Consider the following 223,460-nt stretch of genomic DNA (forward strand, 5'->3'; position numbering starts at 1 on the left):
AAGAAAAAAGAACGAAAAATCAAAAGAAAACAACGAGATAAGCGCTGAAACGGGCCATCGACGCTTGATAAAACCCACTTCCTTGGTAGGAATGCAGGCCATGCAAAATTATGTGTGGTCAGTGTGACGATATGCAGAAAGCGCTAATCCCAGGCCGAAAAGCCTGGGATTAGCCTTGTCTGACTGGCCCGATCAGGCCGCGTCGGCGAGCCTGCCATTGATGATCAAGCCATCCGGACCGGCCGTCACCGGCACCGTCTCGCCGTCATGAATGGCCCCTTCCAGCAGCAGCCCGGCCAGCGGGTTCTGCAATTGCCGCTGAATGACGCGCTTCAGCGGCCGCGCCCCGTAGACCGGGTCATAGCCTTCCGCCGCCAGCCATTCCTGAGCCGCCGCATCGAGGCTGAGCGTAATCTTGCGATCCGCCAGGAGAGACCGCAGCCGGGCAAGCTGGATATCCACGATCGACGCCATATCCACCCGCTGAAGACGACGGAACAGGATCACCTCATCCAGCCGGTTGAGGAATTCCGGGCGGAAATGCATCCGCACGATAGTCATCACCTCGCCCTGCACCATGGCCGCCGCCTCGCCTTCCGGCTGCGCCGCCAGAATCTCGCTGCCCAGATTGCTGGTCAGCACGATGATCGTATTGCGGAAATCGACCGTCCGGCCCTGGCCGTCCGTCAGCCGCCCGTCATCCAGTACCTGCAACAGGATGTTGAAGACATCCTCATGCGCCTTCTCGACCTCATCGAAGAGGATCACCTGATAGGGCCGCCGCCGCACGGCTTCGGTCAGCACCCCACCCTCGTCGTACCCGACATAGCCCGGCGGCGCGCCGATCAGCCGGGAGACCGCGTGCTTCTCCATGAACTCGCTCATGTCGATGCGCAGCAGCGCCTTCTCGTCATCGAAAAGGAAGGACGCCAGCGCCTTGGTCAGCTCGGTCTTGCCGACGCCGGTCGGGCCGAGGAACAGGAAACTGCCGATCGGCCGGTTCGGATCCTGCAGGCCGGCCCGCGCCCGCCTGACCGCATTGGCCACAGCCCTCAGCGCATCCTCCTGGCCGACGACGCGATGGCGCAGGTCATCCTCCATGCGCAGCAGCTTGGACCGCTCACCTTCCAGCATCCGTTCCATCGGCACGCCGGTCCAGCGCGAGACGACGGAAGCGATCTGCTCCTCCGTCACCGCTTCATTGACCAGGCGGCTATCGCCCTCGCCGGACTGGCTGGCCGCGATCTCCTGCTCCAGCTTCGGAATGACGCCGTAGCGCAGCTCACCGGCGCGGGCGTAATTGCCCTGACGCTCGGCAATCTCCGCCTCGCTCCGCGCATGGTCGAGCTTTTCGGTCAGCTTCTGCGCGTCCTGCAGACGATCCTTCTCGTTCCGCCAGGCGGTCGTCAGGGCATCCGAACGCTCTTGCAGATCGGCGATCTCATGCTCCAGCTTCTCCAGCCGGTCCCGCGAGGCCGCGTCCTCCTCACGCCTCAGCGCCTCGCGCTCTATCTTGAGCTGCAGCAGGCGGCGATCCAGCTCGTCCAACTCCTCGGGCTTGCTGTCGACCTGCATGCGGAGCCGGCTGGCCGCCTCGTCCATCAGGTCGATGGCCTTATCCGGCAGGAAGCGGTCAGCGATATAGCGGTTGGAGAGGGTGGCCGCCGCCACCAGCGCGCCATCGGTGATGCGCACGCCGTGATGCAGCTCGTATTTCTCCTTGATGCCGCGCAGGATCGAAATCGTATCCTCGACCGAGGGCTCGCCTACAAAGACAGGCTGAAAGCGCCGCGCCAGGGCCGCGTCCTTCTCGACATGCTTGCGGTATTCGTCGAGCGTGGTGGCGCCGATGCAATGCAGCGCGCCGCGCGCCAGTTCCGGCTTCAGCAGGTTGGACGCGTCCATAGCGCCATCGGCCTTGCCGGCACCGACCAGCGTATGCATCTCGTCGATGAACAGCACGACTTCGCCCTGCGCCGCTTCAATCTCCTGCAGCACGGCCTTCAGCCGCTCCTCGAACTCGCCACGGAATTTGGCACCGGCGACCATAGCGCCCAGGTCGAGCGCCAGCAGCTTCTTGTTCTTCAGCGCCTCCGGCACGTCGCCATTGACGATGCGCAGCGCCAGCCCCTCGACAATGGCCGTCTTGCCGACGCCGGGCTCACCGATGAGCACCGGATTGTTCTTGGTGCGGCGGGCCAGAACCTGAATGGTGCGACGGATTTCCTCATCACGGCCGATGACCGGGTCCAGCTTGCCGTTGCGAGCCAGCTCGGTCACGTCGCGGGCGTATTTCTTAAGCGCGTCGAAGGTCGATTCCGCCGCCTGGCTGGTGACCTTGCGGCCCTTGCGCATATCCGTCACGGCGCGGTCCAGCGCCTGGGCCGGCGCGCCGGCGTCACGGAGCGCACGGGCCGCCGGTCCGTCGCTGGCGGCAAGCGCCACCAGCAGCCGGTCCTGCGCCACGTAATCGTCGCCGGCGCGTTGAGCCGCCGTCTGCGCGGCATCGAGCACGCGCACGAGTTCTGGGGTGATCTGCGGCTGGCCGGCACCGCCGCCCTGCACCTTGGGCTGGCGGGCGATTTCGACCTCGACCGCACGCGCGGCCACCGCCGGGTCACCGCCGGCGGCGCGAATGAGGCCGGACGCAGCGCCCTCGGGGTCGTCCAGCAGCGCTTTGAGCAGATGATCAGGCGTGATCCGCTGGTGGAATTCGCGGATGGCAATGGTCTGCGCGGCCTGCAGGAAGCCACGCGACCGCTCGGTGAATTTCTCAATATCCATATTTCTGTCCCTCAATCAGGCGACCTGTGACCGACTGCCCCTCAACAGGCGACAGCGTCACTTTACCGCATGAAAGTAGGAAGCGATTTGCGCGACCTCAAGGGGTCGTGAGGTCGAGACTCGCAAAAGAACGTTCATCCGCATCGCGCCGATCGGCGGATGCTTCCGTCCCCGCCGCGATCGGCGCATCCGCCAGGCAGGTCGACACGGCCGCTTCCCGCTCGACGGGCGCGGCAGGCGGCGGCACCGGCCGTTTCTCGGCTTCAGGCTTCGGCTCGCCGACCGTGACCTCGACATTGACGGTCATGGAGACGAAATCCTCGGGCTCGCCGATATAGCCGCCCGACAGCGGCGTCGCCTGATAGGGCTCACGCGCGGAACAGACGCGAATGAGGTTGCGGCCGGCGACCAGACCATTGGTGGGGTCGAATTCCACCCAGCCCGCACCGGGCAGATAGATGCTGCACCAGGCATGGGTCGCACCGCCGCCGACCATGGGATCAACGCTGTCGACCAGCGCTTCATCATAAAGGTAGCCCGAGACGAACCGCGCCGCGAAGCCAAGGCTGCGCGCGGCCTCCATCATCAGCACCGCGAAATCCCGGCAAGCGCCGCGCTTCTGAGCCAGCGTATGCAGCGGCCCATAGGTGCCTTTGGAGTCGCGGCCCTCATAGGTGAATTCCGCCTTGATCGCCTTGGTCATGGCGATGAGCAATTCCCAGGTCGGCGTATTGCCCTCCGGGCGCAGAAAGCGCCGCGCCCAGGCTTCGACCCGGCGGTCAGGATCCGGATAATGCGGCTCGATCAGCCGGCTGAGATCGGGATATTCATTGCCGGCATAGCGGAAGGGATAGATTTCCGCCGCCGGATCCAGCGGCAATTCGGTCGCGACCGGATAATGCTGCAGGTCCAGCCGGGAGACGATGCGCAGCTTGCTGGTCGACCCATGCGCCCAATCGAGCAGGCAAACGGAATTGTTGAAGACGTCATGCGCCCAGCGGGTGCTTGCCCCCGGCGGGATAATGCCGAGCGTTGCTTCCATGAGACGAAGGTCATGGCTGTCGCGCGGACGCATCATCAGCCGATGCTCCGTCAGCTTGACCGGCCGGCGATAGATATATTCCGTGGTATGGACGATGCGGACCCGGGGCATGGCTTATCCTAGCCCGCTCAGCGTGACGGCACCGTGACAGCCGGCGTCAGTCATGCTGCCGCCCTGCGTGGAAAACGGGCCCGCCGGCCGATAGCCCCGTCACAGCCCGATTTCATGCGGGCGCGCAGCCGGCCGATCCGGCCCACGCCCTGAAGCCGCCTGTCAAAGAAGGCCAGCGTCGGCTCGTTGTCGAAATCCATGTCGGACAGAAAGAACAGGAGCGTCGGCACCAGAATGGCCGCCAGCGTCGCCCGCTTGGTATGGCGGCTGGCATCCATCGACTGATCGCCGGCTGCCGCCCAGATGCCATTCACGAGACGGGAAACAATGGCCGCCGTCCGGCCGGCGTTCAGCGGCAGCGCCAGCCAGGTGATGGCCCGGCGCAGCGCGTCCTTATCCGGCCCCAATTCCTGCAACAGGCTGGCGACGATGGCGCGCACCCGCTTGGACAGCCGGATTTCGCTGCCGACCTGCGGCCCGGCGGCTGTCACGGCGCGTGACAAAGCCCGCGCGAAGAACAGCGCGATCATCGCGGGTGCGCCACCGGCGAAACGCCATTCCGCTTCCGCGGCATCCCGACCGGCGTCCCGCAGACCGGCGACAAGGGCGCGGCGGGTCCAGCCGTGGAAAGGCACCTGCGGCAGCATGATCCCTAGCGTGGCGAGGTCTTCGTCATTCAAAAGCAGGTCAGGAGTCTCGATCATAGCTCGGCTTCTTTCATGCTTCTTACGCAGGGGTATAGCCCCTAATGGGGCAGAACCGGCTGAAAGCGGGCCAGTTCCTCGTTGAAACCCATGAGAGAGAAGTCGCTCATGCGCATCGGGTAGAGGACGCCGTCGAGATGGTCATACTCGTGTTGTATAACGACAGCGTGCAATCCGCTTGCATTACGTTCCAGCGAAGCGCCGGAGCGATCCAGACCGGAATAGGTGATCTGCGCGAAGCGAGGGACAGCGGCGCGCAGGCCCGGAATCGACAGGCAGCCCTCCCAGCCCAGACGCTGTTCGGGACTAATGGGGGTGATGACCGGGTTGATCAGCGCCTGTGGCGGAAGGCCGTCGTCCTGGCTCTCCCCTTCCCCCTCGGCAGCCCGCGCGGCCGGCACATGGAAGACAAAAAGGCGAAGCGGAACATGGACTTGCGGGGCAGCGAGGCCAATGCCGCCGGCATCCATCATGGTCTCGATCATATCGTCGATCAGACGCTGAATCTCGGGGGACGCCACATCCTCGACGGGCAATGCCTCCTGCAAAAGAACCGGGTGGCCCATGCGCGCGATTTTGAGAATAGCCAATGTCAGCTCCAACAAGTGTGAAACGGAAAGCGTTTGGAGCAGGCGACGGGCCATGGTATAGCGCCCGCCTGATCCGGGACATGCAGACGTTTGTGGTCCCGACCCTTTATAGCAATTCCATGAGATGGAGCAGGCGACCAAGTGCAGGTTCTCGTTCGTGACAACAATGTTGATCAAGCGCTCAAGGCGCTTAAGAAGAAGATGCAGCGCGAAGGAATCTTTCGCGAAATGAAGCTGCGTCGCCATTTCGAAAAGCCGTCCGAGCGCCGCGCGCGCGAAGCCGCCGAAGCCGTGCGCCGCGCCCGCAAGATGGAGCGCAAGCGCCTGGAGCGTGAAGGCTTCTAAAGCTTTCTGGCTTTCTGCGATTTCAAAGAACCCGCCCTTACCGGCGGGTTTTTTGTTGCCTGCTGCGTCGCACCATCTTGTGATAGCGGCTAAATTTCAAAGCATTTCCGTCTGTTACAGCTGTAACTGCGGAACTGTGGCAAGTGTGGCACGGCTTTGCCTCAGCATGGCCCAAAACGCTTCTTATCTGTTGTTGCAGCAAGGCAGATGCCCCAGCGACGCAGGAGAGAGTAGCATGCGAATTGCCCAGATCGCGCCCCTCGCGGAAGCCGTTCCCCCCAAATTCTATGGTGGGACCGAGCGCGTTGTTTCTTACCTGACCGAGGAACTTGTCGCTCTCGGCCATGACGTGACCCTCTTCGCCAGCGGCGATAGCGTCACCAAGGCAGAGCTTGATGCGGTTTGGCCGCAGGCGCTGCGCCTGGACCCCACCATTCGTGACAGCCTGGCCCCGCTTGCCATGCTGCTGGAACGGGTGCGCCGCCGCGCCGACGAGTTCGACGTGCTGCACTTCCATCTTGACTATTGGCCTGCCTCGCTCTTTGCCCGGCACAATATTCCCTACGTGACGACGTTGCATGGTCGCCTGGACCTGCCGGAGCTGAAGCCGGTCTATGCCGAACTGCCGGATATGAACGTAATTTCGATCTCGGAATCGCAGCGCCGGCCGCTGAAGGAAGCCAATTACGTCGGCACCGTGCTGCATGGCCTGCCCGCCAATCTTTTGGCGCCGCAGGCAATCGAACCGACCTACCTCGCCTTCCTCGGCCGTATCTGCCCGGAAAAGCGTCCCGACCGCGCCATCCGCATCGCGCGGGCCGCCGGCATTCCGCTGAAGATCGCGGCCAAGGTTGACAAGGTCGACCAGGAATATTTCGAGACCGTCATCCAACCGCTGATCGCCGAAGGCGGTGGCGTGGAACTGGTGGGAGAGATCAACGAATCCCAGAAGCCCGCCTTCCTCAGCGGTGCCAAGGCGCTTCTGATGCCGATCGACTGGCCGGAACCTTTCGGCCTGGTGATGATCGAGGCCATGGCCTGCGGCACGCCGGTGATCGCCTATAACCACGGCTCGGTGCCCGAGATCATCGACGATGGCGTCACCGGCTTCATCGTCGAGGACGAAAAGGGCGCGATTGCCGCGCTTCGCCACCTGACGGAGATTTCGCGCGACGTCGTGCGCGCCACCTTCGACACGCGCTTCACCGCGCGCCGCATGGCGGAGGATTATCTGACGATCTATCGCGAATTGACCCAGGCCAACCGCCCGCGCCTGCGTCTGGTTCGCTGACCGAGCGCCTTCTAAAACCACCACGCCGCACAAAAGGGCGCGCCGCAAGGCGCGCCCTTTTTATTCATGCACGGTCCAGAAAGGCTCCCGGCAGGAACCCGAGAAGATCGGTATCAGATCGCCTTCAGGTTCGTCGCGGCTGCCTTACCGCGCTCCATGGCGACTTCGTAGCTGACCTTCTGGCCCTCGTTCAGGCCGCGCAGGCCAGCGGCCTGGACCGCTGTAATATGGACGAAAACGTCCTTGCCACCATCCTGGGGCATAATGAAACCAAAGCCCTTGGTGGTGTTGAACCACTTAACAGTGCCGATCGCCATAGCTGTACCCATCTCCGTCTTCGATAAACCGCGCGCCGCAACAATCGGGCCTTGTAGACTTGACGACGCCGCCAGACAGAGGCGCAACAAGATTAGGCCAGAATTTGAATGCGCATTAGCCATGCAGAAAACGGAAGGGGTTGTCAATCACTATGGAATTCCCAGTCCGGACATAGAAAAAGGGGCAGACGATGCCTGCCCCTTGTTCCTGAACTAGAACGGAAAATCCGCCGGGGAGGATGACCTCCCGCCCCGGCGAAATCACGATCTTAGAAGTCCATGTCGCCCATGCCGCCCATGCCGCCACCGCCCGGCATCGGAGCAGCCTTCTTCTCGGGACGCTCGGCGACCATCGCCTCGGTCGTCACGAGCAGACCGGCAACGGAGGCCGCATCCTGCAGAGCCGTGCGCACGACCTTCGCGGGGTCGATGATGCCGGCCGCAACCAGGTCCTTGAACTCGCCGCTCTGCGCGTCGTAGCCCCAGTTGTAGTCGTCCTTCTCCAGCGTCTTGCCGGCGATGACGGCGCCATCGGCACCGGCATTCTCAGCGATCTGACGCAGCGGAGCCTGGATGGCCTTGCGGATGATGTCGACGCCGAAGGTCTGGTCGGCATTGTCGCCCTTAACACCGACGAGGATCGTGGAAGCGCGCACCAGGGCGACGCCGCCGCCCGGAACGATGCCTTCTTCAACCGCCGCGCGGGTCGCATGCAGCGCGTCATCGACGCGATCCTTGCGCTCCTTCACTTCGACTTCGGTCGAGCCGCCAACGCGGATCACGGCCACGCCACCGGCGAGCTTCGCCAGACGCTCCTGGAGCTTCTCGCGGTCGTAGTCGGAGGAGGTCTCTTCGACCTGAGCGCGGATCTGCGCGCAACGGCCGGCGATGTCTTCCTTCGAGCCCACGCCTTCGACGATCGTGGTGTTCTCTTTCTCGATCAGCACCTTCTTGGCGCGGCCGAGCATGTTCAGCGTCACGGTCTCAAGCTTGATGCCGAGATCTTCGCTGATGACCTGGCCACCGGTCAGGATCGCGATGTCTTCCAGCATGGCCTTGCGGCGATCGCCAAAGCCCGGAGCCTTCACGGCCGCGATCTTCAGGCCGCCACGCAGCTTGTTGACGACGAGGGTGGCGAGAGCCTCACCTTCGATGTCTTCGGCGATGATCAGCAGCGGCTTGCCGGACTGAACAACGGCTTCCAGCAGCGGCAGGATCGGCTGCAGGCCGGAGAGCTTCTTCTCGTGGATCAGGATGTAGGGGCTGTCGAGGTCAGCCACCATCTTATCCGGATTGGTGATGAAGTAGGGGGAGACATAGCCGCGGTCGAACTGCATGCCTTCGACAACGTCGAGCTCGGTCTCAATGCCCTTGCTCTCTTCGACGGTGATGACACCCTCGTTGCCGACCTTCTGCATCGCTTCCGAGATCTTCTGGCCGATATCGGCCTCGCCGTTGGCGGAAATGGTGCCAACCTGGGCGGTCTCGGACGGGGAGTTGATCTTCTTGGAGCGGGTCTTGATCTCGGTAACGACCAGACCGACGGCCTTGTCGATGCCGCGCTTCAGATCCATCGGGTTCATGCCGGCGGCAACGGCCTTCAGGCCTTCGCGCACGATGGCCTGGGCCAGCACGGTCGCGGTCGTCGTGCCGTCGCCGGCCAGGTCATTGGTCTTCGAGGCCACTTCGCGCACCATCTGGGCGCCCATGTTCTCGAACTTGTCAGCCAGCTCGATTTCTTTGGCGACCGTCACACCGTCCTTGGTGATGCGCGGAGCGCCGAAGCTCTTGTCGATGACGACATTGCGGCCCTTGGGACCCAGCGTCACCTTAACGGCATCGGCCAGAATATCGACGCCGCGCAGCAGGCGGGCCCGTGCGTCGGTGGAGAAGCGAACGTCTTTCGCTGCCATTGGACTACGTCCTTCTAAAATAGAGACAGGATCGGTTTAAGCGAGGCGCCCTAAGGCCGCCGTCGCGTGATTAGGCGATCACACCCATGATGTCAGACTCCTTCATGATCAGGAGTTCTTCACCATCGATCTTGACCTCGGTGCCAGACCACTTGCCGAACAGGATCTTGTCGCCGGCCTTCACGTCCAGAGCGACGATCGCGCCCTGCTCGTTACGGGCGCCGGCGCCGACGGCGATGACTTCGCCTTCCATCGGCTTTTCCTTGGCGGTATCGGGAATGATGATGCCGCCGGAGGTCTTCTCTTCCGCGGTCAAGCGGCGAACAACAACGCGGTCGTGTAGGGGACGGAACTTCATTCGGATCGCTCCTGAATGGGGTTTGTTGAGCGTCAACCCGCAACCAGCCCAAAAAGCGGCACCGGCCTGCGCGTCTTGGCACTCTCTTCGTGAGAGTGCCAGCGGTCTAACTACTCCCCCAAGGACTGTCAATGATTTCGGCAGCACTCTCAATAGTCGAGTGCTAATATGCTGATCTTACTGTGTTTTTTCTTGTGTCAGATTGATGAACTTGCCATCGTCCATTTGCTTCGGGGCAAGCGCGCGCTTCATCCCGAAGATCCACAGCATGAGATCGGCGACGGCAGACCCCTTCAAACGGCAAGGATGACAGAATGACCCTGGCTCTCCAGCTGCGTGACTTTCGCCTCACGACCGCGGAAATCCTTTATCATCTGCCTGACCACCCCGCCGTATTGCAGAGCTATATCTGGCAGGAGATGGATCTGGCCCCGGACTATCCGACGCTGCACCGTTTCCTCGCTTTCTGGAAACGCGAGATCGAGGGACCGCTGCACTCCGTCCGCGTCAGCCACGCGGGCAGCCTCATCGCCCCGCCGCAATGGCGTCATGTAGATGTCAGTCTTACCCTTCACTAACCGTCCTTTCACAACGGCCGCGCAGGCATCGCATGACACGGTGCTTGCCCAAGGCAGGACTGTGATGGTGCAATAGGCCTCTGGCATCGCCATCTGCCTGCCAGGGGCCGGCACCACCGCGCCGCCTGCCCGAACTTGTGAAAGTCCCCAAGCCATGCTGCCCTCCGCGACCCCACTGGAAACCACCGACGGGCTGTTCTTCGGCCAGGACGGCAGCGCGCTTGATCGTGCCGCCGCCGAGCGGCTGGTGCAGGACACGCTGACCGGCACCGATGACGGCGAGCTTTTCCTGGAATATCGGGAGAGCGAGGCCCTGGCCCTGGAAGACGGGCGCATCCGCACCGCCAGTTCCGACACCGCCCTCGGCTTTGGCCTTCGCGCCGTTTCGGGCGAGGCCACCGGCTATGCCCATGCGGGCGAAATTTCAGAAGCGGCACTGAACCGCGCGGCCGACAGCGTGCGGGCGGTACGCGCCGGCCATTCCGGGGAATTCATGGCCGCCCCCCAGGCAACCAATCAGCGCCTCTACAGCGGCGACAATCCGCTGCGCACGACGGAATTCGCCGTCCGCGCCGCGCTTCTGTCCGAAATCGACGCCTATGCCCGCGCACTCGACCCGCGCGTGACGCAGGTGATGGCTTCGCTCTACGGCGAGTGGCAGGCCGTGCAGATTCTGCGCGCCGACGGCAGCCGGGTCGCGGACCTGCGGCCGCTTGTGCGCCTCAACGTCTCGATCGTGGTCGAACAGGACGGCCGGCGGGAGACCGGCGGCCACGGCACCGGTGGCCGCTTCTCCTATGCCCAGATCATGGATGGCGCGATCTGGCGCGCTGCCGCCGACGAGGCTCTGCGCCAGGCGCTGCTCAATCTGGAAAGCGTCGCAGCACCGGCCGGGGAGATGGAAGTCGTGCTCGGCTCCGGCTGGCCCGGCATCCTGCTGCATGAAGCGATCGGCCATGGGCTGGAAGGCGACTTCAACCGCAAGAAAACCTCGGCCTTCGCCGGCCTGTTGGGCCAGCGCGTGGCCAGCCCCGGCGTCACCATCGTCGATGACGGCACCCTGCCCGACCGGCGCGGCAGCCTGACGGTCGATGACGAAGGCACGCCGACCAGCCGCACGGTCATGATCGAGGACGGCATCCTGGTCGGTTATATCCAGGACCGGCTGAACGCCCGGCTGATGAATATGCGCGCCACCGGCAATGGCCGGCGCCAGTCCTATGCCCACGCGCCGATGCCGCGCATGACCAATACGGTCATGCTGAACGGCGCCCATACGCCGGAGGAAATGATCCGCTCGACCAAGCGCGGCCTTTACGCCGTGAATTTCGGCGGCGGCCAGGTGGACATCACATCGGGCAAGTTCGTCTTCTCGGCCTCCGAAGCCTATATGATCGAGGACGGCAAGCTTGGCGCCCCGGTGAAGGGCGCGACCATCATCGGTAACGGACCGGACGCGCTGACCAAGGTCACGATGATTGGCAATGACATGGCGCTCGACCCCGGTATCGGCACCTGCGGCAAGCAGGGCCAGGGCGTGCCCGTCGGCGTCGGCCAGCCACATCTGAAGATGGCGGGCCTGACCATCGGCGGCACCGCGCGCTGAAGTGCTGCGCAACGAAGGCCAGCGCTTTCGTTGCGGTTCCGCTTTCCCCGGTGACGATCCCCTCCTCCCGGCGTCTATTGGGAAGAGGGTGATCATTAACCGGATTCGTGCATGCTCGATCTTGAAAGCTACCTGCGCCGCATTGAATGGGTGGGACCGCTTGCGCCTGACCTCGCAACGCTGACTGGCCTGATCCAGGCCCATCTTTGCGCAATCCCCTTCGAAAATCTGGACGTGCTGCTGGGCCGCCGCATCAGTCTCGATCTGGGCGATATCCAGCGTAAGCTGATCGGCGGCCGACGCGGCGGCTATTGCTTTGAACAGGCAACGCTTTTTGACGCTGTCTTGCAGGCGATCGGCTTTCGCACCTCGTGCCATTTGGCGCGCGTGGTTTTGGCGGCTCCGAGGCATTTGTCGTCCCGCACGCATCTCTTCGTGCTGGTCGATCTGCCGGAAGGGCGGTTCGTCGCTGATCCCGGCTTCGGCGGCCCAGCGGCACGCGGCCCGGTGCTATTGGCCGATATCGGCGCATCCCCCGCCACCGGCACCAACCATTGGTTCAGCTTTGCCGACGGAGCCTGGGTTCTGCACGGACGGGACGGCGCAACCGAGACGGAGCTTTGGGTCACCGAACTGGCGACCGACTATCCGATCGATGCCGATGTCTCGAACCACTTCGTTTCGACCCATCCAGCGTCGATCTTCACCACGGCCATCATGATGAACCGCTTCACGCCGGACGGACGGGTCTCGGTCATGAATCGCAATGTCACGCTTTGGCGGGCGGGCGAATCTCAAACCTGGGAATTGGCCGACCGTCGGGCTTTGCGGCATCTGCTGGCCGAGCGTTTCGGAATCGACCTTCCTGAAGTCGAAAGCCTGACGGCGTCGGGAATCCCGGACTGGAGCTGAGGTCCATCGTGGAACAGGGACTGAATGACGCCGCCTGTTCCACGTGAAAAGACCGACCCGCTTACGGCGTGATATTGGCCGGCAGCGGCGGCAGGACGCCCGATGATGCGGGCGCCGCCGGCTTGGGTGCCACAGGGGCCGGGGCGGGTGTCGGAGCCGACGCCGGCGCCGGAATGGCAGCGGCCGGCACAGCTGCGCCCATCGTGCCATTCGGCTGAACGGGAACAAGCTGCGGCATAGCGGCTGCACCGGCCGGCATGGCCGGCGTCAGCTGCGTCGGCGCACCGGGCATGGCCGGCACAGCCGGGGATGACAGGTCCTGGTCGGTCGGCACCGGATTGCCCTGCGGCATGCCCAAATCGCCGCCCGGCATCGTATCGGTATTGACCGGCGGTGCGGTGACGGCAGCCGGCATCGTCATGCCGGGCATGGCGGGCATGGCGGGCGCCGGCTGGGTCGCGCCCAGCGGCTGAGGTGCCGTCAGCGGCATGGCCGCGCCCATCACGGGCGCGCCAGGACCGCTCAGCGGCACCGCCTGCACGGGCGTCGGCCCGGACGGGCCGCCGATCACGGCAGAGCCGCCGCCCACGATCCAGCGCGGCAGGTTTTGGCGAATCTGATATTCAAGCTCGACATTCTCGGCGTTCACCATGTCCTGCGTCATGGCATACAGGAACGCGCGCAGCGCCGCCTGGCTGGTATCGTCCGGCATGGTGCGCGTGCGGCTGATGCTGGCATCCGTATAGCCACGGGACCGCCCATCGGCCGAGCGCACGGTCAGGCGCAGCGAGATATTGCCCACCGCCGTGTCATTCACCTGATTGATCGAGGCGCTGTTGACGGTGATTGTCGCCGTGCCGCCGCCACCGCCCGCGACCAGACGATCCTGGATCAGCTGCTGCACCGCCTGCAACGGCGCTTCAGGGCTCATCGGATCGAGGTCTGTGCCATTCTGGCCGCCCGCGAAGGCCACCTGCGTCTGGATGGACGCGACATTGAGCGAGATCGGCGCCAGGTAGTTGTAGCGCAAAGGCGGAAAGTTTTGCGGCACACCATCATCCCCGCCGCAGCCGGCGAGCAGAAGCGGCGCCGACATCGCGGCGCCAAGCAGCAGATGGCGGAACATCGAGCGTGTCACGAAGGTCTTCTCCTATTGCGGGCGAGCGGCAGATTGACCGTGCAGATCGGCACGGGGAAAGCTGAAATGCATGTTGCAGAATTCACAGGTCATGGTGATGTCGTCGCCCTGCACCATCTCGTCCAGCTCTTCCGGAGTGAATTGCTCCAGAATGCCGGTCAGCTTGGCGCGGGAGCAACGGCAGCCATAGCCCAGCGCGCGAGCGCGGTCGGCGGCCACGCCCTCTGTATGGAACAGGCGATACAGCAGCCGTTCGGGTGTTACCTGGTCATCCAGCAGTTCGGCCTCGGTGACGGTGGCGGCCAGCGTCACCGCCGTGTTCCAACTCTCGTCCTGCTCGGCATCCGACAAGGCCAGATTGCCGTCGCCGCCCGAGGCGATGCGTTCCAGGATCAGCGCGCTCGCCCGCCAACCTTGCGGGGTCTGGGCGCAAGCCAGGTGGATGGCGCACTGAAACTGCTCGCTGGTCGCGAAGTAATGCAAAGCCATGTCAGACAGGTCGGCGCCTTCGATGGCGACGATACCCTGATGCCGCTCCGTCTCCGGCCCCTGATCGACCGTGAAGGCCAGATAGCCTTGGCCCAGCAGTTCGGCGTCCGTCGCGGCATCGGCGTCGTCGAGCAGCGCCAGCCTGTCATTGTCGCCACGGGCATAGCCGCGCAGCGTGCCCTCATCGGTGCAATCGGTCAGCAGCAGATTGACCGGGCCGTCGCCCTTTGCCTGAAGGCTGAAGGTTCCGGAATATTTCAAAGCCGTCGCCAGGGCGGCCGTCAGCGCCAGCGCCTTGCCGGCCAGCCGGGTGACGGCATGGGGATTATGCGCATGGCGGCCCAGCAGCGCCTCTGCCAAAGGGCCAAGCTTGATCAGGCGGCCACGCACCGGCCGGTCGGGCAGGAAAAACGGCGTCACGCCCTGCGGGACGACAACATCCGGGAGATTGGGACGGCCACTATCAAGAAAAGCGGGAAGATCGTTCATGCAACTCACTTAAGACGCCAGAACCGGTTTCGCCATCCGCTATTGCGCATTGAACCCTGCCATTCGCGGCAATCTCGCCTCTACTGCGGCCAGCGGAACAAAGGAATTGGCCCAAGCCTTACGAGACCGTCATCCAGCGACAGCGCGGCCGGCATATCCGCCGTCATCACCAGGCCGGCGACCGCCCCCATGGCGCGCGCCTCCGCCCGTGTCATGACCTTCTCATCCGCCAGTTTTTCGAGTGCCACGTTCAAGCCCTTGGCCGATACCGAGAGCAAGCCTTTCGGTTTCTGACGAGCCGCAAGCGCCAATCGGCCGGTCGCGTTCAGCGTCAGGGGACCGTCTTCGAGCGTGAAGGCGCAAAGGGCAAGCTGCGGCGCGGCGGACGGGCCGGAGATCACCGTGTCGAAAGACAGAAATTTCGGATTGCCCAGCGCCCCCATATGCGAGCGCGGCAGACCGATGCCCTGCAGCTGCATCGCCAGCACAGTCTCCGGCCCATCCGCCTGTAGCGCGGCGGCCATCGCCGTGATGGAGACGGGCTGAACCTTGCCCTCGCCGGCGGGCCAGGCGGCCAGGATGGCCGAGGCATTGCCCTGGATCAGCCCGAGCCGGCCATCCGGCAGCAAGGCTGCCAGCGCCGCCATCTTCTGCGCCTGGAAGGCGACCGGCGGCTTGTGTCCAAGGGCAATGGACTGCCGCCCGTCGATACCGATGAACAGATCGCCGGAATGGCGGATGTCGCGTGCCAGCGTCACCTGAGCCGCCTGCCAGACGGCGCCACCCGGCAGAGCGGCCTGATCGGCCTCAACCGAGACATGGGTCAGCCGGATGCCGGCCGCCATCGGCCAGCCGGTTCGCACCGGCGGGTCATGCCGGATGACGAAGCCCGCCGCCTGGGCCTGGCTTTCCCAAGCGGTCAGATTGTCCGCCAGCCGCCCGGCCAGAAGATACCAAACCCCAGTCCAGCCCCCGACAAGGACCAGAAGAAGGAAAATCAGGACCAGAAAAGCCCGTCTGAAGCGACGCCGTTTGCTCATGCACATCCATATCGCGATGGCGACGCTTGTCGCCACCCTGCCCCATGCTTATGCCTCTGTGGGATCGTCAGTGACCGGAGACCAAGATGGCCGCGAAATCCGTAAAGAAAGTCGTGCTCGCCTATTCGGGCGGGCTTGATACCAGCGTTATCCTCAAATGGCTTCAGCAGACCTATGGCTGTGAAGTCGTGACCTTTACGGCCGATCTGGGCCAGGGCGAGGAACTGGAACCCGCACGCCGCAAGGCCGAGATGGCTGGTGTGAAGCAGATCTTCGTCGACGATCTGCGCGAAACCTTCGTGAAGGATTTCGTCTTCCCGATGTTCCGCGCCAATGCGCTGTATGAGGGCCAGTATCTGCTCGGCACCTCCATCGCCCGGCCGCTCATCGCCCAGCGCCAGATTGAGATCGCGGAAGAGGTCGGCGCCGACGCCGTCGCCCATGGCGCGACCGGCAAGGGCAATGACCAGGTCCGCTTCGAGGTCGCCTATTACGCCCTAAAGCCGGATGTGACGGTGATTGCCCCCTGGCGCGAATGGGATCTGACAAGCCGCACCCGGCTCATCGAATTCGCGGAAAAGAACCAGATTCCGGTGACGAAGGACAAGCGCGGCGAAGCTCCCTTCTCCGTCGATGCCAATCTTCTGCACTCGTCGTCGGAAGGCAAAATCCTCGAAGACCCCGCCATCGAAGCGGATGAGATCGTCTACCAGCGCACCATCCGGCCGGAAGACGCGCCGGATGTGGCGACGACCATCACCATGGACTTCCATAATGGCGATGCGGTCGCGATCAATGGCGTGGCGCTGTCGCCGGCCACCCTGCTGACACAGCTCAATGCACTCGGTAAGGCCAATGGCATCGGCCGCCTGGATCTGGTCGAAAACCGCTTCGTCGGCATGAAGTCGCGCGGCATTTATGAGACGCCGGGCGGCACCATTCTGCTTGCCGCCCATCGCGGCATCGAAAGCATCACGCTGGACCGCGAAGCGGCGCATCTTAAAGACAGCCTGATGCCGCGCTATGCCGAACTGATCTATAACGGCTTCTGGTTCAGCCCGGAGCGGCGGATGCTACAGGCGCTGATCGATACCAGCCAGGCTTCCGTCAGCGGCCGCGTCACCCTGAAGCTGTATAAGGGCAATGTCACGGTCATCGGCCGCGAAAGCCCGAACAGCCTCTATTCCATGAAGGTCGTGACCTTCGAGGACGATCAGGGCGCCTATAATCAGGTCGATGCGCAGGGCTTCATTAAGCTGCAAGCGCTGCGCCTGCGCCTGGGTGCCGCCGCCGGCCGGAAAGGCGGCACTCCGTAATTCACTGACATAATTGCGCAAAAAGGCCGCGGAGCGATCCGCGGCCTTTTTTGTATTGAGGCAATGTCGTGGAGCGGGCGAAGGGAATCGAACCCTCCTAGCTAGCTTGGAAGGCTAGAGCATTACCACTATGCTACGCCCGCCCATGGCAGCCTTGATACCCGCCTTCCGGCGGGTATCGCAAGGCCCAGCGGCAATCCCCTTGCCTCAGACGACGCGGAAATTGCCGAACAGCCAGGGCTCGCTGGTATCGACGGCTTCCGGAAAGAGCACGCCGCGATCGAGCAACGGCGTCCAGTCGGAATAGACGCCGACGACCTCGCCCAGGTAAGGCTTGGTGATCTCAAGGATGCGGTCATGGTCGATCGCGTCCGGTTCGATGACGCCGCGATCCGGGTTTTCCATGGCCCAGATCACGCCGGCCAGTACCGCCGCCGTCACCTGCAGGCTGGTCGCGTTGTTATAGGGCGCCAGGCTGCGGGCTTCCTCGATGGTGAGGCGCGACCCGTACCAATAGGCGCCATTCGCATGGCCCATCAGCAGCACGCCCAATTCGTCGGTGCCGGAGATGATCTCGTCCATCATCAGCCGGGTGCGGCTCTGCATGTTCCAGTTCTTGCCCGCCAGCTCATGCACGGACAGCACCGCGTCATCGGCCGGGTGATAGGCGTAGTGCACAGTCGGGCGATAGGCGACCTCATCACCGTTCTTCACGGTGTAGTAGTCGGCAATCGAAATCGACTCGTTATGGGTGATCAGGAAACCGTGGAAGGGGCCTTCCAGCGGTGTCCAGGTCCGCACGCGGGTCGAGGCACCGGGGCGTTCCAGATAGATCGCGGCGCCCGAGCCGAAGTCGTGGCGGCGTGCGTCCGCCGGCCAGACCGTCTCATGCGTGCCCCAGCCGAGTTCCGCCGGCTGGCAGCCTTCGCCCACGAAACCGTCCACCGACCAGGTATTGACGAATTCGTCGCGCTCTTTCGGGATATTGGCGACCTGCGTGTCGCGCTCGGCGATATGGATGACCTTGACCGACAGCGTCTGGGCCAGGGCGCCCCATTCGGCGCGCGTCGTCGGCACGGTCGTGACCACGCCCGTGTCATTGGCGAGATTGAGCAGCGCTTGCTTCACGAAATGCGACACGAGGCCGGGATTGGCGCCATGGGTGATGAGCGCGGTCGGGCCGCTATTGCCGCCCTCACGCAGAGCCAGAGCGGACTCGCGCAGCCCGTAGTTGGAGCGCTGCGAGGCCGAGAGCGAGGTATCGGTATAGCCGCCGAGCCAGGGCTCGACGCAGGTATCGAGATAGAGCGCGCCGACATCGCGGCAGAAGGCGATGAGCGCCACGGAAGACACATCGACCGAAAGGTTAAGCAGGAAATCGCCCTGCCCCAGCATCGGGCTCAGCACATCGCGGAAATTCTCGCGCGTCAGCGGCTGCACAATATAGGTCACGCCCATTTCGGCCGCGACCCGGCTGCCGCGCTCGTCGGAATTGACGATCGTGATCTGGGACGGCTCCATGCCGATATGGCGCAGAATCAGAGGCAGAACGCCCTGGCCGATGCTGCCGCAACCCACCATGACCAGGCGGCCCGAAAAGGAAACATGCTTCACGGATGAGAACTCCCGAGTGAGAAGACGGTGAGAGAAGAACCGCCGCCCCCGGAATGGAGGGCGGCAGCTTGGTCAGGCCGCCAGATCAAGCAGGTCGTCACCCGGATGGCCCGGGGTCTGCAGCATGGGCTGGTCACGCACGGCCACCGTCTCGGCACAGCCGAAACCATTGAACTCCGTCGCCAGGCAGGCGCCATAGGCACCGAGCTGGCCGATTTCGATCCAATCCCCTTCGCGGATATCCGCCGGCAGGAAGAAGGGGCCCTTCATGAAGTCGGCGCTGTCGCAGGTCGGGCCGAAAAAGGCGAAAGCCTCCAGATCCGCCGCCGACCGCGCGCCGCCGTCACGGATCAGGCGCGCCGGAAAGCGGAAGCCGGGCGCGCCGGCATCCGACAGGCTGCCATAGACGCCATCGTTGATATACAGCGTCTCGCCGCGGCGATGCTGCACCTGCACGACGACGGAACTGCCCGCGGCAACCAGCGCGCGGCCGGGCTCGGCCCACAGGCGCGCGTTCGGCAGATCCAGATCGTCAAAGGCACCTTCGATCTCGGCGAAATAGGCCCCGAGCGGCGGCGGCTCCAGGTCCGGATAGCTCACCGGGAAACCACCACCGACATCGACAACGTCGATCGCGACACCGGCGGCACGGATCGCCTCACCGGCCAGCGCCAGCGCGCGGCGATAGGCGAGCGGGTCCATGCATTGCGAACCGACATGGAAGGAGACGCCAAGACGCACGGCCAGCGGGCGGGTAGCGCGCAGCAAAGCCACGGCCTCCTCGAGCGGGGCGCCGAACTTGCCCGAGAGGTCATACATCGCATTGCCCTTCGGCAGGCCCAGCCGCACAACCAGCCCCAGATCATCGGCATGGCCGGTCTCGGTCATGATCTTGGCCAGCTCGTCGGCGCTATCGAGCACGAAGTCGCGCACGTCATGCACGCGGTAGGCGTCGCGGATGGCCGAACGGGCCTTCACCGGATGCATGAAGTGAATGACGGCTTCGGGAAACAGGCCGCGCACCAGGGCCACTTCGGCGGCGGAGGCGCAGTCGAAATGCCGCACGCCGCCTTCCCACAGGGAGACCAGCACATCGGCGTCCGGGTTGCATTTCACGGCATAGAGAACGTCGCCACGGAATTCCGAGACGAAACGGGCAGCCGTCGCGCGCAGCACGCCGGGACGCAGGCAATGGATCGCTTCCTCGGGCCGGCCAGCCTGGATGATCTCATCCACGGACGGCGGGAATACGGGAGACGCGGCGGCGCGGCGCAAAGCAGTCACGGCATTCCGGGGACGAATATGGCTCATCGGGCAACCCTCCTAACACCCGCGGTTGGCCGCGAATGTGACGTCTTGAACAAGGATGGAACGCAAAGATGCCGTCACCGGCAGCGAAGGCTGCGGGCAGACGGAGAACGCTGTGGATCAGGCCGGTCTAGCCGGCACAATCCTCAGACAGGTTTGCGATGAGAGAGCATCGCAGCGTGCGTAACAGAAAACATATCGTTTCCCTTCAGGACGCCGGTCAGTGTTGGGACCGGCTGGACCAAAAAGGACGCGTTACGTCGTTGCTGTGCCCCTTTAGGGCTCGCGGCACGTGCGATTGCGTCAAGCCTTGCGCCGTTCGTCAGCGCGGAGGCTGATATAAAGATAAACGCAGGGGGTGGGGATGCCGATCTTTCCCCTCGGTTATGCTTGTAGAGCGTGACTAGTACAGGCTTTCTAAGCGCTGCACTCCGTGGCATTCGGGCCAAGGGGTAAGGTTACGAATCCATGATTTCACCAGAGCGTGCCAAAGTCATGCCGCCGGCTTCCGTCCGGGCGGTCAGCGTCATGGCGCCGGAGCTTGAATCGGCTGCCGCGCTGATCGCGTCGGTGGCCATGCTGATACCCGAGCAGCTGGCCGATCGCGGCGGCGCGCCCAATATAGCGGCGCTCGCCCTCAATATGTTCGCGGTGCCGACCTTCCTCGTCCGCCAGAACTGCGAAATCGTCGCCTCCAGCAATATCGGCCCGGCTTTGCTCGAAACCTCGCGGGCCTTCTACCAGCATCAGGGCCGGCTGACCGTGCGCCGCGCCAGCGATACCCATGCGCTGCTGGAAGCCGTCGGCCGCGTGATGACGACGGGCACCGGGGAATTGCTGCGCTTTCTGACCCGGCAGGACGAAGCCAGCGCCCTTATGCGGTTGCACGGGATACCCGGCCAGCCACTGGTTATCGTTGCCATTGCCGAACTGCGCGCCCCCATGCTGCTGGCGCACGGCTGGTCCACGGCCGCCTTCGGCTTCTCTGCACCTCATGCGGCACTGGCGGAAAGCCTGGCTTTAGGCCACAGCCTGGCCGAATTCGCGGAAACCCACAGCCTGCCCATTGGCACCGTGCGCACGCGCCTCAAGAAGCTGCTGATCCAGACAGGCACGAGCTCGCAAGCCTCGCTGGCGGCCATGTTGCAGCGCGCCTCCGTCATCATGAGCGGGGCGGAAAGGCTGGCAAACCCGCCGAAAGGACGCCGCGCGGCAGGCGGCTAAAAGGCCGCCCGGCCGCGTTTGACCTCATCACGCATCACGCTATGGTGCCGCCGAGATCGGTCATGGACGAGCGATACAGCGTCTGAGTGGCAAGCCGGCTCATGGATGCAGATCGACCCGATCTGGAAGGAGCTTGATAAATGCTCATTGCCGGTGACGTTGGCGGAACCAAAACCCGCCTCGCCCTGATTGATGCCGCACGCGGCCCGCGTGATTTCGTCGCGGAAGAAGAATTTCCCAGCCAGGACTATCCGGGGCTGGAACCGATCATCGAAAAATTCCTGGCCAACAAGGGCGTCGAGGTTACCTCCGCCGCTTTCGATGTCGCCGGTCCCGTCATCGACGGCCACGCCCATCTCACCAATCTGCCCTGGAACCTGGACGAAAAGGTTCTGGCGCGGGAGATGAAGCTTGAGCGCGTCAGCCTGCTGAACGATCTCAAGGCCATCGCCCATGCCGTGCCGCATCTGCTGCCGGAGGAGACGACGGTCATCAATCCCGGACGCGCGGTGCAGAATGCCGCCATCGGCATCATGGCGCCCGGCACCGGTCTTGGCGAAGCCTTCCTGATTTGGACCGGCGACAAATATATCGCCTGCGAATCCGAAGGCGGCCACACCGATTTCGCGCCCATCAACCAGATCCAGGACGGGCTCTGGTCCTATATCACCGACCGCTTCCGCCATGCGGGGTATGAGCGCGTCTGCGCCGGCTCCGGCGTGCCGAACGTCTATGACTTCGTGCGCTCGCGCGATCCGGCGGCCGAATCGCCCGCTTTCGCCGCCAAGCTGCATGAGGCCCATGACCGCACGCCGCTGATCATGAACGCAGCGCTGCATGACGCCGACAATAATCCGCTGGCGGCGGAAACCATGCGCATCGTCATCGATATCTGGGGCGCCGAGGCCGGCAACCTGGCATTGAAAGTGATGGCGACGGGGGGCATCTATCTGGCAGGTGGTATGCCGCCGCGCCTGGTGCCGCAGCTTCAGGACGGCGCTTTCATGCAAACTTTCGCCGCCAAAGGCCGGTTTGCGAATATGCTGCGCAATGTCCCGGTTCATATCATCATGATCAACGCTGCCCTACTCGGCGTTGCCATCTACGGACTGGAACAAGCGGCAGCGAAATAATCCGCGCTCTCTGCTATAATCCGCCTCTCAGCGTTGCGACGTGCCGGCCGATATCCAGACGACACGCCACACAGGCAAGCGATAAAGGAACCGCATCATGGCTTCGACCGCCCCCAAGGAACTCAACGAGCTCGGCCAGAGCCTGTGGCTGGACAATATCACCCGCGACCTTCTCGATAGCGGCACGCTCAAAAGCTATATCGAGACCAAGTCGGTTACGGGCCTGACGTCCAACCCGACCATCTTCGACAACGCGATCTCCAAAAGCAGCTGGTACGACGCGGAAATCCACAAGCAGCTGGATGCCGGCCACAAGGGTGAAGACCTGTTCTTCAACATGGCGATCCAGGATCTGTCCCGCGCCGCCGACCTCTTCCTGCCGATCTATGAGCGCACGGGCACGGTGGACGGTTTCGTCTCCCTCGAAGTCTCCCCGCTTTTCGCCTATGACACCGCCGCGACCGTGAAGCAGGCCCAGGCGCTGCACGCCCAGGCCAACAAGCCGAACCTCTTCATCAAGATCCCCGGCACGCCGGAAGGCCTGCCCGCGATCGAAGACGCCATCTATGCCGGCGTGCCGATCAACGTGACGCTGCTCTTCTCGGCCGATCATTACCTTGCCTGCGCCGAAGCCTATCTGCGCGGTCTTGAGCGCCGCGTCGCCGAAGGCAAGTCCCCGGACGTCCGTTCCGTCGCCTCGCTGTTCATCAGCCGCTGGGACGGCGCGGTGGGCGACAAGGTTCCGGCCGAAATCAAGAACACCCTCGGCCTCGCCGTCGGTCAGCAGACCTACAAGGCCTATCGCGACCTGCTGGCCAGCGACCGCTGGCAGCGCCTGGAGAACCTCGGCGCCCATCCGCAGCGCCTGCTCTTCGCGTCCACCGGCACCAAGGACAAGAATGCGTCCGACACGCTCTACATCTCCGGTCTGGCCGCGCCGAACACCGTCAACACCATGCCGGAAGGCACGCTGCTGGCCTTCGCCGATCACGGCAAGCTTGCGGGCGCCCTGACGGCGGATGGCGGCAATTTCGCCGAAGTCCTGAAGGCGCATCTGGATGCCGGCGTCGATCTGACGGCGCTGTCTGAAGAACTCCAGGCCGCCGGCGCCAAGGGCTTCGTGAAATCCTGGCACGAGCTGATGGCTGCGATCGACGAGAAGTCCAAGGTTCTGAGCTGAACTTTTCCAATTGCCGGGGTGGCTCCGCCGCCTCGGCATCCGGCTTGAAACGCCCCAGGCTGTAACCCAGCCCGGGGCGTTTTTCGTTAGGCCCCGGACCGCTCAGGCAGGTCCAGCAACTGCCGCGCAGTCGCCTCGTCCGTCACCAGCACCGTGACATAGCCCCCGGTCAGCAGCGCGTGGATAGGTGCCGCCTTGTCATGGCCCGCCGCGACGCAAATGCGCTCGGGGATCTGCGCGATATCAGGGATGGTCATGCCGATCAGCCGGTCGTCCAGCTCGCCGCTCACGACACAGCCCGCGGTATCGATGAAACGCCCGGCCAGAACAGCCACTGCGCCGCGGTCTCGATAAGGCTGCCCTTCCTCCGGCGAGAGAAAGCCGGTGTCGAAAGCCGTGCTCGACGCTTCCACGCTGCCGACACCGAAGATGATTCGGTTACAGCTGCTCATGATGCGGAACTGCTCCACCAGGGTCGGCTCCCGCATCAGCATCTGTTTCACCTCGGGGCTGGAAACGATGCCCGGCGCATGCAGATAGATGCAGCGCCCGCCAATGCGATTGGCGATATTCGACGCGCAGGCCTCCGCCGAAAAGCGATAGGTGCCGATGGCGCTGCCGGTGATCTGCACGACGGAGACGCCGGGCAGCAGTTTCGGCGGAATGGCCTGCGACACCGCCAGAACCGTGCGCCCCCAGGACACGCCGAGCACGTCATCCGGCCGAAGTCGCTCAGACAGCAGCTTGGCCGCCGCATGGCCCACTCTTTCGTGATCCGGCAGGCGCCCGTCATCACCCGGCACGACAAGGCATTCCGCGATGCCGAACCGCGCCATGATCGCCCGCGCCAAAGTCACGCCGCGCAAATGCGCGGTCGCGACCGAAATGGAAACGGTGCCGTTCTCCCGCGCTTCCTGTAACATGGTGACAACGGAACCGCGCGAAATGCCCAGCGTGCGGGCGATTTCCTCCTGCGTCAGCCCTTCCTCGTAATAAAGCCAGGCTGCCCAGACGATGGCATCGCCGGCGAATTCCGCAGGGGGCGTCAGCGCGTCGCGCCGCATGCGGCCGGGCGCGACCTGCTTCGCCTCGGCCGGTTTGGTTTCTGTCATTCCGACGCCCTCATCCCTTGGCTGTAACTTTGTCAGACTTGATTGACATCTGTCCAGAGCCACCTCTACAGTCGGGACAGGTTACAAGACTGCCTCAGAGCAGCCGCCTCAGAACGTCCATACACAGCAGTCCAGAACACGGCACCGAGAACGATGAAAAGCCTTTGGTCGGATGATGATGCCCGCGCTTGCGTGGCCTATTACGCGCAGCGCGGCGTGGGCGAAGATCTCGCTTTGCGCACCTATAGCTCGCGCCTTTTGGGCAGCGTGCCCTGGCTCGTCATGCATGGCGGCGGCAATACCTCGGTCAAGACGCGCCTGCCCGATCTGTTCGGCGATCTGGTCGATGTTCTCTGCATCAAGGGCAGCGGACGCGATCTGGCGGTGATCGAGCCGGACGGCCATCCCGCCGTCCGCCGCGCACCGCTCGACCGGCTGCGGACGCTGGATCGCATGTCGGACGAGGACATGGTCAATGCCCAGCGGCAGAACCTGCTGGATACCAGCGCGCCGAACCCCTCTGTGGAAACGCTGCTGCATGCCTATCTGCCGCAGAAATTCATCGACCATACGCATTCGGTGGTGTCGACGGCCATCGCCTGCCTGCCGGACGCGGAAGCCGTATGCCAGCGCATCTTCGGCGGCCGCGTCGCCTTCGTGCCCTATATCATGCCGGGCTTTCAGCTCGCGAAGACCGCCGGCGACGTCTTCGACCGCAATCCCGGTGTGCAGGGCCTTCTTCTGGCGAAGCACGGCATCTTCACGATGGGGGAAACCGCTCGCGCCACCTATGAGTTGATGATCGAAATGGTCACGCTGATGGAGCGTTATGTCGCGGAAAACGGACGCGACAATCCGGCCCTGCATGCGGTTGCCCTACCCGCCGATCCGGCACCGGCCTCCGCCATTTTCCCGGTTCTGCGCGGCATTCTGGCGAAATATGCCCCCGATGGGACGCCGGCGCGCTGGTTGCTCAATCATCGCAGCAGCGACCGCATCCTGCGCTTCGTGAACGGTACCGGTTTGGACAGCTACGGCAAGCGTGGCGTAGCGACCCCGGAACAGGTCATCCGCATCAAATCCGGCCCCGCCATTCTGCCGGCCGTCAGCACCGCTACGCTGGCCGACTGGGGCGCTGAAGCCGAGACCGCGATTTCGGATTTCGTGCTCGACTATCAGGCGTATTTTGCGCGCCACAATGCGCGCGTCGGCGGCATCAAGAAGCCGCTGGACCCGCTGCCGCGCGTGCTGGCCATTCCCGGCTTCGGCGTCGTCGGTATCGGCAAGACGGCCGCCGAGGCCAGCGTTTCGGCGGATGTCGCGGAAGCCTGGATCGACGCCGTGCTGGACGCCGAGACCGTCGGCACTTTCGAATCCATCACCGAAGCCGACCATTTCGACATGGAATACTGGTCGCTGGAGCAGGCCAAGCTGGGCCGCGGCGCGGAAAAGCCGCTCGCCCGGCAGATTGTGGCCGTCACCGGTGGTGGGGGCGCCATCGGCCAGGCCGTCGCCCGCGCCTTCGCGGCTGAAGGCGCTGAGGTCGCCGTGCTGGACCGTGACCCGGCGGCGGCCGCAGCCACCGCCAAGCTCATCGGCGGCCGGGCTTTGGCTGTGACCTGCGACGTGACCGATACGGCCGATGTCGCCCGCGCGGTGGACAGCGTGACAGCCCATTTCGGCGGTCTCGATATCCTCGTCTCCAATGCCGGTTCGGCCTCCACCGGCATGATGGCCGATATGCCGGACGCGGTTCTGCGGCAGAGTTTTGAGCTCAACTTCTTCGGCCATCAGAACATGGCGCGTGCCGCCGTTTCCGTGATGCGCGCTCAGGGTTTGGGCGGCGCGCTGCTGTTCAATGTCTCGAAACAGGCGGTCAATCCCGGCGCCAATTTCGGCGCCTATGGCACGGCCAAGGCAGCCCTGCTCGCCCTTGTCCGGCAATATGCGCTGGAACACGGCGCAGAGGGCATTCGCGCCAATGGCGTCAATGCGGACCGTATCCGCTCGGGCCTGCTCAACCCGGAGATGATCGAGGCGCGGGCCGCCGCGCGTGGCGTGACACCGGAAGACTATATGGCGGGCAATATTCTGGGCCAGGAAGTCACGGCCCAGGACGTGGCGCAGGCCTTCGTCGCCTCGGCGCGGCTTGCCAAGACAACCGGCAACATCATCACCGTCGACGGCGGCAATGTCGCGGCAATGCTGCGATGATCTAGCTTTCAGCCGCGCGATGCCAGCATCGCGCGGCCCAAGACGTGCCGACCGATGGATCAAAGAATTCACGGGGAGAGAACAGGAAATATGTCCGACACCACCAAGCCGACCTATGACGTCAGCGTCGTAGGACTGTATTGCATCGATATTCTGGGCCGCCCGGTACGGCGCATCCCGGACGGCGGCACGGCGGATTTCATCGAGGAAATCCGCCTGACTGTCGCCGGCACTGCCGGCGGCACCATCATCGATTGCGCCAAGCTCGGCCTAAAGGCCCTCGCGGTCGGCGCCGTGGGGGAGGATGAAAAGGGCTTCTTCGTCCGCGCGACGCTGGAAGGCTTCGGCATCGATACCAGCGCCATGCAGCGCTACAAGGGCGTGCATACGGCGGCCTCCATCCTGGCCGTGCGGCCGAATGGCGAGCGGCCCTGCCTGCATGTGCGCGGCTCATCCGACGCCCTGCTGATCACGGAAGCGGAATACCCCCGCGTGCTCGACGCGCGCTTCGTCCATATGGGCGGCAACGGCCTTCTGGGCAAAATGGACGGCGAGCCGACCCGCGCGCTGCTGGCCGCCGCCAAGGCGGCCGGCCGCACCACGACCTTCGACCTCATTTTCGCGGAAGCGCCGCTGATGGCGAAGATCAAGCCGGCGATGGCCTATGTCGATTATTTCGTGCCGAGCATCGAGGAAGCCTCGGCGCTGTGCGGGCATGAGACACCGGAAGATTGCGCGAAATATTTCCATGACCTCGGCGTCGGCACCTGCGTGCTGACGATGGGTGGCGACGGCGCCTTCATCTCGACCGGCGATACCACCTTCCGGCTGCCCGCCCATGACATCAAGGTCGTCGACACCACCGGCTGCGGCGATGCCTTCACCGGCGGGCTGATCACGGCGCTGCACCATGACTGGGATATCGAAAAGGCAGCGCGCTTCGCCGGTGCCTGTGGCGCCCTCGTCGCGGGCGGCCTGGGTTCGGACGCCGGCATCGTCGATTTCGATCAGACGGTCGTCGCCATGAACAGCCTGCCCATCAAACGATGACGCGGCCCAGCCTTCTGGTCTCCGATGTCGACGGCACCATCGTCCGGCATGACCGCACGCTTGCCCCCAGCACCATCCTGGCCGCCGCACGGCTGCGTCAGGCCGGCATCCGGCTGGCGCTGATCAGCAGCCGGCCGCCGGGCGGCCTTGCGGTGCTGCGTACGCCGCTCGGCCTCGATACGCCCTGCGCCGGCTTCAACGGCGCGCTGGTGCAGGACGCCGCAGGCCGCACCGTCGCCGAACATACCATCCCCGAAGACGCCTGCCGCGAAGCGGTGGCGCGGCTGGAGCGCGACGGGCTGGATGTCTGGGTCTTCGCCGGTGGCGAATGGCTGCTGAAGAACGAAAACGCCGCCTATATCGCCCGCGAACAGCTTTCCATCAGCATGGGCTGGCGCGTGGTTTCCGATTTCGCGCCCTATCTGGGCGCCGTTCACAAGGTCATGGGATCGAGCAACGATTTTGCCCGCTGTGCGGTCGCGGCCACCGGCCTGTCGGCAGCACTCGGCGAGGCCGCCGCCGTGCTGCGCAGCCAGGATTATTATGTCGATGTGACCAATGCGCGGGCCAATAAGGGCGAAGCGGCACGCCTTATCGCGAAACTCCTGGGCGTCGATCCGGCGGAGATGGCCGCCATCGGCGATATGCCCAATGACCTGCCGATGTTCGCGGCCAGTGGCCTTGCTATCGCCATGGGCAATGCCTCGGACGGCGTAAAGGCCAGCGCCCATATCACCGTCGCCGATAATGACAGCGACGGCTGGGCCGAAGCCGCCGACCGCATCATCCACCTGGGATAATGCGGTCGGGCGTCATCAAACCGTGATGGCGCCGTCCGACAGCGTGGACACCTTGGATTTCAGCGTCGCGATCAGCTGGCTCGCATCCCCCTTGGTGACCAGAGAGGCGAAATCAGAGCGCTGCACGGCAACACGGCTGATCGTGCCGTCCAGCAGCACATCGACCACTTTCCATCCCGCGCTTTCATTGCGCAGCACGTAATCGATGCGCAGCGGATCGCGTGACGGTTTCGTGATGGTTGTGGAAACGATCTGCTGCGCGCCGACGGCGCGGGTCGTCGGCGATACCGCGATGACCCGGCCCTTATAGGCATGGAAATTCGAGACGTAGTTCGCGATCGTGAAGGCCCGAAATACGGTCAGCAAAGACTGCTGCTGCGCGGGCGGCACGGAGGACCAATAGGCGCCGACCGAAACGCGGAGAATACCCTCAAGATCGAAGGCTTGGTCAACCGCCGGTGCCAGCGTCTGGTAACGCTGCTGGAAGGGCGTGTGGCGGCCTTCCTTCATGATTTGCAGCAAGGGTACATAAAACTGCGTGATCGTGGCCGTCGGCCCTGCGGCGGACTGGGCGCGCACACCGCCAGCCGCCATCGCCAAAGGCACCGTCATCGCCAGCAGCTTACGTCTTGACACCGTCATGCGAAGCTCTCCTTGGGCATTGCTAAAAATTGCATCATCTTTAGATCGCGCGGACGGTCGTTTTACAACCATCCTCTCCCAGAACGAACAGGGCCAGTATTTTGGACGTGGCGACAACGGGACTGATGGAAACAGAACTCACTCTGCACATTGTGGCAAGCACCCTGCTGGCCGCCGCGCTCGTCGTCGGGCGATTGCGGCCGGCCTGGCCGGTCTGGTTCAAGCTGCTGTGGCGCTATCTTGTCTTTGCCGTGCTGACGATCGTCGTCCAGCGCCTCATGGTATCGCCGCTTCATCCCCACTATAGCCCGATCTATTCCGGCCGCAGCTTCTGGGATCACGTGATCGAAGCCGGCTGGTGGGTTCTGGTCGCCGGTGTTGCCATCAGCGTCGTCCGCATCGTCGTCGTGCTGGAACACCGGCCGCGCGAAACGCAGATGGTGTCAGACCTGATTGCCGGCGCAATCGGTGTCGCGACACTGCTCGCCATCGTGAATTTCGTATTCGGCGTGCCGATCGCGGGGCTGGTCGCCACATCCGGCGTCATCGCCATCGTGCTCGGCCTCGCCTCCCAGAACACGCTGGCCGATGTCTTTTCCGGCATCGCGGTCGGATTGGAGCGGCCCTATAAGCCCGGCGACCTTCTATGGATCGAGGGCGGGATCGAAGGTCATGTGACGCAGGTCAATTGGCGGTCCACGCAGATCGCGACCGGCCACGGTAATATCGCCATCGTGCCCAATAGCGTCATCGCCAAGGCGCGCCTGGTCAATCGCAGTCTGCCCGTCATGACCCGGGGCGATACGCTGGAGATCAAGCTCGACCCGGGCATTCCGCCCGAACAGGCGCTGACGACCCTGGAAGCGGCAATCCAGTCTGCCGTTCTGCCTCTGTCCATCCCGGCGCCGTCTGTCATCTGCACGGGCCTGCATCCCCATGGCGTGAGCTATTCCATCAGTTATTCGGTCTCGTCGAGCGCGCTGCTGGGCGCCGCCCGCAGCGAGATTTGGACCCAGATCCATAGGCACCTGCGTCATGCCCATATCGCTTTCGCAGCGGCCGAGGGCACGGAAAGGCCGGTGTCTGCCGGCACGCCGAGTCCGGCCGAGCTTCTGGAACAATCCGATCTCTTCGGCATCCTGCCGGAAAAAGACCGCAGCGAGCTGGCCGAACATTTCAAGGAACAGGTGCTTCAACCCGGCGACCGCCTGATGGAGGAAGGCGGCAAGCCGCAATATCTTTTCCTGATCGCGAGCGGCGTCGTGGAAGTGACCCGCAACACGGCCACAGGTCCGCATCTGCTGCGCCGCATGAGCCCCGGCGAGAGCCTGGGTGCGATCGGCCTCATCACGGATACGCCCCATGGCGCGACCGCCACGGCCATCACGCCCGTGCGTGTATTCCGGATGAACAAGACCGCTATCGCGGCCGCCATCGCGACCTCGCCGGAACTGGCGGCCGGGCTGGAAGACCTGGCCCATCGCAGCCAGGCCGTGATCGCCCGCGACATGGCGGCCGAGGAGCCGCAAGACCGGCAGCCGCCGGATGAGCTGCGCATCAAGCTGCGAAAGTTTCTGCGCCTGCTGTCGGGCTGATCGCGACCCATGGCCTATGGCGATCATTGCGCTTACCGTCCGCATATCTGACCTGAACCGAGGCAATTCATGATTGATCTTCTGTGGCGCGGCCTTCTGATCGGCATCGGGGCCACGATCCTGATGGATATCTGGGCTTTTATCCTTGCGGCCTTCCCTGGCCAGTCACGCCCCAATTGGAGGCCGGTCGGCCGCTGGGTCGGGCATCTGGGAAACGGCCGCGTCTTTCATGACGATATCGCCGCCGCCGCGCCCTTCGCGCTCGAAAATTCCATGGGCTGGGTTTTTCACTATGTGGTCGGCGCGCTCTACGGCGCCATTCTTGTGGCGCTCACCGGTCCCGGCTGGCTCGTGCATCCGACCTTCTGGCCGGCCTGGATCTGGGGCATCGTCACCATCGCCGGCGGCTGGTTCCTGCTGGTGCCGGGTCTTGGCCTCGGCTGGGCGGCATCGCGCACGCCCAACCCCAATCGCGTCCGCATCATGGGGCTGATCGCGCACACGGTTTTTGGCTTTGGCCTTTATGCGACAGCGCTGCTAATACGCTGACGGGCAATATCGCAAACAGATTGCGGTCCTGCCCTTGGCCTCGAGAGAACGGGAGCAAGACCGTTGATTTTGCAATTTCCACGGCAGGCAACGCGAGCGCTGCTGATCATCATGATACCCGCATCGCTGGCGGCCTGCACCGATGAGCATGTCACGACCTATCGGCATGACCACAAGGCTTTTCTCAAAGAGCTGATTTACTGCGAAAACCACTATAACGCGGCGAGGGATTCGGATGCCTGTCGCGCGGCCTTCAAGGTCAATGGCGAGCTTTTCCCCGGATGATATCAGACTTCGACGTGACGCTCGGCAGTTTGTCAGATCTGCTATCGGCCCATTACGGCTACGGCTATCACCACGGCTGGACGGACTGGCTGGGCCACACCATCGCTTCCGGCATCATCCATGCGCTGATCTACAGCTTTATCTTCCGGCTGATGCACCATCTGACGCTTGGCCAGGCAGGACTGCTTGTTCTGGCCGTGCTGGTCGTGATGTTTCTGCTGGCCCACGCAGGTGACCGCCGCCGCTGGTAACCACCCTGACAACATCAGCCACGCTCAGGCGCAGAGATCATTTACTTGATTGATCAAAACATCAAGTGAGAACGGCTTTCCCAGAATGCGCGTGCCGTCGCCGAAAGTTTCGCCGATGACGGCGCTGTCCGCGTAGCCGGTCACGAACAGCACTTTCAGGTCGGGCAGGAAGGTCCGGGCGGCTTCAGCCACCTGGCGTCCGTTCATATCGCCGGGAAGCCCGACGTCGGTGATCATCAGCCGGACTTCCGGATGTGCGCGCAAAGTTTCGATGGCGTGATCACTGTCCCAGGATTCCAGACAGACATAGCCAAAATCTGACAGCACTTCGACGACCAGCATGCGGATCGCCTCCTCGTCATCGACCACCAGGATCGTCGATCCCCGGCGGCTTTCGTAGGACGCCTCAAATTCCGGCTCCGGCAGCGTCTCATCGGGCGCCTCGCCGCTGTGGCGCGGCAGATACAGCGTGACGGTCGCGCCCTGGCCCGGCTCGGAGGCGATGCGGGCCCGGCCGCCGGACTGCTCCGCGAAACCATGGATCATCGACAGGCCTAGCCCCGTACCCTGCCCGATTGGCTTGGTCGTGAAAAAGGGATCGAAGGCGCGCGCGATCACCTCGGGCGCCATGCCCGTCCCGGTGTCGGTCACGCTGACCGCAATATAGTCGCCGTCCGCCAGACGCAGATCCCGCGCCGCTCGATCCGCGATCCTTTGATTGATGGTACGGATGACAATCGATCCGCCGGACGGCATTGCGTCGCGGGCATTGAGGCAAAGGTTGAGGATGGCGCTTTCCAGCTGATTGGAATCGCAGCGCACGGCCCAGAGATTGGGCGTCAGATCGGTGGAAAGCGTCACCCGGCTGCCCACGGTCTGCTGAACAAGCTCACCCATATTAAGAATGAGGTCATTGATCGCCGTCACCTTGGCATCAAGCGTCTGGCGCCGCGCGAAGGCCAGAAGCCGGTGGGTCAACCCCGCCGCCCGCCCTGCCGCCCCTTGGGCCGCCGCGATATAGCGCGACAGCCCGTCATAGCGGCCGGCGGCGATTCGCGATTCGATCAGGGTCAGGCTGCCGATGATGCCGGTCAGGACATTATTGAAATCATGCGCCAGGCCGCCTGTGAGCTGGCCGACCGCCTCCATTTTTTGAGCCTGGAAGAGCTGCTGGCGCGATGCCTCCAACTGCAATTGCGCCTCGCGCCGCTCGGTCAGATCGCGGGTGATCTTGGCGAAGCCGACAAGAACCCCGCTATCCTGAATCGGGTCCAGCAGGACGTTGGCCCAGAAGCGGCTGCCGTCACGGCGCACACGCCAGCCCTCTGTCGCATAGCGGCCGTCCGTCCGTGCCGCGAGCAGCGCCAGGGCTGGCAGGCCGAGTTGTCTGTCTTCGTCGGTATAGAAATCCGAAAAATGGCAGCCGACGATATCGGCCGATCGATAGAGGGTGATGCGTTCGGCCCCGGCATTCCAATTCGTGACATAGCCGGCGGGGTCCAGCATGCAGATGGCGTAGTCCGTCACGCTCTCGATCAGCAGGCGAAAGCGGCGCTCACTTTCCAGAGCCGCGACCTGGGCCGCGTGCTGCTCTGTCATGTCGCGGGTGATCTTGGCGAAGCCGACGACCTCGCCGTCCTTGTAGATCGCTGCGAGTACCACCACGGCCCAGAAGCGGCTACCATCACGACGCAGCCGCCAGCCTTCCGCCGCCAGACGCCCGCTTTCGGTGGCAGTCTTCAGAGCGCGCGCCGGAATGCCCGCAATCCGATCTTCATCGGTATAGAAAAGGGAAAAATGCGCGCCAAGGATTTCGGCCTCGCTATAGCCTTTGATCCGCTCCGCCCCGGTATTCCAGCTGATGACCTCGCCGGTGGGGCTCAGCATATAGATTGCGTAGTCGACGACCTCCTGGATCAGAAGTTCGTGCAGATTGGGAATTTCGACAGGAGATTCACGCGCCATGCGCGGCGACCGTCAGATCGGCGAGACCGGGTGGGGGGGCCGCGGTCTGGCGGGACCAATCTCCGCTCACTCGACTATCCACCGTTAAAACCATACCCGTCAGCGTTCATCACATAGGTCCATAGAGCGCAGCTAACGCACGAGAATTCAAGGGTCTACCTAATATCTCCGCTGCCCTCTTGGCTTACGGGCCTGCGCACGTGACGGGTGTCTGAGTGAAATGAGTTATCCGGCCGATGCAGCACAGCCATCACTTGCTTTGGTGATGTCTGGCTTTGGGCGATAGCGCGCCCGCCCGTCGCCCAAACCCATCAATGCGTTCGGACTAGTTTTAAGGTGTCGATTCTATTCGGATGGTGGGGAGGGATTCACCGAAAGGCCGTTCGCAAACCGTATGACGCAAACCAGGATTTGCAGCCAAACCTAACCATAAGAGGTAGAATTTATTTAATCCATATGAGCAGGCCATCATCGCGACGCGATTGCGACTCGCTTTCGACCGGCCGGCAGCGTGTATTATTATACCTCTAAACGGGTACCACTGAAACGATTTCGGAACAGTTTTTTCGTATCAGACAAAGGAGCAATTCACACACCTCAACCGGCCAAAATTCCCACGCGCACCATCCTTCCGTTGCCTTGTTATAAATCGCAATAAAATACCAACTCTTAAAAAATGTTGTTTATTTATCTATAGATTTTTGTTTTTAATTTCATGAAAATCGAATATGCCGGCCGAGTTTTCGAGCAAAATCGGCTTTGATTCTCGATGCGCACAAACAAGAACTAAGTCCTTAGACCTAGACTTCTTTATCTAGACTGCTCATTTCAATAAAACTGGCCCCTCTGGCCCATAACGTAATTGTGTACGTCTCAGTCTTTTGCTCTGTCTTTTGTATAAATTCCAAGCGTTTCCGAGCTTTTCAAGACAATTTTGAGGGGTCTAAAAATTTATGGGCACGAATATGTGCCCCAAATGGGGCTGCATCCATCGAAACCGTTCGTGCGAAATGCTGTGCATACGAAGTGGCGATTATCCCCACGACACATCATTCACCGAATTACGCACGCCGATTTGAGAAACATCATGACCTTTATAAATGACCTTAGCGCTTCTGAAGTAACCCGGACCTTTCATGGTTCGTCAGCAGAATTGGCGACGCATGCAGCGCCGCATCATCCTTGCGTTGCCGTGATCGACGGGCAGCGTCTGTCCCGCGAATGCCTGGTTCAAGTTCTTGGCGCTTCCGCCAAAGACAAATGGGACGTCCAGTCTTTCGCGACGGTTACCGAAGCGATCGAAGCGAATGACGATCAGCCGCTTGTTGCTATGATCTACATCCATCAGGATCTCGATGCCGAAATTGCAGCCGCGCTCGAAGCGGTCAGCGGCCATGATGTCCGCCTGCTGGTCGTTACCGATCAATCGAAAGCGAAACTATCCGCCGTGGCGCGGCAGGCCATTCAGTCGGGTGTCCGCGGATTGCTGTCGACCGCTGATTCCGGTTTCAAGATTCTCTATTCCGCGATCGACTTCATCCTGAACGGCGGCACGTTCATCCCGCCCGAGCTTCTGCTGGAGACCCATGCCGTCGAAAAGCAGAAGAGCGGCCTGGATGTGCTGACGGAACGGCAGGCGCAGGTCTTCGCCAAGCTGAAGGAAGGCAAGCCCAATAAAATTATCGCCTTCGAACTCGGCATGAGCGAAAGCACCACCAAGGTCCATGTGCGCAACATCATGAGCAAGTTCGGCGTCACCAACCGCACGCAGGCGGCCTTCGTCGGCAGCGCCTGGGCCTAACCGCGACCGGCCAGGGCAGCGGGCCCCATCAGGCACAGCATCTGATGGGCCGCAGCGGCCTTGTGCGAGCGCCTATGGATGACTGACTGACTGGCTGATTGCTGACGCACAGGATCACACCTGACATGCGTGTCATGGGGCAAAGCAGGCGCTGAGAGCGCCGCGGCATCCTGACATTGAATGAGGAGAATGGTGGAGGGGGTTGGATTTGAACCAACGTAGGCGTGCGCCAACGGATTTACAGTCCGTCCCCTTTAGCCACTCGGGCACCCCTCCAGCGTGGGACGTGCAAATCCCTCATTTGCTCGTTCTTGTCAACGAAGGCTATGGGTGCGGCGGCCGATAATCTGACATGCGGCCGCGATAGCCCATCACCCCGTCCATGCAAGGAAGCTCCTCATGAAACCGCCCCGTTCAGACCGTTCTCGCGGCCAGCCGGCCGGCGGCAAAGCATATTCCAAGCCCCATCAAGGCTCTTCTTCAAGTGCAGGGCGTGGTGGCGACAGCCGCCCGGGCAAGCCGCAGGGCGGTTCAAGCTATGCATCCGGCGCAAGCAATCCGCGCAATCGTGACGTGTCTCGCGAGGACGCGCCGCGTTCGCCGGCGCCGCGTCAGGCCGGACCGCGCTCGGCGGCCCCCGGCGGCCCCAAGCCAGGCCTGCGTAATGTTCATGGACCGCGCCCGGCGACGCCAAGGCCTGCCGCACCCCGCCCCGAACGTGGCGCCAAGCCCGGCATCCGCGCCGAACGGCCGGAACGCGCAGAGCGCCCGGAACGCATGGAGCGCGCAGAACGGCCGCAGCGTGACGAACGCCCGGATCGCCGCGCGCCGCAGACCGACCGGCCGCGCTCCTATGACAGTGACCGCCCGCAGCGCACCGAAAGGCCCGAGCGCACGCCGCTGGCCGCCCCTGCCCGCGTGCAGGACCGGGCGCGTGAGGGGCTCGACCGTGACCGGGAGCGCGAGCAGAGCTTCGCGCCGCGCACGGCGCGTCCGAATGCGGCCGACACGCCGCGCGGCACCGTCTGGATCTACGGCACCCATGCCGTGCAGGCGGCGCTCGCTAATCCGGCCCGCCGCCTGCGCCGGCTGCTGGCGACGGAGGACGGTGCCGCCAATCTCAGCACCCGCCTGCCGCAACCCTGGGCCATCCAGCCAGAAACCGTCGATCGCGCCCGTCTGGATCAGATGCTGGGCCGCGACTCGGTGCATCAGGGCCTTGCCGTTCTGGCCGACCTGCTGCCGCAGCTGACGATCGGGGAAGTGCTGGAACGTCCCGGCCCGGTTCTGGTGCTGGATCAGGTCACCGACCCGCGCAATGTCGGCGCCATCCTGCGCTCGGCCGCCGCTTTCGGCGTTGCCGGGGTTATTTTGCAGGAGCGTCATGCGCCGGAAGAAACCGGCTCTCTGGCCAAGGCGGCCTCAGGGGCGCTGGAAACGGTACCGCTGCTGCGCGCCGTCAATCTGGCCCGCACGCTCGTCATGCTGAAGGCCGCCGATTGCTGGGTGGTGGGGCTGGACGCGGAAGCGACCCAGGCTTTGCACGGACCCTCCTTTGCCGGTCGCCGTGTGGCTCTGGTGCTGGGCGGCGAAGGCGAAGGCCTGCGCCGGCTGACGCGCGAATCCTGCGACGAACTCGCCAAGCTGCCGATGCCGGGTGAGATGGAGAGCCTGAACGTCTCGGCCGCCGCCGCCGTTTCGCTCTACGAAATCGGCCGCAAGGGCTGAGGCAAGCCGCGCCTCAGAAAAATTGTCACCCGCGGCTTCATGCCGCGGGTCTACCTCTTGCGGCGCCCAAACGCCGTCTCGCCAGGATAGCGGGTAGGCCCCCGGACCAAGTCCGGGGGTGACATCTTATGGTTCGGCAAGCCGCTGTGTCACAGCGCCGTATAGCCGCCGTCGACGAAGATATCCTGCCCGGTGACCATGTCCGACGCCTGGGAGCACAGGAACAGGATCACGTCGCAGACCTCCACCGTCTGCGCGACGCGCCCGGCCGGGATTTTGGCGACCATGGGGCCAAGCTTCGCCGGGTCACCCCAGACCTGCTGGCCCATCGGCGTCATCGTCACCGTCGGGCAGACGGTATTGCACTGGATATTGTAGGCCGCCCACTCCGCCGTCATGACCTTGGTAAGGCCATTCAGGCCGTTCTTCGACGCCGCATAGGCGCCGTGTTCGGTCAGGGCGACCGCGCTGGTCTGGCTGCTGACATTGACAATTTTGCCCGCTTTTTGCGCCATCATCGCCGGAACCAAAGTCCGGGCGATGAGCCATGGCGCCCGCAGATTGACCGCCTGAATCAAGTCCCACTCTTCGATCGTCTGGTCGACCAGCAGCTTGGGGAAGCTGACGCCCGCATTATTGACCAGGATGTCGATCTTGCCCCAGGCCGCCAGCGCTTCCCGCGCCGCGCGTTCCGGCGCGTCAGCCTGGCCCAGATCGGCGCTGATCGTCAGACAGCGCCGGCCATTGCCCTCGACGACCGATTTGACCTCGGCGAGACCCGCCGCATCGCGGGCGACAGCGACAATATCCGCCCCCGCCTCGCTCATCACCCGGCAAAGCTCGGTACCGATGCCCTTGGAGGCACCGGTCACCAAAGCCTTTTTGCCCGTCAGCGAAAACCTCTCGGCTAGGCTCATGGGTTTGTCCTCAGAAGACGATCTGCGTCTTCACGACCTCAGGCGAGCCCTGGGCCGCGAATTCGAAGGCCGCGACCGATTCCGCGAAGGGGAAGGTGCGCGAGATCAGCGGCTTGAGGTCGATCTTGCCGGAGCCGAGCAGATCGATCGTGCGCGGATAGACATTGGCATAGCGGAAGATCGTCTCGATGCGCGCTTCCTTGATCTGCGCACCGACGACATCGAGCGCGACTTCGGCCGGCGGCATGCCGACGAGGACAACGCAACCGCCCGGGCAGACGAGATCAAAAATGCCCTTGAAGGCATGCGGACTGCCGGAGGCCTCGAACACCACATCCGCACCCCAGCCGTCGGTCAGTTCGCGCACACGGTCCGCCGCCTTCACCTCTGACACATTCACCGGCACGATGCCGGCATAGCCGCCAGCAATGGCGAGCTTTTCCTTCTGCACATCGGTCATGATGACGCGGGAAACGCCGGCCGCGAGTGCCGCCAGCGCCACCATCATGCCGATCGTGCCGGCACCCAGCACCACGGCCGTCTGGCCGGGCAGGATATGGGCCTTGTTGACGGCTTGCATGCCGACGGCTAGCGGCTCGACGAAGGCGCCTTCCTGGTAGCTGACACCATCGGGCAGCTTGAACGTAAGATTGGCGGGATGGACGATTTCCGGCACCAGACAGCCATGCACCGGCGGCGTCGCCCAGAAGCGCACGGCAGGGTCGAGATTATAGAGGCCGAGCTGCGAGGCGCGCGACGTCCAGTCCGGAATGCCCGGTTCCATCGCCACGCGATCACCGACCTTGAGATTGGTGACACCTTCGCCCACCGCCACGATCTGGCCGGCACCTTCATGGCCCAGGATCATCGGCTCTTTGACCCAGAAGGGGCCGATATGGCCGTGAAGGTAGAAGTGCAGGTCGCTGCCGCAGATGCCGACCGCCTTCATGGCGATCTTGACCTCTCCGGGGCCTGTTTCCGTCGGTACATCGATCTCGCGCAACTGAAGGCGGCGGATCTCTTCCATGACCAAGGCTTGCATCGTCGTTTCTCCCAAAGAGGCCTTGCGGTCCAGGCAGCCTTTGCCGGCCGCTTCATTCCCTCTCGACTATGACTCTCAGCACGGTTTCGCGCAAAAAAGAACCCGGCTGAGACGCAAGTCTCAACCGGGTGCGATATTAATCTCAAACGGGCGGCTTATGCCGCCCTGCGCGTGGCAATCAGCCCGCCGTTTTGTCCGGCGTGATCGCCACGAAGATCGGCTGGCCCTGACGCAGAATGCGAAGGGCGACTGCGCCACCGCCGCTCTGCAGTGCCGCGTGAATGGCACTCGCCGCCTGATTGGGAGAACCGATGGCCGCGCTGTTCACGCCCAGCACGACGTCGCCCTGCTGAATTCCCGCCTGGTCGGCCGGAGAATTCGGACGCACCTGGGCCACGACCGCGCCATCCGTACCGTCCGGCACGCCCAGCTGGCCGCGCAGATCCGGCGTCAGTGGCGCCAGCGCCAGACCGACCCCACCTTGGCTGGATGCCGGCGAACCGGACTTATTGGCCGCGACCTTGCTTTTCAGCTGCGCGATCTCGACAGAAACGTCCTGCGTCTTGCCGTTGCGGACGATGCTCAAGTTTGCGTTCTGGCCGGGATTAATGCCCGCGATATTGATGGCGAGATCCCGTGGCGTATGGATGACGGTGCCGTTGACCTTCTGGATCACGTCGCCGGGCTGAAGACCCGCCTTCGCCGCCGGGCTGCTCGGTTCGATCTGCGCGATCAGCGCGCCGTTCAGCGCGCCCTGGCTGTCACCGGGCAGGTGCAGCGCCTGCGCCATGCCGGCATCGATCGACTGGGCTTCGACGCCCAGGAAACCACGCGTGACATGGCCGTCCTTTATGATCTGCGCGACGATCGCCTTGATCGTATCGGCCGGAATGGCGAAGCCGATGCCGATGCTGCCACCCGAGGGCGACAGGATGGCGGTGTTCATGCCGATGACCTCACCCGCCTGATCGAACAGCGGACCACCGGAATTGCCCTTGTTGATGGGGGCGTCGATCTGCAGGAAGCTGTCATAGGGGCCGTCGCCGATGTCACGGCCTTCGGCCGAGACGATACCGGCCGTCACCGTACCGCCCAGGCCGAAGGGATTGCCCATGGCGATAACCCACTGGCCGGTCTGCACCTTCGCCGAACTGCCAAGGTCCAGATAGGGCAGCGGATGCTTCGCATCGACCTTCAGCACGGCGATATCGGTGCTGGGGTCACGGCCGATCAGCTTCGCCGGCAGGCGCGTGCCGTCCGAGAGGGTGACGGTGATGGTCTTGGCACCCTGGACCACGTGATTATTGGTCACGATGGTGCCGTTGCCGTTGATGATAAAGCCGGACCCGGCCGCTTCCACCGCCTGCGGATGCGGCTGCGCGCCGCCCATGCCCGGCGCGCCCGGCATCATGTTGAAGGGGAAAGGCAGCGGGAAAGGAAGACCGTTCTGCGCCTGCGGCCCCTGATCGCCACCCGATCCGTTATCGCCCTGGTCTCCGCCCTGATCCCCGCCGCCCTGGTTGCCGCCGATGCTGTCATCCGCCATGGCGTTCGGATTGAGGTCGGACAAAATCGTCACCACCGCCGGCTTTACGCGGGACGCGAGCTCGGTGAAATCAGGCAGCACCTGGGCGGATGCGCCCGGCGGCAGGTGGCTGACATCGACGGCGCCCGACGGCGCGGCATCCGCGAAGCTGGGCGAGGATAGGGCATATCCACCCAGCGCGCTGCCCGTGAGCAGGGCGACAGCCAAAGCAGACCTTAGGGGGAGGCGTCGGGTCATGATGCGTAACTCCTATGCTCAAACAGCGGATGCGACACCGATATCGGCGCCAGGACAACATCCCGTTGCCAGTTACATAGGACGGCCAACCGTTCCGTCTGCATTCGAGATCGTGAACAGAGCGTCACATGGAGGAATCGTCACCGCCCTGTTCGGATCCGTTATGAATGCTAGGGCTTGACAGAAGCGGCCGTAAAATGTGTCTAGCGTCAATTACCGAGCCTGCAGGGGCGTAGCTCAATTGGCTAGAGCGCCGGTCTCCAAAACCGGAGGTTGAGAGTTCGAGACCCTCCGCCCCTGCCATTCGGTAAATTTTTTGCACCGGCCGGGACCTTGAACCATCCGGCCGGCGCTGCTGTTTCAAGATAGTTCAAGATAGGTGTGCGCGTTGAAGACGATTTCCGGGCAGGCGTGGTGAGCGTGAGTTTCGATCCCGCTGGATTTCTCCGCGATGTGCGGAGTGAAGTCTCCAAGGTTACCTGGCCTTCCCGCAAGGAAACCCTGATCACCACCGCAATGGTGATCGGCATGGCCGTAATCGCGTCTTTCTTCTTCTTCGCCGCCGATCAGCTCATCGGACTTGGTGTGCGCACCTTGTTCAGCAGCGGTAGCTGAGGAAAGCTGGTTATGGCCAAGCGTTGGTACGTCGTTCACGTCTATTCCGGCTTCGAGAAGAAGATCGCGCAGCAGATCCGCGAGCAGGCGGGCCAGAAAGGTCTCGCTGACCATTTCGATGAGATCCTGGTTCCGTCCGAGGAAGTGACGGAAGTCCGTCGCGGCCAGAAGATCAACACCGAACGCAAGTTCTTCCCCGGCTATGTCCTGGTGAAGATGGAGCTGACGGACGAGGCCTGGCATCTGGTTAAGGACACGCCGAAGGTGACCGGCTTCCTGGGCAATCGCAATAAGCCGAGCCCGATCACCGAAGCCGAAGCCGATCGCATCATGAAGCAGAGCCAGGAAGGCGTGGAACGTCCGCGTCCGTCCGTGGTCTACGAAGTGGGCGAGCAGGTTCGCGTCTCCGACGGTCCTTTCACCAGCTTCAACGGCACCGTGGAAGAAGTCGACGAGGAGAAGGGCCGCGTGAAGGTCAGCGTCTCCATCTTCGGCCGCTCCACCCCGGTCGACCTCGAATACAATCAGGTGGAAAAAGTCTGATTCTGGTGGAGCGGCCTCGATGCCGCTCCACCGCTTGGCTCAATTAGAGCCGGCCAGATAGGCTTTCAGCCCTTCGGCCAGATGATCGAACAGCAGGCGCAAACGGCGCAGCCCGCGCCGATCCTCATGCATCGCCATCCACACCGGTAATTGCACGATCGTCACCTCCGGTAGCACCGGCAGAAGAGACGGATCGGCATTGGCCACGCCCTGCTGGCAGGCCCCGATGCCCATGCCTGCGCGCAAAGCCGCCAGCAAAGCGACGTCGCTCATCGAGGCAAAACCGAAGCGGAGCGTGAGACCGGCGAAGGCCGGCACCCGCCTGGCGTAGTCGTCCCGCCCAATCAGCGCATGGCTTTGCAACGCGCCCAGCGACTTGGGGAGGCCATGACGCACGGCATAGTCCCGATGCGCGAAGAGGCGCACCGGCGATTCCCCGATCTTCCGCACAAGCAAAGCCTCCTGCGCCGGCGCCACATTGCGCACGGCGAGATCGGCGTCGCCCCGCAGCAGGTCTAGATTGCGGTCGCTCATCACCAGATCGATATCGATCTTCGGATGCCGTACACGGAATGCGGCCAGAAGCGGCGGCAGCACGGCGACGCCCATGAATTCGCTGGTCGTCAGCCGGATCAGGCCCTCCATGCTCTCGGCCTCGCCCGAGGCAATGCGCGTCAGAAGATCCGCCGCCGCCGCCATGGTCTCCGCCTGATCGCGCAGAGACAGCGCCGCTTCGGTCGGCCGCAACCCGTCATTGGAGCGGGTGAACAGCACAGCCCCCAGCGATGTCTCCAACAGGGAAATATGCCGGCCGAGCGTCGGCTGGGTCAGCGCCAGTTGCTTAGCTGCCTGGGACAGGCTGCCGGTCCGCAAGACAGCGAGGAAGGAGCGCCACAGGGTCCAGTCGGGATCGGCCATAGATTTTTGTATAGCGACCGCAGGATTTTCACCAATTTTCGTTCAGGCCTGCCGCGCTCATTCTTTGCCCATAAGCAAAGCGGGAGACGGATGATGGCGGCAGGAACAGGCAAGATCGCCTTGGTGACGGGCGCGACGGGTGGCGTCGGCGGTGCGGTCGCTGAAGCGCTATTGCGCCATGGCTGGCGCGTGCGGGCGCTGACCCGCCGGGCGGTGCCGCATCGTCCAGGGATCGAATGGATCAAGGGCGACGCGATGAACCCTGCGGACATGCTGCGGGCAGCGGAGGGCGTAGATGTTCTGTTCCACGGCGCCAATCCGCCCGGCTATCGCAACTGGCGCGGCCTCGCGATCCCCATGCTCCATCATGCCATGGCGGCCGCCAAGACCAGTGGCGCAAGGCTTATCTATCCCGGCTCCGTCTATCCTTACGGGCCGGACGCCTGGCCCGTTCTCGGCGAGCAATCGCCGCAGCACCCGACAACCCGCAAAGGCCGCATCAGGATGGAGATGGAGTGGATGCTGGCCGCCGAAGCCAAGCAGGGTCTGCGCTATCTGACGCTGCGCGCCGGGGATTATTTCGGCCCCCACGCGCCCAGTTCCTGGGTCAGCATGATCATGCTGCAAGGCGGCAAGCGGCTCAGCCGCATTCAGACGCCGGAGCGGCAGGGCGTCCGTCGCGCCTGGGCCTATCTGCCCGATATCGGCGAGACCATCGCGCGCCTCGCGGCGATGGAGGCTGGCCTGCCGCCCGCCGAGACGCTGCATTTCGGCGGCCATGCCTTGGCGGACCGCCAGATGGCCGAAGCGGTCAGCCGCGCCTATGGGGGCAATCTGCCCGTCCGCCGCTTTCCCTGGGCGCTGGTCTATGCCGCCGCGCCCTTCAACACGACGATGCGGGAAGTGCTGGAAATGCGTTACCTGTGGCGGGAGACGATCACGCTCGACAATCGCCGTCTGCTGGCCGTTCTGGGCGAGGAGCCGCATACCCCGCTCGATGAGGCGGTCGCTGCCGCCGTCGCGGGTCTGCGCGCTTCAAAAGAAAGATGACAGCGGCCGGTCCCCGTGCTTCCTCCGGACCATGACGGACCCACTTGTCCACCCCTGCCCGGTTTTCGACGATGCCTTTCAGGCGCGCCTGCTGGACCTGTTCCGCTGGCGGCGGGACGTGCGGCATTTCCGCACCGATCTGGTTGACCCAGCCTTGGTCGACCGGCTGCTGGAAAGCGCCTGTCTTGCGCCGTCCGTGGGCCTCAGCCAGCCCTGGCGATTCGTGACCGTGGATGACACGGAGCGCCGGGCCGCGATGCGGGAGAATTTCGCCCGTGCCAATGCCGCTGCTCTGGCCGACCAGTCCGACGATCACGCTGGCCATTACGCAAGGCTGAAACTGGCCGGACTGGATCAGGCGCCTTGTCATTTCGCGGTCTTCGCCGAACCCGACCCGGAACAGGGCCATGGCCTCGGCCGCCGCACCATGCCGGAGACAACCGCCTATTCCGCCGTCATGGCGGTCTATACGATCTGGCTCGCCGCGCGGGCCGAAGGGCTTGGCCTCGGCTGGGTATCCATCCTCGATCCCGCCGATATCGCGGCCGTGCTGGACGTGCCGCTGCGCTGGACCTTCATCGGTTATTTCTGCCTCGGCTATCCCAGCGAGGAGAATGACAGCCCCGAACTGGAGCGCCTGGGCTGGGAGCATCGGCGCGGCGCCGCACCCGTTCGGCTGCAGCGGTAAGGCGGTCGACGCCGCACGCCTGATTCGATAACGTTTCCAACTCTGCCGACAGACTGAGAGAGTGGAAAAATGCCTCGTGCGCCGGCCGCGATGTTCGGGATTGTGCTGGGCCTGTCCGGCCTCGGCACCTGCTGGCGCCTTGCCCATCGGCTTTGGGCCCTGCCCGCCGCTGTCGGTGAGATCATCCTCGCCGCCGCCACCGTCATCTGGGCGCTGCTCATCATCTCCTATATCGGCAAATGGCTGAATGCCCGGGCCGAGGCCATCGCTGAACTCGGCCATCCGGTGCAGTGCTGCTTCATCGGGCTGATCGGCGGCGCCACCATGCTGATCGGCAATGCCGTGCTGCCCTATTGCCGGCCGATCACTCTTATTCTGTTCGTCTGCGGCCTTGTCTTTACATTGGGCTTCGCGCTGTGGCGCACGGGACTGTTATGGCAGGGCGAGCGGCAGGCGGCTGACACCACCGCCGTGCTCTATCTGCCGGCCGTCGCCGGCACCTTCATCGCCGGCACCAGCGCTGCTGGCCTCGGTTTTGCCGATTGGGGCTCACTCTTCTTCGGCATGGGCTTCTTTACCTGGCTGGCCATCGAATCGGTGCTGCTGCATCGGCTTTACACCGGCCCGCAAATGGCCGTGCCGCTACGGCCGACGCTTGGCATTCAGCTTGCCCCGCCGGTTGTCGGCGCCGTCACTTATCTGGCGGTGACGCCCGGCCTGCCCTCGACCTTGGCGCATGGGATGTTCGGCTATGGGCTTTTTCTGTCCCTGCTGCTCATCCGGCTCATTCCATGGATCCGGCAGCAGCCCTTCGCGGCCTCCTACTGGGCCTTCAGTTTCGGCGGCACCGCGCTGGCGGCCGTGCCGATGATCATGCTGCTGCATGGTGACAGCGGCGCGGTCGCCATCCTCGCGCCGATTCTATTTGTCGGCGCGAATATCCTGGTCGGCGTCATCGCGGCCGGCACGGTCCGGCTGGCTGCGACAGGTAAGCTTTTCCCGAAACCGCCGGCGCCTGTGCCAAGCGTAGCGTAACGGAATAACTGGTCCCTGCCGCCAAAAATGTGTATGTTTAAGCTTCAATATACACATAAAGACCATGCGCACGAATATCGACATTGACGACGATCTTCTCGCTCAAGCCCTGGAAGTGAGCGGCCTTCGGACAAAAAAGGCCGTTGTAGAGGATGCATTACGGCTGCTGGTTGAAACGGCCGGGCAGCGTCAGGCCATTGAGACTATGCGCGGTATGGGGTGGGAGGGAGACCTGGACGCCATCCGCTCCAACCGCCGCTGATCCTGGTCGACAGTTCCGTTTGGATCAACAACCTTCGCGGTATTGAAAGCCCGGGTGTTCAGAAGCTTCGCAAGATCTGGACGGGACGCACGCTACTCGTCGGTGATTTGATCCTGATGGAGATATTGATGGGCGCCCGATCCGAAGCTCTGGCCGTCCGCCTACGTGAGAATTTAGGGCAATTTCCTATCGTGGCGATGTCAGACCCAACCGTCGCCGAGCTTGCCGCGCGAAACTATCGCGTCCTGCGGGGCAAAGGGATCACCATCCGCACGGGCATCGACCTGCTGATCGGCACCTTCTGCATCGAAAAAGGCCACCAGCTGCTTTTCGACGACAGGGATTTCTCGCCCATGGCAATCCATCTGGGATTGCAGATTCTCTGAAACAAAAAACGCCGCTGAGTGACCCCAGCGGCGTTTCCTGTGAAACAACGGGAAGAGCGCGAATTACAGCGCCTTCTCAAGCTCCGGCAGGATGGTGAACAGATCACCCACCAGGCCGTAATCGGCCACCTGGAAGATCGGCGCATCCTCGTCCTTATTGATCGCGACGATGACCTTGCTGTCCTTCATGCCCGCCAGATGCTGGATCGCACCGGAAATGCCGACCGCGATATAGAGGTCGGGCGCGACCACCTTGCCGGTCTGGCCGACCTGCTGGTCGTTCGGCGCGTAGCCGGCATCGACCGCCGCACGGGACGCGCCGATGGCCGCCCCCAGCTTGTCGGCCACAGGCAGGATGAATTCCTGGAACTTCTCGGCCGAACCCAGCGCGCGGCCGCCCGAGACGATGATCTTGGCGGAAGGCAGTTCCGGGCGCTCGGACTTCGACAGGTTTTCACCCACGAAGCTGGACAGCGCCGGGTCGGCGGCTGCCGCCACGGTCTCGATGGACGCCGTACCGGTTTCGGCGGCTGGCGGGAAGCCGGCTGTGCGGATGGTCAGCACCTTCTTGGCGTCCGTCGCCTGCACCGTCTGGATGGCATTGCCGGCATAGATCGGCCGCTCGAAAGTATCGGGCGAAACCACCTTCACCACGTCCGAGACCTGCATGACGTCCAGCAGGGCGGCGACGCGCGGCATGACATTCTTGCCGGTGGCCGAAGCCGGGGCGGCCAGCACGTCATAGCCGGGCGCCAGAGACAGGATCAGCGCCGTCAGCGGCTCGGCCAAGCCATGGGCCAGGGCGGCGTCTTCCGCCAGCAGCACCTTCGACACGCCGGCGAGCTTGGCAGCGGCTGCCGCCACGGCCTGGGCACCCAGCCCCGCCACCAGCACATCAACCTCACCGCCGATGGCAGCGACGGCCGAGACCGTGCGGGCCGTCGTTTCCTTCAGCGTCGCATTGTCATGATCGGCCAGAACGAGCGTCTTCATCTGGATTGTCCTCTCGTTCTCGGGTTCAGATCACGCCGGCTTCGTCGCGCAGCTTGGCGACGAGTTCGGCGACGGAGGCAACCTTGACGCCGGCCTTGCGGCCCGCAGGCTCGGTCGTTTTCAGCACTTTGAGGCGCGGCGCAGGGTCGATGCCGTATTCCGCCACCGGCTTGATGGCGATGGGCTTCTTTTTCGCCTTCATGATGTTCGGCAGGCTGGCGTAGCGCGGCTCGTTCAGGCGCAGGTCCGTCGTGATGATCGCCGGCAGTTTCAGCGAAACCGTCTGCAAACCGCCATCGACTTCGCGGGTGACGCTGAGCGTACCGTCGCCGACTTCGACCTTGGAAGCGAAAGTGCCCTGGGCCCAGCCCAGCAGCGCCGCCAGCATCTGGCCGGTCTGGCCGCAATCATCGTCGATCGCCTGCTTACCGAGGATGACGAGTTCCGGGTTTTCCTCGGCCACGACGGCCTTGAGGATCTTGGCGACCGTCAGCGGCTCCACCGTGTCAGCCACTTCGACCACGATGCCGCGATCGGCGCCCATGGCCAGCGCGGTACGCACTGTTTCCTGCGCCTGAACCGGCCCGATGGAGACGGCCACAACCTCGGTCGCCTTGCCGGCTTCCTTCAGGCGCAGCGCTTCTTCCACCGCGATTTCGTCGAAGGGGTTCATCGACATTTTGACATTGGCCAGCTCAACGCCGGTACCATCGGCCTTCACGCGCACGCGGACGTTGTAGTCGACAACCCGCTTCACCGGCACCAGGATCTTCATCAAGCCTCCACAGTCACTAAAGGGCACGGCCATGCCGCTGGGGATTTTTATAGGCAGGCCCGCGAGGGTGCAAATCTCCCACGCCCGGCGCAGCCTGACCCGCCATAGGTGCCGGGAGCCGTGGATGAAGACTGGCGCGGAAGCGACCGGCTAAATAGCCGATTGCGACATGCGGAACCCGGCTGCCGGATGCGGCGCGGCCAGACGCGCGCCCTGGCCGAAAAGCTTTCCGCGCAGCGTGCCTTGGGCATATTCCGTCTTGTAGAGGCCCCGCGCCTGCCATTCCGGCACCAGCAGGTCCACCGCATCGGTGAAGCTTTCCGGCAGCACGGCATAGGCGAGGTTGAACCCGTCAATGTCGGTCTCTGCCGCCCAGGCGGCCATGCTTTCGGCGACCTGAGAGGCCGACCCCACGAAAACCGGCCCGGCACCGCCGATGGCGACATGCTCGGCCGCCTGGCCCACCGTCCAGTCGCGGCCCGGATCGGCGCGGGTGAAGTTTTCCATCGCCGCACGGCCGGCGTCATTGTCGATATAGCGGATCTTCTGGTCCAGCGCGTAGCCCGAGAAATCGACGCCGAGCCAGCCGCCCATCAGCGTCAGCGCGCCTACCGGGTCCACATAGCTGCGGTAATCGGCGAGCTTGTCATGCGCTTCCGCTTCGGTGGGCGCCGTAATGGCGGTCGCGAGGGCGAAGACTTTGACGCTGTCGGGTGCACGGCCAGCGGCCACCAGCGCCTGGCGCAGACGCGCGACACGCGGCTTGATGACGGCGGTCGAGGGGCCGGAGACGAAGACGCATTCCGCATGGCGGGCGGCGAAGGCAAGCCCGGCGGGGGAACTGCCCGCCTGATACAGAACCGGCGTGCGCTGGGGCGAAGGCTCCGCCAGATGCAGCGCCTCCATCTGTAGATAGGGGCTGTCATGGCGGATGACATGAACGCGGTCCGGATCGGCATAGAGGCCGCGCGCCTTGTCGGCCAAAACGGCACCGTCCTCCCAGCTCTGTTCCCATAGCTTGTAGATCGCGGTCATGAAGTCTTCCGCCACCACATAGCGGTCGTCATGGCCGCGCTGGCGGTCAGCGCCCATGGCCCGCGCGGCACTGTCCAGATAGCTGGTCACGATGTTCCAGCCGACGCGCCCGCCGGTCAGATGATCGAGCGTCGAAAACCGGCGCGCCAGCTGATAGGGATTTTCGTAGGAGAGCGAGACGGTGACGCCGAATCCCAGATTCTGAGTCACCGCCGCCATGGCCGGGATCAGCAGCAGCGGGTCATTGGTCGGCAATTGCGCGGCATGGGCGATGGCCGCGCGCGCATTGCCGCCATAGACGTCATAGGGGCCCAGCACATCGGCCAGGAAAACGCCGTCGAACAGGCCGCGCTCCCACAGCTTTGCCAGATCAAGCCAAAGCCCGATCGTGTTGAACTCCACCGAACGATCGCGCGGATGCCGCCACAGGCCGGGCGACTGATGCACCGGCGTGTTCATGGCAAAGGCGTTCAGGCGAAGCTGTTTCATTGACCGTGTCCTAAACTTCGGCGCCACCCAACTTTTACTGTCACCCGCGGGCTTGACCCGCGGGTCTACCCGTTGCGGCGCCGCGACGGGTAGATCCCCGGCACAAGGCCGGGGATGACAGTTCGGGAAAAATCAGATCCAGGAATGAACCGGCGGCGCGGTGCCGTTCAGCGCATAATCGCCGATGGCGTAGTATTTCCAGCGCACCGGATCATGCAGCGTATGCACGCGCGCATTCCGCCAATGGCGGTCGTAATTGTATTTGCCCAGGGTCGCGCTGGTACCGGCCAATTCGCACAACTGGCTGGAAGCATGCAGCGCCACTTCCGTCGTCAGAACCTTGGCTTCGGCCACGGCCAGGGATGCGCGCGCAATGCCGTCCACCGTCTCGTCTTGCAGCACGTCGTCGATCACGCCGGCCGCATAGGCAAGAACAAGGTCGGCTGCGCGCAACCTGATGCGCGTATCGCCGACCTGGCTGATGGTCAGCGGGTCTTCCGCCGCACGCTCCTTGCCGCTGTCGACCCAGGGGCGTGATTTCGTGCGGATAAATTCCAGCATATCCTCGAAGGCGCCCAGGGCGATGCCGGCGTCGATCGCCGCCTGCATGATCTGCGATATCGGGCCATAGACCAGCGGCTGTTCGCGCAATCCGCCGAGGCCGATGATATTGAAGGCCGGCACGCGCACCTTATCGAATTTCACCGTGCCACTGGCCGTGGTGCGCTGACCGAAGCCTGACCAGTCATCGATGATGGTCACGCCCGGCGTGTCGCGTGGCACGATGGCGCGTAGCACAGCGCCGCTTTCGGTGCGCCCGACGGTCGGGATGAAATGCGAAAACAGCGCACCGGTACAATAGAATTTTGTGCCGTCGATAATGTAGTCGTCGCCGTCAGCCGTGAAGGTGGTCTTCCAGTCGGCGGCCGTCTTGGTGCCCATTTCCACCAGCGCATTGCCGAAGCGATGACCCTGCAAAACCTTCCCGAAGAAATAGGCCTTGCGGGCCTCGTCGCGCTCCGCGCGCAGCATATTGAGAAAGGCCCAATGATTCTGCGGAATCTGCCCGATGGACGGGTCGGCGGCCGAGGTGATGCGGATGACTTCCGCCAAAGTCGCGATGGGCAGTTCCGGCCCGCCATAGGCGCGCGGCACGGTGATGCCCCAGAGGCCGGTCGCTGAATAGCGCTCGATCTCGGCGATCGGCAGGCTGCGGGACCGGTCGCGCTCGGCGGCACCGTCCCTAACGCTCGCCGCGAAATCCTGCGCAACCGCTACGGCCTGCGCGTGACTGGTAATGAGCGGCGGCACAGAGACCGGCAAAGGCAAAGGCGCTGCCACTTGGGGAACAAAGGTCTCGGACATGGCGGATATCCCGGTCAGCGGTGGTCGAAACGCGCGGCAAGCCTGTCGCCAAGAAACTGCACGCCGCAGACCAGCACAATCAAAATCGCGACGACGATGACGATGACGGCGGTGCTGAACTCGTCATAGCCGAAGCGGATGCCGAGATCGCCCAGGCCGCCGGCCCCGACCGCCCCGGCCATGGCGGAGGAGCCGATGAGCGTGACCAGCGTCACAACAAAGCCGGAAACGAGGCCGGGCAGAGCTTCCGGGATCAGCACTTCCCACATCACGCGCAGCCGGCTGCCGCCCATGGCGCGCACGGCTTCCACCAGCCCGCCATCGACCTCGCGCAACGACACCTCGGCAATACGGGCGAAATAGGGCGTGGCACCGATGGCCAGCGGCACAATGGCCGCCGCCGTGCCGATGGAAGAACCCACGATCAGCCGTGTCAGCGGAATAAGCGCCACCAGCAGGATGATGAAGGGCACGGAGCGCACGCCGTTCACCAGAAGGCCGAGGCTGCGGTTGATCAGCCGTTGCGGCCAGATCCCGCCCGGCGCGGTCGCGACCAGCAACAGCGCCATCGGCAGTCCGACGACGAAGCCGATGGCGCCGGACACCGCCACCATCTCAATCGTCTGCTGAAACGCAGTCCAGAGATCGTCACCGGAAATGGGCAGGTTTTGGAGCATCAGATCCCCTCCCCATCTTCAAAGCCCAGCGAGGCCGCGTGCAGCAGCACGCGCGTTTCCTCGGCCTGGGGAGCCGTCAGCACGTCGCGTACCGGGCCTTCCTCAACCGCGCGCCCCTTTTCCATGACCAGCACGCGGTCGGCGATGCGGCGCGCGACATTCATTTCATGCGTGATCATGACGATGGTGAGGCCGAATTCGCGATTGATGTCGCGCAGCAAAGCCAGGATAGACACCGTCGTCTCAGGGTCGAGCGCCGAGGTCGCCTCGTCACACAGCAGCAAAACCGGGTCCGAAGCCAGCGCGCGGGCAATCCCGACACGCTGCTTCTGCCCACCCGACAACTGCGCCGGATATTTTCTTTCATGACCCGCCAGCCCGACACGCGCCAGCAAGGCAGCGGCGCGATCACGTCTTTCCCGCTTTGCAATGCCGGCGAGTTTCAGCGGCAGCGCGACATTGTCCAGCACGGTGCGCGAGGACAGCAGATTGAAATGCTGGAAGATCATGCCGATGCGCCGGCGTTCGGCCTGCAAAGCGCTTTCGGACAGCGGCGCGATATCGCGCCCGTCGATTTCGACCCGGCCGCTATCCGGCCGCTCCAGGCCGTTCAGGCAGCGGATGAGAGTCGATTTCCCCGCCCCCGAGCGGCCGATGATGCCCAGAACCTGCCCGCGCGGCAGCGAGAAGGAGACGTCGTCAAGCGCGGCTGTCGTCCCGAAACGGCGCGACAGCCCGCTCACCTTCAGAAAAGGCTGCTCTGTCGCCGCAGCCGCCGATGAAAGGTCTTGACCGAGATGATGATCCAACAGGCGCCCCTGTTTACCAGGCCGGCATGACGGCGGTGCCGTATTTCTGGGTCAGATAAGCGCGCTCATCGTCTGACTGAAAGATCTTGATGAATTCAAGAAGCTTCGGGTCCGTCGCATCCTGCGGGCGGGCCACGAACTGGATGGCATAATGCTTGTTGCCGGTGCTGTCCGAAATCAGCGCCGTCTTCGGATCGCCGCCGGAGGCGAGAAAGAACGAGTAACTGACCTGGGCAACCGTCACGTCATCCAAGGCGCGCACCAGCTGCGGCGCCGGCAATTCGATGAAGTGCAGATGCTTCGGATTTGCGGTGATGTCATGGACGGTCGCGGCATCGCCGACACCGGGCTTGAGCGTGATCAGCCCGGCCTTGGCGAAAAGCTGCAACCCGCGTGCGCGGTTCACCGGATCGTTCGCCACGGCAACCTGCGCACCGTCCTTCACATCGGCGAGGCTTTTCACCTTATGAGAGAACAGCCCCACCGGCATGATGACGCCAGGCGCGACCGCCACCAGCTTGAAGCCGCGCGCCTTCACGGCCACGGCCAGGAAGGGCTTGTGCTCGTAGAAATTGGCTTCGACCGAGCCCTCGTTCACCGCGACATTCGGTGTCACCCAATCCGAGAAAACGATAACCTTCACCGGCAGGCCCTGCTTCTTCGCAAGGTCGGCGGCGTGCTGCACCACATCGGCCATCGGCCCCGGCGTCGCGGCAATCGTCAGCGGCTCGGCGGCATTGGCAGAGGCGATCAGGCCAACGACACAGAGCGCGACCGCGATGGCCCCGGCCACCAGCATGCGCCGCGCCAGACCGGGCTGGGTTTCAATCTCGAATTCGCCGGATGCAGCCATGAAGGACAATCTCCCAAGGGCGGGGACAATTACGCCGAAACGCAGGATAGATTCAACTAAACACGAATGTCGAGTGGATTAATAGGGAATTGATTGGCATTTTCTAGATTTTATCAATTATTAAACTATTTTTTATGGTTATTTTAGATCGCTGCCTCTCTGGCTATCGCCGGTCGCCCGGCCGATAGTCGTCCTCGCTCGCCGCAAAGGGCAGAGCGGCCAAGTCAGAGACGGGAAAGAAAAAATGGGACAGACGGTAAACTGGGGCATCCTGAGCACGGCCAAGATCGGCCGCGAGAAGGTCATCCCCGCGATGCAGAAGGGCGCGGTCAGCCGCGTGCTGGGCATCGCCTCACGCGATCAGGCTTCCGCGCAGAAGACCGCCGATGCCCTGGGCATTCCCCGCGCCTATGGCAGTTACGAGGCGCTGCTGGCGGACCCCGAGATTCACGCCATCTACAATCCGCTGCCCAATCACCTGCATGTGCCCTGGTCTATCCGCGCGCTGGACGCCGGCAAGCATGTGCTGTGCGAAAAGCCGATCGCGCTGGACACCAAGGAGGCCGAGACGCTGCTGGCGGCCCGCGACCGCACCGGGCTGATCGTCGCCGAAGCCTTCATGGTGCGCTACGCGCCATGGTGGCAGCGCGTGCGGGCCTTGGTGCAGGAAGGCCGGCTGGGTCGCGTCTCCGCCATTCAGACCGCCTTCAGCTATTTCCTCGATGACCCGCAGAATATCCGCAATATGCCGGAGATCGGCGGCGGCGGGCTGATGGATATCGGCTGCTACGCCATCGCGACCGCACGCTACATTTGGGGATCGGAGCCGCAGCGCGCCGCTGCCCTGATCGAGCGTGACCCCACCATGGGCACCGACCGGCTGACCAGCGCGCTGGTGCAGTTCCCGGAAGGGCATCTCACCTTCACCTGCTCCACCCAGCTTGTGCCGCATCAGCGCGTGACGGTGATCGGTACCAAGGCGCGGGTGGAAGTGCTGATTCCCTTCAACCCACCGACCGACGTGCCGGTGCAGATCCTGCTCGACGACGGCCGCGCCCTTGGCGGTGCCCAGGCGCTGGTGGAAGAATTCGGCCCGGCCGACCAATACACCCTGCAGGGCGATGCCGTGTCCCGCGCCATTCTGGGCGACGGGAAACTGGAGTTTCCCCTGGAAGACGCCATCGCCAATATGCGCGTCATCGAGGCGATCTTCCGCGCCGGCGACAAGGGCACCTGGGAAGCGCCGTAACAGCGCTCCCCAGAAGAGGCGCTCAGCTGGGCTGGATCATCCGGCCCAGCGGACCGCCACCGAAGAGATGAACATGGAAATGCGGCACTTCCTGCCCGGCATTAAGCCCGTGATTGCTGAGCAGGCGGTAGCCTTCCGTCTCCAGCCCCAGATCGGCCGCCACGCGGCCGACGGCCCGCCAGAAGCCGGCGATGTCCTGGTCTGAAGCGCGGGCCGCGAAATCACGCGCGGACACGTAGGCGCCTTTCGGGATCACCAGCACATGCACCGGCGCCTGCGGGGCAATGTCATGGAAGGCGAGCACGAATTCGTCCTGATAGACCGTCTTGTTGGGAATCTCGCCGCGCAAAATCTTCGCGAAGATATTCTGGTCGTCATAGGGATCAAGACCGGTCACGGGCATCATAACTCTCCTTCTGCAATCGGCGGCGCCTCTTTCGGGCGCGCCGCCACGGTGCCGAAACTGGCCAGCGTCACGCAAGCCATGCCGGCCAATTGGGTGGCGCTCAGCCGCTGTCCCAATACGAGAAAACCCATTACCACGGCCATCACCGGTTCCAGGCTCATCAGAATGCTGAATTGCCGCGGTTCCATCCGCCTGAGCGAGGCCATTTCCAGCCCGAAGGTGAGGATGGGATTGAGCAGGGAAATGGCCGCCATGATCAGAACGGCGCCCAGGCCCAGCGCCTGCCAATGCGGCACGACGCCGATCGGCAGACCGACCAAAGCCGCGACGCTCATGGACAAGGCCAGGCCCTGTAAGCCGGAAAAGGCTTTGCCGACCCGCCGGGTCATCAGAATATAGCCCCCCCAGCACACGCCCGAGGCACCGGCCAAAATTAGCCCCAGCGTATCGGCGCTGCCGTGATCCTGCTTGGTCAGCAGCCACACGCCCAAGCCCGCGAGAATGACCCATACCAGGTCGAGCAGACGCCGGCTGCCGGCCAGCGCCACCGCCAGCGGCCCCAGAAATTCGATCGACACCGCCATGCCGAGGGGAATGCGGCCGACAGCCGCGAAAAAGAAGAAGGACATGCCGCAGGTGATCAGGCCGAGCATGCAGGCACCGGCCAGTTGCGGCCGGCCGATCGCCCAGATGCGCGGCCGGGCCAGGATCAGAAAGCAGACCGCGCCGAAGATCAGCCTGAGCGACGTCGCGGCCGGGCTGCCGATGCGATGGATGACCGCGACCGAGAGTGAGGAGGCCAGCTGCGCCGAGGATATGGCCGTCACCAACCACAGCACGACCGGGATTTTCGCGGCCAGGTTCCGCAACCCGGCCAGTTTAGAAATCATGGAGGCTCGTTTCACAGATGGTCTGGGCAAATGTCCGAGCGGATCACGACAGGATGCGCGCGATAGGCCCTGTCTTTAGCGGAGCGCGCGTTCAGCGTGAATGTGCGGCATTGGCATGTGCGGGTAACCGCCGGGGCGTAGCGTAAGACAGCATTTCCCGGACGCTGGCGGCAAGCACCCGGGCAATCTCCGCAAGACAGTGATCCGGCGTGCGGGCCAGCATGACGATCTGGGACGAGGGCAAGGGCGGGAGTCCCGTTGCAAGGGTCAAGTCCTGCTGTTGGGCCGCGACAATGCGCCCCAGCGGCGCCACGCCCAGCCCGGCGCGAACCGCCGTTATCAAAGCCAGACAGCTGCCGCCGATGAAGGCATCGTCCCAGGACAGGTCTGCATGATCGAGCACTTTGATCGCGACGGCGCGCACGCCGCAGGGCGGCGGCAATGTGACAAGCGGCACCGGCCCTGTCGGCCTCAACCAATTCGGCGGCGCGCGCCATTCCAGCGGATCCTCGCCCAGCACTTCACCATCCGAACCACCGGCGTCGCGCCTTATGATGGCCAGATCGATATCGCCCTTGTCGAAACGATCCCGGATCGCCTGGGACTGGCCGAGCGTCACGGTCAGGAAGGCGCGCGCCGGCAGGGCCGCGCGGATACGGCGCAGCGCCATATCGAAAGACGCGCCCAGCACATGGTCGCTGACACCCAGCGTAACGCGGCGGGGTTGGGCGTCATCCTCGGTTAAGGCCGCATCATGCGCGGCAAGGAGACTCCGTGCCCGATCCAGAAAGGCATGGCCCTGGTCGGTCAGCCTGACGAAGCGCGGCGTGCGGTCCAGCAGCCTGCGGCCGAGCGTTTTTTCCAAGGCTTTGATCCGCTGGCTGACGACCGGCTGCACCGTCCCGGCGGCTTCCGCCGCTCGGGTCAGGCTGCCGTATTCAGCCGTGAGAACAAAAAGCCGGACGGATTCGAGATCAAGCATCATAGCAATCTACTATGATGAGTATTTCATATCATAGCGTTTTCATATCAAAAACGAAACGCCACAATCATCGGCATCAACATCGCAAGGAATACCGAGATGCCGATGATCACCGTCCGCTACACGACACCCAACCCACAGTCTGATCTCCGTCCGCAGATCGCGGCTCTGGCATCGCGCCTGGCCGCTGAAAAGCTCGGCAAGCAGCCGGAGGTGACGGCCGTGCTCGTCGAATATGCTGATCCGAAGGGCTGGTTCATTGCCGGCCAGCATCCGACGGAGGCCGGGCTGGCGGCCTTCTGGCTGGATATCAAGGTCACGGACAAGACCAATACCAAGACCGAGACAACCCGCTTCGTGGAGGAGACTTTCGTGGAAATGGAAAAGCTTCTCGGCCCGCTGCATACCGAATGCTATGTCCTCGTCCACGCGGTCGATGGTGACGCCTATGGCTATGGTGGCCTCACGCAGAACGGCCGCCGGGCAGCCGCCCACCCTGCCTGGCCGAGCGCAGATGACGTTCTCTTGAGGCAATTCTGATGGCTTTCTGAGCTTTTCGGGATCGCAAATCCGCCTATTCTGGGCGCCCCATAACCGGAGCGCCCGTCCAAGGGCGCCCAGAGACGCCCGAAGACCAAGATATGAACCGAATGGACGGAAAGATCTGCCTCGTTGCCGGTGCGACGCAGGGACTGGGCGCGGCCATCGCCCAAAGATTGGCCGAAGCCGGGGCTGCCGGCCTCGTCATTACCGGCCGTTCCGCCGAGAAAGGCCGCGCCGTCGCCCAAAGGATCGAGGATGAGACCGGATGCTCGACCCATTTCATCCGTGCGGACCTTGCCTCGGTCGCGGATTGCCGGCGCGTCGTCGCTGAAACCGAAGCCGAATCCGGCGCGCTGCATGTGCTGGTCAATGCCGGCGCACTGACCGATCGCGGCACCATTCTGGACACCACGCCCGAATTGTTCGACCGCATGATCGCGACCAATCTGCGCGGACCGTTTTTTCTGATGCAGAGCGCCATCCGCCAGATGATCCGCAACCGGATCGAAGGCGCGATCTGCAATATCGGCTCCATGTCGGCGCTATCCGGCCAGCCCTTCATCAGCGCCTATTGCGCGTCCAAGGGTGGGCTGGCGACGCTGACCGCCAATACTGCTTTCGCCGTCATGAAGAACCGCATTCGCGTCAATCAGCTCAATCTCGGCTGGATGGCGTCCGACCATGAAATCGCACTGCAGACGGCCGAACGCGGTGACGCGGACTGGCTGTCCAAGGCTGTGGATGGACAGCCTTTCGGCCGGCTGATCGACCCCAAGGAAGCTGCGCGTGCCGTGAACTTCCTGGTCTCGGACGATGCCGGGCTGATGACCGGCGCGGTCGTGAATTACGACCAGTCGGTCTGGGGCGCGGCCGCGAGCCAGATGCCCATTCCCGATGCGCCCCTGTCCCTGACCGCCTGATCCAGGATCATCGTCATGAATGAAGTGAGAATTGGCGTCATCGGTACCGGCGTCATGGGCACGGACCATGCCCGCAAGCTGGCCGGCGGCATTCCCGGTGCGCGGCTGACGGCGGTGCAGGATTTCGCGGCCGACAGAGCCTCCGCCCTTGCCCAGGAACTCGGCGTCCTCGCCATCGCGGAGGCGGATGCCTTGATCGCGGATGCGGAAGTCGATGCCGTTCTGGTCTGCTCGCCGGACGGCACCCATGCGGCGCTCGGCCTGAAGGCGATTGCCGCAGGCAAGCCGGTGCTGATCGAAAAACCCGTCGCCGCCGAGCGTGGAGAGGTCGAAGCTCTTATGCGCGCCGAAATGGCGGCGGGCAGAAAGCTGGTGCAGGTCGGCTATATGCGCCGCTTCGACCCGGGCTATGCCGAGATGCGGCGGGTCGTCGCCAGCGCCGAAGTCGGGTCGCCGCTGTTCATGCATTGCCAGCACCGCAATGAAAGCTCACCCAGCTATCTGACGTCCGAACTCATCATCGCCAATTCCGCCGGTCATGAATTCGATGCCGCGCGGTTTGTGCTGGGCGAGGAGATCGTGGCGGCGACCGTCATCAGCCCGCCCGAGCCGCGCCACGCGCCGGGACGGCAGCCGCAATTCATCGTGCTGCAATCGGCCTCCGGCACGGTCGTCGATATCGAGGTCTATACCGACGCGCGCTACGGCTATGACGTTCAGGCCGAACTTGTCTGCGAGGAAGGCACGGTACGGCTGCGCCCCGGTCCGCCGACATCGCTGCGCCACGCGGCGCGGGACGGGCTGGTGGTGCCGCCGGATTGGCGGGCGCGTTTCGCGGACGCCTATCGCCTGCAATTCGAAAGCTGGGTTCGCTCCATCGTCACCGGCCAGAGCAATGAGGGGTCAACCGCCTGGGACGGCTATATGACGTTGCTGGTAACGGAAGCCTGCCTCAAGGCCTGGTCCACCGGCAATCGCATCGCCGTGGAGCAGCCGGAACGCCCCGCTTTCTACCAAGGATAGCGGCCGGCCTGGATTTCGCGTCTTGCACGGATCAAATCCGCGCAAGACGTAACAATCGTCGCATCTACTGCTTTGGCAGCGTTGCGGGCGTCGTTGAATCAGCGGGGGTCGAAGCTGCCGCCGCCTCGGGCTGCGGCAGCGGATATTCCGCCATGAGCGCCGCCTGCACGCCATTGGTCCAGCCGAAACCGACCTGCAGCGCATATTCGCCGCCATGGCCACCGGCATTCGCGCCCGCCGGAGCCGCGACATTGTATTTCTCGACCAGCACGCCGTCGCGGGCGAAGCCCTCGTTCACGCGCGTCTCCCAGCGTTCGGCGATCGTTTTTGCCAGATCGGGCGCGCCGTAATTCCGAAAACCCTGAACCGCCATCCATTGCAGCGGAGCCCAGCCATTCGGTGCGTCCCATTGCTGGCCGCTATTGCTGGTCGCGGTCAGAATGCCACCCGGCGCCAGCAGCTTGGCCTGCACCACCTTGGCGACCGACTGGCCTTCCTCAGCGGTCGCCACATGGAAGAACAGCGGCACAACGGTCGCCGCTGTCAGCACATGCGTCAGGCTATGGCTGCGCCAGTCATAGTCTGAAAAATCGCCGGCCGGCTTGTCCCACATGAACGTCTGAATGGCGGCCTGCCGCTTCGCCGCCCTGTCGGCAAATAGCTTGGCCTCAGCCGTATTGCCCGCCAGCCCGTAGGCATAGGCGAGGTCGCTTTCGAGATGGAACATCTCGCTGTTCAGATCGACCGGCAGCAGATCGGTAATGTCGATCGTCCCCAGCGTCTTGCCGTCCGCGAACCAACGGGAGCTGTAATCCCAGCCTGATTCGGCGCCCGCGCGCAGGTTGCGATACAAAACGGCCGGCGCTTCCCTGGATGTCTTCGCGGTCAGGATATCCTCGCGATAGCTCTCGTCGCGCGGCGTATCGGCTTCCGACCAGAAGCGGTTGAGCACGGTGCCGTCGGCCAGTTTCACGACATGAGCCTGGGCCTGTCCGGGTTTCAGGCCCGAATCGCCCTGCATCCAGTAGTCATATTCCGCACGCATGACCGGCAGATAGGTCTTGTAGACCGACGGCCCGCTCTTCTGCGCCAGCAGATCGACCATGGCCGAGAAGAAGGGCGGCTGCGACCGGCTGAGGTAATAGCTGCGATTGCCATTAGGCATATGGCCGTAGCGGGTGATCAGGGACGCGATATTGCGCACCATGTCCTGCGCCAGCGCCCCCTGCTTGTCCTGCTCCAGGCCCAGCATGGTGAAATAGGTGTCCCAGTAATAGATTTCGCTGAAACGCCCGCCCGGCACGATATAAGGCACGGGCAGCGGCAGCAGGGACGAATATTGTTCCGCGCCCCCGGGCTGACGCAGCAGCACCGTCCACATGTCGTTGATGTAATCGCTGACCGTCTCACCCGCGCGGCGCTGGTAGGAAACGGTTTTCAGCACCGGCTCGCGAAAATGCGCCGTCACGAAATCGGTCAGGTTGAAGCCGGGCTTTCCCTTCTCGGCTTCGTAAGCCTTGATGATATCGGCCGGCGCGGCTGTCGGGATCGCGTCCGCGAAGGTCTTCTGGTCGGGAAAGACCTGCGCCATTTCAACGGCGCGGTAAAGGTCCCCGAAAACGACCGAAGGCGGCTGCGGCTCCGGCATTCGGGCCAGAGCCTGATGGCTGAGGATCGGGGTCAGAACCCCGGCGGCGAGGAGGGTAAAGCGGAAGGAATATCTCATCACCACCGGAAGCTGGGAAGCGTCGCCAGGGGTGCAAGACCCATGGCCGCCGCTTCCTGCTCGGCAAGACTGTGCTTGCCCGCCAGATCGTGGATTCCGTCCAGAACCCAGCAGGATGCGAGCCCGACCGTCTGCGCGCCGGCGATATCGGTGCGCAGCGCGTCCCCCACCGCCAACACGCGGGAAGGCTCCACGCCCAGCAAGGCCAAGGTCGGGCCATAGACTTCGGGGCTGGGCTTGCCGCGCCAGCGGAATTCGCCGCCCATCTTGGCATAGTGTTCGGCCAGCAGGCCGGCACAAATGATCTGCTCGCCGTCCCGCACGATGATCAGGTCCGGATTGGCGCAGACCATAGGCAGCTTAGCGGCAAGGCAGGCTTCCAACGCCGGAATATGGGGCGCCAGGTTGCGGTCGGTAATCTCCTCATCCGCGCCGACATTCAGCACGAAATCGGCTTCCGCCGGGGTCAGCGCCAACTCCAGGTCCAGCCCCTCGATCAGCGGCAGGTCGCGCGCCGGCCCGAGGAAGAAGACGCGGCGGCCGAGCGCCTTGTACCAAGGGTCATCGCGCGTGTGCAGCGCTTCCCAGACATTCTCGCCGCTGGTCATGACACCGTCGTAGAGCTCGGGCGGAATGCCAAGCCGCGTCAGTCCCTTGGCTGCCATTTCCGCCCGGCGCGGCGCATTGGACAGCATGACGATGCGCTTGCCGCGCTTGCGCAGTTCTTCCAGCGTCGCCTTGGAATGCGGCAGGAGCTTGCGCCCGTCGTGAATGACGCCCCAAAGGTCCAGGATGAAGCCGTCATAGTCATCGGCGATCGCGGCAAGGCCTTCCAGGTGACGCATCATCAGATCCCTTTTGCCAGCGCATCCGCGCTGATGCCCTTGAGCTCGGCGATGCTTTTCACACCAGCCGATTTCACGGCCTTGTCGAGATCGGCCTTGATGCGCGCGATCAGCTTTGGCCCCTGATAGATGAAGGCCGAATAGACCTGCACCAGATCGGCCCCGGCATGGATCTTCGCCAGCGCATCCGCGCCTGACGACACGCCGCCGACGCCGATCAACGCCAGACGGCCTTTTGCGGCCAGCGAAGCGCGCGCCAGCATGGCGGTCGAGCGTGTAAACAGCGGCCGGCCGGACAGACCGCCCGTCTCCGCCGCATTCGGGCTGCGCAGGCTGTCGGGCCGGGCGAGGGTCGTATTGGTCAGAATCAGGCCGGCGATGCCGGCATTGACCGCCACTTCGACCACAGCTTCCATGCCCTCCACCGACAGATCGGGCGCCAGCTTCACGAAGATCGGCGGCGCGTCCGGCACGGCGGCGCGCATGGCCGCCAGAATGGCCGCAATCCGCTCCTCGCTCTGCAGGTCGCGCAGGCCCGGCGTATTGGGGGAGGAGACATTGACCACGACATAGTCGCAGACCGGCGCCACCTTTTGCAGCAGGTCCGGATAGTCCCGCTCCGGGTCCGCGCCTTCCTTGTTGACGCCGATATTGGCGCCGACCGGCACGATGCGGCGATGGCGTGCCAGCTGCCGCTCGAAAGGCTTGATGCCCTTATTGTTGAAGCCCATGCGATTGATGATCGCCTCGTCTTCCGTCAGCCGGAACAGGCGGGGCTGCGGATTGCCCGCCTGCGGGCGCGGGGTGACGGTGCCGGCCTCCACGAAGCCGAAGCCCATGCGCATGAGGGAGCGCAGCGCCACCGCATCCTTATCGAAACCGGCGGCGAGACCGATGGGGTTTTTGAAGGTCAGGCCCGCGACCTTCGTAGCCAGACGCGCGGGATCGACCTTCTGGTTCTCAGCCGCGAAGCCCAGACGCATGGCGAGAATGGCCAGCTTATGGGCGCGTTCGGCCTCCATGCGGCGCAGAAGGGGTAGTGCCAGCGCGGTCAGCGGGGCCATGAGCGGCAATCCATAACGATATGTTTATGTCTGGGCAGGTCAGATGCTGGCCGGCGGCGCGGCGGCGATGGCCGCATTCATGCTGCGCACGCCGGCGGCAGCGCCCTCGGGATGCGACCAGACGGCGCTGATCACGGCCAGGAAATCCGCCCCGGTTGTTACCAGGGGCGCGCAATTATCGACCGTGATGCCGCCGATCGCGACCGAGGGCAGTTCCATGATCTCATGCCACCAGGCCAGAACCTCCAGCTCGGCTTCGACCGGCGCATCGGCCTTCGATCCGGTGGGGTAGAAGGCACCGAAAGCCACGTAATCCGCCCCGGCTTCGCCGGCTTCCATGGCCAGTTCGCGACTGCCGTGACAGGACACGCCGAGCGTGAGGTCAGGCCCGAGGATAAGCCGGGCGTCCCGCGCCTTGGTGTCATCCTGCCCGACATGGGCGCCGTCGCAGCCGCCGGCGACCGCAAGGTCAGGCCGGTCGTTGAGCAGAAAGGCGACGTCGCGCTGCTGGGCGACCGGCCGCAGCAGGTCTATCGCCCGGCGCACCTCGTCATCGCTCGCGTTCTTCAGCCGCAGCTGCACGGCGCCGACATCGCCGGCGTCCAGGGCCGCGGCCAGCGTGTCACGGAACACGGCCGGGTCGAAGGCCGCAGGCGTGATGAGATAAAGGCGGCAGGGGTTATCACCGGACATGATCAGACGGCCCGAAAAAAGCGAGGATCGGAGCGATCATCGCGGGTGAAGACAATGCAAAGCGCGCGTCAGGATAGGCGAAGGAGTTAGCGAAAAGCCCCCGGCTTGTCACCCCGAGCAGGCTGGTAAGGCCAGCCAGGCCGCCAATCGCCGCGCGGCGCCGCGCTCGGCCATGTCCAGCGCCTCGGGTCGCTCGGTCCAGACCTGGGCCTGGCAGGCCTCCGCCATGGCCTGGATTGCCGCGAGAATCGCGGGCGTTTCGGCGTGGAACAGAATGGCCTTCTGGCCTGCCCGCAAGGCTTCGGCGGCGCGTCCGGGGGCGTCGGCACAATCGAGCAGGTCCACGAAAACCGCGCCCGGATGGCGCGCGCGGAGTTCCGCGATCAGCGCCCGCCACCAGCCGGCGCCGGCATAAAGGGCCGCGCCCGGGGCTGAGAGGATCATCACCGGCACGCCCGGGCGCAGCACGCTGTCGCCATCTTCCAGGCCGTGAATGGTGACGGCCGGCGGCCCTGCCCGCATGAGCGAAATCCTTGACGTTATTCGCCTGACCTGTGCTGATGCGACCAAGCACGGTTCAGACATATTCGACTAGAGGCCCAATGGCAGAATTCGAGGACACCAGCGTGGCGCTCGGCCGGCTGGAAGCAGCATTGAATAGAATCGCTGCGCAGGTTGGCAAACCCCGTCCCGCTTCTGCCCCTTCCGAGACTGACGACACGGACGCCGCCCAGCCGGCCGCCGCTGCGCCCGCCGCGGCGGCAGATGACATTCCCCGCCAGGAAATCGCCGCCAAGCTTGACGATCTCATCGGCGGTTTGCGCAATGCCCTTGGTATCGAGCGCCAAGCCTGATCCCTGTCTGACGGGGAACAGCAAGCAGGACGGAGGCCGCCATGGCACAGGTGAATTTGCAGATTAACGGCTACAACTATCTCGTCGGTTGCGAGGATGGCCAGGAAGGCCATCTGGCCGCGATGGCGAAGCTGCTGCAAAGCCGCATCGACAGTGTGAAGGCCATCGGCCAGCATGGCGAAGCCCGCCTGCTGCTGCTGGCTTCCCTGCTGCTCGCCGACGAATTGCATGACAAGGAAGCCGCTTTGGCCGCTGCCGCTCATGCCCCGGCGCAGACGACCGCCGCCGTCCCCGCACCGGTGGCGACACCTGTGGCTCCCATCGCCGAGCCCGAAATCGTCTATGTGAATGTGATCGACCCTGACTTCGACGCAACGGTGCACCGCCTTGCCGCGAAAGCGGAAGAGATTGCGGAAGCCCTAGAACGCGCCTAAGTATGTTTTGCGGGGCTGCCCGGTTCGATAGGTAAATCATCCCTGGGGCCGATAAGCATTCTCCTTGGGGACTGGCGCTGTCATGATCGTGGTCATGGTATCTGGTTCCCACCTGCACACGCAGGCTCTAGGAGGATGAATACGCCAACGGCCATGGCGGCTCCGCACATTCCCTCCCTTGTCGAAAACGACGCGCTGATTGCCGCGAAAGCGGCGGCGCGTCTGGCTATGGCGGAGCAGCGGCGCGGGCTGGACCCGGCGCTGGGGGCGAGCCTTACCCGGCATTTTCTGGCCCATTTCACCTTGCCCGAGGCCAGCATCGTCTCAGGCTTCTGGCCAATGGGCGATGAGATCGACATCCGGCCGCTGCTGATCGCACTCGCCGAACGCGGCCACCCGATCGGCCTGCCCGTCACGGGCAAGCGCGGCGCGCCGCTGATCTTCCGCCGCTGGCATCCCGGTGACGCGCTGCTGCCCGGCCGCTTCGGCACCAGCCATCCGGACGGGCCGGAGGTGACACCCGCCATCCTGCTGATGCCGCTGCTGGGCTTCGACCGCGCGGGCAACCGTCTCGGCTATGGCGGCGGCTTCTATGACCGCAGCCTGGCCCAGCTTCCCGGCGCGCTCCGCATCGGCTGCGCCTTTGCCGCGCAGGAGATGCCGCTTGTGCCGACCGGCCCCTTCGACCAGAAGCTCAATGCCATCGTGACCGAAGCGGGCGTGCTTGCCTTTCCGCCCGCGCCTGAGGTCGGACTGTAAAGGGACGTTATGCGTATTCTGTTTCTGGGCGATCTTGTCGGCCGTGGCGGACGGGACGCCGTGGCCGCCGCCCTGCCCGACTATCGGGCGCGGCTTCGCCTGGATCTGGTCATCGTCAATGCCGAGAATGCGTCCCACGGCTTCGGCCTGGCGCCCGAAATGGCGCGCGCCCTGTTCGACGCGGGCGCGGATGTCGTCACGCTCGGCAACCATGCCTGGGACCGGCGGGAGATCATTCCCTATATCGCGACCGAAAAGCGCGTCATCCGTCCGATCAACTTCCCCGCCGGCACGCCCGGCGCCGGCAGCGTGATCCTGACGCTTGCCGACGGCCGCCGCGCCCTGATCGTCAATGCCATGGGCCGGCTGTACATGGAGGCGCTGGACTGCCCTTTCCGGGCGACCGAGGAATTGCTCAGCCGCCACAGGCTGGGGGTGAATATCCAGGCGGCGGTGGTCGATTTCCATGCCGAGGCGACCAGCGAAAAGGAAGCCTTCGGCCATAGTTTCGACGGGCGGCTGTCGCTGGTCGTCGGCACCCATACCCATGTGCCGACCGCCGATTACCAGATTTTGGAAAAGGGCACCGGCTATATGACGGATGCCGGGATGTGCGGGGCCTATGACAGCGTCATCGGCATGGCCAAAAGCGGCGCGGCCGAGCGTTTCTGGCGCAAGATGCCGGGCGAGCGTCTGCAGCCGGCGGACGGGCCGGCCACCATCTGCGGCGTTTATCTGGAGACTGACGACACAACCGGCCTCGCCCGGCGGATCGAGCCGCTGCGTCAGGGCGGCCGCCTGTCGCAAAGCTTTCCGGACGTCGCCTGATCCCCTGTCCCAGCTTGACGGAGACCGTAAGACTGTGAAGCTGGCCGCCGTCACCATGGTCTATAACGAGCCTGATTTCATGGACCTGTGGTGCCGCCATTACGGCGCCCAGGTCGGCCTCGAAAACTGCTTTATCATCGATCACGGCTCCGATGATGGAACAACTGACAATCTGGGTTCGGTCAACATCCTGCGCCTGCCCCGCAGTCCGCAGGACGACGATTGGCGATCCCAGCTTGTTTCCGATTTTTCGGTCGGCCTCCTGACGCGATATGATTGCGTTATCTACACCGATGTCGATGAAATTCTGGTCGCCGACCCACGCTGCCATCGCAATCTGACGGACGCCGCGCGCGCCATGCGTGGGCCGGTCATGCATGCGATAGGGCTGGAAGTCTGGCATCTGGCGGCCGAGGAAGCGGCGATCGACATCGCCCGGCCGGTCAGCGACCAGCGGCATTGGGCCTGGTTCAACTCCGCCCTATGCAAGCCCAGCCTGATCCGCGAGCCGATCCGATGGGCGCCCGGCTTTCACAGCGTCGACGCGCCACTGGCCTTCGACCACCTGTATCTTTTCCATCTGCGCTATTTCGATGTCGCGCGGGGCCTGGCGCGCCTGTCCCGCACGCGGAGCATGGCCTGGGCCGATGAGACTGCCGGTGACCATCAGCGTCAGCCTGACGAGGCCTGGCTGCGCCTGGTGCGCGATGTCGGCCATCTGCCGAAGGCGGAGGATGCCGATCTCGACACGACCGCAGCCCCGCTTGCAGATCTGCTCCAGCGGACCATCGACAGCCAGCTTGGCCGCCAGACGGATACCTATAGGATCGACCTCGGTATCCATGGCCGCAGCCTGCTGCCCATACCGCCCCGGTTTAAAGGCCGCTTTTAATAAGACGAGGTCATCATGCGCCATCACCTTCAGCGTCACCTTGCCGTCAGCCTGACCATCGCCGCCGCAGCCTTGGCTTTTGCCACTGGCACCTCACCGGCGCGGGCGGACGGGGTAAGCGCCTATGACGGCGTCTATTCCGGTGCTGCCGCACCCGCCATGGCCATATCCGGCTGCGGCCAGCGCGAGACGGATATCATCATCCATGTGAAGAACGGGCAGGCCTGGACCCATCACCATCGCCTGTCCGGTCAGGTCGATGCGACCGGCAACCTGTCCATGCAGGACGGCAGCGGCACCGTGCAGATCACCGGCCAGATCGCCGCCAATAACCTGACGGCCAGCGAAACCGCGCCGGAAAAGCCAAAGAAGCTTGGTGCCGCCTATAACAATAACGGAACCATCTGCAGCTATACGATCAGCGCCAGCCGGGGTTAGCGGATCGCCCGCCAGGACGCGCCGCCGAACAGAAGCAATGCGATCGCGGATGAGGCGAGCACGGCTTCCGCCGCGCCCCGCGTGCCCCAAAGCGGCAGGAACAGCGCCAGAATCGCGAAAAGGCTGATACAGGCCAGGATGCGCGCCGCGATCACCTGGGTGGCGCGGCCCATGGCGATCAGCGCCGGCTCGAAAATCGCGCTGGCCAGGTCGAAAGCAGCCGCCAGCCCCAGCAGCACCAGCAGCGGATAGACGCCGCGATAGGCCTCGCCGCCGATGAGGCCCAGAATCGGCCGGCCGGCGATCAGCAGAATGACCATGATGACGGTGCCGGCCCCGCTGGCCAGACCCACCGCCCGCAGGATCAGCCGGCGGAAATCCTCACGCCCGCCCGCCGCATGGGCGCGGGCCAGTTCCGAGAAGATGGCGCGCGAGGCCATGTCCGAAATCCGCGCCAGTGCCTGGGTGAGCTGATAGGCCAGACGATATTGCCCGGCGCCCACCGGCCCTGCCGCCAGGCCCACCAGCAGCACCACGGCCTGCTTCGCCCCGGCATCCAGCGTGGTGTTGAGATTGGTCAGCCAGGAAAAGCGCCAGATGCCTTTATTCTCCAAAACCGCCAGCCGCAGGCGGCGGCGGTTGGGCCAGGCCATGGCGCCGGGCACCGTGCGCGCCACCGCCATCCAATAGGCAACGGCGGTGAAAATCTCACCCGCCGTCCAGGCCAGCAGAAAGCCGGGGACGGAAGGACCGCAGGCGACCACGGCCAGCGCACCGGCGAAGCGTGTGATCGGCGTCACCGCGTCCGCGCTGGCGCCCACGCCGAAACGGTCATGCAGGCGCAGGACGCCGACGGCGGTAGACCGCACGGTAAGCAGAATGACGAAGGTAAAGCCGAGCCCGTCCCAGGCGAGGCCGGGCGGCCAGCGCAACCAGTCCCCTAGCAGCCAGACGGCGAGCGCCGCCACCAGGCAGCCGACCAGCGCGCCGCCCAGGTCCAGCATCAGGCAGAAGCTCGCCAGACGCGCCGCCGCATCGCTCCGCCCTGCCTTCAAATGCGGCAGGCCGTAGCGAACGACGATCTGCCAGGTCTGGAAGCTGACAAAGGCAGCAACAGCCTGGGCGCCGCCGGTAATGAGGGTGAATTCGCCGAAGCCGCGCGGCCCCAGCGTGCGGGCGGCCAGCGCCAGATAGACGAGGCTGAGAACCGCGCCGACCCCTTTGCCGGCCAGCAGCCAGCCGAGATTGGCGAAAACCTTTCCCAGCGATCCTTCGCGCCACTGCTGCGCCATCAGCGTCCGTTGCCAGGCCGGCGGCCGAGTTTGTAGACAGGAGCCAAGATGAAAATCGCCTTCCTCTACATTGCCGAGGCTTATCAATGCTATCACGGCGCGTCCATCGCGCTGGAGCTGGCTCGGCGTGCCGGTGTGGAGGTCGTGAGCTACTACAATGACCCGCAATCGCCGCATCACCTTGAGCGGATCAGGCAGGCCTATGGTGCAGAGCCGGTGCAATATCGCAGGCTCGAACGGTCATGGTTGACCGCGCTTCTGCAAACCGCCTTACGACGCTTCGGCATGTTCAAGATGCTGACCCTTTGGGACAATCATCGGGAACTCGATTCCTATGATGCGGTCTTCGCGGTCGAGGATACGGTTTGCTACGCGCGGCGCTTGGGCATCAGGCATCCCAAGCTGATCCTGCTGCCGCATGGTTTCGGCGACCGCGCACGGGGTTTTACCCACCACACCAAGGGTTTCGATTTCGTCCTCGTCGCCGGACCCAAAAGCGTGCAGCGGATGGAAGCGCAGAATGTCGTGCCGCCGGGCGGCTATGCCGTGGTCGGTGCCGTGAAACTCGATGTCTGCGCGGCGTTGCAGCGGACACAGGCGCCGCTGTTCAAGGGTCAGCGTCCTGTCGTGCTCTATAACGCGCATAAGGCACCGAAACTGACCTCCTGGCCGCGTTTCATCGGCCCGATACTGGAGGATTTCGCACGACAGGACGATTTCAACCTCATCGTCGCGCCGCATGTGAAAATGTTCCGACGCCAGAACGTCCGCACCCGCGCCGATTGGGATGCGCGCAGCACGGATCATATCCTGATCGACACGGGATCAGACCGGTTGCTGGACATGACCTATACGAGTGCGGCCGATATCTATGTCGGCGACGTCAGCAGCCAGGTTTATGAATTCCTGGCGACGCCGCGCCCCTGCGTCTTCCTCAATGCCCATGGCATCGCATGGCAGGGCGATCCGAATTTCGCGCATTGGCAATTGGGCGATGTCGTGGACGATCCGAAGGATCTGATGGCAGCGATCCGCGCCGCGCCAGCGCGGCACGCACTCTATCGGGCCAGGCAGGAGCAGATGGCCGAAGCCTCGCTCGGGGAGCGCCATGGGGCGACGGTTCGCGCCGCCGACGCCATTCTGCGCTTCATGCAGCGCTGAGCCACCAGGCGGCGGTTTCCGCCATCCCGGCCGGCAGGTCGATCTGCGGCTGCCAAAGCACGGCCGGAATGGCCTTGGCAGGATCGACGCTCCAATCCCGGTGCAGAATTTCCCGCGCCTTGCCGCGCCCGAAGATGGCGGACTGGCCGGACAGTGACGCCATCCCTTCGCTGATCGCGCCCGCCGCCCGCACAACCGCGTCCGGCGCCGGCACGGCAATTGGCGCGCGCCCGCGCAATGCGGTGCCAATGACCGCCAGCAATTCCCGCCAGCCATAGCCATCCAAGCGCGCGTCAGACAGCTCGTAGCAGCCACGCGCCACGTCGGATGTAGCCACCGCCAATGCCGCCGCCGCCGCATCGCGGGCATGGATCATGGCGATGCGCGGCTCCGGTGCCGCGATGGCCGGGGCGAAGCGGCCGGAGGCCAGACGCAGCATGGCCAGCCCCTCGCGGTCCCAGGGTCCATAGATCGCGGAGGGGCGCAGGATGACGCAGCGGGTCTCGTCCAGCAGCGCGCGGACGGCGTCCTCCCCTGCCCGCTTGCTCTCGGCGTAAAGCGACAATCCGGGCGCGCGCGCCGCGAGAGAGGACATCAGCACCAGCCGAGGGGTCTGCGCGCGCGCGACGATCGCCGCCAGCCGCGCCGCCCCATCCCGGTTGACGACCAGGAATTCGGCCCGGCTGCGGGCTTTGACGAGGCCGGCCGCGTGAATGACGACATCCGCGCCGCTCACCAGCTGACCGAGCGCCCGGGGGTCATCCAGCCCGCCCAGAACCAGATCCAGCGGCAGGTTTTCCAGCATGGGGTGGAGAGGCGCGCGCCGCGTCAGGAGGCGTATTTGCCAGCCGGCAGAGGCGAAGGCTTGGGCAATGTAGCGACCCAGGAAACCGGTGCCGCCCGTCAGGGCCGCAACCGGAAGCGTCACGCCGCCATCGCGGCGACGGTCGGCAGCGCCGCCGTCAGGTAGCTCTGCCGGGTCTTGGCGCGGCTGAGCTTGCCCGAGGAGGTGTAAGGCAGGCTGCCCGGCGGCACGAGCACCACGCGGCTGTCGACACCATGATGGCTGACGAGTGCGCCACGCACTTCCTCGATCAGCAGCTTGCCGGCTTCGGCATCCGCGATGCCGCGTGCCTCGACCGCGACCACCAGAACCTCGCTGCCATTCTCCTCGATGGAGAAGGCGGCGCAGTCACCGGTGCGGACCTGCGGCACGGCGCGTTCCACCGTCCATTCCAAGTCCTGCGGCCAGATATTGCGGCCATTGATGATGATCAGATCCTTGGCGCGACCGGTAATCACCAGCGTCTCGCCGATGCGATAGCCAAGGTCGCCCGTTTCCAGCCAGCCGTCACCCGACAGGCTTTCCAGCGTCTCGACCGGGCGGCCCTTGTATTCATGCATGATGCTGGGACCGCGCGCGAAGACGCGCCCGACCGCACGATCCGCCAGCACCGCGCCGTCACGGCCCCGCACCTCGACCTTGTGACCCTTCAGGGGCAGGCCGCAGTGGACGACCGTGCGCGCGCGGGAATCCGCATGCTGCGGCGGCATCGCCAGCCCGTCCTGCTCCAGCCGGTCGAGATCGATGGTCTCGGTCTCGATGCCGAGGCCAACGGGGGCGAAGCTGATGGCGAGCGTCGCCTCGGCCATGCCGTAGCTCGGCAGGAAGGCCTGCGGCTTGAAACCGCAGACGCCGAAAGTCTCGGCGAATTGGGACAAAACCGCCGGGCGGATCATGTCGCCGCCGATGCCGGCGATACGCCAGCAGGACAGATCGAGGCTGTCACGGTCGATCGTCTTCTGGCGGCGCGTGCAAAGGTCGAAGCCGAAGCTCGGCGAATAGGAGATCGTGCCGCGGTTCTGGGAAATCAGCGACAGCCACACGCGCGGACGGCGGGCGAAATCCTGCGTCGCGATGAAATCGACGGTGACCTGACCGGCGAGCGGGCTGAGCAGGAAACCGACCAGTCCCATGTCGTGATACAGCGGCAGCCAGGAGACGGCGCGGTCCTCAGGCCCGATTTCCATGCCCTGGGCCAGTATCCCGGCGGCGTTGGCCATCAGGGCCTTCTGCTGAATGACGACGCCCTTGGGGAAGCGCGTGCTGCCCGACGAGAATTGCAGATAGGCGGTGTCTTCGGGCGTGATCTCGGGCAGGGCCACGTCCTGGATGTCGAGTTCAGCCAGATCGGCGACGGTGCCGCAGAAGCGCAGGTTGCGGGTCTCGGCCATCGGCGCCAGCCAGGACAGTAAGGTCGTGGAGGCGAACAGCGCGCGCGCCTCGGCCTCATCCGCCAAGCGCTCGATATGGGCGATATAGGTCTCGCGCCCGCCGAAGGCGAAGGGCAGCGGCATGGGCACGGGCACCAGCCCGGCATATTGGCAGGCGAAGAAGATGCGCACGAAATTCGGGCTGGTTTCGGCAATGATGGCGACGCTGTCACCACGTGACAGACCCAGACCCATCAGGCGATAGGCAAGATCCACCGCATCATGGCGCAAGCTGCGATAGCTCAGCGCTTCGCCCAATTCGCCTTGCGCGGAATAGAAGTTGAGACCGCTCATGCCCTCGGCCGCGTAATCCAGCGCTTCGGGCAAGGTGTCGAAATCACCGGCACGGAGCGCGAGGCCGCTCAGCGTGGGAGTTGGTCCAGTCGGAAGATGGAGATCCAAATTCGGTGATCCAGACTAAGCGACGTTTGACATAAGAAGAACTCAGGCCGCGCGGCGCGCTGCCAGGGTTCTTTCGACAAGAAAGAGATCCGCGGGTTTATCGACGTCGACCGCCGCATCCGCGAAAGGAAGAGTAATTACGGCAACCGAAGCGCCGCATCGTTTGCTAAGAAGCCTAGTCGCCTTATCCATTGTCAAGGTTTTGAATGCATAACCGACGAGCGCCGACAATCCGATCAACCGCGCCATTGTCAGAGGATGCTTGCGATGCGCCTCTAATTTGCGCCAAAAATTGACAGCCTGGCTGGCTTTTGGGTGTTGCAACAGAAACAGGTTGCAGCCGCTGAACAGACCGTCGCGTAGGCGCAGCCATGTGCGGCGCGTGTCGGGATAAGCCGCGTAAATAACGTCCGATCTTGCCACGGCGGCCACGGCATCGACGCTGGACGGTGCCAGAGCGAGGAAAGATTTGACGATTTCAGGCGTCAGCAGCGCATGATCCGCCGTCGTCACAAGCAGTGGTGTGCCGAATTCTACCAATACGGCGGCAACACTGGCGCTTGGCGAAGTCTCGGCGTGACGGACCAGAACAGAGGCCGCTTCCGGCAAGTCATCGAGAATATCCACGCGTTCGCAGACGACGATGATGCGGCCGACGGCCGGTGTCCGTTGAAGGGCGCGAATGACGCGCAAAACCATGGGCGTGCCGTCCACGGGCAGCAGCGCCTTGTGCGAGACGCCGCCGGCGATTGCGAGCGCGTCGGCCGCGCCGTCGCGGCTGCCCGCAAGAATCAGGGCCGTCAGCGGGGCAGAGCCACTCATGCCGATAGGGTTTTCTCGTAAACGCGGTAGGTCTTGTAGGCCCGCCCGCCGACCGCTTCCGCCAGATGGCGCATGGGCAAATTCTCTTCCAGAATCCAGGACATCTCGACCGCCTTGATGCCCTTGGCCAAAGCCTCGCGCCGCAGGGATTCGACCACATGCAGCGCCAGAAGGCGGCCGAGCATGCCCTCGCCGTAGCGCTTGCGCACGCCCATCAAGGGCACGCGGGCGGTCGGCACGCCCGAGACTTTCAAGCGCCACAGCAGCTTGGCCCAGCCCAGCGGCAGCAGGCTGCCTGACAGATCGCGGATCGCCGCATTCAGGTCCGGCAGGCAAAGGCCGAAAGCCGCCGGCTCGCCGTCAACATCGGCGAACCAGATCAGTTTTTCATGCAAAAGGGGCTTCATGGCCTTGGCCATATGGTCGACCTCGGCCTCAGTGATCGGCACGAAACCCCAATGGGTCGCCCAGGCATCGTTGAAGATGCTGACGAGGGAGGCGATGTCCTGCTTCAGCGTCTTGAACTGCATGGGGCGCAGCGTGACGTTGCTGGGCAATCCCCGCGCCACCATGGCAGCGGAACGCGGCGGCAGGGCGGCCGTGGTGTCGCACAGATAGGCATAAAGATCCTGCACCTTGCCATAGCCGGCGGCATCGAGATGGCCGGCGACATAGGGCGCGTCATGCGGCATCATCAGCATCGGCGGCGTATCGAAACCGTCGATCAGCAGCCCCGATTCCTCGTTGATTGAAAGGCTGAAAGGCCCCTGCGCGCGCTTGATGCCGCGATCGGCCAGCCAGGCCTCGGCAGTCGCCAGCAGTGCCGCGAAAACCGCTTTATCGTCGATGGCAACCAGCATGCCGAAATTGCCGATCGGCGCTTCAGGCGTGGGTTTCGCCAGATGATCGATCTGGGCCGAGATACGGCCGACATCGACGCCATTCTTCCGCGCCAGCCAGAAGGCGGCGTCGGCATGGCCAAAAAAGGGATTGCCCTTGGGCGTCAGCGCCGCCATCCGTTCAGAATGCAGCGGCGGAATATAGTTCGGATCGCGCGCCATGATGCGGTCCGGCAGGCGGATGAAGCGCTTCAGCAGCGCCGTCCCGGTCACGGGCAGGATTTCGATTCCGCCGGCGGAATCGCCCGCTGCAATACCGGATGTCTTGGACGCCATGGTCAATCGCTCTCACCGCAAAAAGGCAGTCTCGATCGCAGCGGATCGTAACATCTGCCTCGCCTATGGCCAGTCATGAAGGCCGGCATGCCGAAGTTTTCCATTTCCATACAAAAATGACGCATGGAATACCGGCACGACGCCCCAGAACCGGCCCCCGTCCATCCCGGACAAGTGCCAACACAACGCGAAACAACGCGTCCCGATAGCTGAAACCAGATATAAACAGACCCTTTACCCTGGCCTCGGCCGCCCGGAAGACATCCGGGCAGGTCAGACTGTCAAGGACATTAGACCGGCCAATTTGAATAAATGTCATGCTTCGCTGTCATCGGCTTGGCTCAGACGCAGGCAGGCGAAGATGAAAAAGAACACGGCGGCCATCCAGCCGGCCAGCCAGGGCGGCAGGGTGCCGGACTGGCCGAAGGCACTCAGAAGGCCGGCGGAGGTCGCGTAACCCAGGCCGAGCACCAGTCCCATTGCGGTCGCCCGCGTATTGCCTTCCGAGCGCGGCGGCGCCAGCAGGACAGGCGCTGCCAGCAGCAGCATGATGACCGGGCTCAGCAAAGACGCAACGGCCGCGTGCAAGGCGGTCAGGTAGTAGTTGGGGCCCTGCGACCCGGCCCAGCGGCCGTGCAGCACCGCGACAATACGACCGAGCGTGATGCTGGCCGTCGGCCAGGCCAACTCCTGCATATTGGCGGGAACCGGCCCCTGCGGCCAGGGCGCGGTCGCGACATCCTGCACGCGCGTCGCGTCCGGCCGCGTGACGCGGACCTGCTCCAGCACCCAGCCAGCGGCACCATACCGGGCGATCGGCGCGTCCATGCGCAGGCTGATTTCACCCGCAGCGTCACGCTCCAGCACCATGACACCGTGCAGTGTGCGCCCGTCCGTCGACACGCTGTCGACCGCCGCGACGTCGCTGCCGCCCCGCAGCCAAAGGCGTGGTGGCGGATTATTCGCGGGCGGCGGTATGGTCGCCGCCCACCAATTCGCGAAGGCACGATCGGCGCGCGGCGCCACCTCGTTCTGCAGACCGAACTGCACCACGCATAGAACCAGGCAGACCGGCATCAAGGCGCCCACCATCTGCCATAGGCTCATGCCCGCGCCGCGCAGCGTCGTCACTTCCAGATCGGCCGCCAGGCGGCGGAAGGTCAGCAGCGCGCCGATCAAAATGGCCAAGGGCAGCATTTCGCTGACGATGGTCGGAAGCTGAAGCACGATGAAATGCAGAATGTCGCGGAACCCGCCATGGGCGAAGATCGTGCCGGCATTCTCCAGCAGATTGATGAGTTGCAGCATGGCGGACAGGCCGGCCAGCGCCGCCAGCATCCGGCCAAGAAAAAGCTTGCTGAGATAGGCGCGGATCATCGGGCCGGCTGCTTCCGCCGGAAAGTGCCGCTCAGCCGCCGCAGGCCGCCGGCCACCAGGGCGGTCGCGTCCTCCAAGCGGTTAAACAGCGGGTCGAGCGGCCCTTCGCTGGTATGCCGGGACGCGCGGCTGAACATCCAGCCGCAGAACAGGGTGAAGACCGCGAAGATCCCCCAGAGCGGCGCGCGCGGATCGATCAGCCCTGCCGTGCCGAGGGCGGCCGTCAGCTGGATGGCGTGATCGTACAGGATCAAAATCAGGAAGCCGACCGCGATACCGTATTGGCGCTTGGCGCGCTTGGCCGAAATGCCGATGGACACCGCCATCAGCGGCAGCACGGCCATCGAGATCGAGCGGATGATGCGGCTGTAAAGCTCGCCGTTCAACCGGCGCAGCGGCTCGGGCGGGTGCGCATCGTAGCGCGCCGACCACAGCTCACCGGTCGTCATCTCCCGCTCGTCATCGCCGCGCTTGCGAAAGGCGCGCAGGGGCAACACGAAGGCGCGTTCCATGGCGGAGGTGGCCGAGGTCTCGGTTCCGATCGTGCCGTTGGGCTTCAGATCCAGCCGTTTGCCATTGTTGAGCGTCAGAAAGACGTCGTTGCCATGTGCGACCAGGGACAGGCTGCCGGTGATGCCGGTGGTGACCTCCTCCGTCCCATTCTCCTTGCGCTGGAAGGCCAGCACATGGCGCAGCGCACCGGTGGCGCGGTCGACTCCATCGGCGGTGACGACCAGGTTTTTCGAGACATGAATGATCTGCCCGGGCGGGATCGTCGCATTCCAGCCGCTTTCGGTTGCCGCCCAGAAGGCCTCCCGGAAAGCGTAGCGTGCCAGGGGCTGAACATAACTGAACAGCCCATAGGCGACGAACATGAGGAGGAAGCCGAGGATGAAGAAGGGGCGGCTGATCCAGGCCATGGACAGGCCCGCATTCTGCATCGCTTCCAGCTCATTGTCCGCGCTCATCCGGGCGATGACGAAATAGATGCCCAGGAATAGCGCGGCCGGCAGGGCCAGGCCCAGGTATTGCGGCACCAGATCGAGCAGCATGCGGCCGACGAACTGGGCCGGCACGTCCTGATCGGCCAGTAGATCGAAGAGGCGCAACAGGCGTTCCAGCAGCAGCGCCGGCAGCACCACGAGCAGCGTCGCCGCGAAAGGGCGGGCGCAGAGCGAAAGCAGGTAGCGTTCCAGTGTGCGTGGGGACCGCGCGCGGGGGGTGCGGACAGAAAAGCCCAAGTTATCTACCGTTTCATTCGTCCATCGCCGCCATCGCAAAGGCGGCGGGCCATCGGTCAACCCGATGATGATAGGGTCTTGTTGCAGAAAAACCGTGCGGCTGCGAGAGTGGCCTGCTTCATGCGCTCATACGGTGACTGTTATGAGCCGCATCGCTATTGCGTCGCAATATCATTCATCGGACTTATCCTTCTCACGCATGTTTGCCGGATGGCTGAACCCCGATGATGCTTTCGTCCAAACGCGCGGCCAAGGCCTGTTTTTTGGGGCTGCTGCTGGCCGCGTCCGGTGGTTTTCAGGCATTTGCCGCGCAATCCGGCACAGCCTGCGACGCACCGGGCGTGTCCCCGACCGCGCCGCATTTGCTGATGACGGTTACCAATATCCGCCATAGCGGTGGCAATATCACCTTCACCCTTTACGGCGACGTGCCGGGAAAATTCCTGGCCCATCACGGAAGCATCGCGATCATTCGTGTGCCGGTGACGGCCAATTCCGTCGAAGGCTGCTTCGCGCTCTCAGGCCCCGGCACCTATGCGGTGGCGATCTATGACGATGCCAATAACAACCACCGCTTCGACAAGACTTTCGTCGGACTGCCCGCCGAGGACTACGGCTTCTCAAACAATCCGCGCAACCTTCTGGCGCCGCCGGGTTTCCACGCCGTGGCTTTCCCGGTGACGGCGGCCGGCGCTCATATCACCATGGCATTGCATCCGTTCTGACGGGCAGCGTGAAACGCCAGTCGCCCGCTGGCTCGAACACATTGCTTATCGGATTGTAGCGTCGCAACGTGGATGTGAGATGCCAGCCCGCAGGCGTTCTTTCGATACGATGCAGGTGCCATCCGGCCCATTCGGGATGCACAGTACTTGCCAGCGCCGCCGGCACGCCTAAGGATGGTATGGCGGTTACCGGCCCCTTTACCCCGGCCAGGCGGGTGATGTGGTGATGGCCGGACAGGACCAGTTCGGCGCCATGCCGCGCCAGAACGTCGCGCAAGGCCGCCCGGTCGCGCAGCGCCTTGCGTCTTCCGCCTCGGCTCATGGTCGGCGGATGGTGAATGAGCACGATGCGAAAAAGCCCCTGCCGGCCTGTCAATTCCAGCAGATCCGCCAGCCTTTGCCGTTGCGCGTCACCGACAGCGCCGCCGGCATAAAAGATCGGCGTCAGAACGGCCGAATTGACGCCGATGATCGCGACATCGCCTCTGCGCCGCAGAAAGGGAAAGCCCTCCGCGCCGGATGCCGCTTCCTTTGCATCGCTGCACATCCAGTCACGCCATTGACCAAGACTGTCTTGCCATGGCAACGGAATTGTCACATCATGGTTACCGGGGACTACCGAGAGATCGTTCGGTGATCCCATCTGTTGGAGATATCGGCGCGCCGCCAGGAATTCGGCCGGCTCCCCGAAATTCGTCAAATCTCCTGTCAGGGCAATATGATCAGGCGCATGGGCCGCGATATCGGCAAGCAGAGCCGCGGCCGGGCGCCATGTATGAATTCGTTTGCGCTTTCTGTGCCAGGATAGTTTGGCAAGAAAGCTCTTCATATTTCGACTTCGCATCGACAGCGCTTCCGCCGGGGGCGGCAAATGCAGGTCGGATAGATGGGCAAGGCTGAATTGCATTGGGTCAGATAACCTCTTCCACGCCAGCGCCCAAGCGGATCGGCTTGATTATCAATCCGCGCAGCCACGCCAACAAGACGAAGCCCGCCGATTTCTCCGAAGTGCTGGCGCGCTATCCTGAGGTGCAGGCGGCATCGCCGGACGGCTTACCCGAATTGCAGGCGACATTGACGCACTTCGCGGCCGATGGCGTGACACTGCTGATCGTCTGCGGCGGCGACGGCACTTTGCGCGACGTCGTCAGCGCGCTGCCGCAATCCTATCCGGGCCAAATGCCCGAAATCGCCATTCTCTCGGCCGGCAATACCAATCTTGCCGCCCGCGTTCTGGGCAGCGCCGGCAGCGACAGCGCCGCGCTGGAAAAGCTGCTTGCCGCCGCTGCGGCGAACCAGCTGACCCGAAAAGTCTGCCCGCTGCTGCAAGTCTCCTGGCCGGAGGAACCGGCGCGTGCACCCGTGCGCGGCTTCCTGTTCGGCGCCGCAAGCTTCACCGAGGTCAAGCGCGTGGCCAATGCCGCCGTGCATCGCAGCGGGCTGCGCCACGGCATGGAAGTCGCCGTCACCGTCACCGTCACGGCCCTGCGCGCGATTCTCGGCCGCGACCCCGCCATCAAAAAAGGCTGGCCGATGACCCTGACGGTAGGCGACCGCCCGGCCGTCGATGGCCAGCGGATGCTGGTCATGGCGACGACCCTGGACAGTCTCATGCTCGGCCTCTGGCCCTTCTGGGGCAAAGGCCAGGGCGGCATCCGCTGGCTGGATATCGACGCCTCCCCTCGCCGCCTTGCCGCCGGGCTGACCAATATGCTGATGCACCGGCCGAAACCCTGGATGCTGCGCGGCGGCTATCGCTCAGGCCGTGGCAATAGCCTGCGCCTGCTGCTGACCCAGCCTTTCATTCTGGACGGTGAGGCTTTCGAGCCGCGCGCCGGTGGCGTTTTGCTGTCCACGGCTGCCAGTGTCACGGTCGTCGCTCCGTGACATCCGATGCCGGCCGGGATCTTCAGTCCCTGGTCGCTGCGGAGCTTGATCGCCCTGCCCCGGCAGCGCTCGGCGCCCTGGTGCGGCAAATTCTCGACCGACATGGGCCAAGCGTCGCAGCCATTCTGTTCTACGGCTCCTGCCGGCGGACGAGCGATCTTACCGGACTCATCGATTTTTACGTTCTGTATGACGGGCATCGCGCCTTTCATCGCCGGACCATCCCGGCTGCTTTGAACGCGGCGCTGCCGCCCAATGTCATGCTGATGGCGCCGCCGGCAGGCGAGACCGGGCTGCGTGCCAAAGTCGCCATGCTGTCGGTCCGGCAATTCGCCCGCCGCGTGCGGCCCGGCTCGCTGGATACGACGATCTGGACGCGCTTCTCCCAGCCTTGCTCTCTGCTTTATGCGCGGGATGGCTCCGCGCGTCGGCGCGTGACCGATTTGCTGGCGGAAGCGGCCGAAACGGCTCTCGCCTGGGGGCATTGGCTGAACCCGGCAACCGCCGAGTCCGGGGCGTTATGGGAAGGGCTCTTCGCCCAAACCTATCGGGCGGAGCTGCGGCCGGAACGCGCCAACCAGCCAAGCGTTCTGTATGAGACCAATGCGGCCTGGTTCGACGCGCTGTTTCAATCGGGCGGAAAACCGGCATCCCAGGCGCCTTTCGGCGGCTGGACGCTGCGCCGCATCTGCGGCAAGCCGCTGAATTTGATGCGACTGGTGAAGGCCGCCTTCACCTTTACCGGCGGAGCCGATTATCTGCTGTGGAAGCTACAGCGCCACAGCGGTGTCCGCCTGGACCTGTCGCCCTGGCAGCGCCGCCACCCCATCCTGGCCGCCCCCGCCATTCTGTGGCGGCTGCGGCGGATGGGGGTTTTGCGCTAGGCGACGACCGCCGCGCCGACGATGCCAAGCTCCTCGCCGACCGCCGTAATGGCGTCCACCGCGAAGCGGATATCGGCCTCGCTATGGGCCGCGCTGACACTGGTGCGCAGCAGGGATTCGCGCGCCGGGGTCGCCGGCGGCAGCGCCAGATTGACGTAAAGACCGCGCGCCAGAAGCTTGTTCCAGAAGGCGACCGCAAGTTCCGGGCTGGTCAGCCGGACCGAAACGATGGGGCTCGGCGTCGGGCCGAGGCGGAATCCGGCCTTAGACAGTCCCTGATAGAGCGCGTCCGCATTTCGCATCAGCGTCCGCCGTAGCTCGGGCTTTGCCGCCATGACCTTGAAAGCCTGCGTTACGCTGGCCGCGATCGACGGCGGCATGGAGGCCGTGAACATATAGGCGCGGGATGCGACGCGCAGCACTTCGAACCCCGGCATGTCGGAGGCACAGAAGCCACCGATGCTGCCCAGGCTTTTGCTGAAGGTGCCGACGACGAAATCGACATCGGCCTCGACCCCGGCCACTTCCTGCAAGCCGCGCCCGTTCTCGCCCAGCACGCCCAGGGAATGGGCTTCGTCGACGAGGAGATAGGCGCCTGTTTCACGTTTGACAGCCGCGAATTCGGCCAGGGGCGCGACGTCGCCCAGCATGCTGTAGATACCCTCGACGACGATCAGCTTATCGCCCGGCTTGTCGGCCAGGAATTTCAGGCGGCGATAGAGGTCATCCGGGTCATTATGCCGGAAGCGCGTCACCTGGGCTTCCGACAGGCGCGAGCCGTCATAGATGCTGGCATGGCTGTCGGCGTCCAGCAGCAGGTGGTCATCCCGCCCGGCGAGCGCCGCCATGATGCCGAGATTGGCCTGATAGCCGGTGGTGAAGACCATGGCATCCTGCCGGCCCAGGAAGCTCGCGACCTGCTTTTCCAGGGCGACATGGGCGCTATAGGTGCCATTGGCGATGCGCGAACCGGTGGTGCCGGTGCCTTCGGTCTGCAACGCCGAGACGGCCGTCTCGATGCAGCTCTCATCGAAGGTCAGGCCCAGATAGTTATTGGTGCCGAGCAGAACCACGGTCTGGCCGTTCAGCCGGGCCGAGGTCGGCGAGAGGATTTCATCGAAGGCGACCGTGAAAGGATTGGTCCCGGCCGCCCGCAGCCCCGCCAGGGACTGCGTCAGATGTGCGTATTTCCCAAGCATGTCAGGCGGCTGTCCGCGCCTGTTCGGCTGTGATGGCCCGCGCCAGATCACCAACGGTCGCGATTTCGGCGACGGTATCGAGCGGAATGACGGTATTGAAGGCCGTCTCCAGCTCCATGATGAAGTCCATGACCGCGATCGAATCGAGATTGAGATCGCGCAGGATATTGGTCTCGGGCGTGACGGCATCCGCCATCGCGGGGGTCACGCCGTCCAGGGTGCGGATGACGGCGACGATCGTCGCGTTCACGTCCTTTTCGCTGGGCAAGGTCTGGTCTCCATGACTGACTGCGCCCGCAGCCATGGCATGACACGGGCGGCTCTATCGATTTTCTGGGCCTTCTCTATCACGAATGCTACTGGGTCGCATCCAGCCGTTCATGCATGGGCCAGAGCCCAGCCATGGGCGCCCGGCCAGCATGCGGCACGAGGATCGAGACGAAAGGATGCGGACTGAATGCTGCGGCCGATGGATCTTTGGCGCATCGCGATCATCAACCGCCCGCTGACCGCGATTCTGGCGGAAGGATTCGATGAGAGCGACGTCACCTGGGCGCCCGCGATGCCTGCGCAATCCTTCCGGGCCGACCCTTTCGGCCTGTGGCGCGACGGGCATCTGCATGTCTTCGCCGAAGGTTTCAGCTACCGCGACCGGCGCGGCTATATCGACCTGCTGATCTATGACGCGAACCTGACCCTGCGCGACAGCCGCACGGTGCTGCGCGAACCCTGGCATCTGTCCTACCCTTTTGTCTTCGAGGCCGGGGGCGAGACCTGGATGCTGCCGGAGGCCTTCCAGTCCGGCACGCTGACGCTGTACCGCGCGAAGCGCTTCCCCGATCAATGGGAGCCAGCCTGCCAGATCCCGCTCGATGGGGCGGCCATCGACGCGACGCCGTTCTTCTGGCAGGGCCGCTGGTGGCTGTTCTACGCGCCGTCGCACAGCAAGGCCGCGAAACAGAGCCATCTGCATATCGCCTATGCCGATCGCTTGACTGGACCGTGGCAGGTGCATCCCGGCAACCCGGTCCATATCAGCAACGCCAGCGCGCGGCCCGGCGGCACGCCCATTGTGCAAGGTGGATCGATCATCCTGCCGGTTCAGGATTGCCGTGGCACCTATGGCGCTGCCATCCGGCTACTAGAAATTTCGCAGATGGATGAAAGATCATTCGTGGCGAAAGATCGTGACGGATTGCAAGCGCCAGCCTGGATGGAACCCTATACGGACGGGCTGCACACGCTTTCGGCCGTCGGCGGCATGACGCTGCTGGACGTGAAACGGATGGACGCGTCGCTATCGGCCAAGACATCCCGGCTTTATCATATCCTTCGGCAGAAGCTGGCGCGCGCCGGATGAAGATCGCCTTTCTCTATAATCACGACGCCATTCATCAGATTCCGCATACCATCCCGGTGGCATCAAGCCTGGCCCAGCGCGGCATCGACGTTCATGTGCTGACATCAAGCGCCGAGCAGCGGGAAACGGCGGCAAGCCTGATCGCGCCGGGCGCGCAGATCACGTTCCATGACTTGACGCTGCGCTGGCCCGACCGCGCTGCCGATCGCCTGCTGCGGCCCATCGCACCCTATAAGCGCATCGCCATTCTGCGCGAACACGCGAGGCTTCTCGATACATTCGACGCCATCGTAGTGCCGGAAACGACGACGACGCTGCTGCGCACGCGCTTCGGCGTCACCCACCCGAAACTGATCTATATTCCGCATGGCGCCGGTGACGGCGCGGCGGGTTTCCGCAATACGACAAGAAATTTCGATCTTGTTCTTCTGTCAGGTGAGAAGGTGCGAGACCGCATGCTGTCCGGTGGACTGATCACCCCGGACAATCATGCCATCATCGGCTATCCGAAATTCGATATTTCACTCGGCCGTCCCGCCGAAAGATTTTTCGACAACGACCTGCCGACCGTCGTCTACAATCCGCATTTCAATCCACATATTTCATCCTGGTATCCCTCCGGACGCGCGGTGCTGGACTGGTTTGCGCGGCAGGACCGGTTGAACCTGATTTTCGCGCCGCATACCATGCTGTTCAAACGCGCTCTGCATATCACGCCCATTCACAAGCGCATCGGCTGGCGCGGCAGCCTGCCGAAATATTTGCGTCATCATCCACGCATCCATATCGATACCGGCAGCAGGCGGTCCGTCGATATGAGCTATACGCGCGCCACCGATATCTATCTCGGTGATGTATCAAGCCAGATCTATGAATGGATCGCGCGGCCGAGACCCGCGATTTTCTTCAATACGGGCGGGGAGGATCGCGCGGCCTCCCCCGATTTCGGCCATTGGTCGCTGGGTGACGTCATCCGCAGCGTCGCGGAATTGCCGGCGGTGCTGGACCGCGCGCTGGCTGACCCTGATGCGTTCAGGCCGCAACAGGAAGCGCGGCGCGATCTGACCTTTTCAATGACGGCAACACCGGCCGGCGAGCGGGGCGCGGAGGCTATTCTGGCGTTTATGGAGCGTTCTGCGCGTTCACCTGGGTAGATGGATCCCCGGGTCAAGCCCGGGGATAACAAGGAAATTTCTACTCCGCCGCCTTAGCGCCGGTCTCGGACGACACGGGTGCCACCGCCGTGGCACCCTTGGCCAGGCGGTTATAGGCGTCGAGTGCCGCGATCTTGTAGGCTTCCGCCAGCGTCGGATAGTTGAAAGTATTCTCGATGAAATATTCGAGCTTGCCCTTCAGGTTCAGCACCGCCTGACCGATATGGATCAGCTCCGTCGCACCTTCACCGACGATATGAACGCCGAGCAGGCGATGGGTGCGGATGGAGAAGATCATCTTCATCATCCCCGTTTCCAGACCCATGATATGGCCGCGCGAGGTCTCCCGAAACCGCGCGATGCCGCATTCATAGGGAATGCCCCGGCGCTGCACGTCTTCCTCGCTCATGCCGACCGTCGAAATCTCCGGCACGGCATAGATGCCGTAAGGGAAAAATTCGGGCGCCGGCGGCAGCGGCATATGGAAGGCGTGGCAGGCAGCAATGCGCCCCTGTTCCATGGAGGTTGAGGCCAGGCTGGGGAAGCCGATGGCATCACCCGCCGCATAGATATGCGGCACTTCCGTCTGCAAAGTCTGCGGATTGACCAGCAGGCGTCCGCGATCATCAGCCTTCAGCCCAGCCGCTTCCATATTGATGGAATCGGTGGCGCCCACACGGCCCGCGCAATAGAGCAGCATCTGGCTGCGCACGCGCCGCCCGCTTTCCAGGACCGTCACCGGCCAGCCGTCTTCCATGGTGATGGAGGCGACCTTGGACCCGAAGCGGATCGCCATATTGCGGTCACGCAACTGGTGGACGAAATCCTCGATGATCTCGTGATCGATGAAGTCCAGGAAGGTGCTGCGGCTTTCCACCAATGTCACAGCGACATCCAGCGCGCTGAAGATCGTCGCATATTCCACGCCGATGACACCGGCGCCGACCACCGTCAGGCTGCGCGGCAGCTTTTTCAGTTCGACGATCTCGTCACTGTCCAAAACGCTGACGCCATCGAAGGGCACGTCCTTCGGCCGATAGGGCCGGGTACCGACGGCGATAAGGATTTTCTCGCCGCGCACGAGGCTGACCTCGCCATGCTCGGCCGTCACTTCCACGGTATGCGGATCGACGAAGCGGGCCATGCCTTCCATGGTGCGGACGGAATTGCGGGCGAATTGATGCTCCAGAATATCCACCTCATGGTCCAGCGTCTTATGCAGACGCGCCATCAGGTCTTCGGCCGCAATGTCTTTCTTGACCCGATAGGCGCGACCATAGAAGCCGCGTTCCCGGTATCCGGTCAGATTGAGGACGGTTTCCCGCATGGTCTTGGACGGGATGGTGCCGGTATGAACGGACACACCGCCGACACGCCGGCCTTTTTCGATGACGAGAACGGAATAGCCCAGCTTGGCCGCCTGAATGGCGGCACGACGCCCGGACGGCCCGCTGCCGATGACGAGGAAGTCATATGCCAACACGCGATGTGTGTCCCTTCGCAGCTGCAACATCACTCTAGCACGACCGCGCGCCTATGAAACGCCCGGATCGTTGCCGCCCTGCCTGATCACCACTACGATTTCATGACCAATCCCCTGCAAGCCGCAGGGGCGATCCGGACCGAGGAAGCGACCATGGCGCATGAGCGCGTAGCTAAGCCGACCTTTGATTGGGCCGACCCGTTTCTGTTGGATGACCAGCTGACGGAGGAGGAGCGGATGGTGCGCGACACCGCACGCGACTTCGCCCAGGCAAGGCTCCAGCCAGGCATCATGGATGCCTATATGACGGAAAGCTTCGACCGCAAACTCATGGAGGAGATGGGAGCCCTGGGCCTGCTGGGCCCCACCATTCCGGCCGAGTATGGCGGCGCCGGTCTGGGCTATGTTTCCTACGGTCTGGTGGCCCGCGAAGTGGAGCGCGTGGACAGCGGCTATCGCTCGGCCATGAGCGTGCAGTCCTCCCTCGTCATGTATCCGATCCACGCCTATGGCTCGGACGCGCAGCGCATGAAATTCCTGCCCAAGCTGGCCTCGGGCGAATTCATCGGCTGCTTCGGCCTCACCGAACCCGATGCCGGGTCAGACCCCAGCGGCATGCGCACCCGCGCCGTGAAGGTGGCGGACGGCTATAGCCTGTCCGGCGCGAAAATGTGGATCAGCAACAGCCCCATCGCCGATGTCATGGTCGTCTGGGCCAAGTCCGACGCGCATGACGGCGCCATTCGCGGTTTCCTTCTCGAACGCGGCATGAAAGGCCTCACCACACCCAAGATCGAAAACAAGCTCAGCCTGCGCGCCTCCGTGACCGGAGAGATCGTGATGGATGAGGTCATCGTGCCGGAGGAAAACCTGCTGCCCGGCGTTTCCGGCATCAAGGGGCCTTTCGGCTGCCTCAACCGCGCGCGCTACGGCATCGCCTGGGGCACCATGGGCGCGGCCGAATTCTGCTTCCATGCCGCACGGCAATATACGCTGGACCGCAAGCAGTTCGGCCGCCCGCTGGCCGCGACCCAGCTTGTGCAGAAGAAGCTCGCGGATATGGAGACCGAAATCGCGCTCGGACTTCAAGCGGCGCTGCGCGTCGGCCGGCTGTTCGATGAGGGGCGGCTGGCGCCGGAAGCCATTTCCATCGTTAAACGCAACAATTGCGGCAAGGCGCTGGATATCGCCCGCGCCGCGCGGGATATGCATGGCGGCAACGGGATTTCCGCCGAATTCCATGTCATGCGCCACGCCGCCAATCTGGAAAGCGTGAACACCTATGAAGGCACGCATGACGTCCACGCGCTGATCCTCGGCCGCGCGATTACCGGTCTGGCGGCGTTCTGAGCCGAATGGAACCATCGTCACCCGCGGCTTCATGCCGCGGGTCTACCCGATTGGGCGCTCGCATACCGTGGCGGCGCCCAGAAGGGTAGATCCGCGCAACAAGTGCGCGGATGACGACTAAGAGGGAGCAGCCGCCTACCCATCGCCATAAGCGAAGCTAAGCCGCCCCGGCGACATAGGACCGCAATTCTTCGACTTCCATCTGCTGGGCATCCAGTCGCGCCTTCACGACATCGCCGATGCTGATGATGCCGATGAGCTGCCCGCCTTCCACGACGGGCAGGTGACGAAACCGCCCCTGGGTCATGATGCCCATCGCCTCCTCCACCCGCGTCTCGCGCGTGATGGTGCGCACCTCGCGCGTCATGACCGAGGATACCGGCAGGCCCAGCGCACCCGCGCCATGCACGGACAGCGCCCGCACGACATCACGCTCGCTCAGAATGCCGGCGAGGCTTGGCCCCTCCATCACCGGCAGCGCGCCGACCCGCCGCTCGGCCAGAATTTTGCAGACAGCTTCCAGGCTTTGCGCGCCCGTGATGGTCGCAACGTCGCGGCCTTTGCCTTTGAGGATCCTTTCCACCGACATGACCAAATCTCCCTGTTCCGGTGCAAGCCCGGCTGCGCTGGGTTTCTTGGCCCCATCTGGCGACAGCCGTTACAAATCATATCAGGCTCATGTCAGATTCGTTTCAAAATTCTGATGGGCTTCCGGCCCACATCTCTGCGAGCCATGCCGGCGAGAGCAGATTTTTTCCCGCCCATGTGTGGTTTTGGTTGCGCGATACGGGGCCGAGACGGTTCGATAGCAGCTGCACAATCGGGACAGACGCGCCATGGCTCAGCATCACGACATCCCCTTCACGCCGGAGACGATGATCCGCAGCGTCATGTCGGCGGCCTTCCCGCCGGTTCTGACCATCGATTCCGGCGATACCGTTACCCTTTCATCGCTGCCCGCCGGGGGTGCCAGCGCCTTTCCGCCCCACCCGGCCGATGTGCCGGAGATCTGGCGACAGGGCATCGCCGCCCATCCACGCGAGGGCGGCCATTTCCTGACCGGTCCGGTCTATGTGCGGGGTGCGATGCCCGGCGACACGCTGCAAATCGATATCCTGGACGCCAAGCCCTGCATCGATTTTGGTTTCGTCAGCATCATGCCGCTGGTCGGCACCCTGCCGGAAGAATTCGACTATGAGACCATCCACCCGACCATCGACCATGAGCGGCAGGTGATGACGCTGCCCTGGGGGACGGAACTGCCGCTGGACCCGTTCTTCGGCATCATGGCGGTGGCGCCGCCCGCCGCCTGGGGCGAGGTCAGCACCATCCAGCCCCGCGCCTTCGGCGGCAATATGGACAATAAGGAGCTGAAGCCGGGCGTGACGCTGTATCTGCCGGTCTTCAACGAAGGGGCCTTGTTCACGGCCGGTGACGGCCATGGCGTGCAGGGCGACGGCGAGGTCTGCGTCACCGCACTGGAAACAGCGCTGACCGGCACTTTCCGCCTGACGGTGCGTAAGGACATGAAGATCGAGCGGCCCTTCGCGGAAAGTGCCACCCATCTCATTTCCATCGGCCTGGACGAGGATCTGGACGACGCCGCCAAACAAGCGGTGCGGGAAATGGTCGACCATATCGCGGCCCGCACCAATCTCTCGCGCAACCAGGCCTATATGCTGTGCTCCCTGATCGGCGACCTGCGGGTGACGCAGACGGTCGACGGCAATAAGGGCTGCCATATGATGATGGCGAAGGACAATCTGTGACGCCTGTCCGCTAAAGCGCTTGCGCTCTTCGCCGGTACCAGACGGTGCCGGCGAAAAGCAGGCCCAGAATGCCGTAGCCGATGACGGGAGACAGCAGCAGGTAGCGGCCGATCGGCCAGACATAGACCAGCCAGACCATCACGGCCGTCTGCGCCACGAGGCCTAGTCCCCAAAGCAGAGTGAGGTGCCGGAAAAACTTGGCCCCGCGCTCGGTGGCGGCAAAATGCCCGAGCCTGGCGGCCGCGTCGCCGCCCTGGCGCGCGAAGATGGCGGCGGCCAGATGATAGATCAGCGGCTTCCTTAGCCCCAGACTGACAAGAAACACGACACCGATCAGGCCAGTGACCGCATTTTCACGGATCTGCAGCAGCTTCGGGCTGCCGCCCAGAAGTGTGGCCACCCCTGTCAGCAGAATGCCGCCGCCCACGATCATGCTGACGGCATCCAGCTTGCGGCTGCGCAGCAGTTCGATGGCGCTCCAGGCGAGTGGCGGCGCGGCCGAGCCGATCAGCGCCGTGGTATCCCCGTAATGCGGTGCCAGCCAGGAATAGACGGCCCAGGGCGCCAGGATATTCGCGGCCAATTCCAGGATCAGGTTGAGCGGAAGGCGTTTCACGGGCGACGTCCTCCCTGCTGCACACAGCTTTGCGGCACAAAGGTTAGTCTGCCGCTGTATCTTCGGCAACCGAGCCAGCGCGTGCAGCGAAAACCCACCCGTTCCGGCCTTCACGGCCTTTGCCCCGCAGGCCAGGCGGCCAGACGCCGACATCCGCACCCAGCGAATATGTTGACGCTGCAATGCCGACCGGATGTTATGCGGGATCGAATACCGCATTGGCTTTCATGCCGGACTGACACCAGGCGTCAGGTCCGGTAGTCAGGCCTGCCATGGACCCTAGGGACTGACTGATGATTCGTCTTATCCTGCTCCTGCTTGGAGCACGCTCGTTGCGGACGCATTGGTGGGTCTTCATTCTCCTGTCTCTTCTTTGCGTTGTCGCCGGCATCGTTTTTTCCTTGCACCTGTTCCATGTCGGCATCGTCGTCGTGACCGACATCATCGGTGGCCTGCTCATCCTGGAAGGATGCGTCCGTCTGGTGGCGCTCGCCGCGATCGGCTTTCCCAATGCGACCATCCCGGTGCTGAAATCGCTCGGCTTCCTCGCCCTCGGCCTGATGGCGATCGACGTGCCCTGGGACGACAATATCGTCGCCACCTTCATGCTGGGCGGCGCGCTGCTGCTGGATGGCCTGTTTCGCACGGCCGCCGCGATCGTCGTGCGCTCGGTGCGCTGGGTCCGCGCCACGGTTGCCGGCGTGATCGAAGTGATCATGGCCGCCATTATCTGGCTGCCCTATCCCCTGCCCTATCGGAATACGGTGCCGTTCTGCATCGGCGTCGCGCTGGTCGCCGCAGCCTGGAGCCTGGCCCATCTCGGCCTGCAACTGCGCCGCCTCAAGCCCGGAGAATCGGTCACCGAACTGCCGCTTTATGCCGGCCCCAACTGGCATGCGCGCGGCCTGCTGCATTCCTCCTACGAGGAGCCGGATTCCTGGACCAATGAGCACGGCCTCGTCGTCCATGTCTGGACGCCCTTGGGATCCATGCCCAATCCCCAGCGCCGCTTCCTGGTTGACCGGTATATCGCGGCTGCCGACAAGAACGGTGTGATTTCAACCGGCCATGCCGCCATGTCTCTGCCGCCGAACACCTATATCAGCCTGTGTCCGGCCAATGACATTGACCACTCGACCGGTGAATTCACGCGGCTGTTGCGCGCCACGGCGGAAAACGATGTGCCGGCGGCCTATCGGCCTTCCCTTGAAGAGGAATGCGAGGGCTGGCGCCGTCCCGACCGTGACATCGTCTTTCACCGCTACAACAGCGCGGCCCTGCGGTCCTTCCTGACCGACTACAAGGCCAAGCCGATCTATAACCTGACAAGCCGCAACTGCTCCTCGACCGTCGCCCTCGCGCTCGACGCGGCGGTCGAAGGCGCGCTCGGGCAGGACCGGCCCTGGCGCCGCCTGTTTCTTCTGCTCACCGACCCCGCGATGTGGCTGCTCGCCCTGTGGCGCGCGCGGGCGGAGGCCATGACCTGGACGCCTGGCCTGATCGTCGATTACGCGCAAACCCTGCAAAGCATCCTGGACGGCCGGCGCGAGACCTGGTTCGCCCGGCTTCGCGAAACGAGAGCCCAATACGTGCAACAACGCCGCCGCCTGATTTCGGAAGGTCATCAGACCCGCTCGAGCCTGCCCGCCATCATCTCGCTGATCGCGACCGGCCTGATCTTCGGCCTGACCTACGGCCTGACGGCGCCATTGATTGCCCTCGTGCTGCGCCAAATGGGTTTCGATGACAGTTTCATCGGCGCCAATGCCACCATGCATGCCCTGGGCGTCTTGCTGGTTGCGCCGATTCTGCCGAGGCTGGCCTGGCGGATAGGGCCGAAACTGCCCATCACCCTGGCTTTGCTGGGCGCCGCCATCCTGCTGGTTCTGTTTCCCGCCATGCCGACGGTCTGGCTGTGGTTTCCGCTGCGCCTCCTGCTGGGCGTCGTCTCGGAAACGATGTTTGTGATGTCCGAGACCTGGCTCAATCAGCTCAGCGACGACAAAAGCCGCACCCGGACGATTGCGAGCTATACCGTGGCGCTGTCCGCGGGCTTCGCGCTCGGGCCGCTTATTCTGACCTTCGCCGGCACCGGCGGCATGCTGCCCTTTCTTATTGCCGGCGGCCTCGCTTTAGTCGCGCTGCTCTCCATCGCCATGCCCTGGGTCCATGCGCCCTCCTTCGAGCAGCCCAGTCACGGCAATCCCCTGCGCTACCTTTACCTCGCGCCGGTTGCGTTGTTCGCCGCACTTCTGAATGCTGCGCTCGAGACCGCCGGCATGTCCTTCCTGCCGATCTATGCCATGCATGTCGGCTGGGGCGAGGAGGCGGCAACGCTTCTGCTCACGGTCCTGCTGATGGGTGCGATCGCGCTGCAATTGCCCATCGGCTGGCTGGGCGACCGGATGGATCGCCGCCGTCTGGCAATCGGCTTGGGCATCGCGTCCACCATCGGCGCCCTCATCTGGCCCCTGGCGATCCACTCGGCGATCTTCGCCTATCCGCTTCTCTTTGTCTGGGGCGGGGTTTTCGTCGGCATCTATACGGTGATGATGGCCCAGGTCGGCAGCCATTTCAAAGGCGGCGACCTGATCTCGATCTATGCCGTCATGTCCATTGCCTGGGGCGGGGGCGCCGCGATCGGACCCAGCGCCGCCGGTGCCGCGATGGAAATCACGACGCATGGCCTGCCCTATTTCGCGGCTTTGGCCTGCGGCCTTTTCACCATTCTGGCGATCGTCAAACGCAAGGGCATCTGACCTGGCGTCCCAGAGGCCGCGCGGTTGCGACCCCTGGGATCGTCATCAGAAGACCTGGAGCTTGAAGTCACTCGGCTCGGTCGGAGCCGAGGCCCGCAGAAGATCGACCGAGCGGCGCAGCCCTTCGATGCGGGAGAGGATGACATCCTCATGCTCGATCGACAGCCAGCCGTCATAGCCGGCCAGACGCAGGCGGTAGCAGAAGTCCCGCCACCAGCCCTCGCCATGGCCGAAGCCCAGCGTGATATAGCTCCAGGACCGCGCGGCGATATCGGTCAGCGACCCGTTTTCCAGCAGACTGGTCACGGCCTGGCGCGGCTTGTTGAGATAGGTATCCTTGGCGTGGCAATGCAGGATCGCCTCGCCCAGCGCGTCCACCGCCGCCAACGGATCGGCCCCCATCCACATCAGGTGGCTGGGGTCCAGATTGGCGCCAACAATAGGCCCGATTGCCTGCCGCAGCCGTAACAGCGCCGGGACGTTATAGACCAGCTGGTTGCCGTGGATTTCGACACAGAGTTTTTTCACGCCCTGTGCCTGCGCGAAAGAGGCGAGCTTGTGCCAATAGGGCAGCAGGACATCTTCCCACTGCCATTTCAGGATGGTCTGCGTCTCCGGCGGCCAGGAGGAAATGACCCAGTTGGGCAAGCGATCCCCAGGCCCCCCTGCCGGCAGGCCGGACATCAGCACGACGGTATCGACGCCAAGCGCGCCGGCCAGACGGATGGTGTCGTAAAGGGCCGCCGATTGGCGCTCCCCTTCCGTCGGGTGCAGCTGATTGCCATTGGCATTGAGCGCGATCAGGTCCAGGCCGCGCGCCGCGAAGGCGCGGCTGAACTGGCGCTGCTTCTCCACACTGGCCAGCACGCCCGGCAGGTCCAGATGCGGCGCGGCCGTCCAGTTGGCGGCATTGATCTCCACCCCCTCGATACCGAGGGAGGCCGCCGTATCCAGCATTTCCTCGAAAGGAAGATGGCCGAGACTATCCGAGACAACGCCGATTTTCATTACGCGGCCTGCCCGGCCGTCGTCGGCTCGCCACGATGGAGTTCGTGCTGAAGGGCGTTCAGCCCGGCGCCGCCGGCCATATGGAACATGAGGTCTTCCAGGCTGAGATCGGCACGCGGCGTATCCAGCTCAACCTCGCCCCGCGCCAGCACCATGAAATGGTCGCCGACCATATAGGCGTGATGCGGATTATGGGTGATGAAGATGACGCCGATCCCGTGCTCCCGCGCGGCTGTCGCGATATAGCGCAGTACGAGGCCGGATTGGGTCACGCCAAGGGCGGCCGTCGGTTCATCAAGGATCAGAACGCGGGCGCCGAAATGCACGGCACGGGCAATGGCGACGACCTGCCGCTGGCCACCCGACAGCGTGCCGACCGGCTGTTCCAGATCGGGGATATTGATGCCCATGCGCTCGACCTCGCGCTCCGCCGTCTGCTGCATGGTCTTGACGTCAAGACGCTTGAACAGACCAGACCCTTTGCGGATTTCGGAGCCGAGATAGAAGTTCCGCCACACGGACAGAAGCGGCACCAGCGCCAGGGTCTGATAGACGGCCGATATGCCGAGATCGAGCGCCTGGCGCGGCGAGGTGAAATGCTCGGGCTTGCCGTCCACCGCATAGGTACCCTGGTCATGGCCGATCAGCCCGGCGATGATGCTGATGAGCGTCGATTTGCCGGCGCCGTTATCGCCCAGGATGCAGGTCACCTCACCTTGGCGCACAGTCAGGCTGACATCGCGCAGCGCGCTGATATTGCCGTAGCTTTTGCCGACATTGGTCAGCTGAATGATGGGCGTATTGCTGCTTGTCATCTCACTTGCTCCGGCTCAGGGCGCGGATGCGCAGCCAACCGTTGAAGACGGTGGCGAGAAGCAGCATCGCTCCCACGAAGAACATGAACCAATCCGGATCCCAATCCGCGTAGATGACGCCTTCGGTGGTCATGCCGAAAATGAAGGCGCCGAGCGCAGACCCGGCAGCAGACCCGTAGCCGCCGGTGAGCAGGCAACCGCCGACGACGGCGGAGGCGATATACAGAAGCTCGTTGCCGATACCGGCACCGGACTGCACGGTGTCGTAAGCAAAAAGCATATGCATGCCGGTGAACCAGCAGGAGAAGCCCACGACCATAAACAGGCCGATCTTGACGCGCTTGACGGGAATGCCCACGGCGCGGGCGCTGTCGCCCTGGCCACCGACCGCGAAAATCCAGTTGCCGATGCGGGTGCGCAGCAGAACCCAGGTCGCGATGGCGGCGAAGATCAGCCAATAGACGATAGCGATGCTGACGCTGGTGCCGAAAACATGAAAGCTGGAAGCGAAGATGCGCTGGCCGAGATCGAACCCGTCCATGCCGCTGATATCGGCCGTCGCGACATTGCCTGTCACCAGCTTGGTGATGGCGATGTTAAGGCCTTGCAGCATGAGGAACGTCGAAAGCGTGACAAGAAAGCTATGCAGCTTGGTGCGGACGAGCAGATAGCCGTTCAAGGCGCCGATGCCGAGCGACAGAACCAAAGCCAGCAGCATGCCGATCCAGAGATTGCCCGTCACCTCGGTCGCGAACATCGAGGCGGCGAGCGATGATGACACGACTGCGACGCCGGCGCTGAGGTCGAACTCCCCGCCGATCATCAGCAAGGCGACGGCCACCGCCGGAATGCCGAGGATGGAAGCCTGGTAAAGCACGGTCGACAAAGCCGAGAGCTGGCGGAAGGGTGGCGCCATCACATAGAAAAACACAAAGACAAGAATAACGCCGCCCAAGGCACCGACTTCCGGTCGCTTCAGAATGCGTTTCCATAGCGGCGTCTGTTGTACCTGACGTCGCGCAACGCGTGTCTCCACGCTCTCCGTGATAGCGTTCACCTGATCCTCCTCCCGGCCGTCGCCGACCGAAACTTTTCTTCTTACAGTCTGCCACCGTCTATCGAGACCCATCCCAAATTCGTCATGGCCGGGCTTGACCCGGCCATCCAATCGTCGGGGCACCACAACGAATGGATCCCCGGGTCAAGCCCGGGGATGACGGCGTAAAAATGCGTGCGATCTGTTTTCCGATGGCACCATTTCAGTAAAGTTCGACAGACTTCAGCGCGTGCCGGCTTTCGCGAATTTCGCGACATCGGCGATATTGGAGCTATCGACGAAAGCCGGGCCGGTCAGAACCGGCTGGCCACCGCCGACGACATCGCCGTTCACCTTGTTCAGCCACAGGAAGTCAATCGCCAGATAGCCTTCGACGAACGGCTGCTGGTCGATCGCCCATTGCAGCTTGCCTTGCTGAATCAAGCTGACGGCGCGCGGTGTCAGATCAAACGTTCCGACCTTGGCCTGGCTGCCCGCCGTATCGGCCGCCTGAATGGCGGTCGGCGCGAAAGGTGCGCCCAGCGTCACGATGTAATCGACGCTCTTGTCCTGCTGCAGCTTGGCGACGATGCGGGACTGCGTCGCGGCCATGTCGTAACCGGGAACATATAGAACGTAGAAGCTACCCTTGAAAGTATCCTTGATACCGTCGCAACGCGCTTCCAGCTGAACCGCGCCCTGCTGCTGATCGACGCAGACAACGCTTTTGGCGCCGAGCTTGTTCAGCTTGTCGCCGACGGCCTTGCCGGCAATCGTCTCATCCTGCCCGACATAGGAGAGCAGGCCAGCGCTTTTCCAGGCATCCGTGCCGGCATTGAAGCCGATGACCGGAATATTGGCGGCGATGGCGGATTTGATCGTCGTTTCTTCGGCATCCGGGAAAGCGAGCGTAATCGCAATGCCGTCGACCTTCTGGGCCACGACATTGGTGACGAGTTGCGCTTCACCCGACGCGGTCGGGTTGGACAGATACAGGAGCTTGACGTGATCCTTCTTCGCCGCGGCATTCGCGCCCTTGCGGATGATATCCCAGAAGGTATCGCCGGGCTGGGCATGCGTGATCATGGCAAAGGTATATTCGTGCTCGGATTGCGCGAAAGCGCTTGCCGAATGCAGCGAGGTGGTAACCGCCAGGGCGGCAATGGCCGCTGAGCAGGCGGCAGCTTTACGCAGAATTGTTTTCATTCTTTTTGTTCCTTCCCTATTGCCTCTTTGGGCAATCAACGCAGACGCATCTGATTTTGATTTGGACTTTTGTTTGCGACGTACGAAGACAACTGGCGCGCGGCGACTGTCTGCCGGCTTTCTCTTTCTCCCGAAGGTTTTCTTCTTTTTTATAGTCTGATCGAGGTCAGTCAGCGTTTCAGTCGGGCGCCCGAGCGCGGCCCATCAGGCCGCCTCCTGCAGAAGCGGTTTTGGCCTATTTCGATCACAAATTCCAGTTTTTTATTTATATCGACCGCAAATTCCATACTGAGATGACTTGGCGAGTCAGTCTTACCAAGCCATCTCGTTGAAATTGCTCAAAACTCGCCGATGGGGCTGAAATTCAGTCCTGCAAATGGTCCCGCAAGGTCGATCCCGCATAGGTTTTTCGGAACACCCCGCGCTCCTGCAGAATGGGTACCACAGACCGGCAGAACTCCTCATACATGCCGGGGAAGGTGGTGGGCGTCAGAATGAAGCCGTCACAGGCATGGTCCTGGAACAGGTCGCAGAGGCGGTCAGCCACCATTTCAGGCGTTCCGACCAACTGCGGGCAGAGTTCGCTGGTCGCGAAACGTCGCGCCGCCTGGCCCAAGGTCAGGCCCTCGGCCTCGGTCCCTTGCAGGATGACATCGACAGAGCCGCGCGACCCGAGTTCGGTCGCCACGTCCTGAAGCGGCATGTCCGGGTCATGGCTCGACAGATCGACGCCGATCTGCCCCGAGACGCAGGCCATGCCGATCTGGGTATGCACCAGTTCATTGACGTAATGCGCCCGCTCGCGCGCGATGCTTTCGGTCTCGCCCAGCACCACGTCGATGGAGGGCAGCACGACGCAGCTTTCCGGCGCGCGGCCGAAACGCGCCATCCGGCCTTTGAAATCGGAATAGAAAGCCTGCATGTCGCTTTTCTGGTGCTGTAGCGTGAAGATGATCTCTCCCCAGCGCGCGCCGAAATCCCGTCCCCGGTCGGAGCTGCCGGCCTGCATGATGACCGGCCGTCCCTGCGGGCTGCGCGGCACCGTCAGCGGTCCGCGCGTCTTGATCCAGCGGCCTTCGTAATTCGCGTAATGGACCTTGGACGGGTCCACGAAGCGGGCGTTCTTCTTGTCCAGCACCAGGGCGCCGTCTTCCCAGGAATCCCACAGCGCGCCGCAGGCCTCCAGCACCTCATCCGCCCGGTCATAGCGCTCAGCGCGGCTGGGCATTTCGGCCAGGCCGAAATTCTTCGCTTCCAGCGAGGAATGGGAGGCAACGACATTCCAGGCGACCCGGCCACGGCTCATATGGTCCAGCGTGCCCAACATGCGGGCAATCTGATACGGATTGTAGAAGGTGGTCGAATAGGTCAGGCCGAGGCCGATACGCTCCGTCACCCGCGCCATGATGGGCAGGATGACCGAAGGGTCGAGCAGGCAAAGCTGGCCGCCGCGCTCCAGCATCGTGTCATAGCTATTGGCATAGGTGTCATAGATGCCAAGAATATCGGCAAAGAACAGGGCGTCGAAGCAGCCCGCCTCCAGAACGCGGGCGATATGCTCGTACCGCTCCGGCGTCAGAATGCCGTCGATATCGGTCTCTGGGTGCCGCCAGGCGCCATGATGGTGACAGGTCGGTCCTGTCATCAGAAAGGCCACCAGATGCATCTTCCGTTGCGTCATCGTCCGTCCGATCATGTCTGCCGAAGAGTATCGGCAAACTGAGCAAGATCGGTACCGCAGACGCAAGACGGCGCGGTGGTGTGCCGCGCCGTCTTTAGCCTGAAGCCATTATGTCGCGGCGATCAGACCGGCGCCGTCATGACGCCATCAAGCCGGCGCCACAGTCCTTGCGGATTGGCGTCCTGCAAGGCCGCCGGCAGCAGCTCTTCCGCGACATTCTGGTAGCAGACCGGCCGCAGGAAGCGGCGGATGGCCAGCGTGCCGACCGATGTGGTGCGCGCGTCCGAGGTTGCCGGGAAAGGCCCGCCATGCACCATGGCGTGACAAACCTCCACGCCCGTCGGCCAGCCGTTGATGAGGATACGCCCGGCCTTGGTCTCCAGCACCGGCAGCAGGGCCGTGAACAGCGCCTCGTCATCCTCCGTCATATGCACGGTGATGGTCAGCTGGCCTTCCAGCCCCTGGATCAGACGAGCCAAGGCCATGAGATCGGCATCCGCCACCAGCAGGCCGGCCGCACCGAAAACCTCGTCCGCCAGATGCGGCGTCTTCGCGAAAGTGGCGGCGTCGGTGCCGAAGAAGGCGGCACCCGCTTTCCCCTCGGCCTTATGCCCCTCGCCCAGCGCCTTGACGCCCGCCGAACCGGCCAGCTTGGCGACGCCCTTCTCATAGGCCGCCAGAATGCCCTTGTGCAGCATGACGCCGGCCGCCGCGTCACCCATGGCCTCACCAGCCGCCGTCACGAAAGCATCCAGGCCATCAGACGGAATGGCCAGCAGCAGGCCCGGATTGGTGCAGAACTGCCCGGCGCCCATGGTCAGCGAGCCCACGAAAGCCTTGCCCAAAGCCGCGCCATTGGCCGCCAGCGCGCCGGGCAGAAGCAGGACAGGGTTGATGCTGCTCATCTCGGCATAGACCGGGATCGGCTCATGCCGGGCCGCCGCGATCTTGCCGAGGGCGAGGCCGCCGGCGCGACTGCCAGTGAAGCCCACGGCCTTGATATGCGGATCGGCAACAAGCGCCGTGCCCAAAGCATCGCCGACGCCGAAGAGGAGTGAGAAAACGCCCTCGGGCAGGCCCGCTTCCTTCACGGCCGCCTGCACCGCACGGCCGACCATTTCGGACGTGCCAGGGTGCGCCGGATGCGCCTTCACCACCACCGGACAGCCGGCGGCGAGCGCCGAGGCCGTATCACCACCCGCGACCGAGAAGGCGAGCGGGAAGTTGCTGGCGCCGAACACCGCCACAGGCCCGAGCGGGATCATGCGCATGCGCAGGTCCGGCCGGGGCAGCGGCTTGCGATCCGGCAATGCCGGGTCCAGCCGCACGTCCTGCCAGCTGCCTTCCCGCACTTCCTGCGCGAAGAGGCGCAACTGGCCCACGGTGCGGCCACGCTCGCCTTCAATCCGGCCGCGCGGCAGGCCGGTCTCGGCACAGGCGCGGTCGGTCAGCGCATCGCCCAGCGCGTCGATCTTGGCGGCGGCGAGTTCCAGGAATTTGGCGCGAATCTCGGGCGAGGCCGCGCGATAGGGGGCGAAGGCCTCGTCGGCCAGTATGCAGGCGCGGGCGACATCGGCTTCCGTCGCGCTGCCATAAGCGGGGTCCAAGGCCGCGCCACTGGCGGCATCATACCCCGTGAAGCTCTGGCCGGTGCCGCGCAATGCGCCGGCCCCGATCAGCATCTCTCCGGTCAAGCTCATGCGTCTCTCCTTTGTGTCAGGCTCAACGCTCACTTGCCCCAGCGCAGGACAAGCGGATCAAGCCGCTTGGCGGCATCCAGCAAGCCGGCCCGCGTTTCCGGCGACAGCGGCACCAGCGGGTGGCGCGGCGCATCGCAGGCGATGATGCCGCCTTCCTTCATCAAAGCCTTGCAGGCCAGCAAGCCGCCCTGCCGGTTCTCGTAATTGATCAGCGGCAGCCAGCGGCCGTAGCGCTCCACCGCCGCTTCCCGGTTCCCTGCCAGATAGTCATGAATGATGGGTTTCAAACCGTCGGCATAGGCGCCGGCCGTCATGGCGCCGGTGGCGCCCGCGTCCAGATCGGCCAGCAGGGTAATCGCCTCTTCACCGTCCCAGGGGCCTTCGATGGCGTCGCCGCCCAGGCGAATGATCTCGCGCAGCTTCGACGCCGCCTGCGGCACCTCGATCTTGAAATAGGAAACCTGTTCGATTTCCGTCGCCATGCGCGCCAGGAAGGGTGCCGAAAGCGGCGTGCCGGCGACGGGCGCGTCCTGAATCATGATCGGAATGTCGATCGCGTCCGAGACGGTCTGGAAATAGCTGTAGATCGCGGCTTCCGGCACGCGGAAGGTAGCACCATGATAGGGCGGCATGATCATGACCATGGCCGCCCCCAGATCCTGGGCGCGCTTGCTGCGTTCCGCCGTGACGCGGCTGCTGAAATGGGTCGTCGTCACGATAACGGGAATACGGCCGGCGACCTGCTTCAAAATCGCGACCGTCAGCATGTCCCGCTCCTCATCCGACAGCACGAACTGCTCGGAGAAATTGGCGAGAATACAGATGCCGTCGGAGCCGGAATCGATCATGAATTCGATGACCCGCAGCTGGCCGGCAAGATCGATGGTGCCGTCCTCATGAAAGATCGTGGGGGCCACCGGGAAAATGCCCGTATAGCGCCGTGTGATATCTGCCATTGTTTCGTTCCTTCCCTTTGTTTTTTTATCAGTGGTTGTCGCGCGGTACTGCGGCACCGCTGCGACCGACCAGGAAATCCAGGTCCGCACCTTTATCGGCCTGTAGCACATGATCGATATAGATCTTGGTATAGCCACGATCGGCGGCGGGCGCGGGCGGTACCCAGGCCGCGCGCCGCTGCGCCAGGTCTTCAGCGGAGACATGCAGATGCAGGCTGCCGGCCGCCACATCCAGCGTGATCCTATCGCCGTTCCGCACCAAGGCCAGCGGGCCGCCGGCAGCGGCCTCGGGCGCCACATGCAGCACCACCGTGCCGTAAGCGGTGCCGGACATGCGCGCATCCGAAATACGAATCATGTCGCGCACGCCCTGCTGCAACAGCTTGTGCGGCAACGGCATATTGCCGACCTCGGCCATGCCCGGATAGCCTTTCGGGCCGCAATTCTTCAGCACCATGATGCAGGAGGCGTCGATATCCAGATCATCGTCATCGACGGCCGCGTGCATCTCCTCGACATTTTCAAACACGACAGCCCGGCCGGTATGGTTCATCAATTCCGGCGAAGCGGCGGAAGGCTTGATGACCGCCCCATTCGGGGCCAGATTGCCGCGCAGAATAGCGATGCCCGCATCCGGCTTGAAGGGTTCGGCGAAGGGCGTGATGACCTCCGCATTCCAGTTTTCGGCCTTGGTGACATTCTCCCCGATGCTGCGGCCATTCGCGGTCAGCGCGCCTTCGTGCAGCAGCCCCTGCTCGATCAGGGATTTCAGCACCACCGGCAAACCGCCGGCGTAATAGAAATCCTCCATCAAAAACTGCCCTGACGGCATCAGGTTCACCAGGCAGTGAACCCCTTTCCCAAGCCGGTCGAAATCATCCAGGGACAGATCGACGCCGATGCGTCCGGCGATGGCCAGAAGATGCACCACGGCATTGGTTGACCCGCCAATCGCCGCCAGCGTGCGAATGGCATTCTCGAAAGCCTCGATGGTCAGGATTTTGGATAGCGTCAGATCTTCATTGACCATTTCAACGATGCGGCGGCCGGAAAACCGGGCCAGCTCGTTGCGCCGTGCATCCACGGCGGGAATGGCCGCATTGCCGGGCAGAGATACGCCCAGTGCTTCGACCATGCTGGCCATGGTGGAGGCCGTGCCCATTGTCATGCAATGGCCGGAGGAGCGGTTCATGCCGGCTTCCGCCTCATGAAATTCCTCGAGTGTTATCTCACCGGCGCGCAGCTGCTCGCTCATGGAAATGATATTGGTGCCGGAGCCGATGATCTTGCCGCGATAGACACCGCGCAGCTGCGGCCCACCGGAAACGCCGATGGTCGGCAGGTCAGCCGATGCCGCGCCCATCAGCAAGGCCGGAGTTGTCTTGTCGCAGCCCATCAGCAGAACGACACCGTCCAGCGGATGCGCGCGCACGGCTTCCTCCACGTCCATGGACGCCAGATTGCGATACAGCATGGCCGTCGGCCGCATCGTCACCTCGCCCAGCGACGAGACCGGAAATTCCAGCGGAAAGCCGCCGGCATCCAGAATGCCGTAGCGGACATGTTCGGCGATGGTGCGGAAATGGGAATTGCAGGGGTTAAGTTCAGACCAGGTATTGCAGATGCCGATCACCGGCCGGCCTTCGAACTGATCCTGGGGAAAGCCCCGGTTTTTGAGGAAGGACCGGTAGTAAAATCCCATCTTGTCCTGCCGCCCGAACCATTCCTGGCTGCGCAGGGGCTTCTTTGTCGTCATGGCATCCGTTTCCGCTTATTGCTGTTCTACGGTCATCGTCTTGGCGCGAATGTTCGGATGATAACGCGCCCATGCGGGCTCCGCTACCGGGGCAGGCGCAATTAATCCCAAGTTTTCAATCGCCGGGCTGAACGGCTTCCCCCGCGCGACCGCCGATCTCGCGATGGCTTTCCTGAATGCCAAGAACCAGAACGGCAGCGGCCGCCGCCGGCACGGCCAGCGCGAAGAAGGCACCCTGCCAGCCGAGCCAGCTTATCATGGTGCCGCCGAAGAAGCCGGACAGCGCACCGCCCACGCCCTGGATGGTATTGAGCGCGCCGAGCGCCGTCTGCGTCCGGCCCGTGCCCCAGGTGAGGTCCGCCACCACAACCGGAATGGCAACGCCGATCAGGCCGGAACTGATACCGTCCATGATCTCCGCCAGGATCAGCACCCAGGGGTCGGTCGTGAAGGCAGAGAGGACCGCGCGCAGCGGCAGGACCAGGCAGGCAATGGTGAGCAGCCGGCGGCGGCCCCGCCGATCCGCCAGATGCCCGGCCCAGAGCGCGACCGGAATCATGACGCCCTGGGCGATGACGACATAGGCGGCAAGCCAGCTGGTGCCGTCATGTCCGGCGACGACCAGGCGCTGGCTGATCAGCGCCAGCATGTAGCCATTGGCGAGGTTGAACAGCGTCAGCGCCACGGCCAGGCGCATCAGGCCGCCATTGCGCAGGATATCGCGCATGGCGGAGCGATGCTCGACATGGTCTGCCTCGCCCTCTTCCCAGCCATGGGCGCGGCGGCCGTTGAAGGACCGCGCCGGGGTCGCGAAGATCGCAATAATGGCGCCGAAGGCCATGGTGCCGAAAACCCAGAAGGGTGCGGTCGGCCCCAGGATCGACCCCAGGCCGATGATCAGCAAAGCGGCCGTGACAATGCCGGCATGGTTGAAAGCCTGATTACGCCCCTGCTGCTGCGGAAAGCGGTTTTTGCCGACGATGCCGAGGGTGAACAGCGTCAGAGCGGGCAGCATCAGCGTACCGCCGGCACCCGTCAGGCATTGCGAGACGATGACCCAGAACAGCCCGTGCCACTGCACGATGATGGCCGTGCCGAGCAGAATGGCGCCGCAGGCCGCCGCCAGTACCACGCGCGGATAGCGGGTATGGTCGACGATGGCGCCCGCCGGCCCGTTCAGCAGCAGAGCGAAGAGACCGATCACGGTCATGACCGAGCCGACGCGCGCCGGGCTCCACCCACCCTGCCAGGCCAGCCAGGTCGCCAGAAACGGACCCAGCCCGCCCTGGATATCGCCGGTGAAGAAATTGATCAGGGCGAGGTGCATGGAAGCAGAGATCAAAGCGGGGCGATCCTCAGGTGGGGCGCGTCACCATAGATGGATCGGAACCATGAGCCGATAAGCCCGTGACCGCTGGGCCGCCCCGGTATGGGGCCGTCAGCGGTCCATGTCACCCATGCTGGGCAGGCCCAGCGCCTGCCTGACTTCCGCACGGGCCTGGTAGAAATCGGCGAGGAAAGTCTGGTTGTGGAAAAAGACGCTGTCGATGACGGTGCCGGAAATGCGGCCCGCCTCGATATCGGTCGGGAAATGCGCGCCGGCGACAACACGGTTATAGCCGTAGGCGGCGGCACGATCGAACAGCGGGCCGGCCTTTTCCGGCACCATATTCGCCAGGATGATCGCCATGACATAGGCCCAGGTGGTGTGGCCGCTGGGATAGGATGGCGTCTTGCGCGGCTCGACCATGGGCGACAGGTTGGAATCGACCATGAAGGGACGCGGCCGGTCGAAATGCGCTTTCGTCTGTGTGACGATCGCCTTCTCATCCGCAAAAACGCGCGTGAAAAACCCGGTAGCGAAAGGCAGGTTCGCGGGCGCAAATTGCGGCCCCAGAACATCGGCGAAGCGGAAGACAGATCGTTCGTGGTCGGCCTCGGCATTGACGGCCTGTTCCGCCGTGCGGTCGGACTGCGCCTGCATGACGGTCGCGAGATCGGTCGATTCCTGCGCGGATCCTAGTAGCGGCGGCGGCGCCAGCAATTGATCCAGATTTACCTGCGAGGGCTGAATGTAATAGGCGGCGGTAGTCTTGTCCTTGTCGCCAGTCTTGTGCGCAAAGGCAGACAGCGGACTCAGCACCAAAACGCAGACGGAAACCGTCCCGTAAAACCACGCACGCGCCACCTGGTATCCCCCGTTTATTTTGACTTTGCTATAATTCAATTTTTCTTTGGGGTCATCTGGGGGGAGTATCGTCCGCCCGAGATTTGGAGATGCCGCCCTGCCCGCCATCCGCTTTCGCATCTATTTCGATGACCGGGGCCATATCGGGCCCGGCAAGGTCGAATTGCTGGAACATATCGGCCGGCTTGGGTCCATCGCCGCTGCCGGACGGGAGATGGGCATGTCCTATCGCCGCGCCTGGGAGTTGGTTGCGGACACCAGCCGCATCTTCGGCCGCCCGGTAACGACGCGGCAGGCCGGCGGACGCCACGGCGGCGGTGCCGCGCTGACGCCGCTGGGCCAAGCGATCATCACCCGCTTCCGTGCGGCGGAAGCCGCCATCACAGCCGCCACGGATGAAGACGTCACGGCACTCGCAGCAGAAATTCAGGGGCCGATTGACGGTTAGGCCGGCTGGCCGGATGCCATGCCAACCGTTATCGTCAGCCGGGAATAACGCGCATCCGGCGCGCCATACGGATCAGGAGACTTGCCGTGCAACGTCGTGACGTTCTTTTGGGTGGCCTGTCGTTGAGTCTGCTCCCCCTGGCCGCCCGTGCGGCGTCAGGCATCGGCACGGTCAATGTCCTCTATGCCGGTTCGATGGTGAATATGATGGAGCATGGCATCGGCCCGGCTTTCGATAAGGCGACCGGCGGCAGCTTCCGTGGCTATGCCGGTGGGTCGAACAAGCTCGCCAATGAAATCAAGGGCAAGCTGATCCCTGGTGACGTCTTCATCAGTGCTTCGCCCAAGGTGAATGACAGCCTGATAGGCGCCGCCAATGGTGCTTGGGTCGATTGGTATGTCGGCTTCGCGCAGTCCCCGCTCGTCATCGGCTACGACCCGAACAGCAAATTCGCCGCAGATCTGAAGACCAAGCCCTGGTACGAGGTGATGCAGATGCCGGGCATCCGCATCGGCCGCACGGACCCCAAGCTGGACCCCAAGGGCAAGCTGACCGTCGATCTGCTGGCAAAGGCCGAGACCGTCTACAAGCTGCCCGGCCTTGCAGAGAAAGTTCTGGGCGCGCCGGAAAACCCGGCCCAGGTTCTGCCCGAGGAAACCCTGGTCGGCCGCCTGCAATCCGGCCAGATGGACGCCGCCTTCTTCTATTCGACCGAGACGACGGACCTGAAGATTCCCTTTGTCACCCTGCCGAAGGAAACCGCGCTCAGCGCGCATTACACGGCAACCGTGCTGAACGGCGCGCCGCATGCCGATGCCGGCATCGCCTTCCTGGCCTTCCTGCTGGGTGACGAGGGCAAGGCCATCATGCGCGCGCATGGGCTGGGCCTGACCGCCCTGAAGGTGACGGGCGACGCCACGAAGGTGCCGCCGGCCATTCAGGCGCTGGCGAAATCCGGGCAGTAAGACCACCATGGCGGGGAGACACCGTTTGCCGGTCCTCCCGGCGCTCGGCGGGCTCCTCGCCCTCTATCTCGCCGCGCCCTTCGTCGCGGGGCTTGCCCATATCGGCCTCGCGGATTGGCGCGGGGCGGATTGGCCGGGGCTGGGCCAGGCGACCCTGGTCTCAGTCCTCAGCGCGACGGCTGCCACGCTGCTGATCGCGCTGGGCGGCATTCCGCTGGGCTATCTCCTCGCCAGACGCCCTGCCCGCGCCATGCGGCTGCTCGGCTTTATGGTGCAATTGCCGCTGGCCTTGCCGCCATTGTCCAGCGGCATCCTGCTGCTGTTCCTGCTCGGCTATGCAAGCCCGATCGGTATCCTAACCCATGGCGCGCTGACGGATAGTTTCGCCGGCATCGTGCTGGCGGAAACCTTCGTCGCCGCCCCTTTCCTCATCATCGCGGCACGCTCGGCCTTCGCCGAGGTCGATCCCGTGTTGGAGGATGTCGCCCGCACATTGGGCCATGCGCCGGGCAGCGTTTTTATGCGTGTCTCCCTGCCACTGGCCGCACGCGGCATCGCCGCCGGGCTGCTTCTGGCCTGGCTGCGGGCCTTCGGCGAATTCGGCGCGACCGTCATGGTCGCCTATCACCCCTATTCCCTGCCGGTTTACACCTATGTCGCCTTCGGCGGAGAAGGCCTGCCGGCCATGGTGCCGGTGCTGCTGCCGACTCTGGGTGCGGCCCTTCTCATCATGTTTTTCGCAACGAGACTGACCACCCCGCGACGGAGCAGACTGCGCCCCGCCGAGGCGGCAAGCGGAATGCTACCGCCCGTGCCATCACCCGCCGGCGATCAGCCCCCGAAGGCATTCGCCTTCACGCTGACACGGAAGCTGGACGGGTTTTCCCTCGATGTTTCCTACCAAACCACGGCCCGGCGGATCGCTATTCTGGGTCCGTCCGGCTCCGGCAAATCCCTGACGCTGCGCGCCCTCGCCGGTCTGGACGCTCAGGCTGGCGACCGATTGACGATTGGCGATCAGGATTGGGCGAAGGCACCCGCCGAGGCGCGCCGCGTCGCCTATGTGCCGCAGAGCTATGGCCTGTTTCCGCATCTGACAGCCGAGAAGCAACTTGCCTTCGCCCGTGACGCCGATATGGCCGTGGCACGGCAATGGTTCGAAAAACTCGGCCTATGCGAGTTGGAGCAGCGGTACCCTGCCGCCCTGTCGCTCGGTCAGCAGCAGCGCGTCGCCCTGGCCCGTGCGCTTGGCCGCCCGGCCGATTTGCTGCTGCTGGATGAACCCTTTTCGGCGCTCGACACCCCACGGCGGGCGGAACTGCGCGCCGCGCTGCGAGCCTTGCAGGCGCAGATCACGGCCACCAGCATCCTTGTCACGCATGACCCGGCTGATGCTTTCGCCCTCGCCGATGACATCATCATTGTGGACCAGGGACAGGTCTTGCAGGCCGGACCGGTCAATGACGTTTTTCTACGGCCGCGCTCGGCCTTGGTGGCACATCTTCTGGGGGCCGAGGCGACGGCCAAAGGAATCGTCGCCGCCCCTAATGCCATCGACATCGGCAACGATGTGACTTTGCCCATATCCGGTCCGGCCCTGCGGCCGGGCGACCGTATCGGCTGGACCATCGCGGCTGAGCGAATCCGCATTGTGCCGAGCGGAGAACTGCCGGCGGAGATCATCGCCATCGAGCCGGCCCAGGCCGGACGGCGGCGGGTGATCATCAGAGTTGGACATGCTGAACTGCCCGTGGTTCAGGCACCGGATGAGGGGCTGTGCCCAGGCCCCATTCGTGTCACGCTGCCGCCGGGCGCGATCCAGGTCTGGAACGAAGACGAGACGATGGCGCTGCGCTAGACTTCGGCCGTCCCACGTCACGGAACGGAACCATGAAACTCAGCGCGCGCAATCAGATCAAGGGCACCGTCGTTTCGGTCGTCCTGGGCCAGACGACCGGTCATGTCCGCATCGATATCGGCCAGGGTGTCATCATCACCTCCTCCATCACCAATGCGGCGATCGCGGAACTCGACCTCAAGGTCGGAGATTCCGCGATCGCCGTGATCAAGGCGTCAGATGTGATGGTCGCGATCGACTAAGGCGTGGCGCGGCGGGTTCCGTTCGCCTGCGGTGCGGGCGGAGCCTGTTTCAGCGTCAGGCTGAAAATGACGACCGCCGACAGCGCCATGAAGACGCCGACGATCAGCATGGGCAGCTGATAGCCGCCCGTCACGCTCTTCAAATAGCCGGTGATATAGGGCGCCACGAAGCCCGCGACATTGCCGACCGTATTGATCAGCGCGATGCCGGCCGCCGCCGCGCCCCCCGTCAGGAAGCGCGAGGGGATAGACCAGAAGACCGGCAGGGCCGCGAAGATGGCGCAGGCCACGACGGTCATCAGCGCCATCACCGCGACCGTGTCGGACACCTGTACGGCCAGCGGAATGGCAATGGCACCGGCCAGGGCCGGAATGCCGATATGCCAGGCGCGGACGCCGCGCTTTGTGGCGTCACGGCTCCACAGAAACAGCACGATCGCCGCCGGCAGATAGGGAATGGCGGTGATCAGCGCCTTTTCCATGACGCCGAAATGCGCGCCCGTCTTGGACTGGAAGCCGGCAATGATCGTCGGCAGGAAGAAGGCGATGGCATAAAGCCCGTAGACGAGACCGAAATAGACGACGGCCAGCAGCCAGACGCGGCCGTTGGTCATGGCCTTGATCGGAGAGGCATGGCGCGGCACGCCATCTTCATTCGCCAGTTCGGCCTTCAGCCAGCTCTTCTCATCCGTGGTCAGCCACTTGGCCTCGGACGGCCGATCCGGCAGCAGGAAGAAGGTGACGATGCCGACGATGACGGCCAGCAGGCCGACGCCCAGATACATCGTCCGCCAGCCGGCAAGGCCGGTCACACCGTGCAACTGCATCAGCAGCGCCGCCAGCGGCGAGCCGATGACGATGGTCAGCGGCTGAGCGATATAGAAGCTGGCCAGAACCTGGCTGCGGAAACGCTGCGGCACCCACAGGCTGAGGAACAGGATGGCGCCGGGAAAGAATCCGGCTTCCGCGATGCCCAGGAAGAAGCGCAGCCAGTACAGCTGGGTAACGCTCTGCACCCAGGTGAACAGAACGGTCACGATGCCCCAGGTGATCATGATGCGGGCGAGCCAGACGCGCGCGCCGAACCGGTGCAGTGCCAGATTGCTCGGGATTTCCAGGATGATATAGCCGATGAAGAAGATACCGGCGGCAAAGCCGAATTGCGCGGCGGACAGGCCCAGATCGTGGTTCATGCCGCTCGGCCCGGCGAAGGAGATCGAGACCCGGTCGAGAAAGTTGACGAAGAACATCAATCCGATAAAGATTGACAATCGCAACGAAATTTTTCTGACGGTCGCGCGCACGGCCGCATTGTCCGCCGACATGGCAGTTCCTCTCTGGGCTTCATTCGCGCTTAAAAAATGAGCGCAAGTTCCTGGACGATCGCGGCTATCGACCTGCCTTGTAGCGGTGTGCCGCGATTCGGCGCGGACACTATGTCTGGTGGTATAATGAGTCAACCAGATGTGAGATCTCACGCCCTGCAAGGCAGAGCCAGGGCGTGAGCCGGTCCAGCGGTCAGGCCGCCGGGATCAAGTCCCGGCTGCGCAGCAGGGCTGCCGTCTGCGGCGGACGGCCCCGGAAATCGACATAGAGCGCCATCGGGTCGCGGGTATCGCCGGCCGAAAGCAGCACACGCAGCTTGGCTGCCATCACCGGATCGAAGACATCCCCGGCCTCCTTGAAGGCCTCGAACCCGTCGGCGTCCAGCACTTCGGACCACATATAAGAGTAGTAGCCGGCGGCGTAGCCGCCCCCGGCGAAGAGATGCTGGAAATGTGCCGGACGGTGACGAATGCCGATCTCGGCCGGCATGCCGATGCCCGCCAGGAACTCGCGCTCATAGGCCTCGATATCGATCGAGGCGGGGTCGGGATGCTGATGCAGCGCCATGTCGATCAGCGCGGCGGATGTATATTCGACCGTGCCGAAGCCTTCGTTGAAACCCCGCGCGGCCAGCAGTCGTTCCACCAGCGCGTCGGGGATCGGTGCCCCGGTCTGGTAATGCGTCGCATAGGTCTTCAGCGTCTCGGGCACCGACAGCCAGTGCTCGTAGATCTGGCTCGGCATTTCCACGAAATCCCGCCGCACGGAGGTGCCGGATTGCGAGGGGTAGCGCACGCGGCTGAGCAGCCCGTGCAGGGCATGGCCGAATTCATGGAACATCGTCTCGGCATCGTCGAAGCTCAGCAGCGTCGGCTGGGATTTCGCGAAATTGTTGTTATTGACGATGATCGGCGACACCGCCGCGTCCATGGCTTCCTGGTCGCGGAAACTGCTCATCCAGGCGCCGGAGCGCTTGTCCGACCGCGCATAGTGATCGGCCAGGAAGATGCCGACATGCCCGCCCGCGTCCCGCACCTCATAGGCGCGGACGTCCGGGTGATACATCGGCAGATCGGGCAACGGCACGAAGCTGAGGCCGAACAGCCGGCCCGCCGTGTCGAAGACCGCCTGCTGCAACTGCTCGAGCTGGAAATAGGGTTTCAGCTCCGTCTCATCCAAGGCGTAATCGGCCTGGCGCACCTTCTCGGCGTAATAGCGCCAGTCCCAGGGGGCGATCGCATCATTCGCCCCTTCGGCCTTCGCGGCTGCCTGTAGGCGGTCGCGTTCGGCGGCCGCCTTGCTTTTGGCCGGTTCCCAGACTTCGGCCAGCAGCGCTTCTGCCGCAACCGGAGAACCCGCCATCGAATCCGCAAGCCGGAAGCCGGCGAAATCGGCAAAGCCCAGAAGCTTGGCGCGCTCGGCCCGCAAGGCCAGGATCTCGGGGATCAGCACCCGATTGTCATGCGCGCCGGGATGCACGCCGCGCGCGATCCAAGCCTCATACGCCGTCTGGCGCAGGTCACGCCGCGCCGAAAAGGTCAGGAAAGGTTCGATAAGGGACCGCGACAGGGTAATGGCATAGCCATCCAGCTTGCGTTCGACAGCCGCCTCCCGCGCGCCGGCGCGCACGAAATCCGGCAAGCCGTCCAGGTCAGCTTCGCCCAGCGGCAGGAACCAGGCCTTTTCGTCATGCAGCACATTCTGGCCGAAGGCCGTGTGCAGCGCCGCCAGACGCTCGGATATCGCCGTCATGCGGGCGCGCCCGGCTTCGTCCAGCGCGGCCCCAGAGCGGATGAAGCCAAGATAGGAGCGGTCCAGCAGCCGCTTCTGGTCTTCGTCCAGGCCCAGCGCTTCGCTTGTATCGTGCAACGCCGCGATGCGCGCGAAAAGCGCCGGATCCAGCGCGACCTTCATGCCATGCTGCGCCAGTTTGGGGGCGAGTTCCGTATCCAGCGCTTCCAGCGCCTCGCCGCCCTGGCTGCTGACCAGATTGTGGAAGACGGCACCGACGCGGTTCAGCAGCCGGCCCGACCGTTCCAGCGCCTCCACCGTATTGATGAAGCTGGGCGCATCCGGATTCTGGCCAATAGCCGCAATCTCGGCCAAATTCTCAGCCATGGCCGCATCGAAGGCCGGTGCGAAATGCGCCGGCTCGATGACATCGAAGGGCGGCACGCCGAAAGGGGTCGTCCAGGGGCAGAGGAGCGGATTATCTTTGTTCATGCGGGCAGTCCGACAGATTGGCGACAGCCGGTCAAGCGGCGTAGCTTGCCTATGTAATGGTGAGGCAGAGTGACGGGATTGCACCTTCCGCAGCCGATGACGATGGCCTTGACCATGAGTTTGGTCATCCTCGCGACCTGTCTGAACTATCTCGTCATCTGGTTTCAGAATCGGCAGCAATCCGCGCTGCTATGGATGACGGCGGGATCGCTGATCAGCGGTCTGGCCTTTATCGTGCGGCTGACCTGGCCGGGCCTGGACGGCATCATCTTCGCCCATCCCGCCGTGCTGACCGGTCTCGGCTGTGTCTGGATGGGATGCCGTTCGGCGGCAGGCCAGCGCCCCTGGCTACCAGGATTGCCGATCGCCAGCGCCATCTGGCTGCTTCTGGCCTGCATTCCGGGCTTTTTCGAGATACCCAGCGCGCGCTACGCGGCCGCCTATCTGCTGGCCGCGCCTCTGCTGCTGCTATCCGTGAGCGCCCTGTGGCCAAGCCCCATTCCGAAGCGCGCGGGACGCCGCTTCGTCTCCGCCCTGCTGATCGTGATTGCGGCGCTGTGCCTGATCTGGGGCCTGCTGCAATGCGTCTCCATGGTCCACCCCATCGGCATCGGCGTTGACCTCATCGCCGTCCCGGTCTCGGCTTTCGCCATCATGGGCTTCTACCTCGTTCTGAGCTTTGCCTTCGTCGCCTTGTTGAAGGAACAATCGGAATGGGCGCATGGCCGCGCTGCTTTCAAGGACGCGCTGACCGGCCTGCCCAATCGCCGGCATCTGGATGAAAGCCTGACCCGTTCGACGGGCGCGGCACGGCGCGACAGGCGGCCGATCGCCGTCATCATGGTCGATGTCGACCAGTTCAAAGCCTATAACGACCGCTACGGCCATCCGGCGGGCGACGCTTGCCTGCGGATCGTTGCCGGCTGCCTGCGAGACAGCCTGCCGCACGACCTGGCGGAGGTGATGCGCTATGGCGGCGAGGAATTCACGGCGATCATCCGCGATACGGATGAGATAGAGGCCATGACTTTGGCCGAGCGTATGCGGGACTCCGTTGCGGCAGCACAGATACCGCATGACGGCGGTCTGGTTGGCTTCGTCTCCATCAGCCTCGGCGTCGCCGTGATGGCGCCGCCCTATGACCAGACGGGCGGCATCGTCGACGGCACGTCTCTGCTGGCCGCCGCCGACCGGGCGCTGTATCGCGCGAAGGAAACGGGGCGAAACCGCTCGGCTTTGTTCACGGCCGCCGACGCGCCGGACGCCACATCGCTCAACGGCCGCACGCGCATCAGCCCCGGCCTTGCGTAAGACCAGCATGGCCGGGCACGACAAAATTTCAAAACAGGGCTAGCCGCGCCCCCAAAATCCTGGCCTGATAGCGATGTGCACGCACTAAAAATGGGGCGGCCTGCCAAGATACTTGGCCAATGACGAACAAAAAACGGGGGAAACCTGGGATGGAACGGCGTTCCGTAATCGGCGGACTGGGGCTTGGCCTTGCAGGTGCTGCAACGCTTTTATCGTCGGGCCGGGCTCAGGCCCAAGGCAAATCCTTCACCATCGCCCTGATTCCGGGCCTGACCACCGATGCTTTCTACATCACCATGCATCGCGGTGCGGCGGCGGCGGCCAAGGCGCTCGGTGTCAACCTCGTCTTCCAGGGCGCGCCGTCCTTCAACCCGGTGGAACAGGTGCCGGTGCTGGATGCCGTCATCGCCCGCAAGCCGGATGCATTGCTGATTGCACCCACCGACAAGGTGCAGCTGGTGCAACCGCTGCAAGGCGCCGTCTCCGCCGGCATTCCGGTGATCACGGTCGATACCTATATCGGCAGCGGCGTCTATCAGACCGGCACTGGCCAAGCCGATTTCCCGCTCTCCTATATCGCGTCCAACAATACGCTGGGCGGGCAGATGGGCGCGCGGGCGCTGGCGAAAGAGCTTGGCGGCAAGGGCAAGGTCTATGTTTCCAATATCCAGCCCGGCGTTTCCACGACGGATGAGCGCACGGCGGGTTTCATCGCCGAAATGAAGCAGAACTTTCCCGGCATCACCGTGCTGCCGACGCAGTTCAATGATGACGACGCCAATAAGGCGGCGGGTCAGGCGCAATCGGTTCTGGCACGCAATTCCGATCTTGCCGGCATTTTCGGCGCCAATCTGTTTTCGGCCATGGGTGCTGCCAACGGCATTCAGCAGGGTGGCGCCGGCGGCAAGGTGAAGGTCGTCGCCTTCGACGCGCCGCAGACCATCATCGGCAATATCAAGACCGGACTGATCGATATCGCCATCGCCCAGCATCCGGCCGAAATCGGCTGGTTCGGCGTCGCCGCCGCCTATGCGCATTTGACCGGGCAATCCATTCCGCCCGCCATCGCCACCGGCTTCACCATCATCGACAAGCAGAATGTCGATGATCCGGCGATCCAGAAATTCGTCTATTCGGCGTGACTGCGGCTGCCTCCACGCGACACCCCCCGGGCTCGGCCCGGGGACGGCGCACCCTGGCGGCCTTGGCCGCCGCCAGGGCCTGGATCTTCCTCATTGTTCTGCTGATCGTCTTCGAGATCTGGTCGCAGATCGCCTATGGCTCAACCTTCCTCTTCAGCGCCTTCAATATCCGCTCCATCGCGGTTTTCGCGGTCGCGCCCGTCCTGCTCGGCCTGGGCCAGACCCTGGTCATCATCTCCGGCGGCATCGATCTTTCGGTCGGCTTCACCATGGGTTTCGCCGCCGTGATTTCGGCCCAGGTCGCCAATAGCCTGGGGGCCGTCGCCGGTCCCGGCATCGGCCTTTTGGGCGGCGTCGTCATCGCCCTTGGCGCCACCATGATTCCCGGCTGGATCAACGGCGTGCTGGTGGCGCGGCTGCGGGTGCCACCCTTCATCGGCACGCTGGGCATGTATGGCGTCGCCCGTGGCGCCGCCTATCTGCTGGCCAATGGCACCACGGTGCCGGTGCAGAACAGCTGGCTGACCTGGCTGGGCAATGGCCGCATCATCGGCATTCCGGCGGTCGTGCTCATCGCTGGCATCGTCATCCTGATCTTCCATTACGCCTTGGCCGAGACGCAGTTCGGCCAATATACCTATGCGATCGGCGGCAATCGGCAGGCGACCTTGCGCGCAGGCGTCAATGTCCGCCGCGTCACCATCATCCTGTATATGCTTTCGGCGCTGACCGCCGGGATCGACGGTATTCTCTATACCGGCCGCTTTGCCGCAGGCGCACCGCAGGCAGGCGAGCCCCTGCTGCTGGACAGCATCGCCGCCGTCGTCATCGGCGGCGCCAGCCTGTTCGGCGGGTCGGGCACCATTATCGGCACCATCATCGGCGCGCTGATCATCGCCGTGATCCAATACGGACTCGTTTTCCTGAATGTGGAACCCTTCTGGCAGTTCATTGCCGTCGGGCTTGTCATCATCGTCTCCGTGCTCGTCGATCAGAGCCAGCGGCGCTTGGGTGGGGGACGGCAGGATGAGTGACATCGTTCTGGAGACACGCGGCATTTCCAAGCGCTTCGGCGGCGTCCATGCGCTGGAGCGGGTGGATTTCAGCCTCCGTGCCGGGGAAGTCGTCGCTCTCGCCGGGGACAATGGCGCTGGCAAATCGACCTTCACCAAAATCATCTCGGGCGTCTTTCAGCCCAGCGAAGGCGAAATCCGCTATTGCGGCCAGCCCGTCTCCTTCGACGGACCGCAGGCGGCGCGCGCGGCAGGGATAGAGACGATCTATCAGGATCTGGCCCTGGCCGATAATCTCGATATCGGCGGGAATGTCTTTCTGGGTCGCGAGATCAAAAGCAAATTCCTGTTCCTGCCGCGCATCGACCGCAAGCGCATGCGGGAGGAAGCGGCAAAGGCCATCCAGGTTCTGGACGTGCATTTGGACAGGCTGGACAGGCCGGTGCGCGCGCTGTCAGGTGGGCAGCGCCAGGCGGTGGCTATCGGCCGGGCCATCCATTGGGACGCGCGGGTGCTGATCATGGATGAGCCGACGGCCGCACTCGGCGTGCCGGAACAGCGCAAGGTGATGGACCTCATCCGCTCGCTCAAAACCAAGGGCCTTGGCGTCATCTTCATCTCCCACAACCTCGCCGATATGTTCGCGGTCAGCGACCGTATCGTCGTGCTGCGGCGGGGCGTGGTGGCGGGTGAGCGTCAGGTCGGGCATGTCGACCCCGAGGAGATCGTGAGATTGATGGTCGGGCAATGAACGCCATTCTGCCGGCTGCCGTGCGGCACCCGGCAGAATGCTATTGTGTTGCTTATTCCCCATGTAAAGCTTCGCTATTGCGCGATTCGTGCATTTCGTTGCTGCATCGCATCTTCTAAAATCAACCATTAAATTCCGGCAATCCGGGGCTTTTGGCTGCTGAAAGCAAGTAAGGCATGGCTTGCATGACTTGAGAATAACTCTCAGTCACAGTAGCAGACCCTGGCTCGTGGACTGCTAGGGATTGTCTTGTGCTGAAATTGACGCTTGCCGCGACCGCGACACTCGCCTGCGGTCTGATCGCCGCCAAACCCGCAGCCGCCACCACCTATCCGCTGACCGTCACCGATACCGCCGGCCGCACCGTCACCATCCAGCATGAGCCGAAGCGCCTTGCGCTCCAGGATGGCCGCGACATGATGATGCTGGCGCTGCTGGACCGCACCAACCCGACCGGCCGGGTCAAGGTCTGGAACAATCTGGAACGGCGGGATGACACCAATTTCTGGAAGCTCATCGCCCAGAAATGGCCGGCCGCCGACGCGATACCCGATATGGGCTTCAGCGATGATGGCGAGGTCAATATGGAGCAGATCCTCGCCGCCCATCCCGACCTTGTCATTGCCGAGCGCCGGACCGAGGGCAATCTGGAAAGCGCCGGCGTCATGCAGCAGCTGGCCGCACTTCATATTCCTCTGATCTTCGTGGATAGCGTCGTCCAGCCTGTGGTCGACGCGCCGAAATCCGTCACCGTCCTGGGGGAGGTGCTGAACCGCGAGGCGGAAGCCAAGGACTATACGGATTTCTACGCCGCCCATCTGGCCCAGATCACCAAGGTGACGCACACCGTCACGCCCAAGGCGCGCGTCTTCGTGGAAGCGCTGGCCGGCCGTTCCGGCCCGGATCAGTGCTGCTTCACCCATGGCCATTTCGGTTGGGGCGCGCTGCTGGACACGATCGGCGTCGTCAATATCGGTGGAGACCTGCTACACAGCCCTAGCGGCGACGTGACGCTGGAAACGGTGTTGGCGGAAAAACCCGATGTCTATGTCATGACCGGCTCGGAAGGCGCGCACCGGCCTCCGGTTTTCGCCGATTTCGGCTATGACGCCGACAATACCCAAGTCCAAAAGTCGCTCGCCCGGCTGGAACAGCGTCCCGGGTTTGCCGAACTGGCACCCGCCCAGGACGGCAGGGTCTGGGGCATCTGGCACCAGTTCTACAGCCATCCCTTCAATATCGTCGGCCTCGAATATCTGGCCAAATTCGCCTATCCGAAGCAATTCGCGGACCTCGACCCGGCCGCGACCTATCGCGAGATCATCACCCGCTTCACCGATATGCCGGTCGGCGCCTTCACCTTCGCGTCCAAAGCGCCGCCGGTCGCACCGTGAGCACAGGTCGCCCCATCCTTGGCTGATCGATCAACCGCGCTCACGGGAATCGCCGCCCATTACCGCCGTTCGGTATTGGGGCGCAGCCTTCTGCTCGCTGTGATGATTACCCTTGGTCTCGCCGCCATGGTGGCCGACCTCATCGTCGGGTCCGGCACGCTGACGCTGAGCCAAGTTTTGGGCGCTGTGTTTCATCCATCGAAGGCGGACCCGACAACGCTGGCCATCCTCTGGGATATCCGCGCGCCGATCACCCTGCTGGCGGCCGTCACCGGCATGGAACTGGCCCTGTCCGGGTCGTTGCTGCAAACAGCTTTGCGCAATCCGCTGGCCGAGCCCTTCACGCTCGGCATCGCGGCGGCAGCGGGGTTCGGCGCGGCACTGGCCATCGTCTTTCAAACCAGCGTCTTCGGTGCGCTTTTCGCCTGGATGCCGGGCGAGCTTTTCGTCTCCGGCAATGCTTTCGTCTTCTCGCTGCTGACCGTCGTGCTGATCACCGTGCTCGCCGGCCGGCGCGGCATGGGGGTGGAGACGATCACGCTGCTCGGCATCGCGGTCCATTTCACCTTCAGCGCGCTGCTGGCCTTCGCCCAGTATTTCGCCGACGCGACCCAGTTGCAGTCCCTCGTCTTCTGGCTACTAGGCTCTCTGCTGCGCGCGACCTGGCTGAAGGTCTGGATCAATGCCAGCGTGCTGGTGGCCATTCTGCCCTTCCTGCTGCTGCAATCCTGGGCGCTGACGGCCTTGCGCGGCTTCGGCGAGCAGGCCGTGGTTCTCGGCATCCGCGTCGCGCGCCTGCGCTTTATCCTGATGATCTGCGCGGCGCTGATGGCCGGTGCTGCCACCGCCAGCATCGGCATCGTCGGTTTCATCGGCCTGGTGGCACCGCATATGGCGCGGCTGCTGGTGGGGGAGGATCAGCGCTTCGCCCTGCCGCTGACGGCCGCCTGCGGCATGCTGATCCTGACGCTCGCCTCCCTCGTCAGCAAGATCGTGCTGCCGGGCGTCATCCTGCCCATCGGCATGATCACCTCCATGCTCGGCATTCCCTTCTTTCTGGTCCTCATTCTGGGCAACCGCCGCCGGGCCGCCGTCTGATGCTGGCGGTCGAACAATTCTCCGTCCGCATCGGCCGCGCCGAAATCGTCAAGCCGCTGGATTTCTCGGTCGCCGCCGGGGAATGCCTGGCCGTCCTGGGCCGCAACGGCGCCGGCAAGACCAGCCTGGTCCGTGGCTTGGCCGGTCTGCTGGCCCATCACGGCCGGGTGGCGCTGGACGGCACGCAGCTGGACAGTCTGAATGCCGCCGAACGCAGCCGCCGCATCGGCTATATGGCCCAAGGCTCAGCCCAGCCCAGCGCCGAACTGACCACGCTCGACATGCTGCTGCTGGCGCAGAATGGCAGCCGCTTAGGCTGGGGCGTTTCCACCGACAGCCTGACGCGGGCGGAAGAGATGCTGGCGCTGCTGGACCTGCAACCGCTGGCCCATCGCGTCGCCAGCCAAATGTCCGGCGGGCAACGGCAGATGGTGGCGCTCGGCGCTGCCCTGGTGCGGCGGCCGCGCCTGCTATTGCTGGACGAGCCGACTTCGGCGCTCGACCTCGCCAATCAGCTCAAGCTGCTCGAAATTGTGCGGGACTATACGCGGCGGGAGGGGATCGCGACGGTCATGGTGCTGCATGACCTCAACCTCGCCACCCGCTATGCCGACCGCGTGCTGATGCTGGCGGGCGGCGCGCTCGCCCATATCGGTCCGGTGCGGGACGCCATGCGGCCCGATCTTCTGGCCGAGGTTTTCGGCGTCCATTGCGGCATCTACCAGATAGATGGCGGTCATACCGCCATCTATCCTTTGGCGACAGCCTGAAAATCAGATGGCCGGCGCGTATTTCGCCGCGAAATCCGCCGCGTCCAGCGCTTGGAAATCGGCTAGCGCCGCCTTTAATTGCGCGTGGGTCCAGTGCCACCAGCCGGTAAGACGCAAGGCGGCTTCGACCTCTTCCGTCACCCGGCGGCGGATGACACGGGCCGGATTGCCGGCGACGATGGTAAAGGCGGGCACGTCCTTGGTGACGATGGCGCCGGCGCCGATGGCAGCGCCATCGCCCACCGAAACACCGGGCAGCAGCGTCGCGTTATGGCCGATCCAGACATCGTGGCCGATGGTGACGCGGTTTTGCATCCGCCATTGAAAAATCTCGGCATCGTCTTCCGCCGCCAATCCGTGGCTGCGGCTGCGATAGGTGAAATGATGCAGGGTCGCCCGCCAGAAAGGATGGTTGGTCGGGTTGATGCGGACGCCGGACGCGATATTGCCGAACTTGCCGATCTCGGCATTAAAGACCTGATCGTCCTTCACGAGATAGGTCCAGTCCCCGATCACGCTGTCGAAGATCTCGCAGCTCGGACCGATGGATGTCCAGGCGCCGACATCGGTATTGCGGATCAGCGCGCTGTCGTGCAGCCAGGGCGCCTCGCCCATTTCACCGTCGCCGCGCCAGGGATCGCGATACTCACCCTGATTGATCAAGACCATGCTACCCGCTTCTCCGTCCGAACCGCGTTACTCCGCCGTGGTCGGCCCGAAGGGATTGCCGCCAGGCCAAAGCACGTTCGGCACGGCCGGTAGCGCATAGGCATGGCCATGGCCATTGAAGATTTGGCGATAGTTCGCGACGCCCCGGTCGAGATGTGCCTGCCAGGCCGCATCGGTTTTCAGCGCGGTGCCGGGCGCCATGGGAGAGGTGTCGGCCGGCGGAAGCTGTGCCAGCAGCGGCACCACCGGGTTGGCGACCGTCAGGCGCGACAGATCGATTTGATCGCCTGACGTCAGAATTGCCTTGGCCAGATGATGGCAAAGGCCGGTCGGCAGCGCCGTCTGCCCAGCCAGAAGAGCGCAGGACATCATGGCTTCATCCCGGCCGGTCACACCCGCCCAAACAGAAAGGTTTGGGGCGCCCAACAGCAAAACCGCAGCCGCAGCCGCAGCCAGCGAAGTCCGCATCACCGCCCTCAATACGCAACAACGAACAATTACCCCTCCAGCGCCGGCCTAGCCAGGAAAAGCCGCATGACCTGCGGTCTGGGGAGCCATCCGCCCACCAGGGCAGCACAAAAAGAAAAGGGGGCGCCGCTTACGCGCCCCCCCTTCGCTAATTCGTCATGCCACCGAACGAAGCGGCGCGGGCCCTAGTGACAGCCTGACTACACCCCTGGCCGTCCGACTGCCGTGTGGCGGGTCGGCGACTCAGCTGCGACGGGTCGGCGCCTTGGCAGCGGCTTTCGGCAGCGGCGGCAGGTCTTCGTCCAGGATCGTCAGCGTGACGGCATAGGAGATTTCGCCCTCGTCCGTGTCCTTGTCGACCGTGCCGATCGTCTCGCCTTCGACGGCGACTTCGATCGGGAAGCCGGCCTTCATCGGCGGAATGATGGTCAGCTTGTCGCTGCCCAGCAGGCGGCGGAGGTAGGTCTGTACGCGTTCGATTTCGGCTCCGGTCATGGCTCCGGTCCTTTCTGCAATGAAGTCGTCTTAACCGCGCCAGATAACGGATCGCGGCTGCGAGCGCCACGCCTTCAGCGCACAACGGCACTGTCCCAGATGGGTCGCGCGAAGGCCCGGTCCTCCCTTGATTGCGCTTTCCTCCGCGTCCAGGATGCGCGGCATGAGCGAAACCGTGCTCGACCTTAAGGATCTGGTCTGTCCCCTGCCCGTGCTGCGCGCCAATCGCGCGCTGCGCACCATGCTGGCGGGGGAGCGGCTGCGCGTGCTGGCCACCGACGCAGCCTCCGTTGCCGATTTCCAGAGCTATTGCCGGGAAACCGGCCATGTCCTGGTTGCCTGGAGCGAGGAAGCCGGGGTCTATAGTTTTTCGATCAAACGGCGGTCGGGCGACTAGGCGCACCGACTGCCGCATCCGTTCAAGGCCTCGCTGAAGAAGGCCTGCGAACAAATCACAGGGGAAAAAGATGGATCTGGGACTGAAGGGCAAGGTTGCCGTCATCACCGGCGGTACCGTGGGCATTGGGCTGGCGATCGCCGAGGGACTGGCGGCGGAAGGCGTCAATCTTCTGCTGTCGGCCCGCGATCAAACGCGGCTGGAACGCGAGGCCGCGCGCATCACGGCCACATTCGGCGTCAGGGTGGAAATCGTGGCCGGTGACGTCTCGGCCGCCGCCGCCGTGGATGCCATCGTCGCGAAAGCCGAAAGCGCCTTCGGCGGCGCCGATCTCCTGATCAATAATGCCGGCACCGGCAGCAATGAGACGATCCAGGACGCGTCCGACGAGAAATGGGATTTCTACTGGAACCTCCATGTCATGGCGGCCGTGCGGCTGGCCCGTGGCCTGGTGCCCGCTATGCGCCGCCGCGGCGGCGGCGTCATCCTGCACAATGCCTCGATCTGCGCGACCCAGCCGCTGGGCTACGAGCCGATCTACAATGTCACGAAAGCGGCCCTGGTCATGTTCTCCAAGAACCTCGCCAATGAGGTTGTGGGAGACAATATCCGCGTCAATACCGTCAATCCGGGCCTTGTCCTGACGCCGGACTGGGTCAAGACCGCCAAGGAACTGACGGCGGAAACCGGCGGCGATTGGGAGGGGCATTTGCAGTCGGTTGCCGATGAATTCGCGCCCATCAAGCGCTTCGCTTCCCCGGCGGAAGTCGCCAATCTGTTCGTTTTCCTGTGTTCGGACCGGTCCAGCTATTGCGTCGGCTCCACCTTCTATGCCGATGGCGGCATGTTGCGGACGATCTGAGGCATGAGCCTGCTGCTTCTCACCCATCCTTCCAGCCTCGCGCATGACACCGGCCCCGGACACCCGGAGCGTATCGCGCGGCTGAAGGCGGTGCGGGCAGCGCTAGCCCATCCCGATTTTGCTGACCTTATGCGGGAAGACGCACCGGCCGCGACCGAGGCGCAGCTGCGCCTGGTGCACCCGCAATCCCATATCGACCTCATCCTCAGCACCGATCCCGACGAGGGCGACCTCGTTCATATCGACCCGGATACGGTGATGAGCGCGGGCTCGGCCGAGGCCGCGCTGCATGGGGCCGGGGGCGCCATTGCCGCTGTCGATGCGGTGGCAAGCGGGCGTGCGACGCGCGCCTTCGTGGCCACCCGTCCGCCCGGCCATCATGCCGAGCCGGCGCGGGCCATGGGGTTCTGCCTGTTCTCCAACGCGGCTATCGCGGCCCTTCACGCCCGCGCCGCCTGGGGCCGCCAGCGCGTCGCCGTGGTGGATTTCGACGTTCATCACGGCAATGGCACGCAGGCGGTTGCCTGGAATGACCCCGATTTCTTCTTCGGCTCCAGCCACCAATTTCCTTTCTATCCAGGAACGGGCGCCGAAGATGAGCGGGGGATTGCCGGGCAGGTCGTCAATGCGCCACTCTCGGCCGGCAGCGGCCGGGCGGCTTTCCAGGCCGCCTGGTCTGGCCGCATTCTGCCCGCGCTCGATGATTTCGCACCTGACTGTCTGATCATCTCCGCCGGTTTCGACGCGCACCGGGATGACCCGCTGGCGCAGCTTGATCTGGTGGAGGAGGACTTCACCTGGGTGACCGGGGCCATCCTGCAACTGGCCGCCCGCCATACCGGTGGACGCGTCGTCTCGCTGCTGGAAGGCGGCTATGATCTCGACGCCTTGGCTGCCTCGACCGCCGCCCATGTCCGACGGCTGCTTGTAGCCGGTTGAACGCGCTTCCTCGAAGGAGAGACCCATGTCCGAACCCACCCCTTTGCCTGCCTCCGCGACGAAAGCCGCCTGGGATAAGCTAGACGCCCTGGCAGCCGCCCCCGGCGGCCGCCTGATCACCCCGCTATTCGCGGCGGACCCGAACCGCGCCGAAAAATTCTCCGCCAGCTTCGAGGATATGTTCCTCGATTTCTCCAAGACCTCCATCAGCCCCGAGGCGATGACCGGCCTGTTCGAACTCGCTCGCGCCGCCAAGGTCGAGGATTTCATCGTGCGCCTCTTCGCCGGTGAGCCGGTGAATATGACCGAGCATCGCTCCGCCATGCATATGGCGCTGCGCAGCCTGCCCGATGCCGGCTTCCGCGCCGTGCTGCCCGAAGGCGGTTTCGAGGATGCCTCGAAGGTCGCCGCCCATGAGCGCGCGCATATGGAGAAATTCGTCCGCGCCGTTCATGCGGGCGAGATCGTCGCCGCCGACGGCAAGCCCTTCACCGACGTTCTGAATATCGGCATCGGCGGGTCGGACCTCGGGCCGCGCATGGTCAGCCTGGCGCTGACCTTCGTGCATGGCGCCAAGATCAGCCCGCATTTCCTGTCGAATGTCGACGGCCATGCCTTCGCCCAGCTGTCCCGCGAACTGGACCCGGCGCGCACCCTGGTACTGGTCGCCAGCAAGACCTTCACGACGCTGGAGACCATGACCAACGGCCATGCGGCGCGTGACTGGATTGCCGGCGCGCTGGGCGAAGATGCCGTCAGCCATCATTTCGCTGCCCTTTCCACCAATATGAAGGAAACCGGTAAGTTCGGCATTCCGGAAGACCGCGTCTTCGGTTTCCGCGACTGGGTTGGCGGTCGCTATTCCGTCTGGTCGGCCATCGGCCTGTCGGTCGCGCTCGCCGCCGGCTGGGACGCTTTCGAGGATTTCCTCGCCGGTGGTCGCGCCATGGACGGCCATTTCCGCAACACGCCGCTGGAACAGAACCTGCCTGTGCTGATGGCGCTGGCCGGCATCTGGAACCTGGACGTTCAGCATGCCGCGACGCTGTGCATCCTTGCCTATGACGCCCGCCTCGCCCGTTTCCCGGCCTATCTCCAGCAGCTTGAAATGGAGAGCAACGGCAAGTCCACCCGTCTTGCGGGGGACCAGGTGACGCATCAGACCTGCCCGGTCGTCTTCGGCGAACCCGGCACGGATGCGCAGCACAGCTTCATGCAGCTGGTGCATCAGGGTCCGGCGCATGTGCCGGTCGACTTCATCCTGGCGGCCGAGGCCGATCACAACCGCCCCGAGGCGCATCGCATCCTGGCGGCCAATGTGTTTGCCCAGGCGGAAGCGCTGCTGGCCGGCAAGTCCTTGGAAGAAGTAACCGAGGAGATGAAGAAGGCCGGCGCCGATGAGGAGACCATCAAGCGCGTTGCGCCGCATCGCGTCTTCACCGGCCAGCGTCCGTCCACCACGGTTCTGTACAAGAAGCTGGACGCCTATAGCCTCGGCCGCCTGATCGTTCTTTATGAGCACAAGGTCGCGGTGCAGGGCGCCATCTGGGGCATCAACAGCTACGACCAGTGGGGCGTGGAACTGGGCAAGAAGCTGGCCCAGGCCATCATCCCCTCGCTGGAGCCGAAGGCCGATCACGGCCATCACGACGGTTCCACCCTCGGCCTGATGAACAAGTTCCTGTCGCTGCGCGGCGAAGGCTGATTTTTGCGCCCCTGGCCGGTCCCTCGGGGCCGGCCGATTTGCTTCTAACCAATTTGAATAGGATTCAATCCTATTCATGCTAGGGTGATCGGAAGGAGCACGTCATGCGCAGCACACAGCAATTCAGCATCACCCTGCCCACCGAAATGGCGGAAATCGTCGAGCAAAAAGTCCGCTCCGGTGATTATGCGAGTGTCAGCGAAGTCATCCGCGACGGTATGCGGGCGTTGATGGAGCGCGATGCCGCCGTCGAACGCTGGCTGCGGGAAGACGTTGTCGCGGGTCATGCCGCCTATTTGGCGGACCCCTCTCAAGCCGTTCCCTCTTCTGATATTCTTGATCGCATCAAACGCCGCAGAGCCTCGGCGCTGGATCAGTGACCCGGTGCGGGTTCTCTTCACGGCACGTGCAGAGGCCCATCTCGATGTGATTTACGCGTATATTGCGCGACAGGCCGGCGAGGCACGGGCCGATGCGTTTGTTCAGCGCATCATCGACTATTGCGCCGGCTTTGCGATCTTTCCCGAACGCGGCACATGTCGCGATGATCTGGTTCCCGGTTTGCGAACCATCGGTTTTGAACGCAGCGTCACGATAGCATTCCTGATTGTGCCAGACACAGTGCTGATCGAAGGCGTTTACTATGGTGGTCAGAACTATGAATCGGCGCCTATTTTCGGTGGCTCCTAAAGTCGGCTCGCCCAGGCGATCGCCTCAACCTGCAAGCGGTTGAAGTCCATCCGGTCCTGATCGCCCCAAAGATCGGCCATGGCGGCGAGGCTTTTCGCATCGCGGCTTTCGCTCGCTTCGACCAGATTGAGCAATTGCCCGAGTGCGCCCGAGCGTGCCACCAGCGCCGCCCGCAGATCGTCGGCAAGATTAAGCAGCTCCGCCAGTTCGGCCATGCTTTGACCGAACAGACTGTCAGCCAGGCTGAGAATGCCAACCGTGAAGGCTTCTTCCCGCAGATGCGCGCGGCCCAGGGCGACCGCCAGGTTTTCCATCAGCCGGCCGCGCACGGCTGCCGTCTGTACCAGCGGGTCCGAGCCCAATTTGGTGCCGCCATGTTCGGCAAACAGCATGATCTGCACCAAGCGCCCGATGGCCTGATGGCCGAGCAGGAAAATCGCCTGCCGCAGACTGGTGACTTTATGCACCGGGCTGAAGGCGGCGGAACTCGCCATACGCAGCAGCCGCATGGCCAAATCTGGTGCTTCCTTCACCGCGACTTCCAGCGTGCTGTTGTCAGGGTCCTGCGCCAGCAGGCGCAGGATGCGGATCAGCACCATTTTTGAAGGCTGCATGCGGCGCGCCGTCAACACCGTGGGCCGGGCAAAGAAATAGCCCTGGAAAAGATCGAAACCGATGGCCTTGCAATCCTCATACTGCGCGACCGCCTCGACTTTTTCCGCCAAGGGCCGCGCACCATGCGCCCGCACGTCGCGCACCAGCTTGGCCAGGGCGGCCCGCTCCTGTCCGGCAATCTCGAACTTGACGTAGTCGACATGGTGCAGGAACACGCGATGTTCCGGCTTCAGGTCGACGACGTCATCCAAAGCGAGCTGAAAGCCGCGCGCCCGCAACTGCTTGCAGCGCGCGAGGATGGCGGGCGTCAAATCGACATGTTCGAGGATTTCAAGAACGATCCGGCTGGGCGGCAGAATCTCGACGATATCACTCATCAGAACGTCTGCGTTGACGTTGATGAAGCCACGCCGATCGCCCAGCGCTTGTTGCAGACCGAGCGCTGAAAACATCGTATCGATGACGGTCGCGGTCGCCGCCACATCATCCACGACAGCGGCAAAATTCGGCTGCCCGGAGCGGAACAGCAGTTCATAGGCGAACAACTCGCGATGCTTGCCGACGATCGGCTGCCGCCCGAGAAAGACATCGGCGGCCAGCGTCCCCTTCCGCTCCGGCTCGGTTGTCGCTCGGAAGGCCGTCATTAAAAACCGTCTGCCCTGTGCTGTTCGCCGCAGTCCAGGACAAAAGATGCGCTGATAGTCTTACATTTGCCTTAAGAAGGCAGCCCTCAGAAGACGGGGGGCGGGATCAGGCGTCGGGCCCGAAATAGACACAGCCGTCGCCTTCGCTGTCGCGATAGACGCCGACCTTGCTCAGACCGGGACAATGATCGGCCAGTTTCTTCCAAATCCACACGGATAGGTTTTCGAGCGTCGCCGGACCAAGATCCTGCACCTCGTCCAGAAAGCGATGATCCAGCCCGTCCCGCGCTTCGGCCAGCAGCCGCTCGAACAGGCCGAGGTCGATGACCATGCCGCTGACCGGGTCAGGCCGGCCGCGCACGGTGACTGCCGCGCGATAGGAATGGCCATGGATGCGCCGGCTCGGCTCGGCATCGATGCAGCGCTCCAACGTATGGGCGGCGTCGAATTTGAAATGCTTCGTCAACTCAAACATCAGGCGATTCCAAGAAACTTGTGCGTCTGCAGGTTCAGGCGCCAGCGCGGGTTTTGCAGGCAATAGGCAACGGTCGCCGCCGTATTGGCGGCGGCCTCGGCGCCGTCCATCGGCGAGAGTAGAAAGTGGTCGAAGGCGAAACCCTCGAACAGAGCGGGTTCGGCACCGGCCTGCGGATAGACGAGCTTCAGCTCGTCGCCGGTGGTGACGACGACGGCATTCCCGGCCTTGGGGCTGACGCAGACCCAGTCGATCCCCGCTGGCACCGGCACCGTGCCATTGGTCTCGACCGCAATCTCAAAGCCTTCGGCATGCAATGCGGCCGTCAGATCGGCATCGACCTGTAATAGAGGCTCACCGCCGGTCAGCACGGTAAATGGCTTGCCGCCCGCAGGCTTGCCGCCTGCGCCTTGGGGCCAATGGGAGGCGATGGCGGCGGCCAGGGCTTGGGCGTCAGCGAAGCGCCCGCCGCCCGGCCCGTCCATGCCGACGAAATCGGTATCGCAGAACTGGCAGGCGGCGGTGGCGCGGTCCAGCTCACGGCCGGACCACAGGTTGCAGCCGGTAAAGCGGCAGAAGACGGAGGCGCGGCCGGCATTCCGGCCCTCACCCTGCAACGTGTAGAAAATTTCCTTGACCGCGTAAGCCATGCCTTGAACCTGGATAACGGCCCCACCTTGGGGCTCGGCCCGGCACCTAGCCCGTCTGGGCGAATTTTGCGACTCCCGCTGCGGGAGGCTGACCAGCGTTCAAGATCAGCCGCCGCATTTTCCTTTCACACCAGGGATGATCTGTGTAATCAAAGCGCTTGGGTTTTTCGGGATATGTTGAGCCTTGCCAACAATTCTGAGGATCAACGGTTGGCGCTTTGTCATTTACGTCAACGATCATCCACCGGCCCATATACACGTGCTTGGGCCGGGCTGGTCGGTCGTCATCAATGTGGCAGACCAGGTTATTGTGCGGGAAGTGGTGGGGCCATGCGCTGAACATGATGCCCGGAAAGCGCAGGCTTTAGCTGCCGATCACCAGCAAGTGCTTTTAGCCGCATGGGAAGAGATTCATGGCTGAAATGACAACGAGGGAATTTGCGGCGGCCGTCGCGCGCGGTCGTAAACGCCAAGAGGGTCCTCTGGCCGAAACGGCCCATTACGATCGTGAGCGCGACCGGGTCATCGTGCGCCTGTCCACGGGCGTTGAACTCGGAATCCGTCCGCAAGATGTGGAAGGTTTGCACGAAGCCACCGCTGAAGACCTGTCCGAGATCGAGATCGAGGCTCTCGGTCTCGGCCTGCGCTGGCCCAGGATCGACGCCGATCTTTATCTTCCTGCCCTTCTGGAAGGGATCTTGGGTTCGCGGCGCTGGATGGCGCAGAGGCTCGGCGCGGCAGGCGGAGAGGTGCGCAGCGCAAGGAAGGCTTCCGCAGCGCGCGAGAATGGCAAAAAGGGCGGCCGCCCTTCCGCCGGAAAAGCCAAGACGCGCATCGCCAGTTGAAGTCAGCCTCCACCGCTTCCCATGGCAGCCGCCCCAGCTTCTATGCCAAACTCGCCGCCATGCCGACGATTCGCCTCCTGCCGAGCCATGTCGTGGACCGCATTGCCGCCGGTGAAGTGGTCGAGCGGCCGGCGGCCGCGATCAAGGAACTGGTGGAAAACGCGCTCGATGCCGGGGCGACGCGCATATCCGTCTCGCTCCATGAGGGCGGCATCCGCCGCATCGAGGTCACGGATGACGGCTGCGGTATGTCTGCCGCCGAACTGCCCGTCGCCATTCAGCGCCATGCCACCAGCAAGCTGGATGAGGCCGCCGACCTCGTCCATATCACGACCCTGGGCTTTCGCGGCGAGGCTCTGCCCTCCATCGGCGCCGCCGCCCGTCTTGCCATCACCAGCCGCCCGGCCGGCGCGGACAGCGCTTATACCATCCGCGTCGAAGGCGGGCTGGTCAGCGAGGTCGAGCCCGCCGCCGGGCAGATCGGCACGCGCATCATCGTCTCGGATCTGTTTTTCGCGACCCCGGCGCGGCGCGCCTTCCTGCGCAGCCCGCGTGTGGAAGCCGACCATGCCGAAGCCGTCATCCGCCGTCTGGCCCTGGCAGCCCCCGAAACCGCTTTCCGGCTGGAGCATGATGGCCGCCTGATCTTCGACCTGCCCACCGCCGACCGCCGGGCGCGCCTCGCCGCGCTGCTGAGCGCCGATGAGGCCGAGACGCTGCTGGTGGTCGAGGCTGAGCGGGATGACGTGCGGCTGTCCGGCTTTGCCGGGGCGGCGGCAACCCATCGCGCTACCGGTGCCGCGCAATATCTGGTCGTCAACGGCCGCCCTGTCGTGGACCCGCTGCTGAAGACAGCTTTGCGCGTCGCCTATCAGGAGGTCATGCCGCGTGGGCGTTTTCCGGTGGCGGGGCTTTGGCTAGACCTGCCGCATCGCGCGGTCGACGTGAACGTGCATCCGGCCAAGACGGAACTCCGCTTCCGTGACGGCGAGCGTATCCGCGGCCTGCTGATCAGCGCCCTGCGGTCCGCCCTGTCCCGCCCGGCGGCCCTGCAATTCCAGCCGCGCGCGGCCATTCGCGGCTATGGCCGTGCCGTCAATGCTTATGCAAGGCCCGATGCAATCCCGGCCCCCGCCTATCCTGGCCCGGCCTATCACGGCCCGGCGGCTTCCGGCTGGGACGCACCGCCGGGCGACGTCGCGACCCTGGATTTTCCTGAACCGCTGGCGCCACGGGCCATGATGTTGGCCGAGGCGCAATTGCCCCTGGCCGGCGCGCCCTTCGCCCGCACGCTGCCGGCCGCCCCACCACAGCCAGCCGAACCAGGCCACCCGCTGGGTGCCGCCGTCGCTCAGGTGCTGGACACTTACATCATTGCCGTCGCCGAGGACGGCACGCTGATCCTGGTCGATCAGCATGCTGCCCATGAACGGCTGACGCATGAGGCGCTGCGCGAGCAGGTCATCGGCACGGACGGGCCGCGCCCGCAGCCCATGCTGCTGCCGATCGTCGTCGACCTGCCGGCGGGCGACGCCGCCCGGCTGGCCGAGGCCGCGCCCGACCTGCTGCAACTGGGGCTGGAAATCGAGCCCTTCGGCCCCGGCGCCGTCATGGTTCGCGCCATGCCGGCCGTGCTCGGCACCGCCGACCCGGCGCCTTTGCTGCGCGACATTGCCGAGGAACTGGCCGAGATGGAGGAGAGCACGGCGCTGTCCCAGAAGCTCGACGCCGTCCTCGCCCGCATGGCCTGCCACGGCAGCATTCGCGCCGGCCGGCGCATGAATGCGGCCGAGATGAACGCCATGCTGCGGCAGATGGAACAGGTGCCGCGCGCCGCCACCTGCAGCCACGGGCGCCCGACTTTCCTCAAACTCTCTAAAGCCGAGATCGAGACCCTGTTCGGCCGGCGCGGAATTTAGCAAGATCACCCCTGCGCCAGCGGCATGACCGGAGCGTGATCGACCGCTTGCACGAAATCGTGTGCAGAACCATGTCGGAGCCATGTTCAACACATCCCCATCGCCGCACGATCCTATCGGTTGGCACGGCACAACCATCCTCTCAGTCCGTCGCGGCGACCAGGTCGCCGTCGGCGGCGACGGCCAGGTGACGCTCGGACAGACCGTCATCAAGGGCAATGCGCGGAAGGTCCGCCGCATCGGCAATGGCCAGGTCATCGCCGGCTTCGCCGGTGCCACAGCCGACGCCTTCACCCTGCTGGAACGGCTGGAAGCCAAGCTTGAACGCTTCCCCAACCAGCTGGAACGCGCCTGCGTCGAACTCGCCAAGGACTGGCGGACGGACCGCTACCTGCGCCGCCTGGAAGCCATGATGATCGTCGCCGACCGCGACCATTCCTATACGCTGACCGGCAATGGCGACGTTCTGGAACCGGAAGACGGCATCATCGGCATCGGCTCCGGCGGCAATTACGCCCTCTCGGCCGCCCGCGCGCTCATCGAAATGCCGGACCTCTCGGCCGAGGATATCGTTCGCCGCTCCATGAAGATCGCCGGCGATATTTGCGTCTATACCAATCACAGCCTTATCGTCGAAACCATCTGACGCTTGCCCTGCCCGGTCGTCTTCACGACGGGCAATTCTCTATCAGGCTATGACCGGTTGCCGCCGAGCGGGGCCGGGCCATGGTGCTAGGATTAGAAAGACATGGAAGTCCCTACCTACTCCCCCCGGGAGATCGTATCCGAACTCGATCGCTTCATCGTCGGCCAGAATGACGCCAAGCGCGCCGTCGCCATCGCGCTGCGCAACCGCTGGCGCCGTCAGCAGGTGCCGACAGGCCTGCGCGAAGAGATCGTTCCCCGCAATATCCTCATGATCGGGCCGACCGGCGTCGGCAAAACCGAAATCGCCCGCCGTCTCGCGAAACTCGCCCAGGCGCCTTTCCTGAAGGTCGAGGCGACCAAATTCACCGAAGTCGGCTATGTCGGCCGTGACGTGGAAAGCATCGTGCGTGATCTGGTCGAGGCCAGCATCAATATGATGCGCGACGCCAGCCGCAAGGACGTGCAGGCCAAGGCCGAGCTCAATGCCGAGGAACGCATCGTCACCGCGCTGGTCGGTGAAGGTGCCGCCGCCGATACGCGCAACAAGTTCCGCCGCATGCTGCGCAATGGCGAATTCGAGGAGAAGGAGATCGAGGTTTCGGTCGCCGAACCGCCGCCGAACGCGCTCGGCCAGATGGATGTCCAGCCCGGCCAGGCGATCAACCTCGGCGATATGATGAAGGGCATGTTCGGCCGCCAGCCGCAGGCCAAGAAGATGCCGGTCGCCGCCGCCCGCAAGGCTCTGGAACGCGAAGAGGCCGACAAGCTGCTCGACAATGAGCAGCTCATTAAGGACGCGGTCTCTCATGCCGAGAATAACGGCATCGTCTTCCTGGACGAGATCGACAAGATCTGCGCCCGGTCGGATGGCGGTTTCCGTGGCGGCGATGTCAGCCGCGAAGGCGTGCAGCGTGACCTGCTGCCGCTGATCGAAGGCACGACCGTGAACACCAAGCATGGCGCGGTGAAGACCGACCATATCCTGTTCATCGCCTCCGGCGCCTTCCATGTCGCGAAACCGTCCGACCTGCTGCCGGAATTGCAGGGCCGTCTGCCGATCCGCGTGGAACTGTCGCCACTGACGCGGGAAGACATGCGCCGCATCCTGACCGAGCCCGAACACAGCATGCTGAAACAGTATGTGGCACTGATGGGCACGGAAAAGGTGTCGCTCGACATTACCGAGGATGCGATCGACGCGGTGGCCGAACTCGCCGCCGATATCAACGACCGGGTCGAGAATATCGGCGCCCGACGCCTGTCGACGGTGCTGGAGAAGCTGTTCGAGGAGATCAGCTTCACGGCTTCCGACCGGCCGGGCGATACGGTGACGATCAATGCCGCCGATGTGCGGGACCGCGTGGCGCCGCTGGCCGCCAAGGGCGATCTCAGCCGGTTTATCCTGTGACGGAGGCCTCTCCCTTCGTCACGCCTGAGGAGGAGACGGCCGTCGCGGCCGTCTCCGCCATCGACGACGAGCTTGGCGTCTTCGACGATTGGATGGAGCGCTACGGCTATATTATCGAGCTTGGCCGCAAGCTGCCGCCCTTCCCGGACGATTGGGCGAACGACGCCCATCGGGTGCCCGGCTGCCAGAGCCGGGTCTGGATGGAAGCGGAAGCACGGGACGGGCTTCTGTTCTTCGCCGGCGCGTCCGACGCCGCCATCGTCTCCGGCCTCGTGGCGCTCCTGCTGCGGGTCTATTCCGGCAGAACCCCTGGTGAAATTTTGGCGACCGATCCTATCTTCCTGAAAGAACTGGGTTTGCTGGAAGCGCTGTCGACCAACCGGGGTAACGGGATCGCCGCCATGGCGCGGGCGATTCGCGAAAGGGCCGCCGCGGAACAGACCGTGGCCTGAGCCTCAATCCTCCGACTTTGGTGCCCGACCGCGTTCCGGCTATCCTGGTCGCATCGATTCGGGAGCCAGGGATGACAGGCGGACGGTTTGGACTTTGGGTGGCGGTCGCTTTCGCGACCGGCGCGCTGACCGCGACGGCGATTGCCGAAGAACCGCATCTGGTCACGGCCATGAATGCCCTGACCCACGCGCATGACGCGCTTGCCGCGACCCGCGACAATAAGGGCGGCCATCCGGCGGCGGCCCAGGCGCTGATCGCCAAGGCCCAGGCCGAAATCCAGGCGGTGGCACCATGATCCGCAAGACCGCCCTCAGAGGCATGATTTTGGCTGGCGCCTTCGCCGGCGGCAGCCTTGTCGCCGGCTGCGCGCTGCATCACCAAGGCCACATGAATATCGCGCTCGATGCGCTCAACACCGCCGCCGCGGCACTGACCCAGGCGCCACAGGACAAGGCCGGCCATGTCCAGGCCGCGCTGAAATATACTCGCCAGGCCATCGACGAAGTTGAAATCGGCATGGCCTATAAAATCCAAACAGGCTCGTCAGCCACAGCCGACTAGGGAGCGGATCATGACCCAGTTCGATCTGGATGCCGGGGTGCGCGACTTCATCAAGCGCACCGACAGCTTCAGCAAAGGCCTGGGTATTGACGCGACCACGGCAGAGGTGCGCGAGGCCTATATGCGCATGTGCGCGGCCTTCGCTTTGCCGCACCCGAAGGGCCTGCGCGCGCGGGACGGCATTCTTCACGCTGAAGGTCCGACGCGGGAATTGCGGGTCCGCAGCTTCGCAACGCCGGACGCCATTCCCGGCCGCGCCGTGTTGTTCCTGCATGGTGGCGGCTTCGTCGTTGGCGGGCTCGACAGTCATGACAGTATTTGCGCCGATCTGGCTGCCGGGGCCGAGGTCGCCGTCATCGCGCTCGACTACCGGTTGTCGCCCGAACATGCCTATCCGGCCGCGCTGGACGATGCCGAAGCCGCCTATGACGACCTGCTCGACAGCCACCAGCATGTCATTCTGGTGGGTGACAGCGCAGGTGCCACGCTGGCCGCCGCGCTCTCGCTGCGGCTGCGCCGCAAGGGCAAGCCCATGCCTTGGGCGCAGGTGCTGATCTACCCGATGCTGCATCCCGATTTCCGCCGCGCCATCGGCGGCCCGAAGGAACAGGCGCCGCTGCTGCCGGCCGCCAGCCTCAGCCTTTATGTCGGCGCCTATCTGGGCGGCAAACCCACGGTCACGACCGATCCGGAAGTGGCGCCCCTGGCAGCGCAGGATTTCGCCGGCATGCCGCCGACCGCGATTTTCGCGGCCGATATCGACCCGCTGGCCGAGGACGCGCATGACTATTGCGCCGCCCTGCGGGATTGCGGCGTGCCGGTGACGCTGCATCCCGGCCATGGGCTGGTGCATGGCTATCTGCGCGGCCGCGCGATGAGCGAGACCGTGGCGGAAGCCTTCTCGGTCATTGTGTCCCGCTTGCGCGATTTCGCCCATGGCGGCCAGCCCTGACCATGCCGGATGCGGCCGGAAAGCGCCGGAAAAGCGTTTGACTTCCGGCATGAAGGCTTTGATTCTGGCCTCAACCGGACGATGAAGCCGGATGCGATGGTGCCGAGCAGGCGCCGTGAATGACGGAGGATGCCCCTATGCCCGATCATGTCGACTATGCCAGCCAGCCGACCTCACCCCGGCTGACGGAAAGTGCCGCGCGTGCCGCCAGACTGCGCGCCGAGGCGACGGCCGACCTGGAAGGCTTCTGGAAGCGGGAGGCGACGGACCGCATCGCCTGGGTCAAGGAACCGACCAAGATCAAGAACACGCGTTTTGACGGTGATGTCTCGATCAAATGGTTCGAAGACGGCACGCTGAATGCCTCCGTCTCCTGCCTCGACCGTCATCTGGAAACGCGCGGCGACCAGACCGCCATCATCTGGGAAGGCGACGAACCCGGCACACAGGATTCCGTCACCTATCGGGAATTGCACGCCCGCGTCTGCAAATTTGCGAATGCCCTGAAAGGGCTGGGCGTCACAAAGGGCGATCGCGTTACCATCTATATGCCGATGGTGATCGAAGCGGCGGTCGCCATGCTGGCCTGTGCGCGCATCGGCGCCATTCATTCCGTGGTCTTCGGCGGCTTCTCGCCGCAAAGCCTGTCGGGCCGCATCCTGGACTGCAAATCTTCCGTCGTGATCACCTCGGACGAGGCCCGGCGCGGCGGCCGCCGCGTGCCGCTGAAAGCCAATACCGATGAGGCGCTGAAGACCTGCCCGGATGTCACTGCCGTCGTCGTCGTGGCCGTGACCGGCGCCACGGTGCCCATGGTCGCCGGCCGCGACCATGACTATGCCGCGCTGGTGGCCGATGCCTCCGCCGATTGCCCGCCCGAGGAAATGGGCGCCGAGGATCCGCTGTTCATCCTCTATACCTCCGGCAGCACCGGCAGCCCCAAGGGCGTGCTGCATACGACCGGCGGCTATATGGTCTGGGCCAGCTTCACCCATGACCTCGTCTTCGATTACCGGCCCGGTGAAATCTACTGGTGCACGGCTGACGTTGGCTGGGTGACCGGTCATACCTATATCGTTTATGGCCCGCTCGCGAATGGCGCGACCACGCTGATGTTCGAAGGCGTGCCCACCTATCCCGACAGCGGGCGGCTATGGGACGTGGTCGACAAGCACAAGGTCGAAATCTTCTATACCGCGCCGACCGCCATCCGCGCCCTGATGCGCGACGGCGACGAACCGGTGACGCGCAGCAGCCGGTCCAGCCTGCGCGTGCTCGGCACGGTGGGCGAGCCGATCAACCCGGAAGCCTGGGAATGGTATTATACCGTCGTCGGCGATAGCCGCTGCCCGATCGTCGATACCTGGTGGCAGACGGAAACCGGCGGCCATCTGATTTCGCCGGTACCCGGCATGAACCCGCTGAAACCGGGGTCGGCCACCCTGCCGCTGCCGGGCGTGACGCCCTTGATCGTGGACAGCAACGGCACGCCGCTGGAGGGCGAGGCCGACGGCCATCTGTGCATCGCCGATAGCTGGCCGGGACAGATGCGCACGGTCTTCGGCGATCATGACCGCTTCATCAAAACCTATTTCAGCACCTACAAGGGTCTGTATTTCTCGGGTGACGGCGCGCGCCGCGATGCCGACGGCTATTACTGGATCACCGGACGCGTCGATGATGTCATCAACGTCTCCGGCCATCGCATGGGCACGGCGGAAGTGGAAAGCGCGCTGGGGTCGCATCACCATGTCGCGGAATCCGCCGTCGTCGGCTATCCGCATGACGTGAAGGGCCAGGGCATCTATGCCTATGTCACGCTCAAGCATGGGGTTGAAGCCAGCGAAGCGCTGCTGAAGGAATTGGCCGGTTGGGTGCGCAAGGAAATCGGCCCGATCGCGGTGCCGGACGTCATTCAATGGGCGCCGGGCCTGCCCAAGACGCGTAGCGGAAAAATCATGCGGCGTATCCTGCGCAAGATCGCGGCGAACGAGGTGGACAGCTTGGGTGATACATCAACACTCGCCGATCCGGCGGTGGTGGATGACCTGGTGAGCAATCGGAAGAAGTAGGCGGCAACTTCCATATCCTTTGTCGTCCCCGGGCTTGTCCCGGGGATCTACCCGTTGCGGCGCCAGACGGCGTTTCGGCGCCAAATCGGGTAGATCCGCGCAACAAGTGCGCGGATGACGATTGTGGGTAGGGGAAAGTCCATGCATCATCCACTGATGATCACAGCCTATCTCGCCGGTCCTGACGTCTTCCTGCCGAACGCCGTGGCGCACGCGGCGCGGAAAGTGGACATCTGCGCGGCATATGGCATTCGCGGCCTGCCGCCGCTGAACGAGGATATCGCCGCACTCGCGGCCATGACGGATGCCGCGGCCGGCATTGCCATCTTCGCGAAAGACCTGGAGATGATGGCGGCGGCCGATATCATCATCGCCAATCTGACGCCGTTTCGCGGCACATCGGCCGATTCCGGCACGCTCATCGAAGTGGGCTGGTTTTTGGGGCGCGGCCGGCCGATTTTCGGCTATTCCAATTCGGCTGTGTCGTTCCAGGAACGCTCACGCGCTTTCCTGAAGCACAATGCCGATCCGCTGCCGGATGTGACGGTGGAAGGTTTCGGCCTACCCGATAACCTTATGATTCCCGGCGCGGTACAGTCAGACGGCCGCCCCGCGATGGTCCTGCCCGAAGACGGGCGTGACCGCGCCTTCGATGCGCTGGATATCTTCGAGCGCTGCGTGGCCCAGGCGGCGAAGTACTTTCGACTTATTCCTTGATTCGTCATCACCGGGCTTGTCCCGGGGATCAACACTTTGTGGCGCCCCAACGGGTGGATGCCCGGCACGGGGGCCGGGCATGACGAATTTTTAGAGGCGATTCGACTTAACACTGGCGGACTCTAACACTCAGCCGAACCGAAAGCCCGACAGCTTCTTGCCCAGCACGACATCCGAATAGGCGTGCGTCGCCGTGTCACTGCCGGCCGCACCGGCCGCGACCATAAGCGGAATCAAATGTTCCTCGCGCGGATGGCAGACACGGGCGTAAGGGGCCGATTCCCAGCCGATCAGCGCCGCGTCCCGCGCCGCCTGCGGCTGAGCGACGGCCTTCACCAGCCAGTCGTCGAACCCCTCCGAAATCGCTTCCACGCGCCGGTCATTGGCGAAAAAGCCGCGCAGATTGTGGTAGCTCATGCCGCTGGCCAAAATCAGCACGTTTTCGTCCCGCAAGGGCGCCAGCGCCTGTCCGATCGCGATATGCGCCGCCGGGTCCAGATCCTTGCGCACAGAGAGTTCCACAACCGGAATAGCCGCGTCCGGGAAAGCCACTTTCAGCGGAATGAACATACCGTGGTCAAAGCCGCGCTCGGCGTCCAGTTCCGTCGGGAAACCAGCCTCTTCCAGCAGGTCGGCCACGCGGCCGGCCAGCACCGGATCGCCCTTAGCCGGATAGGTCAGCTCATAGGTGCTGTCCGGGAAGCCGTAATAGTCGAAGATCAGGCCAGGATGCGCGCCGGACGTGACCGAGAGGCCAGCGGTTTCCCAATGGCCGGTGATCATCAGGATGGCGCGCGGCGCTTCCGTCAGATCACCCGGCAGGCTGCGCAGGAAATCCGCCATATGGTCCCAGGTGCCGGGCCCGCCGGGCGGCGGGTCCATGAAAAAGCAGGGACCGCCGCCATGCGGAATGAAATAAGCCGGCAGCCTTCCCTGGGCGCTCATGGCGCGGTCTTCTCGGCTGTGATGTCGACGTTCACGGCAACCTCAAGCGCCACATATTGCGCGCTGGCCCAAGCCCCCTGGCCGACGCCGTAATTCGTGCGGATCAGCTGCACCTTGCCCTTGGCGGTCGCCGTATCGCCGGTAATGGCCAGCGTGAAGGGCAGCGCGATCGGCTTGGTCATGCCGCGAATGGTGAGCGTGCCGTCGGCCTCATAGGTGCCGGTGCCGATCGCTTTGAAGCTGGCCGCCTTGAATTCGGCGGTCGGGAATTTGTCGGCCGCGAACCAGTCGGAACCCGGCATGGCGCCGTCCTTCTGCTGGTCGCCGGTCGCCGCACTCGCCGTCTGGATAATCACATCGGCATGGCCCGCGCCGGGATTGGCGGGGTCGAAGACGATGGTGCCGGAGAACTTGCCGAATTTGCCGTTGAAGGGCGTGCCGCTCTGGCTGCCCGTGAAGCCCAGCGTGCTTTTGGCGGTATCGATGGTCCAGGTCGCGGCATAGGCCGAGATGGGGGCCGCGATGGAAGCGCCGACAAGAAGAGCCGCGGCTAAGCCCAGTGAACGATACATCATGATCCGTCCCTTTCGGTCGGAGAGCGATCGGTTATTGGCGGCGGCCGCCGAGCTTCATGCCCGGAACCATACGCGCCAGGATATTATCACGTTTGATGACCTGGTGCCGAAAGACAGCGGCGAAGTGAACGACCAGCAGGCCGATCAAGGTCCAGGCACCATAGGCATGCACCCAGCCCAGCACATGGCTGACGGCACCCTTATTCGCCAGATGCGGCAGGATCGGGAGATCGGGCCAGGGCACAAGGTGGTACAGCACGGTGGGCAGGTTGAAGGGCGATGAGGAGACAACGGCCCAGCCGGTCAGCGGCAGGCCCAGCATCAGAACATACAGCAGCCAATGCAGGCCGTGCGCCGCGCCCTTTTCGACGGGCGGCATATCGGCGGGCAGGCTGGGCGGCTTATGGGTGAAGCGCCACAGAATGCGGATCACCGCCAGCAGCAGCACGGTTATGCCGATCGACTTGTGCAGCTGGAACAGGCTGAAGGTTTCCATCGGCCCGATGGTGCTCTGGAACTGCGTCATCAGCAGCCCGATCACGATCAGCGCCAGGATGCCTGCGGCGATCAGCCAATGCAGCAGAATCGCGACCGCCGTATAGCGTTCCGAAAGAGAGGTTTTCAGGGACGCCATGGCGATCGCGCTCCGTTTAGCGAGACGGGGTCAGATTAGTTGGCGAGTTCGAAGGCGCCGCTGAGCTGCAGGTCGACCTTGTCGCCGATCAGCGGCTCGTAGGTCTTCACACCCCAATCCGCGCGCGACAGCGAGCCATGGGCATCGAAGCCGATGGTGTATTTCTTGTCGAGCGGGTTGGTGCCGGCGCCGTTGAAATGCGCCGTCAGGGTGACGGGATGCGTGACGCCGTGGAAGGTAAGGTCACCTTCGATCACGCCCTTGTTGTGACCGGTCACCACGATCTTCGTCGACTTGAAGGTGATGGTCGGGAACTGGGCGGCATCGAACCACATCGGGCTCTTCAGCTCGCCGTCAAGCTTCGTGTTGGTGGTGGTGACGCTCGCCGTCGGGAAGCTGATGTCGAGCGCGCTCTTCGCCGGGCTCTTGGGGTCGAAGGTCAGCGTGCCGCTGGCGGTCGTGAAGTCGCCGTACCAGGTGGTGAAGCCCATATGCGAGACGGAGAAGACGATGCGGGTGTGGTAGGGCTCGACATTATAGGTGCCGGCGGTGACCTTGGAGGCGGTTGTGGTCACAACCTGAGCCGAGGCGTGGGACATGGCGGTGGACGCGAGGCCGGCCGCGATGGCGGTGCCGAGCAGGATCTTGCGGATCATGGTCTATTCCTTGGACTGAGCGGATATCAGAGAGAGAGAGCGGCGACGGCAGCGCGGGCATCCGACACGGCCTTGGCGGCGGCATCAGCGCCCAGCGCCAGACCTTCAGCGCGCACGACGGTGACATCGGTCAGGCCGATGAAGCCGAGGGCGGTGCGGAGATAGGTCTCCTGGAAATCGTACGGCTTGTAGGGACCGTCGGAATAGATGCCGCCCGAGGCCAGGAACAGCACGACCTTCTTGCCGGTCAGCAGGCCCTGCGGGCCGTTCTCGGTATATTTGAAGGTGCGGCCGGCGCGCAGGATATGGTCGATCCAGGCCTTGAGCGTGGAGGGAATGCCGAAATTATACATCGGCACGCCGATGGCGATGACGTCAGCCGCTTCGACCTGGCCGATCAGCTTGTCAGACAGCGCGATCGCCGCCGCCTGGGCCTCGGTCAGCTCTTCCGGCTTGCCGAAGAAGCCGCCGATCAGATCGACGCCGAGATGCGGCACCGGATCGGCGACGAGGTCATGCGTCACGACGCCGGCATCGGCATGAGCCGCCTTGTAGCCGGCGAGGAAGGCTTTGGTGAGGTCGCGGCTGACGGAGTTGGCCAGGTTGGCGCTGCTCTCAATCACTAGAACTTGGGTCATCGAACGTCCCGGAGAAGGTTGATGGCGGCGACTTAACGGCAAGTCGCTCGCCCAAGAAACTGATAAAAATCAGCTGAAGTTCATCTATAAATCCGATAGAGTTCAGCCATGAACCTCAGCGGACTCTCCCTCGACCAGTTTCTGGTCTTCGTGACCGTGGCCGAAACCGGCAGTTTTTCGGCGGCCTCCCGCCAATTGAACCGCGCGCAATCGGCTGTGACCTATGCCGTGCAAAAACTGGAAGACCAGCTGGGCGTGGCGCTTTTTGATCGCTCGGCCTATCGGCCCAGTCTGACGGAAGCCGGCAGCGCCCTGCTGCCACGCGCCATCCGCATCATCAGCGATGTCGGCGCCTTTTCAGATCAGGCGCGCGGCATCACCGAGGGGCTGGAGGCTGAACTCGCCATCGTCGTCGACGCGATGTTTCCCATGGACCGCATCGTCGATGCGCTGCGGGTCTTCGGCGCGCGCTACCCGACCGTGCCGACGCGCATCTTCGTCGCCTCCATGGGCGCGACCGCCAATCTGGTGGTCGACGGCACCTGCACCATCGGCATCGCCCTCAGTTTCACCACCCAGGGCGCGGGACTGGAGGAGCATGGGATCGAGACGCTGCGCATGGTCGCCGTCGTCTCCCAATGCCACCCGCTGGCGGCGATCGACGGCCCGATCCCCAGCGACGAGTTGCAGAACCATGTGCAGCTCGTGCTGACCGACCCTTCCGGCCGCACGGATAAGCGGGACTACGGCGTACTCTCGCGCCGCAACTGGCGCATCGGCGATCTGGGCGCCAAGCACGCCATGCTGCTGGGTGGCCTCGGCTGGGGCGGCATGCCGCTCCATATGGTGGAGAAAGACATCGCCGACGGACGGCTGCGCATCATCAAGCCTGATGAATGGGGCGCACGCGGCGGCGATTCCGCCTTGTCGATGTCCTTGATCCACCGGGCGGATCGCACGCTCGGCCCGGGCGCGCGCTGGTTGTCGGACTGGCTGATCTCTGGCAAGCGAGGGCCGCAGCGCGGCGATGTCGATGGGCATCGCGCGCTGACGCAGGCGGCGGAATAGAGGCTGAGGATAGAGACGAGTGCAGATACGCGCGGCCACCGAGCAGGACCTGCCTGCCATTCTTGCCATTACCAATCACGCCATCGAGCACACGAACGCGAGTTGGCAGACGGTGCCGACGACGCTGGAAGCTCGCCTGCAATGGTGGCAGGAACGGGTCGCCGCCGGCCAGCCCGTTCTCGTCAGCGAAATTGATGGCGAGATCGCGGGCTTTGCCACCTATGGCAGCTTTCGCGCCTATGGCGGCTACGTTCTGACGGTTGAGCACTCCATCTATGTCGATGGGCGCTTTCAGGGTCGCGGCCTTGGCCGCACGTTCCTGACCGCCTTGCTGGACCACGCAACCGCCGCCGGCCTGCATGTGATGGTCGGCGCTATTTCGGCGGACAATGCGATTTCCATCAAACTGCATGAGCAGTTCGGCTTCGCGGTAGTCGGCCGCATGCCCGAGGTCGGCCAGAAATTCGGCCGCTGGCTTGACCTCGTGCTGATGCAGAAAATCCTCGATTAGGCCGATTGCTCGCCCCGCGCGGCGGCATCGACCGAGGAAAAGCCTTCGAATTCCGGGTGGCCGAGCGTCAGCGGCTTGGCCCCGCCCGCGCCGGCATGGGCCTTGCGGAAGGCCTCGGACTTTGTCCAGGCTTCGAAATCGGCCTGATCCTTCCAGATGGTATGCGAGGCATAGAGGATATGATCCTCGCGTTCCGGCCCGCGCAGCAGGTTGAAGCTGACGAAGCCCGGCACCGTATGAAGCTGGCTGTCCCGGCCGATCCAACGGTCCTCGAAGGCGCCGGCCTCATCCTTGATGACGCGAAAGCGGTTCATTGCCACGAACATCGCTCTATTCCTTGCTGATATACCAATTGACGACTGTCATGGCTAAACTAGCCCATTGCCGGGATGGGCTCAAAGCGCGCCTGGATTGAGTTACGCGGAAGGAAGCGTCATGCGGTTGCAGCGAACGACAGATCAGGCGGGCTGGGACACCGGCATCGTCCATCTTGGCCTCGGCGCCTTCGCCCGCGCGCATCTCGCCCTCTATACCGAAGATGCCGGCCAGCATGATTGGGGCATTCTCGGCGTCAGCCTGCAGCGGCCGGACCAGCGCGACCGTCTGGCGCCGCAGGACTGCCTCTATCATGCGCTGGAGCGGCAGCCGGAGGGCAATCGCCCCCGCCTCGTCACCTGCCTGACAGGCGTGCTGGTGGCACCGGAAGACCCCGAGGCCGTTCTGGCGACGATGAGCGCGCCCGGCACGCGCATCGTGACGCTGACGGTGACAGAGAAAGGCTATTGCCACGACCCGGCGACGGGCAGGCTGAACTGGGCGCATCCGACGATCGCGCATGACCTGGCACATCCGACCGCGCCGATAGGCGCCATCGGCTTCATGGTGGAAGCGCAGCGCCGACGGCAGGCGGCAGGCCTGCCGCCTTTTACCGTTCTGTGCTGTGACAACCTGCCCGCCAACGGGCATGTCGTTTCCGGCCTGGTGCGTGAATTCGCGGCGCGGCTTTCGCCCGATCTGGCGGCCTGGATTGCGGCGGAAGGCGCGTTTCCCTGTGCCATGGTCGATCGCATCGTGCCGGCGACGACAGAGGCCGATATCGCGGAGGTGAAAGCGCTGACCGGCTTCGCGGATGCCGCACCCGTGGTGCATGAACCCTTCCGGCAATGGGTGATCGAGAACCGCTTTGTGGGTGGCGCACGCCCGCATTGGGAGATTGGCGGCGCGCAGTTCGTGGATCAGGTCGAGCCCTTCGAACATATAAAGCTGAGACTGCTCAACGGTGCGCATTCCGCCCTCGCCTATCTCGGCTACCTGGGCGGCCATGAGACGATAGCCGATACCATGCAGGACAGCGCCTATGCCGGTTTCGTTGACCGGCTATGGCGGGATGAAATCGTGCCCGTGGTGCCGCCGCCGCCCGGCACCGATCTGCTGGTCTATGTCGCAGCGCTGCGCGACCGCTTCAGCAACCCCGCCATCCGTCACCGCACCTGGCAGATTGCCATGGACGGATCGCAGAAGCTGCCGCAGCGCCTGCTTGGCACTATCCGCGAAAGGCTGGCGCAGAACCTGCCTTTGCCCTGCCTTGCCCTCGCGGTGGCTGGTTGGATTGTCTACACGGGCGGCGTCGATGAGCAGGGCAGCGCCATCGACGTGCGCGACCCGCTGGCTGAAAAGCTGCGTTCCGTTCAGACCTCTGCCGCCGATGACTCTGCCCGCGTGCGCGCCGTTATTGGCATTACGGAAGTCTTTGGTGATGATCTGCCGCGGGACAGCCGCTTCGTCGAAGCCGTTATCGCCGCCTATGCAACGCTCAAAGCCAAAGGCGCCCGCGCTGCCGTGGCAATGTGACCCGTCACCCGATCGGGTCATTGGCCCAAAGGCCGGGCGTGCCGACTTCCAGCGAATGGCCGTCCGGGTCACGAAAATAGAGGCTGGTGCCGCCCTTGGCCCAAACCAGGCGGCTTTCCACTGCCAGCCCCAGGCTTTCCAGATGCGCCTGCCAGCGGTGAACCTCATCCTGCTCGATGGAAAAGCAGAGATGCTGCACGCCCACCGACCCATGGGCCGGGATGGTGCCAAAGGGCGTCTCGCTCGGTTCTGCCGTGGCGCCGTGTTTGAACAGCAGCAGCACTTGCCGCCCCGGCACGTTCAGCGCGCACATGCGCGCGTCGCGGAACAGAACCGGGAAGGCAAAAACCCGCTCATAGAAAGCCTGCGCCACGTCGAGATCGCCGACATAGAGCGACGTTTCCAGAATGCGGCAGACAGCCGGCGCCGTCATCAGGCGGCTTCGAAGATGACGGTCGCCAAAGGCGGCAAGGTCACCGTCAGGCTGGCCGCGAAATCGCCCCAGCCCTCTTCTGTCGCGTTGATCCATCCGCCATTGCCGAGATTGGACCCGCCATAGCGCTCGGCATCGGTATTCAGCACCTCGCGCCAGCCGCCCGTGCGTGGCACGCCAAGCCGATAATCCTGGCGCGGCACAGGGGTAAGATTGCAGACGACCAGAACCGGCTTGTCACCCTCCTCGCCATAGCGGAGATAGGCGAAGACGCTGTGGTCACTGTCATGCAGCACCACCCACTGAAAGCCGTCGCCACGGCTATCACGGCGATGCAGCGCCGGCAGGCTGCGATAGACGCCATTGAGATCGCTGAGCAGCAACTGCACGCCGGCATGGTCCGGCCTGTCGAGTAGAAACCAGTCCAGCGGATGATCGTGATCCCATTCCCGTTCCTGCGCGAATTCGCCGCCCATGAAGATCAGCTTCTTGCCGGGATGCGTCCACATGAAGCCGAAATAGGCGCGCAGATTGGCGAATTTCTGCCAATGGTCGCCGCTCATCTTCTGGATGAGCGATCCTTTGCCGTAGACGACCTCGTCATGCGACAGCGGCAGGATGAAGTTTTCGGAAAAGGCATAGACCAGGCCGAAAGCGATCTGATCGTGATGCCAGCGGCGGTTGATGCTGTCCTCCTGCATGTAATGCAGGGTGTCGTGCATCCAGCCCATGTTCCATTTATAGTCGAAGCCGAGACCGCCTTCGCTGACGGGGCGGCTGACGCCCGGAAAGGCAGTGCTTTCCTCGGCCATCAAGGCCGCGCCCGCGCAACGGCCGGCAACGACTTCAGACAATTCCCGAATGAAGGAAATCGCTTCCAGGTTTTCGCGGCCGCCATACATATTCGGCACCCACTCGCCCTGCTTGCGGCTGTAATCGCGATACAGCATGGAAGCGACGGCATCCACGCGCAGCGCATCGATATGGTATTTTTCCAGCCAGTGCAGCGCGCTGCCGATGAGGAATCCCCGCACTTCGTTGCGGCCGAGATTGTAGATGTAGGTATTCCAGTCCTGGTGAAATCCTTCCTTCGGGTCGGCATGTTCATACAGCGATGTGCCGTCGAACTGCGCCAGGCCATGCGCGTCACCCGGAAAATGCGCCGGCACCCAATCCAGAATCACGGCAATGCCGGATGCGTGAAAGCGATCGACGAGTTTGGCGAAATTGTCTGGACTGCCCCAGCGCGCGCTCGGCGCGAACTGCCCCAGGGGCTGATAGCCCCAGCTGCCGCCGAAGGGATGCTCCATCACCGGCATGAATTCGACATGGGTGAAGCCCATGGCGACCACATAAGGTACGAGTTTCTCGGCCAGCTCGCTCCATATGTCCTGGTAATCGCCACCCTGGGGCGCCCAGGATCCGGCATGGACCTCATAGACGGCAATCGGCGCGTCATGCGCATTGGCGCGGCTGCGCTTTGTCTCCATCCAGTCATGATCGGTCCAGATGAAGCGGTCATCCGTGACGATGGAGGCTGTCGCCGGCGGTATCTGCGCCGCACTGGCCACCGGGTCCGCTTTCAGCGGCAAAACCCAGCCCTGCGGCCCGAGGATTTCATATTTATAGACCGCGCCGGCCGTGACGCCGGGAATGAACATCTCCCACACGCCGCCGCCGGGATGAAAGCGCATCGGATGCCGGCGGCCGTCCCAGTCATTGAAACTGCCGACGACCGAGACACGGCGCGCATTCGGCGCCCATACGGCAAAGCGCGTGCCGTCGACGCCATCCTGGCGCGTCAAATGCGCGCCCAGCGCCCCGCCGATCTCACGGTGCCGCCCTTCGGCAAGCAGATAGATATCGACGTCGCCCAGCGCGGGACCGAAAGCGTAAGCGTCATCGACGACCGTCAGACTATCCGGCCGCGTCACCCGCAGCCGATAGGGCAGATAAGCCGGGATGACGCCGCTCCAGAAACCCGAACTGTCGAGTAGAGACAGGTCACCCAGCTTTTGGCCGCTCTCCCGAGACAGCACCTCCACTTTGATGGCACCGGGGATGAAGCTGCGGATGGCACAGCCGCCCTCTACCTCATGCGGACCCAGCACCGCGAAAGGATCGCCGTGCTGGGCTTGCACGACGGCAGTGATGGCGCCGGCATCAGGCGCGTGGCGATCCGTCAGAACCGCGCTCATGCCACCACCTCCGGCACCAAGAGCCGGGCTGCAATATCATGCAGGCCGCGCAGCGGAATCGCGAGCCAAGCCGGGCGGTTGGCGATTTCGTAGCGAATTTCATAGGCGGCCTTTTCGACCAGGAACAGATCGAGCAGCGCGTCCTCGGCCTCGGGCTTCACCCAGGGGTTGGCCGCCCCCAGCAGCGCCGCCCGATAGGCGTCGCGCAATGCCTGCTCGGCATAGAAGCGGAACTGGTCTAGCAGAATGCCATGCCGCTCGGCTGCATTCGGAGACAAGGCGTTGGTGGCATGCGCGCCCGCCGCCGTTGCCGTTGCATAATCAAGACTGCGTAGCACGCCCGCGACATCCCGCAGGCCGGAAGATTTCATGCGCCGCTGATGCAGGGGCCGCGCGGGCTCCCCTTCGAAGTCGATGATATAGGCGTCGTTCTGCACCACCAGCACCTGACCGAGATGGAAATCGCCATGAATGCGCGTGCGCAGCGACCCGATCCCTTCTCTGGCCCGCCGCTTTACCAGATCGGTCAAAGCCGCCTGCTGGGCCAGCACGTCGCGCGCCAGCCCCTCGGTCTCCGCATCCGGCCAGTCCGTGCGCTCCTTCAGCAAGGCGCACGCCAGATCAATCTGTTCGATCGCGGAGTCCGCCCATTCATCCGCCATCGCCGCGTCCACCACATCCGGCGCGAAAGCCGGGTCGCTTGACGGTTCGGCCAAGGCCGCGTGCAGTTCGCCCAGACGCTGGCCCAGAGCCCGCGCGAAGGTCGTGTACTGACCGAACAGGTCTTCCTCCGCCCCATCCTGCGGGCCGACAAGCGCCAGTTCCGCCACCGCCCGCGTCAGATAGTCCTGCGTCCAGCTCCAGCCGTCACCCTGGTTGCGGACGAATTTCTGCACGATGATCAGGGTTGTCGGCGTGCCATCGGCATCAACACGCAACACCTCGCCCACCAAGGGCGCGGTATTGGTAAAGCCCTTTTCCGTCAGATAACGCGTCATCTCCCCTTCCGGATTGATGCCCGGATAGACATGCCGGATGAGCTTGATGACAAGGTCATCACCCACCACCAGCGAGCTGTTCGACTGTTCAGCCGACAGCCTGCGGATTTCCGGCGCCTCTCCCAGCACCACCGCATCGGCGATCGAACTGGGCTCGAAGCGGATTTCGCCGTCCGGAATGGCGATGCGGCTGCGGCCGATGAGATGGGCGGCAATCCCGGTTGCGAAGGCATCGAGTCCGAAAGCATCCGTCAGCAGGCCGACGCGGCGGAACAGGCGCACACGCGCCAAAGCCAGTTGCTGCACCAGAGCCGGGGCGGTCTCGCCCTCGCCTTCCCAGGAGATGCCCAGCGGCAGAACGTAACGATCAATCTGGCCGCCGCTGTCGCATTCGATTTCAGCCAGCACGATATCGGCCGCCCCCGGCAGCGGCACGGTATAGGCCAATGTCAGACGGTCGATGCGTGTCCCCTTGGCACCGAACCAGCGGCGCTTGGCGACATAGGCGGGCAGGGATTCGCCTTCCAGCACGCGCTTCACGGCGGGCAGGGCAATATCGGTGACGCCGTTGCGCACCACCAGCGTCGCGAATTCCGGCAGGGGCTCCGGCGCTGGCGTGTGCCAGGCCGGCAATTCCGCCTGCTGCGCCAGCAGGAACCAGAAACAGCCGTAAGGCGGCAGCGTCAGCAGATAGGGCCATTGCCCGACCGGCGGAAAGATCGAGCCACCGACGATATCGACCGGTACCCGGCCGGCGAGCGTCGACAGGTCAAGCTCCACCGCCTGCGCCGTGCGCGACAGGTTGCAGACGCATAGCACCGTCTCGCCCTCATCCCCCGGAATTTCACGCAAATAGGCAAAGATCTTGCGATTGCCGGGATAGAGGAAGCGCAAGTTGCCCCGGCCGAAAGCGGGGTGGCTTTTGCGCACGGCCAGCATGCGCCGCGTCCAATGCAGCAGGGAGTGGCGATCCGATTCCTGCGCTTCCACATTCAGCGCCTGGAAGCCGTACAGCGGATCCATGATCGCCGGCAGAACAAGCGACGCCGGATCGGCGCGGGAAAAGCCGCCATTGCGGTCATAGGACCATTGCATGGGCGTGCGCACGCCGTCGCGGTCGCCGAGATGGATATTGTCACCCATGCCGATCTCATCACCGTAGTAGATGACGGGCGTTCCGGGCATCGACAGCAGTAGCGTATTCATCAATTCGATGCGGCGGCGGTCACGCTCCAGCAGCGGCGCCAGCCGGCGGCGAATGCCGAGGTTCAAGCGCGCGCGGCGGTCATGGGCATAGGTCTCCCACAGATAGTCGCGCTCGCTATCCGTCACCATTTCCAGCGTCAACTCGTCATGGTTGCGCAGGAAAATCGCCCATTGGCAGTTATCCGGAATATCGGGCGTCTGGCGCATGATATCGGTAACCGGAAAGCGGTCTTCCCGCGCGATCGCCATATACATGCGCGGCATCAGCGGAAAGTGGAAGGACATATGGCATTCGTCACCATCGCCGAAATAGACCTGCGCGTCTTCGGGCCATTGATTGGCTTCCGCCAGCAGCATTTTACCGGGTGAATGCGCATCCATCTCGGCCCGGATACGCTTCAGAATATCATGCGTCTCGGACAGGTTCTCGTTATTCGTGCCCTCGCGTTCGACCAGATAGGGCACGGCATCCAGGCGCAAGCCATCGACCCCCATATCCAGCCAGAAGCGCATGATGCTGAGCACTTCCTCCATCACCGCCGGGTTGTCGAAGTTGAGGTCCGGCTGATGCGAATAGAAGCGATGCCAGTAATAGGCCTGGGCTTGGTCATCCCAGGTCCAGTTGCTCTTTTCGGTATCGACGAAGATGATGCGCGTGCCGGCGTATTTCGTATCCGTATCCGACCAGACATAGAAGTCACGCTCGGGCGAGCCGGGCGGTGCGCGCCTTGCCGCCTGAAACCACGGGTGCTGGTCGCTGGTGTGATTGATGACGAGTTCGGTGATCACGCGCAGGCCCAACGCGTGGGCGGCGTCGATGAAGCGCTTCACGTCATCCATATCGCCGTAATCGGGATGGACGGAGCGGTAATCGGCAATGTCATAGCCGTCGTCGCGGCGCGGCGACGGATAAAAGGGCAGCAGCCAAACCGCCGTCACGCCCAATTCGGCAATATAGGTCAGCTTCTGCAACAGGCCTTTAAAGTCGCCGACACCGTCATTATCGGCATCGAAAAAGGACTTGATGTGAATCTGATAAATCACCGCGTCCTTGTACCAGAGCGGATCATCCATGTAAGTCGTGGTCTGGGTCGGCGTCATGCTATCCATGATCAGGCAATCTCCGGCTCAACGCGCCATAGGGCGAAGGGGAAGCTAGGGTCGAGCGTGAAGCGCTGCCATTTGCCCTGCCAAGTCAGGCGGCGGCCCGGCACGAGGTCTGTGACAGCAAGCGCGCCATTGTCGGGAACACGCCAGGTATAGAAGGGAATTTCGGTGCCAGCGCTTTGCGCATTTACGGGATCCAGGCTGACCGCGACGATGATGACATTGCTGCGGTCAGCGTTCGATTTTTCGTAGATCATCACGCGCTCGTTGTCGGACGGCAGGAAGCGGACCCCGAGATGGGATTGCAGCGCTGGGTTCTGCTGGCGCAGACGATTGAGCAAAGTGATTTCATCCACGATATTACCCGGCCGATCCCAATCCCATTTGCGGATCTGGTATTTTTCGGAATTGAGGTATTCCTCGCGCCCCGGCAGCGGCGTCGCTTCGCAGAGTTCGAAACCGGAATAGACACCCCAGAGCCCTGACAAGGTGGCCGCCAGCGCCGCGCGGATAAGATGGCCGGGCCGGCCGGATGTTTGCAGGAAGACCGGATTGATATCCGGCGTATTGACGAAGAAATTCGGCCGGAAGAAATCGGCCTCCGGCCCCGTCGTCAATGTCGTGAGATACTCTTCCAGTTCCGCCCGCGTATTGCGCCACGTGAAATACGTATAGGACTGGCTGAAGCCGATCTTGCCCAGACGGTTCATGATCTTGGGCCGCGTAAAGGCTTCCGCCAGGAACAGCGCATCCGGGAAGCGCGCCTTCACTTCCGCAATCAGCCACTCCCAAAAGGGAAAGGGCTTTGTATGCGGATTGTCGACGCGGAAAATGCGCACGCCCTGTTCGCACCAGAACAGCACAACCTCTGCCAAGGCGACCCATAGGCCGGGAACCGCATCCTTGGCGTAGAAATCGACATTGACGATGTCCTGGTATTTCTTGGGCGGATTCTCGGCATATTTGATGGAGCCATCCGGCCGCCAGTCAAACCAGCCGGGATGCTGCTTCAGCCAAGGGTGATCGGGCGCACATTGAATGGCGAAATCGAGGGCAATTTCCAGCCCATGCGCCGCTGCCGCGTCCCGCATATGCAGGAAGTCTTCCAGCGTGCCGAGTTCCGGGTGAATGGCGTCATGCCCGCCATCGGCATTGCCGACGGCATAGGGACTGCCGGGATCGGTCGGCCCCGGCGTGAGCGTATTATTCGGCCCCTTGCGATTGCTATGGCCGATGGGATGGATGGGCGGGAAATAAAGAACATTGAAGCCCATGTCGCGAATGCGCGGCAGATGCCGCTCGACGTCGCGGAACGTGCCGTGGCGATCTGGATCATCGCTCATCGAACGCGGAAAGATTTCGTACCAGCTGGCAAAGCGGCTTTCCAGCCGGTCGGCATCGATACTGTGAACGCCGGAACGCGTCGCGAAAGGACGCGGATCGATCTCCATCATCGCCTGCGCAATCTCAGCCGAGAGCAGCAAGGCGATCTGATCTTCCTTCGCTGCCAGATCGAAACGCGCCAGCGCCTGGCCCAGCGGCGCGCCGGCAGCGGCCAGCAGATGGCGGCCTTCCATCAGCTCCACCGTCACATCGACGCCGGCGCGATGCTTCTTGCCCAGTTCATCGCGATAGGTCGCGAACTGATCGCGCCAGGCTTCGACGAAGAATTCGTAAACGCCGATCTCCGCCAAGAAGAATGGCGCCTGCCAGCGGTCATTATTGACGAGCGCGAGGCGCGTCTGCTGCCAGCCGGTATCACCGGCCTTGCGCCAATGCAGCGCCGCCGACAGCTGGTCATGCCCGTCACACAAAATATCGGCGGTGACGGAGACAATCTCACCTGCCAGACGTTTCACGGGAAACCGCCCGTCATCCACGGACGGCGACACCGCCTCGATCGCGACGCGGCGTGAGGCATGGGCTGCCGTTTTCACGGTCTCGGTCAGGGCCGGCAGCGTTCTGTCGGCCGGCTGGTGGCTGCGCAGCAGCAAGCTTTTCAAGCTGCCGGGCTCCAGCGTGACCGGCGGCGCGATCGCCGCGCCCGGCACGAAGCGGCCACTCAACGCCGTCATGGCGCTTTCAATCGGCGCGACCACACGCCGCCGCAGGGACGGGTTGAACAGCATCAACTCGGCTTCCGCAGCAAAGCGCAGATCGGCCTCGCTCCGCACGAAGGAGAGCACATCGCCCGTCGGGCTGCCGATGCGCAGACTAGTCCCCTGGCCGGGAATGGCCGCGATCTGGCGCAGCGCCACCGCCAGATCGGGCTGCACCGCCCGTGGCAGGCCATAGCCGCGCCGGACATCCCAGGGCCGGGTCGCACCGGATTCGAAGCCCATCGGCATCATCAGGCCCTGGCCGGTCGCGGAGACGAAATTGATCAGCCGCTTCTGGGCAATGCCGAGCAGGCCGCTATCGCCGATGGAGGCTGCCAGCGGCTTGCCGAAAGGGTCTTCCAGCGGCGCGATGCTGGGCGCGATGCCGTCCAGCATCGCCGCCTCGTCCCAGAACCAGTCGCCGCGAAAATCCCACCAGGGCAGCGAGGAAAAGACATAGTCGAGCCCGCTGCCGGCCAGCGCCTTCACCTCGTCCCAGGGCAGTCCGGGCGTCCAGCCCAGCAATGGGCCATGCACAACGCCGCGCAGCAATTGCAGGAACGTCGGGCGCGCCGCAGCCGCGATCTGCCTCAGATCGACGCGAAAACCGGCAATGCCCAACTGCTGCCACTGATCGAGATGAGAGACCCAGACATCACCCAGCTCGGCCGAAGCATGGGCCCAATCGGCCTCTGCCGCGCCGGCGAGGCCCGCGTAATGGCGAGGGTCGCGCGCGGTTGCCTCGGCAGGCGCGGTGAAGGCCCGGCCAGCGGTTCCGGCGGCCAGACGGCCGGGATAGACGTCCAGCAACGGCGTCAGGCCCGCATTCCGCGCTGCCTTGGCGTAGGCAGATAGCGCTTCCGCTGCCGTGCCGTCCCAATGGAGTGCATCGAAAACGCGGAAGAAATCGACAGCAAGTTGCAGACTGGGACCGGCAAAAAACGGCGCGCTCAAAACATGGGTGAACCCGAGGCCGGCAGCGTGGTCGAACCATGCGCCCCAATCGGGGATCGGCCCGGCCAGCAGAGGATGAAACTGGTAGATGCGCGGCGCCTGCCCCGGCATGACGGCCGAGGCACCCAGCTTCTCAGGCGCTGGCCCTTTGATTTTATTCTGAAATGTCATTGGCATCTCTCCGTCTCGTCATACCGGCACGAGGGCGAAGGCGAATGGGCAAGCGCCTCCCGCTGCGGGATATGGGGCTGATCGGGGAAGTGTCAGGCCATCCGGCTTCACAACGGCTTTAGCGAAACGGCAGCGTGCTATTCAGGTTAGGGGTTGTCCTTACCCCTAGCGGCGCTGCACCATGGCCTGTCGAAGGAGTGGAGTGCCCCATGCCGATCATCAACCGCATCGCCGATTTCCATGAGGATATGACCGCATGGCGGCGGGATCTGCATGCGCATCCCGAACTCGGCTTCAATCTGCCGCGCACCAGCGCCGTCGTGGCCGAGCGTCTTCGGGAATTCGGCGTTGACGAGGTCGTGACCGGTATCGCCCAGACCGGCGTCGTCGGCATCATCCGGGGCCGCAATGCCGAGAACGGCCGCGCCATCGGCCTGCGCGCCGATATGGATGCACTGCCCATCCCCGAGGAAACCGGCGTGCCCTACGCATCACTCAATCCCGGCGTGATGCATGCCTGCGGCCATGACGGCCATACCACCATGCTGCTGGGCGCCGCCCGCTATCTGGCGGAGACGCGCAATTTCGACGGCACCGTCTATGTTATTTTCCAGCCGGCCGAAGAGGGCGATGCCGGGGCTAAGGTCATGGTGGAGGAAGGCCTGTTCGAGCGCTTTCCGATGCAGCAGGTCTTCGGCATGCATAACTGGCCGACCGTACCCGCCGGAACCTTCATCTGGGGCAATGGCCCGGTGATGGCCGCGACCGGCGAAATCACCATCACCATCACCGGCCGGGGCGCGCATGGCGCCAAGCCGAATGAGGGTGTCGATCCCATTCTGGTCGCCGCCCATATCGTGACCGGCCTGCAATCCATCATCTCCCGCCGCATGGAGCCGACCGAGGCCGGCGTCGTCACCATCGGCAGCATCACCGCGGGCGTGGCCTCCAACGTCATCCCGGAACGCGCGGTGATGACCGGAACCACGCGCTGGTTCGCACCCGCGGTCGGCGATGTGATCGAGGCCGGCGTGAAGCAGATCGCGACCGGCGTGGCAGCGGCCTTCGGCGCCACGGCGGAAGTGGAGTTCAAGCGCAACTACCCCGCGACGGTGAATGACGTGGAGGCGACCAAGCTTGCCACGCGTGCCGCCGAGACAGTAGCCGGTCCGGCCCGTGTCGCGGAAATGGAACGCCCGACGATGGGTGCGGAAGATTTTTCCTATATGCTGAACGAAAAGCCCGGCAGCTATATCATGCTGGGTACGGCGCGCGGTCCGAATGATGCCGGGCTGCATCATCCGATGTTCGATTTCAATGACGAGGTTCTGCCGCTCGGCGCGTCCTATTGGGCGACGCTGACGGAGCAGCTGCTGCGGGCGTAAGCCCGGTCAGCGCTTCTGCCGCTTGGTCCATTTTTTCACCAGCATGTCCCGCTTAAGACGGGACAGGCGCTGGATCCAGAAGATGCCGTCAAGCTGGTCGATCTCATGTTGCAGGCAGGTGGCGAGCAGGCCATCGGCCTCCTCCGTCACCGCCTCACCCGCCAGATCCTGATAGGCAAGGCGCAGGCGCACCGGCCGTTCTACGGTTTCGGCCGCACCCGGCATGGAAATGCTGCCCTCCTCATGCGTCCGTCTATCCTCTGACTGCCAGAGGATGCGCGGATTGACGTAGATGCGCACCTCACCCGGCGTCAGTTCCAGCACGGTGATGCGCCACGCTTCACCGATATGCGGGCCGGTGATGCCAATGCCGGGTGCGGCGCGCATGGTATCGAGCAGGTCCGCAGCCAAAGCCGCCAGCCCCTCGCCGAAATCAGTAACCGGCTGGGCAATCTGGCGCAGGCGCGGGTCTGGGAAGGTCACGATGGCGCGAAGGGTCATGGCGCAGATTTAGCCTGAAAGCGCTTCGGCCTGAAACGGTCCCGGCATTCAGTCGTGATAGGCTGGTAACGTCATCACACCAGTTGGGTTGAAAGCGTTCGTCCCGACGCCATCTGCCGTTCGAGGGGTGGCGCCTGCTTGGGCCGCCTCTCGTCAACAGCCCGTGAGTGGCTGTGTCAGAGGAATGGACGGGAGACGTGGCTATGGCGGAAGCGGTTCTGGGCAAGCGGTATATCGTCTATCTGGTGCTCGTCGCCTTGGCGGGCTGGGCGCTGGCGTCCTACGACGTCAATCTTCTGGTCCTGGCGCTGCCGGATATCGCCAAAAGCCTGCATATTTCCGAAACCGGCATCGGCATCCTCGGTTTCTTCGTCTATGGCGCGCAATTCTGCATCACGATTTTTGCCGGCTACAGCATGGATCGGTTCGGGCGGCGGCGCGTCTGGATGATCTGCCTGGCCGGCACGGCGATTTTCACCGGCCTTACCTATTTCGTGCAGGATTTCTGGCAGCTTGTTGCCGTACGCGCGCTCGCTTCCGGACTCGCCTATTCCGAACTCGCCGTCTCCATCACCATCGTCAATGAACAGGTGCCGGCCAAGGGACGCGGATTTCTGTATTCCATCGTGCAGGGCGGCTGGCCTTTGGGCCTGTTCTTCGCGTCCGGCGTCTATCTCGCCTTCGGCCATATGGGCTGGCGCTTCGTCTTCCTACTCGGCGTCATTCCCATCGTCGGCGTCATCGTCGGCCGTATCTTCGTGCGGGAATCCGACCGCTACGAGCATGTGCAGCAGGTGCGCGACGCACACGCAAAGGGGGATGACGGGCGGCTGCAAGCCCTGCTCGCCGAACGCGCGGTCGCCACGGATGAGATGGAACGCGTGACGATCGGCCAGCTGTTTGCGGCGTCACCCGAGATTCGCCGACAACTCATCTGGTTGACCTTCGCCTGGATCTGTTATGGCGCCAGCTACGTCGCCAGCAATTTCTACATCACCTATTGGCTGACCAAATTCAAAGGCTTCTCCTCCTCCGAGGCCAGCACGCTGCTGCTGGTGACGGGCGGCATCGGATTCTTTTTCTACATCCTGGGCGGATGGATGGGTGAGCGTGTCGGTCGGCGCGAAGTCATCATCGTCACCGCCTTGCTGGTGGCGCCGCTCAGCCTCATCTTCCTCTATGCGCACCAAACCTGGTTGGTGGTGATCGTCTATTTCCTGCTCTATCAGGTCACGAACGGCACCTGGGCTTCGGCGGGCTACGCCTATCAGGCGGAAAGCTTCCCGACGCGCATGCGCGGAACCGCCGTCGGCTTCCTGAGCGCCATGCAGGTGCTGGGCTTCGTCATCGGCACGCTGCTCTGGACCCTGCTGAGCGACAAGACCACGCCGACCGTTACCTGGCTGGTGCTCGCGGTCGGCGTCTCCATCGGCATGTGCGCCGTCATCTTCCTGCGGCATATCAAGCCGAACCAGGAGTTGGAAGCGATCAGCCAATAAGTCTTCGGTCGCGCTATGGCTGCCGATAAATCCCGGCGGCCTGGGCGTGAAGGCGCAGCAGGGCCGTCAGCAAGGCCAGGGTCGGCGCAGGCACGGATGCCATCTCCGCCAAAGCCAGCGGAATAGTATATAGCGCATCGATCTCCATCGGCCGGCCCAGCTCCAGATCCTGCAGGATGCTCGGCTTATGCGGGCTGCGCGCCACCGTCGCCACGACCGCGTCGATATCCGGCGTGATCATGCAGCCAAGGCCATGGGCAATGGCGACCGCCTCCGCCATCAAGCAGCGGGCCGCGGCGGCGATCGTGGGATCGGCCAGGGCGACCGTCATGGACGAGCGCGACAGTGCGCAGATCGGGCCGGTGGCGATATTCCAGCTGAGCTTGGTCCAGATCGCATCTCTGATCTGGTCGGTCACCTGACAGGTAAAGCCACCCGCACGCAGCACAGCGGCGACCGCCTGCGTTCTTGATGAATCCTCGCCCGTCGGCTCGCCCAGGATGATGCGGCTCTCCTTGCTGAGCACGCGGACCGTGCCGGGGGCAATGACGGTGCAGGAGGAGTAGACGACGCCACCGACGGCGCGTTCCGGCCCGATATTGCGCCAGACAGTGCCGTCCGGGTCGATCTCGGCCAATTGCCTGTCCGCCAGATCGCCAGCAAGACCGTGGCAATACCACCAGGGTATGCCGTTCATGATGAAGATGACGGGCGTATCCGGCCCCAGCAAAGGGGCGATGGCCTCGGCCACGGCGGTCAGCGCCGGCGCTTTCACCGTCACCAGCACGGCGTCCTGCGGCCCCAGATCGCGCGGGTCATCGCTGGCGCGCGGATGCGCGGTCAGCATGCCGTCCGGCGTTTCGATTCGCAGGCCATCGGCCTGAATTGCCGCAAGCTGCGCTCCGCGCGCGATGACGGAAACCTCAGCGCCACCCGCGACCAGACGTGCCGCGACATGGCACCCGATGGCGCCCGCGCCATAGACACAGATCTTCATACCGGCTCTCCCAGCTGTCCGGGCGGCTTTAACGCTACCGGCGCAGGAAGGCCAGGAAGCGGTGTTCCGCGCGGCGGAAGAGAAAGATCAGCGTGAAGGAAATGCAGGCGTAGAGAACGGCTGCGATGCCGAAGGACCAGAAAGGTTCGTAGGTCGCGGAATTGGCGTCATTCGCGACCTTCAGGATATCCGGCACCGTTGCGGTAAAGGCCAGCGTCGTCGAATGCAGCATGAGGATGACCTCGTTGCTGTATAGCGGCAAAGCCCGGCGCAGGGAGGACGGGATGATGATACGACGGTAAAGGGTGAAGCGGGACATGCCGATGGCGCGCGCCGCCTCGATTTCGCCGAAAGCCATATCGCGCATCGCGCCCGCGAAAATCTGCGTCGTATAGGCGCCGGTATTGAGCGCGAAGGCGAGCAGCGTGCAGTCGATGCCCTGCTTGAAGAAGCTGTTCAGGAAGCTTGTGTGCTGGACGATGCTGAGGCTGTAGATGCCGGTATAGATGATCAGCAGCTGCACATAGAGCGGCGTGCCGGTGAAGACGAAGACATAGGTCCAGACCGGGCCACGGATAAAGGGATTCTTTGCATTCCGCGCAATGGCCAGCGGCACGGCCAGGCAGAAACCGATCAGGCAGGAAATCACCAGCAGCCACAGCGTCATGGCGACGCCGGTCATGGTATAGCCGTCCGTATAAAGCAGCGGCCGCCAGTATTGCTGGATGATGTCGATCATGACGCCGCCCTCCGCACGCCGACGGAATATCGCTTCTGCAGCAGCATCAGCACGCCGTTGGAAGCGGTTGTCAGAACAAGATAGACGACGGCCGCCAGTACCGAAAAGAAGAAGCCGTTGAAGGTCGCCTTGCCGGCATCCTGTGTCGCCTTGATGATGTCCGACAGGCCTATGATGGAGACAAGCGCCGTCGCCTTCAGGATGACCTGCCAGTTATTGGCAAGCCCCGGCAGCGCGAAGCGCATCATCTGCGGGAACAGAATACGGCGGAAGGCATAGAACCGGCGCATGCCGAAGGAGCGCGCGGCTTCCATCTGCCCGCGCGGCACGGACATGAAGGCACCCCGGAAGGTTTCGGTGAAATAGGCGCCATAGATGAAGCCCAGCGTGATGACGCCGCTGGTGAAGGGGTCGAGGTTGAACTGATCCAGGCCCAGCGCATCCGTCAGATCGTTCAGCCAAATCTGTAGACTGTAGAACAGCAGCAGCATGAGAACGAGGTCGGGCACGGCGCGGATGATGGTGGTGTAGATGGTCGCGATGCCGACCGCGATGCGGCTGCGGGACAGTTTGGCGGAAGCGCCGAGAAGACCGATGAGGAAGGAGACGATCAGGCTGAGGATAGACAGCTCGATCGTCGTCAGCGTGCCGGACAGAATGATCGGGCCGTAGCCCCCCAGATTGAACATTCAACTTCCCCTTCCGGCAGCAGCGATGGAAGAAGGGCCGCAATCCTCGCGGACGCGACCCTTCCTCGTCAGAGCGGTATCAGTTGGCGCTCGGCTGATAGATGCTGAAGTTGAAGTATTTCGCCTGCAGCTTGTCGTAGGTACCGTTCTTGTGCAGGGCGGCAATCGCTTCGTCGATCTTGGCCAGCAGCGCCGTCTCATTCTTGCGCACGCCGATGGCGACGTAGGAGCCGAGAACGTCCTTCGGGTCATCCGTGATATTGGCGACGAGCGCGTAATCGGCGCCCTTCGGGGTCTTCAGGAAGCCGAAATCGGCCTCGACGGAATCCTGCAAAGACGCATCCAACCGGCCGCTGAGCAGATCGGCATAGACCTGATCCTGGCCCGGATAGGAGACGACCTTCACGCCATTCGGCTTCCAATAGGCATTGGCATAGGATTCTTGAATGGTGCCGGCTTCGACGCCGACCGTCTTGCCCTTCAGGCTGTCGACGGTCGCTGCAATGCCCGAACCCTTCTTCGCGATCAGGCTGGTCGGCTCATCATACATCTGGGTGGAGAAGGCGACCGCCTTCTCGCGCTCGGCCGTCTTGGACATGGACGACAGGATGGCGTCGAACTTGCGGGCCTGCAGCGCGGGAATGATGCCGCTGAAGGTCTGCGACACGAACACGCACTTCACCTTCAGATAGGCGCAGATGGCGCGGCCGAAATCCATGTCGAAGCCGACGAACTCACCGGAGGGCGACAGGCTCTCGAAAGGCGGATAGGTCGCATCGACACCGAACTTGATTTCGGTGAAGGCCTTGGCATGGGCCGGGCCCGTGCCGGTCAGGCCAAGCATCATCACAGCCAGCGCGCCGGCAGCCAGAAGCTTCTTCATCAGGTCATCTCCCTTGGTCTTGCTGGCGGGGCTGGTCGCCCGGACAGCCGGATACCGTTGAAAAGCAATATGCAAACGGCAGGCCATACGCCATGAGGCGACAGGGCCGGTATAGCCGCCGCCGCCCCTCTGCTACCAAAACCGGGCGACCGCAAGCGGGGGCGTCATCTTCAGGCCACTCGAAACGTCTTTTTCAGGCAAAAGCGTCATTCGCTTGACAGCCGGCATCTGTTGCAGGGATCAATCGGCTTTCAGAGAAAGATGTCAGCGGATAATGGCTCTGGTGCAGGCAGACAACGCAACCGCGCTTCTCAAGACCGGTGTGGAAGCACTCCGCGTTAACGACATGCACAAAAGCTTCGGGCCGCATGAAGTGCTGAAGGGCATTTCCATGACCGCGCATGAGCATGACGTCATCGCCATCCTCGGCAGCAGCGGCTCAGGCAAAAGCACCTTCCTGCGCTGCATCAATCTGCTGGAAATGCCGAATTCCGGCGAGGTTCGCATCAAGGGCGAACTGATCAAGATGAAGCGCCTTCGCGACGGTACCCAGGAACCCGCCGACGCCCGGCAGGTGGAGCGTATCCGTCGCGAACTGGGCATGGTCTTCCAGCAGTTCAATCTCTGGAGCCATATGACGGTCATCCAGAACCTGATCGAGGCGCCGATGCATGTGCTCAGCCTCAGCCGCCGGGAGGCGACCGAGCGCGCCGAGACGATGTTGGAGAAGGTGGGCCTGACGGCCAAGCGCGACGCTTATCCTATCCAGCTCTCCGGCGGCCAGCAGCAGCGCGTCGGCATCGCCCGCGCGCTGTGCATGGAGCCGGCGGTATTGCTGTTTGACGAGCCGACCTCGGCTTTGGACCCGGAACTGGTCGGCGAAGTGCTGGCCGTGATGCGCAAGCTGGCCGAGGAAGGCCGCACCATGCTGGTCGTGACCCATGAAATGGGCTTTGCCCGGCAGGTCGCCAATCGCGTCGTCTTCCTGCATCAGGGCAAGATCGAGGAAGAAGGCACGCCGGACGAGGTCTTCCTCAACCCGAAATCCGACCGCTGCCGGCAGTTCCTATCGCGCATCCATAGCTGAGCCACAGATATTCGCTTGAGCCGGCCGGCGTTTCATCGGTGACCGCCGGCCGCCGCCGCGCTACATCATTACCATGACCGTCGCACCCAAACCCCTGCTGCGCTGTTCCTGGGCGAATAGCGACGCGCTGATGGCCAGCTACCATGACGAGGAATGGGGCAAGCCCATCCATGACAGCCGGATGCTGTGGGAAACCCTGATGCTGGAAGGGTTCCAGGCCGGGCTGTCCTGGCAGACGATCCTCAAGCGGCGGGAGGGATTCCGCGACGCTTTCCAGGGTTTCGTGCCGGAGGTGGTGGCAGCCTTCGGCCCCGCCGATGTCGAGCGGCTGATGGCTGACGCCCGCATCATCCGCGCCCGCGCCAAGATAGAGGCGACCATCGGGGGCGCCCGCGCCTATCTGGCGATGCAGGCAGAGGGTTTGAGCTTTTCCGACTTCGCCTGGGGCTTTACGGGCGGCAAGCCGATCCGTGGCGACGGTGTCGCCCTGCCGGCGGAAACGCCACTGTCGCAGAACATTTCGAAAGCCTTGAAGAAGCGCGGCTTCAAATTCGTCGGCCCCGTCATCGTCTATGCCTGGATGCAGGCCGTGGGGCTGGTGGACGACCACGCGGCAGACTGCTTCCGCCGCAAGCGCAAAACCGTGGGACAATCCCGATGATCGCCAGACAGATATCGCTCACGCTTCTTGCCATGGGTCTCGGCAGTCTCTGCGCCGCTCCCGCCGCGCTGGCGGCCTGCCCCGTCACGGGTGAAAGCCCGATGGAAATCGCGACACTCTATTTCGGCCGGACGATTCAGGGCCATGGCCTTGTCAGCACCAGCGACTGGGCTGAATTCACCGCCAAGGTCATCACGCCCACCTTTCCGGACGGCTTTACCGTCAGCGACGGGTCCGGCCAGTGGCTGGACAGTAAAACCGGCAAGACCGACTACGACCCGGTGAAGATCCTGACCATCGCGGCGCCATCCTCCCCTGCCCTCGCGGTCAAGCTGCTGCATGTGATGAAGGCCTATGAAAAAGCCTACGCCCAGGAATCGGTGGGTTTGACGACGGTCGAAGGCTGCGCGGGCTTCGACGAATAAATCGGCCGAACGGAAGGATACAGACCATGGGCGACCGCATCCTTGTCCTCTACGGCTCCTATCGCAGCGACCGCATGGGCATCCGCCTGGCCGATTATCTGGTGCAGGGGCTGGCCGCGCGCGGCAATGACGTGGAGCTGATCGACGCGAAGGCGATCGGCCTGCCGATGCTGGACCGCATGTACAAGGAATATGCCAAGGGCGAAGCGCCGGCCGCCATGGAGGCGCTGGCGGAAAAAATCCGCACGGCCGATGCCTTTCTGTTCGTGACGGGCGAATATAACTGGGGCCTACAGCCGGGGCTGAAGAACCTGACCGATCATTTCCTGGAGGAATGGTTCTGGCGCCCAGCGGCCATCGCCAGCTATTCCGCCGGCCGGCTGTCCGGCGCGCGGGCTAATTCCGCCTGGCATTGCACCTTGTCGGAGATGGGCATGGTGGTGATTTCCTCGACGCTGACGGTCGGGCCGATCGCGGCGACGCTGGACGCCGAAGGCAAGCCCACCGGCAGTGCCGGCGAAGCTCTGGCGCGCGCCTTTCCACGCTTCGCGGATGACCTGGCTTGGTGGACGGAAGCCACCAAGGCCCAGAAGACGCGCAAGGCACCGCCTTACTAAGATTCAACGAGTCTGAGATCGTTAGCAACCTCTGCTCATTGCTTTAATAATATAATAAAACATTGCCGGCTAAGATCCGACCGCGACAAATCGTCAACGACTTTTGCTGTCGTTGCCTGTCGATTGGGTGGGAGATGACGCGTGCCATTGCTGATCGTGGACCAGGGCGAGAACAACCGGATCGAAATCAATCCTGATGTTATCGCCACAAGTTCCGGAGTGGTTAATACGGTCGGCAATAATAATACACTTATCATAGAAGCCGGCTGCACACTGGCGGATTGTAATATCAAGCTTGTCGAGAACTGCTCCTTCCAGGCTTGCGAAAATTCCGGATTGGCGAAGCTGGATGTCTATGCCGCCGACAATGGCCATGTGCGTATCGGCGCGGAATGCTGGTTCGCCTTTCACACCAGACTATATCTCCATGAACCCGCGTCGATCATCATCGGCGATCGCTGCCTGATCGCCAGCAAGACCTTGATCACCGTCAGCGACATGCATGAAATTCTGGATATGGACAGCGGCGACCGCATCAATCCAGCCCAGACCGTCATGATTGAAGACGGCGTCTGGCTGGGCGAGGAAGTGGCCGTGATGAAAGGGGCGGTCATCGGTGCCGGGTCGGCCGTCGGCTTCCGGTCGGTCGTGACCACTACCATTCCGCCGAACAGTCTCGCGGTCGGCATCCCAGCAAGGGTCATTCGGGACCGCATTACCTGGCGCTGACCGGCTGAGCGACGGATATCGGCGATCCCACCCCCGCGACGAATGCCCATGAATGGGATAGTCTGGCGCTCGCCCGCAGGGGCTGCGACGTCAATCGAGGGAAGCGGTCATGGATATCGAACTGGTCATGCCGGTGCTGGGCGAGGAGATGGAAGAAGGCCAGATGCGCACCTGGGTGAAATCCGAGGGTGACGCCGTGGAACAGGGCGAGGTCATCGCCATCATCAGCACGCCGAAACTCGATATGGACCTGGAATGCCCGGCCACCGGCTTTCTGAAGACCATCCTGGTGGATGAGGATGAGACGGCCGCCATTGGCGCTGTCCTCGCCATCATCGAGACCGAGGACGAGGACGACGCCGAGCGCGAAGCGCCCGAGCAGGATGACGAGGCTTAGGCCGCCTCACGTTTTCACTAAAACGACGTCATTCCCGCAAAGGCGGGAATCTTCTCCCTATGCCACCGCGGCAAGGCGTAGAAGATGCCCGCTTGCGCGGGCATGACGGTTGGGGAACGGCTTCAATTCAAACCTGAAACGCTTTACGCTGCGAAACTCCAGGCGCCTTCCTCGGCCGTCAGGCAGCGTAGGCGCAGCCCGTCGAACAAGCCGCGCCCCAGCGTATCGGCCAGCGCGTCTGCCACGCCGGTCCTGACCGCGCGGCTGTCCCATTCGGCCTGATCGACCTCCGCCACCACCGTCCCGGCCTCGGCATCCAGCGTGATCATGTCGCCGTCGCGTACGCGGCCAATGGGGCCGCCCATGCTGACTTCGGGCGAGAGGTGAATGACCATCGGTACCTTGCCGGATGCGCCGGACATGCGGCCGTCCGTCACCAGCCCGACGCGAAAACCCTGGTCCTGCAGCGCGCCCAGAACCGGCATCAGCTGATGCAGTTCCGGCATCCCATTCGCGCGCGGCCCCTGGCTGATCAGAACCGCGACGAAATCGCGCTGCAATTCGCCGCGCTTATGGGCGGCGGCCAGCGCCTCCTGCGTGTCGAAGACGATGGCCGGTGCGCGCACATGGCGATGCGCCGGCGCCACGGCCGAAATCTTGATGACCCCGCGTCCCATATTGCCGCGCATCAGCCGCAACCCGCCGTCGGTCGAAAACGGCTTTTCCACCGTCGCCAGAACGGCGGGATCGCCGCTGACCGCCGGCCCGTCCTGCCAGACCAGATGCCCATCCTGCAAAGCGGGCTCCTGCGTATAGGCAGTCAGACCCCGCCCCATGACGGTTGTGACATCATCATGCAGCAGGCCGGCCGCCAGCAATTCGCGGATCAGCAGGGACATGCCGCCCGCCGCATGGAAATGGTTCACATCCGCCTTTCCATTGGGATAAACACGCGCCAGCAAAGGGGTGACGGCCGAGATATCGTCGAAATCGTCCCAGGTGATCACAATGCCCGCCGCCCGCGCCATGGCGACAAGATGAATGGTGTGGTTGGTGGAGCCGCCGGTCGCCATCAGCGCCACGATGCCGTTGATGACGGCCTTTTCGTCCACGATCGCGGCGATGGGGATGAAGTCATTGCCGCGCGCGGTGATTTCCAGAACGCGGCGGGCGCTGGCCGCCGTCAGCGCATCGCGCAGCGGCGTGCCCGGATGCACGAAGGCCGCACCCGGCAGATGCAGGCCCATGACCTCCATCAGCATCTGGTTGGAATTGGCCGTGCCATAAAAGGTGCAGGTACCGGGGCCATGATAGGCCTTCATTTCCGAATCTAGCAGCGCATCGCGCCCGACTTCGCCCAGCGCATATTGCTGGCGGACGCGCGCCTTCTCGGCATTGGAAATCCCGGACGTCATCGGGCCGGCGGGCACAAAGATCGTCGGCAAATGGCCGTATTGCAGCGCGCCGATGACGAGACCCGGCACGATCTTATCGCAGACGCCCAGCATCAGCGCCGCGTCATAGACATTATGGGACAGGCCGATGGCGGTGCTCATGGCGATGACGTCGCGGGAAAACAGCGACATTTCCATGCCTGGATTGCCCTGCGTCACGCCGTCGCACATGGCGGGCACGCCGCCGGCGACCTGCGCCAGGCCGCCGGCCAGACGCGCGGCCCGGCGGATGATCTCAGGGTACTGCTCGTAGGGCTGATGGGCCGACAGCATGTCGTTATAGGACGTGATGATGCCGATATTGGGCGCGGCACCGCTCGCCAGACGATGCTTGTCGCCGGCCGCCATCGGCGCATAGGCATGGGCCAGATTGGCGCAGCCGAGGCTGGACCGTGCGGGATAGGCAGCGGCCGCCTTCATCGTGCGACCCATATAGGCGGCGCGGCTGGCGGCACTGCGCGCCCGCACACGCTCCGTCACGGCGGCAATTCGGTCATGAATGGCAGTCATGGCACCCTCCGCGTCTCAGGAGGAACGGTCATACCATTTTTCGACCGGAACGTCATCTGTCGCGTTACGAGAAAAATGTGCAGACTAATGGCGACGCACGAAACCAGGCCAAACACGCGCAGCGCTTACACGTGGCCAGAGACGTCGATTGGCTTTGGGGAAAAAATGGTCGGGACGAGAGGATTCGAACCTCCGGCCTCCTGCTCCCGAAGCAGGCGCACTACCAGGCTGTGCTACGTCCCGTTACCTGGATCGGTCGCTTCCGACCGAGGGCCGGCATATAGCGGGCTCTGTGCGGTAGGGCAAGCCATTGGCGCGCGGAAATGCGATGCAGGAACGAGGGGTAAGATGCATGGATAGAGTATGGCTCGGCGCCGGCGGCCTTTCGGGCCTGACCGGCGTGATGATGGCGGCCTTGGCCGCCCACGCTTTGCCGGGCCGGATATCCGCCGCCGATCTCGCCTTCGTCCATACGGCGGTCGAGATGCAGATGTGGCACGCTTTGGCTCTGATCGGCTGCGGCATTCTTGCCCGCCACAGCCCGGCTATCCGCGCCGTAACGGTCGCGGGCTGGGGTTTTCTGCTCGGCACGCTGCTGTTCTGCGGCGCGGTCTATAGCCTGGCGCTGGCCGGGACCGAGATACCGGCCATGGCACCCACGGGCGGCTTCCTGACCATGCTTGGCTGGATCAGTCTTGCCTCTCTGGCCTTTCGCCGCCGCGTTAGCCGGTGACGCTGACCCGCGCCACCGCTTCGATCACCATGTCGCGCAGCGAGGTAACATAGACGTCCGCGCCCATCATCCGCGCCAGATCCTGGTGGCTGAGGATCTCCGCCTCCGGCGTCCAGAGCCCGACGACGATCGGCACATTGGGCAGGCGCTGCCGCAGCCGGCGCAACAGGTAGCGCAGATGCGGCGGCTGGCCGACGAGTTCCAGGCAGGTCACGCAGATCAACGCGACGCGCGCCGTGTCCAAGGCATTGATCTGGGCGCGGGATACTGCGTCATGGGTCAATTCCCGGGTTTCGAACCCGTGCTTGCCGAGCAGCTGGGCCAGCATGGCACTGGGGATATCGTCCAGCGGGCCGCGCCCGCCGACGCAGAGTGCCAAGGGCGCCACCGTCATCGCGCCTTCCGGGGGCGGCAGGTCCACGTCCGGCGCCGGCTGCTTGACGATGACGCGGTTGGGCCGCTCCACGCCCGCCACCGCCTCCTCCTGCATCAGCAGCCGATGCGGCGGATCGACATCGTCATATTCATCCAGTTCCGCGATTAGCGTTGCGATATCGGCGCGCAGCCGCGCCACCTGCACCGACTTCATCGCCCCGCGCAGAATATCGCCGGCCGCCAGTTCCAGACCCTTGCGCGCCACGCCGTCGTAATAGGCGCTGAGCGAGCGGCTTTGCAACAATTGCTCCGCCTGTTCCTGTACCTCGTCCGGGTCATGCGCCAGAAGGCGCTGATAGAAGGTTTCCACCGGCGTCAGCGCCGGCCTGTCCCCCAGCAGCACGTCGAAGAATTCCAGCCGCTTCACATGCCGCCCGACCACGACCAGGCAGAGCGTCAAAGGCGTCGACAGGATCAGGCCGATCGGCCCCCAGATCCAGCCCCAGAAGACCGCGACGACCAATACCGCCACCGGCGACAGGCCCGTGGTGCTGCCATAGGTCATGGGTTCCAGAACCTGTCCGGTGATCCCTTCCGCCACGACGAAGAGGATCAGGGTCGCGAGTGCCAGGCCCCAATGCGGATCGACCGCGGCGGCCAGCGCGATCGGCAGCAGGGCGGAAATCAGCGAGCCGATATAGGGCACGAAGCGCATCAGCATCGCCAGCACGCCCCATAGGATGGGATTGGGCAGGCCGAGGAAGGTTAGGCCGATGCAGATGACGACACCGAAACCGGCATTGATGCAGGTCTGGGCCAGGAAATAGCGCGACAGCCGGTTTCCGGCATCGTCGATGGCGAGCGTGGTGCGATGCAGGTCGGTGGAGCCGAACAGCCGGATCAGCCGGTCCCGCAGATCCTCCTTCTGCAACAGAAAGAAGATCGCAAAGACGATGACGATGCCGACCGTCTCGATGGGGGCCACGACCGGTTCCAGCACCGTGCGCAGCAAGGCAAAGGTCGAGGGCGTTGTAGAATCGGGTGCTACCTCAACCATCTGACTACCCGTACCGCCGGGCGAGGATGTGGCAAGGGAATCCCGCCGCAGCGGCGTATCGGCGGCATTGCCGAAATGGCGCATCACCGCCTGCAGATGCTGCGTGAAATAGCTTTGCACGGTATGAAACTTCTGCATGATCGTCGCCTGATAATGCGGAAGGCTGCCAGCCAGATCGGCGATCTGCATGCCGATAATGCCGCCGAGCAGCAGAATGACCGCCAACGCCAGCAGCACGGCCAGCAGCACCGCGACCACCTTCGGCAAATGGCACCGACGCAGCAGAGCCACCACCGGCCCCAGCACGAAACTGAGCATGATCGCCAGCGTGATCGGAATCAGGACCGTCTTGGCGAAATAGAGGGCCGTCACGACCACGACGAAGACGAGCAAAATGAGCAGTCCCTGTGGCCGTGGTGTCTCGGATGCCGGAATACCCGCACCGGGAAGCGCCGACGCCTCGTCCACGTCCGACATGCGAAACCTCCCTGCAGCACGCGGCCCGACCGACGGGACGGGGTGATGCGGCGCTTGGGCGGATATGGGGGACCGTTTCGCAAGAAAAAGGGCAGTTCCCGCCGAAAGTCTCGCCCTTCCGCTGCGTGACGGCGAAGGTTATCGTCAACCTTGCCTTCCTTGAAGCCTGCTCTATCCTCTTTCGATGCACATGATCGGGCTGATCGGCGGCATGAGCTGGGAAAGCTCTGCCGAATATTATCGCATTCTAAATCAAGGCGTGCGTGACCGCCTCGGTCCAACAGCCTCAGCGCAGTGCCTGCTCTGGTCCTTCGATTTTTCCCACATCGAGCGCCTTCAGCATCAGGGCGACTGGACGGGTTTGACCAAACTCATGATCGAGGCCGCGCAGCGTCTGGAGGCCGGCGGCGCCGATGTGCTGCTCATCTGCACGAACACCATGCATCGGATGGCAGAAGCCATTCAGTCCGCCGTTGCCATCCCGCTTCTTCATATCGCTGACCCCACGGCCGAAAAAATAAAGGCCGCCGGTTTTCATAGAGTTGGGCTGCTCGGCACCGCCTTCACGATGGAGCAAGACTTCTACAAAGGCAGGCTGCGTGATCAGCACGGGCTGGCGGTGCTTGTGCCGGAGGAAGAGGACCGTGCGCTGGTCCATCGGATCATTTATCAGGAGCTGGTCGCCGGAAAAGTGACATCCCAGTCCCGCGACGCCTATCGCGGCGTCATCGCCCGTCTGGCCGCGCAAGGGGCGGAGGCGATCATTCTGGGCTGCACTGAAATCATGTTACTGGTGAAAGCGGAAGATAGTCCGGTGCCGCTGTTCGATACGACCGCGCTCCATGCCGAGGCTGCAATTACCTGGGCATTGAAAGATCAACCGTAACGCGATCCGTTTAGAAGCAGTCTGCCCGGTCAGATGACGTCATTTGACCGGGCGTTGCTGTAAAGCCTTAATCCCCGCGGCTGCGCCGGCTGGGGTCCGCCGTCACATGCCGGTCCCAGGGCCGACGTTCCGATTCCATCAGCGCCTCACCTCTGGAAATGCCGATATCGGCGAAAAGATGCGCATCCATCCGCGCCAGCTCTCGCCGGCTGCGCGCCGTTTTCCACATCGATCGCAAAACCGGCCAGATGGCACGAATGACGCCGACGCGGCGGCGCGGTTGCGTTATCGGGGAAAAGACAGTAGCGTTATCTATGTTTTCCATAGAAACGAATAACAGCACCGCACGTGTTACTCAACATCTGCGCCAGTTGGCAGACGCAGCCCAGCCCGGCGCGCGCCTGCCTTCAGTGCGCGACCTGATGCGCGATCTTGGCGTCAGCCCGGTTACCGTGCAGCGCGCCATCGACATATTGGTGCAAAGCGGGCTGATCGAGGCGCGGCCCGGCCAAGGCACCTTCGTGCGCGAAGGCCGGCGCGCGGCGGAAGCGGCGGCCGCGGCGGATTTCGGCTGGCAGAGCCTCGCCCTCGGCTCCCCCCGCACCCGGTCGGACGGGCTGCAATCCCTGCTGCGGATGCCGAAACCCGATGTCATGGCGCTCAGCCTTGGCTATCTGCCGGAAGAGACCTTGCCCCAGGCGCTGCTGTCGGCGGCGGGCGGTCGCGCGCTGCGCCGCCCCGGTGTCTGGGCACGCGTGCCCATCGAAGGGCTGGAAGCCCTGCGGGCCTGGTTCGCTGCACAGACGGGCGACGCCTATGCGGCGTCCGAGGTCACCATCTGCCCCGGCACCCAGGCCGCCAATGCCTCCGCCTTCCGGGCGCTGGCCCAGCCCGGCGATCCGGTTATCGTGGAAAGCCCGACCTATACCGGCGCCATCGCCGCCGCGACCAGCGCGGGGCTGCGGCTGGTGCCGGTGCCGATGGATGAAGACGGCATCAGGCCCGATCTGCTGGAACAGGCTTTTGCCCGCACGGGCGCGCGGCTGTTCTATTGCCAGCCGACCTTCTCCAACCCGACCGGAGCCGTGCTGTCACCCGCCCGGCGGAAGGCTGTGCTGGATATCGTCACGCGCGCCGGCGCGTTTCTGATCGAAGACGACTGGGCGCGGGATTTTGCCCTGGACGGTGACCCGCCGCCGCCGCTCGCCAGCGCCGACCGCAACGGTCATGTCGTCTATATCCGCTCGCTGACGAAATGCGCGGCACCAGGCCTGCGCATCGGCGCCATTTGCGCACGCGGCGCGGCGCTGGAGCGGCTGCGCATGGCGCGACTGACGGATGATTTCTCGGTACCCGGCCTGATGCAGGAAACCGCCCTGCAACTGGTGACAGCGGCAAGCTGGCCCAAACACCTGAAGGCGCTGCGGGCCGAGTTGCGGCGACGGCGCGACCTGCTCGTCACCGCCGTGCGGGCGGAACTGGGCGAGGCGGCGCTGGATCATGTGCCGGCCGGCGGGCTGCATCTGTGGGTCGCCCTGCCGCCCGGCAAGTCCGACGCCGATATCGCCCGCCGCGCGGCGGCCGAGGACGTGCTGGTCGGCAGCGGGCGCTTCTGGTTTCCGGCGGAACCGACCGGCCCCTTTCTGCGGCTGAGCTTCGCGGGCGCCAAGCCGGAATGGATCGGCGAGGCCGTGCATCGCCTCGGCCGCATCATCGCGACGGAGACGACAGCCGCCGCCTAGACAAGGCCCACATCCCGCGCAACGAATCCGCATCCCGTTGCGGGATGAAAATTTGCCGACATCGCGCGCTGCCCCTGGTATTGCCTGGGCGAAATGGTCAACCTGCCAGCCTCTGAGCAGCGTCGGTCTGGAATGGGATTTGCGATGATGGTGGCAAGGCTGCGGAACGGATTGATGGGAGCTTTCGCCTTTGGCGCCCGCTGACCCGCCGCCGGCCGCGCCACAAACGCCGCCCCCAGCACCGCGGCGCTCGCGCATCGCCATCTGTTTCGGCATCGTCTGGCGCCTGCTCAGCTTCGTGCTTGCCGCCGCCATCATCTATGTCTGCTTCACGCAATGGAACCGCTGGGAAGGCGAGCAGCGCTACCAGGTGACGGACGATGCCTATCTGCAAACCAATCTGACGCCGCTCGCGGCGCAGGTTTCCGGCACTATCGCGACCGTGCCGGTGCAGGACTTCGCGACCGTCAAGTCTGGCCAGGTGATCGCCACCATCCAGGATGACACCTATCGCGCCGATGTCGCCCGCGCCCAGGCTGTGCTGGCCCAGGCCGAGGCGGCGCTTACGGAAACTGAGGCCCAGCGGCCTTTGCTGGAAGCCAATCTTCATGCCGCGCAGGCGATCGTCGCCCAAACCACCGCCTCCCTCGGCCAGAATTCCCGCGACGTCGCGCGGCAAAGGCAGCTGCTGACCTCGGGCTCGACCTCGCGCTCCGACGTCGAACAATTCCAGACGACGCACGCCGTCACCGCTGCCAAGCTGCAACAGGTGCAGGCGCAGGCGGACGCCGTGCAGAAGCAGATCGACCTGCTGGCCGCGCAGGAACAGCAGGCGCAGGCCAATATCAGCGCCGCGCAGGCGGCCCTGCGGCTGGCCGAGATCAATCTGGGCTATACGCACATCACGGCGCCGACTGATGGCGTCATCGGTACGCGGCAGGTGCTGCCCGGCCAATATGTCGGCCCCGGCGCGCAGATCACGACGCTGACCGAACTGCCGCTGATCTGGGTGATGGCGAATTACAAGGAAACCCAGCTCACCCATGTCGTGGTCGGTGATGATGCAACAATCAAGGTCGATAGCTTCCCCGGCGCGGTGCTGCATGGGAGGGTGATCGCCATCTCGCCTGCCTCTGGCTCGGAATTCGCGCTGCTGCCGCCCGACAATGCGACCGGCAATTTCACCAAGATCGTGCAGCGCATCACGGTGAAGATCGCGGTTACCGACGCCGCTGGCCTCGCGGCGCGGCTGCGCGCCGGCATGTCCGCCATCCCGTCCATCGACACGCATTCGGCCGACGGGTCGACGCCATGAGCGCCACGACGGCAACGGCCCCCGCGCCCGCCAATACGGCAATCCCCTGGCTGGGCCTGACCGCCGTCCTGCTCGGCACCTTTATCTCGACATTGACGGGTCGCCTGTCCAGCTTCGGCCTGGCCGATGTGCGCGGCGCCATCGGCGCCGGTTTTGACGAAGGCGCCTGGATTACCACGGCCTTCACCGTCGCACAGATGCTGATCACGCCCGTCGCCGTCTGGGTCGGCAGCATTTATGGCCCGCGCCGGATCCTCATCCTGGCGGCGCTGCTCTTCACCGTCACCTCGGCCATCATTCCCTATTCGCAGAACCTGCCGACGCTTCTGGTACTGATGTTTCTGGCCGGCCTGGGCTCGGGCTGCTTCATTCCACTCACGCTCGGCTATGTCCTGCGCAGCATGCCGCCCCGGCTCTGGGCTTATGGCGTGGCGCTCTATGCGCTCAACCTTGAACTCTCGCTCAATATCTCGGCCTCGGTGGAAGGCTGGTATGTCGATCATCTCAGCTGGCACTGGATCTTCTGGCAGAATGTGCCGCTCGGCCTCGGCATGGCGATTTGCCTGCATTATGGCGTGCGCCAGCAACCGCCGCCCGCGCTGCGCATCAACAAGGATATCTACGGCCTCACCACCTGCGGCGTCGGCCTCGCTTTGCTCTATGCCGCGCTCGACCAGGGCAACCGGGTGGACTGGCTGAATTCCGGCCTGATCTGGGGATTGCTCATCGCCGGCTTTTTCCTGCTGCTCTGCTTCGTGCTTCATGAACGGACGGCTGAAAGACCCTGGCTCGATTTTCAGGTTCTGCTGCGCCACCCGATGCCTTTTTTGCTGCTGATGATTGCGCTGCTGCGCCTGACCATCCTGTCGACCTCCTTCCTCATCCCCTATTTCCTCGGCGGTGTGCGCGGCTTCCGCGCGTTGCAGGTAGGCGACACGCTGATCTGGATCGCCGTGCCGCAGCTCATCATCTGCCTGCTCGCCGCCATCTTCCTGCGCCGGACCGATCCGCGCTTCGTCGCCTGTTTCGGCCTTTGCCTCGTCGGCATTGCCTGCATGATGACGGCCTATACGCTGACGCCGGTCTGGGGCTCGGACCAGTTTCTGATCTCGCAATTGCTGCAGGCGGTGGGGCAAAGCTGCGCGCTCTCGGGGATCGTCTTCAACGCGGTGCTGCGCCTGCGGCCGCAGGATGCGCTGTCCTTCGGCGCCTTGCTGCAAATTTCCCGTCTTTTCGGTGGCGAAGCCGGGCAGGCCTTCATCAGCACGCTGGCGCGCGTGCGGGAACAGCGGGCCTCCAATCTCATCGGCCTGCATGTGAAGGCGGGCGACCCCGCCGTTATCCATCGCCTGCAAGGCTATGGGCAGGTCATCGCCCGGCATGACCAGCCGGCGATGGCTGCACCGCTGATCCTGGGGTCCGACATCCGCGCCATGGCGACGACCCAGTCAACCATCGATTGTTTCGTCGCCGTCTCGGCTTTCGCGGTCTTGGCCCTTTTCATCATGATCGTGATCATGCGTGCGCCGCCACATGGACCGGCCTCTCACCGTCCGTTTTTCGCGAGGCGGGCCGCCTGATGACACGCTTGCTTCGTCTGGGCCTGCTCGGCCTCCTCGCCGGCTGCACGCTGGGGCCGGATTACCACCCCCCCGCCATCCCGCCGACAGCGACGGGCGACTTCGTCTCCGCCGGCAATGCGAGCCTCAGTGCCGATCCGCTACCGGACGGCTGGTGGCAGCTGTATCAGGATCCGCGCCTAAATTCCCTGATCCTGCAAGCCTTCGCGGCCAATGACGACATCAAGGTGGCCGAGGCCAATCTCGCTGCCTCCCGCGCGCTGTTCGAGGGCGCGCGCGCGCTGCAATTGCCGCAGACCTCCATCGGCGGCACCGCGACCTATGGCCGCGACGTGACGCTGGATACCGTTCTCGAAGTCACCGGCCGGGAGCCGCAGGATAGCTGGCTGTTCGATACGACCTTCGACATGGCCTATGAGGTCGACCTCTTCGGCCAGGTGCGGCGCGAGGTCGAGGCCGCACGGGACAATGCCCAGGCCGTCGCCGCCGCGCTGGACGGCCTGCGCGTTACCATCGCGGCCGAGACCGCCCGCGCCTATGGCTCGGTCTGCGCGCTGGGTGAGCAGATCGCCGTCGCCCAGCGCTCTCTCGCCATTACCGCCGATCAGTTGCGCATCGTGCAGGCTTCGGAAGCCGCCGGCGGCAGCACCGATTTCGATGTTGCGCGCTCCAAGACGCTGGTCGCCCAGGTGCAGGCCACCCTGCCGCCACTGGAAGGCCAGCGCCGTGCCGCCATTTTCGAAATCGCGGCTCTGCTGGGGGAAACACCGGCCCAGGCGCCCTTTGACCTGGAATCCTGCACGCAGCCGCCGCAGCTTGCCGCACCGGTCCCGGTCGGCGATGGCGCGGCCATGCTGAAACGCCGGCCGGACGTGCGCGCGGCCGATCGCAAGCTGGCCACCGCCCTGGCCGAAATCGGCGCCGCCAAGGCAGACCTGTTTCCTAAAGTCTCGCTTACCGGCTTCTTTGGCGGGGCGGCGACGCAGTTCAATCTGCTCGGTTCGAATAGCGGTCTCACCTGGGGCGTGGGTCCGGCCATCAGCTGGACCTTTCCGAATCTCGCCGGGCCGCTGGCCAAATTGGCGCAGACCCGCGCCAATGCACGGGGCGCGCTGGCGAGTTTCGACGGCACTGTGCTGACGGCCCTGAAGGAGACCGAACAGGCGCTGACGGCCTATGAGGCCGAACTCGGCCATCACGCCGCCCTGGCCGATGCCGCGACCGACGCCCGCCACGCGCTGACTCTGGCCCAGGCCCAATTCACCGCCGGGCAGATCAGCAATCTGGACCTGCTGACCAGCGAACAGTCGCAGGTAACGACCGCCGCTGCCCTCGCCGCCTCCGACGCCGCGCTGATCCAGGATCAGGTGGCGCTGTTCAAGGCCTTGGGTGGTGGATGGCAGGCGACCGCGCGGTAGGGGCAAAAATCGCATTGGCCGGGAGAGTTTTTTGTTCAATCAACTTCCGGTTTCGAAGCCGATACCGAATGGTTTTTTGCTCCAGACTTGAAGTATGTGAAACCGCTGACCTAGACTTTGCCAAGAGTGATGAAAAATCTTGATGCGCGGCCGGATAGCCAGCCCCCGCGCCTGAGCTAAGGATGCCTTTTCATGCGGCCAGCCTGGATACCCCTGATTGCCAGCCTGCTCCTAAGCCAACACCTTGTCCTGGCGGCGCCGGCGCAGGCAGCCACCCCGCCACAAGACAAGCCCGCATCATCGGCCCCGGATCCTGTGCTTGAAGAAGCAACCGATCTGACCGGCAATGTCATGTTTATGGAATCCGGCGCGCCAGGCATGGTGATGGTTGTGGTACGCGGCGACCAGCACATCGTGCTCGGCTATGGGGAGACGGCGAAGGGCAATAACACGGTGCCGGACGGGCGCAGCCTGTTCCGGTTGAATTCGGTCACCAAGGTTTTCGCAGGACAACTCCTCGTGGCTCTCGAAAACGCCGGCACGGTTTCCCTGTCAGCGCCCTTGAGCGCCTACGTCCCGTCGGGCTTCCCATCCTCCATCGTGCCGCGTTTCGGGCAGCGGGCCATCACCCTGCTTGACCTTGCAACCCATTCCGCCGCGCTGCCGCGCGAAATCGGCGAAGCGCCGCCGAATGCACCACCGCGCACCTGGCCGACACTGCAAGACCGCTGGAAGTGGCTTGCAACCGAAAAACTGCCCTGGGCGCCCGGCACCATCACAGCCTATTCCAATGTCGGATTCGACTTTCTGGCGGATGCCCTGGCTGTCGCCGACCATCAGCCTTATGTGCTCGCCTTGCAGCAATTCATCACCGGCCCGCTGGGCATGAAGGATACGGGCTTCAGCCCGAATGCCGCGCAATGCGCGCGGCTGATGGAAGGGTCCGGCCTGGGCGGCGTCGGACCCTGCGTGGATACCTCAGCCTCGGCCGGCAGCGGCGGTCTGTACAGCACCGGCGACGACATGGCGCGCTGGCTGCAAGCCCTGGTATCCTCGGACAATCCGGCCAATATCGAGGATCAGGCGATCTATCGCCAAAGGCAGACTATGCCGGCGGCGATTGGCTTCGATGAGGCAGGGCCCATGGCGGGGCTTGGCCTCGGCTGGGTCATGACGGCAGCACAAGGCGCGATGCCCGCCCTGGTCGCCAAAAGCGGCGGCGGTGTGGGTTTCATGACCTATGTCGTCTTCGCGCCGGGCCGCCATGTCGGCGTTTTCGTGGCCGTCAGCAAAGCCGATTTCGCGATGTTCACGGGATTGGCGGCCAGCGCCAATGGACTGGTCTCGACGCTCGCCACACGCTGAACCAGCGCAGGCTCCGGTGAGCGGGATACCGGTCCCAGCCTGCTTAACCAAAGCACGCGATCCTGACTCGCAGGTCAAAAAATGTTCTTGCCTTGTTCCTGTTTCATTCGCTAACCTCCGGATGTTCTCAAAACGAGGTTCGCGTCATGGCTGACACGCTGCATCACTCGCTGCGCCCTGCGGAAGATCAGGAAGTGGTCAAGGAACTCGCCTATGTGCTGCGCAGCTGGCCTGGCGCACGTGGCCGCCGCCGGGGCGATGACGCCATGGCCCGCGTCACGGCGGAACGGCTGGTCGATTATCTCCACCTCTCGGGCTTCGAGCTGATGCGCCGCCCGGCCGTCTCGATGGATATGCACTACGTCGGCGCCGAACGCTGAGACTCTGCGGGCGAGTGTGACGCTCGCCCTATTTTGCCGCTGGCTGCCCGTCAGGCCGCCAGCAGTTCCATCACCGTCTCGCGCAGCAGGGCCAGATCGGCATCGCGCGACAGGCGGTGGTCACCGTCCTTGATCAGCAGCACGCGGACATCCTGGCTTTCGACCTTGTCCGCGATGCTCAGTGCCGTGTGCCAGGGTACTTCCACGTCCTTCTGCCCTTGCAACAACCGCACCGGGCAGGTCAGCGCAACCGGGTCATCCAGCAGCAAATTCTGGCGCCCGTCTTCAATCAGCGCACGGGTCAAAGGCAGCGGGTCACCGTAATCGCTCGGCGCGTAGACCACGCCCTCCGCCATCAGCTTGTCCTGGATCGCTGTCGGCATCATTCCCCAGATCAAAGTCTCGGTGAAATCGGGCGCGGCGGCGATACCGATATAGGCCATGACCCGATCCGGGCGCGCCAGCGCGACATTCAGGCCGATCCAACCGCCCATGGACGAGCCGACCAGAAGCAGCGGGCCATCCGTCATGGCATCGATCACAGCCAGAGCGTCAGCCGTCCAGATACCGATCGTGCCATCCTCGAAGCGGCCGCCGCTGACGCCATGGCCGGAATAGTCCAGCCGCAGCATCGGCAGGCCCTGCTCGGCTGCGAAAGCCGCCAGGAAGATGGCCTTGCTGCCTTCCATGTCGCTATGGAATCCGGGCAGGAAGACGATTGTGGGGCCCTTGCCCGACAGGCGCTTCCACGCCAGTTCCACGCCATCGGCCCGGGTCAGCCGCCCGCTGTCTTCGCTCATGCTTCCGTCTCCGTCACGTCAGTCTCACGGTCGGCGGTCAGCCGGTCGACCCGCCGCCCGTCCATGGCCAGAACCTCGAACCGCCAACCACCGAAAACGATCCGGTCTCCCACCTGCGGCACGCGGCGCAGCAGAGCGAGGATCAGCCCGGCGGCGGTGTGATAGGTGCCCTGGGCCGGTACATGGCTGATGGACAGCTTTTCCATCAGCTCATCCAGCGGCATCAGCCCGTCCAGCGCGAAGCTGGTTTCCTCGGCTTCATCGACATGGCCGGGGCGCTGCTCGGTCGTCGTCTCATCGACATCGCCGACGATCGCTTCCAGCATATCGGCCGCCGTGATCAGCCCTTCGAAACTGCCATATTCGTCGATGACGAAGGCCATGCCATTGGCGTCGCCCTTCAGCCGCTCGAAGGCATCCAGCGCGGAAATCGCATCCGGCACGATCATCGGCTGCAACACGGCGTCATCCAGGCTGACAGCGCCGCCCGCCAGCAACTGGTCCAGCAGGTTCTTGGCCAGAACGATGCCGACCGCATTGTCCACCGACCCGTCACCCACCACAAAACGCGAATGCGGGCTGGCCCTTAACCGGGCAATCATTTCCGGCAGCGGGGCCGAACGGTCGATCCAGGCGATTTCCGTGCGCGGCGTCATGATGGCCCGCACCGGCTTGTCGGCCAGGCGCAGCACGCGCTCGATCATGAGCTTCTCTTCGCTGTCGAGCACGCCGGACTGCGTGCTTTCCGCCAGAAGCGCCTTCAGCTCCTCTTCACTTGGATGATCGGGCCGCGTGCCCGCGACACCAAAGGCGCGCAGGATGGCGGCTGATGTCTTGCTGAGCAGCCAGACGGCCGGTTTCGTCACCCGCGCGATGACGATCAGCATGGGCGCCGCCCGCGCCGCGACCATTTCCGGCCGTCGCAGCGCCAGCTGCTTCGGCACCAATTCGCCCAGCACCATGGTCAGAAAGGTGATCAGCACGACGGTCAGGAAGAAGGCCGAACCATAGGCGAAACGCTCCGGCACGCCGACATGCAGCAGTGCATGTTCGACATCGCCGGTCACGCGCTCGCCGCTGAACATGCCGGTGATGACGCTGACGAGCGTGATGCCGACCTGCACCGTCGGCAGAAAAATATGCGGGTTTTCCGCCAGTTTGCGGGCGACGGCGGCCCCCGCCACGCCCTTGCGTTCCAGCACTGCCAGGCGCGCCCGCCGGGCGGAAACAAGGGCAAGCTCACTGCAGGCAAAGAGGCCATTGATCAGGATCAGCACCAGAATGCCGATCACCTCTATCGAGATCTCCACGCCTTACGCGCCTCCGCTGTCACAAGCCGATAATCGGCCCATATCCCATGTTAGAGCAGGACGGCGAAAGCATCTCCACCCGTTATTCCGCTAGACCGAGCCTTGCCACAGAACTGCCATCCCAGCCGAGCCGTCCTGACTTCACATTTCGGATCACATAAGGAAGACCGCATGCGCGCCCCCTCCCCCATGATTTTGCTGCTCGGCTTTCTCGGTCTGGTGCCTTTTTTGGTCACCGGCTACCTGGCGTCCGCCTGGCGCAGCCCGTCCGATGCCCAGGCCATGACGGCTCTGCTGGCCTATAGCGCCGTCATCCTGTCGTTCCTGGGTGCCGTGCATTGGGGCTTCGCGATTGCCGAGCCGCCGCAATCCCTCGCGGGCCTTGCCCCCCTGCCGCGCAGCCAGGATCCGGCCCATCGTCCCCGTCTGGTCATGGGCGTCGTGCCGGCCCTGATCGGCTGGGTGGCGCTGCTGATCGGCCTGTTGATCCCCGCCCCTTCCATCGCCCTTTGCGTGCTGATCGCCGGCTTTCTGGCGACCAATATCGGCGAACATGGCGCGCATCGGCGCGGCTGGGTGCCCGGCACCTATCTGTGGCTGCGCTGGATTCTGACGGTGATCGTGGTCGCCATTCTCGTCACCGTTCTGGTGTTACGGCTGACCGGCGCGCGCATCATTCTCTGACGTTTCACGGCACGCGCCATATTTATGACGCAATTCGTGATCGGAAACTGCCGAAACCTCACCCGCTCGTGATAGCGATTGTGGCTCAATTGTGTCTTAATTGGGCCACGAACACGACGAAAGTGGAGCGGCATTATGTTCCAAGCCATCGCAGCCCGTCTGGGCTTTACTGCCAATACCCCTGTCCCGCCGGTCGTTGCGACCGAAACAGCCGAGGATCGGGACTTTTCCGGTTTTGAGACCTTCGGGCGCACCGGGCTTGATATCGGCGGCCTGCACCGGGACCAGCAATGGGTCGGCGCCTGGGGTGGCCGCTGCTGACCAAAGGCTTTCCGCCGCCGATGACCGCTTGACGGATCGGCGGCAGGGGGTTCTCTGAACGCGCTTTTCCCGCCAGATGAGGGCAGCGCGTGACCGACTTTCCGACCAATGCGACCGCAGCGAGCGACCTTGATCCCGAGAATTGGGACAGTTTCCGCGCGCTTGGTCACAGGATGCTCGACGATATGGTCGACCATCTGCAAGGCCGGCGACAGCAGCCGGTATGGCAGCCACTGCCGCCCGATGTGCGTGACGGTTTCCGCCAGCCTCTGCCCGTCACGGGCGCAGCCGCCGAAGACGTCTATGCGCGATTCCGTGAGACGATCCTCCCCTATAGTACCGGTAATACGCATCCCCGTTTCATGGGATGGGTGCATGGCGGCGGCACGCCTTTAGGCATGCTGGCGGAAATGCTGGCCGGTGGGCTGAACGCCAATCTGGGCGGGCGCGACCATGCGCCGATCGAGGCCGAGCGGCAGGTCATCCGCTGGGCAAACAGCGCCTTCGGCCTGCCGGAAACGGCCGGCGGCCTGCTCGTCACGGGCAGTTCCATGGCGAATTTCATCGCGGTGCTGATGGCCAGGCGTGCCGCACTCGGCCAGGACAGCCGCAAAACCGGCATCGGCAATGCTCAGCTCACGGCCTATGCCTCGGGCGGCGTCCATCGCTGCGCGCCGGATGCCCTGGATATGGCGGGGTTGGGGTCCGACGCCTTGCGCCGCATTCCCGTCGGCCCCGATTTCCGCATGGACCTCGCGGCCTTGCGCGCGGCCATCGCCGCCGACCGCGCCGCCGGCTTTCTGCCGTTTCTGGTCGTCGGCACCGCCGGATCGGTCGATGTCGGCGCCTTCGATGACCTGCATGCCATCGCCGACATCGCTGAGACGGAAGACCTTTGGTTTCATGTCGACGGCGCCTTCGGCGCGCTGGCGGCACTCTCGCCCAAGCTCAGCCCCAAGGTCGCGGGCATGGAACGCGCGCGGTCCATCGCCTTCGATTTCCATAAATGGGCGCAGGCGCCGTACGACGCCGGCTGCATTCTGGTGCGCGACCAGGCCGACCAGATCGCAACCTTTGCCAGCCCCGCCGCCTATCTGACGGCGACCGCGCGAGGCCTTTCCGGCAATGCGCCTTGGCCGGCCGATCTGGGGCCGGATCTGTCACGCGGCTTCCGCGCGCTGAAACTGTGGTTCGCGCTTCAGGTTTTCGGCGCGGACCGCCTGGGCGCGGTCGCCGAGCAAAGCTGTGCCGTCGCCCGCCATCTGGCCGGGCGCATCGAAAGTGAACCGGAGCTGGAACTGCTGGCACCGGTGCCGCTCAACATCGTCTGCTTCCGCTATCGCGCCGCTGCGGCCGAAACGCTGGACGCTCTGAATGCGCAGATCGTCGCCGATATGCAGGAAGCCGGGCTCGCCGCACCATCCACGACCGTCATCGGCGGCCATCTCGCCATCCGCGCCGCTTTCGTGAACCATCGCAGCCGGACAGAGGATGCCGATGCCTTGATCGATGCCGTGCTGGCAACGGCGCGGGCAGCCGTGTCACAAGCGGTCTGATCGCGCCACCGGAACAGGACGAGGCAATCTGATGAGCGAACATCCCCTGATCGGGCAGCTGAAAGCGGCCCGGGTTGTGCCCGTGGTGCGCATGAAAAATGCCGCCCATGCCGCCACCGCCGTGCGCTGGCTGTATGACGCGGGCCTGCGCATTTTCGAGATCACAATGACGATCCCGGATGCGCCGGCGCTGATCCGCGAATTGTCCTCGGACCCTGCCTTGCTGGTGGGGGCCGGTACCGTGCCGGATGCGGCGACGGCCGATACCTGCCTGCGCGCGGGCGCGCGTTTCGTGGTGTCCCCCTGGGTCGATCCCGATCTGGTGGCACCCTGCCGGGCAGCCGGCGCCATTTTGATGTCCGGCGCCACGACACCGACCGAAGTCCGCGCCGCGCTGAAGGCCGGCGCCCAGGTGGTGAAGGTTTTCCCGGCGGCCTCGGCCGGTGGCCCTGCCCATGTGAAGGCGCTGACCAGCGTCTTCCCCGGAATCGTCTTCTGCCCCACGGGCGGTGTCGATCCGTCCAATCTGGACGCCTATCTCTCGGCCGGTGCATCCTTCGTCGGCATGGGTGGCAAGCTGGTGGATGAAGGCTTGGTCGCAGCCAATGACCGCGCGGCGGTGATGGCGGTCGCCCAGCAGATTCTCGTCAAAGCCTGACGGGCAAGGAGCGGACAGGATGGCGGCCGAACTACTCTGCATCGGGGAACCGATGCTGGAATTCAACCAGCAGCCGCCGCTGCCGGACGGCCGCGTGCTGTATCAACAGGGTTTTGGCGGCGACACGTCAAACGTCGTCGTCTCTGCCGCGCGTCAGGGCATTTCCACCGGCTATATTTCCGCCGTAGGGCAGGACCCGGCGGGCGAAGCCCTGCTGGCGCTGTGGGAGGCCGAAGGCGTCGATGCGTCACACGTGAAACGCTCGACCGCACATCCGACCGGCGTTTATTTCGTGACTCATGGGGCCAGCGGCCATCGCTTCAACTATCATCGCAAGGGCTCGGCGGCGTCCTTCCTGACGCCGGCCGATATTCCGGAGAAAGCCATCGCCGAAGCGCGCATCCTGTTCGCCAGCGGCATCAGCCACGCCATTTCCGACAGCGCCTGCGACGCCGTGTTTCACGCCTTTACCATTGCGCGCCAGAATGGCGTCGCCATCGCCTACGACACCAATTACCGCCCCGCGCTCTGGGGGCCGCGCCGCGCCGCCGCCGTCATCCATGCCGCCGTCGGCGAGGCCGATATCGCCATGCCGGGCCTGGATGACGCCATCGCGCTGACGGGGCTGACCGACCCGGACGCCGTGCTAGACTTCTATCTCGGCCTCGGCCCCGGCCTTGTGCTGCTGAAGATGGGTGCCGAGGGCGTCTATCTCGGCACGCCAGAGGGTCGCAAGCGCATACCGCCCTTCCCGGCCGCGGCCGTGGACGCGACCGGCGCCGGCGATACCTTTTGCGGTGCCGTCATCGCGCGTCTGCTGAAAGGCGAAACGCCCGAGGATGCCGCCCATTACGCCGCCGCTGCCGCCGCCATTTCCACCACCGGCTATGGCGCCATCGGCCCTATCCCCCGCGCCCCGGAAGTCTGGGCCGCCATGGCAATGCGCAACCGATGACCCTTTCCCCTGAATTCCATACAGTCTCCATCGCGGGTGTTGATGAGGCACTGCCGCTTATCGCGCTGAATGACGCGATCGCCATCGCACTGCTGATGGTGATCGACCGTGGCGTGCGCTTCGGCGCCCGCATCGGCGCCGCACTCGCCGATATCGCCCGGCCGCATCAGCCCGATATCGTGGTGGGGCCAGCGACTTTGGGCATTCCCGTCGCCATCGAGGTAACGCGGGCTTTGGGATTGGATGATTATGTCATCCTGCAAAAGTCGCCAAAGATCCATCTGGCGGACGCGCTGCGGGAAAGCGTGACCTCCGTGACGTCGCACGGCGTGCAGACGCTGATGCTGGACCGCCGCGCGGTGCCGCTGCTGGAAGGCCGTCGTGTCTTTGTGGTGGACGATGTCGCATCAACCGGATCGAGCTTGGCGGCCATGCTGCGGCTGCTGCGGCGCGCCGGCGCTGAAATTGTCGGCATCGGCACCATCCTGACCGAAGGACATGACTGGGAAGCGGCCCTCGGCGCGGATGCCGCGCTTCTCAAGGCGCTTGGCCATATACCGGTTTTCCGGATCGAGAACGGCGTGGCGGTCGCTATCCCGGAGACGCTTTAGCTCATTCACGCGCCATCCGCACACGTGTTGCGCATATCTACCCGCTTGAGCGCGCTATGCATGGACGGAATCGGGTAGATCCCCGTGACAAGCACGGGGATGACGAATTGGAACGAGGGATTCAGCCAACCCTGGCAGACGTTAGCGTTTGTTTGAATGCGCTACGGCGCGCGAGAAGCGCCATAGGCGCTGACCGGCGTGCCTTTTGAGAACCGGAGCGGAGCGGCCGTAGAAGGCCGTGAGCACCGGAAGCGCAAAAAGGCGCGTCGGATCGCCGCCGTAGTAGCGTTCAGACAAACGCTAATGAAGTCCCGGCGCTTCCTGGCCGGTGCGCGCCACATATTCCGTATAGCCGCCGCCGTAGTAGTGAACGCCTTCCGGCGTCAGTTCCAGCACGCGGTTGGAGAGTGCTGCCAGAAAATGCCGGTCATGGCTCACGAACAGCATGGTGCCTTCGTAATCCTTCAGCACTTCGATGAGCATTTCCTTGGTGGCGATATCCAGATGGTTGGTCGGCTCGTCCAGCACCAGGAAATTCGGCGGATCATACAGCATCAGCGCCATCACCAGCCGCGCCTTCTCGCCCCCTGACAGAACACGGCAGCGCTTCTCAACCTCATCGCCGGAAAAGCCGAAACCGCCGGCGAGAGAGCGCAGCGCTCCCTGATTGGCCTGCGGAAAGGCGGCATCCAGCGTCTCGAACACCGTTTTCTCACCGTCCAGAAGGTCCATCGCGTGCTGCGCGAAATAGCCCATCTTGACGCTGCCGCCGATGGCAACCGTGCCGGCATCGGGTTCCGATGACCCAGCAACCAACTTGAGCAGCGTGGATTTGCCTGCGCCGTTGACGCCCATGACGCAGCAACGCTCCTTTCTGCGGATCATGAGATCAAGCCCCTCATAGATCACGCGATTGCCGTATCGCTTGTGAACACCTTTGATATTCACGACGTCATCGCCCGAACGCGGCGGGGTGGCAAATTCGAACACCGTCGTCTGGCGGCGTTTGGGCGGCTCCACCTTGTCGATCTTGTCCAGCTTCTTGATGCGGCTCTGCACTTGGGCCGCGTGCGAGGCACGGGCCTTGAAACGATCGATGAAGGCGATTTCCTTCGCCAGCATCGCCTGCTGCCGCTCGAACTGCGCCTGCTGGTGCTTTTCGTTCAGCGCGCGCTGCTGCTCGTAGAATTCGTAGTCGCCGGAAAAGACCGTCAGATTGCCGCCGTCGATCTCGATGACTTTGTTTATGACGCGGTTCATGAAGGCACGGTCATGGGAGGTCATCAGCAGCGCGCCGTCATAGCCGCGCAGGAATTGCTCCAGCCAGATCATGCTTTCCAGGTCGAGATGGTTCGACGGTTCGTCGAGCAGCATGACATCGGGACGCATGAGCAGAATGCGGCCCAAGGCCACGCGCATCTTCCAGCCGCCCGAGAGGCGGCCGACATCGCCGTCCATCATCTCCTGGCTGAAGCCGAGACCATGCAGCACCTCACGGGCTTTGGAATCGAGCGCATAGCCGCCCATTTCCTCGAAGCGCGCCTGCACGGTGCCGAACCGCTCCAGAATTTCATCCAGCTTGTCGAACTGGTCCGGGTCGGCCATGGCGGTCTCAAGCTCCGCCAGTTCGGCCGCCACCTCGCTCACCGCGCCCGCGCCGTTCATCACCTCGGCGACCGCGCTGCGGCCTTCCATCTCGCCCACATCCTGGCTGAAGAAGCCGATGGTCACGCCGCGTTCGGTCAGCACCTGGCCTTCGTCCGGCTCGTCCTCACGCGTGATCATGCGAAAGAGCGTCGTTTTGCCCGCGCCATTGGGGCCGACCAGACCGATCTTCTCACCCTTCTGCAAGGCGGCCGATGCTTCAATGAAGATCAGGCGCTGCCCGTTCTGCTTGCTGATATTATCCAGGCGGATCATGGGGTGTGATTGTCCTCGGGCGGCTTCGTGCGATCGCCGGGGGTCTAGCGCATGACGCGGAAAAGCGGAACCGCCAGCTCCAGCTTCGTCTAATGCGTCCAGGGATTGAGGAGCGCCACGCCGGTCGGCGCGTAATCCGCCGTGTTCCGCGTGACGACGGTCATGCCATGCACAAGGGCGGTGGCGGCAATATAGCTATCGCGTTCGGGACGCGGGTCCGGCACATGAAGGCGCGCGCAACGCACTGCGACCGCCATATCGACAGGTAAAATGCGCCCCGCAAATTCCGGCATCACATGACGGTCTACCCAGTAGCGTAACCGCACTGCCTGAGCCACGTCCCGTCGTTCTATCCGCGCGATGCCAAGTTCCAGCTCCATCAGCGTGATGACGGAAAGATAGCAGTCAGCCGCATCGACGGCCGCGACCCAGGCCATAACTCGGGCGTCGGCCCGGCCATCCCCGACTTTGCGCATCTCGGATACGGTGTTGGTATCGAGGAGAAACATCAGGATAGATCGGGCGCCTGCGGCAAGGTTCGCGGCCCGGCAAAATCATCGTCGATATCCGCGAGACCCGGCATAGCCAGCGCGTCGATAAGGCTAAGGCGCCGTGTCGTCAGCCGCCGGTATTCCTCGATGCTGAGAAGCACATGGGCCGGCCGACCACGATCGGTGATGAAAACAGGGCCTTGGGCCGCAGCTTTTTTCGCGCGTCCCGTATCCTGATTGAATTCCCGGCTGGACAGCGTGGTGATGCTCAAGGTCTCCACTCCATGCTTTGTATAAACGTTACTACTTTTTTTCATTGTTGGTCAAAAACTTTGTCCCAGGCTGAGTTGCTTCGCAGGTGCAGCATGTTACCCCTGTCAGGGACAGAGAAGGACAGCGCTATGAGCAACGCACCGAAAATCAACCCGGACCAGTTGTGGCAGGACCTGATGACCATGGCCTGCCTGGGCGCCACGGCCCAGGGCGGCTGCGACCGGCTGACGCTGACCGAGGCCGATTCCGCTGCGCGCAACCTGTTCCGCCTCTGGTGCGAGGATGCCGGCTTCACGGTGAAAGTGGACGCCATGGGCAATATGTTCGCCCGGCGCGAAGGCGCGGACCCCAGCCTGCCGCCGGTGCTGATGGGCAGCCATCTCGACACGCAATCCCCCGGCGGCAAGTTCGATGGCCCCTTGGGCGTGCTGGCAGCTTTGGAAGCCGCGCGCGCCATCGGCCGTGCGGGGATCGCAACGCGCCGCGCCATTGAGGTCGTGAACTGGACGAATGAGGAAGGCGCGCGTTTCGCGCCAGGCCTGATGGGCTCGGGCGTTTTCGGCGGCGCCCTGCCCCTGGAAACCGCCCATGCCGCGCGGGACCGCGACGGCAACAGCTTTGGCGACCAGCTGAAGCGCATCCGCTATCTGGGCGATGAACCCGTCGGCGGCCGTGAAATCGACAGCTATGTCGAACTGCATGTGGAACAGGGGCCGGAGCTGGAGCGTACCGGCACCACCATCGCTGTCGTCTCGCACAGCAATTACCTCGTCTACATCACCTTCGAATGCCTCGGCGCCAACGGCCATACACAGGCGACGCATTTCAAGACCCAGCGCAATGCCCTGCTGGCGTCAGCCAAGGCCTTGGTCGAGATCGAGCGCATCGCGACCGAACTCGGCAGCCGCGCGGCCGTCTCGCAGCTCGATGTCTGGCCGAATAATCGCGTCAATGTCCCGCATCGTACCACCTTCTCGGTCATGATGGTGGAACCCGCGCGGGAGACGATGCTGGCACTCCGCGAGCGGATCACCACGGCACTGGCACAGATTGGCGCGGAGAGCGGAGTCACCTTCAACATCATCGCCGACGCCACGCGGGAGCCGGTTATCTTCCCCGAGGACATGGTAACTTTGATCGAGGATGTGTCAAAGGATCTCGGCCATTCCGTGATGCGGCTGTCGGCCAATACCGGGCATGACGCACTCAGCATGGGCCCTGTCTGCCCGACCGCGCTGATCTTCGTGCCGAGCCGGGACGGTATTTCCCACAGCGACTACGAATACACGTCACCCGAACATTGTGCGGCCGGCGCGGAAGTGTTGATGCATGCCGTCCTGCGCCGCGCCAATCGCACCTGACGGTAAAACGGGCGGCCGCGTCCTTACCGCGCCGCCCGACGCGGGCGCCTCTCCCTGACCAGCGCCCGCAGATCGTCCAGGCGTGACAGGAATTTCGCCAGAACGGGCGAGGGATTGCCGCGATAGAAGCCCAGCACAAGGTCGATCATCGCGGGCGCCCCAGCCAGCGGACGCCAGACGATCGACGGCGGGATGTAATCCGCGATCGATGCCGGTAGCAGCGCGATTGCCTGCATTGTCTCGACAAGCGAAATCGCCATCGAAAAATTGTCGATTTCCAGATGCGGGCGGATATCGATACCTGATCGGCGCAGATAGTGCTGCACGGTGTCACGCAATACAGGCGCGACCGACGACACACCAATAAAAGTCTCGCCGACCAGCGCCTGCGGTTCGATGACCTTTCGTTTTGCGAGGACGTGCCGGGCCGGCAGGATCGCCACCAGCGGCTCGCTGATCACCGGGCAGTATTCAAGGTTCGGACGAGGCTCGCGCCGCAGGAAGGCGGCATCAAGCCTGCCGTGCTCCAGATCATCGGCTAGATTGACGGAAAAATTGCTGAAGATGCGCACTTCCAGATTGGGCAGATCGCTGAGAAGCAGCGCCGTGGTGGGGGGAATGCAATCGACCTCGTGGCCCGTCACGAAGCCCACGCCGAAAATCGGCTTGGCGGGCTGGGCAATGCGCCGCGCCGCTTCGACCGCCGCTTCCGCCTGGGCCAAAGACAGCCTTGCATGGTCCAGGAATATCCGTCCGGCCTCGGTCAGTTCCACACCGCGCGCACTCCGCTGCAAAAGCTGCGCGCCGACCTCATCCTCCAAAGCCCTGATCTGCCGGCTGAGCGAGGGCTGCGCGGTATGAAGGCGCTTTTCCGCCGCAAGCTTGAGACTGCCTTCCTCGGCGACGGCCACGAAGTAGCGCAAATGCCTTAGTTCCACGGTGTCCCCTATATCTGGCAGGCATATCCCCCGCCTTAGAAAGTCTTATACGCCTCGGCCGCCGGCTTCTACATTTCGTCTCCGGTTCAAGCAGGAGAATAAAAAGATGGCTGATCTGACAGGCAAGGTTGCTCTCGTGACCGGTGGGTCGCGTGGCATTGGCGCCGGCATCGCCCGCGCACTGGCGGCGAACGGTGCCAGTATCGCGCTCACCTACACCAGCGGGGCTGCTGCTGCCGCCTCGGTCGTTTCCGACATAGAACGGGCTGGCGGCATGGCGATTGCTATTCAGGCCGACGCAGCCGACGCCAAAGCCGTTCAAGCCGCTGTCGAAAAGACGGTCTCCGATCTGGGCCGTCTGGACATCCTGGTGAACAATGCCGGCACCGCCATTCCCAAGCCCTTCATCGAAGCAACGCTGGAGGAGCTGGACCGCGTCGTCGCCATCAATATCCGTGGCGTCTTCATCGCAACCCAGGCGGCGCTGCGGCATATGCAGGATGGTGGCCGCATCATCTCGATCGGCTCCTGCGTGGGTGAGCGTATGATGACCCCTGGCCTGGCGGCCTATGCGGCAACGAAAGGCGCGGTGAAGATGTTCACGCAGGGTCTGGCCCGCGAGGTCGGCTCACGCGGAATTACCGCCAACAATATCCAGCCAGGGCCGATCGATACCGACCTCAACCCGGCCGTGGGCGACTGGGCGGCACCGCAGATCGCCAATACGGCGCTAAAGCGCTACGGCCATGTCGATGATATCGCGTCGCTGGTGGCCTTTGTCGCCGGGCCCCATGCTTCCTATATCACGGGCGCGAGCCTGACGGTCGACGGCGGCACCAATGCCTGACGGCAATCCCTGGCAATCGGCGGCCAGTAGCCTGGCCAATAGATCAGCGCTAATCTGATCCCGACTGCATCGGGAAAGAAAAAGAACATGCCGCATGTCATCGTCAAACTGACCACCGGACGGTCGGAACAGCTGAAGCAGGAGATTGCGGCCGCCGTCACGGCGGCCGTCGCATCCTCCGCGAACCTGTCAGATGACCTCGTCTCCGTCAGTATCGAGGAATTCGAGCAAGCCGACTGGGCCGACAAGGTCTTCAAGCCTGACATTACCGACAAGCCCGCGACGCTCTACAAAAAACCCGGCTACACGCCGGGTTGATTGTATCGGCAACTGACCGGCGTTAGCGCGCCGGTCAAAACGCCTGTCAGTTCTGCCCCACGCGGTCCGGCAGCAGCTTGCCAGGATTGAGGATGCCGGACGGGTCCAGCGCCGCCTTGACCATGCGCATGACCTCAATGGTCTCCTCGCCATGTTCGCGCACCAGGAAGTCACGCTTGCCGCGGCCCACACCGTGTTCACCGGAACAGGATCCGCCGAGCGACAGGCCGATCTCCACGATCTTGCGGTCTAGCGTCCAGGCGCGCTCCTGCCCACCGTCCTCCGGCGGCACCAGAATGACCGTGTGGAAATTGCCGTCACCGACATGGCCCACCATGGGCGCCAACAGGCCAGCGTCCACGATGGCGGCTTTCACGCCCAGCACGGCCTCGGTCAGTTTCGAGACCGGCACGATGGTATCCGTCACGAAGGCGCCATAGGTCGGGCGCATGGCGCGCGCCGCCCAATAGGCATCATGACGGGCCTTCCATAGCTTGTTGCGCTCCTCGGGGTCGGTCGCCCAGGCGAAGGCACGGCCGCCATTGTCGAGCGCGATGCTTTCGGCGACCTCGGCCTGTTCCCGCACGCCGGCCTGGGTGCCGTGAAACTCAAAGAACAGGCTGGGCAGAACCTCAAACCCGGTGAGTTTGGAATAGGCGATGCAGGCTTCCATCTGGCTCTCGTCCAGCAGCTCGATGCGGGCGATGGGGATGCCGGCCTGCATGACCTCGATCACCGTCTGCACGGCCGCCGCCATGCTCTCGAACTGGCAAGTGGCGCCAGAAATCGCTTCCGGAATGCCATGCAGTTTGAGCTGGATTTCGGTGATGATGCCGAGCGTGCCTTCCGACCCGATGAAAAGGCGTGTCAGATCGTAGCCGGTGGCGGATTTGCGCACGCGCCCGCCGGTTTTGATGACGCGGCCATCCGCCATCACCACCGTCAGACCCAGCACATTGTCGCGGATGGTGCCGTAGCGCACGGCATTGGTGCCGGAAGCGCGCGTCGCGCACATGCCGCCGATGGAGGCATCCGCCCCCGGATCGATCGGCATGAACAGGCCCTGGTCGCGCAGATATTCGTTCAGCTTGCTGCGCACGACGCCGGCCTCGATCCGGCAATCCATGTCTTCCGGATTGACCTCCAGGATGCGGTCCATGCGGGACAGGTCGATGGTCAGCCCGCCCTCGATAGCGCTCACATGGCCTTCCAGCGACGTCCCGGTACCGAAAGCCACGACCGGCAGGTGCCGCGCATGGGCCAATGCCACGAGTTTCGACACTTCCTCGGTCGTCTCGGCGAAGGCGACGAGGTCAGGCATGCCGATCAGTCCGGAGCCTTCGCCATGGCTATGCTGTTCCCGTACGCTGGCATTGACCGTAATGCGCTCCCCCATGAACGGGCTGGCTTCCGCCACAAGGCTGTCGATCACATCTTGGCGCACAGGTCAGGCTCTCCTCGGGGCAATGGCAGGGTGTCGGCAATTCACCGGAATGACGGGGAGTTGCCGGCTGCCCAAATGAAGGCGATGATCGGCCGACACACAACAGCCGATCCGCGGAGGCCGCCATGAGCAACCACCTGAAATTCTACATCGACGGTGCCTGGGTTGACCCGATCGCGCCGAAAGCCATCGACGTGGTCGATCCTTCGACCGAGGAAGTTTTCACCCAGATCTCCGGCGGCACGGTCGCCGATGTTGATCGCGCCGTCGCCGCCGCCCGCGCGGCTTTCGACGGCTTCTCCCGCACCTCGCCGAAGGAACGGCTGGAACTGCTGGAAGCGATCCTGGCGGAATATGACCGCCGCTATGAGGATATCGCCCAGGCCGTGAGCATGGAAATGGGCGCGCCGCTGTCCTTCGCGCGTTCGGCCCAGGCTTGGATCGGCCAGGCGCATCTGCGCGAAATCGTGCGCGTCATGAAGGACTACCGCTTCTCCTATATGGAAGGCGGCATGCAGATTTCCCGCGAGGCCATCGGCGTCGTCGGCATGATCACGCCGTGGAACTGGCCGCTGAACCAGATCACCTGCAAGGTCGGCCCGGCCATCGCCGCCGGCTGCACCATGGTGCTGAAGCCCTCAGAAATCGCCCCCATCACCGGCATCATCTTCTCCGAGATCATGCATGACGTCGGCGTGCCGAAGGGCGTCTTCAATATGGTGAACGGTGAAGGCGGCGTGGTCGGCGCGGCGCTCTCCTCCCATCCGGAAGTGGACATGATGTCCTTCACCGGCTCCACCCGCGCCGGAATCCTGGTCGCCAAGGCCGCCGCCGAGACCGTCAAGCGCGTGCATCAGGAACTGGGCGGCAAGTCGCCGAACATTCTGCTCCCCGAAGCCGATTTCCCGCGCCGGGTGACGGAAGGTGTCGCCAATATGTTCAGCAATAGCGGCCAGAGCTGCAACGCGCCGTCGCGCATGCTGGTGCCGCGCGACCGTCACGCCGAAGTGGTCGAAATTGCCCGCACCGCCGCCGGCAATTTCACGGTCGGCGATCCGCGCAGCGAGAATTCCAACCTCGGCCCGGTCGTCAGCAAGGTGCAGTTCGACAAGATCCAGAACCTGATCCAGTCGGGCATCGACGAAGGCGCGGAACTCGTCGCCGGCGGCCCCGGCCTGCCCGACGGTCTGTCGAAAGGCTATTACGTGCGGCCGACCGTCTTCGCCAATGTCACACCCGAGATGCGCATCGCCAAGGAAGAAATCTTCGGGCCGGTTCTGTCGATCATGCCTTACGATTCTGAAGAAGGTGCCATCGCCGAAGGCAACAACACGGTCTATGGCCTGGCCGCCTATGTGCAGTCGGAAGACCTGGAAAAGGCGCGCCGCGTCGCCAACCGGATGCGTGCCGGCACGGTCTATATCAACGCCCCCTCCACCACCATCTCCGCCCCCTTCGGCGGCTTCAAGCAGTCCGGCAACGGCCGCGAATGGTCGCATTGGGGCCTGGACGATTTCACGGAAATCAAAGGCATCGTCGGTTACGGCGAAGCCTGAACTGGTGGCATCCGGGCGCGTTAATCCGCGCGTCCGGATGATATCCAGCAGTATATCCCTTTGACATATACGTTCGCTCCGTTATGATTGGGTAACGGCGGAAGCGAAACGGTATGACCCGCACCAAGCTTTTCATGACAAACCGGTCCCAGGCGCTGCGCCTGCCACGCGACGTCGCCTTTCCAGATGAGGTCCAGGACGTGACTATCGTCAAGGACGGCGCAAGACGTATCGTCACGCCGGCCGATGCGGTCTGGGACGACTTCTTTGCATCGCCGGGCATTGATCTCGGGTCACGCGAACAACCCGCCATGCAAGACCGCGACGACTTCTAAATGCTGCGGTATCTGCTCGATACCAATCTCTGCATCCGCGTGATGCGCGACAGACCGACCGGTCTGCGCGCGCGCTTCAATGCGGAAGCCGAAGGCCTGTGCATCTCAACGATCGTTTTGACCGAGCTTTTGCACGGTGCCGGCAAATCGGCACGACCGATCGAAAACCGCCGCGACGTCGAACGGTTTGCAGCCAGACTCACTGTTCTTGCTTTTGACGAAGCTGCTGCCGCGCATGCCGCTGATATCCGCATGGCGCTCGAGCGCGCAGGCCAGACTATCGGCCCGTTCGATCTGCTCATCGCCGGCCAGGCCCGTGCGCGGGGCCTAGCCGTCGTGACCGGAAATCTGAGGGAATTCAACCGAGTGCCAGGCCTCTTGTGCGAGGACTGGCTATCCGCTGACCCGAACTGAACCGTTCAGCTTTTGCCGTCGAAGAACTCGCGCACCTTGGCGAAGAAGCCCTCCGCCTCAGGGCTGCCTTTGGCGTGCTGGGTCGCTTCCTGCTCGAATTCCTCCAGCAGCTCGCGCTGGCGGCGCGTGAGATGCTGCGGCGTCTCGACCGCAACCTGGATATACATATCGCCCCGCGCCGCGCTGCGCAGAACGGAGAAGCCCTTGCTGCGCAGGCGGAACTGCTCGCCCGATTGCGTACCGGCTGGGATTTTCACCTTGGCGCGCGACCCGTCGATGACCGGCACCTCGATTTCCCCGCCCAGCGCCGCCTGAGAAATGCGCAGCGGCACGCGGCATAGAATGGTGGCGCCGTCGCGCTGGAAGATGGCATGCGGACGGATGGAGATATGGACATACAGATCTCCCGGCTGGCCGCCGGCGCCTGCCGCCTCGCCCTCGCCGGTCAGACGAATCCGTGTGCCGTCTTCCACGCCGGACGGCACGGTGATCTGCAAGCTGCGCTCGCGTGCCACAGTCGCCTGACCATGGCAGACGCGGCAGGGATTGCGGATAACGCGCCCCGACCCGCCGCAGGTCGGGCAGCTGCGCTCGACCAGAAAGAAACCCTGCTGCGCCCGAACCTTGCCCATGCCACCGCAGGTCGAGCAGGTATCGCTGGCTGCACGGTCCTTGGCTTCCGAGCCGGTGCCGTCGCAGGCATCGCAATTGACCCGGGTCTGAACCTTGATCGTCGATTTGGTGCCGAAATAGGCTTCCGACAGATCGATTTCGATATTGGCGCGAATATCGCCGCCGACCCGCGTGGCGCGACCGCCGCCACCGCCGCCCCGCCGGCCCATGAAGTCGCCGAACATCTGGTCGAAGATATCGCCAAGGCCACCGGCCTGGGAGAAGTCGAAGCCACCGGCACCCGCACCGCCATTCTCGAAGGCAGCATGGCCGTAGCGGTCATAGGCCGCACGCTTCTGCTCGTCCTTCAGGATCTCGTAGGCCTCGTTCACTTCCTTGAACTTGGCCTCGGCCGCCTTGTCGCCCGGATTGCGATCCGGGTGAAACTGCATCGCCAGCTTGCGATAAGCCTTTTTGAGGTCGTCCGCGCTCGCGTCGCGCGCCGCGCCCAAGGTCGTGTAATAGTCGTTCTTCGCCATAGAATGCCCTCAGCCCTTTACCGGCCGCAGCGGCGCCTTCTGCTTGTCAGCGAGCCGCTTATCCAACCAACCCCCATGCAAGGAAGACGCCTGCGCCTCGGATGAAGCGCAGGCGTCTCTCACGTCACAGAGATGCTAATCCGGAAAAAGCCCGGATCAGGACGACTTTTTCTTGTCGTCGATTTCCTCGAACTCGGCGTCCACGACATGTTCGCCGTTCGGGCCTGTGCTGGCACCACCCGGCGCTTCGCCGCCCGGTGCAGCGCCGGCTTCGGACTGCGCCTTGTACATCGCCTCGCCGACACGCATCGCGACCTGGGTCAGACGCTCGCTGGCTGCGGCCAGAGCCGCCGCATCGGTACCTTCCAGCGCCGTGCGGGCCGCCGCGATCGCGGATTCCGCTTCGCCCTTATCCTGGGCCGAGATCTTGTCTCCGCCTTCCGACAGGGTCTTCTCAGTCTGGTGGACCAGGCCTTCAAGCTGGTTGCGGTTTTCGACGAAAGCGCGACGTTCCTTATCGGTCGCCGCATTGGCTTCCGCCTCACGCACCATGTTCTGGATATCGGCATCCGACAGGCCGCCCGAGGCCTGGATGCGGATCTGCTGCTCCTTGCCGGTCGCCTTGTCTTTGGCCGAGACCGACACGATGCCGTTGGCGTCGATGTCGAAGGTCACTTCCACCTGCGGCACGCCGCGCGGTGCGGGCGGCAGACCGACCAGGTCGAACTGGCCCAGCGCCTTATTATCAGCCGCCATCTCGCGCTCGCCCTGATAGACCTTGATGGTCACGGCGGTCTGGTTGTCTTCGGCGGTCGAGAAGGTCTGGCTCTTCTTGGTCGGGATCGTGGTGTTGCGGTCGATTAGGCGGGTGAAGACGCCACCCAGCGTCTCGATGCCCAGCGACAGCGGCGTCACGTCCAGCAGCAGCACGTCCTTCACGTCACCGCGCAGCACGGCGCCCTGCACGGCGGCGCCGATGGCGACCACTTCGTCCGGGTTCACATTGCGGGCCGGATCCTTGCCGAAGAATTGCTTCACGGCTTCGATGACCTTGGGCATGCGGGTCATGCCGCCGACCAGGATCACTTCGTCGACTTCGCCCGCCGTCACGCCGGCATCCTTCAGCGCGGCGCGGCAGGGTTCCAGGGTGCGCTGGATCAGGTCATCGACCAGGCTTTCCAGCTTCGCGCGGGACAGCTTCAGCACGAGATGCTTCGGGCCTGAGGCATCGGCCGTGATGAAGGGCAGGTTGATCTCGGTCTCTTTCGCGGAGGAAAGCTCGATCTTCGCCTTTTCGGCCGCTTCCTTCAGACGCTGCAGAGCCAGCTTGTCCTTGCGGAGGTCGATGCCGTTTTCCTTGCGGAACTCGTCGGCCAGATAGTCGATGATGCGGATGTCGAAATCCTCACCACCCAGGAAGGTGTCGCCGTTGGTGCTCTTCACTTCGAAGACGCCGTCGCCGATTTCGAGGACGGAAACGTCGAAGGTGCCGCCGCCCAGGTCATAGACCGCGATGGTGCCAGCGGACTTCTTGTCCATGCCATAGGCGAGCGCGGCCGCAGTCGGCTCGTTGATGATGCGCAGGACTTCAAGACCGGCGATGCGGCCGGCATCCTTGGTTGCCTGGCGCTGGGCGTCATTGAAGTAGGCCGGAACGGTGATCACGGCCTGGCTGACGGTCTCACCCAGATAGGCTTCCGCCGTTTCCTTCATCTTGGTGAGAATGAAGGCCGAAACCTGGCTCGGCGCGTATTTCTCGCCACGGGCTTCCACCCAGGCGTCGCCATTGTCGCCCTGGACGATGGCATAGGGCACCAGCCCCTTGTCCTTCGAGACCAGCGGATCCTGGAAGCGGCGGCCGATCAGGCGCTTCACGGCATAAAGGGTATTGGACGGGTTGGTGACCGCCTGGCGCTTCGCGGCCTGGCCGACCAGACGCTCACCGCTTTCGGTGATGGCGACCATGGACGGCGTCGTGCGGGCGCCTTCGCTATTCTCGATCACGCGGACATCCTTGCCCTCCATGATCGCGACGCAGGAATTGGTTGTGCCGAGGTCGATACCGATGACCTTGCTCATGCTTAGTCTCCTTTATAAGCGGGGGCGGCCGACCCGAAGCATCGGAGCCCCCCTTGGGAACAACTTTAACCTAGATAGCTTCGCGACTTTGCCAAGACAAGACGGCATTGCCCAAATTTTGGGCATTGCCGCCGAATCCCACCGACTCGCGCAAGATTGGCCTCAGGCCTGCTCAGCCGGCGCCTTAGCCACGACCACCATGGCCGGACGCAGCAGGCGCCCGTTCAGGGTCCAGGCTTGAGTCCAGGCCTGGACGACGGTGGCGGGCGGATGCTCGACCGTTTCCAGCTCGCTCATGGCCTGATGCAGATTGGGGTCGAACAGCTTGCCGGTCGGGTCATCCGTCTGCACGCCGTTGCGCTCCAGGGTCGCCACGAAGCTGCGCTCGATGCCTTCGAAACCGTCCCGCAGCTTGCCGATGATCTCGGCCTCGCCCTCGGCACGCGGCGGCAGGCTGGTCAGGCCGCGCTTCAGATTTTCGGCAACTTCCACAACGTCCTTGGCAAATTTCTGCACGGCGAAAAGCCGCGCGTCTTCGACCTCGCGCTTGGTGCGGGCACGCAGATTGGCCATTTCGGCCTCAGCCCGCATCCAGTTGTTGCGCATCTCGTCACGCTCGGCTTCCAGCGTCGCCAGCCGGTCCTCGATCGAGAGTTCGGCGGCGGGAAGGTCGATGGGCTCTTCAGCCGGATTGGTATTGGGATTTTCAGTTTCGGTCATGGGCCCTGACTTAGGTTTGAGAAAGGCACCGTGCAAGCGCCGGATACACGAAATTGCGATCTGCCAGATACGCATGGCGCGAATTTCGTCAACCGTCTCGCATCAGACCACCGCGTGACGGAAAGCCGTCATCGCGGCAGCCAGACGCTGAAACGGGTGCCCTGGCCTTCTTCGCTGGTAATGGTCAACTGGCCGCGATGGCGGTTCACGATATGCTTGACGATAGCCAAGCCAAGTCCGGTGCCGCCGACCGCGCGCGAGCGGCCTTTGTCCACACGGTAGAAACGTTCGGTCAGGCGCGGCAGGTGGGCTTTGGGGATGCCCGCGCCGTCATCGGCGACGGCCATGACGACGCCGGGGCGGATCGGCCAGGGCATGCCGGAGACAGCCTCGACGGTCAGCGTGATGCAGCCGCTTTCGCGCCCGTATTTCAGCGCATTATCGAACAGATTGCTGAGCACCTGGGCCATCTGGTCGACGTCGCCCGGCACCGGCGGCAGATCGGCCAGGCGCAGATCCAGCCGCACCCCGCGCGCGACGATGCGCGGCTCGAAGGCGGCCAAGGTCCGCTCCACCAGGTCGCTGAACAGGATCTTACCCTGCGGCGGCTGATGCTCGGACAGCTCGATCCGCGACAGGCTGAGCAGGTCGTCGATCAGCCGGTTCATGCGCGCGGCCTGCTGGGCCATGATGTCCAGAAACCGCTCGCGGGCCGGCAGGTCGTCCTTGGCCGGCCCCTGCAGAGTTTCGACGAAGCCCATCAGGCTGGCCAGCGGCGTCCGCAACTCGTGGCTGGCATTGGCCACGAAATCGGCCCGCATGCGCTCCACCGCCCGCTCCCGCGTGTGATCGACGAGCAGGACCGAGACGTGACGCTCCTCATACAGGCCGCCGTCGAGCGGCGTGACCATGGCATGGATTTCCCGCGTGACGGGCGCGGCGAACAGCAGATCGGCGGCCTGCGGCGTATTGGTCGCCAACGCACGGTCGATGGCGCCCCGCAGCAGCGGGTGGCGCAGCACGGCGGCCGTATCATCGCCGACCGTTTGCCGCGCGGCCTCGTTGGTGCGCTGTACCGTCCCGTCCGCCGTCACCAGCAGCAGCGGTTCGGGCAGATGTTCGATGATCGCGCGCTCTGCGTCCAACTGGCCTTCCAGCCAGACCAGGCGTTCGCGCGTCCTGATGACAGCCTGGCCCAGAAAGGTGCCAACCCGCTCGATCTCCGGCAGGCGCGGCGGATCGGTCGGCTCTCCCGTCACCACCCGGCGCAGCCGCTCCAAATCCTGCCGCCACAGGAAGGCGACGACCATCGCCGCCAGCATTTCCACGACAATCAGGACCAGCACGATGTCGAGCGGCGCGGTGCCGGCCAGAACCATCAGGATCTGGCCCAGAACCGGCACCGCCAGAATCAGGAGCATCCACCGGCCAAGGCCGGGCACCCGCGGGTTATCCATGATGCGATACTCTGGCGACGCGGGTGGTCATGAAGGGTGGATCAGCTTCCGGAGGCGAAGGATTTGGGCGCCGGCTGCACGATCTGCGCGCCATCCTGGGACACCTGGAACACCGCCAGGCCGCGCTTGACCGACCCATCCGCACCCAAAGCCACCAGCCCATCCGCCCCGGCGAAGCCCGAGGGATTGGTCAGCGCCGCCTGATCGATCTGTCCGTTCTGCGTCGTCACACGGGCGATGGCACCGGCATCGAAGGCGATGGCCGCAATGCCCGAGGGCGCACCGCCATAGGCCTGGGCATAGCTGGACTGGAAGCTGGCCCCCACGGCCGGATCGGGCGCCGCGTAAAGCGCGCCCCGGAAGCCGGCGGCAGCGACGGCAGCCGGATTGGCCGCCCAAAGGCCCGGCCCCAGCACCAGAACCGGGCCGGGATTGACGTCGTAATAGGGCATGAGCGACGCCAACTCACCCAGGCCGCTGCCGGTTTCGGCCACCAGCAACGCCTGGAAGGGCGGCGGCGGAATAGGGGTGCGGGCCAGTTTCGCGGCCTCGCGTCGGCCTTCCACCGTATGCGACCCGCGCAGGCTCTTGATCTGCGCATCGATCGGTCCACGACGGCCGGCATAGTCCGACAGGCTGCGCAGGGCGGAATTCATCGAGGAAAAGCTGGAATAGGTTTGCACCTGGCCATTGCCGCCCGCATTTTGCAGAGCGCGGGCCATGGCGTCGCCCAGCGGATTTTCGGGCAGCAGGGCTGCGACCTGACCGTGGCCCTGTGCGCTCGCGGCCTGGGTCAGCGCCCGCACCTGTTCGGCCGGGGTGATGCCCAGCGCCCACAGGCCTGGGCGGGCGACCGAAGAATCCGAGGTCAAAGCCAGCACATCGACATGAGCCGGACCGGTGACACCGGCGACGGCGGCGGCTTCCGAATTGGTCAGCGGCCCGATGATGACGCCGGCACCGTCGGCAATCGCCTTCTGCGCAGCCGCCACGGCACCTTGCGGTGTGCCGCCGGTATCGAGCACGTCCAGTCCACTGCCACCCGTCGCGCCCAGGCCGAGCTTGGCGGCATTGACGAGTTCGGTCGCGATCCCCGCATAGGGGCCGGTGATCGGGGCCAATATGGCGACACGGCTGCCCGCCGGCGCTGGCAGCGCAGCTGCACCGCCGCCGGTCAGACCTTGCGGCGCGCCGGGGCCAGCGCCCATGCTGGGAGACCCGTAAGGTACAGCGCAGCCCGCGAGACCGAGGGCCGCGAGGAGAGCAGATGCCGGAGCTAGACGCACTTCAAAATCCTCCGTCGGAGCAGGAGCCGGTTCAGCCCGCCCTTGGCGTCTGGCCGAGCGTGAACGGCAGCCCTGCCCAGCTTGTGCTGGTTTCTACACCGATCGGCAACCTGGGGGATGTGACAAGTCGCGCGATATCGGCCTTGAGATTGGCCGATATTGTGCTTTGTGAAGATAGCCGTGTCACGCAACGCCTCCTCTTTGCCTTGGGACTGAAAGCAAAGCTGGAGAGTTTTCACGATCATAACGAGGAAAGCCTGACACCGCACCTGCTGGAAGCGATGCGGAACGGCCGCAAATTCGCCCTCGTCAGCGATGCCGGGACGCCACTGATGTCCGACCCCGGCTTCCGGCTGGTCCGCGCGGCTGTCGCCGCAGGCCTGGGCGTCACGGCACTGCCCGGCCCCAATGCGGCGGTGACGGCACTGACGCTGTCAGGCCTGCCGCCGCACCCTTATCTGTTTCTGGGCTTTCCGCCGCCGCGCGGTGCCGCGCGCCGTACGGCCTTCGCTGCCTTGCGCGCAGCCGAGACCGCCGGCCTCTCGGCCAGCATGATCTGGTACGAAAGCCCGCATCGGGTGGCCGAGATGCTGGCCGACCTTCAGACCGTCTTCGGCGACCGTCCGGCGGCGCTGGCGCGCGAGTTGACGAAGCATTTCGAGGAGGTGCGGCGCGGTCCGCTCTCCACCCTCATCGCCGGGGTCGAGGCCAATCCACCGCGCGGGGAAATCTGCGTCGTGCTCGGCCCGCTCGACCCCGACGCGGACGAGCCCGAATTCGATCTCGACGCGCGACTGCGCGCCGAGCTTAGCCGCACCCGGTTGAAAGAAGCCGTTGCCCAGGTCGCGGCCGAGACCGGCCTGCCCCGCCGACAGGTCTATGCCCGGGCCTTGGCGCTGTCCGGCGAGACCGAAAGCTGATTTTAAATCAAAGATGATCTATCAAGTGTGTGGGAATCCGCGCTAGATCGTTTTCTGTCCAGCCAGAACAGCTCTTTTCGTCATGCCCGGCTTTATGCCGGGCATCCAGGCGTATTGATACCGCTGCGACTGGATCCCCGAGACAAGCCCGGGAATGACGAAATCTTTTGTAAATCCCTTTGGATTTTGCGAAAGCCGTTTCACTCAAATAAAGCACGTCATCGCAATCAGAAAAGTTTGTGATCCAGCCCAGTCAGCGTGATCTTCGTGCCGTCCGTCAGCGTAATGACGTCACCACCTTTCGTTAAAGTCTCAGAGGCGACCGGTATCGTGCTGCCATAGCCGGTGAACTCGATCTTATCATGGCAGGAACTGAAGCCCTGAACGACCTCCGTTCCACCGGCATGACCCGCGATGAAGTCGAAGATCTCCTTGCCGCTGCCGGCCGAGATGGTGGAAGCGCCGCTGCCGCCGAAGATGGTCGCGCTGCCGGCCCCAATCGTCGCAGCCGCCGTGCCGGACCCGGTGAAGAACTGTTCAGATTGGGAGCTTGCACTGCCGTCGAAGCTAATCTTGCCGCTGCCGCCGACGACCGTGGTCGGCCCTGTGCCGGCATAGGCGGCGGTCGTTCCCGATCCACCGACCAGAAGCGTGGCACCGGCACCACCGACCAGGGTCGCATTGCCGGAGCCCGCCGAAAAAGTTGTCGTCCCGTGACCGGATCCGCCGAACAGGGTGGCACTTCCCGCACCGGCCTGCACCACGGCATTGCCGGTACCCCCGGTGAAGAACAGTGACCCGGCGCCGCCGTCTACCACAACCTTGCCGGAACCACCGATGATGGAATCGTTGCCCTCCGCCAGAACGGTGCTGCTGCCTGAACCTCCGTTCAACAGCAGGGTCGTATTGCCGGCGAGAAGATAGGTCGCCGACCCGGCACCGCCCACAAGGATATCGTTGGACGCAAAGTCAAAAACCTGACTGATCGTTCCAGGAATAAAGTTATAGGATACCGTTCCACCAATGACGGTAGATTCACCCATCTCACAACTCCTCAGTTATATATTTGCTAATTTAAATTTGTCAGAATTATCTGAGTCATAATAATCATGTTTCGAACACGTTCGAAAAAATGTAGCAATATATTGCGATAACGGACCTAGAGGATAAAATACCGCGTTGCAACAGAAAGTATTAGTACTTTTGACATAAAGATTTTGGTGTCAAAGGATTTTGCCCACTATCCGTCAAAAAATTGATGGCTGACGCAATCTTTGTCCGGGCGTGCCTTAGCCCCGATCCAGACGGTGACAGTTTCGTGTCATGGACCTTTGCTTGCATCAGGCAAGCTTTACGCACAACAGACAAAGTAATCCTTGCCATATTCGAGCGCTGGCACCGATTTTTGATGCAAAGACCAAAGATTTGTTGTGTGAATCACGTCACGCGGCCCGCCGCATTGCGCGGGCGCCGCCTCTTCTGAAGAGGCAAAAATATCAGCCTGGTATGCGGCCAGGGCGAAGATTAGGTTGTTTTATCACTTTACTGCCGGCGACATAACGACGCTTGGCCCTGGGCGATTTTGATTTTTTCTGCGAGCGTCAGCTTCGTCACCGGCTTGCCGACGATCGGCACATGCCGGAACCGATCCGCGATGGCCAGCCCGTCCCCATAGCCGGTCACAAAGACGAAAGGCACCGCGAGTGCCATCAGCCTGTCGGCGACCGCCTCCGATGTCTCATGACCCAGATTGAAGTCGAGCAGTGCCAGATCGGGCGTTTTCATCGCGATGAGGCGCGTTGCCTCGGCAACGCCGGAGACCATCCAGCATTCCCCGGCGCCGAGGTCGTGCAGCATGTCTTCCATATCGAGCGCGATCAACACCTGATCCTCGACGACAAGGACGGACTGCCCCTCAAGCATGGGCGGCATCTTCTGCGCGGTCACGACGAAAAACTGCCCCAGCGCGCGGGCGTACACGGTATTTTGGGGCACACAGGCACTGGTTTCCTCATGAACTTCAACCACTTGTGTTCACGAGTAACATAGAAGCCGCAGGGCGTCGGTCCACTTGTAGACGGTTCGACCAAAGTAATAGGAGAGATGCGCATGGCGACGCCGACACCGCAGGAGCTGACCGGCAATGGCCTGCTTTCGACCTTGCGGGACAATGACCGGGATCGGCTGACGCCCCATATGATGATCTTCGATCTGAAAGCGGGGGATGTGCTGCAACGGGCAAGCGAGCCCGTGACGGAAACCTGGTTTCCCTGCAACTCCGCCCTCGCGTCCTTTATGGTCAGCACCAGCGCCACCAACGACGCGGTCGAGGTGGCGCTCATCGGCCGCGAAGGTGCGGTCGGCGGAATCGTCTCCAACGGCAGCCTGCCGTCCTTTGCTACCGCGACCGTGCGTAATTCCGGCAAATTCCTGCGCATCAAAACCTCGGCACTGGAACACGCCAAGATCGACTCGATCCACCTGCGGCACTGGTTTTCACGCTATTCGGACTGTCTTCTGGCCCAGGTGTTTCAAACCGCCGCCTGCAATGCCAAGCACACCATCAACCAGCGCGCCGCGAAATGGCTTCTGGCCGCCTTGCGGCGTACGGGCGAGCGCGAATTCGAAATGACACAGGAGCAGCTGGCCGAGCTTCTGGGCGTCGGCCGTACCTTCGTCACCCGCACCGTGTCGAAACTGCGCGCCGAAGGCTATATCGAGACCCGTCGCGGCGTCTTCGTGGTGGCCAATGAAAGCGGCCTGAGCGCTCTCTCCTGCCATTGCACCACGGCCATCGAAAATCACTTCGACACGGTCATGCACGGCGTCTATCCAGCGGATTAGTTGCAGTCTTCCGCGGTTAGGTTAGGACAGGCGCGTCACGCACCGATGGAAAGCGCCTCGCATGCGCCTGCGCCAGGTCGATCTCAACCTCCTGAACGTTTTCGACGCGGTCATGCGCTTCCGCAGTGTTACCCAGGCGGCGGAATCCCTGGCGCTGTCGCCCTCCGCCGTCAGCCATGCTCTGGCACGGCTGCGCCTGGCACTGAAGGACGATCTTTTTATCCGGGACGATCAGGGCATGACGCCGACGCCCCGCGCCCTGGCGCTCGCCGGCGGCATTCAGGATGGGCTTTCCCTGCTTGCCCGCACGCTGGACGCGGAGCCTTTCCTGCCGTCCGATTCCATCCGCACCTTCCGCATCGCGGCGGGCGATTATGCCACGGCTTTTCTACTGCCACCCCTGATGCGGCGCTTGCTGCGAGAAGCCCCGTTGATCGACCTGCGCGTCATGCCGGTGAATCGCACCGATGTCGGACGGCTGCTCAATACCGGTGCGGTCGATCTCGTCATTGGATGGTTCGACCATTTGCCACCCGATCTCAGCCGCCAGCTGCTGGTACGGGACAGTGGCGGCCTTGTGGTGCGCGCCGGCCATCCTTTAACGGAGGGCGTGCCGACCTTTGCCCGAGCCGCCGCCTTCCCGCATGTCGTCGTCGATCTGACAGGTGAGGCCGATGGGCGTGGGGACGGGTTCTTTGACGATCGCGGCATGATCCGCCGCGTCTGGATGGAGCGTCTGGTGCTGCATTCGCGCGAGGACGCGAGCAATGCCGCCCGCGTCGCGCTCAGCGTGCCCCATTTCACCAGCATACCGTTCCTGCTGCGGGATACGGACCTGGTCGCGACCCTGCCGCGCCGGTTGGCTGACTGGGCGACGGCCGATGGCGGACTTGTCTATCTCGGGCCGCTGCTGGCACCGGAAGAGGTCGATGTCGAGATCATCTGGCACAACCGCACCGATCAGGATGCCGGGCTCGCCTGGCTGCGCCGGACGCTGATCGAGGCCAATCAAGCGCCGGCCTGACCGTCAGCAGGCTGCTGCAGGAAGTTCAATTGCCCTGCTATGCTTTTCATTGCCATGCAGAACCTTTCTTGTTCCCGCAGGCATTGAGGGGCTTGTCCCATGACATCGCCGACCACCACAGTCACCACGCCCGGCCTGACCGTCAGCTTCGCCGATACCAGCGACTGGGGCAGCGGTTTTACCGGCGGCATCACCATTACCAATACGTCCGGCACCGCCATCAGCAATTGGACGATCGGCTTCACGCTGGCCAATGCCATCACCAATATCTGGAACGCCCAGATCGCCAGCCATTCCGGCAATAGCTATGTGCTGTCCAATATGGCCTATAACAGCACCATCGCGGCCGGACAGTCCGTGACCCTCGGCTTCCAGGCCGATGGCGGCAATCCCGTGCTGCCGACACGCTATGTCTTCAACGGGCGCAGCATCTCCACCAGCACGGCGCCCGTCCTGCCGGTTATCACGCCCGCCAATGCGAGCGTCACGGAAACATCGGCCGCCAGCACGCCTGAAACCTTCACGCTGACGCTGTCGGCGGCGTCCGCCACACCTGTCACCGTCGCCTATAAAACGGTCGACGGCACGGCCAAGGCCGGGGTGGATTACACTGCCGCCAGCGGAACGGTCACTATCGCCGCCGGCAAAACCCAGGCGAGCGTCACAGTCCAGACGAAACCGGGCACGACCGGCAGCAAGGCCTATACGCTGCAACTCTCGTCACCCAGCGGCGCCACCCTGGCCACGACATCCGCCACCGGCACCATCATCGACCCGGCGCCCGTCGTTCTGCCGCAGATAACGGCGGCCAATGTCACCGTGCAGGAAAGCACGGCATCGACCGGCAGCGGCGGCACGCTGCTGCCCAGCGGCTATCTCAGCACCAGCGGCAATCAGATCGTCTCTGCCACCGGCACCGCCGTGAAACTCGCCGCCATCAACTGGTATGGGTTCGAGACGAATTCCTACGCGCCGCAGGGGCTGTGGATTCAGAACTACAAGACGATGATGAACCAGATGGTTCAGCTCGGCTTCAATGCCATTCGCCTGCCCTTTTCGCTGCAATTATTCGCCAGCAGCAGCACGCCGAGCGGCATCAACTACACGCTCAATCCCGATCTGGCCGGGCTGAACGGCCTGGGCATCATGGACAAAATCGTCGCCTATGCGAACCAGATCGGCCTTAAGATCATTCTTGACGATCATCGCAGCGCCGCCGGGTCCGGCCCCAACGATAACGGCCTGTGGTACGACAACGGCTATACGGCTGCGCAATGGATTTCGACCTGGCAGATGCTGGCGCAGCATTACGCCGGCAATAGCGCCGTCATCGGCGCCGATCTGCTGGATGAACCGCATGGTGCCGCCACCTGGGGCGACGGCAGTGCCAATGACTGGGCCGCCGCCGCGACGCAAGCGGGTGACGCCATCCAGGCGGTCAATCCCAACTGGCTGATCATGGTCGAAGGCATTCAGACCTATAGCGGCCAAAGCACCTGGTGGGGCGGCAATCTGATGGGCGTGGCCAGCCACCCCATCACGCTCACGGACCCGGGCAAGCTGGTCTATTCGCCGCATGACTATCCCGCTTCCGTCTATGACCAATCCTGGTTCAATGCCGCCAATTACCCGAACAACCTGACCTCGGTCTGGGACCAGTATTGGGGCTATATCTATAAGGACGGCATCGCCCCGGTGTTCCTGGGCGAATTCGGCTCCACCCTGCAATCGACCAGCGACCAGGAATGGATCCACTCCCTGGTCAATTACATCGACGCACCGGGCGGGGTCGGCGGCGCACAGGGAATCAGCTGGGCCTATTGGGACTGGAACCCGACATCGGGCGATACCGGCGGCATCCTGGAAAATGACTGGGCAACGGTCGACACCACCAAGATGAATGCCATCACCCCGGCGCTGTATCATTCCGGCACCGGCACCAGCGTCAGCCCGCTGACGGTGGATTTTCAGGTCAAGCTTTCCTCGGCCTCCGCCGGCCCGGTGACCGTGCATTACCAGACCGTGGACGGCACTGCGAAAGCGGGCACGGACTATGTCGCGGAATCTGGCACGCTGACCTTCCAGCCCGGCGAAACCGCCGAGATCGTCAGCGCCACGCTGCTCGGCACCCACGCCGTCACCTCGCAGCTCACCTTCATGCTTGATCTATCGACGCCATCCGGCGCGACGCTTGCGACCACGCAGGCGACGGCGACTTTGGTTCCGGCGGTGACAAGCTCCACCGGCGCGGGATCGACCGGCACATCAGCGGGTACGGGCGGCGGATCGGGCACGGCTGTCGGCAGCGGCGGATCAACGCCGCTACCCGCCGTCAGCGTTATCGCCCATACCACGCAAAGCTGGACCGGCGGCTTTCTGGATAGTTTGACGGTGGGCAATAGCGGCAGCCAAGGCGTCTCGTCCTGGGAAGTTGAAATAACAACGCCCAGCACCATCACCAATCTCTGGAATGCGGTGATCGTCTCTCATATCGGCAATACCTATCTGGTCGGCAATGCCAGCTATAATGCCGATATCGCGGCGGGCGGCCTGGTCACGGCCGGTTTCCAGGCCAGCGGTTCGTCCAGCGACCCTTTGACGGCCGTTTTGTATAAGGTCAGCTAAGGAAGGCACCAGCCGACCTTCTTTATTTATCATCCCCGGAATAAATCCGGGGATGATAAAGCAATCATTAACCCATTCTTGCGAACAGGCGACTTGCTCAATTGCTCTGTTCGATCACGGCACGGACCTTGGGGTAAATCTCCCGCGCCCAATGGCTGCCGCTGAAGACACCGTAATGGCCGACGCCGGTTTGCAGATGATGCTGCTTCATCGTCGCCGGCAGGCCACTGCACAGATCGAGCGCCGACATCGTCTGGCCGATGCCGCAGATATCGTCCCGCTCGCCCTCCACCGTCAGCACCGCCGTCCGGCGGATGGCGGATGGGTCCACACGCTCCCCGCGATGGGTCATGCGGCCCAGCGGCAGGTCGTGATCCTGGAAGATGCGCTTGACGGTCTCCAGAAAGAATTCGGCCGGCAAATCCATCACCGCGCGATATTCGTCATAGAATTTCCGGTGCAGATCGGCGCGCGGTTCATCCCCCGCCGCGATATTGCGGGCCTGGAGAATCTCGGCCCGCAGATGGCGGTCGAAATTCATCGCCACAAAGGCGTTCAATTGCATGAAGCCCGGATAGACGCGGCGATTGGCACCCCGGAACTGCCAGGGCACGATGCCGATGACGGAATTGTCGAACCACTCGATCGGCTTTTCCTGCGCCAGAACATTGACCTTGGTCGGGTTCAGCCGCGTGTCGATGGGGCCGGCCATCAGCACCATGCTGCGCGGCGTCGCGATATTGCCCTCCCGCGCCATGACCGAGACGGCGGCCAGAACCGGCACGGCCGGCTGACAGACGGCCAGAACATGCGCGCCCGGCCCGATCGCCTCCAGCTGCTGGATGACGTGATCGGTATAATCCTCGAAGCCGAAGGTGCCGGCCGTCAGCGGCACATCCCGCGCGTTCTTCCAGTCGGTGATATAGACGTCGTGATCGGTCAGCATGGTTTGCACGGTATTGCGCAAAAGCGTCGCGAAATGGCCGGACATCGGCGCCACCACTAGAACGCGCGGCTGACGGATGGCAGTCTGTTTCCGGAAATGCAGCAGGGAACAGAAAGGCGTTTCGAAGACGACTTCCTCCGTGATTTCGACCGGCACGTTCCCGACGACCACGGGTTTCATGCCATAGGCCGGACGGTCATGCGTCTTGGCGGTGCGCCACAGGCTTTCAGCCCCCGCCGCCGCCAGGCGCAGAGGTAGCGCCTCGGGCCGGGTCAGATCGAACTGATTCAGAACATTGGTCAAAAACTGGAAATACTGGCGGGCCGGCGCCATCATATCCTGCTGGGCCTGATACATCTGATACAGCATCGGGGTGCCGATGGCCGCCATCACGTCCGAGCCTGGCAGGCCGGCGACGGGCTTCGCCATCTCATAGAAGATCGACTGCTGGTTTTTATTCGGCACGCCAAGCCATCCGTTCCGTTGGAAGCCAAGACCCTGATAGAGTGGATTGCCATCCTTCGGGGACAGGACACCATTCATGGCCGAAGCCACGCTTCTCATAAGCAGCAAGAACTATTCCTCCTGGTGTCTCAGGGGATGGCTGATAGCGCGCCTCTCCGGCCTGCCGTTTGATGAAAGGGTGGTCGATCCGAACGACCCCGCCGCACGGGCCGAACTTTTGCTGCGGTCCTCGTCCATCCTAGTACCGAGCCTTATCCATGATGGCATCACGGTCTGGGACACGCTGGCCATTGCTGAATATTTGAACGAATTGCGACCGCAGGCAGGGATGTTTCCGGAGGACAGGCATGCGCGCACCCGCTGCCGGGCGATCAGCGGTGAGATGCATTCCGGTTTTTCGGCTCTGCGCTCGTCTTTGCCGATGAACCTGCATGCGCACCGGCCCGGATTTACCATCTGGTCGGCGGCGCGGGCGGATATCGAGCGGATCCTGACGATCTGGCACGACTGTTTCGAGACCTGGAAAGGCCCTTACCTGTTCGGTGAGAGGCTGTCGGTCGCCGACGCCATGTATGCACCTGTCGTGACCCGCTTCCTGACCTATGACGTGGCGCTGGATGCGCGCGCGGCTCGCTATTGCCGGGACATCATGGCCTGGCCGGATATGGCGCAATGGGTGGCTGCCGCGAAGGAAGAGCCCCAAGAAATCACCGAACTGGAAGTGGAATTCTAGCTGACCGGCAAGCCTAACACCAATCGGAAGAGACCGGTAGCGCAACGCTTTCAGCCAAAACCCTTACCCCAGCAGGCGGCCCACTACCCGTGCGGTGTAATCCACCACCGGGATAACCCGACCGTAATTGATCCGCGTCGGCCCGATGACGCCGATGGCGCCGACGATGCGGTTGGTGGCGTTGCGGGCCGGTGCCACGATCATGGACACGCCAGCTGACCCGAACAGCCCGCTTTCGGCGCCGATGAAAATGCGGACGCCGTCCGAGGTCTCAGCCAGTTCCAGCAGGCGCAGCATCGTCTCCTGCGCTTCCAGCCGCTCGAACAGGGTCTGGATGGAAGCCAGTTTTTCGATCTGGGTGACGTCCGCCAGCAAACGCCCCTGGCCGCGCACGATCAGATTGCCGCCGCGCCCCTCGCCGCCCCAGGTGGCAAGGCCGGCTTCGATGATGCCAGCCGCCAATTCGTCCAGCGTATTGCGGTCGCGGGCGATCTCATCGGACATATTGGTGCGGAAATCGGCCAAAGTCTGTCCCGCCAGCCGGGCATTGAGGAAGTTGCTGGCCTGCTGCAAAGCGGAGGGCGGCACGCCGATGGGAATGTCGATCACCCGGTTCTCGACCTGTCCTTCGGAAGAGACCAACACGACCAGCGCCCGGCCCGAGGCCAGCGGCACGAATTCGATATGTTTCAGCGCGCCTTCCGCCTTGGGCGCCAGCACCAGGCCGGCTGCCGCCGACAGGCCCGACAGCAGGGTGGAGGCTTCGGCCAGCGTATCCTGCAAGCTGCGTCCATGGCTGCTGAGCGCGGCGTCAATCGCGTCGCGCTCCTCCTCCGCCAGATCGCCGAATTGCAGCAGGCCGTCGACAAACAGGCGCAAGCCCCGATCGGTCGGCAGGCGCCCGGCCGAGGTATGGGGCGCATAGAGCAGCCCGGCATCGGTCAGGTCGGCCATGACATTGCGGATCGTCGCCGGCGACAGCGTCAGCGGCAGGCGGCGCGACAGCGTGCGGCTACCCACGGGCTCGCCGGTCTCGACATATTGCTCGACGATTTCGCGCAGCACGGCGGCCGAGCGGCTGTCCAGCCCTTGCGGCAGGACCGCCGGCTGGTTGGGGGGAAGCGTGACGCCGTGCCGATCCATTGCATTCCTTAGGGCCTGACGGCCCTCATCCTATCCCTCAGAACCTCTGCCATGCGACAAGAAGAGTGCCGCGCCAGATGTCCTTCATGCTGATCATAGCGTAACTCGAAGCGCGAGGCATCAAAGGGAATGGCGGGCAGGGCATGGGCGTCGCGACGAGTATTGCCGCGTGGCGGAACCGGCTCGAACGGTCCTCGACCGGAACGGGCCTGATCCTTGTTCTGATCTCCTATACGGCTTTCGCTCTGCATGATGCGCTGGTCAAAATCCTGGTCGCGCATTTCGACGCGCCGCAGATTCTGTTCATGCGCAGCCTGACCGTCGTCGTGCTTTGCCTTGCCATCGGTGGCCGTAGTGTCGTCACCCGTGGCCTGTTTTCCCCTATGCGGAACAAGCTGCTGGTGCGCGCGGGGCTGACCTTCGTCGCCTGGCTGCTCTATTACTCGGCGGGCCGGTATCTGGGTCTCGCCCAGATGATCACCATCTATTTCGCGAGCCCGCTGATCATCGCGGTGATGGCGGGCCCGCTGCTGGGTGAACGTGTGACGCCGATGCGCTGGGTGGCGCTCGGCATCGGCTTCGTCGGCGTTCTGCTGGCGGCACGCCCGCATGGGTCAAGCCCGCTTCTGCCCGCCATCAGCGTGGCGCTGGCCGCCGTCATCTGGGCCTATGCCATGATCCTGATGCGGCAGGTCTCGAAAGAGCTGCGCGGCTGGGACCAGGTTTTCGTCATCGCCATGCTGTTCCTGATCTGCTGTGGGGCGATGATGCCCTTCATCTGGAAAACGCCCGACCTGGGCCAGCTTGCTTTGATGCTCGGCCTCGGCCTGCTTTCCACCGCCGCCCAGCTTCTGTTGATCGAAGGGGTGAAGCTGGCCCAGGCCAGTGTCATCGCGCCCATGGAATTCAGCGGCCTGCTGTGGAGCTTCGTCTTCGGCTATCTGATTTTCGGTGATATCCCGGCCGTCGGCGTCTTCCTGGGTGCCGCGCTGATCCTGATCAGCGGCGGCATGGTGGTACTGACCGAGCTGCGCGTTGGCCGCCAGCACAGGGCCTAGGCAAGAATTGGGTTAAATCAACAGAACGAACCAAAAATCGACAGGCACAACCGCGCCACAAACCGTCATGATCGGTCAAACGTGATCACTTAGCGGCAAGTGGAGCAGTTGCGATGATGGACTATCTTGGAGATGCCTTTTTGGACGCGACGCCGGTTGAGGACGTTGTGTTCAAAGCCCCCATCCCCCGCTTCATCAGCGATGCCGACCGCCGCCAGCTTCTGATCGCCGCTGCCGAGAAGGTTTTTCTGGCCAAGGGCTATATCGCCACCACCATGGCCGATATCGCCGCCTCAGCCGGCATGTCGAAGAAGACGATCTACCAGATCTTCGATTCCAAGACCGAGCTCTTCGATGCCCTGATGCTGGAAGGGCTGGCAGCGCTGCCGCCTGTGCCGACGCCGGGCGACGAGCCCGTGGCAGAAGCGCTGCGCGGCGTGCTGATGTCTTTCGGCCGCGTCATGCTCAGCCCGCGCCAGATCAGTCTGACGCGGCTGACACTGGCCAATGTCGCCAGTGTCCCGAAGGCAAATAACGCCGTCACCCGCCGCTGCCTCGATCTTAAAACCGGTATGAGCGACTGGCTCGCCGTTCAGATCGAGCGCGGCGCTTTTCAGATCACCGATCTGACGCTCGCGACCGAAACGCTGTTCAACCTCGCCTTCGCCAGCCTCAGGGCCGAATTGCTGCTCGCTTTGCGCGACACGCCGACCGAGGACGAACTGGCGCAAAGGGTTGACTGGAGCATCGGCATCTTCATGCGCGAATTCGCCCGCTAATCGCGCTTGCCATCATCCCGATGGTTGACCGGCCTCTCGGGGCGGGCTTCCTAGACGCTTGATCCAAGGGAGAGCGTCGCGTGAAAGCCATACCGTGGTGGAGCTGGACCTGCCCGCTCATCGCCTGGGTTCTCCTGATCGCCAAGACCGTCCTTCCGGTCGAGGGACCGATCCTGGTGATCTTCGTCCTGGCATTGGGCGGTGCCGTCTTTGCCGGCGTGCATTTCGCCGAGGTCATCGCCCATAAGCTGGGCGAGCCCTTCGGCACGCTGGTCCTGGCCGTTGCCGTCACCATCATCGAGGTCGCGCTGATCGTCTCCGTCATGCTGGGCGGCGGCGCGGAGAAGGCGGCACTGGCCCGCGACACGGTCTTTTCGGCCGTCATGATCGTCTGCGCCGGCGTCGTCGGCCTTTGCCTTCTGGTCGGCGCCAGCTGGCATCGGGAGCAGGAATTCCGCGTCCAGGGCGCCAATGGCGCGCTGGCCGTGATCATCGCCCTGTCCGGCCTGACCATGATCCTGCCGAATTACACGCAGGCGCCGGGACCGAGTTTCACCTTCTCGCAGCTTGAATTCGTCGGCCTCGTTTCTCTCGTCATGTATGGCGTCTTCGTCTTCGTGCAGACGGTCCGCCATCGCGAGTATTTCCTGCCCGAAGTCGCCGATGAGGACAGTCACGCGGCGCCGCCCTCCAACGCGATGACGCTTGCGGCGCTGGGTCTGCTGATCGTCTCCCTGGTCGCGGTCGTCGGTCTTGCCAAGGCGCTGTCGCCAGCGGTGGAAGCGGCAGTCGAGCATAGCGGGGCGCCGCAATCGCTGGTCGGCGTCATCATCGCCGCCGTCGTTCTGCTGCCGGAAAGCCTGGCGGCGGTGCGCGCCGCGCGGCTGAACCGGCTGCAGACCAGCCTCAACCTCGCTTTCGGCTCCGTCATCGCCAGCATCGGCCTGACGATCCCTGTCGTGGCGGCGGTCTCCGTCTATCTCCATCAGCCGCTGACGCTCGGGCTCGACCCGAAAGAGACGGTCATGCTGGCGCTGACTATGCTGCTCAGCACGCTGACCATCGCGACCGGGCGCACCTCCATTCTTCAGGGCGCCATCCACCTGATGCTTTTCGCGGTCTTCTTGTTTTTTGCAGTGGTGCCTTGATACCAAAAATTGATATCATACATCATATCATGATCTAGAATGCATCGCCGTCACACCAAAACGCTGGAGGCGATCTTCCGGCACCCGACATCGGGAACGATTCGTTGGGCCGATATCGAGGCTCTGTTTATTGAGTTGGGCGGCCGGATTCAGGAGCGTGAAGGATCACGCATCGCGGTCATCCTTTTCGGCGAAGTGCAGGTCTTCCATCGCCCGCATCCTACGCCGGACACGGACAAAGGCGCGGTCACGTCGGTCCGCCGCTGGTTGCAAAGCCATGGAGTGAAGCCGCCATGAACACCCTGACGATCGACGGCCTCAAAGCCGTCATTTCGTTCGATGAAGAGGCCGGACAGTTTCGGGGTGAATTCCTGGGCCTCAATGGCGGCGCGGACTTTTATGCCGATAGCGTCGAGGGTCTGATGGAAGAAGGGCGGGCATCGCTTCGGGCGTTCCTGAGCGTTTGTGCCGAGAATGGCATCGAGCCCTACCGCTCGTTCAGCGGCAAATTCCTTGTCCGCATCCCCGAGACCCTGCATGCCGATGCCGTCCATACTGCTTCAGCGCGCGGCGTCAGCCTGAACGATCTGGTGCGGGACGCCATCACGCATGAAATCACCAGCTGATCCCGGCTAGCGCACCAAAGCACCCAGCAGGGCGTCGAGCCGCAGGCGTCCTTCGGGTGTCGCCCGCAGCCGGTCGCCGTCGTGGATCAGATAGCCTTCTTCGATCAGCGCCGGCAGCATCTCGGTATCGATGGCATCGTTGAGCGCCATGCCGGTGCGGGCCTGAAAACGCGCGGCGGAAATGCCCTCGCTCAGCCGCAAGCCCATCAGCAGCATCTCCTCGGCCTGCTCGACCTGGGTAACGATGACATCCGCGCCCGATCCATGGCCCGCCGCCTCCACCCGATCCGCCCATATCTCCGGCGCACGATGGCGGCGCGTCGCTGTGAGGCCATCGGCGAGGCTGAGCCGCCCATGCGCGCCGGGCCCGATGCCGATGTAATCGCCATAGCGCCAATAGGTCAGGTTATGGCGGCTTTCCGACCCCGGCTTGGCGTAGTTGGAGACTTCATAGGGCGCGAGGCCGAAGCGCGCGGCCTCGTCCACCGTCGCCTCATATAAGCCGGCAGCCGTCTCGGCATCCGGCAGCACGATTTCGCCCCGCCGATGCAGGCCTTCATAGGCGGTGCCGGGCTCGATGGTCAGCTGATAGAGCGACAGGTGATCGGCGGCCAGGTCCAGCGCCTGGGCCAGTTCCGCGCGCCAGGCGGCCTCCGTCTGGCCGGGACGGGCATAGATCAGATCGAAGGAAATGCGCGGAAAGATCTTTCGCCCGATTTCCAGCGCAGCGATGGCCTGCGGCACCGAATGCTGCCGCCCGAGACGCTTGAGGTCGGCCTCGTTCAGACTCTGGATGCCGACGGAGATGCGATTGACCCCGGCAGCGCGATAGCCCGCGAAGCGCCCAGCCTCGATGCTGGTTGGATTGGCTTCCAGCGTGATTTCCAGATCGGGTTCGGGCGCGAACAAACGACCGGCCGCGTCGATCATGGCCGCCACCGTCTCCGGCTCCATCAGGCTCGGCGTGCCGCCGCCAAAAAAGATGGAGCGCAGCGGGCGCCGCCCAAGACGCGCTGCCTCCCATTCCAGTTCGCGGATCAGTGCGGCGCGAAAGCGCGCCTGCGGCAAAACCTCACGGACATGGCTATTGAAATCGCAATAGGGGCATTTGGCGAGGCAGAAGGGCCAATGGATATAAAGGGCCAAAGGTTCGGCGCTGAGCACGGTCATGGCAAATTTCTAGGCTTGCGCCGAACATCAAACAATCGACATCAGCGCGACACACCCTATCTGACCAGATCAGCTTTCAACCCAAGGGCCAAGATGTTCGGGACGACAAACAAACTCTCCGCCGCCGGCTGGTCCATTCGCGATACCATTTTGTGGGTTTTTGGCACCACCGTCGCCTGCGTGATGATCTGGCTGCTGCATCAGGAGCTTCTGTTGGTATTCCTGGCGACGCTGTTCGCCGTGTCGCTGCGCGGGGCCAGCGAATGGATCCGCCGGCACACAGGGCTGCCGACACGCTGGGCCATGGCCGTCATCATGATATTGGTCGTGGTGGCCTTTATCGGCTTCTGGTGGTGGGTCGGGCCGCAGCTGGTGCAGCAGGCGATCGACCTCGGCAAAACGCTGACCCAGGAAGGCGGCAATCTCGCCAGCCGCTACGGCCACACCAATTGGGGCCGCAGTATCCTGGAAAAACTGAGCAGCGCCGGCAGCCAGGCCGCCGAAGCGATGGCCGGCTCCATGCTGACCGCCGCGACATCGACGGTAGGCGCGATCGCGGCCTTCTTCGTGCTGATCGTGACCATGCTCTATTTCGCCTCAAGCCCCGATCTCTATGTGAAGGGTCTGGTGACTTTGGTGCCGCAATCCCGCCGGGCGCGCGTGCATGAGGTTCTGGGCAAGGTCGCGGCCGTGCTGCGCTGGTGGTTTCTGGGTCAGCTCATCGACATGGCGGTGGTCGGTCTTCTGACCACGATCGGGCTGCTCATCATCGGCATGCCGATGGCCCTCGCGCTTGGCGTCATCGCCGGCATCCTGACCTTCGTACCCTATTTCGGCGCCATCCTGGCCGCCATCCCGGCGCTGGCCATCGCGCTGGGCCAGGGCATGCATATGACCTTGCTGGCTGCCGTGGTCTTCGGCATCTGCCATTTTGTGGAAGGCTACATCATGTCGCCGATGGTGCAGGACCGCATGGTGAAGCTGCCGCCGGCCCTGCTGATTCTGTCGATGACCTTCCTGGGCTCCCTGCTCGGGCCGATGGGCATTATCCTGGCAACGCCCCTGGCAGCGGTGGGACTGGTGCTGGTCTCGGAATTCTATGTCGTCGATGTGCTGAAGGACGAGAGCGGCCGGGACGTCACCGGCCACTGACCTTCGTCAGCCCTCCTTGGAGGGCGGCACGCCCAGGCAGCCGCGCACCAGGGCCGCAAAGGCCCGGGCGCGGTGGCTGGTCGCGGTTTTCCGCGCACTGTCCATCTCGCCATAGGTTTCCGTCTCGCCATGCGGGACGAACATCGGGTCATAGCCGAAGCCCCGATTGCCGCGCGGCGGCCAGACGCGCTCGCCTTCGATCCGGCCCTCGAAAAGTTCGTAATGGCCGTCCGGCCAGGCCAGGCAAAGAACGGAAATGAAATAGGCGCTGCGATCGCCACCGTCTCCGGCCTCATCCTGCACACGCTGCATGGCGGCGCGGAAATCCTTCGACGGGCCCGCCCAGCGAGCGGAATAGATGCCGGGCGCGCCATGCAGCGCGCCGACGCAGAAGCCGCTGTCGTCGGAGAGCGACGGCAGGCTGCTGGCCTCGGCCGCCGCCTGCGCCTTCAGCCGTGCATTGCCGGCGAAGGTCGTCTCGGTCTCATCGGGCTCAGGCAGGCCAAGGTCACCCGCCAGCACGACATGAATGTCCCAGGGCTCCAGCAGCTTGCGGATTTCGACGAGCTTGCCCTGGTTATGGCTGGCCAGGACGAGGCGCGATCCGGGATCGAGCGGGCGGGCCATCAGCCAGCACTCCCGGCGGCTTCGATGGCGATATTCTGCGCGACGAACAGCTCACGCGTGCCGGCTTTGGCCAGGGTCATCAAGGTCAGGCAATCCGTTTCGGTGAAAGGTGTCTGCTCAGCCGTCGCCTGGATTTCGACGATGCGGCCGTCCGCCGTCAGCACGAAATTGCTGTCGGCCTCGGCCGCCGAATCCTCGGCATAGTCCAGATCCAGCATCGCCTCCCCCGCCACCAGCCCGCAGGACACAGCAGCGACCTGTCCGATCAGAGGCACGGCAGCCAGGACGCGCTTGGCGACCAGATGGCGGAAGGCAAGGGACAGCGCGACATAGGCGCCGGTAATGGCGGCGCAGCGCGTACCGCCATCGGCATTGAGAACGTCGCAATCCAGCGTGATGGTCATCTCGCCCATGGCCTTGCGGTCCACGACCGCGCGCAAGGACCGGCCGATGAGGCGCTGAATCTCCTGCGTGCGGCCGGATTGCTTGCCCCGCGCCGCTTCGCGCTCGCCGCGCTTATGGGTGGCACGCGGCAGCATGCCGTATTCGGCCGTCACCCAGCCCAGTCCCTGGTTGCGCATGAAGGGCGGCACGCGGCCTTCCACGCTGGCCGTGCAAAGGACTTCCGTATGCCCCATCCGGATCAGGGCTGAGCCTTCGGCATGGCGTGCGACGCCCGTGGAAAAGGAGACAGGGCGCAAGCTATCGGCAGCGCGGCCAGACGGTCGCATAAGGTTTTTCCTCAAGATCAGTCAGTCGGGCGCGCAGAAGTAACGGCAAGCGGTGACCCGCACCAGCCCCGCGGGCAGGCAAGAACGCACAGAATGCGCCGGATCGGCAAACTCTGCCCTCGCCAGCCCGATCTTGCACGCTATGATGTGCAGATAAGAAAAATTGTAATTATCGGATATCGTTTTGGCTGACGTTCAGACCTCAAGCCGCCCGCGCGTTCATCGTGACGTGGTGGAAACATTGGCGCACCGCATTCTGTCGGGCGGCATCAAGCCAGGGGAGAGCCTGCCGAATACGCAGAATCTCAGCGCCGCGCTTGGCGTCAGCCGTTCGGCCCTGCGAGAGGCCATCAAGGTTCTCAGCGCCAAAGGCATGCTGGATGTGCGGCCGCGCACCGGCACGCGCGTGCTGCCGCGCTCGTCTTGGAATCTCATGGACCCGGAACTGCTGAGCTGGTCCGGTCCCATCCTGGACGAAGACCTCGTGCGCGGCTTGCTGGAATGCCGGAAGCTGATCGAGCCGGGTGCGGCCGCTCTAGCGGCCCAGCGCGCAACGCCTGCGCAATTGGCCGAAATTGAGACGGCGCTTGCGCAAATGGACGCGGACACCCTGGAAGAGCGGGTGCAGGCCGATCTGAATTTTCATGTCGCCATCCTGCGCGCCAGCGCCAATCTGTTCCTGGCGCAATGGGGACAGACCGTCTCCTCCGTTCTGCTGGCGGCCTTCCGTCTTTCGACGGGCGCCACCCATTCGTACGACGCGACATTCTCCGCGCATCAGGATGTGGTGGATGCCATACGCCGCCGGGATCCGACGGCGGCAGACCGCAGCATGCGTGCGGTCCTCTCCGCCATGGCCCACGATCTTCACCTGGAGAACAGCGACACTGCCAGCACTCCCGAAAAGTGACGATGTCATCACGGAAAATCACCAGGGCGTGAGCGTCTCTAAACGTTTTGTTTATACCCCTATCCGCAATCAGATCTTCTTTCGCGCCGGCTAGGTTCCATATCGAATACTAACAGGACGGAATTGCTCTGACGGAGCACCCTCCCGCGCCGGCGCCATCGGACGCTGGCCCTCATCGAGATGGAGCGGATCATGAACAAAGGTATTATTGCGGCTGTTACCGCGGCCGTTATCGGAATTGGCGGCGCGGGCCTGGCGACCAGTCAGGCACATCACAGCACCGGCAGCGAGGTTATGGCCCGCAACAGCGTGGTGATGCCGAGCCAGCGGCCCACCTATCTGGCGCGCAATGGCGAAGTCATGCCCAGCCAGCGCCCCTCCTACCTCGCCCGCAATAGCGCGGTGATGCCCAGTCAGCGTCCTTCCTATCTGGCTTAAAGCGTCACGGCCTGATGCAAAAAAGGCCGGCCCCGTTTTGGGGACCGGCCTTTTTACTGCAATCCTATTCTGACTGAATTCAGGCGAAGGCCAGTGCCGGCATATGGATGCCGCATTCGGTCTTCGCCATGCCGCGCCAACGGCCGGCGCGCCGGTCTTCGCCTGGCGCCACCGGCGCCGTGCAGGTGGTGCAGCCGACCGACAGAAAGCCGTAGGCTTCCAAAGGATGATGCGGCAGCTCCCGCAGGTCGAATTCAGCCGCGATCTGATCGACCGTCCAATGCGCCAGGGGATTCACTTTAATCCGCCCGTCGGACGCCGGCTCGAAGATACCGACCGCTGCGCGCGTAAGAGACTGAAACCGCTTGCGGCCCGTAATCCAGGCATCGAACCCATCCAGCGCCGATTGCAGCGGCTTGGTTTTGCGGAGTTCGCAGCAACGATCGGCATCCTCCCGCCAAAGCTTGCCCTCGGCATCCTCACGGGCAATCGCGACCGAGGCGGGCGTGACGACGCGGATATCGGTCAGGCCGAGTTGGTCCACCAGCCGATCGCGATAGTCCAGCGTTTCGGGGAAGAGCTTGCCGGTATCGAGGAAGACAACAGGAACCGAGCGATCGATCTGGGCCGCCATCTGCAGCAGTAGCGCGGATTCGGTGCCGAAGGAGGAGACGAGCGCGATACGCCCGTCAAACGCCTGGCTGAGCGCGACATCAAGAATCGCCGAGGCATCCATCGGGTCGATGATGCATCGATCCAGATCGGCACAAAGCTGGCGGGCGTTCTGTTCAGCAGGTGAGCGGAGCGAAGCCGAGGCGAAGACCATCTCTATCCGAGCCCTATTCTGAGGCTGATGACCCCTAAAAGATGAAATTACTCCTAATTGCAATAAGCCGATTTAAGAAAAGACAGATCTTCTCCCGTCGATCAGTCCGGTAGAAAAACCCTCATTTTTCGGGAACTTTCAAAGAATGCATAGCCACAGACCAGCCATGCATTTCCCCAAAAAGCGAAAAGCTCAGGCACCGTCCTAGGGGGACAATGCCTGAGCCTTTTCGAGAACCTGTTCGGGCGATTGAGCCGTCGCCGTCGCGCAAGCCTATTCGCTGGCGGTATCGATCCAGCCGATATGGCCGTCATCGCGACGGTAGACGACATTCAACTGGCCGCTGACCGCATTGCGGAACATCACCACCGGCTGATCCGCCAGGTCCATTCGCATCACGGCTTCACCCACCGTCAGCCGCGCGATCACGGACGGGTTTTCCGCAATGACCGTCGCGAAATGCCCATTGGTCAAACCGTTGGAACTAGGCCCCTCCGCCAAAGGGACGGAATCCTCGTCCCGTTGCTGAAGAATATAATGCTGGGCAGGCTCCAGAATCTCCGGCGTCTCACGCTGCTGCGCAATATCGCGCGCATGCTCGTTCACGCGCCGTCGGTAGCGGCGCAGACGCTTGGCGATATGTTCCGCCGCATCGTCGAAGGCGCTGTTCGCATCCGCCGCCTCGCCCTCGCCGCGCAGAGTCAATCCGCGCCCGGCGTGAACGTTGATGTCGCAAGTGAAAAAGCTGCGAGCGCGGCTGAAAGTGACATTCGCCTCAAGCGCATCGCCGAAATACTTTCGAGCGATCGTTTCAAGCATGTCGGAGACGCGAAAGCGAAGCGCGTCGGACAGATCAAGTTGCTTACCGGAGACCGTAATTTGCATTTTACCTCCAGATACTCCCCCTGCGGGAACGTTATCCGCAGATGCGCGGATCAGGGGACGTCTTTAGAAGACTGGGCCTGATTTTCAGTCTGTCAATCGGTTAACGGGCTATCCGTCAGGCGGCTGCCTTCTCCTTCTTGCGCTGCATCGAACTTGGGATTTGCAGCGTCTCGCGATACTTGGCCACGGTTCTGCGGGCGATGTCCACGCCTTCCTTGCGCAGGGCGGCCACGATTGCATCATCTGACAAAATGTCATTCGGCAATTCCGCGCCGATTAAAGCGCGAATACGATGGCGAATGGCCTCGGCACTGAAGGTTTCGCCCGACGTGCCGGCGATCGCCGTGGTAAAAAAGAATTTAAGTTCAAACACGCCGCGCGGGGTTGCCATGGACTTGTTCGCAGTGACGCGGCTGACGGTACTTTCATGCATCTCGACCGCATCAGCGACGTCGCGCAATGTCAGCGGCCGCAAATGTGTGACGCCGTGGCGCAAAAATCCGTCCTGCTGACGCACGATTTCCGCAGTCACCTTCAGGATCGTTTGCGCGCGCTGCCGCAACGACTTCACCAGCCAGTTCGCACTCTGCAGCTGCTCCGACAGGAAAACACGATCTTCCCGCTTCGCACCTGCGGCAACGCGCGCGTGGAAAACATGATTTACCAGAAGACGCGGCAGCGTCTCTTGATTCAGGTCAAGATGCCAGCTGCCGTCCGGCGCGCG

General features: G+C 63.8%; 220 protein-coding genes, 4 tRNA genes, 1 other RNA gene and 1 pseudogene (1 of these 226 running past the window's edge). 118 read left to right on the top strand and 108 right to left on the bottom strand.

Going from position 1 to position 223,460, the window contains the following annotated elements:
* Positions 1-192 precede the first annotated feature (192 nt).
* The 4 genes from clpB to def form a co-directional block, all read right to left on the bottom strand.
* Positions 193-2,784 (bottom strand): ATP-dependent chaperone ClpB, encoded by a 2,592-nt coding sequence (gene clpB / locus ASILVAE211_RS07950; RefSeq protein WP_227320781.1) that lies wholly within the window; start codon positions 2,782-2,784, stop codon positions 193-195.
* A 97-nt stretch (positions 2,785-2,881) separates the two neighbouring features.
* Complete coding sequence (locus ASILVAE211_RS07955; RefSeq protein ID WP_227320782.1) at positions 2,882-3,937, bottom strand: transglutaminase family protein; 1,056 nt, start codon at positions 3,935-3,937, stop codon at positions 2,882-2,884.
* Between the two features lie 50 nt (positions 3,938-3,987).
* Positions 3,988-4,641 carry a COQ9 family protein gene (locus ASILVAE211_RS07960; protein WP_227320783.1) on the bottom strand — a complete coding sequence of 218 codons (654 nt, stop codon included), beginning with the start codon at positions 4,639-4,641 and terminating at the stop codon, positions 3,988-3,990.
* A gap of 41 nt (positions 4,642-4,682) precedes the next feature.
* Positions 4,683-5,231 carry a peptide deformylase gene (def, locus tag ASILVAE211_RS07965; RefSeq protein ID WP_227320784.1) on the bottom strand — a complete coding sequence of 183 codons (549 nt, stop codon included), beginning with the start codon at positions 5,229-5,231 and terminating at the stop codon, positions 4,683-4,685.
* Positions 5,232-5,372: 141 nt separating this feature from the next.
* Here def and rpsU point away from each other — a divergent pair, with 141 nt between their 5' ends.
* A complete protein-coding gene (rpsU, locus tag ASILVAE211_RS07970) occupies positions 5,373-5,576 on the top strand; it encodes a 30S ribosomal protein S21 (RefSeq protein ID WP_141459012.1) in 204 nt (67 codons plus the stop codon).
* A 235-nt stretch (positions 5,577-5,811) separates the two neighbouring features.
* Complete coding sequence (locus ASILVAE211_RS07975) at positions 5,812-6,867, top strand: glycosyltransferase family 4 protein (protein ID WP_227320785.1); 1,056 nt, start codon at positions 5,812-5,814, stop codon at positions 6,865-6,867.
* Positions 6,868-6,980: 113 nt separating this feature from the next.
* On the opposite strand, the gene ASILVAE211_RS07980 is transcribed toward ASILVAE211_RS07975, so the two are convergent.
* The 3 genes from ASILVAE211_RS07980 to groES form a co-directional block, all read right to left on the bottom strand.
* Positions 6,981-7,184 carry a cold-shock protein gene (locus ASILVAE211_RS07980; protein WP_227309180.1) on the bottom strand — a complete coding sequence of 68 codons (204 nt, stop codon included), beginning with the start codon at positions 7,182-7,184 and terminating at the stop codon, positions 6,981-6,983.
* 269 nt (positions 7,185-7,453) lie between these two features.
* Entirely contained in the window at positions 7,454-9,097 is a 1,644-nt protein-coding gene (gene groL, locus ASILVAE211_RS07985; protein WP_227320786.1) for a chaperonin GroEL, read from the bottom strand.
* A 70-nt stretch (positions 9,098-9,167) separates the two neighbouring features.
* The gene (gene groES / locus ASILVAE211_RS07990; RefSeq protein ID WP_227320787.1) at positions 9,168-9,455 is read right to left on the bottom strand and encodes a co-chaperone GroES; all 288 of its coding nucleotides are present in this window, start codon (positions 9,453-9,455) and stop codon (positions 9,168-9,170) included.
* Between the two features lie 314 nt (positions 9,456-9,769).
* Between groES and ASILVAE211_RS07995 the strand changes: the two genes are divergently transcribed.
* The 3 genes from ASILVAE211_RS07995 to ASILVAE211_RS08005 all read left to right on the top strand — a co-directional run bounded on the left by ASILVAE211_RS07995 (position 9,770) and on the right by ASILVAE211_RS08005 (position 12,551).
* Positions 9,770-10,033: an usg protein gene (locus ASILVAE211_RS07995; RefSeq protein ID WP_227320788.1), complete on the top strand. Its 264-nt coding sequence runs from the start codon at positions 9,770-9,772 to the stop codon at positions 10,031-10,033.
* Between the two features lie 154 nt (positions 10,034-10,187).
* The gene (gene tldD / locus ASILVAE211_RS08000; RefSeq protein ID WP_227320789.1) at positions 10,188-11,639 is read left to right on the top strand and encodes a metalloprotease TldD; all 1,452 of its coding nucleotides are present in this window, start codon (positions 10,188-10,190) and stop codon (positions 11,637-11,639) included.
* Between the two features lie 111 nt (positions 11,640-11,750).
* A complete protein-coding gene (locus ASILVAE211_RS08005) occupies positions 11,751-12,551 on the top strand; it encodes an arylamine N-acetyltransferase family protein (RefSeq protein ID WP_227320790.1) in 801 nt (266 codons plus the stop codon).
* A 61-nt stretch (positions 12,552-12,612) separates the two neighbouring features.
* On the opposite strand, the gene ASILVAE211_RS08010 is transcribed toward ASILVAE211_RS08005, so the two are convergent.
* The 3 genes from ASILVAE211_RS08010 to ASILVAE211_RS08020 all read right to left on the bottom strand — a co-directional run bounded on the left by ASILVAE211_RS08010 (position 12,613) and on the right by ASILVAE211_RS08020 (position 15,707).
* Complete coding sequence (locus ASILVAE211_RS08010) at positions 12,613-13,689, bottom strand: LPS-assembly lipoprotein LptE (RefSeq protein ID WP_227320791.1); 1,077 nt, start codon at positions 13,687-13,689, stop codon at positions 12,613-12,615.
* 12 nt (positions 13,690-13,701) lie between these two features.
* Complete coding sequence (gene hslO, locus ASILVAE211_RS08015; RefSeq protein ID WP_227320792.1) at positions 13,702-14,667, bottom strand: Hsp33 family molecular chaperone HslO; 966 nt, start codon at positions 14,665-14,667, stop codon at positions 13,702-13,704.
* 80 nt (positions 14,668-14,747) lie between these two features.
* Positions 14,748-15,707, bottom strand: coding sequence for a DUF2125 domain-containing protein (locus tag ASILVAE211_RS08020; RefSeq protein WP_227320793.1), 960 nt, complete (start codon positions 15,705-15,707; stop codon positions 14,748-14,750).
* 86 nt (positions 15,708-15,793) lie between these two features.
* On the opposite strand from ASILVAE211_RS08020, the gene ASILVAE211_RS08025 reads away from it, so the two are divergent.
* Positions 15,794-17,023 (top strand): argininosuccinate synthase, encoded by a 1,230-nt coding sequence (locus ASILVAE211_RS08025; RefSeq protein WP_227320794.1) that lies wholly within the window; start codon positions 15,794-15,796, stop codon positions 17,021-17,023.
* A 69-nt stretch (positions 17,024-17,092) separates the two neighbouring features.
* Here ASILVAE211_RS08025 and ASILVAE211_RS08030 read toward each other — a convergent pair.
* The 3 genes from ASILVAE211_RS08030 to ASILVAE211_RS08040 form a co-directional block, all read right to left on the bottom strand.
* Positions 17,093-17,166: transfer RNA gene (locus ASILVAE211_RS08030), tRNA-Gly, on the bottom strand.
* Positions 17,167-17,230: 64 nt separating this feature from the next.
* The gene (locus ASILVAE211_RS08035) at positions 17,231-18,637 is read right to left on the bottom strand and encodes a homospermidine synthase (protein ID WP_227320795.1); all 1,407 of its coding nucleotides are present in this window, start codon (positions 18,635-18,637) and stop codon (positions 17,231-17,233) included.
* A 72-nt stretch (positions 18,638-18,709) separates the two neighbouring features.
* Positions 18,710-19,948 carry a type III PLP-dependent enzyme gene (locus ASILVAE211_RS08040; RefSeq protein WP_227320796.1) on the bottom strand — a complete coding sequence of 413 codons (1,239 nt, stop codon included), beginning with the start codon at positions 19,946-19,948 and terminating at the stop codon, positions 18,710-18,712.
* A 465-nt stretch (positions 19,949-20,413) separates the two neighbouring features.
* Here ASILVAE211_RS08040 and ASILVAE211_RS08045 point away from each other — a divergent pair, with 465 nt between their 5' ends.
* The 3 genes from ASILVAE211_RS08045 (at position 20,414) to tal (ending at position 23,482) form a co-directional block, all read left to right on the top strand.
* Complete coding sequence (locus ASILVAE211_RS08045; RefSeq protein WP_227320797.1) at positions 20,414-21,169, top strand: helix-turn-helix transcriptional regulator; 756 nt, start codon at positions 20,414-20,416, stop codon at positions 21,167-21,169.
* Positions 21,170-21,309: 140 nt separating this feature from the next.
* Complete coding sequence (gene glk, locus ASILVAE211_RS08050) at positions 21,310-22,302, top strand: glucokinase (RefSeq protein WP_227320798.1); 993 nt, start codon at positions 21,310-21,312, stop codon at positions 22,300-22,302.
* A 97-nt stretch (positions 22,303-22,399) separates the two neighbouring features.
* On the top strand, positions 22,400-23,482 hold the full coding sequence (gene tal, locus ASILVAE211_RS08055) for a transaldolase (protein ID WP_227320799.1): 1,083 nt from the start codon (positions 22,400-22,402) through the stop codon (positions 23,480-23,482).
* 86 nt (positions 23,483-23,568) lie between these two features.
* On the opposite strand, the gene ASILVAE211_RS08060 is transcribed toward tal, so the two are convergent.
* Positions 23,569-24,594 (bottom strand): sugar-binding transcriptional regulator, encoded by a 1,026-nt coding sequence (locus tag ASILVAE211_RS08060; protein WP_227320800.1) that lies wholly within the window; start codon positions 24,592-24,594, stop codon positions 23,569-23,571.
* Positions 24,595-24,747: 153 nt separating this feature from the next.
* On the opposite strand from ASILVAE211_RS08060, the gene ASILVAE211_RS08065 reads away from it, so the two are divergent.
* From ASILVAE211_RS08065 to ASILVAE211_RS08075, 3 genes are all read left to right on the top strand, one after another.
* The gene (locus tag ASILVAE211_RS08065; RefSeq protein WP_227320801.1) at positions 24,748-26,808 is read left to right on the top strand and encodes a bifunctional aldolase/short-chain dehydrogenase; all 2,061 of its coding nucleotides are present in this window, start codon (positions 24,748-24,750) and stop codon (positions 26,806-26,808) included.
* A gap of 90 nt (positions 26,809-26,898) precedes the next feature.
* On the top strand, positions 26,899-27,858 hold the full coding sequence (locus tag ASILVAE211_RS08070) for a carbohydrate kinase family protein (RefSeq protein ID WP_227320802.1): 960 nt from the start codon (positions 26,899-26,901) through the stop codon (positions 27,856-27,858).
* The gene (locus tag ASILVAE211_RS08075; protein ID WP_227320803.1) at positions 27,855-28,658 is read left to right on the top strand and encodes a Cof-type HAD-IIB family hydrolase; all 804 of its coding nucleotides are present in this window, start codon (positions 27,855-27,857) and stop codon (positions 28,656-28,658) included. Before ASILVAE211_RS08070 ends, ASILVAE211_RS08075 begins: the two co-directional genes overlap by 4 nt.
* Positions 28,659-28,673: 15 nt before the next feature.
* On the opposite strand, the gene ASILVAE211_RS08080 is transcribed toward ASILVAE211_RS08075, so the two are convergent.
* Positions 28,674-29,300, bottom strand: a complete 627-nt coding sequence (locus tag ASILVAE211_RS08080; RefSeq protein WP_227320804.1) for an ABC transporter substrate-binding protein — start codon at positions 29,298-29,300, stop codon at positions 28,674-28,676.
* 107 nt (positions 29,301-29,407) lie between these two features.
* On the opposite strand from ASILVAE211_RS08080, the gene ASILVAE211_RS08085 reads away from it, so the two are divergent.
* The 4 genes from ASILVAE211_RS08085 to ASILVAE211_RS08100 all read left to right on the top strand — a co-directional run bounded on the left by ASILVAE211_RS08085 (position 29,408) and on the right by ASILVAE211_RS08100 (position 31,980).
* Positions 29,408-30,895 carry a mechanosensitive ion channel family protein gene (locus ASILVAE211_RS08085; RefSeq protein WP_227320805.1) on the top strand — a complete coding sequence of 496 codons (1,488 nt, stop codon included), beginning with the start codon at positions 29,408-29,410 and terminating at the stop codon, positions 30,893-30,895.
* 69 nt (positions 30,896-30,964) lie between these two features.
* Positions 30,965-31,444 carry a DUF2938 domain-containing protein gene (locus tag ASILVAE211_RS08090; RefSeq protein WP_227320806.1) on the top strand — a complete coding sequence of 160 codons (480 nt, stop codon included), beginning with the start codon at positions 30,965-30,967 and terminating at the stop codon, positions 31,442-31,444.
* Between the two features lie 63 nt (positions 31,445-31,507).
* Positions 31,508-31,729, top strand: a complete 222-nt coding sequence (locus ASILVAE211_RS08095; protein ID WP_227320807.1) for a hypothetical protein — start codon at positions 31,508-31,510, stop codon at positions 31,727-31,729.
* A 14-nt stretch (positions 31,730-31,743) separates the two neighbouring features.
* Positions 31,744-31,980 carry a hypothetical protein gene (locus ASILVAE211_RS08100; protein WP_227320808.1) on the top strand — a complete coding sequence of 79 codons (237 nt, stop codon included), beginning with the start codon at positions 31,744-31,746 and terminating at the stop codon, positions 31,978-31,980.
* Positions 31,981-32,004: 24 nt separating this feature from the next.
* Here ASILVAE211_RS08100 and ASILVAE211_RS08105 read toward each other — a convergent pair whose 3' ends face one another.
* Positions 32,005-33,945, bottom strand: coding sequence for a hybrid sensor histidine kinase/response regulator (locus ASILVAE211_RS08105; RefSeq protein ID WP_227320809.1), 1,941 nt, complete (start codon positions 33,943-33,945; stop codon positions 32,005-32,007).
* 1,153 nt (positions 33,946-35,098) lie between these two features.
* Here ASILVAE211_RS08105 and ASILVAE211_RS08110 point away from each other — a divergent pair.
* Entirely contained in the window at positions 35,099-35,746 is a 648-nt protein-coding gene (locus ASILVAE211_RS08110; RefSeq protein ID WP_227320810.1) for a response regulator transcription factor, read from the top strand.
* 190 nt (positions 35,747-35,936) lie between these two features.
* On the opposite strand, the gene ASILVAE211_RS08115 is transcribed toward ASILVAE211_RS08110, so the two are convergent.
* Positions 35,937-36,022, bottom strand: a tRNA-Tyr gene (locus tag ASILVAE211_RS08115).
* Between the two features lie 501 nt (positions 36,023-36,523).
* On the opposite strand from ASILVAE211_RS08115, the gene rlmB reads away from it, so the two are divergent.
* Positions 36,524-37,474, top strand: a complete 951-nt coding sequence (gene rlmB / locus ASILVAE211_RS08120) for a 23S rRNA (guanosine(2251)-2'-O)-methyltransferase RlmB (protein ID WP_406566043.1) — start codon at positions 36,524-36,526, stop codon at positions 37,472-37,474.
* Positions 37,475-37,623: 149 nt separating this feature from the next.
* On the opposite strand, the gene ASILVAE211_RS08125 is transcribed toward rlmB, so the two are convergent.
* From ASILVAE211_RS08125 to ASILVAE211_RS08135, 3 genes are all read right to left on the bottom strand, one after another.
* On the bottom strand, positions 37,624-38,391 hold the full coding sequence (locus tag ASILVAE211_RS08125) for an SDR family NAD(P)-dependent oxidoreductase (protein ID WP_227320811.1): 768 nt from the start codon (positions 38,389-38,391) through the stop codon (positions 37,624-37,626).
* A 10-nt stretch (positions 38,392-38,401) separates the two neighbouring features.
* The gene (locus tag ASILVAE211_RS08130) at positions 38,402-39,433 is read right to left on the bottom strand and encodes an NAD(P)-dependent alcohol dehydrogenase (RefSeq protein WP_227320812.1); all 1,032 of its coding nucleotides are present in this window, start codon (positions 39,431-39,433) and stop codon (positions 38,402-38,404) included.
* Positions 39,434-39,611: 178 nt separating this feature from the next.
* Positions 39,612-41,216: a Do family serine endopeptidase gene (locus tag ASILVAE211_RS08135; RefSeq protein ID WP_227320813.1), complete on the bottom strand. Its 1,605-nt coding sequence runs from the start codon at positions 41,214-41,216 to the stop codon at positions 39,612-39,614.
* 226 nt (positions 41,217-41,442) lie between these two features.
* Here ASILVAE211_RS08135 and ASILVAE211_RS08140 point away from each other — a divergent pair.
* The 3 genes from ASILVAE211_RS08140 to nusG all read left to right on the top strand — a co-directional run bounded on the left by ASILVAE211_RS08140 (position 41,443) and on the right by nusG (position 42,374).
* Positions 41,443-41,519 (top strand) — tRNA-Trp (locus ASILVAE211_RS08140).
* A 117-nt stretch (positions 41,520-41,636) separates the two neighbouring features.
* The gene (gene secE, locus ASILVAE211_RS08145) at positions 41,637-41,831 is read left to right on the top strand and encodes a preprotein translocase subunit SecE (protein WP_227309148.1); all 195 of its coding nucleotides are present in this window, start codon (positions 41,637-41,639) and stop codon (positions 41,829-41,831) included.
* A gap of 12 nt (positions 41,832-41,843) precedes the next feature.
* Positions 41,844-42,374, top strand: a complete 531-nt coding sequence (gene nusG, locus ASILVAE211_RS08150) for a transcription termination/antitermination protein NusG (protein WP_227320814.1) — start codon at positions 41,844-41,846, stop codon at positions 42,372-42,374.
* A 39-nt stretch (positions 42,375-42,413) separates the two neighbouring features.
* On the opposite strand, the gene ASILVAE211_RS08155 is transcribed toward nusG, so the two are convergent.
* Positions 42,414-43,292, bottom strand: a complete 879-nt coding sequence (locus ASILVAE211_RS08155; RefSeq protein ID WP_227320815.1) for a LysR family transcriptional regulator — start codon at positions 43,290-43,292, stop codon at positions 42,414-42,416.
* 93 nt (positions 43,293-43,385) lie between these two features.
* Between ASILVAE211_RS08155 and ASILVAE211_RS08160 the strand changes: the two genes are divergently transcribed.
* From ASILVAE211_RS08160 to vapC (ASILVAE211_RS08180), 5 genes are all read left to right on the top strand, one after another.
* Positions 43,386-44,342: an NAD-dependent epimerase/dehydratase family protein gene (locus ASILVAE211_RS08160; protein ID WP_227320816.1), complete on the top strand. Its 957-nt coding sequence runs from the start codon at positions 43,386-43,388 to the stop codon at positions 44,340-44,342.
* Between the two features lie 31 nt (positions 44,343-44,373).
* Positions 44,374-45,030 carry a 5,6-dimethylbenzimidazole synthase gene (bluB, locus tag ASILVAE211_RS08165; RefSeq protein WP_227320817.1) on the top strand — a complete coding sequence of 219 codons (657 nt, stop codon included), beginning with the start codon at positions 44,374-44,376 and terminating at the stop codon, positions 45,028-45,030.
* Between the two features lie 69 nt (positions 45,031-45,099).
* A complete protein-coding gene (gene tehA, locus ASILVAE211_RS08170) occupies positions 45,100-46,065 on the top strand; it encodes a dicarboxylate transporter/tellurite-resistance protein TehA (RefSeq protein ID WP_227320818.1) in 966 nt (321 codons plus the stop codon).
* 64 nt (positions 46,066-46,129) lie between these two features.
* Positions 46,130-46,327: a type II toxin-antitoxin system VapB family antitoxin gene (locus tag ASILVAE211_RS08175; protein WP_227320819.1), complete on the top strand. Its 198-nt coding sequence runs from the start codon at positions 46,130-46,132 to the stop codon at positions 46,325-46,327.
* Positions 46,285-46,713 (top strand): type II toxin-antitoxin system VapC family toxin, encoded by a 429-nt coding sequence (gene vapC / locus ASILVAE211_RS08180; protein ID WP_227320820.1) that lies wholly within the window; start codon positions 46,285-46,287, stop codon positions 46,711-46,713. Before ASILVAE211_RS08175 ends, vapC (ASILVAE211_RS08180) begins: the two co-directional genes overlap by 43 nt.
* Before the next feature lie 63 nt (positions 46,714-46,776).
* Here vapC (ASILVAE211_RS08180) and ASILVAE211_RS08185 read toward each other — a convergent pair whose 3' ends face one another.
* The 7 genes and pseudogenes from ASILVAE211_RS08185 to ASILVAE211_RS08215 all read right to left on the bottom strand — a co-directional run bounded on the left by ASILVAE211_RS08185 (position 46,777) and on the right by ASILVAE211_RS08215 (position 53,709).
* Positions 46,777-47,706, bottom strand: coding sequence for an electron transfer flavoprotein subunit alpha/FixB family protein (locus tag ASILVAE211_RS08185; RefSeq protein WP_227320821.1), 930 nt, complete (start codon positions 47,704-47,706; stop codon positions 46,777-46,779).
* A 25-nt stretch (positions 47,707-47,731) separates the two neighbouring features.
* Positions 47,732-48,481, bottom strand: coding sequence for an electron transfer flavoprotein subunit beta/FixA family protein (locus tag ASILVAE211_RS08190; protein WP_227320822.1), 750 nt, complete (start codon positions 48,479-48,481; stop codon positions 47,732-47,734).
* A 150-nt stretch (positions 48,482-48,631) separates the two neighbouring features.
* Positions 48,632-50,005 (bottom strand): LLM class flavin-dependent oxidoreductase, encoded by a 1,374-nt coding sequence (locus tag ASILVAE211_RS08195; RefSeq protein ID WP_227320823.1) that lies wholly within the window; start codon positions 50,003-50,005, stop codon positions 48,632-48,634.
* Between the two features lie 132 nt (positions 50,006-50,137).
* Positions 50,138-51,370 carry an SfnB family sulfur acquisition oxidoreductase gene (locus ASILVAE211_RS08200; protein ID WP_227320824.1) on the bottom strand — a complete coding sequence of 411 codons (1,233 nt, stop codon included), beginning with the start codon at positions 51,368-51,370 and terminating at the stop codon, positions 50,138-50,140.
* 14 nt (positions 51,371-51,384) lie between these two features.
* Positions 51,385-52,047 (bottom strand): methionine ABC transporter permease, encoded by a 663-nt coding sequence (locus ASILVAE211_RS08205; protein WP_227320825.1) that lies wholly within the window; start codon positions 52,045-52,047, stop codon positions 51,385-51,387.
* A gap of 77 nt (positions 52,048-52,124) precedes the next feature.
* Positions 52,125-52,796, bottom strand: a pseudogene (locus ASILVAE211_RS08210) (methionine ABC transporter ATP-binding protein); the annotation flags it as partial.
* Between the two features lie 73 nt (positions 52,797-52,869).
* A complete protein-coding gene (locus ASILVAE211_RS08215) occupies positions 52,870-53,709 on the bottom strand; it encodes a MetQ/NlpA family ABC transporter substrate-binding protein (RefSeq protein ID WP_227320826.1) in 840 nt (279 codons plus the stop codon).
* Between the two features lie 244 nt (positions 53,710-53,953).
* On the opposite strand from ASILVAE211_RS08215, the gene ASILVAE211_RS08220 reads away from it, so the two are divergent.
* Positions 53,954-54,958 (top strand): Gfo/Idh/MocA family protein, encoded by a 1,005-nt coding sequence (locus ASILVAE211_RS08220; protein WP_227320827.1) that lies wholly within the window; start codon positions 53,954-53,956, stop codon positions 54,956-54,958.
* Between the two features lie 22 nt (positions 54,959-54,980).
* Here ASILVAE211_RS08220 and ASILVAE211_RS08225 read toward each other — a convergent pair whose 3' ends face one another.
* The 3 genes from ASILVAE211_RS08225 to ASILVAE211_RS08235 all read right to left on the bottom strand — a co-directional run bounded on the left by ASILVAE211_RS08225 (position 54,981) and on the right by ASILVAE211_RS08235 (position 57,239).
* Entirely contained in the window at positions 54,981-55,361 is a 381-nt protein-coding gene (locus ASILVAE211_RS08225) for a histidine triad nucleotide-binding protein (RefSeq protein WP_227320828.1), read from the bottom strand.
* Positions 55,361-56,254: an EamA family transporter gene (locus ASILVAE211_RS08230; protein WP_227320829.1), complete on the bottom strand. Its 894-nt coding sequence runs from the start codon at positions 56,252-56,254 to the stop codon at positions 55,361-55,363. The genes ASILVAE211_RS08225 and ASILVAE211_RS08230 overlap by 1 nt, the downstream gene beginning before the upstream one ends.
* Positions 56,255-56,345: 91 nt before the next feature.
* Positions 56,346-57,239, bottom strand: coding sequence for a LysR family transcriptional regulator (locus ASILVAE211_RS08235; protein WP_227320830.1), 894 nt, complete (start codon positions 57,237-57,239; stop codon positions 56,346-56,348).
* A gap of 96 nt (positions 57,240-57,335) precedes the next feature.
* On the opposite strand from ASILVAE211_RS08235, the gene ASILVAE211_RS08240 reads away from it, so the two are divergent.
* From ASILVAE211_RS08240 to ASILVAE211_RS08250, 3 genes are all read left to right on the top strand, one after another.
* The gene (locus ASILVAE211_RS08240) at positions 57,336-57,776 is read left to right on the top strand and encodes a tautomerase family protein (RefSeq protein WP_227320831.1); all 441 of its coding nucleotides are present in this window, start codon (positions 57,336-57,338) and stop codon (positions 57,774-57,776) included.
* A gap of 110 nt (positions 57,777-57,886) precedes the next feature.
* Positions 57,887-58,699, top strand: coding sequence for an SDR family oxidoreductase (locus ASILVAE211_RS08245; RefSeq protein WP_227320832.1), 813 nt, complete (start codon positions 57,887-57,889; stop codon positions 58,697-58,699).
* 15 nt (positions 58,700-58,714) lie between these two features.
* Positions 58,715-59,722, top strand: coding sequence for a Gfo/Idh/MocA family oxidoreductase (locus ASILVAE211_RS08250; RefSeq protein WP_227320833.1), 1,008 nt, complete (start codon positions 58,715-58,717; stop codon positions 59,720-59,722).
* Positions 59,723-59,786: 64 nt separating this feature from the next.
* Here the strand turns inward: ASILVAE211_RS08250 and treA are convergent, their stop codons facing one another.
* The 5 genes from treA to ASILVAE211_RS08275 form a co-directional block, all read right to left on the bottom strand.
* Positions 59,787-61,448: an alpha,alpha-trehalase TreA gene (gene treA / locus ASILVAE211_RS08255; protein ID WP_227320834.1), complete on the bottom strand. Its 1,662-nt coding sequence runs from the start codon at positions 61,446-61,448 to the stop codon at positions 59,787-59,789.
* A complete protein-coding gene (locus ASILVAE211_RS08260) occupies positions 61,448-62,296 on the bottom strand; it encodes a TIGR01459 family HAD-type hydrolase (protein WP_319799545.1) in 849 nt (282 codons plus the stop codon). The genes treA and ASILVAE211_RS08260 overlap by 1 nt, the downstream gene beginning before the upstream one ends.
* The gene (locus ASILVAE211_RS08265; protein WP_227320835.1) at positions 62,296-63,357 is read right to left on the bottom strand and encodes a quinone-dependent dihydroorotate dehydrogenase; all 1,062 of its coding nucleotides are present in this window, start codon (positions 63,355-63,357) and stop codon (positions 62,296-62,298) included. The genes ASILVAE211_RS08260 and ASILVAE211_RS08265 overlap by 1 nt, the downstream gene beginning before the upstream one ends.
* A gap of 39 nt (positions 63,358-63,396) precedes the next feature.
* A complete protein-coding gene (gene thiE / locus ASILVAE211_RS08270) occupies positions 63,397-64,050 on the bottom strand; it encodes a thiamine phosphate synthase (RefSeq protein WP_227320836.1) in 654 nt (217 codons plus the stop codon).
* A gap of 108 nt (positions 64,051-64,158) precedes the next feature.
* Complete coding sequence (locus ASILVAE211_RS08275) at positions 64,159-64,572, bottom strand: hypothetical protein (protein ID WP_227320837.1); 414 nt, start codon at positions 64,570-64,572, stop codon at positions 64,159-64,161.
* An 80-nt stretch (positions 64,573-64,652) separates the two neighbouring features.
* On the opposite strand from ASILVAE211_RS08275, the gene ASILVAE211_RS08280 reads away from it, so the two are divergent.
* The 7 genes from ASILVAE211_RS08280 to ASILVAE211_RS08310 all read left to right on the top strand — a co-directional run bounded on the left by ASILVAE211_RS08280 (position 64,653) and on the right by ASILVAE211_RS08310 (position 68,255).
* Entirely contained in the window at positions 64,653-64,904 is a 252-nt protein-coding gene (locus ASILVAE211_RS08280) for a hypothetical protein (protein ID WP_227320838.1), read from the top strand.
* Between the two features lie 41 nt (positions 64,905-64,945).
* The gene (locus ASILVAE211_RS08285) at positions 64,946-65,338 is read left to right on the top strand and encodes a cell division protein ZapA (protein ID WP_227320839.1); all 393 of its coding nucleotides are present in this window, start codon (positions 64,946-64,948) and stop codon (positions 65,336-65,338) included.
* 9 nt (positions 65,339-65,347) lie between these two features.
* A non-coding RNA gene (ssrS, locus tag ASILVAE211_RS08290) (6S RNA) lies at positions 65,348-65,505 on the top strand.
* A complete protein-coding gene (locus ASILVAE211_RS08295; protein WP_227320840.1) occupies positions 65,492-66,097 on the top strand; it encodes a 5-formyltetrahydrofolate cyclo-ligase in 606 nt (201 codons plus the stop codon). The genes ssrS and ASILVAE211_RS08295 overlap by 14 nt, the downstream gene beginning before the upstream one ends.
* A 9-nt stretch (positions 66,098-66,106) precedes the next feature.
* Positions 66,107-66,925 (top strand): TIGR00282 family metallophosphoesterase, encoded by an 819-nt coding sequence (locus tag ASILVAE211_RS08300; RefSeq protein WP_227320841.1) that lies wholly within the window; start codon positions 66,107-66,109, stop codon positions 66,923-66,925.
* Between the two features lie 34 nt (positions 66,926-66,959).
* On the top strand, positions 66,960-67,817 hold the full coding sequence (locus ASILVAE211_RS08305; protein ID WP_227320842.1) for a glycosyltransferase family 2 protein: 858 nt from the start codon (positions 66,960-66,962) through the stop codon (positions 67,815-67,817).
* Between the two features lie 15 nt (positions 67,818-67,832).
* A complete protein-coding gene (locus ASILVAE211_RS08310) occupies positions 67,833-68,255 on the top strand; it encodes a hypothetical protein (protein WP_227320843.1) in 423 nt (140 codons plus the stop codon).
* Here ASILVAE211_RS08310 and ASILVAE211_RS08315 read toward each other — a convergent pair.
* Positions 68,252-69,547, bottom strand: a complete 1,296-nt coding sequence (locus ASILVAE211_RS08315) for a lipopolysaccharide biosynthesis protein (protein ID WP_227320844.1) — start codon at positions 69,545-69,547, stop codon at positions 68,252-68,254. The two genes, ASILVAE211_RS08310 and ASILVAE211_RS08315, sit on opposite strands and share 4 nt — an antisense overlap.
* Before the next feature lie 48 nt (positions 69,548-69,595).
* Between ASILVAE211_RS08315 and ASILVAE211_RS08320 the strand changes: the two genes are divergently transcribed.
* A complete protein-coding gene (locus tag ASILVAE211_RS08320) occupies positions 69,596-70,708 on the top strand; it encodes a hypothetical protein (protein ID WP_227320845.1) in 1,113 nt (370 codons plus the stop codon).
* On the opposite strand, the gene ASILVAE211_RS08325 is transcribed toward ASILVAE211_RS08320, so the two are convergent.
* The 6 genes from ASILVAE211_RS08325 to ASILVAE211_RS08350 all read right to left on the bottom strand — a co-directional run bounded on the left by ASILVAE211_RS08325 (position 70,695) and on the right by ASILVAE211_RS08350 (position 77,999).
* Positions 70,695-71,636, bottom strand: coding sequence for an NAD-dependent epimerase/dehydratase family protein (locus ASILVAE211_RS08325; protein ID WP_227320846.1), 942 nt, complete (start codon positions 71,634-71,636; stop codon positions 70,695-70,697). The genes ASILVAE211_RS08320 and ASILVAE211_RS08325 overlap by 14 nt on opposite strands.
* Positions 71,633-73,384: a fatty acyl-AMP ligase gene (locus tag ASILVAE211_RS08330; protein ID WP_227320847.1), complete on the bottom strand. Its 1,752-nt coding sequence runs from the start codon at positions 73,382-73,384 to the stop codon at positions 71,633-71,635. The genes ASILVAE211_RS08325 and ASILVAE211_RS08330 overlap by 4 nt, the downstream gene beginning before the upstream one ends.
* Before the next feature lie 42 nt (positions 73,385-73,426).
* Positions 73,427-74,206 carry a nucleotidyltransferase family protein gene (locus ASILVAE211_RS08335; protein WP_227320848.1) on the bottom strand — a complete coding sequence of 260 codons (780 nt, stop codon included), beginning with the start codon at positions 74,204-74,206 and terminating at the stop codon, positions 73,427-73,429.
* Positions 74,203-75,381 (bottom strand): GNAT family N-acetyltransferase, encoded by a 1,179-nt coding sequence (locus ASILVAE211_RS08340; protein ID WP_227320849.1) that lies wholly within the window; start codon positions 75,379-75,381, stop codon positions 74,203-74,205. Before ASILVAE211_RS08340 ends, ASILVAE211_RS08335 begins: the two co-directional genes overlap by 4 nt.
* A gap of 315 nt (positions 75,382-75,696) precedes the next feature.
* Positions 75,697-76,758, bottom strand: coding sequence for an LptF/LptG family permease (locus ASILVAE211_RS08345; protein ID WP_227320850.1), 1,062 nt, complete (start codon positions 76,756-76,758; stop codon positions 75,697-75,699).
* The gene (locus tag ASILVAE211_RS08350; RefSeq protein WP_227320851.1) at positions 76,755-77,999 is read right to left on the bottom strand and encodes an LptF/LptG family permease; all 1,245 of its coding nucleotides are present in this window, start codon (positions 77,997-77,999) and stop codon (positions 76,755-76,757) included. Before ASILVAE211_RS08350 ends, ASILVAE211_RS08345 begins: the two co-directional genes overlap by 4 nt.
* A 224-nt stretch (positions 78,000-78,223) precedes the next feature.
* On the opposite strand from ASILVAE211_RS08350, the gene ASILVAE211_RS08355 reads away from it, so the two are divergent.
* Positions 78,224-78,724: a DUF2141 domain-containing protein gene (locus ASILVAE211_RS08355; protein WP_227320852.1), complete on the top strand. Its 501-nt coding sequence runs from the start codon at positions 78,224-78,226 to the stop codon at positions 78,722-78,724.
* On the opposite strand, the gene ASILVAE211_RS08360 is transcribed toward ASILVAE211_RS08355, so the two are convergent.
* Positions 78,699-79,631 (bottom strand): metallophosphoesterase family protein, encoded by a 933-nt coding sequence (locus tag ASILVAE211_RS08360; protein WP_227320853.1) that lies wholly within the window; start codon positions 79,629-79,631, stop codon positions 78,699-78,701. The two genes, ASILVAE211_RS08355 and ASILVAE211_RS08360, sit on opposite strands and share 26 nt — an antisense overlap.
* A gap of 44 nt (positions 79,632-79,675) precedes the next feature.
* On the opposite strand from ASILVAE211_RS08360, the gene ASILVAE211_RS08365 reads away from it, so the two are divergent.
* A complete protein-coding gene (locus ASILVAE211_RS08365) occupies positions 79,676-80,611 on the top strand; it encodes an acylglycerol kinase family protein (protein WP_227320854.1) in 936 nt (311 codons plus the stop codon).
* Entirely contained in the window at positions 80,608-81,495 is an 888-nt protein-coding gene (locus ASILVAE211_RS08370; protein ID WP_227320855.1) for a hypothetical protein, read from the top strand. The genes ASILVAE211_RS08365 and ASILVAE211_RS08370 overlap by 4 nt, the downstream gene beginning before the upstream one ends.
* Here the strand turns inward: ASILVAE211_RS08370 and spt are convergent.
* Positions 81,492-82,694, bottom strand: coding sequence for a serine palmitoyltransferase (spt, locus tag ASILVAE211_RS08375; protein WP_227320856.1), 1,203 nt, complete (start codon positions 82,692-82,694; stop codon positions 81,492-81,494). The genes ASILVAE211_RS08370 and spt overlap by 4 nt on opposite strands.
* Position 82,695: 1 nt before the next feature.
* Positions 82,696-82,962: an acyl carrier protein gene (locus ASILVAE211_RS08380; RefSeq protein WP_227320857.1), complete on the bottom strand. Its 267-nt coding sequence runs from the start codon at positions 82,960-82,962 to the stop codon at positions 82,696-82,698.
* A 189-nt stretch (positions 82,963-83,151) separates the two neighbouring features.
* Between ASILVAE211_RS08380 and ASILVAE211_RS08385 the strand changes: the two genes are divergently transcribed.
* Positions 83,152-84,054, top strand: coding sequence for a glucosamine inositolphosphorylceramide transferase family protein (locus ASILVAE211_RS08385; protein ID WP_227320858.1), 903 nt, complete (start codon positions 83,152-83,154; stop codon positions 84,052-84,054).
* Complete coding sequence (locus ASILVAE211_RS08390; protein ID WP_227320859.1) at positions 84,051-85,208, top strand: glycosyltransferase; 1,158 nt, start codon at positions 84,051-84,053, stop codon at positions 85,206-85,208. Before ASILVAE211_RS08385 ends, ASILVAE211_RS08390 begins: the two co-directional genes overlap by 4 nt.
* A gap of 40 nt (positions 85,209-85,248) precedes the next feature.
* Here the strand turns inward: ASILVAE211_RS08390 and sthA are convergent, their stop codons facing one another.
* The gene (gene sthA, locus ASILVAE211_RS08395) at positions 85,249-86,691 is read right to left on the bottom strand and encodes a Si-specific NAD(P)(+) transhydrogenase (protein ID WP_227320860.1); all 1,443 of its coding nucleotides are present in this window, start codon (positions 86,689-86,691) and stop codon (positions 85,249-85,251) included.
* Between the two features lie 102 nt (positions 86,692-86,793).
* On the opposite strand from sthA, the gene ASILVAE211_RS08400 reads away from it, so the two are divergent.
* Positions 86,794-88,041: an acyl-CoA dehydrogenase gene (locus ASILVAE211_RS08400; RefSeq protein WP_456304489.1), complete on the top strand. Its 1,248-nt coding sequence runs from the start codon at positions 86,794-86,796 to the stop codon at positions 88,039-88,041.
* Between the two features lie 157 nt (positions 88,042-88,198).
* Here ASILVAE211_RS08400 and ASILVAE211_RS08405 read toward each other — a convergent pair whose 3' ends face one another.
* On the bottom strand, positions 88,199-88,630 hold the full coding sequence (locus tag ASILVAE211_RS08405; RefSeq protein ID WP_227320861.1) for a CBS domain-containing protein: 432 nt from the start codon (positions 88,628-88,630) through the stop codon (positions 88,199-88,201).
* Between the two features lie 247 nt (positions 88,631-88,877).
* Between ASILVAE211_RS08405 and ASILVAE211_RS08410 the strand changes: the two genes are divergently transcribed.
* Entirely contained in the window at positions 88,878-89,810 is a 933-nt protein-coding gene (locus ASILVAE211_RS08410; RefSeq protein ID WP_227320862.1) for an acetamidase/formamidase family protein, read from the top strand.
* Between the two features lie 10 nt (positions 89,811-89,820).
* On the opposite strand, the gene ASILVAE211_RS08415 is transcribed toward ASILVAE211_RS08410, so the two are convergent.
* Positions 89,821-90,426: a VC0807 family protein gene (locus ASILVAE211_RS08415; RefSeq protein ID WP_227320863.1), complete on the bottom strand. Its 606-nt coding sequence runs from the start codon at positions 90,424-90,426 to the stop codon at positions 89,821-89,823.
* 293 nt (positions 90,427-90,719) lie between these two features.
* Here ASILVAE211_RS08415 and ASILVAE211_RS08420 point away from each other — a divergent pair, with 293 nt between their 5' ends.
* Positions 90,720-93,185, top strand: a complete 2,466-nt coding sequence (locus tag ASILVAE211_RS08420) for an MFS transporter (RefSeq protein ID WP_227320864.1) — start codon at positions 90,720-90,722, stop codon at positions 93,183-93,185.
* Between the two features lie 45 nt (positions 93,186-93,230).
* On the opposite strand, the gene ASILVAE211_RS08425 is transcribed toward ASILVAE211_RS08420, so the two are convergent.
* The 10 genes from ASILVAE211_RS08425 to ASILVAE211_RS08470 form a co-directional block, all read right to left on the bottom strand.
* Entirely contained in the window at positions 93,231-94,193 is a 963-nt protein-coding gene (locus tag ASILVAE211_RS08425) for a sugar phosphate isomerase/epimerase family protein (protein WP_227320865.1), read from the bottom strand.
* A complete protein-coding gene (locus ASILVAE211_RS08430) occupies positions 94,193-95,008 on the bottom strand; it encodes an ATP-binding cassette domain-containing protein (protein WP_227320866.1) in 816 nt (271 codons plus the stop codon). The genes ASILVAE211_RS08425 and ASILVAE211_RS08430 overlap by 1 nt, the downstream gene beginning before the upstream one ends.
* A gap of 1 nt (position 95,009) precedes the next feature.
* Positions 95,010-96,065, bottom strand: coding sequence for an ABC transporter permease (locus ASILVAE211_RS08435; RefSeq protein ID WP_227320867.1), 1,056 nt, complete (start codon positions 96,063-96,065; stop codon positions 95,010-95,012).
* Between the two features lie 222 nt (positions 96,066-96,287).
* A complete protein-coding gene (locus ASILVAE211_RS08440; RefSeq protein WP_227320868.1) occupies positions 96,288-97,250 on the bottom strand; it encodes a substrate-binding domain-containing protein in 963 nt (320 codons plus the stop codon).
* A 364-nt stretch (positions 97,251-97,614) separates the two neighbouring features.
* Entirely contained in the window at positions 97,615-98,931 is a 1,317-nt protein-coding gene (locus ASILVAE211_RS08445) for an LLM class flavin-dependent oxidoreductase (RefSeq protein WP_227320869.1), read from the bottom strand.
* A gap of 122 nt (positions 98,932-99,053) precedes the next feature.
* Positions 99,054-100,631 carry an aldehyde dehydrogenase (NADP(+)) gene (locus ASILVAE211_RS08450; RefSeq protein WP_227320870.1) on the bottom strand — a complete coding sequence of 526 codons (1,578 nt, stop codon included), beginning with the start codon at positions 100,629-100,631 and terminating at the stop codon, positions 99,054-99,056.
* A gap of 29 nt (positions 100,632-100,660) precedes the next feature.
* The gene (locus ASILVAE211_RS08455; protein WP_227320871.1) at positions 100,661-101,587 is read right to left on the bottom strand and encodes a dihydrodipicolinate synthase family protein; all 927 of its coding nucleotides are present in this window, start codon (positions 101,585-101,587) and stop codon (positions 100,661-100,663) included.
* 28 nt (positions 101,588-101,615) lie between these two features.
* Positions 101,616-103,343, bottom strand: coding sequence for an IlvD/Edd family dehydratase (locus tag ASILVAE211_RS08460; protein ID WP_227320872.1), 1,728 nt, complete (start codon positions 103,341-103,343; stop codon positions 101,616-101,618).
* Positions 103,344-103,458: 115 nt separating this feature from the next.
* Entirely contained in the window at positions 103,459-104,685 is a 1,227-nt protein-coding gene (locus ASILVAE211_RS08465; RefSeq protein ID WP_227320873.1) for an MFS transporter, read from the bottom strand.
* Positions 104,686-104,781: 96 nt separating this feature from the next.
* Positions 104,782-105,531, bottom strand: a complete 750-nt coding sequence (locus tag ASILVAE211_RS08470; RefSeq protein WP_227320874.1) for an acid phosphatase — start codon at positions 105,529-105,531, stop codon at positions 104,782-104,784.
* A gap of 46 nt (positions 105,532-105,577) precedes the next feature.
* On the opposite strand from ASILVAE211_RS08470, the gene ASILVAE211_RS08475 reads away from it, so the two are divergent.
* The 4 genes from ASILVAE211_RS08475 to ASILVAE211_RS08490 all read left to right on the top strand — a co-directional run bounded on the left by ASILVAE211_RS08475 (position 105,578) and on the right by ASILVAE211_RS08490 (position 109,044).
* Entirely contained in the window at positions 105,578-105,979 is a 402-nt protein-coding gene (locus tag ASILVAE211_RS08475; protein WP_227320875.1) for a winged helix-turn-helix domain-containing protein, read from the top strand.
* A gap of 86 nt (positions 105,980-106,065) precedes the next feature.
* Positions 106,066-106,944 (top strand): extracellular solute-binding protein, encoded by an 879-nt coding sequence (locus ASILVAE211_RS08480; RefSeq protein WP_227320876.1) that lies wholly within the window; start codon positions 106,066-106,068, stop codon positions 106,942-106,944.
* 25 nt (positions 106,945-106,969) lie between these two features.
* Positions 106,970-108,802, top strand: coding sequence for an ABC transporter ATP-binding protein/permease (locus ASILVAE211_RS08485; RefSeq protein ID WP_227320877.1), 1,833 nt, complete (start codon positions 106,970-106,972; stop codon positions 108,800-108,802).
* Between the two features lie 32 nt (positions 108,803-108,834).
* Positions 108,835-109,044 carry a TOBE domain-containing protein gene (locus ASILVAE211_RS08490; RefSeq protein WP_227320878.1) on the top strand — a complete coding sequence of 70 codons (210 nt, stop codon included), beginning with the start codon at positions 108,835-108,837 and terminating at the stop codon, positions 109,042-109,044.
* Here ASILVAE211_RS08490 and ASILVAE211_RS08495 read toward each other — a convergent pair.
* Positions 109,041-110,369, bottom strand: a complete 1,329-nt coding sequence (locus tag ASILVAE211_RS08495) for an MFS transporter (protein ID WP_227320879.1) — start codon at positions 110,367-110,369, stop codon at positions 109,041-109,043. The genes ASILVAE211_RS08490 and ASILVAE211_RS08495 overlap by 4 nt on opposite strands.
* A 193-nt stretch (positions 110,370-110,562) precedes the next feature.
* A complete protein-coding gene (locus ASILVAE211_RS08500; RefSeq protein ID WP_227320880.1) occupies positions 110,563-112,593 on the bottom strand; it encodes a M3 family metallopeptidase in 2,031 nt (676 codons plus the stop codon).
* Positions 112,594-112,707: 114 nt separating this feature from the next.
* Here ASILVAE211_RS08500 and ASILVAE211_RS08505 point away from each other — a divergent pair, with 114 nt between their 5' ends.
* The 7 genes from ASILVAE211_RS08505 (at position 112,708) to ASILVAE211_RS08535 (ending at position 120,072) form a co-directional block, all read left to right on the top strand.
* Positions 112,708-113,904, top strand: coding sequence for a GGDEF domain-containing protein (locus ASILVAE211_RS08505; protein ID WP_227320881.1), 1,197 nt, complete (start codon positions 112,708-112,710; stop codon positions 113,902-113,904).
* A 149-nt stretch (positions 113,905-114,053) separates the two neighbouring features.
* A complete protein-coding gene (locus ASILVAE211_RS08510) occupies positions 114,054-115,046 on the top strand; it encodes an ABC transporter substrate-binding protein (protein ID WP_227320882.1) in 993 nt (330 codons plus the stop codon).
* A gap of 62 nt (positions 115,047-115,108) precedes the next feature.
* Complete coding sequence (locus tag ASILVAE211_RS08515) at positions 115,109-116,080, top strand: ABC transporter permease subunit (RefSeq protein ID WP_227320883.1); 972 nt, start codon at positions 115,109-115,111, stop codon at positions 116,078-116,080.
* The gene (locus ASILVAE211_RS08520; protein ID WP_227320884.1) at positions 116,073-116,810 is read left to right on the top strand and encodes an ATP-binding cassette domain-containing protein; all 738 of its coding nucleotides are present in this window, start codon (positions 116,073-116,075) and stop codon (positions 116,808-116,810) included. Before ASILVAE211_RS08515 ends, ASILVAE211_RS08520 begins: the two co-directional genes overlap by 8 nt.
* A gap of 251 nt (positions 116,811-117,061) precedes the next feature.
* Positions 117,062-118,204, top strand: a complete 1,143-nt coding sequence (locus ASILVAE211_RS08525; RefSeq protein WP_227320885.1) for an ABC transporter substrate-binding protein — start codon at positions 117,062-117,064, stop codon at positions 118,202-118,204.
* An 18-nt stretch (positions 118,205-118,222) separates the two neighbouring features.
* Positions 118,223-119,302, top strand: coding sequence for a FecCD family ABC transporter permease (locus ASILVAE211_RS08530; protein ID WP_227320886.1), 1,080 nt, complete (start codon positions 118,223-118,225; stop codon positions 119,300-119,302).
* Entirely contained in the window at positions 119,302-120,072 is a 771-nt protein-coding gene (locus ASILVAE211_RS08535; RefSeq protein ID WP_227320887.1) for an ABC transporter ATP-binding protein, read from the top strand. The genes ASILVAE211_RS08530 and ASILVAE211_RS08535 overlap by 1 nt, the downstream gene beginning before the upstream one ends.
* A 3-nt stretch (positions 120,073-120,075) precedes the next feature.
* Here ASILVAE211_RS08535 and ASILVAE211_RS08540 read toward each other — a convergent pair whose 3' ends face one another.
* From ASILVAE211_RS08540 to ASILVAE211_RS08550, 3 genes are all read right to left on the bottom strand, one after another.
* Positions 120,076-120,741 carry a DapH/DapD/GlmU-related protein gene (locus ASILVAE211_RS08540; RefSeq protein WP_227320888.1) on the bottom strand — a complete coding sequence of 222 codons (666 nt, stop codon included), beginning with the start codon at positions 120,739-120,741 and terminating at the stop codon, positions 120,076-120,078.
* A gap of 27 nt (positions 120,742-120,768) precedes the next feature.
* Positions 120,769-121,113 carry a hypothetical protein gene (locus ASILVAE211_RS08545; RefSeq protein ID WP_227320889.1) on the bottom strand — a complete coding sequence of 115 codons (345 nt, stop codon included), beginning with the start codon at positions 121,111-121,113 and terminating at the stop codon, positions 120,769-120,771.
* Positions 121,114-121,452: 339 nt separating this feature from the next.
* Positions 121,453-121,704: a DUF3126 family protein gene (locus tag ASILVAE211_RS08550; protein ID WP_227320890.1), complete on the bottom strand. Its 252-nt coding sequence runs from the start codon at positions 121,702-121,704 to the stop codon at positions 121,453-121,455.
* 163 nt (positions 121,705-121,867) lie between these two features.
* Between ASILVAE211_RS08550 and ASILVAE211_RS08555 the strand changes: the two genes are divergently transcribed.
* The 6 genes from ASILVAE211_RS08555 (at position 121,868) to ASILVAE211_RS08580 (ending at position 126,297) form a co-directional block, all read left to right on the top strand.
* Positions 121,868-122,101, top strand: a complete 234-nt coding sequence (locus ASILVAE211_RS08555; RefSeq protein ID WP_227320891.1) for a sulfurtransferase TusA family protein — start codon at positions 121,868-121,870, stop codon at positions 122,099-122,101.
* Positions 122,102-122,171: 70 nt separating this feature from the next.
* Entirely contained in the window at positions 122,172-122,963 is a 792-nt protein-coding gene (locus tag ASILVAE211_RS08560; RefSeq protein WP_227320892.1) for an SDR family NAD(P)-dependent oxidoreductase, read from the top strand.
* 3 nt (positions 122,964-122,966) lie between these two features.
* Positions 122,967-123,902, top strand: a complete 936-nt coding sequence (locus ASILVAE211_RS08565; RefSeq protein ID WP_227320893.1) for a histone deacetylase family protein — start codon at positions 122,967-122,969, stop codon at positions 123,900-123,902.
* A gap of 25 nt (positions 123,903-123,927) precedes the next feature.
* Positions 123,928-125,607: a glucose-6-phosphate isomerase gene (pgi, locus tag ASILVAE211_RS08570; protein ID WP_227320894.1), complete on the top strand. Its 1,680-nt coding sequence runs from the start codon at positions 123,928-123,930 to the stop codon at positions 125,605-125,607.
* A gap of 104 nt (positions 125,608-125,711) precedes the next feature.
* A complete protein-coding gene (locus ASILVAE211_RS08575) occupies positions 125,712-125,987 on the top strand; it encodes a type II toxin-antitoxin system ParD family antitoxin (RefSeq protein ID WP_227320895.1) in 276 nt (91 codons plus the stop codon).
* A gap of 4 nt (positions 125,988-125,991) precedes the next feature.
* Positions 125,992-126,297 (top strand): type II toxin-antitoxin system RelE/ParE family toxin, encoded by a 306-nt coding sequence (locus ASILVAE211_RS08580; protein ID WP_227320896.1) that lies wholly within the window; start codon positions 125,992-125,994, stop codon positions 126,295-126,297.
* On the opposite strand, the gene ASILVAE211_RS08585 is transcribed toward ASILVAE211_RS08580, so the two are convergent.
* From ASILVAE211_RS08585 to queE, 3 genes are all read right to left on the bottom strand, one after another.
* Positions 126,294-127,556, bottom strand: coding sequence for an EAL and HDOD domain-containing protein (locus ASILVAE211_RS08585; RefSeq protein WP_227320897.1), 1,263 nt, complete (start codon positions 127,554-127,556; stop codon positions 126,294-126,296). The genes ASILVAE211_RS08580 and ASILVAE211_RS08585 overlap by 4 nt on opposite strands.
* Before the next feature lie 106 nt (positions 127,557-127,662).
* Positions 127,663-128,031: a 6-pyruvoyl trahydropterin synthase family protein gene (locus ASILVAE211_RS08590; RefSeq protein ID WP_227320898.1), complete on the bottom strand. Its 369-nt coding sequence runs from the start codon at positions 128,029-128,031 to the stop codon at positions 127,663-127,665.
* Positions 128,031-128,681, bottom strand: a complete 651-nt coding sequence (gene queE / locus ASILVAE211_RS08595; RefSeq protein WP_227320899.1) for a 7-carboxy-7-deazaguanine synthase — start codon at positions 128,679-128,681, stop codon at positions 128,031-128,033. The genes ASILVAE211_RS08590 and queE overlap by 1 nt, the downstream gene beginning before the upstream one ends.
* Positions 128,682-128,865: 184 nt before the next feature.
* Between queE and ASILVAE211_RS08600 the strand changes: the two genes are divergently transcribed.
* From ASILVAE211_RS08600 to ASILVAE211_RS08650, 11 genes are all read left to right on the top strand, one after another.
* A complete protein-coding gene (locus tag ASILVAE211_RS08600; RefSeq protein ID WP_227320900.1) occupies positions 128,866-129,102 on the top strand; it encodes a DUF4160 domain-containing protein in 237 nt (78 codons plus the stop codon).
* The gene (locus ASILVAE211_RS08605; protein ID WP_227320901.1) at positions 129,095-129,526 is read left to right on the top strand and encodes a DUF2442 domain-containing protein; all 432 of its coding nucleotides are present in this window, start codon (positions 129,095-129,097) and stop codon (positions 129,524-129,526) included. Before ASILVAE211_RS08600 ends, ASILVAE211_RS08605 begins: the two co-directional genes overlap by 8 nt.
* Before the next feature lie 59 nt (positions 129,527-129,585).
* Entirely contained in the window at positions 129,586-131,445 is a 1,860-nt protein-coding gene (mutL, locus tag ASILVAE211_RS08610; protein ID WP_227321264.1) for a DNA mismatch repair endonuclease MutL, read from the top strand.
* 82 nt (positions 131,446-131,527) lie between these two features.
* The gene (gene hslV, locus ASILVAE211_RS08615; protein WP_227320902.1) at positions 131,528-132,091 is read left to right on the top strand and encodes an ATP-dependent protease subunit HslV; all 564 of its coding nucleotides are present in this window, start codon (positions 131,528-131,530) and stop codon (positions 132,089-132,091) included.
* 102 nt (positions 132,092-132,193) lie between these two features.
* Positions 132,194-133,501: an ATP-dependent protease ATPase subunit HslU gene (hslU, locus tag ASILVAE211_RS08620; RefSeq protein WP_227320903.1), complete on the top strand. Its 1,308-nt coding sequence runs from the start codon at positions 132,194-132,196 to the stop codon at positions 133,499-133,501.
* Positions 133,498-133,953 carry a SufE family protein gene (locus ASILVAE211_RS08625; RefSeq protein ID WP_227320904.1) on the top strand — a complete coding sequence of 152 codons (456 nt, stop codon included), beginning with the start codon at positions 133,498-133,500 and terminating at the stop codon, positions 133,951-133,953. Before hslU ends, ASILVAE211_RS08625 begins: the two co-directional genes overlap by 4 nt.
* A gap of 71 nt (positions 133,954-134,024) precedes the next feature.
* Positions 134,025-134,249, top strand: a complete 225-nt coding sequence (locus ASILVAE211_RS08630) for a hypothetical protein (RefSeq protein WP_227320905.1) — start codon at positions 134,025-134,027, stop codon at positions 134,247-134,249.
* On the top strand, positions 134,246-134,515 hold the full coding sequence (locus ASILVAE211_RS08635) for a hypothetical protein (protein WP_227320906.1): 270 nt from the start codon (positions 134,246-134,248) through the stop codon (positions 134,513-134,515). The genes ASILVAE211_RS08630 and ASILVAE211_RS08635 overlap by 4 nt, the downstream gene beginning before the upstream one ends.
* Positions 134,516-134,525: 10 nt before the next feature.
* Positions 134,526-135,467 carry an alpha/beta hydrolase gene (locus tag ASILVAE211_RS08640; protein ID WP_227320907.1) on the top strand — a complete coding sequence of 314 codons (942 nt, stop codon included), beginning with the start codon at positions 134,526-134,528 and terminating at the stop codon, positions 135,465-135,467.
* Positions 135,468-135,604: 137 nt separating this feature from the next.
* Positions 135,605-137,539, top strand: a complete 1,935-nt coding sequence (gene acs / locus ASILVAE211_RS08645) for an acetate--CoA ligase (protein ID WP_227320908.1) — start codon at positions 135,605-135,607, stop codon at positions 137,537-137,539.
* A gap of 141 nt (positions 137,540-137,680) precedes the next feature.
* Positions 137,681-138,256, top strand: coding sequence for a nucleoside 2-deoxyribosyltransferase (locus tag ASILVAE211_RS08650; RefSeq protein WP_227320909.1), 576 nt, complete (start codon positions 137,681-137,683; stop codon positions 138,254-138,256).
* A gap of 129 nt (positions 138,257-138,385) precedes the next feature.
* Here the strand turns inward: ASILVAE211_RS08650 and ASILVAE211_RS08655 are convergent, their stop codons facing one another.
* From ASILVAE211_RS08655 to ASILVAE211_RS08675, 5 genes are read right to left on the bottom strand one after another with little or no spacing between them, the layout of a single operon-like run.
* Positions 138,386-139,201, bottom strand: a complete 816-nt coding sequence (locus ASILVAE211_RS08655; RefSeq protein WP_227320910.1) for a DODA-type extradiol aromatic ring-opening family dioxygenase — start codon at positions 139,199-139,201, stop codon at positions 138,386-138,388.
* Positions 139,198-139,776 (bottom strand): YceI family protein, encoded by a 579-nt coding sequence (locus ASILVAE211_RS08660; RefSeq protein WP_227320911.1) that lies wholly within the window; start codon positions 139,774-139,776, stop codon positions 139,198-139,200. Before ASILVAE211_RS08660 ends, ASILVAE211_RS08655 begins: the two co-directional genes overlap by 4 nt.
* Positions 139,777-139,807: 31 nt before the next feature.
* Positions 139,808-140,410, bottom strand: coding sequence for a cytochrome b (locus ASILVAE211_RS08665; RefSeq protein WP_227320912.1), 603 nt, complete (start codon positions 140,408-140,410; stop codon positions 139,808-139,810).
* A gap of 35 nt (positions 140,411-140,445) precedes the next feature.
* On the bottom strand, positions 140,446-141,066 hold the full coding sequence (locus tag ASILVAE211_RS08670; RefSeq protein WP_227320913.1) for a YceI family protein: 621 nt from the start codon (positions 141,064-141,066) through the stop codon (positions 140,446-140,448).
* A gap of 26 nt (positions 141,067-141,092) precedes the next feature.
* Entirely contained in the window at positions 141,093-141,704 is a 612-nt protein-coding gene (locus ASILVAE211_RS08675) for an FMN-dependent NADH-azoreductase (RefSeq protein ID WP_227320914.1), read from the bottom strand.
* 108 nt (positions 141,705-141,812) lie between these two features.
* Here ASILVAE211_RS08675 and ASILVAE211_RS08680 point away from each other — a divergent pair, with 108 nt between their 5' ends.
* Complete coding sequence (locus tag ASILVAE211_RS08680) at positions 141,813-142,772, top strand: LysR family transcriptional regulator (protein WP_227320915.1); 960 nt, start codon at positions 141,813-141,815, stop codon at positions 142,770-142,772.
* Between the two features lie 19 nt (positions 142,773-142,791).
* Positions 142,792-143,283 carry a GNAT family N-acetyltransferase gene (locus ASILVAE211_RS08685; RefSeq protein WP_227320916.1) on the top strand — a complete coding sequence of 164 codons (492 nt, stop codon included), beginning with the start codon at positions 142,792-142,794 and terminating at the stop codon, positions 143,281-143,283.
* Here the strand turns inward: ASILVAE211_RS08685 and ASILVAE211_RS08690 are convergent.
* On the bottom strand, positions 143,280-143,609 hold the full coding sequence (locus ASILVAE211_RS08690; protein WP_227320917.1) for an antibiotic biosynthesis monooxygenase family protein: 330 nt from the start codon (positions 143,607-143,609) through the stop codon (positions 143,280-143,282). The genes ASILVAE211_RS08685 and ASILVAE211_RS08690 overlap by 4 nt on opposite strands.
* Positions 143,610-143,718: 109 nt before the next feature.
* Here ASILVAE211_RS08690 and ASILVAE211_RS08695 point away from each other — a divergent pair, with 109 nt between their 5' ends.
* Positions 143,719-145,134, top strand: a complete 1,416-nt coding sequence (locus tag ASILVAE211_RS08695; protein WP_227320918.1) for a mannitol dehydrogenase family protein — start codon at positions 143,719-143,721, stop codon at positions 145,132-145,134.
* Positions 145,135-145,138: 4 nt separating this feature from the next.
* On the opposite strand, the gene ASILVAE211_RS08700 is transcribed toward ASILVAE211_RS08695, so the two are convergent.
* Genes ASILVAE211_RS08700 through ASILVAE211_RS08715 form a run of 4 tightly spaced genes read right to left on the bottom strand, consistent with a single transcriptional unit; the run spans position 145,139 to position 154,300 of the window.
* Positions 145,139-145,567, bottom strand: a complete 429-nt coding sequence (locus tag ASILVAE211_RS08700) for a VOC family protein (RefSeq protein ID WP_227320919.1) — start codon at positions 145,565-145,567, stop codon at positions 145,139-145,141.
* Positions 145,567-147,765, bottom strand: coding sequence for a 1,4-alpha-glucan branching protein GlgB (gene glgB, locus ASILVAE211_RS08705; RefSeq protein ID WP_227320920.1), 2,199 nt, complete (start codon positions 147,763-147,765; stop codon positions 145,567-145,569). Before glgB ends, ASILVAE211_RS08700 begins: the two co-directional genes overlap by 1 nt.
* A complete protein-coding gene (gene treS / locus ASILVAE211_RS08710; protein ID WP_227320921.1) occupies positions 147,762-151,079 on the bottom strand; it encodes a maltose alpha-D-glucosyltransferase in 3,318 nt (1,105 codons plus the stop codon). The genes glgB and treS overlap by 4 nt, the downstream gene beginning before the upstream one ends.
* A 2-nt stretch (positions 151,080-151,081) precedes the next feature.
* Complete coding sequence (locus tag ASILVAE211_RS08715) at positions 151,082-154,300, bottom strand: maltotransferase domain-containing protein (RefSeq protein ID WP_227320922.1); 3,219 nt, start codon at positions 154,298-154,300, stop codon at positions 151,082-151,084.
* 209 nt (positions 154,301-154,509) lie between these two features.
* Here ASILVAE211_RS08715 and ASILVAE211_RS08720 point away from each other — a divergent pair, with 209 nt between their 5' ends.
* Complete coding sequence (locus tag ASILVAE211_RS08720) at positions 154,510-155,685, top strand: M20 aminoacylase family protein (RefSeq protein ID WP_227320923.1); 1,176 nt, start codon at positions 154,510-154,512, stop codon at positions 155,683-155,685.
* A 6-nt stretch (positions 155,686-155,691) separates the two neighbouring features.
* On the opposite strand, the gene ASILVAE211_RS08725 is transcribed toward ASILVAE211_RS08720, so the two are convergent.
* Positions 155,692-156,186, bottom strand: a complete 495-nt coding sequence (locus ASILVAE211_RS08725) for a peptide deformylase (protein WP_227320924.1) — start codon at positions 156,184-156,186, stop codon at positions 155,692-155,694.
* A 203-nt stretch (positions 156,187-156,389) separates the two neighbouring features.
* On the opposite strand from ASILVAE211_RS08725, the gene ASILVAE211_RS08730 reads away from it, so the two are divergent.
* On the top strand, positions 156,390-157,685 hold the full coding sequence (locus ASILVAE211_RS08730) for an MFS transporter (RefSeq protein ID WP_227320925.1): 1,296 nt from the start codon (positions 156,390-156,392) through the stop codon (positions 157,683-157,685).
* Positions 157,686-157,698: 13 nt separating this feature from the next.
* Here the strand turns inward: ASILVAE211_RS08730 and ASILVAE211_RS08735 are convergent, their stop codons facing one another.
* The 4 genes from ASILVAE211_RS08735 to ASILVAE211_RS08750 all read right to left on the bottom strand — a co-directional run bounded on the left by ASILVAE211_RS08735 (position 157,699) and on the right by ASILVAE211_RS08750 (position 160,993).
* A complete protein-coding gene (locus ASILVAE211_RS08735; RefSeq protein WP_227320926.1) occupies positions 157,699-158,682 on the bottom strand; it encodes a ketopantoate reductase family protein in 984 nt (327 codons plus the stop codon).
* Positions 158,683-158,716: 34 nt separating this feature from the next.
* A complete protein-coding gene (locus ASILVAE211_RS08740) occupies positions 158,717-159,421 on the bottom strand; it encodes an ABC transporter permease (protein ID WP_227320927.1) in 705 nt (234 codons plus the stop codon).
* Positions 159,418-160,110 (bottom strand): ABC transporter permease, encoded by a 693-nt coding sequence (locus ASILVAE211_RS08745; protein ID WP_227320928.1) that lies wholly within the window; start codon positions 160,108-160,110, stop codon positions 159,418-159,420. Before ASILVAE211_RS08745 ends, ASILVAE211_RS08740 begins: the two co-directional genes overlap by 4 nt.
* A gap of 79 nt (positions 160,111-160,189) precedes the next feature.
* Entirely contained in the window at positions 160,190-160,993 is an 804-nt protein-coding gene (locus ASILVAE211_RS08750; RefSeq protein WP_227320929.1) for a transporter substrate-binding domain-containing protein, read from the bottom strand.
* A 274-nt stretch (positions 160,994-161,267) separates the two neighbouring features.
* On the opposite strand from ASILVAE211_RS08750, the gene ASILVAE211_RS08755 reads away from it, so the two are divergent.
* The 6 genes from ASILVAE211_RS08755 to ASILVAE211_RS08780 all read left to right on the top strand — a co-directional run bounded on the left by ASILVAE211_RS08755 (position 161,268) and on the right by ASILVAE211_RS08780 (position 164,909).
* Complete coding sequence (locus ASILVAE211_RS08755; RefSeq protein WP_319799546.1) at positions 161,268-162,080, top strand: ABC transporter ATP-binding protein; 813 nt, start codon at positions 161,268-161,270, stop codon at positions 162,078-162,080.
* Between the two features lie 73 nt (positions 162,081-162,153).
* Positions 162,154-162,741 (top strand): DNA-3-methyladenine glycosylase I, encoded by a 588-nt coding sequence (locus tag ASILVAE211_RS08760; protein ID WP_227320930.1) that lies wholly within the window; start codon positions 162,154-162,156, stop codon positions 162,739-162,741.
* Positions 162,738-163,166: a DUF3574 domain-containing protein gene (locus ASILVAE211_RS08765; RefSeq protein ID WP_227320931.1), complete on the top strand. Its 429-nt coding sequence runs from the start codon at positions 162,738-162,740 to the stop codon at positions 163,164-163,166. Before ASILVAE211_RS08760 ends, ASILVAE211_RS08765 begins: the two co-directional genes overlap by 4 nt.
* Positions 163,167-163,192: 26 nt before the next feature.
* Entirely contained in the window at positions 163,193-163,783 is a 591-nt protein-coding gene (locus ASILVAE211_RS08770; RefSeq protein ID WP_227320932.1) for an NADPH-dependent FMN reductase, read from the top strand.
* A gap of 141 nt (positions 163,784-163,924) precedes the next feature.
* Entirely contained in the window at positions 163,925-164,512 is a 588-nt protein-coding gene (locus tag ASILVAE211_RS08775) for an acyltransferase (protein WP_227320933.1), read from the top strand.
* A gap of 109 nt (positions 164,513-164,621) precedes the next feature.
* Positions 164,622-164,909 (top strand): biotin/lipoyl-containing protein, encoded by a 288-nt coding sequence (locus tag ASILVAE211_RS08780; protein ID WP_227320934.1) that lies wholly within the window; start codon positions 164,622-164,624, stop codon positions 164,907-164,909.
* 143 nt (positions 164,910-165,052) lie between these two features.
* Here ASILVAE211_RS08780 and edd read toward each other — a convergent pair whose 3' ends face one another.
* Both edd and ASILVAE211_RS08790 read right to left on the bottom strand, forming a co-directional pair.
* Positions 165,053-166,873 carry a phosphogluconate dehydratase gene (gene edd / locus ASILVAE211_RS08785; protein ID WP_227320935.1) on the bottom strand — a complete coding sequence of 607 codons (1,821 nt, stop codon included), beginning with the start codon at positions 166,871-166,873 and terminating at the stop codon, positions 165,053-165,055.
* 166 nt (positions 166,874-167,039) lie between these two features.
* A tRNA-Pro gene (locus tag ASILVAE211_RS08790) sits at positions 167,040-167,116 on the bottom strand.
* 109 nt (positions 167,117-167,225) lie between these two features.
* Between ASILVAE211_RS08790 and ASILVAE211_RS08795 the strand changes: the two genes are divergently transcribed.
* The gene (locus ASILVAE211_RS08795; RefSeq protein WP_227320936.1) at positions 167,226-167,606 is read left to right on the top strand and encodes a DUF423 domain-containing protein; all 381 of its coding nucleotides are present in this window, start codon (positions 167,226-167,228) and stop codon (positions 167,604-167,606) included.
* Here the strand turns inward: ASILVAE211_RS08795 and ASILVAE211_RS08800 are convergent.
* Positions 167,596-169,515, bottom strand: a complete 1,920-nt coding sequence (locus ASILVAE211_RS08800) for an AI-2E family transporter (protein ID WP_227320937.1) — start codon at positions 169,513-169,515, stop codon at positions 167,596-167,598. The two genes, ASILVAE211_RS08795 and ASILVAE211_RS08800, sit on opposite strands and share 11 nt — an antisense overlap.
* 190 nt (positions 169,516-169,705) lie before the next feature.
* On the opposite strand from ASILVAE211_RS08800, the gene ASILVAE211_RS08805 reads away from it, so the two are divergent.
* Positions 169,706-170,401: an aspartate/glutamate racemase family protein gene (locus ASILVAE211_RS08805; RefSeq protein WP_227320938.1), complete on the top strand. Its 696-nt coding sequence runs from the start codon at positions 169,706-169,708 to the stop codon at positions 170,399-170,401.
* A gap of 67 nt (positions 170,402-170,468) precedes the next feature.
* Here ASILVAE211_RS08805 and ASILVAE211_RS08810 read toward each other — a convergent pair whose 3' ends face one another.
* The gene (locus tag ASILVAE211_RS08810) at positions 170,469-170,726 is read right to left on the bottom strand and encodes a DUF1127 domain-containing protein (RefSeq protein WP_227320939.1); all 258 of its coding nucleotides are present in this window, start codon (positions 170,724-170,726) and stop codon (positions 170,469-170,471) included.
* Between ASILVAE211_RS08810 and ASILVAE211_RS08815 the strand changes: the two genes are divergently transcribed.
* From ASILVAE211_RS08815 to ASILVAE211_RS08840, 6 genes are all read left to right on the top strand, one after another.
* The gene (locus ASILVAE211_RS08815) at positions 170,716-172,143 is read left to right on the top strand and encodes an aminotransferase-like domain-containing protein (RefSeq protein WP_227320940.1); all 1,428 of its coding nucleotides are present in this window, start codon (positions 170,716-170,718) and stop codon (positions 172,141-172,143) included. The two genes, ASILVAE211_RS08810 and ASILVAE211_RS08815, sit on opposite strands and share 11 nt — an antisense overlap.
* A gap of 190 nt (positions 172,144-172,333) precedes the next feature.
* Positions 172,334-173,458: an HlyD family secretion protein gene (locus ASILVAE211_RS08820; RefSeq protein WP_264478775.1), complete on the top strand. Its 1,125-nt coding sequence runs from the start codon at positions 172,334-172,336 to the stop codon at positions 173,456-173,458.
* Positions 173,455-175,038: an MFS transporter gene (locus tag ASILVAE211_RS08825; protein ID WP_227320941.1), complete on the top strand. Its 1,584-nt coding sequence runs from the start codon at positions 173,455-173,457 to the stop codon at positions 175,036-175,038. Before ASILVAE211_RS08820 ends, ASILVAE211_RS08825 begins: the two co-directional genes overlap by 4 nt.
* On the top strand, positions 175,038-176,456 hold the full coding sequence (locus ASILVAE211_RS08830; protein ID WP_227320942.1) for an efflux transporter outer membrane subunit: 1,419 nt from the start codon (positions 175,038-175,040) through the stop codon (positions 176,454-176,456). The genes ASILVAE211_RS08825 and ASILVAE211_RS08830 overlap by 1 nt, the downstream gene beginning before the upstream one ends.
* A 192-nt stretch (positions 176,457-176,648) precedes the next feature.
* The gene (ampH, locus tag ASILVAE211_RS08835) at positions 176,649-177,821 is read left to right on the top strand and encodes a D-alanyl-D-alanine-carboxypeptidase/endopeptidase AmpH (RefSeq protein WP_227320943.1); all 1,173 of its coding nucleotides are present in this window, start codon (positions 176,649-176,651) and stop codon (positions 177,819-177,821) included.
* Between the two features lie 146 nt (positions 177,822-177,967).
* A complete protein-coding gene (locus tag ASILVAE211_RS08840) occupies positions 177,968-178,201 on the top strand; it encodes a hypothetical protein (protein WP_227320944.1) in 234 nt (77 codons plus the stop codon).
* Positions 178,202-178,251: 50 nt separating this feature from the next.
* Here the strand turns inward: ASILVAE211_RS08840 and ASILVAE211_RS08845 are convergent, their stop codons facing one another.
* Together ASILVAE211_RS08845 and ASILVAE211_RS08850 are read right to left on the bottom strand one after the other, a co-directional pair.
* The gene (locus ASILVAE211_RS08845) at positions 178,252-179,001 is read right to left on the bottom strand and encodes an alpha/beta hydrolase (RefSeq protein ID WP_227320945.1); all 750 of its coding nucleotides are present in this window, start codon (positions 178,999-179,001) and stop codon (positions 178,252-178,254) included.
* A complete protein-coding gene (locus ASILVAE211_RS08850; RefSeq protein WP_227321267.1) occupies positions 178,998-180,305 on the bottom strand; it encodes a hemolysin family protein in 1,308 nt (435 codons plus the stop codon). The genes ASILVAE211_RS08845 and ASILVAE211_RS08850 overlap by 4 nt, the downstream gene beginning before the upstream one ends.
* A gap of 177 nt (positions 180,306-180,482) precedes the next feature.
* On the opposite strand from ASILVAE211_RS08850, the gene ASILVAE211_RS08855 reads away from it, so the two are divergent.
* The 6 genes from ASILVAE211_RS08855 to ASILVAE211_RS08880 all read left to right on the top strand — a co-directional run bounded on the left by ASILVAE211_RS08855 (position 180,483) and on the right by ASILVAE211_RS08880 (position 185,096).
* Positions 180,483-180,995, top strand: coding sequence for a DUF3429 domain-containing protein (locus ASILVAE211_RS08855; protein WP_227320946.1), 513 nt, complete (start codon positions 180,483-180,485; stop codon positions 180,993-180,995).
* A gap of 135 nt (positions 180,996-181,130) precedes the next feature.
* On the top strand, positions 181,131-181,316 hold the full coding sequence (locus tag ASILVAE211_RS08860) for a hypothetical protein (RefSeq protein ID WP_227320947.1): 186 nt from the start codon (positions 181,131-181,133) through the stop codon (positions 181,314-181,316).
* Between the two features lie 173 nt (positions 181,317-181,489).
* Entirely contained in the window at positions 181,490-182,872 is a 1,383-nt protein-coding gene (locus ASILVAE211_RS08865) for a pyridoxal phosphate-dependent decarboxylase family protein (RefSeq protein WP_227321268.1), read from the top strand.
* A gap of 31 nt (positions 182,873-182,903) precedes the next feature.
* Positions 182,904-183,530 carry a bifunctional 4-hydroxy-2-oxoglutarate aldolase/2-dehydro-3-deoxy-phosphogluconate aldolase gene (locus ASILVAE211_RS08870; protein ID WP_227320948.1) on the top strand — a complete coding sequence of 209 codons (627 nt, stop codon included), beginning with the start codon at positions 182,904-182,906 and terminating at the stop codon, positions 183,528-183,530.
* A gap of 19 nt (positions 183,531-183,549) precedes the next feature.
* Entirely contained in the window at positions 183,550-184,485 is a 936-nt protein-coding gene (locus ASILVAE211_RS08875) for a sugar kinase (protein WP_227320949.1), read from the top strand.
* Positions 184,482-185,096, top strand: coding sequence for a phosphoribosyltransferase family protein (locus ASILVAE211_RS08880; RefSeq protein ID WP_227320950.1), 615 nt, complete (start codon positions 184,482-184,484; stop codon positions 185,094-185,096). Before ASILVAE211_RS08875 ends, ASILVAE211_RS08880 begins: the two co-directional genes overlap by 4 nt.
* Positions 185,097-185,396: 300 nt before the next feature.
* On the opposite strand, the gene ASILVAE211_RS08885 is transcribed toward ASILVAE211_RS08880, so the two are convergent.
* The 3 genes from ASILVAE211_RS08885 to ASILVAE211_RS08895 all read right to left on the bottom strand — a co-directional run bounded on the left by ASILVAE211_RS08885 (position 185,397) and on the right by ASILVAE211_RS08895 (position 187,779).
* A complete protein-coding gene (locus ASILVAE211_RS08885; RefSeq protein ID WP_227320951.1) occupies positions 185,397-187,016 on the bottom strand; it encodes an ABC-F family ATP-binding cassette domain-containing protein in 1,620 nt (539 codons plus the stop codon).
* 89 nt (positions 187,017-187,105) lie between these two features.
* Positions 187,106-187,525 (bottom strand): type II toxin-antitoxin system VapC family toxin, encoded by a 420-nt coding sequence (locus tag ASILVAE211_RS08890; RefSeq protein ID WP_227320952.1) that lies wholly within the window; start codon positions 187,523-187,525, stop codon positions 187,106-187,108.
* Positions 187,525-187,779 (bottom strand): type II toxin-antitoxin system Phd/YefM family antitoxin, encoded by a 255-nt coding sequence (locus tag ASILVAE211_RS08895; protein ID WP_227320953.1) that lies wholly within the window; start codon positions 187,777-187,779, stop codon positions 187,525-187,527. Before ASILVAE211_RS08895 ends, ASILVAE211_RS08890 begins: the two co-directional genes overlap by 1 nt.
* 129 nt (positions 187,780-187,908) lie before the next feature.
* Here ASILVAE211_RS08895 and ASILVAE211_RS08900 point away from each other — a divergent pair, with 129 nt between their 5' ends.
* The gene (locus ASILVAE211_RS08900; RefSeq protein ID WP_227320954.1) at positions 187,909-189,141 is read left to right on the top strand and encodes a hydantoinase/carbamoylase family amidase; all 1,233 of its coding nucleotides are present in this window, start codon (positions 187,909-187,911) and stop codon (positions 189,139-189,141) included.
* 23 nt (positions 189,142-189,164) lie between these two features.
* Here the strand turns inward: ASILVAE211_RS08900 and ASILVAE211_RS08905 are convergent, their stop codons facing one another.
* Entirely contained in the window at positions 189,165-190,064 is a 900-nt protein-coding gene (locus ASILVAE211_RS08905; RefSeq protein WP_264478776.1) for a LysR family transcriptional regulator, read from the bottom strand.
* 121 nt (positions 190,065-190,185) lie between these two features.
* Between ASILVAE211_RS08905 and ASILVAE211_RS08910 the strand changes: the two genes are divergently transcribed.
* Both ASILVAE211_RS08910 and ASILVAE211_RS08915 read left to right on the top strand, forming a co-directional pair.
* A complete protein-coding gene (locus ASILVAE211_RS08910; protein WP_227320956.1) occupies positions 190,186-190,926 on the top strand; it encodes an SDR family oxidoreductase in 741 nt (246 codons plus the stop codon).
* Between the two features lie 87 nt (positions 190,927-191,013).
* Complete coding sequence (locus ASILVAE211_RS08915; RefSeq protein ID WP_227320957.1) at positions 191,014-191,244, top strand: tautomerase family protein; 231 nt, start codon at positions 191,014-191,016, stop codon at positions 191,242-191,244.
* Between the two features lie 46 nt (positions 191,245-191,290).
* On the opposite strand, the gene ASILVAE211_RS08920 is transcribed toward ASILVAE211_RS08915, so the two are convergent.
* Complete coding sequence (locus ASILVAE211_RS08920; protein ID WP_227321269.1) at positions 191,291-192,640, bottom strand: FAD-binding oxidoreductase; 1,350 nt, start codon at positions 192,638-192,640, stop codon at positions 191,291-191,293.
* A gap of 173 nt (positions 192,641-192,813) precedes the next feature.
* On the opposite strand from ASILVAE211_RS08920, the gene ASILVAE211_RS08925 reads away from it, so the two are divergent.
* The 3 genes from ASILVAE211_RS08925 to vapC (ASILVAE211_RS08935) all read left to right on the top strand — a co-directional run bounded on the left by ASILVAE211_RS08925 (position 192,814) and on the right by vapC (ASILVAE211_RS08935) (position 194,993).
* The gene (locus tag ASILVAE211_RS08925) at positions 192,814-194,244 is read left to right on the top strand and encodes an aldehyde dehydrogenase family protein (protein WP_227320958.1); all 1,431 of its coding nucleotides are present in this window, start codon (positions 192,814-192,816) and stop codon (positions 194,242-194,244) included.
* A gap of 113 nt (positions 194,245-194,357) precedes the next feature.
* Positions 194,358-194,579, top strand: coding sequence for a type II toxin-antitoxin system VapB family antitoxin (vapB, locus tag ASILVAE211_RS08930; RefSeq protein ID WP_227320959.1), 222 nt, complete (start codon positions 194,358-194,360; stop codon positions 194,577-194,579).
* Positions 194,580-194,993 carry a tRNA(fMet)-specific endonuclease VapC gene (gene vapC / locus ASILVAE211_RS08935; RefSeq protein ID WP_227320960.1) on the top strand — a complete coding sequence of 138 codons (414 nt, stop codon included), beginning with the start codon at positions 194,580-194,582 and terminating at the stop codon, positions 194,991-194,993.
* A gap of 5 nt (positions 194,994-194,998) precedes the next feature.
* Here vapC (ASILVAE211_RS08935) and dnaJ read toward each other — a convergent pair whose 3' ends face one another.
* From dnaJ to ASILVAE211_RS08960, 5 genes are all read right to left on the bottom strand, one after another.
* Entirely contained in the window at positions 194,999-196,144 is a 1,146-nt protein-coding gene (gene dnaJ / locus ASILVAE211_RS08940) for a molecular chaperone DnaJ (protein WP_227320961.1), read from the bottom strand.
* Between the two features lie 156 nt (positions 196,145-196,300).
* The gene (gene dnaK / locus ASILVAE211_RS08945; RefSeq protein ID WP_227320962.1) at positions 196,301-198,223 is read right to left on the bottom strand and encodes a molecular chaperone DnaK; all 1,923 of its coding nucleotides are present in this window, start codon (positions 198,221-198,223) and stop codon (positions 196,301-196,303) included.
* A 162-nt stretch (positions 198,224-198,385) separates the two neighbouring features.
* Positions 198,386-198,943, bottom strand: coding sequence for a nucleotide exchange factor GrpE (locus tag ASILVAE211_RS08950; RefSeq protein WP_227320963.1), 558 nt, complete (start codon positions 198,941-198,943; stop codon positions 198,386-198,388).
* A 128-nt stretch (positions 198,944-199,071) separates the two neighbouring features.
* Positions 199,072-200,400 (bottom strand): ATP-binding protein, encoded by a 1,329-nt coding sequence (locus ASILVAE211_RS08955; protein WP_227320964.1) that lies wholly within the window; start codon positions 200,398-200,400, stop codon positions 199,072-199,074.
* A 41-nt stretch (positions 200,401-200,441) separates the two neighbouring features.
* The gene (locus ASILVAE211_RS08960; RefSeq protein ID WP_227320965.1) at positions 200,442-201,686 is read right to left on the bottom strand and encodes a penicillin-binding protein activator; all 1,245 of its coding nucleotides are present in this window, start codon (positions 201,684-201,686) and stop codon (positions 200,442-200,444) included.
* Between ASILVAE211_RS08960 and rsmI the strand changes: the two genes are divergently transcribed.
* The gene (rsmI, locus tag ASILVAE211_RS08965) at positions 201,668-202,606 is read left to right on the top strand and encodes a 16S rRNA (cytidine(1402)-2'-O)-methyltransferase (protein ID WP_227320966.1); all 939 of its coding nucleotides are present in this window, start codon (positions 201,668-201,670) and stop codon (positions 202,604-202,606) included. The genes ASILVAE211_RS08960 and rsmI overlap by 19 nt on opposite strands.
* Before the next feature lie 227 nt (positions 202,607-202,833).
* On the opposite strand, the gene ASILVAE211_RS08970 is transcribed toward rsmI, so the two are convergent.
* Both ASILVAE211_RS08970 and ASILVAE211_RS08975 read right to left on the bottom strand, forming a co-directional pair.
* Positions 202,834-203,649 carry a calcium-binding protein gene (locus tag ASILVAE211_RS08970; RefSeq protein ID WP_227320967.1) on the bottom strand — a complete coding sequence of 272 codons (816 nt, stop codon included), beginning with the start codon at positions 203,647-203,649 and terminating at the stop codon, positions 202,834-202,836.
* A gap of 499 nt (positions 203,650-204,148) precedes the next feature.
* Positions 204,149-204,601, bottom strand: a complete 453-nt coding sequence (locus ASILVAE211_RS08975; protein ID WP_227320968.1) for a response regulator — start codon at positions 204,599-204,601, stop codon at positions 204,149-204,151.
* A gap of 114 nt (positions 204,602-204,715) precedes the next feature.
* Here ASILVAE211_RS08975 and ASILVAE211_RS08980 point away from each other — a divergent pair, with 114 nt between their 5' ends.
* The 3 genes from ASILVAE211_RS08980 (at position 204,716) to ASILVAE211_RS08990 (ending at position 209,099) form a co-directional block, all read left to right on the top strand.
* A complete protein-coding gene (locus ASILVAE211_RS08980; protein ID WP_227320969.1) occupies positions 204,716-205,450 on the top strand; it encodes a Crp/Fnr family transcriptional regulator in 735 nt (244 codons plus the stop codon).
* Positions 205,451-205,511: 61 nt separating this feature from the next.
* Positions 205,512-206,474 carry a LysR family transcriptional regulator gene (locus ASILVAE211_RS08985; protein ID WP_227320970.1) on the top strand — a complete coding sequence of 321 codons (963 nt, stop codon included), beginning with the start codon at positions 205,512-205,514 and terminating at the stop codon, positions 206,472-206,474.
* 99 nt (positions 206,475-206,573) lie between these two features.
* Positions 206,574-209,099, top strand: a complete 2,526-nt coding sequence (locus tag ASILVAE211_RS08990; RefSeq protein ID WP_227320971.1) for a cellulase family glycosylhydrolase — start codon at positions 206,574-206,576, stop codon at positions 209,097-209,099.
* A 97-nt stretch (positions 209,100-209,196) separates the two neighbouring features.
* Here the strand turns inward: ASILVAE211_RS08990 and ASILVAE211_RS08995 are convergent, their stop codons facing one another.
* Entirely contained in the window at positions 209,197-210,510 is a 1,314-nt protein-coding gene (locus ASILVAE211_RS08995) for a polyhydroxyalkanoate depolymerase (protein WP_319799547.1), read from the bottom strand.
* Between the two features lie 76 nt (positions 210,511-210,586).
* Between ASILVAE211_RS08995 and ASILVAE211_RS09000 the strand changes: the two genes are divergently transcribed.
* Entirely contained in the window at positions 210,587-211,243 is a 657-nt protein-coding gene (locus ASILVAE211_RS09000) for a glutathione S-transferase family protein (RefSeq protein WP_227320972.1), read from the top strand.
* A gap of 63 nt (positions 211,244-211,306) precedes the next feature.
* Here the strand turns inward: ASILVAE211_RS09000 and hrcA are convergent, their stop codons facing one another.
* Complete coding sequence (hrcA, locus tag ASILVAE211_RS09005) at positions 211,307-212,386, bottom strand: heat-inducible transcriptional repressor HrcA (RefSeq protein ID WP_227320973.1); 1,080 nt, start codon at positions 212,384-212,386, stop codon at positions 211,307-211,309.
* 143 nt (positions 212,387-212,529) lie between these two features.
* Here hrcA and ASILVAE211_RS09010 point away from each other — a divergent pair, with 143 nt between their 5' ends.
* The 5 genes from ASILVAE211_RS09010 to ASILVAE211_RS09030 all read left to right on the top strand — a co-directional run bounded on the left by ASILVAE211_RS09010 (position 212,530) and on the right by ASILVAE211_RS09030 (position 215,997).
* On the top strand, positions 212,530-213,444 hold the full coding sequence (locus tag ASILVAE211_RS09010; RefSeq protein WP_227320974.1) for a DMT family transporter: 915 nt from the start codon (positions 212,530-212,532) through the stop codon (positions 213,442-213,444).
* Positions 213,445-213,557: 113 nt separating this feature from the next.
* Positions 213,558-214,223, top strand: coding sequence for a TetR/AcrR family transcriptional regulator (locus ASILVAE211_RS09015; protein WP_227320975.1), 666 nt, complete (start codon positions 213,558-213,560; stop codon positions 214,221-214,223).
* 80 nt (positions 214,224-214,303) lie between these two features.
* Complete coding sequence (locus ASILVAE211_RS09020; protein WP_227320976.1) at positions 214,304-215,371, top strand: calcium:proton antiporter; 1,068 nt, start codon at positions 214,304-214,306, stop codon at positions 215,369-215,371.
* 39 nt (positions 215,372-215,410) lie between these two features.
* Positions 215,411-215,668, top strand: coding sequence for a type II toxin-antitoxin system HicA family toxin (locus tag ASILVAE211_RS09025; RefSeq protein ID WP_227320977.1), 258 nt, complete (start codon positions 215,411-215,413; stop codon positions 215,666-215,668).
* Positions 215,665-215,997, top strand: a complete 333-nt coding sequence (locus ASILVAE211_RS09030) for a type II toxin-antitoxin system HicB family antitoxin (protein ID WP_227320978.1) — start codon at positions 215,665-215,667, stop codon at positions 215,995-215,997. The genes ASILVAE211_RS09025 and ASILVAE211_RS09030 overlap by 4 nt, the downstream gene beginning before the upstream one ends.
* A 6-nt stretch (positions 215,998-216,003) precedes the next feature.
* Here ASILVAE211_RS09030 and hemW read toward each other — a convergent pair whose 3' ends face one another.
* Positions 216,004-217,167 (bottom strand): radical SAM family heme chaperone HemW, encoded by a 1,164-nt coding sequence (hemW, locus tag ASILVAE211_RS09035; protein ID WP_227320979.1) that lies wholly within the window; start codon positions 217,165-217,167, stop codon positions 216,004-216,006.
* A 93-nt stretch (positions 217,168-217,260) separates the two neighbouring features.
* Here hemW and ASILVAE211_RS09040 point away from each other — a divergent pair, with 93 nt between their 5' ends.
* On the top strand, positions 217,261-218,319 hold the full coding sequence (locus ASILVAE211_RS09040; RefSeq protein ID WP_227320980.1) for an AI-2E family transporter: 1,059 nt from the start codon (positions 217,261-217,263) through the stop codon (positions 218,317-218,319).
* A gap of 6 nt (positions 218,320-218,325) precedes the next feature.
* Here the strand turns inward: ASILVAE211_RS09040 and rdgB are convergent, their stop codons facing one another.
* Positions 218,326-218,946, bottom strand: a complete 621-nt coding sequence (rdgB, locus tag ASILVAE211_RS09045; protein WP_406566035.1) for an RdgB/HAM1 family non-canonical purine NTP pyrophosphatase — start codon at positions 218,944-218,946, stop codon at positions 218,326-218,328.
* Positions 218,946-219,677, bottom strand: a complete 732-nt coding sequence (rph, locus tag ASILVAE211_RS09050; RefSeq protein ID WP_227320981.1) for a ribonuclease PH — start codon at positions 219,675-219,677, stop codon at positions 218,946-218,948. Before rph ends, rdgB begins: the two co-directional genes overlap by 1 nt.
* 184 nt (positions 219,678-219,861) lie before the next feature.
* Between rph and ASILVAE211_RS09055 the strand changes: the two genes are divergently transcribed.
* A complete protein-coding gene (locus ASILVAE211_RS09055) occupies positions 219,862-220,587 on the top strand; it encodes a FadR/GntR family transcriptional regulator (RefSeq protein WP_227320982.1) in 726 nt (241 codons plus the stop codon).
* Between the two features lie 192 nt (positions 220,588-220,779).
* The gene (locus ASILVAE211_RS09060) at positions 220,780-221,025 is read left to right on the top strand and encodes a hypothetical protein (RefSeq protein ID WP_227320983.1); all 246 of its coding nucleotides are present in this window, start codon (positions 220,780-220,782) and stop codon (positions 221,023-221,025) included.
* 79 nt (positions 221,026-221,104) lie between these two features.
* Here the strand turns inward: ASILVAE211_RS09060 and ASILVAE211_RS09065 are convergent, their stop codons facing one another.
* The 3 genes from ASILVAE211_RS09065 to rpoN all read right to left on the bottom strand — a co-directional run.
* Positions 221,105-221,761 (bottom strand): phosphoadenylyl-sulfate reductase, encoded by a 657-nt coding sequence (locus ASILVAE211_RS09065; protein ID WP_227321272.1) that lies wholly within the window; start codon positions 221,759-221,761, stop codon positions 221,105-221,107.
* A gap of 363 nt (positions 221,762-222,124) precedes the next feature.
* Positions 222,125-222,736: a ribosome hibernation-promoting factor, HPF/YfiA family gene (gene hpf / locus ASILVAE211_RS09070; RefSeq protein ID WP_227320984.1), complete on the bottom strand. Its 612-nt coding sequence runs from the start codon at positions 222,734-222,736 to the stop codon at positions 222,125-222,127.
* Between the two features lie 115 nt (positions 222,737-222,851).
* A protein-coding gene (gene rpoN / locus ASILVAE211_RS09075) for an RNA polymerase factor sigma-54 (RefSeq protein WP_227320985.1) crosses the window boundary here: on the bottom strand, positions 222,852-223,460 show its 3' end. It continues 906 nt past the right edge of the window; only the last 609 of its 1,515 coding nucleotides appear in the window; its start codon lies off the right edge, out of view; the stop codon is at positions 222,852-222,854.

Source organism: Acidisoma silvae (assembly GCF_020618775.1).
Lineage (GTDB): Bacteria > Pseudomonadota > Alphaproteobacteria > Acetobacterales > Acetobacteraceae > Acidisoma > Acidisoma silvae.

Excerpts from the sequence above, each read along its gene's own strand:
- clpB (WP_227320781.1), bottom strand. The coding sequence starts at position 2,784 with ATGGATATTGAGAAATTCACCGAGCGGTCGCGTGGCTTCCTGCAGGCC.
- ASILVAE211_RS07955 (WP_227320782.1), bottom strand. The coding sequence starts at position 3,937 with ATGCCCCGGGTCCGCATCGTCCATACCACGGAATATATCTATCGCCGG.
- ASILVAE211_RS07960 (WP_227320783.1), bottom strand. The coding sequence starts at position 4,641 with ATGATCGAGACTCCTGACCTGCTTTTGAATGACGAAGACCTCGCCACG.
- ASILVAE211_RS07975 (WP_227320785.1), top strand. The coding sequence starts at position 5,812 with ATGCGAATTGCCCAGATCGCGCCCCTCGCGGAAGCCGTTCCCCCCAAA.
- ASILVAE211_RS07980 (WP_227309180.1), bottom strand. The coding sequence starts at position 7,184 with ATGGCGATCGGCACTGTTAAGTGGTTCAACACCACCAAGGGCTTTGGT.
- groL (WP_227320786.1), bottom strand. The coding sequence starts at position 9,097 with ATGGCAGCGAAAGACGTTCGCTTCTCCACCGACGCACGGGCCCGCCTG.
- groES (WP_227320787.1), bottom strand. The coding sequence starts at position 9,455 with ATGAAGTTCCGTCCCCTACACGACCGCGTTGTTGTTCGCCGCTTGACC.
- ASILVAE211_RS07995 (WP_227320788.1), top strand. The coding sequence starts at position 9,770 with ATGACCCTGGCTCTCCAGCTGCGTGACTTTCGCCTCACGACCGCGGAA.
- tldD (WP_227320789.1), top strand. The coding sequence starts at position 10,188 with ATGCTGCCCTCCGCGACCCCACTGGAAACCACCGACGGGCTGTTCTTC.
- ASILVAE211_RS08005 (WP_227320790.1), top strand. The coding sequence starts at position 11,751 with ATGCTCGATCTTGAAAGCTACCTGCGCCGCATTGAATGGGTGGGACCG.
- hslO (WP_227320792.1), bottom strand. The coding sequence starts at position 14,667 with ATGAACGATCTTCCCGCTTTTCTTGATAGTGGCCGTCCCAATCTCCCG.
- ASILVAE211_RS08020 (WP_227320793.1), bottom strand. The coding sequence starts at position 15,707 with ATGAGCAAACGGCGTCGCTTCAGACGGGCTTTTCTGGTCCTGATTTTC.
- ASILVAE211_RS08025 (WP_227320794.1), top strand. The coding sequence starts at position 15,794 with ATGGCCGCGAAATCCGTAAAGAAAGTCGTGCTCGCCTATTCGGGCGGG.
- ASILVAE211_RS08040 (WP_227320796.1), bottom strand. The coding sequence starts at position 19,948 with ATGAGCCATATTCGTCCCCGGAATGCCGTGACTGCTTTGCGCCGCGCC.
- ASILVAE211_RS08045 (WP_227320797.1), top strand. The coding sequence starts at position 20,414 with ATGATTTCACCAGAGCGTGCCAAAGTCATGCCGCCGGCTTCCGTCCGG.
- glk (WP_227320798.1), top strand. The coding sequence starts at position 21,310 with ATGCTCATTGCCGGTGACGTTGGCGGAACCAAAACCCGCCTCGCCCTG.
- tal (WP_227320799.1), top strand. The coding sequence starts at position 22,400 with ATGGCTTCGACCGCCCCCAAGGAACTCAACGAGCTCGGCCAGAGCCTG.
- ASILVAE211_RS08060 (WP_227320800.1), bottom strand. The coding sequence starts at position 24,594 with ATGACAGAAACCAAACCGGCCGAGGCGAAGCAGGTCGCGCCCGGCCGC.
- ASILVAE211_RS08065 (WP_227320801.1), top strand. The coding sequence starts at position 24,748 with ATGAAAAGCCTTTGGTCGGATGATGATGCCCGCGCTTGCGTGGCCTAT.
- ASILVAE211_RS08070 (WP_227320802.1), top strand. The coding sequence starts at position 26,899 with ATGTCCGACACCACCAAGCCGACCTATGACGTCAGCGTCGTAGGACTG.
- ASILVAE211_RS08075 (WP_227320803.1), top strand. The coding sequence starts at position 27,855 with ATGACGCGGCCCAGCCTTCTGGTCTCCGATGTCGACGGCACCATCGTC.
- ASILVAE211_RS08080 (WP_227320804.1), bottom strand. The coding sequence starts at position 29,300 with ATGACGGTGTCAAGACGTAAGCTGCTGGCGATGACGGTGCCTTTGGCG.
- ASILVAE211_RS08090 (WP_227320806.1), top strand. The coding sequence starts at position 30,965 with ATGATTGATCTTCTGTGGCGCGGCCTTCTGATCGGCATCGGGGCCACG.
- ASILVAE211_RS08105 (WP_227320809.1), bottom strand. The coding sequence starts at position 33,945 with ATGGCGCGTGAATCTCCTGTCGAAATTCCCAATCTGCACGAACTTCTG.
- rlmB (WP_406566043.1), top strand. The coding sequence starts at position 36,524 with ATGGAGCGCGCAGAACGGCCGCAGCGTGACGAACGCCCGGATCGCCGC.
- ASILVAE211_RS08125 (WP_227320811.1), bottom strand. The coding sequence starts at position 38,391 with ATGAGCCTAGCCGAGAGGTTTTCGCTGACGGGCAAAAAGGCTTTGGTG.
- ASILVAE211_RS08130 (WP_227320812.1), bottom strand. The coding sequence starts at position 39,433 with ATGCAAGCCTTGGTCATGGAAGAGATCCGCCGCCTTCAGTTGCGCGAG.
- ASILVAE211_RS08135 (WP_227320813.1), bottom strand. The coding sequence starts at position 41,216 with ATGACCCGACGCCTCCCCCTAAGGTCTGCTTTGGCTGTCGCCCTGCTC.
- nusG (WP_227320814.1), top strand. The coding sequence starts at position 41,844 with ATGGCCAAGCGTTGGTACGTCGTTCACGTCTATTCCGGCTTCGAGAAG.
- ASILVAE211_RS08155 (WP_227320815.1), bottom strand. The coding sequence starts at position 43,292 with ATGGCCGATCCCGACTGGACCCTGTGGCGCTCCTTCCTCGCTGTCTTG.
- ASILVAE211_RS08160 (WP_227320816.1), top strand. The coding sequence starts at position 43,386 with ATGGCGGCAGGAACAGGCAAGATCGCCTTGGTGACGGGCGCGACGGGT.
- bluB (WP_227320817.1), top strand. The coding sequence starts at position 44,374 with ATGACGGACCCACTTGTCCACCCCTGCCCGGTTTTCGACGATGCCTTT.
- tehA (WP_227320818.1), top strand. The coding sequence starts at position 45,100 with ATGCCTCGTGCGCCGGCCGCGATGTTCGGGATTGTGCTGGGCCTGTCC.
- ASILVAE211_RS08175 (WP_227320819.1), top strand. The coding sequence starts at position 46,130 with ATGCGCACGAATATCGACATTGACGACGATCTTCTCGCTCAAGCCCTG.
- ASILVAE211_RS08185 (WP_227320821.1), bottom strand. The coding sequence starts at position 47,706 with ATGAAGACGCTCGTTCTGGCCGATCATGACAATGCGACGCTGAAGGAA.
- ASILVAE211_RS08190 (WP_227320822.1), bottom strand. The coding sequence starts at position 48,481 with ATGAAGATCCTGGTGCCGGTGAAGCGGGTTGTCGACTACAACGTCCGC.
- ASILVAE211_RS08195 (WP_227320823.1), bottom strand. The coding sequence starts at position 50,005 with ATGAAACAGCTTCGCCTGAACGCCTTTGCCATGAACACGCCGGTGCAT.
- ASILVAE211_RS08200 (WP_227320824.1), bottom strand. The coding sequence starts at position 51,370 with ATGTCCGAGACCTTTGTTCCCCAAGTGGCAGCGCCTTTGCCTTTGCCG.
- ASILVAE211_RS08205 (WP_227320825.1), bottom strand. The coding sequence starts at position 52,047 with ATGCTCCAAAACCTGCCCATTTCCGGTGACGATCTCTGGACTGCGTTT.
- ASILVAE211_RS08215 (WP_227320826.1), bottom strand. The coding sequence starts at position 53,709 with ATGGCTGCATCCGGCGAATTCGAGATTGAAACCCAGCCCGGTCTGGCG.
- ASILVAE211_RS08220 (WP_227320827.1), top strand. The coding sequence starts at position 53,954 with ATGGGACAGACGGTAAACTGGGGCATCCTGAGCACGGCCAAGATCGGC.
- ASILVAE211_RS08225 (WP_227320828.1), bottom strand. The coding sequence starts at position 55,361 with ATGCCCGTGACCGGTCTTGATCCCTATGACGACCAGAATATCTTCGCG.
- ASILVAE211_RS08230 (WP_227320829.1), bottom strand. The coding sequence starts at position 56,254 with ATGATTTCTAAACTGGCCGGGTTGCGGAACCTGGCCGCGAAAATCCCG.
- ASILVAE211_RS08235 (WP_227320830.1), bottom strand. The coding sequence starts at position 57,239 with ATGATGCTTGATCTCGAATCCGTCCGGCTTTTTGTTCTCACGGCTGAA.
- ASILVAE211_RS08240 (WP_227320831.1), top strand. The coding sequence starts at position 57,336 with ATGCCGATGATCACCGTCCGCTACACGACACCCAACCCACAGTCTGAT.
- ASILVAE211_RS08245 (WP_227320832.1), top strand. The coding sequence starts at position 57,887 with ATGGACGGAAAGATCTGCCTCGTTGCCGGTGCGACGCAGGGACTGGGC.
- ASILVAE211_RS08250 (WP_227320833.1), top strand. The coding sequence starts at position 58,715 with ATGAATGAAGTGAGAATTGGCGTCATCGGTACCGGCGTCATGGGCACG.
- treA (WP_227320834.1), bottom strand. The coding sequence starts at position 61,448 with ATGAGATATTCCTTCCGCTTTACCCTCCTCGCCGCCGGGGTTCTGACC.
- ASILVAE211_RS08260 (WP_319799545.1), bottom strand. The coding sequence starts at position 62,296 with ATGATGCGTCACCTGGAAGGCCTTGCCGCGATCGCCGATGACTATGAC.
- ASILVAE211_RS08265 (WP_227320835.1), bottom strand. The coding sequence starts at position 63,357 with ATGGCCCCGCTGACCGCGCTGGCACTACCCCTTCTGCGCCGCATGGAG.
- thiE (WP_227320836.1), bottom strand. The coding sequence starts at position 64,050 with ATGTCCGGTGATAACCCCTGCCGCCTTTATCTCATCACGCCTGCGGCC.
- ASILVAE211_RS08275 (WP_227320837.1), bottom strand. The coding sequence starts at position 64,572 with ATGCGGGCAGGGCCGCCGGCCGTCACCATTCACGGCCTGGAAGATGGC.
- ASILVAE211_RS08280 (WP_227320838.1), top strand. The coding sequence starts at position 64,653 with ATGGCAGAATTCGAGGACACCAGCGTGGCGCTCGGCCGGCTGGAAGCA.
- ASILVAE211_RS08285 (WP_227320839.1), top strand. The coding sequence starts at position 64,946 with ATGGCACAGGTGAATTTGCAGATTAACGGCTACAACTATCTCGTCGGT.
- ASILVAE211_RS08295 (WP_227320840.1), top strand. The coding sequence starts at position 65,492 with ATGGCGGCTCCGCACATTCCCTCCCTTGTCGAAAACGACGCGCTGATT.
- ASILVAE211_RS08300 (WP_227320841.1), top strand. The coding sequence starts at position 66,107 with ATGCGTATTCTGTTTCTGGGCGATCTTGTCGGCCGTGGCGGACGGGAC.
- ASILVAE211_RS08310 (WP_227320843.1), top strand. The coding sequence starts at position 67,833 with ATGCGCCATCACCTTCAGCGTCACCTTGCCGTCAGCCTGACCATCGCC.
- ASILVAE211_RS08315 (WP_227320844.1), bottom strand. The coding sequence starts at position 69,547 with ATGGCGCAGCAGTGGCGCGAAGGATCGCTGGGAAAGGTTTTCGCCAAT.
- ASILVAE211_RS08320 (WP_227320845.1), top strand. The coding sequence starts at position 69,596 with ATGAAAATCGCCTTCCTCTACATTGCCGAGGCTTATCAATGCTATCAC.
- ASILVAE211_RS08335 (WP_227320848.1), bottom strand. The coding sequence starts at position 74,206 with ATGAGTGGCTCTGCCCCGCTGACGGCCCTGATTCTTGCGGGCAGCCGC.
- ASILVAE211_RS08340 (WP_227320849.1), bottom strand. The coding sequence starts at position 75,381 with ATGGCGTCCAAGACATCCGGTATTGCAGCGGGCGATTCCGCCGGCGGA.
- ASILVAE211_RS08345 (WP_227320850.1), bottom strand. The coding sequence starts at position 76,758 with ATGATCCGCGCCTATCTCAGCAAGCTTTTTCTTGGCCGGATGCTGGCG.
- ASILVAE211_RS08355 (WP_227320852.1), top strand. The coding sequence starts at position 78,224 with ATGATGCTTTCGTCCAAACGCGCGGCCAAGGCCTGTTTTTTGGGGCTG.
- ASILVAE211_RS08360 (WP_227320853.1), bottom strand. The coding sequence starts at position 79,631 with ATGCAATTCAGCCTTGCCCATCTATCCGACCTGCATTTGCCGCCCCCG.
- spt (WP_227320856.1), bottom strand. The coding sequence starts at position 82,694 with ATGCTTGGGAAATACGCACATCTGACGCAGTCCCTGGCGGGGCTGCGG.
- ASILVAE211_RS08385 (WP_227320858.1), top strand. The coding sequence starts at position 83,152 with ATGCTGCGGCCGATGGATCTTTGGCGCATCGCGATCATCAACCGCCCG.
- ASILVAE211_RS08390 (WP_227320859.1), top strand. The coding sequence starts at position 84,051 with ATGAAGATCGCCTTTCTCTATAATCACGACGCCATTCATCAGATTCCG.
- ASILVAE211_RS08400 (WP_456304489.1), top strand. The coding sequence starts at position 86,794 with ATGACCAATCCCCTGCAAGCCGCAGGGGCGATCCGGACCGAGGAAGCG.
- ASILVAE211_RS08405 (WP_227320861.1), bottom strand. The coding sequence starts at position 88,630 with ATGTCGGTGGAAAGGATCCTCAAAGGCAAAGGCCGCGACGTTGCGACC.
- ASILVAE211_RS08410 (WP_227320862.1), top strand. The coding sequence starts at position 88,878 with ATGGCTCAGCATCACGACATCCCCTTCACGCCGGAGACGATGATCCGC.
- ASILVAE211_RS08420 (WP_227320864.1), top strand. The coding sequence starts at position 90,720 with ATGATTCGTCTTATCCTGCTCCTGCTTGGAGCACGCTCGTTGCGGACG.
- ASILVAE211_RS08425 (WP_227320865.1), bottom strand. The coding sequence starts at position 94,193 with ATGAAAATCGGCGTTGTCTCGGATAGTCTCGGCCATCTTCCTTTCGAG.
- ASILVAE211_RS08430 (WP_227320866.1), bottom strand. The coding sequence starts at position 95,008 with ATGACAAGCAGCAATACGCCCATCATTCAGCTGACCAATGTCGGCAAA.
- ASILVAE211_RS08440 (WP_227320868.1), bottom strand. The coding sequence starts at position 97,250 with ATGAAAACAATTCTGCGTAAAGCTGCCGCCTGCTCAGCGGCCATTGCC.
- ASILVAE211_RS08445 (WP_227320869.1), bottom strand. The coding sequence starts at position 98,931 with ATGACGCAACGGAAGATGCATCTGGTGGCCTTTCTGATGACAGGACCG.
- ASILVAE211_RS08450 (WP_227320870.1), bottom strand. The coding sequence starts at position 100,631 with ATGAGCTTGACCGGAGAGATGCTGATCGGGGCCGGCGCATTGCGCGGC.
- ASILVAE211_RS08455 (WP_227320871.1), bottom strand. The coding sequence starts at position 101,587 with ATGGCAGATATCACACGGCGCTATACGGGCATTTTCCCGGTGGCCCCC.
- ASILVAE211_RS08460 (WP_227320872.1), bottom strand. The coding sequence starts at position 103,343 with ATGACGACAAAGAAGCCCCTGCGCAGCCAGGAATGGTTCGGGCGGCAG.
- ASILVAE211_RS08490 (WP_227320878.1), top strand. The coding sequence starts at position 108,835 with ATGAAACTCAGCGCGCGCAATCAGATCAAGGGCACCGTCGTTTCGGTC.
- ASILVAE211_RS08495 (WP_227320879.1), bottom strand. The coding sequence starts at position 110,369 with ATGTCGGCGGACAATGCGGCCGTGCGCGCGACCGTCAGAAAAATTTCG.
- ASILVAE211_RS08500 (WP_227320880.1), bottom strand. The coding sequence starts at position 112,593 with ATGAACAAAGATAATCCGCTCCTCTGCCCCTGGACGACCCCTTTCGGC.
- ASILVAE211_RS08505 (WP_227320881.1), top strand. The coding sequence starts at position 112,708 with ATGAGTTTGGTCATCCTCGCGACCTGTCTGAACTATCTCGTCATCTGG.
- ASILVAE211_RS08510 (WP_227320882.1), top strand. The coding sequence starts at position 114,054 with ATGGAACGGCGTTCCGTAATCGGCGGACTGGGGCTTGGCCTTGCAGGT.
- ASILVAE211_RS08520 (WP_227320884.1), top strand. The coding sequence starts at position 116,073 with ATGAGTGACATCGTTCTGGAGACACGCGGCATTTCCAAGCGCTTCGGC.
- ASILVAE211_RS08535 (WP_227320887.1), top strand. The coding sequence starts at position 119,302 with ATGCTGGCGGTCGAACAATTCTCCGTCCGCATCGGCCGCGCCGAAATC.
- ASILVAE211_RS08540 (WP_227320888.1), bottom strand. The coding sequence starts at position 120,741 with ATGGTCTTGATCAATCAGGGTGAGTATCGCGATCCCTGGCGCGGCGAC.
- ASILVAE211_RS08545 (WP_227320889.1), bottom strand. The coding sequence starts at position 121,113 with ATGATGTCCTGCGCTCTTCTGGCTGGGCAGACGGCGCTGCCGACCGGC.
- ASILVAE211_RS08550 (WP_227320890.1), bottom strand. The coding sequence starts at position 121,704 with ATGACCGGAGCCGAAATCGAACGCGTACAGACCTACCTCCGCCGCCTG.
- ASILVAE211_RS08555 (WP_227320891.1), top strand. The coding sequence starts at position 121,868 with ATGAGCGAAACCGTGCTCGACCTTAAGGATCTGGTCTGTCCCCTGCCC.
- ASILVAE211_RS08560 (WP_227320892.1), top strand. The coding sequence starts at position 122,172 with ATGGATCTGGGACTGAAGGGCAAGGTTGCCGTCATCACCGGCGGTACC.
- ASILVAE211_RS08565 (WP_227320893.1), top strand. The coding sequence starts at position 122,967 with ATGAGCCTGCTGCTTCTCACCCATCCTTCCAGCCTCGCGCATGACACC.
- pgi (WP_227320894.1), top strand. The coding sequence starts at position 123,928 with ATGTCCGAACCCACCCCTTTGCCTGCCTCCGCGACGAAAGCCGCCTGG.
- ASILVAE211_RS08575 (WP_227320895.1), top strand. The coding sequence starts at position 125,712 with ATGCGCAGCACACAGCAATTCAGCATCACCCTGCCCACCGAAATGGCG.
- ASILVAE211_RS08585 (WP_227320897.1), bottom strand. The coding sequence starts at position 127,556 with ATGACGGCCTTCCGAGCGACAACCGAGCCGGAGCGGAAGGGGACGCTG.
- ASILVAE211_RS08590 (WP_227320898.1), bottom strand. The coding sequence starts at position 128,031 with ATGTTTGAGTTGACGAAGCATTTCAAATTCGACGCCGCCCATACGTTG.
- queE (WP_227320899.1), bottom strand. The coding sequence starts at position 128,681 with ATGGCTTACGCGGTCAAGGAAATTTTCTACACGTTGCAGGGTGAGGGC.
- ASILVAE211_RS08605 (WP_227320901.1), top strand. The coding sequence starts at position 129,095 with ATGGCTGAAATGACAACGAGGGAATTTGCGGCGGCCGTCGCGCGCGGT.
- mutL (WP_227321264.1), top strand. The coding sequence starts at position 129,586 with ATGCCGACGATTCGCCTCCTGCCGAGCCATGTCGTGGACCGCATTGCC.
- hslV (WP_227320902.1), top strand. The coding sequence starts at position 131,528 with ATGTTCAACACATCCCCATCGCCGCACGATCCTATCGGTTGGCACGGC.
- hslU (WP_227320903.1), top strand. The coding sequence starts at position 132,194 with ATGGAAGTCCCTACCTACTCCCCCCGGGAGATCGTATCCGAACTCGAT.
- ASILVAE211_RS08630 (WP_227320905.1), top strand. The coding sequence starts at position 134,025 with ATGACAGGCGGACGGTTTGGACTTTGGGTGGCGGTCGCTTTCGCGACC.
- ASILVAE211_RS08635 (WP_227320906.1), top strand. The coding sequence starts at position 134,246 with ATGATCCGCAAGACCGCCCTCAGAGGCATGATTTTGGCTGGCGCCTTC.
- ASILVAE211_RS08640 (WP_227320907.1), top strand. The coding sequence starts at position 134,526 with ATGACCCAGTTCGATCTGGATGCCGGGGTGCGCGACTTCATCAAGCGC.
- acs (WP_227320908.1), top strand. The coding sequence starts at position 135,605 with ATGCCCGATCATGTCGACTATGCCAGCCAGCCGACCTCACCCCGGCTG.
- ASILVAE211_RS08650 (WP_227320909.1), top strand. The coding sequence starts at position 137,681 with ATGCATCATCCACTGATGATCACAGCCTATCTCGCCGGTCCTGACGTC.
- ASILVAE211_RS08655 (WP_227320910.1), bottom strand. The coding sequence starts at position 139,201 with ATGAGCGCCCAGGGAAGGCTGCCGGCTTATTTCATTCCGCATGGCGGC.
- ASILVAE211_RS08660 (WP_227320911.1), bottom strand. The coding sequence starts at position 139,776 with ATGATGTATCGTTCACTGGGCTTAGCCGCGGCTCTTCTTGTCGGCGCT.
- ASILVAE211_RS08665 (WP_227320912.1), bottom strand. The coding sequence starts at position 140,410 with ATGGCGTCCCTGAAAACCTCTCTTTCGGAACGCTATACGGCGGTCGCG.
- ASILVAE211_RS08670 (WP_227320913.1), bottom strand. The coding sequence starts at position 141,066 with ATGATCCGCAAGATCCTGCTCGGCACCGCCATCGCGGCCGGCCTCGCG.
- ASILVAE211_RS08675 (WP_227320914.1), bottom strand. The coding sequence starts at position 141,704 with ATGACCCAAGTTCTAGTGATTGAGAGCAGCGCCAACCTGGCCAACTCC.
- ASILVAE211_RS08680 (WP_227320915.1), top strand. The coding sequence starts at position 141,813 with ATGAACCTCAGCGGACTCTCCCTCGACCAGTTTCTGGTCTTCGTGACC.
- ASILVAE211_RS08690 (WP_227320917.1), bottom strand. The coding sequence starts at position 143,609 with ATGTTCGTGGCAATGAACCGCTTTCGCGTCATCAAGGATGAGGCCGGC.
- ASILVAE211_RS08695 (WP_227320918.1), top strand. The coding sequence starts at position 143,719 with ATGCGGTTGCAGCGAACGACAGATCAGGCGGGCTGGGACACCGGCATC.
- ASILVAE211_RS08700 (WP_227320919.1), bottom strand. The coding sequence starts at position 145,567 with ATGACGGCGCCGGCTGTCTGCCGCATTCTGGAAACGTCGCTCTATGTC.
- glgB (WP_227320920.1), bottom strand. The coding sequence starts at position 147,765 with ATGAGCGCGGTTCTGACGGATCGCCACGCGCCTGATGCCGGCGCCATC.
- treS (WP_227320921.1), bottom strand. The coding sequence starts at position 151,079 with ATGGATAGCATGACGCCGACCCAGACCACGACTTACATGGATGATCCG.
- ASILVAE211_RS08715 (WP_227320922.1), bottom strand. The coding sequence starts at position 154,300 with ATGACATTTCAGAATAAAATCAAAGGGCCAGCGCCTGAGAAGCTGGGT.
- ASILVAE211_RS08720 (WP_227320923.1), top strand. The coding sequence starts at position 154,510 with ATGCCGATCATCAACCGCATCGCCGATTTCCATGAGGATATGACCGCA.
- ASILVAE211_RS08725 (WP_227320924.1), bottom strand. The coding sequence starts at position 156,186 with ATGACCCTTCGCGCCATCGTGACCTTCCCAGACCCGCGCCTGCGCCAG.
- ASILVAE211_RS08730 (WP_227320925.1), top strand. The coding sequence starts at position 156,390 with ATGGCGGAAGCGGTTCTGGGCAAGCGGTATATCGTCTATCTGGTGCTC.
- ASILVAE211_RS08735 (WP_227320926.1), bottom strand. The coding sequence starts at position 158,682 with ATGAAGATCTGTGTCTATGGCGCGGGCGCCATCGGGTGCCATGTCGCG.
- ASILVAE211_RS08740 (WP_227320927.1), bottom strand. The coding sequence starts at position 159,421 with ATGATCGACATCATCCAGCAATACTGGCGGCCGCTGCTTTATACGGAC.
- ASILVAE211_RS08745 (WP_227320928.1), bottom strand. The coding sequence starts at position 160,110 with ATGTTCAATCTGGGGGGCTACGGCCCGATCATTCTGTCCGGCACGCTG.
- ASILVAE211_RS08750 (WP_227320929.1), bottom strand. The coding sequence starts at position 160,993 with ATGAAGAAGCTTCTGGCTGCCGGCGCGCTGGCTGTGATGATGCTTGGC.
- ASILVAE211_RS08755 (WP_319799546.1), top strand. The coding sequence starts at position 161,268 with ATGGCTCTGGTGCAGGCAGACAACGCAACCGCGCTTCTCAAGACCGGT.
- ASILVAE211_RS08760 (WP_227320930.1), top strand. The coding sequence starts at position 162,154 with ATGACCGTCGCACCCAAACCCCTGCTGCGCTGTTCCTGGGCGAATAGC.
- ASILVAE211_RS08765 (WP_227320931.1), top strand. The coding sequence starts at position 162,738 with ATGATCGCCAGACAGATATCGCTCACGCTTCTTGCCATGGGTCTCGGC.
- ASILVAE211_RS08770 (WP_227320932.1), top strand. The coding sequence starts at position 163,193 with ATGGGCGACCGCATCCTTGTCCTCTACGGCTCCTATCGCAGCGACCGC.
- ASILVAE211_RS08780 (WP_227320934.1), top strand. The coding sequence starts at position 164,622 with ATGGATATCGAACTGGTCATGCCGGTGCTGGGCGAGGAGATGGAAGAA.
- edd (WP_227320935.1), bottom strand. The coding sequence starts at position 166,873 with ATGACTGCCATTCATGACCGAATTGCCGCCGTGACGGAGCGTGTGCGG.
- ASILVAE211_RS08795 (WP_227320936.1), top strand. The coding sequence starts at position 167,226 with ATGGATAGAGTATGGCTCGGCGCCGGCGGCCTTTCGGGCCTGACCGGC.
- ASILVAE211_RS08800 (WP_227320937.1), bottom strand. The coding sequence starts at position 169,515 with ATGTCGGACGTGGACGAGGCGTCGGCGCTTCCCGGTGCGGGTATTCCG.
- ASILVAE211_RS08805 (WP_227320938.1), top strand. The coding sequence starts at position 169,706 with ATGATCGGGCTGATCGGCGGCATGAGCTGGGAAAGCTCTGCCGAATAT.
- ASILVAE211_RS08815 (WP_227320940.1), top strand. The coding sequence starts at position 170,716 with ATGTTTTCCATAGAAACGAATAACAGCACCGCACGTGTTACTCAACAT.
- ASILVAE211_RS08810 (WP_227320939.1), bottom strand. The coding sequence starts at position 170,726 with ATGGAAAACATAGATAACGCTACTGTCTTTTCCCCGATAACGCAACCG.
- ASILVAE211_RS08825 (WP_227320941.1), top strand. The coding sequence starts at position 173,455 with ATGAGCGCCACGACGGCAACGGCCCCCGCGCCCGCCAATACGGCAATC.
- ASILVAE211_RS08830 (WP_227320942.1), top strand. The coding sequence starts at position 175,038 with ATGACACGCTTGCTTCGTCTGGGCCTGCTCGGCCTCCTCGCCGGCTGC.
- ampH (WP_227320943.1), top strand. The coding sequence starts at position 176,649 with ATGCGGCCAGCCTGGATACCCCTGATTGCCAGCCTGCTCCTAAGCCAA.
- ASILVAE211_RS08840 (WP_227320944.1), top strand. The coding sequence starts at position 177,968 with ATGGCTGACACGCTGCATCACTCGCTGCGCCCTGCGGAAGATCAGGAA.
- ASILVAE211_RS08845 (WP_227320945.1), bottom strand. The coding sequence starts at position 179,001 with ATGAGCGAAGACAGCGGGCGGCTGACCCGGGCCGATGGCGTGGAACTG.
- ASILVAE211_RS08855 (WP_227320946.1), top strand. The coding sequence starts at position 180,483 with ATGCGCGCCCCCTCCCCCATGATTTTGCTGCTCGGCTTTCTCGGTCTG.
- ASILVAE211_RS08860 (WP_227320947.1), top strand. The coding sequence starts at position 181,131 with ATGTTCCAAGCCATCGCAGCCCGTCTGGGCTTTACTGCCAATACCCCT.
- ASILVAE211_RS08865 (WP_227321268.1), top strand. The coding sequence starts at position 181,490 with ATGCTCGACGATATGGTCGACCATCTGCAAGGCCGGCGACAGCAGCCG.
- ASILVAE211_RS08870 (WP_227320948.1), top strand. The coding sequence starts at position 182,904 with ATGAGCGAACATCCCCTGATCGGGCAGCTGAAAGCGGCCCGGGTTGTG.
- ASILVAE211_RS08875 (WP_227320949.1), top strand. The coding sequence starts at position 183,550 with ATGGCGGCCGAACTACTCTGCATCGGGGAACCGATGCTGGAATTCAAC.
- ASILVAE211_RS08880 (WP_227320950.1), top strand. The coding sequence starts at position 184,482 with ATGACCCTTTCCCCTGAATTCCATACAGTCTCCATCGCGGGTGTTGAT.
- ASILVAE211_RS08885 (WP_227320951.1), bottom strand. The coding sequence starts at position 187,016 with ATGATCCGCCTGGATAATATCAGCAAGCAGAACGGGCAGCGCCTGATC.
- ASILVAE211_RS08890 (WP_227320952.1), bottom strand. The coding sequence starts at position 187,525 with ATGTTTCTCCTCGATACCAACACCGTATCCGAGATGCGCAAAGTCGGG.
- ASILVAE211_RS08900 (WP_227320954.1), top strand. The coding sequence starts at position 187,909 with ATGAGCAACGCACCGAAAATCAACCCGGACCAGTTGTGGCAGGACCTG.
- ASILVAE211_RS08910 (WP_227320956.1), top strand. The coding sequence starts at position 190,186 with ATGGCTGATCTGACAGGCAAGGTTGCTCTCGTGACCGGTGGGTCGCGT.
- ASILVAE211_RS08915 (WP_227320957.1), top strand. The coding sequence starts at position 191,014 with ATGCCGCATGTCATCGTCAAACTGACCACCGGACGGTCGGAACAGCTG.
- ASILVAE211_RS08920 (WP_227321269.1), bottom strand. The coding sequence starts at position 192,640 with ATGGGGGAGCGCATTACGGTCAATGCCAGCGTACGGGAACAGCATAGC.
- ASILVAE211_RS08925 (WP_227320958.1), top strand. The coding sequence starts at position 192,814 with ATGAGCAACCACCTGAAATTCTACATCGACGGTGCCTGGGTTGACCCG.
- vapB (WP_227320959.1), top strand. The coding sequence starts at position 194,358 with ATGACCCGCACCAAGCTTTTCATGACAAACCGGTCCCAGGCGCTGCGC.
- vapC (WP_227320960.1), top strand. The coding sequence starts at position 194,580 with ATGCTGCGGTATCTGCTCGATACCAATCTCTGCATCCGCGTGATGCGC.
- dnaJ (WP_227320961.1), bottom strand. The coding sequence starts at position 196,144 with ATGGCGAAGAACGACTATTACACGACCTTGGGCGCGGCGCGCGACGCG.
- dnaK (WP_227320962.1), bottom strand. The coding sequence starts at position 198,223 with ATGAGCAAGGTCATCGGTATCGACCTCGGCACAACCAATTCCTGCGTC.
- ASILVAE211_RS08950 (WP_227320963.1), bottom strand. The coding sequence starts at position 198,943 with ATGACCGAAACTGAAAATCCCAATACCAATCCGGCTGAAGAGCCCATC.
- ASILVAE211_RS08955 (WP_227320964.1), bottom strand. The coding sequence starts at position 200,400 with ATGGATAACCCGCGGGTGCCCGGCCTTGGCCGGTGGATGCTCCTGATT.
- rsmI (WP_227320966.1), top strand. The coding sequence starts at position 201,668 with ATGCCGGAGCTAGACGCACTTCAAAATCCTCCGTCGGAGCAGGAGCCG.
- ASILVAE211_RS08970 (WP_227320967.1), bottom strand. The coding sequence starts at position 203,649 with ATGGGTGAATCTACCGTCATTGGTGGAACGGTATCCTATAACTTTATT.
- ASILVAE211_RS08980 (WP_227320969.1), top strand. The coding sequence starts at position 204,716 with ATGGCGACGCCGACACCGCAGGAGCTGACCGGCAATGGCCTGCTTTCG.
- ASILVAE211_RS08985 (WP_227320970.1), top strand. The coding sequence starts at position 205,512 with ATGCGCCTGCGCCAGGTCGATCTCAACCTCCTGAACGTTTTCGACGCG.
- ASILVAE211_RS08990 (WP_227320971.1), top strand. The coding sequence starts at position 206,574 with ATGACATCGCCGACCACCACAGTCACCACGCCCGGCCTGACCGTCAGC.
- ASILVAE211_RS09000 (WP_227320972.1), top strand. The coding sequence starts at position 210,587 with ATGGCCGAAGCCACGCTTCTCATAAGCAGCAAGAACTATTCCTCCTGG.
- hrcA (WP_227320973.1), bottom strand. The coding sequence starts at position 212,386 with ATGGATCGGCACGGCGTCACGCTTCCCCCCAACCAGCCGGCGGTCCTG.
- ASILVAE211_RS09010 (WP_227320974.1), top strand. The coding sequence starts at position 212,530 with ATGGGCGTCGCGACGAGTATTGCCGCGTGGCGGAACCGGCTCGAACGG.
- ASILVAE211_RS09015 (WP_227320975.1), top strand. The coding sequence starts at position 213,558 with ATGATGGACTATCTTGGAGATGCCTTTTTGGACGCGACGCCGGTTGAG.
- ASILVAE211_RS09025 (WP_227320977.1), top strand. The coding sequence starts at position 215,411 with ATGCATCGCCGTCACACCAAAACGCTGGAGGCGATCTTCCGGCACCCG.
- ASILVAE211_RS09030 (WP_227320978.1), top strand. The coding sequence starts at position 215,665 with ATGAACACCCTGACGATCGACGGCCTCAAAGCCGTCATTTCGTTCGAT.
- hemW (WP_227320979.1), bottom strand. The coding sequence starts at position 217,167 with ATGACCGTGCTCAGCGCCGAACCTTTGGCCCTTTATATCCATTGGCCC.
- ASILVAE211_RS09040 (WP_227320980.1), top strand. The coding sequence starts at position 217,261 with ATGTTCGGGACGACAAACAAACTCTCCGCCGCCGGCTGGTCCATTCGC.
- rdgB (WP_406566035.1), bottom strand. The coding sequence starts at position 218,946 with ATGGCCCGCCCGCTCGATCCCGGATCGCGCCTCGTCCTGGCCAGCCAT.
- rph (WP_227320981.1), bottom strand. The coding sequence starts at position 219,677 with ATGCGACCGTCTGGCCGCGCTGCCGATAGCTTGCGCCCTGTCTCCTTT.
- ASILVAE211_RS09060 (WP_227320983.1), top strand. The coding sequence starts at position 220,780 with ATGAACAAAGGTATTATTGCGGCTGTTACCGCGGCCGTTATCGGAATT.
- ASILVAE211_RS09065 (WP_227321272.1), bottom strand. The coding sequence starts at position 221,761 with ATGGATGCCTCGGCGATTCTTGATGTCGCGCTCAGCCAGGCGTTTGAC.
- hpf (WP_227320984.1), bottom strand. The coding sequence starts at position 222,736 with ATGCAAATTACGGTCTCCGGTAAGCAACTTGATCTGTCCGACGCGCTT.